Origin of the sequence: Leifsonia virtsii (assembly GCF_030433675.1) — a bacterium.
Classification (GTDB): domain Bacteria; phylum Actinomycetota; class Actinomycetes; order Actinomycetales; family Microbacteriaceae; genus Leifsonia; species Leifsonia virtsii.
Genome location: NZ_JAROCB010000003.1, coordinates 111,317 through 330,968, shown reverse-complemented (window position 1 = coordinate 330,968; position 219,652 = coordinate 111,317). Strand labels below are relative to the sequence as shown.

The window sequence follows — 219,652 nt, the reverse complement described above, 5'->3', positions numbered from 1 at the left end:
CTCGTGTACTGGATGCTGCGCGCCAGCTGCGCGACGACGGCGGCCACCATGAGCACGACGACAAGGGCCCGAACTACCGCGAAGGCGATCCGCATGACGCGATCGTAGCCATCTGCGGGGGCCAGGATGCGGCGAACGCGCAGGAATGCGACGACTAGACTGGACGCCGAATCCCGTATTTGAAAGAGGGCCTACGTGGCTACCGCCGTCCCCGCCCAGCGTCCGAGCCTCCACGCGCACAGCCGGTACTGGGTCGTCCCCGCCGTCCGCGCCGTGCTGGCGCTCGCCGCCGGCGCCGTCATCACCTTCACCCGGGACGCGCACACGCCCGCCTTCGGCCTGATCGTGTTCGGCGTCTTCGCGGTGCTCGACGGGCTCGTCACCGGGATCCTGAGCGGCATGCTGGCCGGACGCCGCATCACGCGCACGCTGTTCGCGGTGCAGGGCGGAATCGGCGTCCTCGCCGGCGTCCTCGCGCTCGCGCTCTCCGGCGCGGGCCTCGGCCTCTACCTCTACCTCGTCACGGTGTGGGCCGCTCTCACCGGCATGCTGGAGCTCTACAACGGCGTCCGGGAGCGCGGTCGGGATGCGGCGGCGCGCGACTGGCTGATCACCGGTGCCATCACCGCCGTGCTCGCCCTCGCCCTGCTCTTCTCCCCCGCCGACGCCGTCCTGGTGATCGGCCTCTTCGGCGCGTGGGCGGTCATCGTCGGCGTGTTCCAGGCGATCGGCGCGGCCACGCTGCGGAGCGCCGCGCGCGGGCATTCCGACGGCCCGCACGGAGCGGAGAGCGCATCGTGACCTCCCGCGACAGGAAAGACCCCCGAGTGACCCAGAACCTCCAGCCCAGCCGCCGCGACCGGTTCCTCCCCGTCGAGCTGCTCGCCATCTCCGGCGGTCTCGCGGTCTTCGTCGGGCTCATCGTGCTCGTCGCGACCCGCGAGTTCATCCTCGCCGCGGTCGGCCTCGGCGTCACGTTCATCGTCGCCGTGGTGCTGCTGGCCCTCTTCGCCCTGGCGTTCAAGCCGACCGAGGCCGAGGTGGAGGACATTCACGAGCAGGACGCTGAGGCGCGCGCCAAGGCGGCGCGGGAGCGCGCCGAAGGGGACGACCGGGCGCGCGGTCACTGAGCGGCCCGCCCTCCACGGCTCAGAGGTAGTCGACGAGCTCCGACGCCAGGCCGATGTAGCCGGCGGGCGTGAGCGCGAGCAGGCGGTTCTTCGCCGCCTGGCCGATCTCGAGGCCGTTGACGAACTCCGTCAGCGTCGCGTGGTCCACGCGCTTGCCGCGGGTCAGCTCCTTGAGCAGCGCGTAGGGGTCGGAGATGGTGGACCGGCCGGCGGTCACCTCTGCGCGGATCACCGTCTGGATCGCCTCCGCGAGCACCTCCCAGTTGGCGTCGAGGTCGTCGGCGAGCGCCTGCCGGTCGATGGCGATCTGTCCCAGACCGCGCTGGACGTTGTCCAGCGCCAGCAGCGAGTGCCCGAGGCCGACCCCGATGTTGCGCTGCGTGGTCGAGTCGGTCAGGTCGCGCTGCAGGCGGCTGGTGACGAGGGTGGCGGCGAGCGAGTCGAGCACGGCGCTCGACAGCTCGAGGTTGGCCTCCGCGTTCTCGAACCGGATCGGGTTCACCTTGTGCGGCATGGTCGACGAGCCGGTCGCCCCGGGCTCCGGGACCTGGCGGAAGTAGCCCAGGGAGATGTACGTCCAGATGTCGGTGCACAGGTTGTGCAGGATGCGGTTGGCGTGCGAGATGCGCGAGTACAGCTCGGCCTGCCAGTCGTGCGACTCGATCTGCGTGGTCAGCGGGTTCCAGTCGAGCCCGAGGCTCTCCACGAACTCCCGCGAGATCCGGGGCCAGTCGGCGTCGGGGTCGGCCACGAGGTGCGCCGCGAACGTTCCGGTCGCGCCGCTGAACTTGCCCAGGTGGACGCCGCCCTCGATCTGCTCGCGCACCCGCTCCAGGCGGTGCACGAACACGGCGAGCTCCTTGCCCATGGTGGTCGGCGTCGCCGGCTGCCCGTGCGTGCGGGCGAGCATCGCGTCGTCGCGGTACTGCTTCGCCTGAGCGCGCAGCTCGGCGATGACGGCGCGGAAGGCAGGCAGCCACGACTCGCGCACCGCGGCGCTGACGGTCAGCGCGTAGGAGAGGTTGTTGATGTCCTCACTCGTCGCCGCGAAGTGCGTCAACTCGGCGATGTGGTCGAGGCCGAGCGCGTGCAGCCGCTCGCGCACCAGATACTCGACAGCCTTCACGTCGTGCCTGGTGGTCGCCTCGAGCTCGGCGAGCCGGTCGATCTCCGGCTGGCCGAAGTCGTCGGCCAGCGCCCTGAGCGCCTGCTTCTGCTCGGCGGTCAGCGGCGACGAGCCGAACATCCTGTGCTCGGTCAGGTAGATCAGCCACTCGACCTCGACCTGCACGCGCGCACGGTTGAGACCCGCCTCGGAGAGATGGTCGCCGAGCCCGACGACGGCGGACCGGTAGCGGCCGTCGAGCGGGCTGAGCGGCTGGGGAGGCAGGGCGGTCATGGTGCTCCTCGCGGGATCAAGCGGCGGGTACCCCCCTATTCTCCCGCACCCGCGCGGTGGCCGCTGACGTCAGCCTCGGCGGGCGGGCCGGAAGATCAGCCCGAGCAGCCAGGCGATGATGCCGAGCACGAGCGCGCCGAGCACGCCCGCCCAGAACCCGTCGATGTGCAGCCCGAAGCCGATCGCGTCGCTGATCCACGACACGATGAACAGCAGGAAGGCGTTGACGAGCAGGGAGATGAGGCCGAGCGTCAGGATGTAGAGCGGGATCGCGACGATCCGGATGACGGTGCCGATGACGGCGTTGACCACGCCGAAGATCAGGGCGATGAGGAGGTACGTCAGCACTGTCGCGACGGTGCCGGACGCGTACGGGTGCACGGTCACGCCGCTGACGATCAGCGTCGTGAGCCAGAGGGCGAGGGCGTTGATGATCAGCCTGAGCAGGAATCGCATGGCCTCATCCTCCCAGGGCTGCGCGATCCGGACCAGGGGCGGCGTTATCCACAGGGTTGACGGAATTCCCCTGCCGGAATGCGGGCGCGGCTAAGTTGGGTCTGTGAGTTCCGAAGACACGCTCGGCGTCAAGCTGCGCCCCGAGATCGTCGCGGTCCCCGCCTACCGGCAGGGGCGCCCGGCGCCGGCGGACGGCTTCAAGCTGTCGAGCAACGAGAACCCCTATCCGCCCCTCCCCTCGGTGGTGGAGGCCGTGGCCGCGACCCTCGGCGACCTCAACCGCTACCCCAACGCGGGCGGCGCCGACCTGCGCGAGCGGCTGGCCGAGCGTCACGGCGTCACCGTCGGCGAGGTCCACCTCGGCAGCGGCTCCGTCGCGTTGCTCTCGCAGTTCATCTCCGCAGCGGCGGGGACGGGCGACGAGGTCGTGTACCCGTGGCGCTCCTTCGAGGCCTACCCCGGGCTGGTCACCGTCGCCGGTGCCACCAGCGTGCAGGTGCCCAACCGGGCCGACGGCGGCCACGACCTGGATGCGATGGCCGATGCCATCACCGAGCGCACGCGCGTCGTCGTGGTGTGCACACCGAACAACCCGACCGGCACGATCGTCACGGCGGCAGAGTTCGAGGCGTTCATGGCGCGGGTGCCGTCCGACCTGCTCGTGCTGCTCGACGAGGCCTACTACGAGTTCGTGACCGACGACGCCGCGGTCGACGGCATCCCGCTGCTCTCGCGCTACCCCAACCTGGTCGTACTCCGCACGTTCTCCAAGGCGTACGGCCTCGCGGCGCTCCGCATCGGCTATGCGGTCGGTCCGCATGCGGTGCTCGACGCGGCCCGCTCGGCCGCGGTCCCGCTCTCTGTCACCGATGCCGCGCGGGTCGCCGCGCTCGCCTCGATCGAGGCCGAGGAGGAGCTGATGGAGCGTGTCGCCCGCATCGCGATGGTGCGCGACCGGCTCCGGGATGCGCTGCTCGAGCAGGGCTGGGCGGTGCCCGAGGCGCAGGGCAACTTCGTCTGGCTGGCCACGGGCGAGCAGACGGCGGAGGCCAACGACGCGTTCTTCGACGCCGGGCTCACGGTGCGCGCGTTCCCGCCGGAGGGCATCCGGATCAGTGTGGGCGAGGAGGAATCTGTGGAGAAACTCCTGCAGGTCACGGGTGATCTTGTGCGGAACCTACCAAATGACCACCCGGGCAAGCGGTTAGGTTAGTACGGTGGTTGCGACGAACGATATCCCGCGCCCGGCGAACACGGTCCAGCTGCTGACGGCCGACGGCCGGTTCCAGCCGAGCGAGACCTCCGCCGAGTACCTCCCCTATCTGGAGAGGCTCGACGAGAACGACTACCGACGCTTCTACCGTGACATGGTGCGCGTGCGCGCCCTCGATCACGAGGCGGCCAACCTCCAGCGCCAGGGCCAGCTCGGCCTCTGGGTGCCGAGCGTCGGCCAGGAGGGCGCCCAGGTCGGATCCGCCCACGCCGCGAAGCCGCAGGACCACCTGTTCCCGTCGTACCGTGAGCACGTCGTCGGAATGGTGCGGGGCATCGACCCCATCGGCATCATCGGCCTGCTGCGCGGGACCACGCACGGCGGCTGGGATCCGACCGATCCCGCCGTCGGCAACTTCCACCTGTACACACTCGTCATCGGATCGCAGTCGCTGCACGCGACGGGCTACGCGCTGGGCATGAAGCTCGACGGCAAGGTGGGCACGGGCGACCCGACCGTCGACGAGGCGGCGATCGTCTACTTCGGCGACGGGGCGACGAGCCAGGGCGACGTGAACGAGGCGTACGTCTTCGCCGCGAGCTACCAGACCCCGCAGGTCTTCTTCCTGCAGAACAACCACTGGGCCATCTCCGTGCCGGTGTCGACGCAGTCGCGCACTCCTCTTTATCTGCGCTCGAGCGGTTTCGGCATCCCGGGCGTGCAGATCGACGGCAACGACGTCCTCGCCGCCTACGCGGTGACGGCGAAGCACCTCGACGACGCCCGCAGCGGCGAGGGCCCGAGCATGATCGAGGCCCTGACGTACAGGATGGGCGCCCACACCTCCAGCGACGACCCCAGCAAGTACCGTACCGACGAGGAGCTCGCCTACTGGGCCGACCGCGACCCGATCGTGCGCTTCCGCACCTTCCTGGAGCAGCAGGGCGTCGGCCAGGCGTTCTTCGACAGCGCAGACGAAGAGGCGGCCGACCTGGCCGCCGACATCCGACGCCGCACCCTCGAGCTGCCGCCACCGTCCGTCGCCTCGATGTTCGACCACGTCTACAGTGAGCCGCATCCCGTGACGGAGGAGCAGCGACGCTGGCTCGAGGGCTACGAGGCGTCGTTCGGAGGTGAAGCATGAGCGATGTGAGAAGCGAGGCCGAGTACGTGGAGGCCGAACTGGTCGACGGGCGTCCCGAGGAGGGCGACGCGGCCGCCGGCGATGCGTCGTTCGACAGCGCATCCCTCGACACCCAGGCGATCGACGTCGTCGAGATCATCGAGAGCGACCCCGAGTCGCGCGTGCTCGAGGAGCACGTCGCGGAGCAGGAGTGGACGCGCGAGTTCGTGATCGAGGACGAGACCGCTGAGCCCATCACGGCGAACGCCGACGACCAGGCCACGGCCGCGACCGCGCACCAGGACGCCCAGGCATCGGCCGAGGTCGGCGAGGCGGCGGCCGCGGCGGAGCACGTCGAGGTCTCCGACGCGCAGGGGCGGCAGGCGCCCGCCGCGCCGGAGCCGCGCATCCAGTCGCTGCCGATGGTCAAGGCGCTGAACGCCGGCCTCCGGCGCGCGCTCGCCGAGGACGACCGCGTGCTCATCATGGGTGAGGATGTCGGCCCGCTCGGTGGCGTCTTCCGTGTCACCGAGGGCCTGCAGAAGGAGTTCGGCCCGCAGCGTGTGCTCGACACCCCGCTGGCCGAGGCCGGCATCATCGGCTCGGCGATCGGCCTGGCCATGCGCGGGTACCGGCCGGTGGTCGAGATCCAGTTCAACGGCTTCGTCTTCCCGGGCTTCGACCAGATCACGACGCAGCTCGCCAAGATGACCAACCGGCACAGCGGCCGCGTGCGCTTCCCTGTCGTCATCCGCATCCCGCACGGCGGGCACATCGGCGCGGTCGAGCACCACCAGGAGGCGCCGGAGGCGTACTTCGCGCACACCGCCGGCCTCCGCGTGGTCGCGCCGTCGACGCCGCACGACGCCTATTGGATGATCCAGGAGGCCATCAAGTCCGATGACCCCGTCGTCTTCTTCGAGCCGATGAGCCGCTACTGGCCGAAGGGCGAGGTCGACTTGGTCGAGAACCCGACGCCGCTGCACGCGAGCCGGGTGGTCCGCACGGGCACCGACGCCACCGTCGTAGCGTGGGCCGGGATGGTCAGCGTCGCCCTCCGCGCCGCCGAGCTCGCGGCGGAGGAGGGGCGCAGCATCGAGGTCGTCGACCTCCGTTCGCTCTCCCCCGTCGACTACGGTCCCGTCGTCGCCTCTGTGCAGAAGACCGGCCGGCTGATCATCGCGCAGGAGGCACCCGGCAACGTGTCGGTCGGCTCCGAGATCGCCGCGACGGTCACCGAGAAGGCGTTCTACTCGCTGGAGGCTCCGGTGCTGCGCGTCGCCGGCTTCGACGTCCCGTTCCCGCCGGCGAAGCTGGAGGAGCTCTACCTCCCCGACGCCGACCGCATCCTCGAGGCCGTCGACCGGGCGCTGGCGTACTGACGTACCCACGCCCCGCCCTGCATTGACCCCGGCCCGCATTGACCCCGGCCCCCACTGACAGAGAGAAGTCGCAGATGAGCGAGTCCAAGTTCCTCCTGCCCGACGTGGGCGAGGGTCTGACCGAGGCCGAGATCGTCGCATGGAAGGTCGCCCCCGGCGAGCAGGTCGCCGTCAACCAGGTGATCGTCGAGATCGAGACCGCCAAGTCGCTGGTCGAGCTGCCGTCGCCTTTCGAGGGCACCGTCGGCGAGCTCCTCGTCTCCGAGGGTCAGACGGTCGAGGTCGGCACGCCGATCTTCACGGTGACCGCGGGCGGCGAGTCCCAGGCCGCGCCTGCCCCTGAGCCGGAGCCCGCCGAGCAGGTCGCCGCCGACGCCGCCGCGACCGTCTCGCACGAGGAGGAGCCGAAGGCGGGCGCCGTGCTGGTCGGATACGGCTCCGCCGGACACGGATCGAGCCGTCGGCGCCGCGTGACGCACCCCGGCACCGCCTCCATCCCGGTGTCCTTCTCCGGCAGCGTCGCGCAGACGTCCACCACCGCTCCGGCCGCCCCCGCGACCGCTCCGGCCGCCGCCCCTGCCGCAACGGCATCCTCCGCTCCCGCGGCGCCGACGTCCCGTCCCGCCGGCCCGGTGGTCGCCAAGCCGCCGATCCGCAAGCTGGCGAAGGACCTCGGCGTCGACATCACCACCGTGACCCCGACCGGCCCCATCGGCGACGTCACCCGTGACGACGTGCTGCGCGAGGCGACGCAGGTGACCGTCTTCCGCAACCTTCAGACCCCGGAGTGGCCGAACGACCGCGAGGACCGCATCCCGGTCAAGGGCGTGCGCAAGGCCATCGCGAGCGCGATGACCACCAGCGCGTTCAGCGCCCCCCACGTCAGCCTGTTCGTCGACGTGGATGCGACGCGCACCATGGAGTTCGTCAAGCGGCTCAAGAACTCGGCCGACTTCGCGGGCGTCAAGGTCTCGCCGCTGCTGATCATGGCGAAGGCGATCATCTGGGCCGTCCGCCGCAACCCCACCGTCAACTCGACGTGGACGGACGAGGAGATCATCGTCCACCACTTCGTGAACCTCGGTATCGCCGCGGCGACCCCGCGCGGGCTCATCGTGCCCAACGTCAAGGAGGCGCAGGCGATGACCCTGCTCGAGCTGGCGAAGGCTCTGGAGGAGCTGACCCTCACGGCCCGCGACGGCAAGACCCAGCCGGCCGCCATGAGCGGCGGCACCATCACGATCACCAACATCGGCGTCTTCGGTATGGACACGGGCACGCCCATCCTGAACCCCGGCGAGGTCGGCATCGTGGCGCTCGGCACGATCAAGCAGAAGCCGTGGGTGGTCGACGGCGAGGTGCGCCCGCGCTACGTCACGACCCTCGGTGCGTCGTTCGACCATCGGGTGGTGGACGGCGACGTCGCGTCGCGGTTCCTGGCGGATGTCGCGTCGATCATCGAGGAGCCTGCGCTGCTGCTCGATTGAATTTGACAATCATTTTCAATAAGACGTAGCCTGAGCCGGTGCCCGCGACCGCGGGCGCATCCCTTCGTGTCGTTCGCGACTTAGACAGGCTCACCCATGAAGACGCGCTCCCTCGTCTCCGTGCTGGCCATCGCCGCCGCCTCGGCTGTGGCGCTCGCCGGCTGCTCCTCCCCCTCCGCCGGATCCTCCGGGTCCGGCGACGGCACCGTCCGTGTCGTCGCAAGCACCAACGTGTACGGCGACATCGCCGAGAAGATCGGCGGCGACGCCGTCAGCGTCACCTCCCTCATGTCCGACCCGGCGCAGGACCCGCACTCGTTCGAGGCCAGCGCGCAGAACCAGCTGGCCGTGTCAAAGGCCCAGGTCGTCGTCGAGAACGGCGGCGGCTACGACGACTTCATGCAGACCCTGCTGAAGGGCGCCAAGAACAGCGACGCGACCGTGCTGAACGTCGTCGACCTGTCCGGTCTGAAGGCGACCGACGGGGAGCTCAACGAGCACGTCTGGTACGACTTCCCGACCGTCCAGAAGTTCGTCGACGCGCTCACCTCCGCGCTCGCGAAGGCCGAGCCTGCGCACAAGGCCGACTTCGAGAAGAACGCCGATGCGTTCGGAAAGCAGCTCGCCGGCCTCGAGGCCTCCGCGGCGAAGGTGAAGTCCGAGTACGCAGGCCAGGGCGTCGCGATCACCGAGCCCGTCCCGCTGTACCTGCTCGACTCGATGGGCCTCGTCAACAAGACGCCGGAGCGGTTCAGCGAGGCGATCGAGCAGGAGAACGACGTATCGCCGGTCGTGCTCAAGGAGACGCTCGCGATCTTCAGCGGGCACGAGGTGAAGCTGCTCGCCTACAACGAGCAGACCACCGGCGCCGAGACCGAGCGCGTGCTCTCGGCGGCGAAGCAGGCCGACATCCCCGTGGTCCCCGTCACAGAGACGCTCCCCGCCGGCAAGCACTACATCGACTGGATGCAGGGCAACATCGACGCGATCGGGAAGGCGTTGTCGAAGTGACCGAACCGCTCGAGCTCGTCACCCCGCCGGAGCGGCGCGAGGTCGTCCTCCGGCTCCGGGAGGCGTCCCTCGGCTTCGGCGACCGCACGCTGTGGAGCGGGCTCGACCTGGATGTGCACGCCGGCGAGTTCGTCGCCGTGCTCGGCCCGAACGGCTCCGGCAAGACCAGCCTGCTGCGCACGATCCTCGGCCAGCAGCGACTGGATGCGGGCGAGATCGCCTTCGAGGGCCACCCTGTGCGTCGGGGCGACCGGCGCATCGGTTACATCCCGCAGCAGAAGCTCATCCCGGCGGGCACCCCGATGCGCGCCCGCGACCTCGTCGCGCTCGGCGTCGACGGGCACCGCTGGGGGCTCCCGATCCCACGCCGCTCCGACCGGGCCCAGGTGGACCGGCTGATCGACGACGTGGGCGCCCGGCGCTACGCGAACACCCCGGTCGGCTCGCTGTCCGGTGGCGAGCAGCAGCGGTTGCGGGTGGCGCAGGCGCTGGCCGGTGACCCGGCCCTGCTGCTGTGCGACGAGCCGCTGCTGTCGCTCGACCTGCAGCACCAGCGCGGCGTCAGCGAACTGATCGACCGCCGTCGGCGCGAGCACGACAGCGCCGTGGTGTTCGTCACGCACGACGTGAACCCGGTGCTCGGGATGGTCGACCGAGTCCTCTACCTGGCCGGCGGCCGGTTCCGGGCGGGGACTCCGGACGAGGTGCTGCGCAGCGACGTCCTCACCGACCTGTACGGCACGCCCGTCGATGTGATCCGCAGCCGCGGCCGCATCGTGGTCGTCGGCATCCCGGACGCCGAGACCCACGACCACCACGAGCACACCCGCGAGGCGCACCCGGAGCCGGCGGCATGATGCACGCGGACCTCTGGCAGCAGCTGTTCGACTTCACCGACTACGGCGAGCTGCTCGCGCTGGTGAAGAACTCGATCTTCGCGGGAGCGGTGCTCGGCATCGTCGGCGGCCTCATCGGCGTGTTCGTGATGCAGCGCGACATGGCGTTCGCCGTGCACGGCATCAGCGAGCTGTCATTCGCCGGCGCTGCCATCGCCCTCCTGCTCGGGGTGAACGTCGTGGCCGGCTCGCTCGTCGGCTCGCTGATCGCCGCGGTGCTGATCGGCTTGCTCGGGGCCAAAGCCCGGGACAGGAACTCGATCATCGCGGTGCTGATGCCGTTCGGGCTGGGTCTCGGGATCCTGGCGCTGGCGCTCTATCCCGGCCGCAGCGCGAACAAGTTCGGCCTGCTGACCGGCCAGATCGTCTCGGTCGACGACCCGCAGCTCGGCTCGCTCCTCGTCATCGGCGCGATCGTGCTCGTCGCTCTGCTGCTGATGTGGCGTCCGCTGACCTTCGACAGCCTGGATGCCGACGTCGCCGCCTCGCGCGGCATCCCGACCCGGTTCGTCGCCCTCGCCTTCATGGTGCTGCTCGGCCTGGCGGTGGCGGTGTCGGTGCAGATCGTCGGCGCCCTGCTGGTGCTGTCCCTGCTGGTGACGCCGGCCGCGGCCGCGATGCGCATCTCCTCGTCGCCGCTGGGGGTGCCGCTCATCAGCGTCGGCTTCGCCCTGCTGTCGGTCGTCGGCGGCATCCTGCTCGCGCTCGGGAGCGCGCTGCCGATCAGCCCGTATGTGACCACGATCTCGTTCCTCATCTACGTGGTGTGCCGGATCGTCGGCGGGCGCCGCGCCAAGCGGCGTACCGCGTCCGCGTCTTCTCGGCCACTCGTGAGCCAGGCGGGCTAGCCTGGAACAGTGAAGCGGAACACCTGGCAGCGAGAGGCCGTCCGCGAGGCGTTGACCTCGACGGAGGGTTTCATCAGCGCGCAGGGACTCCACCTGAGCCTGCACGAGGCGGGCTCCCCCATCGGCCTCGCGACGGTCTATCGCGCCCTGGCCGATCTGGCCGCCGAGGGTGACGCCGACTCCCTGCAGTCGCCGGAGGGCGAGAGCCTGTACCGCGCTTGCACGACGGGACATCACCACCACCTGATCTGCCGCAACTGCGGGCTGACGGTCGAGATCGAGGCGGATGCGGTGGAGCAGTGGGCCCGGCAGGCGGCGGCAGCCCACGGTTTCACCCAGGCGCAGCACGTCGTCGACGTTTTCGGGCTCTGCGCCTCGTGCACGGCCAAGAGCGGCACGCAATAATACTTGTAATTGTTTGTCGGTAGAGTAGCCGAGTGCGCATAGGAGTCTATGTCGACGGGTTCAATCTCTACTACGGGGCCCGGAAACACTGTGGCAGAAGCACGCCGGGATGGCGCTGGCTCGATCTGCGGTCGCTGGTCGAGCCGCTCGCAGGATGGGGCGGCTCCCGAATCGATCGCGTGGTCTACTGCACCGCTCGTGTCGATGCGGCAGACAACCCGAGCGGACATGTCGATCAGGCTGCCTATCTGGACGCGCTTCTCGCACACGGTTCTGTCGATGTGATTGCAGAGGGTCGATACGTGTCGTGGGCGAAAGACGAGCCTCTTGTAAACGAGTCAAGCGGAGCTTTCCGCCCTACGGTCTATCGACACTCGGACGAGACCTGGGACGAAAGGCTGCCCTTGCGTCTCGCGCTCGGCAAGCGAGATGAGTCGAGTCGCGTCATGGCAACTGTGCAGAAGCGTGAGGAAAAAGGCTCGGATGTCAACGTCGCGTCGCACCTCTTGTTCGATGTCCTCACCGCGCGTGTCGACGCCGCGATCGTCGTGACCAACGACTCGGACTTGGAGCTACCGCTTCGTATGGCACGCCGCCGGGTTCCCGTCGGGACAGTCAACCCCTCGACGAACCCGACCGCTGGCGCGCTCAAGGGTCGAAGCGAAGACGGTGTAGGCGGGCACTGGTGGCGCCGGCTCACAGCCGCGGACTACACATCCAGTCAGCTGCCCGAACTTGTAGGTAAATTCCGACGACCCGTCGGGTGGTAAAGAAAAGACCCGCCCTCACGTGGAGGAGCGGGTTGGCACTAACGACTATATCGGACCACGATAACTACAGCAATGCGATCCGTCGTGTCCGCGGCAACACGATTAGCCGTATACGCCTCCATGCCGTAGCATGGTTGTTTGGCTGAGTGGGCTCCTCCCGCTCAGATCGTGTACGAAACACCCGAACACTAAATCCTCGGGGAAGTCGTGCGCCGACAAGTGACCTTGGGTGGTGCCGTCCGGCACCACGGTATTGGAGAAGAAAGCAATGGCAGCAGTGTGCCAGGTGACGGGAGCCACCCCAGGCTTCGGTCACAACATCTCGCACTCGCACCGACGCACCAAGCGCCGGTTCGACCCGAACATCCAGAAGAAGACGTACTACGTTCCGTCGCTTCGCCGTAACGTCACCCTGACCCTGAGCGCCAAGGGCATCAAGGTCATCGACGCCCGTGGCATCGAGGCAGTGGTCAAGGACCTCCTGGCCCGTGGGGAGAAGATCTAACAATGGCGAAGCAGCAGGACGTCCGTCCGATCATCAAGCTCCGTTCGACGGCAGGCACCGGTTACACCTACGTGACCAAGAAGAACCGCCGCAACGACCCCGACCGTCTCGTGCTCAAGAAGTACGACCCCATCGTGCGCAAGCACGTCGACTTCCGAGAGGAGCGCTAATCATGGCCAAGAAGTCCAAGATCGCCAAGAACGAGCAGCGCAAGGTCGTCGTGGCTCGCTACGCCGCCAAGCGCGCGGAGCTCAAGAAGGCCCTCGTCGACCCGAACGGCACCGACGAGTCCCGTGAGGCCGCCCGCGTCGGCCTGCAGAAGCTCCCCCGCGACGCTTCGCCGATCCGCGTGCGCAACCGCGACGCGGTCGACGGCCGCCCGCGCGGTAACCTCAGCAAGTTCGGCATCTCGCGTGTCCGCTTCCGCGACATGGCGCACCGAGGCGAGCTGCCCGGCATCACCAAGTCGAGCTGGTAAGCCAGCGCGACGACGCTTGAGAGGGCGTCCGGCTCCGGCCGGGCGCCCTTTTGCGATTCTCAGCGTCGGAAAAGGCGGGAAAAGGCCGGAAATCCGCGTGTTTCCGGGGGTTTCTGATACATTCAATGCGGTCGACCGACCAAACGTAATGGCCCAGCGTGGCCTCAACCGTTCCACAAGATAGCTGTAGAACCAGCACAAGGTCCGAGGAGGACACTCAATGGCTGACAACCTGAACAAGACCGAGCTCGTTGCCGCCGTCGCCGCGGCGTCGGGTCAGAGCCAGGCCACCGTCTCGAGCGTCGTCGACGCGTTCTTCGCCACGATCAGCGAGACCGTCGCCAAGGGCGGCAAGGTCACCATCCCGGGCTGGCTCGCCGCTGAGCGCAGCGAGACCGCTGCCCGCACCGGCCGCAACCCGCAGACCGGCGAGGAGATCTCGATCCCGGCCGGCCACCGCGTCAAGCTGACCGCGGGCTCGAAGCTCAAGGCTGCCGTCAAGTAACCTTTCCAGCTTGCCCGAGGGCGGTACCGCACAGCGGTGCCGCCCTCGTCGCGTTATCCACAGCTTCGGTTCTCCGGGCGGCCGCCCAGCGGCGGGGACGTAGGCTTGGACGGTGCCACGAATCCTCCGCGTGATCGGCCCCGCCACGCTGCTGCTCGCAGCCGCGGTGGCGATGATCGCCGCCCTCGCGTTCGGCGGCGGCGCAGCGGCGCCGCTGCTCGCCGACCCGGGCGCCCTGGTGCGCTGGGGCCTTCCGGCGGCGACCCTCGTGGTCAACCTCAGCCTCGCCGGTACGGTCGGCGCGCTCGTGCTCGCCTGCTTCGCCTTCAGCCCCGACCGCAGCGAGTACGGCACGGCGCTCGACTTCGCCGCCGGCAGCGCAGCGGTGATGACCGTCGCATCGGCGGCGACGGGGCTCTTCACCTTCGTCAGCGTCTCCAACGTCCCGTGGTCGTTCGACGCGACGTTCAGCAACGGCCTCAGCTCGTTCATCACGAGCGTGTCGCTCGGTCAGGCGTGGCTCGGCATCACGCTGATCGCCGCGGCCGTCACGGTGCTGTGCTTCGCGGTGCGCAACCAGACGGCGATCGTCTTCGTCACGCTGCTCGCCATGGCCACCGTCGTGCCGATGGCGCAGCAGGGACACAGCGCGGAGGCCGCAGGTCACGACGCGGCGGTCACCTCGTTCGGACTGCACGTGCTGTTCGCCGCGATCTGGCTCGGCGGACTCGTCACGCTGATCGTGGTCAAGCGCACGTTCGGCAAGGGACGGCTCGTCACCGTGCTCGAGCGCTACTCGACGGTGGCGCTGATCTGCTTCATCGTCGTGGCGGCCTCCGGGTACGTGAACGCCGAACTCCGGGTCGGCACGCTGCAGCAGCTGGCGACGCCGTACGGCATCCTGGTGCTGGTCAAGGTGGCCGTGCTGGTGGTGCTCGGGCTGTTCGGCCTCACCCAGCGGCGCTACCTCATCGCCCGGCTCAAGACCTCCGGCGAGCCGCGCAGCTTCTGGTGGCTGGTCGTGGCGGAGCTCGCCTTCATGGGCATCGCGTCCGGTGTGGCCTCCGCCCTGGCCCGTACCGTGACGCCCGTCGCTCAGACCCGCGCGGCCACGCCGACCCCCGCCGAGATCCTGACCGGCGAGAAGCTGCCGCCCGAGCTCACCTGGGGCCGGCTGTTCACCTCGTGGAACTTCGACCTGCTGTGGGTGCTGGGGTGCGCCTTCGCGCTCTTCTTCTACTTCGCCGGGGTGTGGCGCCTGCGCCGCCGCGGAGACAGCTGGCCGATCTACCGCACGGTGCTGTGGACGCTGGGCATCGTCCTGCTCTTCTACATCACCAACGGCGGGGTCAACGTCTACGAGAAGTACCTCTTCTCCGCTCACATGTCCGCGCACATGGTGCTCACCATGGCGGTACCGCTGCTGCTCGTCCCGGGCGCTCCCGTGACGCTCGCGGCGCGCGCGATCCGCAAACGGCGCGACGGCTCTCGCGGCGGCCGGGAGTGGATGCTGCTCGCCGTGCACTCCCGCTTCGCCGGCGTGATCTCGAACCCCATCGTCGCGGCCATCCTCTTCGCCGGGTCGCTGTGGGTCTTCTACTACACGCCGATCTTCCGCTGGGCGACGACAGACCACATCGGCCACGAGTGGATGGTGGTGCACTTCCTCATCACCGGGTACCTCTTCGTGCAGTCGCTGATCGGCATCGATCCGGTCAAGTACCGGCTCCCGTACCCGTTCCGGCTGCTCCTGCTGCTCCTGACAATGGCCTTCCACGCCTTCTTCGGCCTGTCGATCATGCAGATGCACGGCCTCATGCTCGCGGACTGGTTCGGCGCCATGGGTCGCACCTGGGGCGACAGTCCGCTGGTCGACCAGCAGGCCGCAGGCGGCATCGCGTGGAGCATCGGCGAGATCCCGACGGTCATCCTCGCGATCGTGGTCGCCATCCAGTGGAGCCGCAGCGACGAACGCGAGACGAAGCGGCGCGACAGAAACGCGGACCGCACCGGCGACGCGGAGCTCCAGGCGTACAACGAGCGGCTGGCCCGCATGGCGGAGCGCGACGGAGCGAGCCGCTAGGGGCGTTGAGCCGCTACGGTCCCTGAGCCGCTACGGCCCTTGGGCGACGACGATCGAGAGCGAGCCGTCCGCGCGGATCACGACGCTGCTCAGGCTCATCGAGAACGGCTCGTCCTCGCTGCGGGTGCTGACCGAGCCGTCGAAGAGCGACTGCACGGTCGCCGTGAGGTGCGCGACCCCGACGGTCCGCGAGGCCGTCCAGCCCGTGTCGCCGGCGGTCAGGTGCACGGCCGGGTAGGTCACCATCGACCACGTCGGGTCACCCTGCACCCGGTCGTCGATGACGGCCCCGAACGGGCAGCCGGCCGGCTGCAGCACCCGCTGCTTGGCGCACTCGTCGAGGAAGCCGTTCACCTCCTTCTGCACCGCCTTCGTGAAGGCGGCCGTCGGCTGGGCGTCCACGGTCGTCTCTGTGACCTCGCCCGGCGACGGCTCCGTGAGGACGTGGCGTGCGGTCACGTAGCGGGAGTCGTGCGCGAGGTCGAGCGGGGCGAGCGGGAGCACGAGGTAGTCGGCCGAGACGCTGAACGCTCCGGCCGGCTGGTCCGGCGACGCCGCGCGCGGGCTGACGGTGTGCGCGCCGACGGTGAAGTTCGTCGCGTGCGCCACGGTGATGCGGGAGACGCCGAGCGGGGTCGAAGCGAACGACCACAGCGGGAGCACCCCCAGCACGGAGCCAGTCTGCCGCACGTGCAGGGTCGCCGTCACCGGCGTGCCGTCGGCGGTCGCATGCACCACGACCGCGTGCACGCCGTCGCGGCCGGGCGTGTCGGAGACGACCGACACATCCTGGATCGTGGGCAGGAGGTCGGAGCGCAGCAGCTCGCGGGAGGCGCCCGTGGGCAGCTTGGCGGCGGCGAGGGCGGTCTTCGTCGGCGCGGCGCCGGGCATCGCCAGGGCGGAGGACACGTCGTGCGCGGCGACGGACCGGGCGAACGCCTCCACGAACCCGCTCGGGCTGTAGTACGCACGCTGGACGGCCGCGAAGGTGACGCCGAACGCGATCAGCAGCAGCAGGCCGAGGCCGGACCAGAGCAGCACGACGCGGCGGAGCGCGCGCGTGTCCCCCACAGCCATGAGGCAATCCTAGGTTGCTGTGGATGAGCGCAGGCCCCATGGCGGCGGGGGTTAGAGTAGTCCGGCAGGTCGGGTGAGTCGGAAGGGGCGGTCATGGGCCGGCTTTCGCTCTCGCCTGAGCAGCAGGCGGTGTTCGACCTCGTCGAGCACACGCGCGAGCACGTCTTCGTCACCGGGCGCGCGGGCACCGGCAAGTCGACGCTGCTCAACCACCTGTCCTGGAACACCGAGAAGTCCCTCGTCATCGCGGCTCCGACCGGCGTGGCTGCGCTGAACGTCGGCGGCCAGACCATCCACTCGCTGTTCCGGCTGCCGATCGGCGTCATCGCCGACCATGCCATCGATCAGAGCGCCGAGCTGCGCAAGCTGCTCAACAGCATCGACACGCTCGTGATCGACGAGGTGTCGATGGTCAACGCTGACCTGATGGACGCCATCGATCGCAGTCTGCGCCAGGCGAGGCAGCGGGCGGGCGAGCCGTTCGGCGGCGTGCAGGTCGTGCTGTTCGGCGACCCGTACCAACTGGCGCCGGTGCCGGGCGACAGCGAGGAGCGCGCCTACTTCGCCGACACCTACCGGTCGATGTGGTTCTTCGACGCGAAGGTCTGGCAGGAGGTCGACCTGCGCATCGTCGAGCTGCTCCAGGTGCACCGGCAGCACGAGTCCGACTTCCGCTTCATGCTCAACGCCGTCCGGCACGGCCAGGTGACGAAGGAAATCGCGGACCGCCTGAACGAGGTCGGCGCCCGCCCCGCCCCCGACGACGGCACGATCACGCTCGCCACGCGCAACGACACCGTGAACCGCATCAACGCCCAGGCGCTCGGCCGCCTCCCCGGGCGCGCCCTCACCGCGAAGGCGGAGGTGAGCGGAGACTTCGGCGGCCGTAACTACCCGGCGGACGAGTCGCTGGAGCTGAAGGTCGGCGCTCAGGTGATGTTCCTGCGCAACGACGTCGGCCAGGGCGACGGTCCGCGCTGGGTCAACGGCACCATCGGAACCGTGACGAAGATCGACTCCAACGTCTACGTGGACGTCGACGGCGAGGTGCACGAGGTGGAGCCGGCGATCTGGGAGAAGTTCCGCTACACCTGGTCGCCGGAGACCAAGAAGCTGACGAAGGACGTCGTGGCCGAGTTCACGCAGTTCCCGCTGCGCCTCGCCTGGGCGGTCACCATCCACAAGTCGCAGGGCAAGACCTACGACGCGGCCATCGTCGACCTGGGTTCGCGGGCGTTCACGTCGGGGCAGACGTATGTGGCGCTGAGCCGCATCACGACGCTCGAGGGGCTCTACCTGACGCGGCCGCTGCGGCCGAGCGACATCACGGTCGACCCCCACGTCGAGCGCTTCATGCGCGACGCCCGGCCGGTGACCATGCCGGTGGCGGGGGCGGCGGCGCGGTGAGCCGACGGTGAGAGCGGAACGGGAGAGGGGACGGACGTGGCGGTGACCTTCGTGCTGGACTTCAGCGACGGGCAGCGGATCGAGACGAGCGGCAACGGCGTCATCGGCCGCAGCCCGGGCGTGCACACGCCGGGCACGGAGATGGAGGACCCGGCGCACGTCGAGCTCGTCACCGTGCAGGACGACGCGAAGTCGGTGTCCCGGGCTCACCTGGCCTTCGGTCAGTACGACGGCGTCTTCTGGGTGATGGACCTCGGCTCGGCGAACGGCACGACGATCAGCTACCCGGGCGACGGCACCTTCGCCTGCGACCCGAACACCCGCCACGAGGTCGACCCCGGCTCGGTGGTGCGCTTCGGCAGCGTGTCGTTCGCGCTCACCCGGCGCTGAGTTGCACGTCGTGGTGGTTTCGCGCGCCGAATAGCCGCCACAAGGTACAACTCGCCACGGCTCAGTGGTGGTGGTGCACCGTCACGGCGGCGATTCCGGCGTCCGTGAGCCCGAGCGCCGGGATGGTGACGGCGCAGACCGCGCAGGCGCTGATGGCCAGGGAGAGGAAGAAGCGGAGTCCGCTCTGGTCGCGCACAGCGCGTCCTCGGCGGAGCACCACGGCGGCCGTGGCGGCGACTGCGACGTCCAGCAGCGAGGCGACGCCCATCGGCACGAGGGGAAGGGCGATCGCCGTGCCTCCCGACGCCGTCGCTCCGGCGACCGCGAGCGCGGCCCAGAGTCCGACGGGGAGAAGCGCGAGCGCCGGCACGGCGCGGAACACGAAGGGCTTGTCGCGGGCGAGCGTTCCCGCCGCCCAGCCGAGCTCGGCGAGCGACATCGTGAGGAACGCGGCGAGCAGCGCGGGGGGTGCGCTGGGGGCGAGGGCCGCATGCAGCAGCCCCGCCCCCAGCGCGGCCACGGCGAGGAACGCGCGGGCCGCCGGGCCCACCGCCACGGCCGTGTCGGCCGAGGCGGCGGGGGCGGCCCGCAGCGTTCCCGTCATCCTGCTCATGGGAGCCGTGGCCTGCTTAGCGGGCGGTCGCGGCCGTGGTGGCGCGCGTGCCGCGGTCGGCGCCGAGTCCCGTGCCCAGCAGGACGATGGCGCTCACCAGGTGCAGGAAGTGGTCGGGCGTGTTCAGCGCGAGGATGTTCGCGCCAGTGCCGACCAGGAAGAAGCCGACGATACCCAGCAGCAGGTAGACGGCGCCGACCGTGGTGTTGACTGCCTTGGCCGCGGCGACCCGGGTCAGACCGGCAATCAGCAGGGCGGCGCCGATCAGGAGGTGGGCGATGTTGTGCAGCGGGTTCACCTCGAAGATGCCGAGCAGCAGTCCGCCCTTGGTGGCGACGAAGCCGACACCGCCGGTGACGGCGAAGCCGAGGAGACCGACGAGCAGGTAGACCGCACCGAAGATGGTGGCCACCAGACGATTCGGTGAGTTGCGCATGACACGTTCCTTCCGTAGGGACGGCGCACGGATGCGCGCCTCACATTCCATTCGCAGCATCGACCGAATCGGATTGCGGACACAGCCCCTTGCGCCGGAGCCGGAATTCTGCCGCACGTATAATCGCTGGACACACAGGGCCGACCCCCGGGGGGATGTAACGATGCGACGTCAGAGCAAGTTCGGGCGGCTCGCGCTCGCCGCAGCCGCCGGGCTGGCGACGCTCGCGCTGGCCGGATGCACGGGCGCCGCGGGCAGCACCGACCTGCCGTCGCAGCAGCCGGGCGGTCTGGGGGCGGACGTCGAGAAGCGCATGACCGCCGCCGTCACCGACGCCATGACCCTGGCGGACGCCTCCGCCGGTGTGGCGGGCGTGTGGGCGCCCTGGGCGGGCAGCTGGACGACGGCCGTCGGGACGACGACCCGTGGCGGTTCGACGCCGGTGACCGAGGACATGACCTTCCGGATCGGCCAGAACACCACCCCGATGACGTGCACTGTCCTCCTCCGGCTGGTCGACGAGGGCCGGGTCGGACTCGACGACCCGCTCACCAAGTGGGTGCCCGGGCTCGTCGGGGTGGAGGGCGTCACCCTGCGGGAGCTGTGCCAGGACACCTCCGGCATCGCCGACTACACGGCGGCGCTGTCGGGCAAGTTCGTGATGAACCCGACCCGGCAGTGGCCTCCCCTGGAGCTGGCGAGCGACGGCATCGCGATGCAGCGCTACGGGAAGCCGGGCGAGAAGTACGGCCGCTCGGCCACGAACGCCGTGCTCGTCGGGATGGCGCTGCAGAACGCCACCGACCGAAGCTGGCCCGAGCTGTACAAGCAGTACGTCTTCGACGAGCTGGGGATGAAAGCGACGAGCCTGCCGGGCAGCTCGCAGTTCTCCGTGCCGGGGAAGCACCCGGCGGGTTACGCGGCCGGAGTCGACGGCGCCGGTGCGGTCGTCTGCGAGCCGATGAGGGACGTGAGCCGCCTCTCCCCGTCGCAGGGGTGGACCTCGGGCGGAGCCGTCTCGAACCTGGCCGACCTGAAGTCGTTCGGGCAGGCGCTCGCCGCGGGCAGCCTCCTGAGCGACAAGAGCGACAAGGCCCAGGTGGACGCGGTGGTCAACGGCCAGTCGTGGCAGCGCTACGGCCTCGGCGTGCAGCTCCTCGGTCCGCTGCGCGGGAGCAGCGGGGCCGTTCCCGGGTACCTGTCCGCGGTGTTCTCCGACCCGTCCTCGGGCCTGACCGTCGTGGTGGCGCTCAACAACTCCACCCCCGGTGCCGGGTTCGCTCAGGCGCTGGCTCAGCGCTTGGCGTCCATCGCCTCCAAGCTGCCCGCGAAGCAGAAGGGCGCGAAGGTGGTTCCCTCGCTGCCATGGTCGGAGCAGCAGACCGTGGACGCGATGACCAAGGCTGCGCCGTGCCCCGCTAAGAAGGCCGGCTGAGCGAAGGCCGGCTGAGCCGCCCTACGCGCCGGCGAGGGCGGCGAGCTCTGCCCGCACAGGGAACGCGTCGTCGTCGAGCACCAGCTGCAGGGCCGCGCCCGTCCCGCGGTTGACGATCACCGGCGCGAGCAGGTTGACCGTGCTGCCGGACTGGGAGGGCGTGACCACGACGAGCAGGAGGGCCTCTGAGGCCTCCTGGATGCCGAGCTCCGCCGCACGGTCGTCGGGCAGCTCCGGCGAGTAGCCGGGCAGGTGGCGCTCCGCGTCGATCGTGAACAGGCGGATCTCGGGACGCTCGGTCGAGGCGAGCGTGTAGAGCCCGTCCGCGCCGGCGACCGGCTCCAGCTCGAAGGCGTCGAGCGGCTCGAGGCCGGGCGGGGGTGCGAGGAAGCTGATCGCGGTCATCGGAGGAAGTCCATCAGGGTCGGCTGGAGCACGCGCGCGGTCACGGCGATGGCGGTCTGGTAGTTCACGTCCTGGGTCTTGAGGTCGAGGATCACCTTGCTCAGGTCGACGTCTTCCAGGGAGGAGCGCTGACCCTCCAGGGCGTTCGCGCCGACGGCGAGGGCGTCCTTCGCCTTGTCGATGCGGGTCTGGCGGCCGCCGATCTCCGCGTGCTCTCCCACGATGGCCTTCATCCTGTCGTCGATCTCCGCCAGCCGGGGCCGGACGTTCACGCCCGTGCGGAGGTCGTTCACGGTGTTGTCGATCAGCGAGAACACCGACGAAGCGCCCGTTCCGAAGACCGCGGCGCCGTCGGCATCCACCCGCACCGTGGTGTCGGGGCCGATCCTGCGCTCCACTGTACTTCCAGCCGCCCCGGTGAAGGAGTAGTCGGGCTGGAAGGCGACTCCTGCGTCCGAGTTGCCGGCGAAGACGGTCCGCCCGAGGTAGGTGGTGTTGGCGAGCGCGAGCAGGCTCTTCTTGATGCCGTCGAGCTCCGTCGCGATCGACTCCTTCGCCTCCGGCGACATCGCGCCGTCGTTCGCGCCCTGGACGGTCAGGTCACGGGCGCGACGCATGAGGGTCTCGACGGACGAGAGCGCGGAGTCGGCCGTGTTCAGCCAGGCATCGCCGTTGTCGACATTGCGCTGGTACTGCGCGGTCGCCGCCTGGTCGGAGCGCACGCCGAGCGCGCTGGCCGTGGCGGTGGGGTCGTCCGACGGCTTGTTGAGCAGGCGACGGCTGGTCGCCTGGTCGTACAGCGCCGCCTGGCGCTGGAGGCTCAACTGCAGGTTGCGCTGGGCGTTCGCGGTCTGGGTCGCGTTGGTCACTCGGCTGATCACGGTCATCTCCCGACGAGTCCGGTGTGGTTGATGAGCACGTCGAGGGCTTCGTCCACGGCGGTCATCACGCGCGCGGCTCCCTGGTAGGCATGCTGGAACGAGAGCATGTTCATGTTCTCCTCGTCGAGGTCGACGGATGCGCCGGACAACTGGGCGTTGGTCGCGGCACTGGTGGCGAGGTCGGCGAGATCGGACTGCTGCTTCTCGGTCTTGCTCGCGACGCCGACGCGCACGACGAAGGCCGACCACTGCTTGTCGACGGCGTTGGCCCCGGTGCCGAGCTGGCCGATCGCGTCGGCGATGCTGCCGTCGGAGCCTCCCGCACCGGGTGCTCCCGTGGCCACCTGAGAGACGCCGGTCGGTACGACGGAGAGTCCGAGGGCCGCGGGCTTGCTGGCGTCGATCGCAAAGAAGTCGAGCCCGGTCGCGCCGGTCGGCGTCACGCCGGTCTGGTGCACGGCGTTCACCCGCTGAGCGAGCGCGACGGCGAACGCGTTGTAGCTCGCGGCGGCCTCGGCGAGCACACCGCCCGTGCCGGAGGCGTCGGCGGGAGCAAGGGTCGAGACCGCGCCGGCGATCGAACCGCCCTCGAGCGCGATCGCCGCGCCCGGACGGTACGCCCACTCCAGCCGCGCCGGGTCGGCCCCGGCGTCCACCATGCGGGTCGCACCGGCGGCCTTGACCGCGTTGGCGGTCGTGCCGGCGACGAGCGCGTTACCGCCGACCAGAACGTCCACCGTGCCGTCCTCGTTGGGCCGCACCACTCCCCCGGCCAGCTTGGCGATGGACGTGGTGAGCAGGTCCCGGCGGTCCATCAGCTCGTTGGGCGACTGTCCCGACATGAGGGCCGAGCGGATGCGCCCGTTCAGGTCGGCGACCTCGGTCGCGGCCGTGTTGAGGTCGGCGACCATGCCGTCCATCGAGGTCCGCACCGCGCTCCACTGGTCGTCGACCGCGCGGTACCCGGTCTGCAGCTGCGTCACGAGGCTGCCCGCCTGGCCGAGCAGTACGCCGACCGGCGCCTGCTCCCCCGCCTGGTTGGCGACATCGCCCCAGGCGGACCAGAACTTCTGCAGCTGCGTCGACAGGCCGTTGGTGCCCGGCTCGTTCAGCGACGCCTCCAGGGTGGAGAGCGCGTCCGCCCGGGTGTTCGTGTACCCGGAGAGTGCCGTCGTGCTCCGGACCCTCGCGTCGATGGCCGCGTCGTCGAGGCGCTGGATGCCGTCGACGCTGACGCCCTGACCTGGGCGGACGCCGCCCGAGAACAGGCCGGCGGAGTTGAGGGCCGGGACGCCCGAGGTGCTGACCCGCTGGCGCGTGTAGCCCGGCGTGTTCGCGTTCACCAGGTTCTGCCCGACGACGTCGAGCCCCGCCTTGGCGGCGACGAGGCCGGAGTACGCGGTGTTCAGACCGCTGAAGGTGCTCATCCGGTCAGGCCTCCGTGTCGAAGAAGCGGGCCGTGTCGCCGGTGCTGCCCGCTCCCCCTGCGCCGTAGACGCCGGGGTCGTCGCCGGCCGCCGACATCGAGCTCAGCGTCTCCTGCGTCGAGCGGGCGGCCTCACGGAGCAGACGCTCGTTGGTGTCGCGCACCTCGGCGATCTGCGCGGTCAGCTCGGTCATGGCGGCCAGGTGCGAGCCGAAGATGTCGGACCAGATGCCGTCGGGCGCGGCGGTCGCGAGCTCCCGCAGGGTGGCGTCGGGACCGAGCCCCCACTCCTCGGCGACGGAGGAGACCTCGACGGTGCGGGCGAGACCCACGGCGCGCATCCGCTCGACTACCTGCTCGACCTCACGGGTGGCGTGGGAGATCCACCGCGACTTGCCGGCGATCAGGAGCAGCTGCTCCTCCTCGAGCTTGAACAGCAGGAGTTCCAGGAGCTCGCGCTCCTTCCACAGCTGCGCGGAGAGCTCGCTCGCGGCCATGTCGCTACCAACTTCCTCGTGAGTCGATGTGCGCACCTGGTCTCCTCGGGTCTGATGCCGGGATCCTGTGCCGGCGTACCAGACCATCGGCACGCTTTCGCCCGATGTTAGGCGCGGGTGCGCGTCCGCGGGAGCCACGACGTACCGCTTCTCGGCGGCATGCCAGTATTCCCCGTACTGGGGGTAGGGGCTGCCCCTTAATGGGGGCACCGGACGCGGGACCTGAGTGGATTCGCATTGTTACCGTGAACACGTAAGGCCCCTAGCACCGCGATCGGCACCCGAAGTAAGCCCGGTTGCGAACCGCACCGCCCGAGTACCAGCAATGACTCGCCCGATCGAGACATCGCCACGTATCCGTCCGATGAATGAGGGGTCGCCCAGCGTGAACCGCACAGAACGCAACGCGCTTGTCGTCGAGAACCTGCCGCTGGTCGGCTACCTGGTGTCCGACCTCTGCTCTCGTGCCACCCACCTGTCGCGCGACGACCTCGCCTCGGCCGGCGCCGTCGCGCTGGTGACCGCCGCTGACGCCTACGACCCGACCATCGGCGTGCCGTTCGGCGCCTACGCCCGCACCCGTATCGTCGGAGCGCTCGCCGACGAGCTCCGCGCATCCGACTGGGCCACCCGCTCCGCCCGCAAGCGCATCAAGGAGACGCTGGCGGTGCAGGAGAGCCTGACGGCGGCGCTTGGGCGCGGCCCGAGCGTCGACGAGATCGCCAACGCGCTCGGCGTCGACCGCGCGACGGCCGAGGCCGGCCTCGCCGACGCCTCCCGCACCGTGACCGCGCTCGACGAGACCGTCGAACCGCTCCTCGTCTCCGAGACGGTCGGCCCCGAGGACTCCCTCCTGGCGAACGAGCAGACCGCCTACGTCCGTGCGGCCGTCGCGGCACTCCCCGACCGGATGCGCTCCATCGTCGAGGCGATCTACTTCGACGACCGCACGGTCACCGAGATCGCGGAAGAGCTCGGGATCACGCACTCCGCCGTCTCGCAGCAGCGCTCGGAGGCGATCCGGCTCATGCGCGAGGGCATGGCCACGCACTACGCCGACGAGGGCGACCCGGTCGTGATCGAGGCGAAGACCTCGCAGGCCCGCCGGAGCGCCTACCTGGCGCGCCTCGCGCAGCACGCGGTCGCGGGCGTCTCGCTCCTCTCCCCCACCTCGCCCAGCTCAGCCCGGGCGTCCTGAACCTCGTCCCTAACGGGACGGGAACCCGAGCCGATAGAGGCTCATGCGGACCACGGAAGGGCCGCGGACCACCACCCAGTCATGGAGGAAACATCATGGGTATGCAGATCAACACCAACATCGCGGCGAACAACGCCTACCGCAACCTGAACAACACGCAGGGCGACCTCTCGAAGTCGCTCGAGAAGCTGTCCAGCGGCCTCCGCATCAACCGTGCGGCGGACGACGCGGCGGGTCTCGCCATCTCGGAGGGCCTGAAGTCGCAGGTCGGCGGTCTGACCGTCGCGGCCCGCAACGCCCAGGACGGCATCAGCGTCGTGCAGACCGCTGAAGGCTCGCTCACCGAGGTCCACTCCATCCTGCAGCGCATGCGCGACCTCGCGGTGCAGGGCGGCAACGACTCGAACAACGCGACCTCGCGCGCGGCGATCAAGACGGAGGCCGACGAGCTGGGCAAGGAGCTCAACCGCATCACCAACGGCACCAACTTCAACGGGATCGACCTGCTCAAGGGCGGCTCGCTGAACTTCCAGGTGGGCGCGGGCTCGACCGCCAACGACACCATCGCGGTCAACCTGGCCGACGTGGCGACCTCGGTCGGCACGCTGTCCGGCGCCGCCGGCGCCACCGGCTTCGACGTCACCAGCAACGCGACGGCGAACACGACGATCACCGCGATCGACACCGCGATCACCGCGATCTCGACCGCCCGCTCGGAGCTCGGCGCCTCGCAGAACCGCTTCGAGTCGGCCGTTCGCAGCCTCAACGTGTCGAAGGAGAACCTGTCGGCCGCGTCCAGCCGCATCACCGACACCGACATGGCGGAGGAGATGGTGAAGTACACCCGCTCCAACATCCTGTCGCAGGCCGGCACGGCGATGCTCGCTCAGGCGAACCAGTCCAACCAGGGCGTCCTGCAGCTGCTCCGCTGATCAGGCCCGGCGGCCGGGGCGTCGTTCTGACGCCCCGGCCGCCGAACCATCCGCACCACCGACGTAGGAGGGAGAGACCCGCATGGGCATGGCGGTCGACGGCCTCATCAGCGGCTTGAACACGACGCAGCTGATCAACAGCCTGATGCAGGCCGAAGCGATTCCGCAGACGCTGCTCAAGAACAAGCTCTCCGACTCCACGACCTACATCACGGCCATGCAGGCCCTGAACACCAAGGTCGCCGCGCTCGCGACCTCGGCCGGCGCGCTCGCAAAGCCGACGGGTGTCGACCTCCACACCGCCTCCACCACCTCCACCGCGGTCACGGCGACCGCCGGCACCGGAGCCGTGGACGGCACCATCGACTTCACCGTGGACCGGCTGGCCCAGTCCCAGGTCACGGTCACCGGCCCGCTCACCCAGTGGCCGGACCAGCCGCCGACGCTCACCTTCGTCGCGGCCGACGGCACCACCAAGCAGGTGACCGCGGCGAGCGGCTCGCTCGCCGATGTCGCCGCCGCCATCAATCAGGCCGGCGTCGGCGTCAGCGCAACCCGGGTGGCCGCGGGCCTCGACCCGTCGACCGGTCAGCCCCTGTACCGGTTGCAGCTGAGCTCCACGAAGACCGGCGCGGCGGGCGCGTTCACCGCGTACCGAGGGACTCCCGCGGACGTGGCCGCGGGCACCGCGACGAATCTGCTCTCCGATCCGGGCGCCGCGCAGGTGCGCGCCGCGCAGGACGCCCAGCTGACGCTGTGGGCCGGAAGCGGAGCCGCCCAGACGGTCACCAGCTCCACCAACACGTTCTCGGATGTGCTCCCCGGGGTCTCGGTCACGGTCACCGCCGCGTCGACCACCCCCGTCACGCTCACGGTCGCACGCGACGACAAGGGGCTCACGGCCGCGGCGAACTCGCTCGTCACCTCCGTCAACGACATCCTGTCGCTCATCTCCCAGAAGCAGGCGGTGAGCACCTCCACCGACTCGGCCGGGGGCACCGTCGTGACGGGCGGCCCGTTCACCGGCGACTCGACGACCCGTGACGTCAACCAGAAGCTGGTGGATGCGATCAGCGCTCCCGTCAACGGCGTCTCCCCCTCCACCTACGGCATCAGCATCCAGCGCGACGGCACGGTCACTTTCGACCAGAACGTCTTCGCCACCGCGATGGCCGCCGACCCGGACGCGGTGAAGGGCGCGCTCACCACGATCGCGCAGCGTGTCGCGGACGCCTCGACCGCCGCGAGCGACACCTACACCGGCTCGCTCTCGCTCCGCATCAAGGGCGAGCAGTCGACCGTGAAGGACCTCAACGACCAGATCACCGACTGGGACACGCGTCTCGCCGATCGTCGGTCCACGCTCGAGAAGACCTACGCGAACCTCGAAGTCCAGCTGCAGCAGCTGCAGTCCCAGTCGTCGTGGCTGAGCGGCCAGCTGTCGTCCCTCCCCACTGCGAGCGCCTCATGAACCCATTGACCTCCGCCGCCGCCAAGCTCTCCGCGTACAACCGCGACAGCGTCCTCTCGGCCAGCCCCGCGAGGCTGCTCACGATGCTGTACGACCGCCTGCTGCTCGACCTCACCCGGGGCGAGACCGCGCTGGAGGCCGAGCAGTGGCCGACCGCGTGGGAGAACCTGCGGCACGCCGATCAGATCGTCGCCGAGCTGGCCGGCAGCCTCCGGGTGGACCTGTGGGACGGCGCCGAGGGTCTTCTGCAGCTCTACGGTTACCTCGCCGACCTGATCGTTGGCGGGATGATCGAGCGCGACGTGACCAAGGTGCGCGAGGCGATCGCCCTCGCGGAACCCTTGCGCCAGACCTGGCACGAGGCGGCCGCCCTGTTGCCGTCCGCGACCGCCGCCACCGGGATCACGCGTGACCTCGGCGTCGCCTGAGCCTGCGACCGGCGGCCTCGCCGGCTGGTCGGAGGCGCTCGACCGGATGGAGCGCGAGCTGCACGGCGCGCTCGCCCAGGCCGACCCCGTCCCCTGGCGGCCACCCATCGGCCTCGGCCCCATCCCGGCCGAGCTGCAGGAGCGCGCGGCGCGTCTGATCGAGGCTCAGCTGCACACGATGCGCTACCTGGAGGACGTGCGGCAGACGACCGCGCGCCATCTCGCGGCCGTGCGGGCTGTACCCCGCTCGGAGGCCGGCCCGCATCCGGTGTACTTCGATCTGATCGGCTGACTCCCCCACACGTTGTCCACCTGTGGATAACTACGTGCAAAACGCGTGGACTACTGCCGCGATCGTGTGGAGGACACGCGCGGGATGTGTGGATTCTCAGATTCTCAGGATTGATAAAAGCCACTTGACCTGGCCTTTTACCTGCGCTCGACCGCAATCGAAGGTCTCTTCGAAAACACACGGGTGTAATTCACAACGGGGTACATACTGTGGATGACGGTGTGGGCAATCGCCCGGCGAACAACTGCTGAGCGGAGTGCCTAACGGCCGGGGGAGACCTGCCGATAGCTCAGATCGAGCACGGATCGCTCACCGATTTGGCCACGGATGGGCCGCCCCACGACCCTGGAGTGCAGCTGTGCTCGAATCCGTGACCAGCGCCGCCCTGGCGAGTGCCCTCGACGGCCTCGCAGCGCGGCAACGCGCCATCGCGAACAACATCGCCAACGTCAACACCCCCGGCTACACGGCCGAGCGGGTGTCCTTCGAGTCCGCGCTCGCAGCCTCCGTCGCCGAGCACGACGGACATGCGGCGGCGACGTCCCAGCGCTCGCTGGAGCCGACGCGCCTCGACGGCAACAACGTCAACCTCGACACCGAGACCCTCTCGAACGTGGACACCGTGCTGCGGTTCCAGTTCGCCTCCCAGGCGGCCGGCAACCAGTTCTCCGCCATCCGCGCCGCCCTGAAGACCGTCTGACGCCGGACAACGAGGAGCACTGCACATGACTTTCGACGCCATCGGGATCGCCGGCACGGGCCTCAACCTGCACCGGCACTGGCTCGACGCCATCTCCGACAACCTCGCCAACATCAACACCGCGAAGCCCACGAACGGCTCCGCCTTCCAGGCCCGGTACGTCGTGGCGCAGGAGGGCGAGGGCGTCTCCGGCGTGTACGTCGCCGGCGCCGCCTACGGAAGCGCCGAGGGCCGCATGGTCTACGAGCCGACCAACCCCGTCGCCGACGCCGACGGTTACGTCCGCTACCCGGACATCGACCTGTCCGAGCAGATGGGCTCGCTGATCATGGCCCAGCGCGGCTACCAGGCCAACGCGGCGGTGGTCGACCGCGCGAAGGAGACCTACCAGGCCGCGCTCCAGATCGGGAGGAACTGATGCCCATCCCCGCCATCGGCGCACTGTCCGGCATCGGCGCGAGCACCGGCGTCCAGCCGGCCTCGACGACGCAGCCCACCGGGGGAGCGGCCTTCGGGAACGCCCTCACCGGGGCGATCGACAACCTGCAGCAGCTGCAGGGCACGAGCGACAAGCTCGCCATCCAGGCCGTCACCGGCAACCTCGACGACATCCATGACGCCACCCTGGCCTCGACGCGCGCCCAGGTGACGCTCGAGCTCGTGGCGGGCGTGCGGAACAAGGCCGTCGACGCGTTCAACGAGATCATGCGGATGCAGGCCTGATGCCTCAGCAGGTGACCAGTTTCTTCCGGCGGCTCGGCGACACGATCCGCGGCTTCAGCGTGGCCCAGCGGGTCATCGCGATCATCGGCGTGGCCGTCGTCGCCCTCGGTGTGACCGGGATCGCCATGTGGGCGTCCCAGCCGTCGTACACCCCACTGTTCTCCGGCGTCGCCGCGTCGGACGCCTCCGCGATCGTCGACCAGCTGCGCACCGACGGGGTGCCGTACCAGCTGACCGACGGCGGTTCGACCATCCTCGTCCCGCAGGAGAAGGTCTACGACGAGCGGCTGAAGGCTGCGTCGGCGGGCCTGCCCGCGTCCACCACGGGCGGGTACTCGCTGCTCGACAAGATGGGGGTCACGTCGTCCGAGTTCCAGCAGAACGTCACCTACAAGCGTGCGATGGAGGGGGAGCTCGGCAACACCATCGCCGCGATGAAGGGCGTCAAGGCGGCCTCGGTGCGGCTCGCCATCCCGCAGGAGACGGTGTTCGCCTCCGAGAAGAAGGACCCGACCGCCTCGGTCTTCGTGGAGACCCAGAGCGGCGTGACCCTCACGGCCGACCAGGTGCAGGCCATCGTGCACCTCACCAGCGCCGCCGTCCCGGGCATGAAGCCGACCGACGTCGCCGTGGTTGACGCCGACGGCACCGTGCTCAGCACGGTCGGCGGCGGGGCGACCGGGGGAGCGGACAAGCAGGCGAGCGACTACGAGACGCGCGTGAAGTCGGCCGTGCAGCAGATGCTCGACAAGGTCGTCGGCCCCGGCAACGCGACCGTCGCCGTCGCGGCCGACGTCAGCACCGAGAGCGCGCAGCGCACCGAGGAGTCGTACACCGCGCCGACGGACGCGCCGTCGCTGAGCGAGACCACCCAGAAGGAGACCTACACGGGCTCCGGAGGCGGCGGCAACGCCGGCGTGCTCGGACCGGACAACATCGCCGTTCCGAACGGCACCAACGGCAACGGGACCTTCAACTCCGAGTCGAGCACGAAGGACAACGCGGTCGACAAGGTCACCGAGCAGCGCACCATCCCGGCCGGCGCCATCAACCGGCAGACCGTGTCGGTCGCGCTCAACTCCGACGCCGTGGGCGGTGTCAGCGCGAACGAGATCCGCAACCTGGTGAACGCGGCCGCCGGCATCGACGTCAAGCGAGGCGACTCGGTGAGCGTCGAGATGGTGCCGTTCAGCAAGGCGGGGGCGACCGAGGCCGCCAAGGCGCTGCAGGAGGCGAAGGACGCCGCAGCGCAGGACCAGCTCACCAGCATCATCCGCACCTCGCTCATCGCCGGGGCCATCGTCGCGGCAGCGATCATCGCGTTCGCCCTGTTCCGCCGCAGCCGGAAGCGGGCCGCCGAGCTCGCGGCGCTGGAGCAGGACACCGACTCCCTCGCGCTCGACGCAGGCGCGTTCCCGATCGCGCTGGAGCAGGCGGCGCCGACCGTCCCGATGCAGCTCGACCCCGTCCCGGAGATCACGGACCCGGCCGAGCTCGAGGCCGACCGCCGACGCGCCGAGATCGAGGCGCTTGCCGAGCGCGACCCGCAGCGCACGGCCGAGTTCCTGCGCAGCCTGATGGATGACAGGGCGGGCGTATGAACGCGGCACTGACCGGGGCGCAGAAGGTCGCCGTGGTGCTGATGAACATGGATCAGCAGCGCGCGGCCCAGGTGATGAAGCAGTTCTCCGACGAGGAGGCCGACGAGATCACCGCAGAGATCCTGCGGCTGCGCCGGGTGGACCCGGGGGTCGCGGAGAAGGCGCTGAACGAGTTCCACGAGCTCGCGACCCACGGAACAGTGACCACCCGCGGCGGCCGCGACATCGCGGTCGGGCTGCTGGAGGCCTCCTTCGGCGCGGAGCGCGCGACCGGCGTGCTCAACCGGGTCGCGTCGAACCTCGCGGGCAAGCAGTTCGAGTTCCTCGACGCGGTCGAGCCCGCCCAGGTGCAGATGCTGCTCGCGGGCGAGCTCCCGCAGACCAGCGCCCTCGTGCTGGCGCACCTGCGCGCCGACCACGCGTCGCGCGTGCTCGCGGGCCTCGACGACGGTGCGCGCACCGAGGTCGCGCACGCCATCGCCACCATGGGCTCTCCGAGCCCGGACGCGGTGCGGGTCGTCGCCGAGACGCTCAAGCAGCGCGCGAGCGCGGTCGTCTCGTCGCGGACAGCCTCCGACGCGGTCGGGGGAGTGCAGCCGCTCGTCGACATCATCAACCGCGCCGACGCCGCCACCGAGAAGGCCCTGCTGGAGGCGCTGGAGCAGCGCGACCCGCAGCTGGCCGAGGAGGTGCGCTCCCGGATGCTGACCTTCGACGACATCGTGCGCCTGGAGGCGCGGGACGTGCAGCAGGTGCTGCGCGGTCTCGACGCGGCCGTGCTCGCCGTCGCGATGAAGGGCGCCGCCGCTGCGGTGGTCGAGGTCATCACCTCCAACCTGTCGGAGCGCAACCGCGAGGTGCTGGAGGACGAGGTCCGCATCCTCGGCCCGGTGCGTCTCTCGCAGGTCGAGGACGCGCGCGCCGAGATCGTGCGCGCCATCCGCGACCTGGAGGCGAGCGGCGCGATCACCGTGCAGCGCAGCGACGAGGACGCGTATGTCGAGTGACGCCGTCGCCGGCTTCGAGCCCCTGACCGTCCCGGTGATCGCCGAGACGGAGCAGGAGCGCGCCGCGATGACGTCCGCCCGCTCCCGCGGCTACGCGGCCGGGTACGCCGAGGGCAGGCGCGCGGCTGCGGCCGAGCAGGCGCGCTGGCTCGCCGAGGCGGAGGACGCCAGGGCGGCGGAGAGCGCGGAGGCGGCGGATCGCGTCGCCGTGCTCGCCTCGGCGCTGCGGACCGCCGCAGTGGAACTGCGCGAGGCGACCGTCCCGGTGCTGGCCGAGGCGGAGGCGGCGCTGACCGCCGCCGCGTTCGAGCTCGCGACCGCCGTCGTCGGCATCGCGCTGGAGGACCGGCTCGCGGCCGCGCGGGCGGCCGTCGCGCGCGTGCAGGCCGCGGGTGCTCCCGGCGCGGTGCCGGTCGTCCGCCTGCACCCGGACGACGTCGCGGCGCTTCAGGCCGCAGCCTTCGGGGCCGACGGGATGCAGCTGGTCGCCGACCCGGCGCTCCACCGCGGCGACGCCGTCGGGGAGCTGCCGAACGGGTGGCTGGATGCGCGCATCCACTCGGCGCTGCAGCGCGCGAAGGAGGCGCTGTCGTGAGCGCCGTGCTGACCCGGTGGGGGACCGCCGTCGAGGCGGCAGGTGTCGAACGCGTCGGGCGCGTGACGGCCGTGCTCGGCCTGAGCGCGGAGCTCGAGGGCGTGCCTGCTGCCATCGGCGACGTCGTCGTGATCGGATCCGACCCGGGCGTGCACGCCGAGGTCGTGGCCACCACGGCCGACCGCGTGAGGGTCATGCCGTACGGCCCGCTGACCGGGGTCGCCGCGGGCGCTCCGGCGCGCGCAGTCAGCGCACCGCTGCTCGTCCCGACCGGTCGCGGGATGCTCGGCCGCGTCATCGACGCGCTCGGCCGGCCGGTCGACGGCCGCGGACCGATCGAGCCGGACGGCTTCGTGCCGCTCGGCAACCGTGCGCCGGACGCCATGCGCCGCGCGCGCATCCTGCAGCCCCTCGGGCTCGGCGTCCGGGTGCTCGACACCATGGTCACCACCGGTCGCGGCCAGCGGCTGGGCCTCTTCGCCGGCTCCGGCGTCGGCAAGTCGTCGCTGCTGTCGATGATCGCGCGGGGGACCGACGCGCAGGTGTCCGTGATCGCGCTGGTGGGGGAGCGCGGACGCGAGGTGCGCGAGTTCCTGGAGGACGACCTCGGCCCGGCGGGCCTGGCCCGCTCCGTCGTGGTGGTCGCGACGTCGGACGAGCCGGCCGTCATGCGCATGCGGGCCGCGTTCGCGGCGACGCGGATCGCCGAGGCGTTCCGCGACGAGGGCGCCGACGTGGTCCTGATGATGGACTCGCTCACCCGCGTCGCCATGGCGCAGCGCGAGATCGGCCTCTCGGCGGGCGAGCCCCCGGCGACGCGCGGCTACCCGCCGTCGACGTTCTCGCTCCTCGCCCAGCTGCTCGAACGCGCGGGCACCGGCGAGACCGGCTCGATCACCGGGCTGTACACGGTGCTCGTCGACGGCGACGACCACAACGAGCCGATCGCCGACGCCGCGCGCTCCATCCTCGACGGGCACGTGGTGCTCGACCGGCGGCTGGCCGTGGTCGGCCACTTCCCGTCCGTCGACGTGCTCGGCTCGGTGTCGCGGCTGGCGTCGCGGGTGGCCACGCCGCAGCAGCGCGCGGCCGCCGTGGCGCTGCGGAGCATCCTCGCCGCCAAGGTCGGCGCGCAGGACCTGCTCGACGTCGGCGCCTACAAACCAGGGACGAACCCGAAGGTGGACGCCGCGGTCGCCCACGCCGACGCGATCGACGCGTTCCTGCGGCAGGCGATCGACGAGCCGGCGCCGCCGGCCGAATCGTGGGCGCGGCTCGACGCGCTCAACGGGATGCTGGGAGGCGCGTGATGGCACGAGCATTCGCACTCGCCGGTCTGCTGCGGCTGCGGCAGATCGAGAAGGAGCACGCGGCGAGCGACCTGGCCGCCGCCAACGCGATGCGGCGCGACGCAAGCGAGCGGCAGGCGCGCGCCATCGCCGCCCTGCACGCGGTGCCTGTCGAGGCGACCGACGCGAGCACGCTGTTCGCGATGGCCGCCGCGCGCGCCTCCAGCCGCAGCATGCTCGCCGACCTGACCGCGCTCGCCGCGGAGGCGGAGGCGGAGGCCGAGGTCGCGCAGGAGGCGTTCACCGAGGCGAAGAAGCGCGCGGTGGGGCTGGAGAAGCTCGAGACGCGTCACCGCGAGCAGCTCGCCGCGGGCGACCTGAGCGCCGAGCAGGCGGCCATCGACGAGATCGCGACCGGCGCGTGGCAGCGCGCCAGGGAAGGGGGAGAGGCATGACCGTGACGGATGCGATCGGGCGCATCGCGCAGATCCAGGCGACGCTGGTGCAGCTCGACAGCGCCGGGAAGACGGCGGCGACCGGCTCGGCTTCGGGGACCTCGGCGTCCTCCGGGACGTCGGCGACGGACTTCGCCTCCGCCCTCTCCGGAGCGCTCGGCGCAACGCAGGGCACCTCGACCGGCTCGGTGACCGGCGCCGACGTGGTGGCGGACGCGAAGAAGTACCTCGGCGTCCCGTACGTCTTCGGCGGCACGAGCGCCTCCGGCCTGGACTGCTCCGGGCTCGTGCAGCGCGTGTTCAAGGACCTCGGGATCGACGTGCCGCGCCTGGTCTCCGGCCAGTCGACGGTCGGCACGGAGGTGCCGTCGCTCGCCCAGGCCCAGCCCGGCGACCTGATCGTCACCAACGGCGGCGAGCACATCGTGATCTACGCGGGCGACGGGAAGGTCATCCACGCTCCGAGCGAAGGACGCAACGTGAGCCTGGTGGACAACTGGATGAAGGACTCCGACATCGTGACCATCCGCCGGGTGGCGCCGCAGGCGGCGCCCGCGGCGAGCGGTGCCTCTGCACTCTCGGGCTCGACCGCGAAGGCGGACATGCTGCGTTCGCTGTTCGCGTCGATGACGAGCGGAGGCTCGCTGTGAGCCCGGCGACCGTGACCGCCGCGCCGCCTGCCGCGGCCGCGAGGCCTGCCGCGTCCGCCGCGGCGAAGGGGTCGGCTGACGCGTTCGACGGTTTCCTCAAGGGCGCGGTGGAGGCGTCCCCGCGTCCCGGCCGCGGCCACGCGACGCGCGGCACGGGTGACGACGTGAGCGGGGGAGAGGCGGCGAACACGGACGAGCCTGCGAAGGCCGCCGATGCCTCGACCGACGGCACGCACACCACTTCGCCGTTCGCTGCAGGCCAGCCGGACGCGGTCGCGGCGGCCCCTGCTCCCACTCCGACGGCGGTGCTCGTGACGGCCGTGGCTCCGGCAGCGCCGACCGTCTCCGTCGAGCCGTCGGCAAACGTTGCCGCTCCCGCTCCCGCGAACGCGACGCAGACCGTCACGCCGGCCGCGACGGTCGCGACCGCCGCTGTCGCCTCGTCGGTCGCGCCGGCCGTTCCGGGTGCTGCGCCGCGTCAGACTGCCGCGCCTGCGGCGACTGCGCCCTCCAAGCCTGCGCCTGCGCCGGTGGTGACGCCTGCGACCGCCTCTGCTGCTTCCGCTCAGCCGACCGCGACGCCCGCGACTTCCGCTCCGGCGGCGGAGATCGCCCCCTCGACCGCCACTGCCTCCGCGCCGACGGCGCCCACGACCATCGCCCCACAACCCGTTGTCGACCCAGCGCGCGCGGACAACCGTGTCTCGCCGCAGCCTCCCGCAGCCGCGCAGCCCGACGCCGCCGCCCTCACGGCCGCGGCCACCCCGGCTCCCGCGGCCGCGCCCCTCGCCGAGGCCGCAGCCGTCGCGAAGCCGAAGACCGCAACCGTCGAGCCGCCTACCGCTCCGCCGCCCGCCGCGCCCGCCCCTGCACCCGTCGCGGTCGACCGCACCGCCGCGGCCGCGCCTGCCGCGGCACCCGCCCCCGCGGCATCCACCCCGCAGCCGCTCGCCGGCCAGCTCGCGCGCCCCGTCTTCACCCTCGCCGCCGCGGGCGCGGGGGAGCACGTGATGACGGTGCACGTCCGGCCTGACAACCTCGGGCCCGTCACCGTGCGGGCGCACGTCGGCGGCGAGGGCGTCCGGGTGGAGCTGTTCGCACCGACCGACGTCGGGCGCGACGCCCTCCGCGCGATCCTGCCCGACCTGCGCCGCGACCTCACCGGCGCCGGGCTCACCGGGACGCTCGACCTGTCGTCCCAGAACCAGCCGGCGACCCAGCAGGACGGCAGGGGCGGAGCCAGGCAGGAGCCGGCGCCGCACCAGTCCGAGTCCCGACCGGCCGCCGCGCCCGCCGCATCCATCCGCTCCACCCCGTCCGCACCCGCAGACGGGTCATCGCACAGCATCGACCTGATCGTCTAGAAGGGAGCCACCGTGGCCGTCGACCCCGTCACCGGAGCAGACACCGCCTCCACGGGCGGCATCTACTCCACCCCGCCCACCCGCACGCCGAAGCAGTCGCTCGACAGCGAGGCGTTCATGCAGCTGCTGGTCACCCAGCTCCGCAACCAGGACCCGAGCTCGCCGATGGACACCAACCAGATGATCCAGCAGACCACGCAGCTGGCCATGATGGAGAAGCTCACCAACATGGACACCACCGCGCAGGAGGGCTTCGCCCTGCAGATGCGGCAGGCCGCCGCGACACTCATCGGTCACACCGTGAGCTACCTCGACAAGAACGGCGACACCCAGACCGGCGTCGCCTCCTCCGTCTCCTACGCGGGCGCCGTGCCCGTCGTCACCGTCGGCGACCAGAAGCTGGCCCTCGACTCCATCCTCGGCGTCGTCACCCCGGCCGCGCCGGCCGCCTGATCTCACCTCGAACGTTCCACGAAAGGATCCGCCATGCTCCGCTCGCTCTACTCCGGAATCTCCGGCCTCCGCTCGCACCAGACCATGCTGGATGTGACCGGCAACAACATCGCCAACGTCAACACCACGGGCTTCAAGTCGTCGGCGGTGCAGTTCCAGGACACGCTGTCCCAGCTCGTCCGCGGCGCCGGCGGCGCGCAGGCCGAGACCGGCGGCACAAACCCGGCCCAGATCGGCCTCGGCGTGCTCGTCGCGGGCATCTCGACGAACTTCACCCAGGGCGCGGCGCAGGCGACCGGCCGCTCCACCGACATGATGATCAACGGCGACGGCTTCTTCGTGATGAAGGTCGGTGGTGAGACCGTGTACTCGCGCGCCGGGTCTCTCGACCCCGATTCGCTCGGCCGCCTGGTCGGCCCGGGCGGCGCCATCCTCCAGGGCTGGAACGCGGTCAACGGCGTCATCCAGCAGGGCGGCGCCCTGAGCGACATCACCATCCCGCTCAAGGCCGTCACCCCGGCGGCCGCCACCACCGCCTCGAACGTGACGGGAAACCTGCCGTCCGACGCCGCAGGCGGAGACCAGCTGGTGCGCGACGTCACCGTCTACGACGCGAGCGGCACCGCCCGCAAGGTGACGCTCACGTTCACCAAGACGGGGACCGGCTGGGATGTCGCGGGTGCCGACAGCAACGGCGCCACGGGCGCGGGATCGCTCACCTTCACCAACGGCGTCCTGACCGCCGGCGGAAACCTGACGGTCGGCGGCGTCGCCATCGACCTCACCAAGGTGACCGGCTACTCGGGCATCACCTCGGTCGCCTTCAAGGACCAGAACGGGCGCGCCGCCGGCACCCTGGAGTCGTTCACCCTCGACAAGGACGGCACCATCACCGGCCTGTTCTCGAACGGTGACAAGCAGGCCGTGGGACGCATCGCGCTCGCCACCTTCGTCAACCCGGGCGGCCTGGAGAAGGCGGGCGGCTCGACCTACCGCGCGACCGTCAACTCCGGCACCGCCCAGCTCGGCGGCCCCGGCCAGGATGGCCTCGGCCAGCTCCAGGCCGGCTCGCTCGAGATGTCGAACGTCGACCTGTCGCAGGAGTTCACCAACCTGATCGTCGCCCAGCGCGGCTTCCAGGCGAACGCCCGCATCATCACCACGTCCGACGAGGTCCTCCAGGAGCTCACGAACCTGAAGCGCTGATCCGTCGTCGCCGAGTTGCGCGTTGTGGCGGCTATTCCGCCCGTTTCGCCACCACGACGTGCAACTCGAAGGCGATCCGTGCCAGCGCGAGCACGCTCGCGAGGCCGCCGGGGCTGCCCTGCCAGTTGCGTTCGACGGCCGCGTAGCCGGCGTGCCGGATGGCGAAGCGCAGGGCGATCGCGGCGATGATCGCGTCGTCCGCGTACCCGATGACCGGGATGAAGTCGGGGATGAGGTCGATCGGCAGCACCAGGTACACGAGCAGCGCCCCGAGCCACCAGCGCGTCGCCCGCGGTACGGCCGGGTCGGTGGCGAGGCGCTTGATGAGCCGGACGACATCGGGCGCCAGACGGAGGATCTCGCGCCAGTCGACGTTCCTGCCTGCGCGCCGCTGCTGCACCCAGAGCACCGCGATCAGCAGCGCCCAGAGGAGCACCAGCCCGCCCACGACACCGAGGACGACCTCGAGCCACGACGGCATGGACTCAGCCGGCGGTCGTCGGCGCGAGCTCCGCGAGCAGGGTGCGGACGCGGCGCTCGATCTCGTCGCGGATCGGCCGCACCTCCTCGATCGGGCGGCCTGCGGGGTCGGTGAGGTCCCAGTCCTCGTAGCGCTTGCCGGGGAAGATCGGGCAAGTGTCGCCGCAGCCCATGGTGATGACGACGTCGGAGTCCTTCACGGCTTCGGTGGTGAGCACCTTCGGAGTGTTGCCGGCGATGTCGATGCCGACCTCGGCCATGGCCTGCACGGCGACCGGGTTCAGGGAGTCCTTCGGCTCGGAGCCTGCGGAGAGCACCTCCACGCGGCCGCCCGAGAGCTCGCGGAGGAAGCCCGCGGCCATCTGCGAGCGGCCGGCGTTGTGCACGCAGACGAAGAGGACGGTCGGGGTGGTCATGTTCAGCTCCGTGTGGTCGATGGGTGGGCCGCCGCCCGGGCGGGACGGCGGCCCGGCTCTGTCAGCAGCAGTCGGGCGAGCACGAGCCGTCCGGCAGCACCTGGCAGTCGTCGCTGTCGCAGCATCCCATGATGATTCTCCCTTCTTCATCGACGTTTGTCGATGAACACACCATGAACGAATACATTGACGGTTGTCAATATATGCGGGAGGATTCGGGTATGGCGATGACCGAACTGCTCCCGCTGCGCGACCTGCAGGCCTGCTGCGCACCCATCACGCGCGAGGTCATCAGCGAGGAGAACGCCATCTCGGTCGCCCGGGCGATGAAGGCGCTCGCCGATCCGGCTCGTCTGCGACTCATCTCGATGGTCGCCGCCCACGAAGACGGCGAGGCCTGCGTGTGCGACCTCACCGAGCCGCTCGGCCTCTCGCAGCCGACGGTCTCGCACCACCTCAAGATCCTCGTCGACGCCGGCTTCCTCAGCCGAAGCAAGCGCGGCACCTGGGCGTACTACCGCATCGTTCCGGGGTCGCTGGATGCGGTCTCGTCGTTCCTGACGTCGGTCTGAGCCGCCTCAGCGCAGGCGCGCCGGCCGCACCTTCACGGGCGCGAGCCAGGCGGTCACGATGACCGCGGTGATGGAGCCCGCCGCCATGATCGCGGCGAGCACGACCACCTGGAACCGCCCGGCCTCGAGGGGTGACACCCCGCCGAAGATCGCGCCGACGAAGGCGCCGGGAAGCGTGACGAGCCCGGTCGTCTTGGTCTGGTCGACCGAGGGGATGAGCGCGGAGTAGACCGCGCCGCGCGCGAGCTCCAGGGTCGACTGGCGCGGGGTGGCGCCGAGGGCGAGCCAGCCCTCCACCTCGTCCCAGTGGTCGTCCGTCGCCTCGGTGAAGCGGCGGCCGGCGAGGGTGGCGATGCTCATCGAGTTGCCGATGACGATGCCGCCGATGGCGAGCGCGTAGCGCGCGTTGAACTCGATCGCCCCTGTGACGAAGACGACCCCGGCCGCCACCAGCACGCCGGTCGCCATGCCGGTGGCCATCATCACGGCGTGGTCGCGCGACCAGCCAACGCGGCGCGTCGCGGTCGCCGCCGCCACGGAGAACATGACCAGGAGCGCCAGCGCCACCCACAGCGGGTCGGTGATGACGCCGGCGAGCACGAGGCTGATGATGGCGAGCTGAGCCGCGCCCCGGAGGATCGCGAGCGCCGGAGCCCACCGGTGCGGGACCCTGTACGCGGTGAGCACGGCGACGGCGACCAGCGCGAGCACCGCGACGCCCAGCAGGGTCGGGGCGAGCTCCTGGACGATCGGCACGTCACGAGCCTAGGCCGTACCGAAAACGCGAACGAAAACGTTTGACACCGCAGCATCCCGGCCCAGCAAGATGGAGGACCCCCTCACCGTCGAGCCCCCTCACCGTCGAGCCCCCTCACCGTCGAGCACAGGAGACCCATGACCGAGTCCCGCATCGCCCTCGCCCGCTCCGCCCGCGTGGCGACCGTCGACCGCCGCCTCTTCGGCTCGTTCGTCGAGCACCTCGGACGCTGCGTCTACGACGGGATCTACGAGCCGGGGCACCCGACGGCGAACGAGGACGGCTTCCGGCTCGACGTGGTCGACCTGGTGCGCGAGCTCGGCACGACGACGGTCCGCTACCCGGGCGGCAACTTCGTCTCCGGGTTCCGCTGGGAGGACTCGGTCGGCCCGCGCGACCAGCGGCCGGTGCGCCGCGACCTCGCCTGGCACTCGCTGGAGTCGAACCAGGTCGGGCTCGACGAGTTCGCCCGCTGGCTGAAGCTGACCGGCTCGGAGCTGATGCTGGCCGTCAACCTGGGCACCCGCGGCATCCAGGAGGCCCTCGACCTGCTCGAGTACGCCAACCACCCCTCCGGCACCGCCCTCAGCGACCAGCGCATCGCCAACGGCACCCCGGAGCCGCACGACATCAGGATGTGGTGCCTCGGCAACGAGATGGACGGCCCCTGGCAGACCGGCTACATGACGGCGGACGACTACGGCAAGCTCGCGGCACGCACCGCTGCGGCGATGAAGACGGCCGACAAGGACCTCCAGCTCGTCGTGTGCGGCTCCTCCGGGTCCGGGATGCCGACTTTCGGCGAGTGGGAGCGCATCGTGCTCGAGCACTCCTACGAGCACGTCGACTACATCTCCGCCCACGCGTACTACCAGGAGCGCGGCGGCGACCTCGGCTCGTTCCTGGCGTCGTCGGTCGACATGCAGTACTTCATCGACACCGTCGTCTCCACGGCCGATCACGTGGGCAACCGGCTGAGGAGCAGGAAGCGCATCCAGGTCTCCTTCGACGAGTGGAACATCTGGTACCTCGACGAGCACAAGGAGTCGGGCGAGGTCGGCGACGAGTGGCGGTACGCGCCGCGCCTGCTGGAGGACGTCTACTCGGTCGCCGACGCGGTCGTGCTCGGCAACCTGCTCATCACGCTGCTGAAGAACCACGACCGCGTGACCAGCGCCTCCCTCGCGCAGCTGGTCAACGTGATCGCGCCGATCATGACCGAGCCCGGCGGCGACGCCTGGCGCCAGACCACGTTCTTCCCGTTCTCGGTGACCAGCCGGCTGGCGGCGGGGGAGGTGCTGCGGCCGACCATCGCGACCGGCACGTACGAGACGGCCGTCTACGGCGAGGCCGACCTGGTGGACGCGGTCGCCACCTTCGACGAGGCGACCGGCTCCGCCGCACTGTTCGTGGTGAACCGCAGCACGACCGAGACGCAGACGGTCCGGGTGGATGTGCGCGACCTGGGCGTCGACCGCGTCCGGGAGGCCGTATCCCTGTGGGACGACGACGTGTACGCGAAGAACACGCTGCACGACCAGACCCGCGTCGGCCTCCGCCCGACTCCCGAGGCCACCCTCGCCGACGGCGAGCTCACCCTGACCCTGCCGCCGGTCTCCTGGACGGCCGTCTCCCTCTCCTAGACCCGTCGAGTTGCACGTCGTGGCCGAAAAGCCAGGGGAATAGCCGCCACGACGTGCAACTCGGCGCTCAGCCGGCGGCCGCTGGGGCGGTCTCCGCGGGCGGCGGCGACTGCAGTGCCTGGGGGATCAGCTTGCGGATGTCGTCGGGCTGGGCGGAGAGCACCACCACGTCCACCCGCCGGTTCTGCGCCAGATCGGCGTCCGTCGTCCCGGTATGGCCGGCGACCGGCCGCGCCGAGCCGAAGCTGACGGCGGCGATGCGCTCCTGCGGGAAGCCGTTCGTCTCCACCAGGTGCCGCAGCACGCTGGTCGCGCGGCCCGCGGAGAGCTCCCAGTTGGTCGGGTAGGGCGCGCCAGGCTGCCGCAGGTCGGCGTGCCCCTCGACCGAGACGTTGTACGGCGCGGGCGCGAGCACCGGTCCGATGTCGTTCAGGACTCCGATCGCGCGGGCGCTCAGCTCGGCGCGGTTGGAGTCGAAGAAGGTGGAGTTGCCGACCAGCCCGATCGTGAGGCCGCGCTCGTCGATCTTCAGCTCCACCGAATCCTGCAGCCCGTCGCGGGTGAGGGCCGCCTGGATCTGGTCCTTCAGGTGCTGCAGGTTCTGCGCCTCCTGTTGGGCGAGGGAGAAGTCGGTCGCCTTGCCGGCCTCGTCCACGTGCTTCGGCGGCACGACGACCCCCGTCGCCGTGTCGATCTTCTGCGTCTTCACCTGACCGAACCCGGTCGCGAGCGAATCCTTCAGCTGCTCGAACTTCTTCGCGTCGACCGTCGACATGGCGAACAGCACGATGAACATGCACATGAGCACGGTGACCATGTCCATGTAGGAGGCCATCCAGCGCTCCTCGTTCTCGTGCTCCTCCGGCTCCTCGTGCCTCTTTCGTCGACGGACGGACATGTCAGGCGGCTTCCTCGACGGGATCCTTCGAGCCGCGCGCCGTCTTGGCGCTCTTCGCCGCGGGCTTGTCGGCCTCGCCGCCGGGCACCATGGCGCGCAGGCGCTCGCCGAGGAGGCGCGGCTGGCTCCCGGCCTGGACGGCGAGCACGCCCTCCATGAGCAGTGTCATCCGCTCCACGTCCAGCTCGGAGAGGCGGCGGAGGCGGGCGCCGAGCGGCAGCCACAGGAAGTTGGCCGACAGCAGACCCCAGAGCGTGGCGACGAAGGCGCTCGCGATCATCGGGCCCAGCTCGCCCGGCTCGGCCAGGTTCTCCAGCACGTGGGTGAGGGAGACGACGGTGCCGATGATGCCGATCGTGGGCGCGTAGCCGCCCATGGCGCTGAAGAACTTGGCGGCGACGCGGTCCTTCTTCGAGCGCGTGGCGATCTCGTCCTCCAGCAGCACGCGAAGCTCGTCGCCGTCCGTGCCGTCCGCGATGTTCTGCAGCGCGCGCTTCAGGAACGGGTCGTCGACGCCGTCGGCTTCCTGCTCCATGGCGAGCAGGCCGTTGGCGCGGGCCTTCTCGGCGAGGCCGACGACCTGGTCGATCACCTGCTGCGGCGGCTCCACCTTGCCCCGGAGCGCGCGGGGGAGCGCCTTCACCGCCACGAGGAAGTCCTTGATCGTGCCGCTGGCGATGCCGACGGCGATGGTGGCCCCGAAGACCAGCACCATGGGGGCGGGCAGCAGCAGGGCGCTCAGGTGGGCGCCCTCCATCGTCACCATCGCGACGACGGCGCCGAACGCGAGGACGATGCCGATGATCGTTGCCGGGTCCATTACTTCTTCCTTGCTCGCAGGGGGACGGCGCGGGCCTCGGGGTGAGCCTCCACCGCTTCGTCGTCTTCCAGCCCGGTCAGCGTCACGAGCCCCAGCTGCGGCGCGGGCACGGGGCGCGGGCCGGCGGCGGGGAGGTCGTGGGCGAGCGCGATCACACGCGCCCGGTACGCGGCGATCTTCTCGATCACTTCGCTCAGGGACTCGGTGACGATGAACTTCGCCCCGTCGACCATGACGAGAGTGGTGTCCGGACTGGCGTGGATGCGCTCGATGAGGTCGGGGTTGACCGCAAACTGGCTGTCGTTCAATCGGGTGACGACGATCATGGGCGCGAATCCTGGTCTCGGCTCCGGGTGAGCCGTCACGAGGGCACTATCGGCGCGCCGCGGTCGGTCGTTAGGGGGACCGGGCGCTTCGGAAGAGACGAGTTCGCGGGCGCCGCGGGATGGCTAACGGCTCTCGACGACCTGCCGATAGTGGCTCCCGTGACCATCCTGCAGGCCCCGTCGGGCGCCCCCGAGGCGCCGGTCTACGACTTCCGGCGGCCGACGACTCTCGCGCGCGAGCACTCGCGCGTGCTGGAGCTGGCGTTCGAGACGTTCGCCCGGCAGTGGGGCACCCAGCTCACGGCGAAGGTGCGGGTGCTCAGCCAGGTCGAGTGCGACTCCGTGCAGATGCAGACGTACGACGAGTACGCCGCGTCGCTGCCCGCGACGACCGCCATGGTGCTGTGCGAGCTGGGAGAGGTGACCCCGAAGGCCGTCATCCAGTTCCCGACCACCGCCGCCCTCTCCTGGGTGAACGCGATGCTCGGCGGCCAGGGGACGCCGGTGGATCACGAGCGCACGTTCACGCAGATCGAGCACGCCCTCGTCCGCCGGCTCATGGATGACGCGCTGGAGGACCTGCGCTACTCGCTCGGCTCCATCCTGCTCGCCCCGATCTCGGTGGACGCCATCCAGTACAACTCGCAGTTCGCGCAGGCCGCCGCGACCAACGAGCTGATGATCGTCGCCGGCTTCGAGCTGCGGGTCGGAGAGAACACCGCCCGCGCCACCCTCGCGCTGCCGGCCGTCGCCGTGCTGCCGCAGCTGGGCGAGACGAACCCGACCCACAGCACCGAGAACGCGCGCGAGCTGGTGGATGCCCAGCTCGCCCAGGTCCCGGTGGATGTCGCCCTGCGCCTGACGCCGGCGAACGTCCGCCCAAGCGTCGTGCTCGACCTGCGCGTCGGCGACCTGCTGCCGCTCCCGCACCCGCAACACCGACCCTTCGATCTCACCGTCGGCGGACAGACCGTCGCCTCGGCCGCCCTCGGCTCGAGCGGCTCCCGTCTCGCCTGCGTGATCGTCAAGACAGAGGACTGAACCGATGAGCATGACCAGCACCGCGAACGCCGCAGGCCTGTCGCTTGGCCAGGCGCAGGCCGCCGCAGAGGCGCTCGCCCGGGTGTTGCCGACCGGCACGCCGCTGACGCCGCTGCTCTCGCAGGGCTCCGAGGTCCGGGAGACGGGTCGCGCCGTGGTGGCGACCTTCGTCGGGTCCGTCGCGGCAGACCTCGCCGTCGTGCTCGTGGAGGCGCCGCAGCTGGTGGACGAGGGCGCCGACGGCTCCCCGGTCGTCGCGCTGGAGGACGTGCTGCAGCCCGCGCTGGAGGCAGCGAGCGACACGCTCGGAGCCGGGGTGCTCGACGACGCCCGCGCCGAGGACGCCGCCGAGCTGTTCTCCGACCCCGCCACCTCCGTCTTCGCCCTCTCAGGCCCGTCCGGCGTCGCCGGCTGGTTCGCGGTGCGCGGCCGCGCCTCCGTCGCCGAGCGGGCGGGCGCGAGCGGCCTGGGCGGCAAGCTCGGCCGGATCAGCAACGTGGAGATGGCGCTCACCGTCGAGATCGGCCGCACCCGCATGGCGGTCCGCGACGTGCTCGCGATGGAGCCGGGCGCGGTCATCGAGCTGGACCGCTCCGCCGGTTCGCCCGCCGACGTGCTGCTGAACGGCCGCCTCATCGCGCACGGCGAGATCGTCGTCATCGACCAGGACTACGCGGTGCGCATCACCAAGATCCTGGACACCGCGGAAGACCTGGACTGAGCCGGCTTCCGTAGGAGATCCGGCGGTCTGCGCTGCGAATCTCCGACGTCAGGCAGTCAGGCAGGAGATTCGACCGTTCGACTGCTCGCCTGGCCGCCTAGCGGCACTGCCCGGCGACGGCGATCTGCTGATCGGTCGGGCGTCCGTACGCCTCGATGCCAGAGCCCCCGGTGTCGAAACCCATCGCGATCGCCCAGGCCGTCGCCCACATCTCGTCGTCGTCGCGGAAGACGGGACCGTCGAACAGCGGCTTGCACTCCGGCCGCACCACCTGGGCATGGCCGACCTCGTGCGTGACGAGGGCCTTGGCATCCCGGTCGCCGTCCCTCCAGCCGTCCTGGATCGTGAAGTTGAGGTCGATCGTCGCCCAGCCGCCGTCCTCCTCGTGGTACTGGGTCGTGCCCGAGTACCAGCCGTCGCCGAGGCCGCTTACCTCCTTGTGCCACTCGAAGTCGAGCGTCACGCCGTGCGCGATCGAGCGGGCGTACTCCTCGATCTGGGCGCGGATGGGGTAGGCGGGGTCCTGCTTCGCCGCCTCGCCCGCGGCCTGCGCAGTGTCGACGCCGCCGATCGCGCTGACGATCTGCAGCAGCGCGGAGCCCCGGATGCCGGTGGCCGACCCATCCGCCTTGCCGCCGTCGATGGCGTGCCGCAGCACGATCTTGCTGGCGTATGTGGCCGACGTGTCGGCGGTCAGCACCTGCTCGCCGTGGGCGGCCAGCTCCGTGTAGACGGCGGCGACGCTGGTGCCGAAGGCGTGCTGGGCCTTCTGGAGCGCCTTGAGTTCTGCGGCCCGGGTTTTCCTCGTCTTCTCCTCGGAGCGGGTCAGCGCGGCCTTGTGCTGCACGTCGGCGAGCACGGTCCACGGCAGCAGGTCCGCGCTGCGGACCGGCACCTGCGGAGGGTCGAAGCTGACTTGTCTCAGGTGCTCGCTCTTCGCGGTCAGTTCGGCCTGCGCCTTGGTGAGCGCGGCCGCCGTGGCCTCGCCGAGGTAGCTCGGCCTGGCCTGGGCTGCGAAGCCCGCGATGGAGCTCAGCGATGCGTGCGCCTTGTCGAGCGCCATCCCGCGCTGGCCGGTGACGTCGTCGAGCGCCTTCGACTCCGCCTCGAGGTGCTGGTGGGCCTCCGCGGAGGCCTGCACCGCGAGGGCCTGCCAGCCGAGCCCGGCACCGATGCCCGCGGCGGTCGCCAGCAGCGCGAACGCGGTCGCCGAGACCCAGAGCGCGGCCCTCCGGGGCCTGCGAGCGGGCGCGGGCTCGGGCTCGGGCGCGGCCTCGGGCGCGTCGGTATCGGTGTCGGCTTCGGTCACTGCGGTCCCCCCGGTGATCGTGTTGCAGCGGATGCGGATGTCGGCGGCAAACCGAGCACCGATCATCTGTATAAGACGAGAAGACCCTCCGGCCGTGACGGCGCGCGGGCGCGGCGTTGGGTCAGCCGCGCGGGGTCCATCCGGACGGGAGCGGTCCCTCCAGTCCGCCGCGCTCCGCGTCCTCCGCCGCCGACCAGCCCTGGGCGGCCGCCTCCGCGTCGAAACCGCCGCGGGCGAACCGGAAGCCGACGTCCTCGTGCCGGGTCCGGGGCGGTCCGCCGCGGCGCACCGACGCGCGCACGCTCCAGGCGTCGTCGGCGAAGCCCCCTCCGCGGAACACCCGGTAGTCGTCGTAGCGGCCGGGGTCGAGCAGGTCCCAGCACCACTCCCAGACGTTGCCGAGCGTGTCGAAGAGCCCGTTGAGGTTGGGCAGCCGCAGGCCGACGTCCTGCGGCGCCCGGAGGCCGTCCGCGCTCGTCCACGCGACCTCGGGCAGCGGGCCGTAGTGCGGGCCGGTGGAGCCGGCGCGGCAGGCGTACTCCCACTCGGCCTCGGTGGGCAGGCGGTACCCGTCGGCGTCGACGTGCCAGGTGACGTCCTCGCCCTCGAACGTGTACGCGGGGTCCAGGCCCTCCCACTCCGACGCCGCGTTGCAGATGCGCACAGCGCGAAGCCAGCTGACGCCGGTGGCCGGGCGGCGTGGATGCGACGACGGCTCCCCGATCAGCTCGGCCACCTGCTCCTCGGTGACCGCGAAGACGCCCAGCTCGAACGGCTCCAGCTCCACCGTCCACCGCCGGTTCCGCCGCGCGTCGTGCAGCTGCACGCGCCCCGCTGCCACCCGCGTCATCTCAATCTCCACGCCCTCCACTCTCCCATCACTCTCCCATCAGTCGAGTTGCACGTCGTGGTCGCTATCGCGGCCGAATAGCGACCACGACGTGCAACTCGACGCCTAACGGGATGGACGCAGCGGCCGATAGGGAGGGACGTGGAGACCCTGTTCGTTGCGCTGCGAGTGCTCGTGGTGCTCGGGGTCATCGTGACGGTGCTGTGGCTGGTCCAGCGGCGCGTCACGAAGGGGCGCACCTCCAGCAGGGGGCGCCGCGGCAACGCGGTGACCGTCGTCGGGCGGCAGGGCGTCGGGCAGAAGGCCTCGGTCGTCGTCGTGGATGTGGACGGCAACCGCTTCGTGCTGGGTGTCACCGAACGCCAGGTCTCCGTGCTCCACACCTCCGAACGTCCGCAGGATGCGGACGTCACCCCGCTCGTCCGGGTGCCGGAGGCCCCGGCCGCCGAGGTCCGCACGGGCACCGACGACGCCCCGGTGGCGAGCTCCACCAGCACGACCAGCACCACCACCAGGCAGGATGCCGACTTCCTCACGGCGCAGGGACGCGCCTCGCTCTTCGACGAGGCACTCAAAGGCTCGATCCTGTCCCCGGCAACGTGGCGGCAGGCGAGTTCGGCGGTGCGGCCAAAGAAGTGACGGCGCCGGAAGTGACGGCGCTGGCCACGGCGTCGCGCGCCGGGCGGATGCCCCGTCTCGCGCTGGCCGGCCTGCTCGTCGCTCTCATCGCCGTCGCGATCGTGCTGCTGGGCGCGAACGCGGCCCACGCCGTCCCGACGCCGGTCCCCACCCCGACGGGCCCGACCGGCCCAGGAGCGGGCGGAGGCGGCATCACCGTCGACATCAACGGCCCGAACGGCACCCCCAGCGCCGCCATCCTGACGCTCGTCGGCATCACCGTGCTCTCGGTCGCCCCGGCGCTGCTGCTGATGATGTCGTCGTTCACCAAGATCTTCGTGGTGCTGGCGATCACCCGGAACGCGCTCGCGCTCCCGTCCATCCCGCCGAACCAGGTGCTGGCGGGTCTCGCGCTGTTCCTGAGCCTGTTCATCATGAGCCCGGTGCTCGTCGACATCAACAACACGGCCGTGCAGCCGTACCTCGCCGGCCACATCGACTTCACGGCGGCGGTGCATGCGGCCGAGGGACCGCTGCGCGGCTTCATGGCGGCGCACACCCGCGAGGAGGACATCGCGCTGATGACCCGCGCGGCCGGCCGCCCCAACCCGGACAGCATCAAGGCCGTGCCGATGCTGACGCTCATCCCGGCGTTCATGATCTCCGAGCTGCGCGCCGCGTTCATCATCGGCTTCGTCATCTTCGTGCCGTTCCTCGTCATCGACATGGTCGTCTCCGCCGCGCTGATGTCGATGGGCATGATGATGCTGCCGCCGGTGATGATCTCGCTGCCGTTCAAGATCCTCCTGTTCGTGCTGGTCGACGGCTGGGGGCTGATCATCACCAGCCTGATCACGAGCTACCGGGGTGGCGGATGAACCCGAATGCGGTGCTCGACATCGCCATGCAGGGGCTCATGGTCACGGCGAAGCTCGCCGCGCCGATCGTCGTCACGGCCCTCGTCGTCGGCTTCGCGATCTCGCTCGTGCAGTCGATCACTCAGATCCAGGAGGTCACCCTCTCGTTCGTGCCGAAGGCGGCGGCGGTCGCGGTGGCGCTCATCGTCTGCGGCCAGTGGATGATCTCCGAGCTGGTCACCTTCACCCACGTCCTCTTCGACAAGATCCCGCAGCTGCTGGGCGGCGGCTGATGAACATCCCCATCGACCTCGCCGCCATCGAGGCGATCGCGCTGGCGTCGCTCCGGATGGTGGCCTTCCTCGTCATCGCGCCCCCGTTCTCGTACAACGGCTTCCCCGCGCAGGTGAAGGGGATGCTGGCGATCGGCCTGGCGCTCGCGGTCGCGCCGCGCGTCGGCGCCGGCTACCACTCCGGCGACATCGGGGCGTTCCTGCTCGACATGGTGCGCGAGCTCGCCGTCGGCGCGACGCTCGGCTTCCTCGTCTTCCTGGTGTTCGCCGCGATCCAGTCCGCGGGCAGCCTGATCGACCTGTTCGGCGGCTTCCAGCTGGCGCAGGCGTTCGACCCGCAGTCGATGATCAACGGCGCCCAGTTCACACGGATGTTCCAGCTGACCGCCCTCGCGCTGCTGTTCGCATCCGGCGGCTACCAGCTCATCATCGGCGGCCTGGTGCGCACCTTCGACGCCATCCCGCTCGCCGCGGGACTCGACCTCGCCGACCCCGCCAAGCAGATGGTGAACGGCGTCACGCAGATGTTCCTGGCGGCGCTGCAGATCGCAGGGCCACTGATCGTGGTGCTCTTCCTCGCGGACGTGGGCCTCGGCCTCCTCACCCGCGTCGCGCCGGCCCTCAACGCGCTCTCGCTCGGGTTCCCGCTCAAGATCATGCTCACGGTCGTGCTCTCCGCGATCGTCTTCGTCGCCCTCCCCGGCGTCGTCTCCGGGCTCACCGACACCGCCGTCAAAACCATGCTGGGGGTGGGCCGATGAGCGATGCGCAGGAACGCACCGAGCAGGCGACCGAGAAGCGGATGAAGGAGGCCCGCTCCAAGGGCCGTCTCGCCAAGTCCACCGACCTCACCGCCTGGGTGGGCGTCGGAGCCGCCGCGGTGATGCTGCCGTTCACGCTGCAGACCGGCAGCAATGCGGCGGTCGGGCAGCTGTTCACCGTGCGCTCGGTGATCGAGAGTCCCGACCCCGCGAAGGCGCTCGCCGCGCTCGGCGACGGGCTCGGGAGCATCATGGCCACCATCGGACCGCTGCTCGGGGTGGGCGCGCTCGCCGTGGTGGGCGCGGCGGCGGTGCAGGGCGGCATCCACTTCAAGAAGCTCGAGGGCAAGTACGAGCAGTTCAACGTGGTGAAGGGCCTCGGCCGGGTGTTCGGGATGCGCGCGCTCTGGGAGGGCGCCAAGACCTTGCTGAAGTCGGCGGTCGTCGGCATCGGGCTGTTCCTGGTGGTGCAGGGCCTGATGCCGGTGCTGCTCACCTCGGGCTCGATGCCGCTCACCTCCCTGCTCTCCGCCGCGTCCGGCGGCACTGCGGGTCTCCTCCAGGCCGCCATCGGCGCGGGGCTCGTGCTCGCGGGCCTCGACGTGCTCGTCGTCATGCGGCGCAACCGCAAGCACACGCGCATGAGCAAGCAGGAGATCCGCGACGAGAACAAGAACAGCGAGGGCGACCCGCTGGTCCGCTCGCACCGCCGCTCGCGGCAGCTGGCGATGAGCCGCAATCGCATGATCGCCGCGATCGGCGGCGCGGACGTCGTGCTCGTCAACCCGACGCACATCGCGGTCGCCGTGAAGTACGAGCCGGGCAAGTCGGCCCCGCGGGTCGTCGCGAAGGGCGCAGGCGCGATCGCCCTGCGCATCCGCGAGAAGGCCGAGGCGGAGCGGGTGCCGATCGTCAAGGACATCCCGCTCGCCCGGGCGCTTCACGCCGGCTGCGAGATCGGCGAGGAGATCCCGGTCGAGCTCTACAACTCCGTCGCGCGCGTGCTCGCGTTCGTCATGTCCCTGAAGCAGCGCGGCTCCGCCGCGGGCTTCCACACCATGCGACCCCAGCTGCAGGGAGGGCTGTCATGAAGCCGAACAAGGGTCTCGCCGCCAAGGTGGCCGTGCCGATCGCCGTCGTCGGCATCATCATGCTGCTGGTGGTGCCGGTGCCGTCGTGGCTGCTCGACATGCTCATCATCGTCAACATCATGCTGGCGCTGGTCATCCTGCTCACCACGATGTTCGTCAAGAAGCCGCTCGACTTCTCGGTGTTCCCGTCGCTGCTGCTGGTGGCGACGCTGTTCCGGCTGGGGCTCAACGTGGCCTCCACCCGGCTGGTGCTGGGCGACGGGTTCGCCGGCCAGGTCATCCAGGCGTTCGGGCATGTCGCCGTGGGCGGGTCGATCATCATCGGCGCGGTGGTGTTCCTCATCCTGGTCGTCATCCAGTTCATCGTGGTCACCAAGGGCGCGGAGCGTGTCGCCGAGGTGGGCGCCCGCTTCACCCTCGACGCCATGCCGGGCAAGCAGATGGCGATCGACGCCGACCTCAACGCGGGCCTGATCACCGAGGAGCAGGCCCGCGCGCGGCGCGCGGAGGTGTCGGCCGAGGCCGACTTCTACGGCGCGATGGACGGCGCCTCGAAGTTCGTCAAGGGCGACGCGATCGCGGGCATCCTGATCATCGTCATCAATGTCGTCGGCGGCATCGCGATCGGCATGATCCAACGCGGCATGCAGCTGGGGGACGCGGTCAACTCCTACACGCTCCTCACCATCGGCGACGGATTGGTGTCGCAGATCCCGGCCCTGCTCATGGCGGTGTCGACCGGCATGATCGTGACACGGTCGAACGCCGAGTCGGAGATGGGGACGCAGGCCGGCAGCCAGCTGAGCCAGTCGCGCAACGCGCTGATGATCGCCGGATGCGCCGCGATCGTCATGGCGCTCATCCCCGGCATGCCGCCGATCCCGTTCGTGCTGGTCGGCGCGTTCCTCATCCTCGCCTCGCAGCGGATCAAGAACGCGCAGGCGGCGAAGAAGAAGGCGGAGGCCGCCCAGAACGCCGTCGCCGCGACGACGAAGCCGGAGACGACGGAGGACCTGATCGAGCAGATGCGGGTGCACGCGCTCGAGATCACGCTCGCGCCCGACCTGGTGGACATCGTGAGCGGCGCGTCGGATGACCTCCTCGCCCGCGTGCGGGCCCTCCGCCGCAAGATCGCGCTCGAACTCGGCGTCATCGTGCCGCCGGTGCGGACCCGGGACAGCGCGGAGCTGGCGCCCTCGACCTACGTCATCAAGATCGCGGGCGTGGAGGCGGGCCGCGGCCAGGCGCCGGCCGGCCGCGTGCTCGCGCTCGGCGACGCGCTCGACAACCTGCCGGGCACCCCGACGGTCGAGCCGGTGTTCGGGCTGCCGGCGAAGTGGATCCCGTCGGAGATGCGGCACAGTGCGGAGCTCGGCGGAGCGACGGTCATCGACCGGGTGTCCGTGCTGATCACGCACCTGTCGTCGATCATCACCTCGAACGCCGCCCGCCTGCTCACCCGCGAGGACGTGCGACTGCTGACCGAGGGCGTCAAGCAGGTGAACCCGCCCGCGGTGGAGGAGCTCATCCCGGCGCTGCTGTCGCTCGCGGAGGTGCAGCGCGTGCTCCAGGGGCTGCTGGCCGAGCAGGTGCCGATCAACGACCTGCCGCGGATCCTGGAGGCTCTCACTCTGCGCGCCAAGGTGTCGAACGACCCGGAGGGGCTGGTGGAGGCGGCGCGCGCCGCGCTCGGGCCCGCGGTCGTCGCGCCGCACATCGACGCCGGGACGCTGCGGGTCATCATGATCGACCCGGGGCTGGAGCAGTCGATGCTGGAGAGTCTGCGCCCGTCGGAGGCGGGCACCCAGATCGTGCTCGACCCGACGCGGCTGGAGGCCGTGCTCGCCTCGCTGCGCGACACGGCGTCCCGGCTCGACGACTCTGGCGTCTCGGCGGTGCTGGTGTGCGCGCCGGCGCTGCGCCCCGCGATCCGCCGGCTGGTGGCGGGCCAGATCGCGGGCCTCGCGGTGCTGTCGTACCAGGAGGTGACCGCGGTGCAGGCGGCGATCGAGACCGTGGGGGTGGTGCGCGGTGCGGAGTCGCTCGCGGCCTGAGTGGCTCGGCGGCGAGGAGGAGATCCTGCCGGCCGTCTCCACCTCGTCGCTGGCGTTCCAGGCGGTGCTCGACGACCTCATCCGCACCACCGACCTCCCCGCGCCATTCGCCCCAGCCGCCTCCGCCCCTCCCGCTCCGCCTCCCGCCGAAGCCATCACGCCATCGAACGGCACGTGGTGGTCGGAAAAGGCGGCGGATAGCGACCACGACGTGCAACTCGACCGGGCGGGGCCGCCGCCGGGACGGTTGCGCGGGCGAGGGGATCTGACGTTGGTGGTCGGGTTGGGCGGCGACGCGGAGGCGGCGGCCGCGGTGCTCGCGGCGTCGGCCGACGCCGGCGCCGAGGTGGTGCACGTCGCCGACCGGAGGGATGCCCTCGCGGCCCGGGCGGACGGCGTCCGCCGCGACCTCCCCCTGGTCGCCGCCTACGCCCTCGCCGGACCCGCCGCCGTGCCGTCCGTCGTCGCCGAGCTCGCGGGAATCGCCCCCGACCAGGTCTGGGTCGCGGTCGATGTGTCGCGCAGGCCCGAGGACACCGCGCAGTGGGTGCGGGCGGTTGATGCGGTGCTCGCCGTCGACGCCGTGGCTGCGACCGGCGCCGCCTTCACGTCGAGCCCCGACGACATCCACCTGCTCGGTCTCCCGGTGCTCTGGCTGGACGCGCCGCCCGGCGGATAGGCTGGGACGATGCTGGTACTGACGCGCAAGGCGGGGGAGCGGGTGCTCATCGGCGACGACATCGTCGTCACCATCCTCGATGCGCGGGGCGACGGCGTCCGCATCGGCATCGACGCGCCGCGCGGCATCCGCATCCAGCGCGACGAGGTCGTCAAGGCGGTCACGGAGGCCAACCAGGAGGCGACCCAGAGCGCCGCGGGCACCGACGACGCCGAGGCCCTCATCAAGAAGTCGCTCGGCCTCTGACCCCGGCGACGGCGGGTGAGGCCGCGCCGCGCGGTCCACGCGCCCCTCGCACCGTGAGGTACACGCCGAGGAACAGCTCCCAGACGACCTCCGGCAGCGTGAGCAGCGCCGACCACGGCGACACCTGGTCGTAGGCGCCGAGCAGCACCGCCACGCCGGAGAGCGAGACGAGCGGTCCCGCGACCATGCCGAGCACGGCCCAGCCGCGCGGCACCAGGCGGGCGCGGTAGAGCAGCACGCCGAGGATGAGCCCGTTGCCGAGCCCGACGACGAAGCCAGGGCCGAGCAGGAACGTCCAGCTGTGCAGCGCCACCAGCGCCTGCGAGATCACGACCGCCGCGGCCTCGCCGCCGGTCGCCGGGCCGTCCTGCCGCAGCGTCACCACGGTGAGCAGGCTCAGGATGCCGACGGCGATGAGCGTCGACTCCATCACCCGCGCGACGACGTAGGCGAGGGCGAGGGAGGGGCTGGTGCGGCGCAGCAGCGGGTAGAGCACGAGGGCCGTGCCCAGGTTGGCGACGATGAGCCCGATCTCCAGCAGCGCGCCCGCGAGCACCGGTGCCGTCTGTCCGGCGCCCCGCACGAAGTCCGGGTCGTTCAGCACAGGGCCGTAGAGCAGTGCGCCGGGGATGGACGTGGCGAAGGTGAGCAGGAACAGCACGCCGGCGAGCATCACGCGGCGGTGGTCGGGTGTCATGGGAGGTCCTCTCGACGCGAGGTGTACGGCGTACACCTTCTGCCGAACACATTAGGTGTACGCTGTACACCATGTCAAGAGACGATCCGCCGCGCCAGACGCTCCGCGTCGACCGGGTCGTCACGACGGCGCTCGACGTGGCCGACCGCGACGGCCTCGACGGGCTGAGCATGCGGGCGCTCGCGCAGACGCTCGGGGTCGTGCCGATGGCGCTCTACAAGCACGTGGCGAACAAGGACGAGCTGCTCGACGGGATGGTCGACCGCGTCTGGGCGGAGGTGCAGGCGCCCGACCCTGCCCTCGGCTGGCGGGAGGCGATGCGCCGCCGGTCCGTGTCGCTCCGCGACGCCCTCCGCCGCCACCGCTGGGCGGTCGGGCTGATGGAGTCCCGGATGCGGCCGGGACCCGCCAACCTCGCCCAGCACGACGCGATGATGGGCTGCCTCGGCCGCTCCGGCTTCTCGTTCCGCACGACCGTGCACGTCACCTCTGCGCTCGACGCCTACGTCTACGGCTTCGCGCTGCAGGAGAAGTCGCTGCCCTTCGGCACGCCGGAGGAGTCGGGGGAGGCCGCCGCGCAGAAGCTCGAGGCGACCCCGCCCGAGCTGGCCGCGATGTTCCCGCACCTGATCGAGGTCGTCTCCGAGCTGGCGAAGGCCGGGTACGACTACGACGAGGAGTTCCTCACCGGGCTCGACCTCATCCTGGACGGCGTCGAGCGACTGCGGCCGGAGTGGGCGTCCGCCGACCGGCCGGGGGAGTGACGTGTCCGCCGATCGGCGGACACGGGTGACATCCTGACGCCGGTGCCGCCGGATGCCCGCGATCGCGAGGCTTGAGGCATGAAGTCGTCCACCCTCGCCCTGACCGGGCTCATCTTCGCCGTCTCGATGACGACGATCGACCAGACGATCGTCGCGCTCTCCGCTCCGAGCATCCAGCAGAACCTCGGCCTCACGCACGACGGGATGCAGTGGGCGGTCAACGTCTACCTGCTCACCACCGCGGCGTTCTTCCTGCTCGGCGGCCGTGTCGCCGACGTCGTCGGCCACAAGCGCATGGCGCTGGTCGGCATCGCCGGCTTCGGCGTCACCTCGCTGCTGTGCGGCCTGGCTCCCACGGGCGACCTGGCCGAGCCGTGGCTCGTGACCGCCCGTGCGCTGCAGGGCGTGAGCGGAGCGATCATGTTCCCGGCCGCGATCGGCATCGTCGTCGAGGGCTTCGCCCGGGAGAGCCGCGGCCGTGCGATGGCGATCTTCTTCGCGATCACCGGCGCCATGACCGCCCTCGGCCCGATCGCCGGCGGCTACCTGACGGTGTGGACGTGGCGCGCGATCTTCTGGGTGAACGTGCCGATCGCGGTCGCCGCCTTCGTCATCGTCGCCATCGCCGCGCGCCCGTCGGTGCGTCGCAGGGAGCGGATCGACTGGCTCGGCGCCGTGATCGTGGCGGGCGGGATGGGCCTCGTCGTCTTCGGCCTGCAGCAGGCCAGCCCGTGGGGATGGGCGAACCCGGCCGTCATCGGCTCGCTCGTGCTCGGCGCCGCCCTGCTCGTGCTGTTCGTCGTGGTCCAGCGGCGCAGCGGTCATCCGCTCATCCGGATCGCGGCGTTCCGCGACCGCGGCTTCACGCTGTCGACCGTCGCGACGCTGTTCGCCTCCATCGCGTTCATCAGCACGTTCTTCTTCCTCAGCGTCTACGGCCAGGTCTCGCTCCAGCTGTCCGCCGCCGAGACCGGGCTGCTGTTCCTCAAGTTCTTCATCGGCTTCGTGATCGCCAGCCGGATCGGCTCCGTACGGTTCGACAAGCACGGCGCCCGCGGTGTGGTGCTCCTCGGCGGCATCGTCGGCGCGGTCGGCTTCGGCTGGCTGGCGACGACGGCGACCGACCTCTCCATCCACGCCGACGCCTTCTTCAACCCGCAGACCTGGCCGATCCTGGTCGCGGGCGCCGGCATCGGCCTCATGTTCAGCCCCGTCTCGACCGACGCGGTGAACCGCGCGATCGGCGCCAGCTACGGCGAGGTCAGCGCCATCACCCAGACGATGAAGAACTTCGGCGGCGCCCTCGGCCTCGCGGTCTTCACCACCGTGGTGACCTCGCGCCTGACCGACCTGCTCACGGCCTCGTTCGCGAAGTTCGGCGGAACCGCGGCGGACGCCCAGAGCGCCGTCGAGCGCATCAGCGGCGCCTCGGGCGACAGCGGCAGCGGGCTGTCCACCCTCCCGCAGGCGATCCAGGAGCAGATCATGCACGCCGTCCGCTCCGACTACGCCTCCGCCGTGCAGTGGGCGTTCTGGGGCATGGCCGCGGCCATGGCCGTCGTGGCCGTCGTCGGCCTGCTCTACCCGGCCGGCCGCACGTCCCTGCCGGAGGACGCCGCGCCCGCTTCGGAGCCGACCGCCGACACGGCTACAGTCTGATCGTGACAGAGCGCGTGGACGACCGCTGGTTCGGCGACTGGATCGGCTACTCCGCCGCCGCGACCTTCGCGTCGGTGGTGCTGATCCTCGCGAACCCGTTCACCGGGTACCCGAGGACCATCGCCTCGGCCCTGCTCGTCCTCGCGCTCTTCCCGCTCTACTGGTTCCTCGCCCGCCCCAGCCGCGCGGGCGTCCGCGGCAACAGCTGGCAGGCGTGGACCTACGTCGGACTCTCGACTGCGGTCTACTTCGTCGCCTACGGACTCAACAACTGGGCCAACATCGCCCTGTTCATCGTGTCGCCGCAGTTCTTCCTGGTGCTCTCCGCGGTGCCTGCGGCGATCGCGATCGTCGTGATCAACCTGGGCGGCGTCACGGTCCGCTGGCTGGTCGGCGACCTGGCGCCGGGGGATGTGGCGAGCACGCTCGGGCTGACGCTGCTGGTCATCGCGGTGTCGATCTACTTCAGCAACCGCATCACTGCGGTGACGAAGGAGAGCAGGGAGCGCGGCCTCCTGATCCAGCGACTCCGGGAGCAGCAGCGGGAGATCGCGGAGCTGTCGGAGCAGCAGGGCGCCGCGGCGGAGCGGGAGCGGATCGCGCGCGAGATGCACGACACGCTCGCGCAGGGCTTCACGAGCATCGTCACGCTCGGCCACGCGGTGCAGGGCGAGCTCGACTCCGACCCGGCGACCGCGAGGCGGCACGCGGAGCTGATCACCGAGACGGCGCAGGAGAACCTGCAGGAGTCGCGGCGGATCATCGCCGCGATGACGCCCGGTCGCCTGGCAGAGGCGACGCTCGGTCAGGCGCTCGGCCGGGTGGCGCGCCGGTTCGAGGAGGAGACAGGCGTGCCCGTCGCCTTCCGCATCGAAGGAGAGGTGCGGCAGGCGCCGCCCGCCGTCGAGGTGGTCGCGCTGCGAGTGCTGCAGGAGGCGCTCGCCAACGTGCGCAAGCACGCGGAGGCGAGCGAGGTGGACGCCGAGCTCGCGTACCGCGCCGACGCGGTGGCGCTCACCGTGCACGACGACGGCAGAGGGTTCGACCCGGCCGCCCCGCGCGACGGCTTCGGGCTCGACGGCATGCAGGCCAGGGTCCGCGAGGCGGGCGGGGAGTTCGAGCTGACCAGTGCGCCCGGCGACGGGACGCGGCTGCGCGTCGTGCTGCCCACGTCCACGCCTGAGGAGGCCGCGTCGTGATCCGGATCGTGCTCGCCGACGACCATCCCGTGGTGCGGGAGGGCATCCGCGGGATGCTGCAGGGCTACGACGACATCGAGGTGGTCGGCCAGGCCGGCAGCGGCCCGGAGGCCGTCGCGCTGGTGGCGGCGCTCGCCCCGGACCTCGTGCTGATGGATCTGCGGATGCCCGGAGGGGACGGCGTGGAGGCGACCCGCGCGATCGTCGCGGCGCATCCCTCGACCCGTGTCGTGGTGCTCACGACCTATGAGACCGACCAGGACATCCTGCGCGCCATCGAGGCGGGCGCGAGCGGCTACCTGCTGAAGGACATCGCGCCCGCGGAGCTCGCCCGCTCCGTGCGTGCGGCCGCCGCGGGGGAGACGGTGCTCGCCACCTCGGCGCAGACCGCCCTCCTCGGCCGGGTGCAGGGCAGGCAGGCCGCCCCCGCTCTGTCTGTGCAGGAGGTGAAGGTGCTGCGGCTCGCCGCCGACGGCCTCACCAACGCCTCGATCGGCGCGCAGCTGTTCATCGGCGAGGCGACGGTCAAGACCTACCTGAGCCGTGCGTACGAGAAGCTCGGCGTCTCCGACCGCACCTCCGCCGTGCGCCGCGCCCTGGAGCTCGGCCTGCTCGACTGACCTGTGCGGCAGAATGACCGCATGGCGCGGATCAGGACGGAGCGCGGGCTCGACCGGCTCGTGAACTTCTCGGACGCCACGGTCGCCATCGCGATCACCCTGCTCATCCTGCCCCTGGTGGATGCGGCTTCCCACATCGGGAGCAAGCCGTTCGGCGATTTCGTGGCCGACAACGTCTGGGAGATCGTCGCCTTCGTCGTGTCGTTCGTCGTGATCGCCCGCTTCTGGGTGGTGCACCACCAGATCTTCGAGAGCGTGCGCGACTACAACGGCGCGATCGTCTGGTTCAACTTCCTCTGGCTGCTCGCGATCGTGACCATCCCGTTCTCCGCGAACGTGCTCTCGGCCGGGGCCGGCCAGCGCCCGGACGTGTACGCGCTGTACATCGGCGACATGCTGGTGGCGACGATCGCGACGCGGCTGATGACCTCGGTGCTGCACAGGAACCCGGAGCTGATGACGGAGGAGTCCCGCGGCAGCATCGACGTGACGGCAGGCATCGCCGAGATGTCGATCATGGCGGTCGCGCTGGTGCTCGCCGTGCTCATCCCCGAGGTCAACCTGTTCTGGCTGTTCCTGCTGTTCCTCTCGGGGCCGCTGCACGGGCTTCTCCACAGGCTCGTGTACGGGCCTTCCCAGACGACGAGCTGAGGGCTAGCGTCGGGGCATGCGTGGGAAGACCTTCTTCGTCCTGATCGCGATCGCGGTCGCGTACATCCTCGGAGCCCGGGCGGGCCGTGAACGCTACGAGCAGCTCGTCGACACGGTCCAGTCGTTCTGGAACGCGCCCGACGTGAAGAAGGCGCGCAAGAAGGCGAAGGCCCAGGCCGCGAAGGCGCGCAAGCGCCTGTCCTGACGTGCCGCCTCTGACGCGGCCAGGCGCCGCGTCAGAGCTCAGCGCCGTCAGAGTTCAGGGTCAGGGCTCGTCGTAGTCGCCCTCGGTGTACTCGCCCTCCGGCGCCTCGACGGGCTCGGCGGCATCCGTGTAGGTGCCCTCGACGTCGGGCTCGGGGCCGGGGTTCTCCGCGGTCTCGGTGTACTGGCCGTGGACGGTGCGCTCGTGCGGCTCTTCGCCGTCGACCTCGGTGTAGCTGCCCTCGAGGTTCTCGCGTGCGTCGCCGGTCGGCTGCTCTGGGTTGCTCATACGCCAGACATTACGCCGAGCGCGCCCGGACGGCTATGGTCGGCCGGCACGTAGCCGCCCGCACGTAGCCGCCGGCAGTGCCTCCGGAGTAGTCTTCGCGCGTTTACGGACGATCGGCGGACCGATGAGCGACGAAGCGCAGGGCCACGACTGGCCACACCGCGTGCTCGAGCTGCGCATCCACGGCATCAAGAACACTCCGCCGACGGAGATTCTCGGCCGGGAGCAGTCCGAGCTGCGGCAGACGCAGGGGGACGAGAACGGCGGCTTCTGGTGGGCGCCCGGACAGGATCAGCCGGACCGGGATCCGGACGACGCGCCTGGCACGGTCGACCCGGCCGTCCCTCCGCAGGGGGTCCGCACCGAGGCGTACTCCTGGGGGCGGCTCGCCCGGTACGGCTCCGGCCCGCTGCTGTTCGTCGGCCAGCTCTTCGTCCAGCTCGCCTGGCTGCTGCTCGCGCCGTTCGGCCTCGCCAACACCGCCTACTGGACCAGGCGCATCCCGACCCAGCGGCCGGGCGGCGAGTGGGAGTCGGGGGTCGGTGGCGCGTCGCTGCGCATCTTCGCCCTGGGGCTGACGCTGCTCTACGTCTGCGCCCTCGGCTCGGTGAGTCTCGACCTGGGCGTGCAGTGCGCGAACGGCAGGGCATGCACCGCTCTGCCCGGCGCCTTCCACGACTTCTTCGCCGGCGCGCCGCTGTCGTGGCGCGGCCCGCAGCTGGCGCTGCTGTCGCTCGTGCCGATCGGTGGCGTGCTGCTGCTCTTCCTGGTGGCTCGCCGTGCCCGCACCCGGTACGAGGCCGCCATCTTCGACGCCGCCGACCGGATGGGCGGCCGCGGCGTGCAGCGCACCGGCCGTCTCCGCCCGCTCGCCTCGGAGGGGTTCTGGCGCACGGCACGGGTCGGCTCGCCGACGGAACGGCTGCACTTGGCTGCGACCTTCCTCCTGGTCGCCCTGCTGCTGGCCTGGGACCGCATCTTCGCCGGGACGGCGTCGTGCGTGAAACTGCAGACCTTCGTCTCGGGGGAGTGCCTGGGTGGCGCCGCCGCCTCCAGCGACGTGCTCGCCAAGGTCGGCGGCCTGGTGGCCGCCGCCGGTCTCGTGCTCACCATCGTCCTGGTGGGCGTGCTGGCCGAGACGGTGAGCGCGGGGGACGCCTCGGTCGACGAGTTCCTGCGCGACCGGCTGCGCACCAGGGGAACCGTGACGGCGTGGGTGCTGATCGCGGCGGTCGCCGTGTACCTCTTCGTCGGCGCGTCGCTGTGGTTCGGCGGCGACTACGCGGCCGAGTCCGGTACGTTCCTGGGGCTGGCGACCGCGCCGTCCATCCTGCTCGGGGTGCTGGTCGCGATCTGCGTCTCGGCGCTCGGCTGGCGCCGCGGCGTCCCGCACTGGCTGTCGATCACGCTGATGACCGTCGCCGGGCTGGCCTTCCTCGGCGGCGTCGCGCAGAACCCGCCGACGCAGGACGGCTCGCCCGGCCCGCTGCGCCTTCCGTTGTTCGCGGTCGCTGCAGTCTTCACCGCGGTGCAGCTGATCCTCGTCTGGTGGTGGCCGCGTTCTAGGGCAGGACGCCGTGCGGGGCCGCCGGAGCGGTTCCGCGCCGAGGGATGGGCCGGGATGGGCCCGGGCATCCTCATGCTGCTCTCGCTCGGCGCCGCCATGATCCTGTCGACGCTGCTGGTGCTCGGGGTGCAGGGCTGGCTGGTCAGCGGGTCGCCGCCGTGCGGCTGCGCGACCGGTCCGGCCGGGACACTCCGGCCGCCGATCGTCTACCACAACTTCGGCGACGTGCTCCCGTTCATCGCGCTCGCCCTGGCCATCGTCGGCATCGTCGTGGCGCTCGCCGTGCTGCGCTGGATGCCGCTCCTCACGACGCCGCGCACCCGCGGCGGCCGTCGTCCCCTCCTCGAGCAGGTCGACTCGTACAGCGACGGCAGGATCGCCGCGAGCACGACCGCCGACCGCCTCGCGCTGAAGATCCTGCGCGCCCGCCGGCTCGCGGCGCTCGTACACAGGGGGGAGCCCATCCTCGGCATCCTCGCCGGACTGCTCGCGGTCGGCTTCGTGGTGGCGCTCGCCGTCTCCTACTCGGTCGCCTTCCGCACGATCGATGGCCTGGTGGGCCCTGCGCTCACGGCGATCGCCGCCGCCATCCTGCTCGTCATCGTGGAGAACGCGCTCACCGCGAAGGAGCGCCCGATCAGCGTGCTGTGGGACCTGATGTGCTTCCTCCCGCGCGCGGGGCACCCGTTCGGCCCGCCCTGCTACGCCGAGCGGGTGGTGCCGGAGCTGCGCGACAGGGTCACCGACTGGCTCACCCACGACCTCCGGCCGCCCGACGGCCTCACCCTGGCGGAGCAGCTGGCCTGGCGCGACCGGCGCGAGGAGGAGGCGCTCGCCGAGGAGCGTCCGTTCAGCGTCGTGCTCTCTGCGCACAGCCTCGGCGCCGTGCTCGCCGTCTCAACGCTGTTCACCCTGCGACCGGACGACGCGGAGCGACTGCGCAACGTCGCCCTGCTGACCTACGGCTCGCAGCTTCGCGTGTACTTCGGCCGGTTCTTCCCCGAGCTGTTCGGCCCGGATGCGCTCGGGACGCTCGGCGCGCGCCGCCCGCTGCTCGCCAAGGCCGACCCGTGGTTCACCCAGGTGGAGCTGGATCAGGACGGCGACCCGGTCGTCGTGGACGCCTCCGGCGCCACCGATCCGTCGCTGGTCGACCTGCTCACCCAGCCCGACGGCTCCGTCGCCTGGATCAACCTGTGGCGGCGCACCGACTACCTCGGCTTCCCGGTGAACAGCTACCGCCTGGAGGACCAGCGACCCGACGACATCGACCGCGGGGCGGACGAGTTCGGGCCGCCGCGCTACCTGGTGAAGGTCGCGACGCATCCCGACTACCAATCGGCCCCGCAGTACCGGACCGCCCTGCTCGATCTGATCGCGCGCCTGGAGAAGCGCTGACCCTACCCCGCCTCCGCGAGCTGTCGACCCCCCTTGCGGGCGGACGGGGTTGGGCGTTTCGTGGCGCCTATGACCGATCAGCGCGACGAACAGGAGCCGATCACCGGCAACGACCCGACCAACGGGCTGGCCGGCGATCTCAGGGCGACGACGGCGGTGCCGTCGAGCCGGAGCGGCACGAGAGCGTCTTCCAGGAGGTGATCGCCGACCTCGCGGACGGCGACCGGCGCGACGACGACACCGACTCCACGACCCCGTACAGCGAAGAGGGCAAGCCGTAGGCGAGCCCGGAAGGAGCTGAACATGAGCGACACGAGCGGACTGCCGAACACCGACGCCAAGGGCGTGCCGGCGGAGGACCAGCCGGAGCGGTTCGAGGAGGGCCAGGGCGCAGACCCGGGCGCCTCGGACGACTCGGGCGAGCGCGACGCGCAGGCGGCGGAACCGGCCGAGACCGACGCCGGCCAGTCCGGTGACGTCTCCGCGCCGGGCGACACGGGCGTCGCACCGGAGGGCGCGGAGGACGTGACGACGGCGGACACCGAGCCCGCCCAGGCGCCTCCCGCCGACTTCGACCCGGCCGACGACCCGTCGAATCCCGACCTCGTCAGCGGGACCGACGCCAGCGAGCCGCCGGACTGATCCGGCCCCACCAGCCACCGGCACAGCCGGTGACGACCGGCCCCGCCCTCCTCATCCCAGGGCGGGGCCGGCCGCTGTCCGGCCGCCTACGTGAGCGATCGAACGTTCGAATCTCCTGCTGGGCTGCCTGGAGTCGGAGATTCGGAGCCGTGACGGCCGAATCTCCGACGGTAGCGGCGGCGTCAGCCGGCGGGGCGCCCGGCCAACCAGACCGCGCCCGCAGCCAGACCGGCCACGCAGAGAGCCGCTCCGACGCCGAGCACGGAGACGTCCCCCGCAGGCCGGGGCAGCAGCAGGCCGACGACGACCAGCAGCGCGCCGACGTTGAGCAGCACGGCGGCGAGCCAGCCCAGGGTCGTGCGCAGCGTCGCGTTCATCCGGGGTATCGTAGCCCGCCGAGCGCGGGGACTACTCCCCGTCGATCAACTGGAGCAGACGCTTGGTCTCCCGTGCGATGTCGTCGTGGTCGTTCTGCGCGGCCCGGCTCTCCAGCGAGATGACCGCGCAGCGGTGCACCTTCGTGAAGTCGCCGTAGGGGAAGCTGAACCGCCCCTTCGTCTCCTCGCTCTTCTCCGGGTCCTCGCCCAGGTGCCAGAGCGCGTAGTCGTCCCAGCCGTTCTTCTCGATGTACGCGTTCTCGTCGTCGGCGCTCGGCGCGTGCTCGCTCCAGTCGTCGCGCTCGTCACGCACCACCTTGCCCTGCTCGACCAGCCTGCGGGCGTGCTCCAGAGCCTTCTTGTTCAGGTGGACGCTCATGCCTCACCCTGATTGCCCGTCGCGGCGGTCTCGGCGTCGAGCGACTCGTTGATCAGGGAGGAGACCAGCGTCCGCCAGTCGGAACCCTCGTGCAGCGTCTCGGTGTACCCGGGCGGCACGGCACCGAACACCGGCTCGTGCTCCTCGCCCTCCGCCGAGACGCGGATCAGCGTCCCGAGCTCCGCGTGGGACTCATCGAGCACGACCCACACCCCGGGGGACTTCTTCTCCACGTGGAAGATGCGGTCGCGGTACGGATACCTCACGCTGGACATCTCGAGCTCGCTCGCCGACATGGCGACTCCTCTCCTCGGACTCGTCGGACACCATGGAACGCCGTGCCGAGGCGGTTGGCAAGAGGGCGGTGGCAGCTGCGCCGCCGCCGGGCCGCCAGTTCAGGCCGAGCGGCGGCCGCTGAGCACGCCGTCGATCCGCGCCAGCAGGTCGGCCGGGTCGTCGAAGACCGACACCGCGCCGGCCTCCAGCAGCTCCGACGGACCCACCCCGCCGGAGAGCACCCCGGCGGCCCGGACGTGCGCCCGGGCGGCGGCCATCATGTCCCACACCGAGTCGCCGATGAACAGCGCGTCCGACGGCTGCGCGCCCGCCCGCTCCAGTGCGACCTCGATGATGCCGGGTTCGGGCTTCGCCGTCGCCACGTCGTCAGCGTTGGTGGTGGCGTGGATGGAGTCGCCGGCATCCAGCACGTCCATCAGCAGTTTCAGCTCGTCCTCGGGAGCCGAGGTGGCGAGCACGACGCGGATCCCCCGCGACGACAGCTCCGCCAGCAGGTCGGCCGCGCGGTCGAACGCGCGCAGGCGGCCCGCCTGCTCGAGGTAGTACCGCGAGTGCAGGTCCTTCGCGCGCGAGGTCCACTCCTCGTCGCGGTCGCCCACCAGCGACTCCAGCAGCCGGGCCGAGTCCTGGCCGATCGAGCGGTGGATGCGCCACGAGTCCACCGGCGCCCCCAGCTCCGCGAAGGCGCGGCTCCAGGCGTCCACATGGAGGAAGTTGGAGTCGACGAGGGTCCCGTCGACGTCGAAGAGCACAGCGGAGATCGTCATGGCTCCACGACTACCACCCCTTGCGCCCACCCGGCATGGGGTGCACCGTTCCCGGCATGGCTGATCACTCGTACCCGGAACTCACCGAACCGCGCACCGCCATCGTCACCGGATCCGACTCCGGCATCGGCCGTGCCACCGCCGTCGCGCTCGCCGAGGCCGGCATGGACGTCGGCATCACCTGGCACTCCGACGAGGAGGGAGCGGAGGAGACCGCGCGTCTCGTGCGCGAGGCGGGCCGTCGCGCCGTCGTGGCGCAGCTCGACACCACCGACGCCCCCGCCTGCGGCGACGTCGTGGACCGCATGGCCGACGAGCTCGGCGGCTGCGATGTGTTCGTCAACAACGCCGGCCTGAACGGCGGCACCCCGTTCTTCGAGACGGACTGGGAGACCTGGCGGAAGACCGTCTGCGCCGACCTCGACGGTGCGTTCGTCTGCATCCAGCGCATGGCGCGGCGGATGGTGGATGCGGGACACGGCGGCCGCATCATCGGCGTCACCAGCGTGCACGAGCACCAGCCGCGGGTCGGATCGGCCGCCTACGACGCCGCGAAGCACGGGCTCGGCGGGCTGCTCAAGACGCTCGCGCTCGAGCTCGGCGAGTACGGCATCACGGCGAACGCGGTCGCGCCGGGCGAGATCTCCACCCCGATGAACGACGCCGAGGACGAGGACCCCCGCGAGGTGCACCGCCCCGGCGTGCCGCTGGGCCGCCCGGGCGACGCGCGCGAGATCGCGGCGGTCATCGCCTTCCTCGCGTCGCCAGCGGCGTCGTACGTCACCGGCGTCTCCTGGGCGGTCGACGGCGGGATGCTGCAGATGGGGCCGCAGGCGGGCTCGCACCTCACCTCCGACGACTGGCGGCGCCTCTAGCCGCCAGAACCGGCCGTCATTCTGCGCGCTGTCTTTCGGCGCGCCCTCCGGTCTGCTGTCATCGGTGAGCAGCATCCCCTGTCGCGAGCCCCCTATCGGGCCAGGGGATGCGGCCGGCGGGCCCGTACGGATCGGGCGCTGACGGACCCGCCGGTCACCCTCCTCCTCTCTCGGCACCGCTGTCTTTCGATCGGGGCGCGATCCCGCAAGACTCCCTCGTGAGTACGTGGTCGTCGTCGCGTAATCGACATCGCCCGGTCGCCGAGTCTCGGCTCGCCGGGTCTTGGAGGAGGCAGCGTGATGCGCCCTGCGACGACCCGTACCCGCCGCACCCGCCCCCGTACCCGCTGGGGCCGGGGGATCGGACTGGTGGCTGTGGCGGCCGTCGGCGCCCTCGTCGGCACCCTCATGCTGCCCGAGTACTACGCGTCCGCCGAGACCACCGCGATCTCGACCATCTACGAGACCGCCACGAACACGGCGAACAACTCGGTCGGCGCCTCCTCTGACGCGCCAGGCGGCCGCAAGACGGGCACGGCGAAGCCTGGCGACACGATCAAGTGGGTCGTCCCGTACGCCAACAACACCAGCGCCAACGCCTCGGTGAACCTGCAGGCCGACCTGCACATCGGCAGCCAGAGCGCGCCGGCGGGCACATACGTGCCCGGCTCGCTGCAGCTGCCGTCCAACCTGAACGCGCTCGGCACCCTCACGCCCCAGTACACCGCGCCGGGCGATCAGACGTGGACGTCGGGCACCCCGCCCGCGAACGCGACGGGCGTCGGTTACACGGGGACGCTCCTCCCCACCCGCACGCGGCAGCTCTCGCTGAACTTCCCCAGCCCGACCGGCACGACCCTCGCGACAGTCGGTGGTGACGGCTACAACGCCGTCACCCGCGGCAATCTGACCTACGCGGTGTTCCATCACAAGGCGGGGGACGTGGTCTACTGCGCCCTGCAGAACGGGGCCACCTGCCCGGGGTGGCCGACGAATCAGAATGCGCAGCGCTGGTCCACGGTCGTCGGGACTCCGATCGGGACGGGCGCCGCCATAGAATTGGGCACCGCTTGGCAGAACGGCACCTGGATCTCCGGGAACAAGCTCTTCTGGCTGATGGGGACGTGGGACAACTCGAGCACCGGCACTGCCTGCCTGGACCTCTCGACCACCACCCCGACGAGCTGCGGCTACACCGTGCTCACGACGAACCCGATCAACAACAGCCAGTGGGCGCACATCGGCGCGTCCGGCATCCCGGCGAGCAACGGCAACATCTACGCCGTCGCTTCGGGCGGCCGGGTAAACGGCACCGGCACCTATTCCTACGTGTGCATTTCGCCATCGACCGGCGCCTCGTGCGGCACGTTGCAGATCATGAGCGGCGTCACGTCGTCTCAGGCGCTTCAGGCGACCACCTTCGGCGACAGGGTGTTCGCGAGCGTGCAGCAGACGTCCACGTCGTCATGGCAAACGTACTGCTACGTCGCGGGCGGCCAGCTCTGCACCGGGAGCTGGCCGGTGACGAGCTCCACGTCGGCTGCGCTCGGCGGCAACGTGTACGCACCCATCCTGAGCACGACGGGGACCCTCACGGGCGTCTGCACGATTGCGAACGGCGCCGGGAGCTCGACCTCGTGCTGGAGCCTCTCCGGCGCTCCCGCACCGGCGAACCCGTACGCCGGCACCGGCGCCTTCTACAACGTCACCACCAACACTTCCGGCGACGTGTTCCGGAGTGGGACGAGGGTGTACGTGTCCACCGGGAACACCGTCATGTGCCGCGATTTCGCCCAGTGGAGCGGCACCGGCGCGGTTCCGGCCTGCGCCGGTTTCACGAACCCGACCAACAACAAGAACTACACCGTCCGCTCCGCGGCCTCGATCGCGCCCAACTGCCTGGTCGCTGACTCCGACTCGGGCCAGATCACCTTCTTCAACGCCATCACGGGCGGTGGATGCGTCGGCACCTCGGGCCCGAGCACGATGACGGTCACGCCGGCGTCGTCCTACTGCGGTTCAGGTGCCGCCGGATTCACGGGCTGGGGCACCCTGTCCCTGCCGGGACTCGTGGTCGGCACCTACTCGAACAGCTCGGTGACGTTGCGCGACCAGAACGACGCGATCATCGCCGGCTTCGACAACGTCACGCTCGCCGCCGGGGGCACTCTGTCGCTCGCCGGCATCCCCACGACGGTGACCTCCATCTCCGCGACGGTGACCGTGAACGGCGTCAACGATCCATCGGGCGTGACACCGGGCCAGATCTCCGTGTCGTGGAACGGCAGCCCGCCGGAGCTGTGCTTCGAGACCGTCGCGCCTCCCGTCTCGTGCGACGCGCCCGCGCCGACCCGGATCTGGTCATCCGCCTCGGCCGTCACCACGTCGGCGGGCGGCAGCGACGCTCCCTCCGGGAACAGTGCGGGCGGCGGCACGTCGGCGAACCAGGCCGACTTCCTGGTGTCGGCCGACCCCTCCCAGTGCTCCCTGGCCATCACCAAGACGCCGTCGGCCGCCTCCGCCAGACCCGGCGACACGGTGACGTACATGATCACCGTGAGGAACACGGGAACCCAGGCCTACGACAACGCCTCCTTCACCGACGACCTGAGCGACGTGCTCCAGGATGCGACCTTCAACGACGACCAGTCCGCCTCCACCGGGACGGTCTCCTACGCGTCGCCGAACCTCAGCTGGTCGGGACCGCTCGCGGCCGGCGCGGCAGCGACCATCACCTACTCGGCGAAGGTCAGGAATCCGGACCCGGGCGACCACCGCATGATCAACACGGTCGTCTCGCCGACCATCGGCAGCAACTGCGCGTCCGGGTCGTCGGACGCGGACTGCACCGCGAACGTCCCCGTCTCCGACCTGACCGTCACCAAGACCGCCGACTCCGCATCCGTGCAGTCCCCGGCGCGGGTCGGCGACGTCATCACGTACGACTTCACCGCGCACAACACCGGCCAGACCACCCTCGACGGCGTGACCATCGCCGACGCCCACCCGGGACTCGGCGCACTCGTGTACACCTGGCCGAGCCCCGCGAACGCGGGCAGGCTGCTCCCCGGCCAGACGGTGACCGCGACGGCGACGTACGCGCTGACCCAAGCCGACATCGATGCCGGCCTCGTCCAGAACACCGCGACCGCGACCGGCAACCCGCCGACCGGTCCGCCCGTCACGACCCCGCCCTCCGGGGTCCAGGTGCCGCTCGACCAGGGGCCGGAGCTGAGCCTCACGAAGAGTGCGAACAGCCTGGGCGTCGCCGATCCGGCCGCCGTGGGCAACACGATCGAGTACACGTTCGTCGCCACGAACACCGGCAAGGCGACACCGGAGTACGACTCACCGTCGACGAAGGCCGTCCACGCGGCCAGCTTCGAGTCGGGCGAGAGCCGGGTGCGGCTCGGCGCGCCGGGGAGCGGCCAGAAGCGGAGCTCGCCGCCGGAGCCGTCGTAGAGGGTCTCGCGGTAGCCCACCGGGTTCGTGCTGTTGAGGCTCATGCACGAGACGGCCTCGCGGGTGGCGTAGACGCGCTCGCACGAGAGTCCCGACAGCGTCCGCTTGCCCTTCGGCGAGGTCAGCGGCACCGAGGCGACCCGGCCGAAGCCGTCACCCTTCTCGGTGTTCCGGAACACGATGCGCTCCCCGGCCGGCAGCTTCCAGTCGACGGAGGCGGTCGCCGTCGGTGCGGGCGTCGCAGGGTCGCCCGCACCGACCGGCGCGGAGCACGCCGTCCCGGCGGCGAGGACGGCCCCCGCCATCCCCGCCAGCGCGAACATCCGTGCCGTCCGTCGTGCCCGTGTCGTGATCATCCCGCGTTCCCTCCGCTTCGTTCCGCATCCGGTCTCACTGTTGAAGACTCGAAAGGGCGCGGAGGATTACGGCGTCTGCCCGTTCTCTGGGCATACGGGCAGCTTTCCCACCCGCGAGAGCGACGTCAGTTGAAGATCGCCCACTCCGAGCGGTCGAGTCTGGCTCTGTTCCCCTTGATCACGAGATACCAGGAGCTCTCATCCCGATGGAGGTACTCGGCGAGGATGGTGGTGTACTTCCATTCACCCGCGACGAGCGACCAATGGATCAGCGAGATGAGCTGGCCCTGTCGCAGGTACGGGACCGCGACGAAATCATCTTGACGTGGGGGCTCCGGAAAGGTTCGGCGGGCCCCCGTCCGCTGCGTGCTCATGCTGCACTGTAACTCTGGCGCGGGCCCGCCGGATATACCCCATTTCTCACTCGGTGAGAGCGCTCACCAGCTCCCTCACAGAGCGGACCGGCGCGATGGTCCGGTTCTGCGCCGACTCGTACGCGGCCAGGATGATGCCGAGCACCTCGATGCCCTCCTTCTGGGTGTGCAGCGGCCGCGTGCCGTCCAGGATGCTGCGAGCGAAGTGGGCCACCTCCGCCGCGAACTCGTGCACCGGCTCCAGCTCGAACACGGTCGCCTGCTCCTCGCCGCGCACGTGCAGGCTGAGCGAGGTGCCGTCGCTGGTGAGGCTGCCGCCCTCGCCGACGACGGAGAACTTCTCGGTGCCGTCGGCCGGCTGGTAGGCCCAGCTGGTGACGAGGCTCCCGATCACGCCGTTGTCGAAGCGGACCAGCACCTGCGCCGAGTCCTCGCCCTCCATGAAGGTGAGGCGGTGGGTCGCCAGCATCGCGGTCACCTCGACCGGCGATCCCCCTGCCAGGTGCAGCAGCAGGTAGGTCGGGTGGTAACCGGTGTCGATCAGCTCGCCGCCGCCGCTGGTGGACGCGTGGGCCCGCCATCCCATGTTCGACGGGTCGAAGTCGTTGTAGAAGCTGTCGGTGGTGCGCACCTCGTAGACCTTGCCGAGGGCGCCGGTGTCGATGAGCTGCTTGGCTTTGGCGACGGCCGGGAGGAAGAGCTGGTTGTGCGCGCACATCAGCGTCACGCCCGCCTCGGCGACCGCGGCGTCCACCTCCGCCGCCTCCTCGGGGGTGAGGCAGAGGGGCTTCTCGCACAGGATGTGCTTGCCGGCGCGGGCGGCGGCGACGATCGCGTCCTTGTGCAGGTGGTGGGGCAGGCAGATGTCGACGGCGTCGATGTCGGCCTCGGCGAGCATGGTGCGGTAGTCGGCGTAGATCGCGGCGCCGGTGTCGCCGGCGCGGCGCTCTGCGGCCTCCTGGACCGGGTCGGCGACCGCGGCGAAGGTGACGGTCTCGGGATTGCGCAGGTAGCCGGCGACGTGCGCCCCGGCGATGCCGCCCGCGCCGATCAGTCCGATGCGGACGGTGCTGTTCGTGGACATGCTGAATTACTCCTTGTGTAGGAAAGTCGGGGGAAGATTCGTGCCGAATGTGCGCTTACGCGCGGCCATTCCGCACATTCGGCACGAATGCGGGCTCGAGCGGGACCGTGCGGCCGGTAGCGGCCGACTCGTTGGAGGCGACGACTATCCGGGTCAGCTCGACCGCGTGGCGCAGGTTGTCGTCGGCGATGGTGCCGTCGTGGATGTGCTGCACCCACTGCGCGAACGCGCCGGGCCGGCGCTCGGGCAGCGGCAGTTCCCGCCACTCCTCGCCGAACGCGCCGCCCTTGGCGAGCAGGCGCTCGCCGCCGAAGCCGAACATGAGGCTCGCCTCGGTGCCGCGCAGCTCCACGGTGAAGGCGCCGGGCGTGGTGACGACGCTCGCCTCGAACACGCCGAGCCGGCCGTCCGGGAACTCGGCCGTGACCACGGCGTTGTCCTCCACGGCACGGCCGGTGACGTGGCCGTAGCTCGCCTGGATGCTCAGCGGCTCGGCGCGGTGAAACAGCCGCGTGAGGTACGCCGGGTGGCAGCCCAGGTCGGTGAGCGCGCCGCCGATCGCCGCCTCGGGGTCGGCGAACTGCTCGGGCAGCCAACCCGCCACCCAGCCGTCGTGCGCGAGGCGGACACGAGAGTAGGTGAGCTCGCCGAGCGCGCCGTCGTCGAGGACGCGCTCGATCGCGACGGTGTAGTCGTCGTACAGCCGCGGGAGGGAGACGACGAGCGCGACGCCGGCCTCGCGGGCGAGGTCGACGAGCTCCTCCGCCTCCGCGACGGTCGGCGCGAGGACCTTCTCGGTGAAGACGTGCTTCCCGGCGGCGATCGCGCGGCCGATGACGTCGCGGTGCTGGTCCGTGGCGGTGGTGATGGTGACGGCGTCGAGGGAGGGACGGGCGAGCAGTTCGTCGAGGTCGGCGACGAACTCCACGCCGAATTCCTCGGCGGCCGCCCGGCCGCGCTGCTCGTCGTCGTCCCAGACGGCGACGAGTTGGGTGTCGGGGTGCCGCTGGGCGTCACGCGCGTAGTCGCCCGCGTGGACGTGCCAGAAGCCGATCGCTGCGACGGTGAGTGGGTGGGACATGCCTGTGAAGGCCTCCTTGCCTGGGTTACGTTGCGCGCGAACCATGGAAGCGTACCTTCTGCTCCCGAGCAGTCGTAACCCTTTGGCGGAAGATTTCTGGAATCGTTCCCATATTCGGCATGATCATCGGGTGAGCACATCGACGACGATCGTTCTGGACGGCGAGCAGTGGAGCATCCGGGAGGCCCTCGGGGACACCGCGGAGTGGTACCTGGGGGCGCCGCTGCCCGAGGCGGGCAACAACGTGGCTGAGGCCTCCGTCGCCATCGCCGCGGCTCCCGGCTGGCTGCCGGCGCGGGTCCCCGGGGCGGTGGTCGACGACCTGCACCGGGCGGGCGAGCTGCCGGATCCGCGCGTCGGCCGCAACAGCCGCGCCGCGGAGTGGGTGGCGGAGCGCTCCTGGGTGTACCGCCGCGCGGTCGACCTGGATGCGGCGGCCGCCGACGGCGTCGCGGTGCTGGAGTTCGACGGCATCGACCCGGCGGCGGACGTGTACTGGGACGGCGAGCTGCTCGGCTCCGTGCGCGGCCTCTACCACCGGCTCCGCCTGCCGCTGGACGCCTCCCGCCGCGGCGAGGGGCGGCACAAGCTGGCCCTGCGCGTGCACCCGGCGCCCGACTCGGAGCCGCAGGTGGGCCGCACGGAGCGGGTGCGCGTCCACACGCCCCGCCTCGGCTACGGCTGGGACTTCTCGCCGCGTCTCCGGCACCAGGGCGTCTGGAAGAGCGCCCGCCTACGCTTCGGCCGCGCCCTGCTCGGCGACGTCACGGTGCGAACCCGGCTCGGCGCCCCGCCCAGTGGCGACATGATGTCTCCCCTCGCGCCGAGCGGCGACAAGATGTCGCACCTCGAGGCGGGCGTCGGGGTCGTGGAGGTGGAGTGGGAGGCGCCGATGGACGGACGGGCGGCGGACGCCGGCCCGGACGCCGGGCCGGACGCCGGTCCGCTCAGGGTGACGGTGACGGTCTCCCGCGACGGACGCACGCTCGGCACTGCCGAGGTGGACGCGACCGTCGGGCGCGCGAGGGTCAACATCCCGGACCCCGCCCTCTGGTGGCCGAACACGTTCGGGGAGCAGCCGCTCCACACCGTGACGGTCGCGCTCGCCGACGACGCCGGCGAGGCCGACCGCACGGAGCGGCAGGTCGGCTTCCGCACGGCCCGGCTGGTGCCGAACGCAGGCGCGCCGGCAGATGCGCTGCCCTACACGGCGGTCGTGAACGGCGTGACGGTCCCGCTGCTCGGCTGGAACTGGACACCGGCGGACGCGATGTTCGGCTCCATCGACGAGGCCCGCGTCGAGCACCTGCTCGGGTTGGCAGCCGCCTCCGGCGCGCGGCTGGTGCGCGTCTGGGGCGGTGGCCTGATCGAGTCGGAGCACTTCTACGCCACCTGCGACCGGATCGGGCTGCTGGTGTGGCAGGAGTTCTCGCAGTCCAGCTCCGGGATGCAGAGCGCGCCGAGCGAGGACCCCGCGTTCGTCGAGCTCATGCGCGCCGAGGCGGAGGCGATCGTGCCGACCCGGGTGCACCATCCCTCGCTGCTCGTCTGGGGCGGCGGCAACGAGCTCGACCAGGGCGGGGTGCCGCTCTCCGACGACCGCTCTCCGGTGCTCGCCGCGCTCTCCGGCACGGTCGCGCGGCTCGACCCGGATCGCGCGTGGCTGCCGACCTCGCCGACCGGGCCGGAGTTCCACAACCGGCTCGACCGCATCAACGCGAACCCGGACGGCCAGCACGACGTGCACGGCCCGTGGGAGCACCAGGGTCTCGTCGGCCACTACACGCTGGCGAACGCGGGCACGAACCTCGCGCACACCGAGTTCGGGGTGGAGGGGATGACGAACCTGCGCTCGCTGGAGGCGCTCATCCCCGAGTCCGACCGCTGGCCCGCCGACCGCACGAACCCGGTCTACCGGCACCTGGGCGAGTGGTGGAACAACGCCGACCAGGTCGTCGAGCTGTTCGGCGGCCGCCCGGACACGCTGGAGACGCTCAACCGCGCCTCGCAGCTGCTGCAGGCGACGGGACTGCAGTACTCGGTCGAGGCGGACCGGCGGAGGTTCCCGCGCTGCAGCATGGTGCTGCCGTGGCAGCTGAACGAGAGCCATCCGAACGCGTGGTGCACGGCGGCGGTCGACTTCCGCGGCGACCCGAAGCCGGCGTACTTCGCCGTGACGCGGGCGTTCGAGCGGCGTCGGGCGACCCTTCGGGTGTCCCGCGCGGTGTGGGGCGGCGAGCGGATGGCGTCGGCCGAGGTGTGGCTGTGGGCGGAGGCGGTGGATGCGGTGGCCGCCGGCTCGACGGTCGCCGTGCGCGCGCTCGGGCTCGACGGTGCTGTCGTGGCGGAGACGGCGTTCACCGCCCCTGCGGTGGGGCACCCGGCAGCGGTCGGGACGCTGGAGGTGCCGGTCGCCGCGCTGCCGGAGGTGTTCCTGTGGGAGGCGGAGTGGCGCGACGCGGCAGGCGAGCTCGACCGGGAGCGGATGCTCGCGACGACGACGCACGACTTCGCCGCGTTGTTCGACGTGGCCGCCCCGCGGCTGGAGGCGTCGCGCGACGCGGACGGAGCCGTGCGGGTGCGGAACGCCGGGTCGTCGGCGGCGCTGACGGTGCGGCTGGTCGACCCGCGTCCGGCCGCAGGCGGAGCGCCCTCGGCGGTGGGCGGGGATCCGCGACCGCTGCTGCCGGGGGAGGAGCGCATCCTGGAATCCCGGTATGGTGCCGCAGTCCGGGTGGAGGCGTGGAATGCCGAGCCGATCGACCTGGACTGAGCCGATCCAGGCGGCACACCGGACATGTTCACGGGGTGTTCAGACGGGAGTGGTGTGATAGGGCCCGTGAAGACGCGAATCGCGGAGTACCCGCGGCCGGACCACTTCCTCCTGCACATCAGCGACACGCACCTGCTGGCGGGAGGTGAACGCCTCTACGGCACCGTCGACAGCGAGCAGCACCTGCGCGCCCTCCTCCAGGAGGTCGAGGCGTCGGGCGGACGGCCGGAGGCGATCGTGTTCACCGGCGACCTCGCCGATCGCGGGCAGCCGGACGCGTACGCGCGGCTGCGCTCGCTCGTGGAGCCGGCGGCGGAGCGGATGGGTGCGCGCATCATCTGGGTGATGGGCAACCACGACGACCGGGCGTCGTTCCGGCAGGGGCTGCGCGACGAGCTCGGGGACGCCTCGCCGATCGACGACGTGTACTGGATCGGCGGCCTGCGGGTGATCGTGCTCGACTCCACCGTGCCGGGCCACCACTACGGCGACGTGAGCGAGTCGCAACTGGACTGGCTGGCGGCCGAGCTGGCCAGCGCCGCGCCCGAGGGCACCATCCTGGCGATGCACCACCCGCCCGTGCCGAGCGTGCTCGACCTCGCGGTGTCGGTGGAGCTGCGCGACCAGTCGCAGCTGCGTGAGGTGCTCGAGGGGAGCGACGTGCGCAGCATCCTCGCCGGGCACCTGCACTACTCGTCGACGGCGACCTTCGCGGGCATCCCGGTGTCGGTGGCGTCGGCGAGCTGCTACACGCAGGACCTCAACGTGCCGGTGGGAGGGACGCGCGGCCGCGACGGTGCGCTCGCCTTCAACCTGGTGCACGTGTACCCGAACACGGTGCTGCACTCGGTCGTGCCGCTCGGCCACTACCCGACGCTCGACTACATCGATGCCGAGGAGTCGGCCCGCCGCCTGGCCGCCGACGGCATCCGCATCCCGCCGGCCGCTCGCCGCGAGCTGCCCACCGAGCCCGTCACCATCCTCGCCTGACCCTCAGCCCGCCGTCGAGTCCGCAAAGACTGCACGCGACACGCCGTGCGAGCGTGCAGTCTTTGCGGACTCGACGGTGGGGGGCGCGTTAGGAGGCGGGGCGCTCCCAGGGGGCGGGGAAGGGGAAGTAGCGCTCGAGGAAGTCGGTGACGATGCGGGTGCGTTCCGCCGGGTCGATCTCGGGCTTGGAGCCGTCGTTGAGGCAGAACATGTCCTGGTCGCGCTTCTTCAGCAGCCGCCGCATCATGTCGGGCGCCTGCCGCAGCGTCGTCTCGATGTAGAGCACCTTCGCCTGCGTCTGCGTGACCGCCCGCCCGGTCATCAGCGCGTAATAGTGGTACAGCGAGTTGGTGACCGAGATGTCGGTCGCCGAGCGGAACGGGCTGGACGCGGTGCGCCGGAAATCGTCGGCGAACTCCGCCTCCATCTCCCGCAGCACGCTGATCCGCAGCGGGGCCGCGCAGTGCTCCAGGTGGCGCGTGGTGACCGCGCCGAACCGCTCCCAGAGCAGCCGGCGGTTGACGCGGGCGGCGTTCTCGAAGCCGCTCCTGGCCGGGTCGGTCTCGCCGAGGCCGATGCGGGTGCCCGCCTCCACGAACTTGGTCACGCCGCCCGGCGAGAAGAACACGTCGGGGGAGAGCGGCCGGCCGATGAACATGTCGTCGTTCGAGTACAGGAAGTGCTCGGAGAGTCCCGGGATGTGGTGCAGCTGGCTCTCGACGGCGTGCGAGTTGTGCGTGGGCAGCGTCGACGGGTCGGAGAAGAAGTCCTCGCTGCGCATGATGTGGATGCGCGGGTGCTCGGGGTCCAGCCACGCCGGCACCGGGGAGTCGGTCGCGATGTAGATGTTGCGGATCCACGGCGCGAACATGTGGATGCTGCGCAGCGCGTACTTGAGCTCGTCGATCTGCCGGTACCTGGCCTCGTTGTCGTCGCCCTCGCCGACGACGTACGACGCCATCTGCGCGGCCCGCTGCCGCTGGTACTCGGCGCTGGAGCCGTCGACCCAGGAGAACACGATGTCGATGTCGAACCGGATGTCGCTGGAGAGCGGGTCGAACATGTGCTGCAGCGTGCGCCAGCGGCGACCGTACAGCTCCACCTCGGCCTCGACGGCCTCGCCGCGGGGCAGGCGGGGGCGCATCAGCGCGTTCTCGCGGGGCGCGGTGATCTCGTCGTCGCCGAACTTCCAGAACTCCAGCTGGAACGCGGTGTCGGCGCCGTAGCGCAGCCGGCCGATCGGTTCGAGGCGCGGGCGGTAGACGCGCAGGATGTCGGCCTTGCGGCGTGAGAGGCGGCCGTCGGCGATGAGCAGGTCGTCGCCGTGCGCATCCCGTTCGGGATCGATGCTGCGCGCATAGAAGGGCTCGTCGGCGAAGGCCTGCGCGAGGGCGGCGGCGACCTCCTTGCGCCTGCGGCGGTCGAGCGCGACGATCAGGCGGTTGTCGTCGTCGCGCACCAGAAGGTACTCGATGCCGGCCTCGTCGAGGGCGTCGCGGACCGCGAGGAGGTCTTCGATCATCGACTCGCGGGGCGTGAAGGGGCCCGAGACGAGCGTCCACAGCCCCTTGCGCTGAACGACGTCGTCGCGGGTGAGCCGGCGCACGCTCGTGCCTTGGTCGCTGGTGACGACGACGGGCTCGGGCTGGTCGGAGAGGGATGCGGGAGGAAGCTCTGCCATTACAGCTTCACTCTAGGCCGGTTCCCGGCGGAGGCCGACCGGTCGAGCTGCACCTTGTGGCGACTATCCCGGCGGAATAGCCGCCACGACGTGCAACTCGGCGGGGTCAGGACGGTTCGAGGAGGGTGCGGACGGTGGCGAGGAGGAGGGTGCGGGCTTCGGGGGTCACGAGCCAGGGGGCGAAGCCGTCGGCGGCGAGGAAGAAGGTGGCCCGGGCGGCGGGCGCGACGCTCCCGTCGGCGAGGGTGGCTCCCGCCGGGGTGACGCCGATGACGGCGCGGCCCGACTCCGGGTCGCGTGCGACGACGGCCGCGGCGTCGGGCGGGTCGCCGATCGTCAGCTTCGACCGGCCGCGGTAGACCACCACCTCGCCGTCGAGCCCGGCCGCCACGGGGTGGTCGGCGTCGGCGATGTGGATGCGGTCGAGCGAGAGCGGGACGGTGGACGCCGATGCCATCCCGAGCGGCACCAGGTGCCCCCAGGCCAGCAGCGGCACCGGGCGGCCGGCGGCGGATGCGGCGAGCTGCTCCGGCGCGGCGCGCGTGACGACGAGCAGGTCGGCCGCGGGGTCGTCGCCGAGGTGCGCGCGGAAGCCGGAGGCGCCGAGGAACTCGACCAGCTCGCGGTCGCCCGGCGCCGGGTTCTCGCCCGTGAGCACGGCGATGAGCGCGCCGTCGCCGCGGCCGCGCTGCGGGGCGACGCCGAGACGTTCGAGGGCCGCGTCGAGCAGCGACAGCACGGCGCCGCGGGCGACGTCCGCGTACTCGGCTTCGAGCGCGCGGCGCGCGGCGAGGAGCGTATCGACGTCGGGGACGGCCGGGCCGCCTGTGTCCGCGACGAGCACCCGGCAGGCGAGTACGCCGGCGGCGCCTGCGGCACGCGCGGCGGCGACCCACGGCGCGAGCTGGACCGCCAGGTCGGGGGCCGTGCCCGGTTCCGCGTGCGTGTCGGCGAGCCGCCCGAGCAGCGCCTCCGCCGCATCCCAGCGCTCGTGCGACACCAGCTCGTCGAGTCGTGGCCAGCGCGGCGCTCCGGGCGGCCACGCGCTGCACGCGTCCACGAGAGTGCGCAGCCCCTCGCCCGGTCCGGCGACCTCCGCATAGGCGCGCGAAGCCGCGGCCGCGGGCTCGTACGCCTCCGGGTCGGCGGCCCACTCGGCTACCGTGTGCAGCGCGAACCGCGAGGCCGCGGCCTCCACCATGGGGTTCGCGGCGATGCCGACGAGCCCCGGCGCCGTCGCGCGGCCGGTCAGCGGGCCGAGGAAGACGCGGGAGCGGTCGAAGTCGTTGACCGGGAAGTTGTCCCACAGCACAAGCTCGCGGCCGTAGCTCTCGACGGCCAGGCGGATCTGCTCCGCCGTGACCTCGCCGACCACGATGTCCGCCCCGGTCCAGAACAGCCGTGCGTCCGCCGGGAGCGCATCGGCGAGCCCGGTGCGATAGGGCGTCGCGGCGACACCGGCGTAGTCGGTCGGGCACAGCAGCACCGGCTCGTCGATGCCCGCGGGCCGGAGGAACCCGCGCTCGAACCGCGCGCCGGTCTCGCCGTGGGCGCGGCCGAGAGCCTCCGGCTCGTCCATCGGGACGTCGTCGAACAGCAGCGCGAACGAGTGGATGCCCGCCTCCAGCAGCTGACGGCACTTCGCGGCGAGCGTGCGGTGCTCCTCCGGGTCGTCGTAGCGCATCGACAGCCCGGGCGAGATCGCGTAGACGAACCGCACGCCGCGCTGCTCCGCTGCGGCGGCGAGAGACGCGAGCGACGCCAGCCGGTCGGCGGGATACGGCTCGCGCCACTCCTCGCGGTGCCAGGGGTCGTCCTTCGGCGCGTAGACGTAGTGGTCGAGCCCGAGTGCGCCTGCACGGTCGAACCAGGCCAGCCGGTCGGCGTGCGACCACGGCTCGCCGTAGAAGCCCTCGACCACGCCGCGCCAGGCCAGCGGCGACCGCGCGGTCATCGTCCGCCCCCGTGCCACGACGCCCACAGCTCGGCGTAGGCTCCGCCCGCCGCCACCAGCTCGTCGTGACTGCCGAGCTCCTCCACGTGCCCTTCGCGCACCACGGCGATGCGGTCGGCGTCGTGAGCGGTGTGCAGGCGGTGCGCGATCGCGACCACCGTCCGGCCCTCGAGGACGCGGTTCATCGCCCGCTCCAGGTCGCGCGCGGCCGTCGGGTCGAGCAGGGAGGTGGCCTCGTCCAGGATCAGCGTGTGCGGGTCGAGCAGCACCAGTCGGGCGAGTGCCAGCTGCTGGGCCTGCGCCGGGGTGAGCACGACGCCTCCCGAGCCGACGACCGTGTCGAGGCCGAGCGGCATGGCGGCGACCCAGCGCAGCGCATCCACCACCCGGAGGGCGCGCGCCAGCTCGTCGCGGCCCGCGCCGGGCTTGGCCAGCGACAGGTTCTCGGCGATGGTGCCGACGAAGACGTGGTGCTCCTGCGTGACGAGCGCGACGTGGCTGCGCAGTTCGTCGAGCGGCAGGTCGACCAGCCGCACGCCGCCGACGACGATGCGTCCGCCGCTCGGCTCGGTGATGCCGGCCATGAGCCGGCCGAGGGTCGACTTGCCGGAGCCGGACGGGCCCACGATCGCGAGCCGCTCGCCGACGGCGAGGTCGAGGGTCACCCCGTGCAGCACCTCCGTGCCCTCGCGGTACGAGAACCGCACGTCCTCGGCGACCACGTGCTCGTCGGCCGGCTGCTCGCCGGTCGGGTGACGGTCCTCCGGCACGTCGGCGACGCCGATGATGCGCGAGAGCGCCGTGGTGCCGACCTGGATCTCGTCCAGCCAGCTGATCAGCTCGTCCACCGGGGACACCAGCTGCATCGCGTAGAGGGCGACCGCCGTGACGGCGCCGATGGAGGCCGCGCCCGCGCCGACGAGGAACGCGCCCCATGCGATCACCACGATCACCGGGAGCAGGAACGCGATGTCGGTGCTGGGGAAGAACCACGACCGCAGCCACAGCGTGTACCACTCCGAGTCGCGGCGCTCCCGCAGGGCGGCGTCGATCTTCGCGCGCTGCGCCGGGGCCAGGCTGAGCGCCTCGATGGTGCGCACGCCGTCCACCGTCTCGCTGATGGTGCCGCCGAGCGTCGCGTACGAGGCCAGCTGGCGCTGGTATCCCGGGCCCGAGCGCTTGAGGTACCACCGGGCGGCGATCACCAGGATGGGCACCCCGGCGAACATCGCGACGGCGACCGCCGGGTTCACCAGGAACGCGGCGACCACGGTCAGCACGGCCGTGACGCCGGCGACCAGGATGCGCGGGACGCCGAACCGCACGGTCTGCGCGACCGACTGGATGTCGTTGGTGGTGCGCGCCAGCAGGTCGCCGGTCCCCGCCGCCTCCACCGTGGAGAGCGGGAGGCGCGCGACGGTCGCGAGGAACTCCTCGCGCAGCTGCGCGAAGACGCCCTCGCCGAGCACCATCGACTGCCGCTGGGCGAACCGGATGAGCACCGCCTGGCAGACGATGGCCCCGAGCAGGATGAGTGCGATGGCGTCGATGCCGCTCGCGACCAGCGTGCGGCCGGTGACGCCGTCGATGATGACGCCGATGAGCGCAGGCCCGGCGAGGCCGGCCACCGCCGCGAGGGTGTGCAGCACGAGCACGACGGAGAGCGCACCGCGGTGCTGGCGGATGAGCCGGACGCCGGTGGCCCGGACCGTCGCGGTGCTAGCGATCGGAAGCAGCATCGCCGCTCCCCTTCCTGTTCCGCTTCGACTTCTTCTTCTCGGTTCTGGTCTTCTCCGGCCGCTGCGCGGTCACCGGGTGCGTGGCCGTCCACAGGGCGTCGATGGAGCCGGTCCACGCCGCATCGAGGTCTTCGCCGTCGGCGGGCTCTGCGGCGCTGATGGTGCGCGACACGATCGCCCGGTAGAGGTCGCCGAGGTCGTCCTCCTGGCGCAGCAGGGACTGGTGGGTGCCTGTGCCGACGACGCGGCCCTTCCGCACCACGGCGACGGTGTCCATCCGGTCGAGCAGCAGCGGGCTGGCCGTGACGACGACGGTGGTGCGTCCGTCGCGCGCCTGGCGCAGCCGCTCGGCGATCTGCGACTCGGTGTGCGCGTCGACCGCGCTCGTCGGCTCGATCAGCACGAGCACCTCGGCGTCGGTGAGCAGCGCCCGGGCCAGGCTGAGCCGCTGCCGCTGGCCGCCGGAGAAGGTACGGCCGCGCTCGGCGACGCTCTCGTGCACGCCCTCGGGCAGCGCGTCGACCGTCTCGGTCGCGGCGGCGGTATCGAGGGCGGCGGACACGCGGCGGAGGCGGCCGGTGGAGGTGTCTGTGTATTCGTCGTCGCGGACCGGGAGCGTGTCGAGCCCGTCGAGCAGCCTCCCGCCGAAGAGGTGCGGGTTGGCGTCGTTGACGACGATCCGCTCGCGCACCTGTCGCACCGGCACGCGGGTGTGGTCCACTCCACCCCACAGCACGGGCGCCTCGCGGTGCACGGCGTCGTCGAACCGGCCGAGGCGGGTCGCGATCCCGGCGGCCTCGTCGGGGTCGGCGTCCACGATCGCGGTGAAGCGCCCGGGGTGGATGACGACGCCGGACGCGAGGTCCTCGATCGCCGACCCCCAGGCCGGCGCCTCCGCGACCTCCTCCGTGTCGCGTGCGGCGGGCTGGGTGCGCAGCACCGAGAGCACGCGGCGCGCGGAGACGACGCCCGCGGTGAACGTCTGTGCGGCCTCCACCGCCGTGCGCAGCGGCAGCACGAGGAAGGTCGCGTAACCGTAGAACGCGGTCAGCTGTCCCGGCGTGATGCTGCCGTCGATGGCGAGGTGCGCGCCGAACCAGACGATGAAGACGAGGAACGCGCCGGGCAGCAGCACCTGGAGCCCGTCGAGCCAGCTCTGCGTCTTCGCGACCCCGACGCCGGCCGCGCGGACGCGCTGCGACTGCCGGGCGTAGCGCTCTACGAACTCCTGCTCGCCGCCGATGCCGCGCAGCACCCGCAGCCCGACCACCGTGTCGGCGCCAAGGGTGGTCAGGCCGCCCGACTCCTCCCGCCAGACGGCCTGGCGGCTGCGCAGCGGGCGCAGCAGCAGCGCCAGCAGCGCCGCGACCGCCGGAACGCCGATCACGACCGCGAGCCCGAGCGGAAGGGAGGCGTTCAGCATGATGATCGACACGACGACGAACGCGACGACGCCGCCGCACAGCCGGGCGGAGACCTCGTACATCGCCCCGAGGCGCAGGGAGTCGGTGCTCACGGTCGCGACGATCTCGCCGGAAGAGGTGGTGGCGGTAATGGCCGGCCCGGTCTCGGCCGAGTGGTACCCGATCAGCCGCGCGACGCCGAGCGACGACCGCAGCCAGTTGGAGACGGCCATGCGGTGGCGCAGCATCCCCGTGACGGCCTGGACGACGGCGACCCCCAGCAGCGCGCCGCACCACACCCACAGCCGGGCCGAATCGCCGGACACCCCCTCGTCGACCGCCCGGCCGAGCAGGTAGGGCCAGACGGCCTGGCACAGCATCCAGATCACACCGAAGACGACGCCGCCGGTCAGCGTGGCGGGCTGCCGGGCGGCCTGCCAGAGCAGGAAGCGCGGGACGGAGGAGAGGTGCTTGCCGGACGGGCGGTCGCCGGGACCGGGGGTGGACGGACGGGCAGCGCGGACGCTGGACACGAGGTGCTCCTGGGGGGTCGAGCGATTCGAGAGGGGGAGGGTGGTGCTGCAGGGCGGGGGTTGTGCGCTCAGCGCCCCGGCGGTGTCAGCGCGGCGACGGCGGCCGCATCCAGGGCGGCCGCGGGCGCCTGCCGGAGCAGGAAGCTGAGCTGGGCCGCCGTCTCCAGCTCTTCGGCGAGGTCGATCGCGGCGTCCAGGGTGGCGGCGGCGACGACGGGCCCGTGATTCGCGAGCAGCAGCACCGGATGCCCTGGCGCCGCGGCCGCGACGCCGGCGGCGAGGTCCGCGCTGCCGGGCGCGGCGTAGGGGACGAGCGGGACGTCCCCGAGCCGCATCACCCGGTAGGGCGTGAGCGGCGGGAGCGGGGCGAAGCCGCGCTCGTCGGGCGGCAGGCACGCGAGCGCGGTGGCATACGGCGAGTGCAGGTGGACGACCGCGGTCGCCTCGGGATGCGCGGCGTACATCGCCGCGTGCAGCGGAAGCTCCTTGGTCGGTCGCGGCGCGCCCTCCTGGTCGGCCGGGGTGGCGGCCAGCTCGTGCTCGACCACGGAACGCAGCGAGGAACCGGTCGGCGTCGCGACGATGCGCGAGCCGACGCGGACGCTGACGTTGCCCGAGCTGCCGGGCGACAGGCCGGCGGCGGAGAGGTGGCGGCAGGCGCGCACGATCGCGGTCCGGGCCCCGGCCTCGCGCTCCTCGCTCACGGCGCCGCCTCCCAGGCATCGGTGAACAGCCCGGGGCCGCCGAAGTTGCCGGACTTCAGCAGCACGGCGACCGTGCGGCCCGCGCTGTCGGCGACGGCCCACGGCACGCCGGGCGCGGCCTGCGACCCGATGCGGAGGCGGTCGATGCCGAGCGTGGCCGTGACCGCGCCGGAGGTCTCGCCGCCCGCGACGAGGAGGTGGCTGACGCCGAGTTCGTGCACGGCGAAGGCGGCGAGGGTGGCGATCGCGTCCTCGAGCAGGGTGGCGGCGCGCTCGGCGCCGAGCGCGCGCTGGGCGGCCGCGACCTCCGGGGAGGCGTGGATCAGGACGGGCGCGAGCCGGTCGGCGCGCGCGGCCAGCGCATCCCGGACGCGGTCGAGGGCGGAGGGACCGGCGGCCAGCTCCAGCGGGTCGAGCACGAGGCGCTCGCCGGGGAAGGCGGCGATCTGCCCGCGCGTCGCAGCGGAGGCGCTCCCGGCGAGGATGACGCGCCCGGTCACCGGCACGGCCGGCAGCGTGGAGGCCGGCGTGCCTCCGGAGGGGCCCGCCGCGGCGCGTGCGAGCGCCGTCGCGACCCCCGCTCCGCCTCCGGCGACGACCGGTCGTTCCTCCGCCAGCGCAAGTACCGCGCGGGCGATGGCGACGAGGTCGGCCTCGGTGAGCGCATCCACCAGCGTGTGGCCGTCGCCGACGGCCGAGGCGATCGCGTCGGAACCGCGCTGCACCTCCTGCCACCGGACGAGGCCGACCGTCCGCCCGGTCTGCGGCCGCAGGAGCCGGACGAGGTCGGAGTCGCGCATGGGCGTGAGCGGATGGTCGCGCATGGGCGACTCCGCGAGCGGCACGCCGTCGACGAACAGGGTGCCCTGGTACTGCGTGCGGCCGGACCCCGGTGTTGCGGGCGTGCCGACGGTGACGGCCGTGCCGTCGGCAGCGGCAACGCCGGCCAGCGCATCCGCTACGGGTCCGATGTTGCCATGGGCCGTCGAGTCGAAGGTGGAGCAGTACTTCTGGTAGAGCTGCGTCGCGCCCGCCGCTCGCAGCAGGCGTGCCGCGTCCGTCGCCGCGGCCACCGCCTCCGCGACGGGCGCGGTGCGGATCTTGAGCGCGACGACCGCGCAGCCGGGGCCGTCGGCCGCGAAGGCGTCCGGCGCCTTGGACGACGTGCCGAGCAGCACGGTCGCAGGGAGTCCGGCCTCGACCACGCGGCCCGCGAGATCGCAGGCGCCCGTGACGTCGTCGGCGACGGCGCCGAGGCGCATCACGAGACGCCGACCCCCGTCTCGTCGCCGAGGGGGCCGGCCGCGGCGGGCGTGTGCTCGCCGGCCACGACCACCGTCGCACCGGCGTCGCGCAGGGCCTTCAGGTCGTCGGGGTCGGCCCCGGCGTCGGTGAGGATGATATCCACCAGGTCGAGGCCGCCCACGCGGATGGGGGCGCGCGAACCGAGCTTGGAGTGGTCCACCAGCAGCACGCGCAGGCGCGCGGTGCGCACCAGCTCCTGCTTGAGCTCGGCGTCGAGCGAGTTGGCGCACAGGATGCCCGTCGTGTCGACGGCGGTCGCGGAGAGCACCGCGACATCGACCGCGTACTCGGCGATCGTGCGGCGGGCGGCGGCGCCGGCGAAGCTGCGCGTCTCGCTCTGGTAGACGCCGCCGACGGCGACGAGCTCCACGTCGCCGCGCTCGATGGCGGACTGGATGACGGGGGCCGAGTGGCTGACGATCGTGGTGCCGGGCCGCAGCATCCCGGCCAGCGGAGCGACCGTCGTGCCGGCGTCGAGGGCGACCGTGGCCGCTCCGTCGAGCAGCTCGAGGCACGCCTCGGCGATGGTGCGCTTCTCGCCGCTGCCGGTGACCGCGCGCTCGTCGAAGGGGCGGCCGTGGCCGAGGTTCGGGAGGCTGGCGCCGCCGACGACGCGGCGGGCGAGGCCGTCGCCCTCCAGCTGTCGCAGGTCTCGGCGGATGGTCATCTCAGAGACGCCGAGCTCTTCCGCGACCCGCGAGGAGGACACGTAGCCTTCGGCGGAGAGCCGGCGGAGCAGCTCTTCGCGGCGGGCGGGGGCGTCGGTGTAGCGCACGCGTCCATCCAATCGGCTGCTCGCCACGCTTGTCAACAATCGGACAAATCTTGACTCGAATGTTCAGAAGTGAACAGAATGGGGGACGTGACCTCCGCTCCTCTCGCCGCCCTCGGCGTGGACGTCGGCACCACCAACACCAAGGTGGTCCTGGCCGTGTTCGGCGACCCCGTGCGCGAGGAGCGCACGCTGACCGTGCCGACCCCCGGCACCGGAGCGGGCCTGCAGGCCGTGGTCCTGACCGCGATCCGGGACGTCGTGCTCGACAGCCCGCACCCGGTCGCCGCGATCGGCGTCGCATCGATGGGCGAGACGGGATGCCTCACGGCGCCAGACGGCGAACCCCTCGGCGGCCTGCTGCGCTGGGCCGACGGCGACACCTCGACGGCGGAACGGCTGGCCGCCTCCGCGGGCGCGGACGCGCTCTACGCGGCGACAGGCGTCCCGGCCCCGGCGAAGTCGCCGCTCACGCACTGGCTGCGGCTGGCCGAGCAGGGGGATGCGCGGCTCGCCGACGCCCGCTGGCGCGGCGCGGACGCCCTGGTCGTCGCCGCGCTGACCGGTGAGGCCGTGACCGACCACACCCTGGCCGCCCGCACGATGGCGTACCGGCTGCCCGACGCCGGCGAACCGCTCGCCGAGTCGTTCGATGCCGACCTGCTCGCGCTCGCCGGCATCGCTCCGGACCGCTTCCCTCGCGTCGTTCGTCCGGGCGATGTCGCGGTGCGGCTCACGCCGCAGGCCGCGGCGGCGCTCGGGCTGCGCGCAGGCATCCCGGTCGTCGCGGCCGGTCACGACCACGCGGTCGGCGCCTGGGCCGCCGGAGTGCGCGAGCCGGGCGACGCCGCAGACTCGGTCGGCACGGCGGAGGCACTGCTGCGGGTCGCATCCCACGTGGACAGGGAGGCCGCCCGGCGTCAGGGCATGAGCCTCGCCCGCACGGTCGACGGCCGCCACGAGACCCTGCTGGCCGGCAACCCCACCGCGGGTGCGCTGGTCGAGTGGGCGTTCGCCGAGCTGCTGCCCGGCGCCGACCGGCACGACCTCTTGGAGCACGCCGCCGGGATGGCCGACGGCCCGGTGCACGCCTTCCTCCTCCCGTATCTGCGCGGCAGGCAGTCGCCGCAGCCCGACGCCGCGGCCTCGCCGCGCCTGGTGCGGCTGGCCGGCGGCGGCGACGCGAGCGTCTCCGACCCCGGTGCGACGCTCGTGGCCGTCCTCGCCGGCCTCGCCCTCCAGCTGGCCTGGATGGACGCCGCCCAGACCGGCCTCGCCGGCCCGCGCCGCGACGAGCTCGCCGTGCTCGGCGGCCCGGGCGCCGCCAACGACGGCTGGTGGCGGCTCAAGCAGCGCATCCTTCCCGGCACCCTCCGTCGGGTGGAGGCCGCTGAACCCGTCGCCACCGGCGCCGCCCTGCTCGCCGCGCACCGCGTCGCCGGCCTCACGACCTCGCTGCCCCTGCGCAGCGCCGACAGCGCCGCCTCCGCGGGCGATCCGGCCTTGCTGGACGCCTTCGTGGAAGCGGCGACGCTCCACGACAAGGAACCCGCATGACCGACACCGCCTCCCGTCCCGCGCTCGACCTCGATGCCATCGCGCGCCCCTCCGGCGCCCTCGCGATGGTGGCGATGGACCAGCGCGAGAGCCTCCGCCACATGTTCGACCTCGCAGGCGCGGGACGCCCCGGCGACGATGTGCTCATCCGCTTCAAGCTCGACGTCGCCGAGGCCTTGGGGCCGCTCGCGTCGGGCTTCCTGATCGACCGGCACTACGGCTTCGAGGCGGTGCGCGACGTGCTGCCCGCCGGCACCGGCCTGATCCTCGCCGCCGACGACCTCACCCAGGAGGACGGCGGACCGGTCGAGGAGACCGCGCTCGACGAGGTGGTGCTCACGCAGACCGACCTGGACGGCGTCGCCGCCCTCAAGCTGCTCGTCATCTGGCGCCGCGACGCGAAGCGCGAGCAGCGGGTGCGCCTGGTGGAGCGGTTCGTCGCCGAGTGCAGCGCCCGCGGCGTCCTCTCGGTGCTCGAGCCCGTCGTGCGGGCGACGCCGGAGGAGCTGGACGCGGGCACCTGGGAGCTCGACGAGGCGATCCGCGAGGCGGCGGCCGAGCTGTCGCCCTCCGGCCAGAGCCTCTACAAGGTGCAGGTGCCGATGTCGGGCACCGGCGACGCGGCGCAGCAGCGGGAGGCGAGCGAGCGGCTGAACGCCGCCATCACCGGCCCGTGGGTGGTGCTGTCGCAGGGCGTGGACCGTCCCGCGTTCCTGCCCGCGGTCGAGGCCGCCTGCCGCGCCGGCGCGAGCGGCTTCCTCGCCGGCCGAGCGCTGTGGAGCGACGTGGTCGGGCGCGATGACGTGCCGTCCGCGCTGCGCGAGCCGTCCGTCCCGCGGCTCGAGGCTCTGATCGAGGTCGTCGACCGCGAGGCCCGGCCGTGGCGGGAGGCGCGATGATCGCGGGTCTGCTGCACACCGTCCCGGCCCTCGCCGCGACCTTCGACGCGCTCGTCGCGGACGCCGTCCCCGGCGCCCAGCGCGAGCACATCGTCGACGCGTGGATGCTGGAGACCGCCATCGCCGAAGGCGTCACGCCCGCTGTGGAGGCCCGCGTGGCCTCCCACCTCCGCCACCTGCAGGAGGCCGGCGCCGACGCCGTCCTCGTCACCTGCTCCTCCATCGGCGAGGCCGCAGAGCGCGCTGCCGTCTCTCTGAGCATCCCCATCCTCCGCGTCGACGCCCCCATGGCCGCCCAAGCCATCGCCTCCCTCCCCACCGTCGCTTCCTCGATTAATCTGGCCGACACGCCGTCGGCGGGTGGATTAAGTGAGGAAGCGACGCTGGGGCGACGGGTCGTGGTGCTGGCGACCAACAGGGCGACGCTGGGGCCGACGACGCGGCTGATCGAGCGGGAGGCGGCGGCGCGCGGCGTCGACGCGAGCGTGACCGCGACGGTCGTCGAGGGAGCGGCCGCGGCGCGCGCCCGCGGCGACCAGGCGGGGCACGACCGGCTCATCGCCGACGCCGTCCGCGCTGCCGCGGCCGACGCGGGGGCCGGCGTGATCGTGCTCGCCCAGGCCTCGATGGCGGCCGCAGCGGAGTCGGCCGGCGTCGCCGTCCCCGTGCTCACCTCCCCGGCCGGCGGCGTCGCCAGCCTGGCGGAGACCCTGACCCCGTCGGACCCGGGGAAGCCGGACGCCAGCGCGAACCGGCCGGCCGCCCCCGGGTCCGGCGGAACCACCGACCCGCAGAACGGAGCATCGTCATGACCGGTGTCGACCTGCTCGCCTACGCCGACCGGCTCGGCGGCGACCTACCCCGCCTGCGCGAGGTGCTCGACGGGCCCCTGCGCGACTTCGCCGGCGTGCACATCCTGCCGTTCTTCGTGCCGTTCGACGGCGCCGACGCGGGCTTCGACCCCAGCGACCACGCCGCCGTCGACCCCCGGCTGGGCACCTGGGACGACGTCCGTGCGATCGCCGCGGAGCGCGAGGTGACCGCCGACCTCATCGTCAACCACGTCTCCAGCGAGTCCGCGGAGTTCGTGGACTGGCTGGCCCACGGCGAGCAGTCGCCGCACGACGGGATGTTCCTCACCTTCGACACCGTCTTCCCCGACGGCGCATCCGAGTCCGACATCACCGCGTTCTACCGCCCGCGTCCCGGCCTCTCGTTCACGGCGTACCGCATGGCCGACGGCCGACGACGCCTGGTGTGGACGACGTTCATGCCCAGCCAGGTCGACCTCGACGTGGCGAACGACCGCGCCCGCGCCTACCTGCGCCGCATCCTCGCGACCCTGCGGGCGGGCGGAGTCACCACGGTCCGCCTCGACGCGGTCGGCTACGCGGTGAAGACGCCCGGCACCGACAGCTTCATGACCCCGGAGACGCTCGACTTCGTGCGTGAGATCGTCGCGCTCGCCCGCGAAGAAGGCCTCCGCGTGCTCGTGGAGGTGCACGCCCACTACACGCAACAGCTCGCCATCGCGCCGCTCGTCGACTACGTCTACGACTTCGCCCTCGCGCCCCTCCTGCTGCACAGCCTCGGCACCGGGACCTCCGACCGCCTCGCCGAGTGGCTGCGCATCCGGCCGCAGAACGCCATCACGGTGCTCGACACGCACGACGGCATCGGCATCATCGACGCCGGCCCGTCGGGCGATCGCCCCGGGCTGATCGACCAGGACGAGATGGCCGCCATCTTCGCGCGCGCCGCCGAGGCCACGAACGGCCACTCGACGATCGCGTCCGTCATCCCGGCATGGATGAGCCTCCCGCACCAGATCAACGCCACCTTCTTCTCCGCCCTCGGCGCCGACGCGACGAGCTACCTGCTGGCCCGGGCGGTGCAGCTGTGGCTGCCGGGCCGCCCGCAGCTCTACTACGTCGGCCTGCTCGGCGGCCTCGACGACGTCGCGCTGTTCCAGCGCACCGGCCAGGGCCGCGACGTCAACCGGCACGTCTACACCCCGGATGAGCTGGACGCCGCGCTCGGCTCGGACGTGACCCGCGCCCAGCTGGCGCTCGTGCGGCTGCGCTCGATTCATCCCGCGTTCCGCGGCGAGTTCGGCTACGGTGTGGAATCGGACGGCTCGCTCCGCCTGCACTGGACGCTCGGCGATGAGCGCGCCGAGCTCACCGTGTCGTTCGGCCCCGCCCCCGCCTTCCGGCTGCACCTCACCGGCACAGGCGGCACCGTCTCCGCCGACGGCGTCGCCGCACTCGCCGCGCTCTGACGCTCCAGCCCCCACCCGCCCCTCCCGACCCCGGCCAGAGGACCATGCAGACCACCCAGGACATCACCGTCACCCGCAGCGCGACCGAGGTCGTGCTCGTCGCCCCCGCCTACACGCTCGGCGTCGCGCTCACCCGTCCGCGCGCCACCATCGCCGGCCCCGACGGCGAGCTGTGGAGCGACCTGTCGCTGCTGGCGAGCGTCGACCGGGTCGGGCTCCCCGACGAGAGCTGCGGCCCGACCGCGGTGACCGTCGAGGAGCAGGCCGACGGCAGCGTCCGGGTGACCGTGCTCAGCGATTCCAGCGCCTGGGCGACCAAGGCAGTCGTGCTGCACTGCACCCCGCGCGAGGTCCGCGCGCACGTCGAGGTGACGACCGAGGACGACGACGCCCGCATCGCCGACCTGACGATGTTCGGCGGGCAGGCGACGCTCCCGTCGGGCGCGGCGGGCACCTTCCGCTCCGGCATCCGGTTCCCGTCGGTGTTCGTGCCGACGCCGACCGAGCCCATCCAGGTCGTCCGGCTGTCGAACACGCAGGCGCAGCTCGGCGTGGTCGGCGACGCCGAGCCCGGCCGCCTGCACGGCATCTTCTCGCCGCCGCCGCTCGTCTTCGCGCTCGGCCGCCCCTCCATCGCCGCCGACGCCCCGCACGGCCCCACCGACATGCCGGTCGGCGACTGGCTCGGCGTCTCCGTGGTCGCCCCGGTCGCGCAGCTCGGCTTCACCACCTACCGCTACGACGCGCTCGACGGCGGCTTCCTGCTGCGGCTCGCCTACGAGGGCCACACCCGCGTGCGGGCCGGTGGATGGGTGTCCCCCGAGTTCGTGCTGCGCCCCGCGGGCGCGCCGCTCACCGCGATCCGCGACTACCGCGACGACCTGGCCGCGCGCGGCTGGGCGGCTCCCGCGCCCGAGCAGGCCGACTGGTGGCACGAGCCCATCTTCTGCGGCTGGGGCGCGCAGTGCGCGCTCGCGGTGCGGATGAGCCACGAGGGCGAGGAGCTCGCCACCGACAACGCGGACGGCTTCGTCCTCCCCGCCGGCGCCGCGTTCGCCCCCGACCTCGCCCGCCAGTACCTCTACGACCGCTGGCTGCGCCGGCTCGCCGAGCGCGACATCCACCCAGGCACCGTCGTCATCGACGACCGCTGGCAGGCCGACTACGGCACCAACACCGTCGACACCGAGAAGTGGCCCGACCTGCGCGGCTGGATCGACGAACGCCACGCCGAGGGCCAGCGCGTCCTGCTCTGGTTCAAGGCGTGGGATCCGACCGGGCTCCCGCCGGAACTGACCGTGCGCGACTCGGCCGGCCGGCCGGTGTCCGTCGACCCGTCCAACCCCGCGTACCTGGAGGCGCTCGCCGAGCAGGTGACCGGGATGGTGTCCCCCGACGGCCTCGACGCGGACGGCTTCAAGGTCGACTTCACGCAGCGCGCTCCGTCCGGGGTCGGACTCCGCACCCACGCCGACGACGTCTGGGGCATCAACGCGCTGCACGCGATCGTGCGCACCATTCACGACGCCGCGAAGGCCGCCAAGCCGGACGCGCTCGTGGTGACCCACACCGTCCACCCGTCGTTCTCGGACGTCACCGACATGGTGCGCCTCAACGACGTGCTGGAGGACTCCGTGCACGGCGAGCCGGTGCCGGTGGGCGACCAGCTGCGGTTCCGGCACGACATCGCGGCCGCGGCCCTCCCCGGTCACGCCATCGACACCGACCAGTGGCCGATGCCGAACCGGGAGGAGTGGCTCGCCTACGCGCGCATCCAGCCGCAGCTCGGCGTGCCGGCGCTCTACTATGTGGAGTCCATCGACAACAGCCGCGAGACGGTCACCGACGCCGACCTCGACGAGATCGCCGGGCTGTGGCACGACTACCGCGCGCTGCGGGCCGGCCGCGAACGCACCGAGAGGGAGCCGAGCGCCGTATGACAGCGTTCACCGAGGTCGCCCCGGGCGTGCACCGGTTCGCGGACACGTGCAACGTCTACGTCGTCATGCCCGGCCCGGGAGGAGTCCCTGAGGCGGGCGGCGCGATCGCGATCGACTTCGGCTCGGGGGACGTGCTCGACCACCTCGGCGAGCTCGGGCTGACCACCCTCGACGCGGTGCTGATGACGCACCACCACCGCGACCAGGGTCAGGGCCTTCCGCGGGCGGTCGCCGCCGGCATCCCGATCTTCGTGCCGCCGGTGGAGCAGGACCTGTTCGCCCGGGTCGACGAGATGTGGTCGGCGCGGGCGCTCTACAACGACTACAACCTGCGCCAGGACCGCTTCTCGCTGCTCGACCCGGTGCCGGTCGCCGGCACGGTTCCGGAGTACCGGACCGCGCGCTTCGGCGGCGTCGACGTTAAGACCGTGCCGACGCCCGGGCACACCATGGGATCGGTGACCTACCTGGTGGAGGCGGGGGACGCGCGGGTCGCCTTCACCGGCGACCTCATCTACGCTCCGGGCAAGGTCTGGTCGCTGGCGGCGACCCAGTGGTCGTACACCGAGAACGAAGGCCCGGCGATGACCGTGCTCTCCTGCCTGCTGCTGCAGGAGGAGGAGCCGACCGTCCTGCTGCCGTCGCACGGCGAGCCGATGCCCGACGCGGTGGACGCCCTGGAGCAGCTGGCGACCCGGATGAGCGGCTACGTCGACTCGCGCCGCACCCACCCCTGGGACCTGCGCGACTGGCTGGAGCGCCCCTTCGTCCGCCTGACCGACCACCTGCTGCTCAACCGCACCGCCAACTCCTGTGTGTACGTGCTGCTCAGCGACTCGGGCGCGGCCCTGTTCATCGACTACGGGTACGACATGTCCACGGGCTGGCCGGCGGGCACCGACCGCGCCGCGCGCCGCCCGTGGCTGGCGTCGCTTCCCGCCCTGAAACGCGACTTCGGCGTCACCTCGGTGGAGGTCGTGCTGGGCACGCACTACCACGACGACCACATCGCCGGCCTGAACCTGCTGCGCGACGTGGAGGGCACCGCGGTGTGGCTGCCCGAGAACGTCGCGCCGATCATGGCCGACCCGATGCGCACGGACCTGCCGTGCCAGTGGTTCGAGCCCATCCCCGCCGACCGCGTGCTCGGCCTCGGCGAGACGGTGCGCTGGCAGGAGTACGAGATCACGACGCACGAGCTGCCGGGGCACACGCTCTATGCCGCCGCGTTCGAGTTCGAGGTGGACGGCGTGCGCGTCCTCGCCACGGGCGACCAGCAGACCGCCGAGGGGCAGCTCGGCGTGCAGCGCGAGATCCTCAACTACCAGTACCGCAACCGGTTCCGTCGTGACGACTTCATCCAGAGCGCCGCGCTGTACCGGCGGGTGGCGCCGGGTCTGATGATCACCGGTCACTGGCAGGGCCGCGAAGTGGACGAGGACTACCTGCAGCTGCTCACCGAGCAGGGCGACGAGCTGGCCGCCATCCACGACGGACTGCTGCCGGACGACGGGATGCAGCCCCCGGCCGACGGCAACCTCGTGCTGGTGGAGCCGTTCTACCAGCGCGTGCCGGCCGGCGCCCCGCTGGAGTACGAGGTCGTCGTCGTGAACGCGTACGACGACGCGCGCGAGGTCGTGGCGTGGCTGGTCACGCCGGAGGGGTGGAGCGATCCGTCACCCGAGTCGGTCGTCGCCGGCGCGGGGGAGACCGTACGGCTGCGGTTCGCCGTGCGCGCGGGCGAGGCGCCGCGGAAGCGGCAGCGGCTCGCGGCCGACGTCACCGTCGGCGCGGTGCGGTACGGGCAGGCGGGGGACGCGGTGGCGGACGTCGTCACGGCCCTCGACACCGGGGGGACGCTCGGTTAGCCTTCGGGCGTGGACCGCATCCCGCTGCATCGCGAATGGCACGGCGACCCGGACTCCCCGCGCCCGCCGCTGCTGCTCATCCACGGCGGCGGCTCGACCATCCAGAGCAACTGGGGGCTGCTGCTGCCGCGCGTCGCGCCGACCCGGTCGGTGTTCGCGGTCGAGTTGCAGGGCCACGGGCGCACCACGGCGGGCGACCGCCCGGCGAGCTTCGAGGGGTCGGCGGACGACGTCGCCGCCGTCCTGGCCGAGCTGCGGCTCGGGCCGGTGGACGTGCTCGGCTTCAGCAACGGCGGACAGGTGGCGCTGCAGCTCGCGGCTCGGCATCCGTCGGCGGTGCGGAGGCTCATCGCCGCGTCGGCGCCCGTGCGCCGGTCGGGCATGGTCGACGGCTTCTGGGAGGGACTGGAGGCGGGGACGTTCGACGACCTGCCCGCACCGTACCGGGCCGCCGACCTCGCGGTCAGCCGCGACCCGGAGCACGCCAGGCGGATGTTCGAGCTCGACCGGGAGCTGATGCTCGGCTTCCAGGACTTCCCCGACGAGCTGCTGGCGTCCATCCACGCGCCGACCCTCGTCGTCGGAGCCGACCACGACGTGGTCCGCCCTGAGCACTTCGTGGAGCTGGCCGCGCTCCTCCCCGACGCCCGCCTCCTCATCGTCCCCGGCGTCCACGGCGACTACCTCGGCGAGCTCCTCGCCGCCGCCGGCGACCCGACCCTGCTCGCGCGCACCCTCCCGCACCTCCTCGCCTTCCTCGACGCCGCCTGACCCCCACCGTCGAGTCTGCGAAGACTGCACGCTCGCACGGCGTGTCGCGTGCAGTCTTCGTGTACTCGACGGTGGGGGGTCAGGCTGCGAGGAGGGCGTCGACCTGGGTGAGGGCCTGGATCATGCCCTCCTCCTGGCCCATGGCGAGGAGCTCGTCCATCTGGGCGGCACTGTCGAACTGGGAGAGGATGGTCATGCGGGTGCGGCCGTCGTGCTCCTCGAAGGTGGCCGTCATGCGTCCGGGCTCGCCGGGGGCCGGCGCGCCGCCCTCCTCGGCGAAGCCGTCATCGACCACGATGCGGTCGATCGGCTCGATCTCGACGAACCGCCACCAGCCCCAGGCTCTGCCGCCCTCGGGCAGGGTCATGTAGTAGGTCGCGCGTCCGCCCGGCTCGAACTCGAACACCTCGAACGTCGCCGGGTACCCGGGCGGGCCCCACCAGCGCTCGAGCTGCCGCGGGTCGGACCACAGCTGCCAGATCCGCTCGCGCGATGCGTCGTACTCGGTGACGATCGTGAGCGTCAGCGCGTCCGTGTCCTTGGTCGACTCGATGAAGGTCATCGGCCCGTCCTTTCGTCGGTGTCGTTCGTCTCTGCGGCGAGGATGCCGTCGATGGCGAGGTCGCGGTGCCGCCAGATCTCCTCGAAGCGGTCGAGCAGCTGCGCCGCCCGCCGGATCGTCTCGGGGTCGCCGCTGACCACGCGTTCACGCCCGCGGGCGGCCTTCCGCACGAGGCCGGCCCGCTCGAGCACGGCCACGTGCTTCTGCACGGCGGCGAAGCTCATCTCGTAACGCCGCGCGAGCTCGCTCACCGAGTGCTCGCCGCGCAGCGACCGCGCGACGATGTCGCGCCGCGTCGCATCCGCCAGCGCGTGGAAGATGCGATCCACCTCGGCATCCGAAAGCTTATCTACAACCATTTGGTTGTAGATTAGCGCGACCGTCGCGCCGACACAAGGCCGGGCTCCGCCGAGTGGTGACATGACGTCGCGATTCGAGCTCAGTGGTGACGGGATGTCACTGCTCGACACGTGGGGTGCGCCGCGCCCGGAGGGGGCGCCGTGTTGACCCGCCTGCCCCGCTCGCCCTAGTATCTGTGGGAACGATCCCACACGATCCCACACGATCCACCGGCGCAGGCGTGGTCGTGCACCCTCGGAAGGACATGATGGCAAACGGCCCCCGCGCCGTCCTCTCGCTCGACATCGGCGGCACCAAGCTCGCTGTCGGTGTGGTCACGGAGGATGGACGAACCCATGCACTCACCGTCGAACCCACGCGTCGTGAGGAGGGTCCGGGTGTAATCGTTCCCAGACTGTTCGACATGGGACACCGGGCGATCGCGGAGTCCGGACTGCACGTCGAGGCCGTCGGCATCTCCTGCGGCGGACCGCTCGACGCCAAGACCGGCGTGCTGACCGGCCCGCTGCACCTGCCGGGCTGGGTCGACCTGCCCATCGTGGAGCTGGCCGAGCGCGAGTTCGGCATCCCCGCCGTGCTCGAGAACGACGCCACTGCGGGCGCCCTCGGCGAGTTCCGCTACGGCGCCGCCCGCGACGCCGACACCATGGTCTACCTGACGATCTCCACCGGGATCGGCGGCGGCGCCGTCATCGGCGGGCGCCTGCACCGCGGCGCGGCCGGCAACGGCGGCGAGTTCGGCCACGTGATGGTCCGCACCGACGGCCGGCCCTGCCTCTGCGGGCGGCGCGGCTGCCTCGAGGGGTACGCATCCGGCACCTCGATCGCCCTGCGTGCCCGCGAGGCCGTCGCCGAGCGCGGGCAGGGCTCCGCGCTCGCCCAGCTGCCGGCCGTCCGGGCGGAGGACGTGGTCGCGGCCGCCTCGTCGGGCGACGCGCTCGCCACCGAGCTGTGGGAGGAGACGATCGACGTACTCTCCACCGCCCTGACCGACCTGGTCAACGTCTTCGAGCCCGACCTGGTCGTGCTCGGCGGCGGCGTCACCCGGTCCGGCGACGCGCTCGTCGTCCCGGTGCGGGAGCGCGTGGCCGCATCCGCAATGCCGCCGGCGGCGGCCGCATCCACCGTCGTGCTCGCCGAGCTCGGGGACGTCGTGTGCGTCGTCGGCGCCGGTGCGGTCGCCTTCGACCGTCTCGACCAGCTTGCGGGAGCCGGTGCCGGCACCCGCGCCGGAGCCCCGAAGGGAGACAACCGTGGCTGAGTGGATGCGCGAGCAGCTGCAGGCGCACATCGAGGTCGCCGAGCATGGCCGGACGCTGCTTCCGGCGCTGCGCGAGGTCGGGAGGGTGCTGTGCGACGCGTTCGAGCAGCGCGGCATCCTGTACACGTTCGGCAACGGGGGCAGCGCGGCCGACGCGCAGCACTTCACGGGCGAGATCATCGGGCACTACAAGCGCGACCGCAGGCCGCTCGGCGCGGTGACGCTGAGCACCGACCCGACCACGATGACCTGCATCGCCAACGACTACTCGTACGACGACGTGTTCTCGCGGCAGGTGCTCGGCCTCGCGCGTCCCGGCGATGTGGTCGCGGCCTTCACGACGAGCGGACGGAGTGCGAATATCGTCGAAGCGTTGGAAGCGGCGAAGTCGGCCGGTGCGACGACGGTGCTGTTCGGCGGGGGCGACGGCGGCCCGGCGAAGCAGTTCGCCGACTACGCGCTGCTGAGCCCGTCCACGACCACCCCGAGGATCCAGGAATTCCACACGTTCATGCTCCACGTGCTCTCCGAGATCGTGGACGCGTGGGCCGACGGCGACGAGGAGTGCGCACTGTGACCGACCGCGAGACCCAGCCGGCCGACGGCTCCGGACTTTCTCTCGTCGACACGCCGCGGACGGGTGGAGAAACTCCGGAGAAGACGGCGACGGACGCAGCGCAGCACGAGAGGGTGAGCGCCGCCGTCGATCCGACGGGGTCCGCGCCGGTCGCCAACGCGCCGGCCGGGACGCAGCCCCGCGACCTCCCGCCGGCGCCGCGCCCGACCGCGACACCCGACCGCACCCTCCACATGATCGGCAACGCCCACCTCGACCCGGTGTGGCTGTGGCCGTGGCAGGAGGGCTACCAGGAGGCGCGCGCGACCTTCTGGTCCGCCATCCACCGCATGGAGGAGTACCCCGACTTCGTCTTCACCTGCGACCAGATCGTGCTGCTCAGCTGGGTGGAGGAGTCCGACCCCGAGCTGTTCGAGCAGATCAAGCGCCGCGTGGCCGAGGGTCGCTGGGTGAACGTCGGCGGGTGGTGGGTCGAACCCGACAACAACATGCCGATGGGCGAGAGCTTCGTGCGCCAGGGCCTCTACGGCCAGCGCTACCTGGAGTCGCGGTTCGGCATCCCGTCGACCGTCGGCATGAACGTCGACCCGTTCGGCCACAATGCGATGCTGCCCCAGATCCTGCGCGGGCAGGGCATGGATTCGTACACGTTCCTGCGCCCGGGCCCGCACGAGTCCGACCTCGCGCCGAGCCTGTTCTGGTGGGAGGCCCCCGACGGCTCCCGCGTGCTGGCGTACCGCATCCCGTTCGAGTACTGCAGCCCGCCCGGCTCCGTCGACGGCCAGACGGAGAAGGCGCTCGCGTCGCTCGACCGCACGGTCGGCTTCGGCGAGAACGCCACGGCGATGGTGTTCTACGGCGTGGGCAACCACGGCGGCGGCCCGACGATCGCGAACATCGAGTCCATCCACCGCTACGACCGGATGGGCTCCTTCGGAAGGATGACGATGTCCTCACCGCGCACGTACTTCGACGAGGTGCTCGGCCGGGGCGAGGCGTTCCTCGACGCCCTGCCGGTGCGCCGCGACGACCTGCAGCACCACGCGCCGGGATGCTACTCCGCCCACTCCGGCATCAAGGCCTGGCAGCGCCGCGCCCAGTTCGCGGTGCTGAACGCCGAGCGCTGGGCGGCCGTCGTCGCCGCGTCGGACGGCGTCGAGTACCCGCGCGAGCAGCTGGAGACGGCGTGGAAGCAGGTGCTGTTCAACCAGTTCCACGACATCCTGCCCGGCTCGGCGATCGAGCCGTCGTACGACGACGCCCGCGACCAGCTCGGCGAGGCGGTGTCGATCTCGAAGCGCATCGTCACCCGGGCGCACAACATCATCGCCCGCCAGGTGCAGGTGGACCGCGAGGACGGCACGCAGCCCGTGCTCGTCTTCAACCCGCACCCCTGGCCGGTGTCGGTGGATGTGGACTTCCAGTACGGCGCCCAGCGCGGCGGCGTGCACGTGGTCGACGAGGCGGGCGAGCCGGTCGTGTTCCAGAACTCGCAGTCGACCGCGACCACCGACGACGTCTCGCGGGGCGCCGTGGTCTTCCGCGCCGACGTTCCCGCGCTCGGCTACCGCCTCTACCGGCTGCGGCCGGGCCCCGGCCCGGGGGTGGCCTCCGGTGCCCTCACCGTCACGCAGGACACGCTGGAGAACGAGCACGTCCGCATCCGCATCGACCAGGAGACCGGGTGGATCTCGTCGTACCTGGTCAAGGCGACCGGCGTGGATGTGATGGCCGGCGTCGACGGCACGCAGCACACCCAGATCAACGACGACCCGACCGACACCTGGGGCCACCGCGTCATCTCCTACGCCTGGCCGGGCGCGACGATGGAGCTGAAGCGCATCGTCGTCCGCGAGACCGGGCCGCTGCGCTCGCGGGTGCGCGTCGAGCGGGCGTGGGGCGCATCCACACTGGTGGAGGAGCTCATCCTCGACCACGACTCGGCCGTGCTGCGGGTGAACGTGACGCTCGACTGGCGCGAGCAGGCGCACCTGCTGAAGCTGCGCTTCCCGACCGTGCTGGAGGACCCGAAGGCGACCTACGAGATCCCGTTCGGGCACCTCGAGCGCCCGGTCGACGGCGCGGAGGAGCCGGCCCAGTCGTGGGTCGACCTCACCGGCACCGTCGACGGCGCCGCCGCCGGCCTCACCGTCATCACGACGAACAAGCACGCCTACGACGTGTCGCCCGGCTCGCAGGAGGGGGGTGACGGGCCGAGCATCGGCGTGACCGCGGTCCGCAGCCCCGTCTACTCGTGGCACGACCCGCGGCTGCTCGACCCGGAGGGCATCTACTCCTTCCAGGATCAGGGCGTGCAGCGGTTCAGCTACGAGCTGGTCCCGCACGCCGGCGACTGGCGCACGGCCGACCCCGTCCGCCGCGCGCTCGTGCTCGGCAACCCGGTGCGGGCGATGCAGGAGTCGTTCCACGACGGCGATCTCCCGCCCGTCCACTCGTTCGCGGGCGACGGCGGCGGGTCCGTCATGGTGACGGCGATGAAGGGGACCGAGGATGCGACGGACGCGCCGGGCGGCGCCGACGTCGTCGTGCGCGCGGTCGAGACGCGCGGAGAGGGCGGGCGCTCGCGCATCGAGCTCCCCCTGCTCGGCCGCACGATCGAGGAGGACTTCGGGCCGTCGCAGCTGCGCACCTTCGTGGTCCCCGCCGACCCGGCGGAGCCCGTGCGCGAGGTCGACCTGATCGAGCGCCCGCTGCCGTGAACGCGCGGCCCGAGCTGCGGGTGAGCGTCGTCGGCGCCGCGGCGGAGTCCGTCGAGGTGCGGGAGGAGTGGACCGACGCCGACCCGGGGTGGCGGCTCAGCATCCACGTCACCTGCACCGGTGACGCCCCGGTTCACGGCGCGGTCCTCGTGCAGGCGCCCGTCCGCGGAGCGGACGACCCGTGGTGGCTGATCCCGGGCGCTTTCTACGGCGAGAACCGGCCGGCCGAGAACACCCGGGCCTTCCCGCGGTTCGAGATCGGCGCGAACACCGCGCAGCAGCACCAGGCGCTGGTGAGCGACGCGTGGGAGTTCCGCGCCGACCGCGCCGCGACCCCCGCGGTGTTCGCGTGGGCCGGCCCCGGTCGCGGCGGCGTCGCGCTCGCCGCAGCCGAGAGCACCGCGCTCGGCCTCACCGGGCTGGGCCTCGCGCACGACGCCGAGTGGGGCGACGCGACGGTGAGCCTGCGCTTCCCGTACCGGGAGTACCCGGTCACGTACTACGGCGACGCCGAGACGCGCCAGGCCGACGTGGCGTCGTACCGGTTCGAGCCGGGGCGGACCGTCACGCTGAGCGTGCGCGTGTTCGCGCTGGAGGCCTCTCGCCACGCCTACGCCCCCGTCCTGCGCGCGCTGCACGCCGAGTCCGCGCCCGCCGCCCCGCTCGACCCGTGGGTCGACGTCGAGACCGCCGCCGACCTGACCGCCGACGGCCTCCTCACCTGGCACTACGACCGCGACCCCGGCGTGCTGCTGGAGACGGTCGGGTTCGACCGTGAGGTCAGCGGACGCGACGGCAAGCCGGTCGACCGGCAGGCGATGCACGTCGGCTGGGTCAGCGGCATCCCGTGGGCGTACGCGCTGCTCGCACACGGGCTGCGCACCTCCCGGCACGAGGAGGTGGATGCAGCGAGGCGCGTCATCGACTTCGTCACGGCATCCCTCTCGCCCTCCGGCACGTTCTGGGGCGTCTGGTACCGCGACAGCGGCTGGACGCAGAGCTGGACCGAGCTGAAGCGCGGCCTCCACTCGCGCACCCTGGCCGAGGCGACCCTGTTCCTGCTGCGGGCGCAGCGGCTCGCGCCGCACGAGCAGTGGGAGCGCGCCATCCGCTCCAACCTCGACGTCGTCGCGGGCCGGCAGCGCGCCGACGGCAACCTCGGGTCGGTGCACCACGCCGAGACGGGAGAAGTGCTGTCGTGGTCGGGCGCGTCCGGCCTGACCTGGATCGCTGCGCTCGTGGAGGCGGCCGACCGGGACGCGCGCTACCTCCCGGCCGCCCTCGCCGCCGGCCGGTACTACGAGCAGTTCGTCGACCGCGAGTTCATCCACGGCGCCCCCGAGGACGTCGACCTCGCGCCGACCTCCGAAGACGGCTACGCCGCCGTCATGGCGTACGTCGCGCTGCACCGCGCGACCGGCGACGCGCACTGGCTCGACGTGGCCCGCCGCGCCGCCGATTGGATGCTGACCTTCCGCTACAGCTACGACGTCGCCTTCCCCGAGCACACGCTGCTGGGGGCGTACGGGTTCCGGACGCGCGGAGCCGACAACGCGTCCCCGTCGAACCAGCACCTGCACGCCTACGGCCTCGTCTGCACGGCCGAGCTGCGCGAGCTGTCCGCCGCCCTCGGAGATCCGCACTACGCCCAGCTGGCCGACGAGACGCTCGCCTGCTTCCGCCAGTTCATCGCGCGCGAGGACGGCGACTTCAACGCCTACCGCGGCATGGTGAGCGAGCGGTACTACCAGACCGCGTGCTTCCAGCCGAAGGGGATGCTGCTCACCCTCTCGCACGCCTGGAGCGTCGGCGTGACGCTGCTCGCCTGCGAGCAGACGCTCGCGCCCTGACCCGAGTTGCACGTCGTGGTCGCTATTCGCGCCGAATAAGGACCAGAAGCTGCTGCTCGATCGGCTCTTCGGCGGCGAAGGGGCATCACCAACCGGCGGCTTGCTCGTCCCTATCTATGACGCCACTCTTGTGCGCGACGGGGAGGGGCGACGGTGGATGCAGTTGTCGTGGGGGCCGGGCCCAATGGCCTCGCCGCGGCCATCACGCTTGCGAGAAGCGGGCTGGAGGTCGCGGTCTACGACGCGGCTGACCGTCCTGGCGGTGCCGTGCGGAGCGTGCCAAGCCCCAGTGGCGCTCTGATCGATGTCGGCTCGAGCGTGTATCCGTTTCTTCCCACGTCCCGGTTCTTCCGCGAATGGCGTGCAGGAGAGAGGGTGGATCTGATCACCCCGGGGATCTCATACGCGCACCCACTCGACGGGGGCGATGCTGTCGTCGCATACCGCGATCTCGCCAGAACCGCGGAGGCGCTCGGGAGCGACGGGGCGCATTGGGCGCGTCGGTTCGGCGGTCTCGCCCGAGCCGCGGACGAGCTGGCCGATCTCGCGCTCATCCCGTTCGGCGGTTCTCTGCCGAGGCCTCCGTCAGTTGCACGCGCTGGCGTGGCGATCACCGGGGCCCTTCTCGATGCTCGCAGGAGCGCATCTCGCGGCAGCCGATCGGCGGCGTTGTTCGCCGGCGTCGCCGCGCACGGCGCGGCACCTCTCACCGGTCCCGCCGCAGCGAGCATCGGCACCACCTTGGCGGCGCTCGCCCACGCCGGAGGCTGGCCGTTGCCTCGGGGCGGCGCCCAGGCGCTGACCGACGCGATGGTAGCCGACCTCGAGGCGCACGGCGTCTCGTTCCATCTCGGGCACCGAGTCGGCTCTCGTGCCGAGCTGCGCGCCTCTCGGGTCCTCCTTCTGGATACCTCTCCCGGTGACGCGGCCCGCATCCTCGGCGTCGCACCCGACGCCACGAGGCGCATCCTGCACGCCCGTACCCCGGGGCCGGCGGTGTTCAAGATGGACTTCGTGCTGCGTTCGCCCGTGCCCTGGCTCCATGCAGACGTCCGCGATGCGCCGACCGTGCACGTCGGCGGGAGCGCCGCCGAGGTGCGGGCCGCAGAGGAGACGGTCGCTCGCGGTGGCGTACCCGACCGGCCATTCGTGATGGTCGTCCAGCCGACCGTCGTCGATCCCGAGCGAGCGCCTGGTCGGCACGTCGTCTGGGCGTACACCCGCCTGCCGCATGGCCTCCGAGACATCGACATGTCGCAGGCGATCATCCGACAGATCGAGCGCTTTGCTCCGGGATTCCGCGACACGATCTCCGAACTGCTCGTCACGACTCCCGATGACCTGCATGCGCAGAACCCCAACTTGGTCGGTGGCGACATTCTCGGCGGTAGTACCGCTCGACTGCGCTTCGTCCGCCGCCCCACATGGAGCGGCCGCCCCTGGCGGGTCGATTCGGACGGCGCCTACCTCTGTTCCAGCGCAGTGGCTCCCGGGCCTGGCGTCCACGGGATGGTGGGATACCTCGCGGCCGCGGATGCTTTGCAGAGCTTCTTCCGGCGAGGGGTTCCACCGCTCGCCCACTGACCATCCAATGCATACATAATCGCGCGTTTTTGCTCTTCCTCCAGCGCCTTCGTCCTTATACCTTGGACACATATTTCCAAGCTTTATGGGGGTGTTGATTGCGAGTCGACGTAGAACACTTTCGGATGTGCATCGGCGAGCGAACGATCATCGACGACCTGTCCTTCGTCGTGGAGGCAGGTGAGACGTTCGGGTTTCTGGGTAGCAACGGGTCCGGCAAGACGACCACTCTGCGGGCACTCCTCGGCATGTGCCGCGCGACCGGCGGCAGGCTCCTCATCGATGGAGAACCCTTCGAGCCGGGGAGCGGCGCGCCGGTGGGCTACCTGCCAGAAGAGCGCGGTCTCTACCGCAAGGATGCCGTGCTGGACATCATGATCTACTTCGCGCAGATCAAGGGCATCGGCCGTCGCCAGGCGCGCAGGTGGGCAGAGGAGTACCTCGATCGTGTGGGACTGGCAGACAAGGGCCGGCTGAAGCTGGAGAGGCTCTCCGGCGGCCAACAGCAGAAGATCCAGCTCGGAATAGCCATGCTCGGCGAGCCGCGGCTGCTGATCCTGGACGAACCCGCCAAAGGTCTCGACCCTCTGAACCGTCAGTTGCTGATGAACCTGGTGGCCGAACGGCAACAAGATGGGGCGACGGTGATTCTGGTCACCCACAACATGGACGAGGTGGAGCGGCTCTGCGACCGCGCTCTGCTCCTTCGCGACGGCCGTGCCGCCGCGTACGGACCCATTGCCGACATTCAGGATCAGTTCGGTGCGCGAACCTTGCTGGTTCGCGCACACGCGCCGATTCCGGAGTCCCCGCTGTACGCGATCGGGCAGTCAGTGGACGGCGAGCAGGTGATCCATCCCGCAGGCGCTGCTTCGGACGAAGAGATCCTCAAGCACCTTGTCACGGCGGACGTGCGGCCGACCGGGTTCCGCTCATGCCCGGTATCGATGGACGAGGTGTTCGTCCGCGTCTACGGGGAGAAGGTGCCAGCGTGAGGTCCTCACAGGTTGCAGTCGTCACCCGGTTCGAGCTCGCCCGTACTCTCCGTAAGCCGCAGTTCTGGATCGCCGCCCTCCTGCTGCCGGCGATCCTGTCAGCAGTTGTGCTCGTTGTCGCCTGGGCGGGCAACGCAAAGCCGGAAGCCAAGCCGATCACGTTCGAATACACCGACAAGTCGGGGCTGATCTCGGATGCCGTAGCTTCCGCGCTCGGCGGCTCGGCAGCTCGGCCTGGCGCCGGCGACCGAGCTAGGGCGGGTGAACTCACGGCCTACCTTCAGTTCCCCGCAGACCCCGTGCGAGAACCGGTCACGGTGATCGCGGCCGATCGCGGCCTGATCGCCAATGGCGACTATGCACACCTGGTCGACAGGCTCTTCTCCTTCAGCGTTGACGCCTCCCTCGAGTCGAAGGTGGTGGGGCTGGTCCGATCGAGCCCCCGAGTCGATGTCCGCACCTACACGGACGGAGAGCCGGCATCCGGACTCGACGGCATGATCCTGCCGGGCTTGCTCGCAATTCTCCTGGTTCTGGTGGTCGCTTTGCTGGGCAACCAGATGCTCAACTCGACCGTCGAGGAGAAGGAGAACCGCATCAGCGAGATGCTGCTGGTTTCGCTTCCAGCGCGGGCCCTGATCAACGGCAAGATCCTCGCGCTATCGCTTCTCGGACTCGTGCAGATCGGGATGCTGGCCATCGGCGTCGGCATCATCTATGCGACAACATCCTCTTGGGTGCGTCTGGAGGCGATCGGCATCACATCCATCAGCTTCGATCCGATCCGCATCGGTGTCGCCCTGCTTCTCTTCGCCGGCGGTGCGCTCATGATGACAGCCCTACTCGTGCTGGTGGGCACCATCATGCCGACCGCGAAGGATGCGGCGCCCTACTACACGGCAGTGGTGTTGTTCACGATTGTGCCCCTTTACCTCATCACCACCATCCTCGTCAGCCCCACGAGCACCGTCATCCAAGTGCTGACGTATTTCCCGTTGACCGCGCCAATGACAGCGCTGATCCTCAACGCCACCGGAGCGCTGCACCCTGTGGCGGGCGCCTCGATAGGCGTCGGTCTGCTCGCCATCGGAGCCCTCATCCTCAAGCTCGCAGTCCGCACCTTCCAACGGGGTCTGCTGCAGTACGACCGGCAGCTGGTTCTGAAAGACCTTCGATCCACCCGCGCGTAGCGCACAACGAAAGGAAGACGATGACCGACATCGCCGTCAGAATCAACACCCGCCACGGCTCGCCGATGGTCGGTGCGGGGCTTGAGGCCCAGTGCACCACGCCCGTCACCGCGACCCCCGCCGCCGTGACGGTTCTCGCCGTCGCCTACGGTGTAGGACTCCTCATCGGCTACGCAATCCGCTGATCCGCCACCCACTCGCAACGAAGCAGGAGAACTCATGAACATCGCCACCACCATCCAGCAGCGCGGCCGGCACATCGACGGCACAATGGCCTCCGCCCAGCTGCAGATCAACCGCGCCGTGCCGGTGACCGCCACCCCCGCCGTCGTCGGGCTCGGCGCTGCGGTGCTGGGCGTCTTCGGCATCGGCTTTGCCGTAGGGCAGGCGGCCGGGAGGTGACCCACGCCCGACTGAAGGGTGTCTTCGCGCCGATCGACATCGATCGCGAAGGCACCCTTCGCTCCATCGAAAGGCTCACCGCGGCAACGACAGCGGTCTCATCGGCGGAGTACCTTGCGCGCCCTCGCGAGTTCGGGCGCGGATCCCTCGGTGATTGGACCATCATCGGTCAGCGGTTCTCCCACCTGCCGAAGTGGCAGCAGCGGATCCTCGAGGCCGCCAGCCGGCCCGGGGTCTCGCGCGCCCTCCACGCCGGTCGGCTCCTGGCCGCGGCTGTCCTCCTGGCCCCCACGCCGTCCAAGCTCCGTGCCTTTGCCGACGGATACCTAGCCCTGTCAGCGGCCGCGCTCTACCCGCGATCAACCTACGGCAGCGACGGCTCGGACCAGGTGGGATTCCAGACGTCCTCCGCGACATTCGTCGCCCGTGTCATCCCAACTCAGCAGGTTCAGGACGGTGCGATCTGGTACGTCGCGTTGCAGTCCGCGCTCGCCTACGCGGTCTCCGGATGGGTGAAGGTCTTCGGCCGCTCCTGGCGGACGGGAACGGCCGTCCCCGGCGTGATGCGCACACACGCCTATGGAAACAAGCGACTGTGGGAGTTCTTCAAAGACAGGCCGAGGGTCGCCCTCATGAGCGCTCATGCAATGCTCGCCTTCGAGGGCCTATTCCCGCTGGTGTTCCTCGCTAAGGGTCGCCTGACCAAGCCCTTTCTCCTCGCGGCTGCCGGATTCCACACCGCCATCGCGGGCTCCATGGGACTTGGCCGGTTCCTCACCGCCTTCGGCTCGATGCTGCCCGCCATCGCCTATGCCACAAACGACAGACCGAAGTCCAAGCTTGTTCCCGCGATGGCCCTCACCACGATCGCGGCCGCACTCGTCGGCGGCGCCGCCGGCGGACTGATGCGCTCCTCTCGAGTTCGAAGGGGCCATCACGGCGACCACAGAATCACTTGCAGCAGCGGAAACAGCCTCCGTTACCAGCGGCGTCGATCATCCCGACGAGGCGCACCCGTTCTTGTCCTCGAGCACGGGATGGCGTCGACGCCAGAGCACTTCGCCTGGATCATCGAACACCTCCCCGCGGATACCGAGGTGATCACCTACTGGCGGGCGGGCTATGGCCCCTCCGAGAACATCAGCGGCGGCTACGGTATCGACGACAGCGGTGAAGATCTGGCAGATCTGGTGGAATCCCTCCCCGCCGACGTCGGCCCGATCTTCCTCGGCGGGCATTCTCTCGGCGGACTCGTCGCCCGGCACGCCGCCCAGGTAACCGACCGTCCCATTGCGGGCGTGATCTATCTCGATTCCTCTCACCCCGGACAGCTCAGCCTCTCTGACGGTCAGCGCAGGGGCGCCGACGGCCTCAGCACTGCGTTCACCGCCGTTCCCAGCAGCCTGCGGGTCGGATTGGGCTGGCTCCTCCCCCGGCCCGCATGGGTGCGATCCCTCCCTGAGCACGCCCAGGGCCGCGCCCTCGACCAGTATCGAGACTTCCGCCTTTGGCTTGCCGGATCTCGCGAATGGGCAACCGCACGAAGGAGATTCAGTCGGAAACGCGGCAGTGCTCTCGCAGCGATGACCGTGCCTGCGCTCGTGGTCACTGCCGAGCTCACTCTCCGTGGCGACCCCGCACAGGACCGACTCCACGCCGACCTTGCAGGCAGCCACCGTGATCAGGCCACCCGCGTCGTCATTCGCGGGGCGGACCATGACTCCATCCTGACCAGGCGCGAGCACGCCGAGGCCGCCAGCGAGGCGATCGTGACGTTCATGTCCGAGGCCGCCGCATGAAACGCCCCCCGCTGTCCGAACTCGTTGTCGCCGCCGCCGCAACAGCCATGCTCACCGCCACCTTCTTCTCCCAGCACCCCAACCGGCTCTTCGACCGCTTCCGCGCGCAAGACAAGATCGGGTTCTGGCTGCCGAACTGGCGCTTCTTCGCGCCTGAACCGGCCCAGAACGACTTCCACATCCTCCATCGGACCCTCAGCGTCGACGGCACCGAATCGGAGTGGAGGGAAACGCACCAGACCACTCAGCGCAAGCTCGCGCACTTCGTATGGTTTCCCAGCCGTCGCACGGACAAGGGCATCTTCGACACCACCGCAGACCTGATGGGGGCCATCCCCTTCGGCAGCGAGGCCGTTCTACGTTCGCCGGCATACCGCACCCTCGCCGCATTCGTCCTCAGACGCATCCGCGAAACCTCGCCCGCGCCTATAGCCGGATACCAGTTCATGCTCGCAAGCAGTACGGGCTACGACGGCGCAACCGAGCCCGAAGAAATCCTCATCTCCCCCTTCATCCCCCTGGAGCAGCAATGAATGCCACCGCCCCTGGCTATGTCGGCTACGGCCGGTCCTTCGCCCCGATCTATGACCAGATCTTTCCCCGCGAGACCATCACGGAGGCCGAGATCGCCTGGCTCATCCGCCAGATCCCGACCGGATCGAGCAGACTCCTGGAACTCGGAGTCGGCACCGGCCGCGTCGCGATCCCGCTCGCCCGAGCCCTCTTCGAAGGCGCCGAAGCAATCGGCTACCGCGGAATCGACATCAGCTCCGAGATGTTGGCTGCGCTGGCAGCCGCCGACGGCGAGAAAATCGTCGCAGCTGAGCTCGGCGACATCCTCACGCATGACTACGGCAACGGCCTGGACAGCATCCTCTGCGTTTGCGGGACCATCAGCATGCTCGCCGCGCCACAACAACAGGCCGAGATCTTCCGGAAGGCAGCCGCAGCGTTGAAGCCCGGCGGGACTCTTATCGTCGAGACTCACAACTCCGAGCTTGTCGCCTCTCTGCACCAGGACGGCACCGCGACTTACGCCATTCCATATCCGGGCGCCCGTCGCGCTCTGGTCACGTTCTCTGAACTGGCAGGAACCGCCTGGCATCTCGAGCATTGCTGGATCGATGGCAAAGACACCCGCTTCCTCAGTGAGGACAGCCGGGTCACTACGCTCGCGGAACTCGACCAGTATGCAGCCGACTGTCGCCTCACACTTCTTTCGCACACAGCAGGCCTGAACGGTGCACCGATCGAAGCAATCAGCGGAACCGTCACGGCGGTCTACCGCAAGGACGAAACCGCGGCGTGAGGTTGCATGCCGGCCGCACCCGACCCGGTGTCGACCACCGGCCCAGCTCGGACGCATCGGGTGCACCACAAGCCTCAACACGATGAGGAACCTAGAGAAACGAAGGAGCAAGATGACAATCGCCAACCACTTCAACACGTTGAGTGCGGCCGGGATCCGTGACGGAGAACTCACCATCAACAAGGCCGCGCCGGTCACGGCGACTCCCGCGCTGGTGGGCATCATCGCGGTGACGGTCGTCACGTCTGCGGTCGGCGGCGCCCTCGGTGCCGCGGCCGCCGGACGTTAGGCACGCCAGATATCTCCGGCCCGCAAGCACGGGAGCGCCTTCGTCCGCTGGGCGGAGGCGTTCCCGTCTAGCCAGACTGAGCGCGCTCCGTGCCAACGGGCTGTCGTGGACCGGTGAGTAAGGCACAGCCGCATTCACGTGGGTCGATCAGCTGCCGCACGGGGATCTCGAGCACGTTGGCAAGGCGAACCACGGTGCTCACGCGGGGAGACTGGTGGCCGCCTTCGATCCTCGCGACAGTGCCCGGACCCAGTCCCGCCCGCGCCGCCAAGTCCTCTTGAGAGAGCCTGCGGTCCATTCGAACTTGACGAAGTCTCTCGCCGAGACCAGCGGCCGCCTGTTCGTTCCCTTCGCGCAGCACTTCGCGCCGTGGGGTGGCCGCCGTCATCGTGACTTGCCGCGCCATCGAGCATCCCCTTCCCGTGGAAGCACGATCCCACATCCAGCATCCGCTCGCAGAAGGCCTCGGTGGGCGGGAGTTTCGTGGGTGGGCCGCCAGCGCCACAAACCCGGGCGCCCCGGATCGTCGCTCAGGGTGAGGATGGGCGCATCTGGACACCATGTGGTCATCGCGCGTGCTGGCGGCCGGCTCAGGGTCGGCGCGCGCGGGTGTACTCGGAGCCGGTCGGGGTGCGGGCGACAAGGCCGGCGTCCACGAGGTGGCGGCGGAGGGTGACCGGGTCGTCGGCGAACCGGGCGAGACGCTCGGTGAGGTCGCGCTCGCCGACCGTCTCGCCCGCCGTGAGCACCGCATCCGCGACGTGCGTGAGCAGGGCGGCCCGGTCGGCGGAGCCCGAGGGGAAGCGATCGATGCGCCCGTCCGGGCGCAGGAACCGGTCGACGCCGTGCGGCCGGGGGCGCGCCGCAGCCGACGCGGCGAGCAACCGGCGCAGGCGCGTGTCGTCCACCCGGTAGCCGCCCCCGTCGTCGCGGCCGGCCAGCCCCGCGGCCTCCAGCAGCGCGAAGGCGCGGCGCTCGCGTGCGTTCGCGGGCGGTCCGCTCTCACCGAGCACGAGACGCGCCCACGCGGCACGGGCATCCGCGTTCGCCAGCGCGGCGATCACCGGGCGCCAATCCGCATCGTGTTCCATGCGTCCACTCGCCCGATGCGCCCGGTCAGCCGTCTTTGCGCAGCTGCTGCAGCAGCTCGGGCGCACGGGCGTCGAGCAGGCGACCGCCGAGGCGCACGCCGACGACGAGCAGCACGATGCCGAGCACCACGCCCGCGGCCAGGCCCAGCCAGCCCCACACGGCCTCGCGGGTGACCAGGGACACCACGAGCAGCACGATCTCCGGCAGGCACAGCACGGCGATGACGCCCCAGGCGGCGAAGGTCGGCCCGATCAGGGAGATGTTCGCGCCCGGCCGCGAGCGGAACGGGTTGTCGCCGGGCTCCGGCACCGGGAACACGAAGCGCGCCGAGGTCACCGAGCACACGGCGGCGCCGCTGAGCAGCATCCCGAGCGCGAGCCCGAGGAGGCCGGGAGCGGGCAGCCAGTCGCCCTCGACCGCCGCGGCGCCGAGGGAGAGGATGGCCACCGCGGGTATGCCGAAGGTGAGCATCGCCGCCGCGCGCCCCCAGCGGTCGGCCCGACCAGGCACCGCCTTCGACACGTGCAGCGCGAACGCCGTGGAGTCGTACGAGACATCGGCGATCATCCCGATCCCCAGCGCGAACGCGACGACGGGGCCGGCGGCGAAAAGGTAGCCGTTCGAGTGGTTGATGCTCGAGTAGAACAGCATCACCGCGGGCAGCAGCGGGATGACGAGCAACTGACGCAGGTAGCGCGGGTCCCGGAACCAGTAGGTCAGGCAGCGCGCGGCGATCGCACCGGCCTGGGTGCCGGGCAGGATGCCGAACAGCCCCGACTTGCCCGGCGCGCGCACGCGCGCGGACGCCCGCGTCGGCGTCACGAGCGAGCGCTCGAGCCCCCAGCGCCACACGAACCACAGCACGACGAAGGTCGCAACCGCGATGAGCAGCCGCAGCAGCGCGCCGAGCGGATCGCCCGCGGCGACCGCTCCCGGCACGGCCCACACGGCGCCGAGCGGAGACCAGCCGAGACCCGCGGCGACCGAGGGCAGGGCGTCGGCCGACGAGCGCAGCCCGCTGGTGATGCCGATGATGATGGGGCCGGCCAGGATGAGGGGGATCAGCACGAGCAGACCGCTCGCCTCGCGGAACCGGCGCCCGGAGGCGAGCCCGCTCGCGATCGACGTGACGGCCCGCGATACCACGATGCACGTCGCCGCGCCGAGCACCCCGGTCAGCAGGGCGACCACCGCGACTCCCGGCGACCGCAGCCAGGGCAGGGCGGTTCCCAGTGAGGCGATGGTCGTCGCCGCGCCGGCGACGCCGACCGCGCCGCTCAGCAGCATCCCGATCATCAGCGGGCGCATCGCGATCGGGTAGACGGCCAGGTGGCCTGGGTCGAGCGTCTGCTCCACACCCGAGAGCAGCAGCGGGAGCACGGCCCAGCCGAGCACCGCGGCCGACCCGGCCAGCACCACGGCGGTCGTGGCCACCTCGGCGGGGGCGAACGACAGGCCGACGAGCGCGCCGAGCACCACGATGAGGCCCACCGCGCCGTACAGCGCGCCGATGATGACGGCGACCAGCTGACTGGTGCTTCGGCGGAACGAGTTACGGAGGACGAGCAGCCGCAGCCTTACGAGTGTCGCAACCACTCCGGCCCCTCCCCGACGCGGCGGCCGCCGACCAGCTCGACGAAGCGGTCCTCGAGCGTGGAGCCGGCACGCACGTCGTCGACCGACCCGGCCGCGACCACGCGTCCGGCGGTGATGACGGCGACGTGGTCGCACATCCGCTCCACCAGGTCCATCACGTGCGACGAGACGACGACCGTGCCGCCGCCGTCGACGTAGGTGCGCAGGATGTCGCGGATGTTCGCCGCCGAGACCGGGTCGACCGACTCGAACGGCTCGTCCAGCACCAGCACCCGGGGCGCGTGCACCATGGCGGCCGCGAGCGCGATCTTCTTCGTCATGCCGGCGGAGAAGTCGACGACGAGCGTGCCGCCGGCGGACTGCAGGTCGAGCAGCTGCAGCAGGTCGGCCGTGCGCTGCTGCGCGGTCGGCCGGTCCATCCCGCTCAGGAGCCCTGCGTACTCCACCAGCTGCTGCCCGGTGAGCCGGTCGAACAGGCGGACTCCGTCCGACAGCACGCCCACCATGGCCTTCGCGACCAGCGGCTGATGCCACATGTCGACGCCGTGGATGAGCACCTCGCCCGCATCGGGACGCAGCAGACCGGTGGCCATGCTCAGGGTCGTGGTCTTGCCCGCGCCGTTCGGGCCCACCAGCCCGTAGAAGCTGCCGGACGGGACGTCCAGATCGATCCCATCCACTGCGATCTTCTCGCCGAACCGCTTGTGCAGCCCGCGGATCCTGATCGCGAGGCCGTCGTCCTCCGCCACGCGCACCCCCTCACGTTGTCGTCTGTCCGGCCAGCCTACCCGTGCACCCCCACCGTCGAGTCCGCGAAGACTGCACGCGACACGCCGGGCGGGCGTGCAGTCTTCGCGGACTCGACGGTGGGTGGGTGGGGTGCGGCACGTCGTGCGCCCCTGGTCGCATCCGCCGTGCCGCATCCCGTGGGCGGGGGAGGGAACGCCCGCCGTGGGGTCATCCGGATCGGGGTCGCGATCGGATCGGCGGATGCCCCCTTTGTGAGGGGTCTCCCAGGTTGCGGGATGCGGTCAGCGCCCGAGCGGCCCCGCGTACGCCCGCGCCTGCAGCGGCAACGCCATCGCGGCACCGTATGCCGCGACCGCCTCGCGCAACCCCTCGGCAGCGGCCGGCCGGAAGCGGTAGTGCAGCGTCCCGGTGAACTCCTGCCGCGCCTGGAAGTTGGTGAAGTGCAGGTTGTTCATCACCCAGCTGTCGATGTGTCCGCCGACGGGTTCCAGCGTTCGCGACCACTCGCCGGTGCGGATGCCGCCGAGCTGCACGAGCGGCGCATCCACCGCGCCCCACAGCACAGCGCCTCCGTCTCCGCGGACGCCGACCGCGTGCTGGATCGAGTACCAGTCCTTCGACGTGTCCGGCAGCTGCTCCGTCTCCGGGGCGAACACGGCGCCGGCGGTCTCGACGAGGAACTCCGGCCGGCCGACCGCGAACGGGAAGGCGACGAAGACGCTCTCCGGCCCGAACCGCTCCGGCTTCGCGATGTGCACCGCCAGGTCGATGTCGTCCAGCTCGCGGAACAGCCTGAGCGTGTGGACGGCGGTGAGGCCGGGCAGCCCGCTGGTCCACCGGATGCGGGCGTAGTCGCGGGTCTCCACCACCTGTGGCTCGTCCGTCGAGGAGCCGTGCGAGCGGTCGAACGCCGGGCCGGGGAACGCCGGGTTGAAGTTCTTCGGGTTCTCGAACACGGGATGCGCGCGACCGGCATCCGAGACCGTCTCCACGACGACCGCGCCCAGGCCGTGCGGTGCACCCGCATCGACGAGCTCGCGGCCGTCGGTCAGGTCGACCAGCGACACCAGACCGCCGCGGGCGGGGTCGACGGTCGCGCGGTAGCGGCCCGCCTGCACGGTGGTCCCGGCCGTCGGCTCCGGCTCGGGCTCCGGGACGGGCAGCACGACCGCCGACTCCGGTGGAACGTCCGCCACGAGCGTCACGCGCCGCGTCCCGGCGACCTCCGCCTCGACCGCCTCGCGGCGCGGACGGTCGGTGAGGTTGGCCACCAGCACGCCCTCGACGGGCACGGGGTCGGCGCCGGACGCCGCCAGCCGGTACAGCGCCTCGACGTTCAGGTCGCGCGCCAGATCCCAGGCGCCGTAGGCGAACGCGGCCTTCGCGTTCCAGTGCGAGTGGCTGAAGTGCGAGTGCGGCTTCGAGTAGGTCTCCCACGAGCCCCAGGTGTGCTCTCCGAAGAGCAGCAGCTCCTCATCCACCCGGTCGAACGCGGCGGCGAGCTCGGCGTCGCCCCGGAGTCGCGCGGGGCCGCGGCGGTAGCCGAGCACGGTCGCGAGCGCGGGGTCGCCCTCGCCGCGCCCCGCCGCGATGCGCAGCGCCTCGCGAGCCGACCGGGCGAACCGGCGCGCCTCGCGGTAGACGGCCACCTCGCGCGCGGTGGAGCCGTGTCCGTGCGACCACCAGTCCGCCCACTCGCCGCGCAGCACCGGCAGGTCGGCCGGCGCCTGCGCGGCCAGCGCATCCATCGCCGTGTCGATCGTCGACGTCTCCATGGGCCGGTCGGGGTGGCGTTCGTTCCAGTGCCGGACGACGCGGGTGAACAGCGCGGTCGGCCAGCGGTTGTCGTTGCCCGCGTGCACGACCGCGGTGTCGAACGGGTAGTCGTCGCGCGCGTCCAGCCGTTCGACGAACGCGTGGATGCGCTCCTCCGCGAGCTCCACATCGGCGTCCACGATGCCCCACTCCTCGCCGAAGCCGTAGTGGGTCGACAGCAGGGTGAACACGCGCCGGCCCGAGGGCGCCTCCCACCAGAACACGCTCGGCTGCTCCAGCGGGGCGCGGCCGTGGTCGGGGTTGAGGGCCATGACCAGGCGGTCGATCCCGGCGTCGAGCATCGCGTCGGCGGCGCCCCAGGCGATGCCGTTGACGTCGCCGTGCTGCTCGGTGCGCACCGGGATGCCGGCCTCGCGGATGCGGCCCAGCGCGCGGTAGGCCGCCTCGAACTCGGGCAGGTCGGGCAGCTGCGTCATGTTGAGGTAGCCGCCGGTGACCGCGAGCGTGCCGTCGGCGACGAGGGCGCGCAGCGCATCCACGTCGCTCGGGGCCGCTGTGCGGAGGAAGTTCAGCACCGGCCGTGCGGCTTCGAAGGTCCAGCGGAAGCGGTCGGGCGCGGAGGGTGCGGCGGTGTCGGCGGCCGCCAGGCGGAGGACTTCGCGGACGATCTCCGCGTGCATCCCGTCGATGATGCGGGGGCTGTTGGTGTAGCCGACGTCGTGGTGGGTGTGTCCGAGCAGCAGGATCCGGCGGATGCGGGACATGGGGGCCTTCCTGGAGGCGGGTATGGCATCGTTGCCATAAAACCCTAGGGCTTGAGAAGCATCCGGTTCAAGCGTACAAAACGATCACGTAACGAAAACGGGTTCCTGATACCCGATCCCCTTGTGTTGAGCCTCACCGCTGCATTAGCGTGCGATGTGGGAAGGTTTCCACACTGCCGCCCCCCGAACCCCGGCAGCAGGGGATCCCGTACCTCTTCGCACGGGCGAGGACGCCCGCCGCGACACCACTGAAGGGAAATCAGATGAACAAGAGGCACACCGCCCTCGCCGCGCTGGCCATCACCGCGTCGGTGGCGCTCCTCGCCGGGTGCAGCTCCAGCGGCGGCAGCTCGTCCGGAGGGGACTTCTCGAAGGACGCGAAGGGCCAGCTCAACGCCTGGGGCTTCGACAACGCCGACGACGTCGGCACCTCCCGACTCGACTACGCCAAGAGCCAGCTGAAGAACGTCCAGATCAAGATCGACCAGACCCCGTTCGACGCGCAGAAGTTCACCACCCGCGTCGCCGGCGGCAACGTCCCCGACGTCGTGCAGATGGACCGCCAGTTCGTCGCGACCTACGCGGCGCAGGGACTCATCCAGCCGCTCGACCAGTGCTACTCGGTGAACAGCGTCGACCCGAAGAAGCAGTACTACGGCTCGGTCGTCGACGACATCACCTACAAGGGCAAGATCTACGCGGTGCCGCAGTTCTACCAGCCGCCGGCGATCATCACCAACGAGCGCGTGATGAAGGCGGCCGGGGTCACCGACGCCGACATCGACACCTCCAAGCCGGACACGCTCGTCGCGGCCGTCAAGAAGATGTACAAGGCCTCCGGCGGCAACCCGAGCGTGCTCGGCTTCGACCCCCAGGCCAGCGGCCAGGCCGGTCTGTGGCTGCTCGCCTACGGCGGCCAGATCATCGGCTCCGACGGCAAGCCCACGCTCGACGACTCCAAGAACGAGAAGGGCCTCGAGGTCCTGAAGCAGATCACCGACGCGCAGGGCGGCTACGCGAAGATGAAGAGCTTCACCGACTCGTTCGACATGTTCGGCGAGAACAACCAGTACGTGAAGGACCAGGTCGGCGCCGAGGTGAACGCCCAGTGGTACGTCAACGTGCTGACCCCGTTCGTCGACAAGGTGGAGATCGGCGCGGTGCCGTTCAAGGACAGCTCCGGCCAGCCGTTCACCGTCGCCTCCGGCACGTCGTTCGTCATCCCGGCCGGCGCCAAGAACAAGGACGCCGCGTGCGCCTGGGCGCTGAAGCTCACCAGCGAGCAGGCCTGGGAGGCCGCGGGCGCCGCCCGCGCCAAGACGCTGACCAAGACGCCCGGCGCGATCAACACCGGCCTCTTCACCGGCTCCCCTGAGGCGGACAAGACGCTGCGCGAGAAGTACGTGAAGCCGTCCGGCAACGAGGGCTTCGACAAGGCCATCTCGACGTACTACGACGTCGTCGGCAACGGCAAGTCGTTCGGTGCGTCGCCGGCCGGCCAGCAGATCCAGACGGAGCTGCAGAACGCCATCCAGTCGTACCTTCTCGGCAACAAGTCGGCCAGCGAGGCCCTGAAGGACGCGCAGGCCGCGGCCCTGAAGGCCTACCAACAGTCGACCAAGAGCAGCAAGTAACCCGCGCTCCAAAGGGGCGGCCTCCCACCGGAGGCCGCCCCTTTCGCGCGCCCGCGGCCCCGCCCCCCGCCGCCCCCGCCCGCCCCGCCCCGCCGAGTTGCACGTTCTGGTGGCTATTTCGGCCGGATAGCCGCCACAAGGTGCAACTCAGCGCCCGGATGGTGGGTCAAGGGCGGGGAGCGGACGGAGGGGCGGGGAGGTCGGAGACCTCGCGGGCGCCGCGCAGCGCGCGCCAGAGCACCGCGGGGGCCGCCAGCAGCAGTGCGCCGGCGGTGAGGAGCGTCCCGCGGGCGCCGATCGCGTCGCCGAGCACGCCGCCGACGATCGCGCCGAGCGGGAACAGCCCCATCACGACCACCTGCATGGTGGCGTTCACGCGGCCGAGGACGCGGTCCGGGCAGAGCTGCTGCCGCACGCTCACCTGCGTTATCGCGTACACGATCTGGCCGAACTCGCCCGCGGCGATCCCGGCGACGATCAGCAGCGTCCACCATCCCGGCTGGGCGAACGCCCCCAGCAGCGACAGCGGGGCCGTCACCGCGAGCGACAGCCACACGATCCGCGCCTCCCCGACCGCGCGGGACAGGCGGGTCGTGAATGCGGCGCCCACCATCACCGTCACGGAGCCCGCGGCGATCACCACGCCGATGAGGGCGGGTGAGAGGCCGAGAGTACGGGACAGGAACACCATGTTCACCGCCGACGCCATCGCGAACGAGAAGTTGCTCAGCGCGCTCGCCACCGCGGTCGCCCGCAGCACGCGCGACCGGAACACGACGCCGAGACCCTCGGCGACCTCCGCCCGCAGCCGCCGCCGCGCAGAGGGAGCCGCAGGCGAGTCCTCCCGCGCCCGGATGCCGAGCAGGCACAGAGCCGAGACCGCGAACGTCCCGGCCTGGATCAGCACCACCGCCGCCGCACCGATCAGGGACACCAGCACGCCGCCCAGCGCCGGGCCGGCCACCTGACCGGACGCCCGGACGAACTCGAGCGACGAGTTCCCCGCCAGCACCCGGTCGCGGCCGATCACGGCAGGTAGATAGCTGCGGTAGCCGACGTCGAAGAACACCCGCGCGACGCCGGCGAGCAGCGACACGACGAGCAGCTGCGCCATGGTCAGCATCCCGAACACCGCGGCGAGCGGGATGCTGAGCAGCAGCACCGCGCGCACCACGTCGCTGGCGACGAGCAGCGGCCGCCTCCGCACGCGGTCGACCCCGGCCCCGGCGGGCAGGCCGATCAGGGCGAACGCGAGAGTGGAGGCGGCACCCAGCAGCCCCACCTCGAACGCCGACGCGTGGAGGCTCACGACGGCGAGCAGGGGAAGTGCGACGCCGGAGACCTGCGCGCCCAGCTGGCTAGTGGTCTGCCCCACGAGGAGCAGGCGGAAATCGCGCGAGGCGAAGAGAGAAGGGGATGTCACGACGTGGTCTTTCGAGTCCGGAACAGGTGGTCCTCCCACCCGCCGGCTCGATGCGAAATCGTCGCTAGGGGGGTTAAACGCTACCGGCCGCGGCGGACGATGTCCACCGCGGCCGGCATCCGGTCCGGGGTCAGCCCTTTCGGCCCTGGGTCGCGACGCCCTCGATGAAGTACCGCTGGCCGAAGGCGAAGAGCAGCAGCATCGGCAGCGTCACGATCAGCGCGGCGACCATGACGTACTGGTAGTCGCCGTGTCCGCCGTTCGTCGGGCTGAACGTCGTCATCGCGTACGAGATGCCGAGCGGGACCGTGAAGCCCTCGACGCCTCCCGCGTTCAGGTAGATCAGCGCCGCCTGCAGGTTGTTCCAGCTGGCCTGGAACTCGAACAGGAAGATGATGATGAACGACGGGATGCTGAGCGGCATGGCGATCCGGGTGAACAGCTTCCAGTAGCTGGCGCCGTCGAGGCGGGCCGCCTCGAACAGCTCACGCGGGAGCCCCATGAAGAACTGCCGCTGCAGGAAGATGTAGAACGCCGACCCGAACAGGTTCATACCGAACAGAGGGAGCCACGTGCCGATCAGGCCGAGGTTCTTCCAGATCAGGTACTGCGGCACCATCGTGACCGCGCCGGGCAGCATCATCGTCGCCAGCACCAGGCCGAACAGCAGCGTGCGGCCGGGGAACTTGAAGTACGCGAACCCGAACGCGACGATCGAGCTCGAGATGGCGACCAGGCCCGCGGCGAGGATGGCGATGATGACGCTGTTGCCGATCCAGTTGAGCAGCGGGAGCTGGTTCCACACCTCGACGTAGTTCTGCGGGGTGAAGGTCTTCGGCCACAGGGAGTTGTCGAACACCTCCTGCCGCGGCTTCAGACTGGCCGCGAGCAGCCACGCGAACGGGTAGAGGAACAGCAGGCCGAACCCGATGGCGAGGATCCAGAGGACGATCTTGCCGATGACGGTCTTCGGCTTGTACCAGCGGCTGCCGGCGGGCTTGTCGCGGCGGGTGGTGGGCTTCCTGCCGCCGTCGGGGCCGGTGGCCTCCAGCTCGGAGGCGAGCGCGGCCGCGGCCGGCGCGGACTGGGTCGCGGACGACATCACTTGTCTCCTTCGTAGTAGACGAGGCGGTTGCTGACCTTCACCTGGATGAGCGTGATCAGCAGGATGATCACGAACAGCAGCCAGGCCATCGCGGCGGCGAAGCCGAAGTTGAACTGGCGGAACGCCTGCTGGAACAGGTACACGCCGTAGAACAGCGACGAGTCGGGGGAGGCGTTGGTCTGATCCCGCCAGAACAGCAGGTACGCCTGGTCGAAGACCTGCAGGGCGGCGATGGTCAGCACGACGACGTTGAAGAAGATCGCAGGCGAGATCATCGGGATGGTGATGGTGAAGAACTTGCGGATGGCGCCCGCGCCGTCCAGCGATGCCACCTCGTAGAGGTCGCGGGGGACGTTCTTGAGCGCGGCGAGGAAGATCACCATCGTGCCGCTGACGCCCCACAGGGTCATCAGGACGATGGACGGCTTCACCCAGTTGGGGTCGATCAGCCACTGCGGGCCCTCGATGCCGAAGATCGCGAGGAAGCGGTTGATGGCTCCGGTGTTGCCGTTCAGCAGCAGCAGGAAGATGGAGGCGGTCGCGACCGCCGGCGTCATCTTCGGCAGGTAGTAGATCGTCCGGAACGCTCCGGCCCCGCGGCCGACCCAGTTGAGCAGGAGGGCGAGGAGCAGCGCGAAGATGATCTCGAGCGGCACCGCCATCACGGCGTAGAAGAGGGTGTTGCCGAGCGAGAGGGCGACCTTCGGGTCGTTGAACAGCTCGGCGTAGTTGTCGAACCCGGCGGGGCTCGCGCTGTTCGTCGCAAGGTTGTAGTTGCTGAACGAGATGAACAGGCTGTACAGCATCGCGCCGAGCGTGAACACCAGGAAGCCGATGATCCACGGGCTGATGAAGAGGTAGCCCGCGATCGCCTCTCGCCGGTTGTACTTCGTGCCGCGCTTCTTCGCGGGCTTGCGGTCACCCGTTCGGGTTCTGCTGCGCGACGCGTCAGTGAGGACGGCCATCACCGGCCTCCTTCTGGAGCGTCATCGAGCTCGGTGATCCTCATCGCCACCCTTTCGATCCGTCCCCCGCCTTGGTCGGCGCGGTGTGGCATCGTTACCACATAGCAGCGACTATAGGTCCTCCCGAGTGCGCCATGCAACCGCGCCCAGGCCATTCCCGGGCGGGATGCCGGCGGGGCCCGGCGGAGAACCCGTCTGAAGCTATGGGGGCGGTGCCGACGGGGGAATTGCCTTGTGCCGCGCACGGTACACCCGTGCGCCCCCGCCGTCACCGGCACGCCGAGGGTCGGCCGCCGCGCGGACGCGGTCCGCTTCCGTCGGAGATTCGAGCGGTCGAGCGCCGAATCCCCGACCGGAGTCAGCCAGGCAGGAGATTCGAACGTTCGACCGCTCACCTGGCCGCCCCGCTCGCGAGACAGCGCCGCCGTCCGAGTTGCACCTCGTGGCGGCTATTTCGCCCGGATAGCCGCCACGACGTGCAACTCGGCGGCCAGGCGGGAGGGCAGCGGCCAGGCGGGAGGGCAGCGGCCAGGCGGGAGGGCGGCGGCCGGGCGGGAGGGCAGCGGCCAGGTGGCGGCGCGCACTAGGGTGGATTCGCCGGGCGTCCGGCGCTCCGGCGCCCGTGGGAAGGGTGCCATGATCGAGAACGAGGCGGACGGGGTTCCGCGGCGCGCGACGCTGAAGGATGTCGCACTCGCCGCGGGGGTGTCGCAGTCGACCACATCCCGTGCGCTGAGCGGCGAGGGGTATGTCGCCGCCGGGGTCCGCGAGCGGGTGCTCGCCGCCGCCGACTCGCTCGGGTACGTTCCGCACGCGATGGCGCGCAGCCTCCGCAAGCAGGACAGCCGCACCATCGGCGTGCTCGTCTCGGACCTGCGGAACGCCTTCTACGCCGACCTCGCCGCCGGCATCGCCGCCCGGGCCCGCCGCGAGGGCTACACGATGATGCTGGTCGACGACCAGGGGTCCACCGAGGCCGAGATGGATGCGGCCAAGGCGTTCGTCGCCACGCGCGTCGCCGGCGTGGTCGTCACGCCGCTGTCCGGCGACGTCACCGATTACCTGCTGCGCCAGCACATCCCCGTGATCGAGGCCGACCGGCAGTTCTCCGCGGGCAAGTGCGACGCGGTCATCATCGACAACGCGGGTGTAGCGCGCCGGATGACGGACCACCTCATCGACCTGGGCCACCGCCGCATCGCACTGTTCATCGACGAGACGACCTGGACCACCGGTGGCGAGCGCGCCGCCGGCTACCGCAGCTCGCTGGAGGATTCCGGCATCGCCGCGGACCCGTCCTTGGTCATCGCGGCCGGCTGGGACGCGGACGGCGCCCGGAAGTCGGCGATCGACATCCTGGCCCGCCGCGACCACCCGACGGCGATCTTCGCCGCGAACAACCTCCTCGCGGAGGGCGTCTGGCGGGCGACGAACGACCTGGGGCTGCGGATTCCCGAGGATGTCAGCGTCGTCTCGTTCGACGACTCCGAGTGGATGAGCATGGTCAGCCCCGGCATCACCGCCGTCGCGCAGGACGCCGTGTCGCTGGGCGAGACGGCACTCGACCGGCTGCTGCGGCGACTGAAGGACCCGGCCGCCGAGCCCGAGACGATCGTGCTGGAGGCGCAGGTGCTGCCCCGCGGGTCGACCGCGGCCCCGCGCGCGCTCTAGCCGCCGAGCGGACGGGCGGATCGCCGGCCGAGGGCCGACTATCGCCGGGGTGGAAACGATCCCATATTTGCGGCAGGATGACAGCGGCGAAAGGACCGACGCTGACCACCCCAACGCACGAATCCCCCGAGACCGGACTGGCGGTCGCGATCGACGGCGGCAACTCCAAGACCGAGGTCGTCGTCCTGGCCGAGGTGCCGGGAGGCGCGCTCGAAGAGCGGGGGCGCGCGATCGGGCCGGGCAGCGGAGCCGGACCGCAGGCCGTCGTCGCAGCTGTCAGCACGGTCCTCGCGGAGCAGAAGGTCGATCCCGCCCGGGTCGTCCGCGTGTCCGCCGCGATCGCAGGCCTCGACCTCCCCGGCGACGAGGTCGGCCACCGGGATGCGCTCGCCGGGCTCTTCCGGAACGCGCGCATCGACGTCGCGGGCGACGCGGTAGCCGTGCTGGACGCCGGGGCCGGCCTCGGCCACGCCCTCGCGATCGTCAGCGGCGCCGGTCTGAACGCGGTCGCCCGCGGCCCGAAGGGTCTCGCCACGGTCCCCGCGCTCGGCTGGGTGAGCGGCGACTGGGGAGGGGGCGACGAGCTCGGCCGGGAGGCCGTCCGCGCCGCTGCGCGCGCCGAGGACGGCCGCGGACCGGCGACGAGGCTGCTCGAGCTAGTGCTCGCCGCGACGAGCGCCTCCGACGCGGTCGACCTCGCCCGCCGCATCCGCGACGGCGTCGTCTCCCCGCGCCAGGTCGGCGCCCTCGCTACGGTCGTCGCCCGCGCGGCGGCCGACGGGGACGCCGTCGCCGCCGACCTCATCGCCCGCGCCGCGCGCGAGGCCGGGGGGATCGCTGGAGTCGTCGTGCGCGGGGCGTGGGGCGCAGCGGCGATCCCACCCGGCACCCCCGCCGTGCTCGCCGGCGGCATGTTCGCCGACGACCGCTTCCGCGCCATCGTCTCCGACGCCCTGCGCGCCGACGGTTTCGACCCGCGCCCGCTCGCCTTCCGGCCCGTCGACGGGCTGGTGCGCGCGCTGCGCGAGGAATCCGCTTCCTGATCCACCCGAGTACGAAAGGTCCTGCCATGAAGATCACCGTCATCGGCGCCGGCTCCACCTACACGCCCGAGCTCGTCTCCGGCCTGTGGAACGAGCGCGAACGCCTCACCGTCGACGAGCTGTGGCTGATGGACGTGGACGGCCCGCGCCTCGAGATCGTCGGCGGCATGGTGCGCAGGATGCTGGCCCGCCAGGGCGCCGAGGTCCCGGTCACCCTCACCACCGACCGCACGGCCGCGATCGAGGGGGCGGACGCCGTCCTCATCCAGTTGCGCGTCGGCGGCCAGCAGGCACGGCTGCAGGACGAGCTGTTCCCGCTCGCCTGCGGCTGCGTCGGCCAGGAGACGACGGGCGCGGGCGGTCTCGCCAAGGCGCTCCGCACCGTCCCCGTGGTGCTCGACATCGCCCGCGAGGCCCGGGAGCGCGCCAACCCGGGCGCGTGGATCGTCGACTTCACCAACCCGGTCGGCATCAACACGCGCGCGCTGCTCGACGACGGGCACAAGGCGATCGGCCTGTGCAACTTCGCGATCGGCGTCCAGCGCTGGATCGCCCGCGAGCGCGGGGTGGAGCCGCACCGCGTCGAGGTGGACCCGGTCGGGCTCAACCACCTCTCCTGGGTGCGCCACATCCGGGTCGACGGCGTGGATGTGCTGCCCGGGATGATCGAGGAGCGCGCCGACGACCTCGGCCGGCGCGGCGGCGTCCCGGCCGAGCTGATCCGCGACCTGGGCGTGCTGCCCTCCTATTACCTGAAGTACTACTACACGCATGACGCGACGGTGGCGGAGATGCGCGCCTCGACTCCGCGCGCGACCGTCGTCGCCGACGTGGAGCGCGAGCTGCTCGCCCTCTACGCCGACCCGTCCGTCGACACCAAGCCGCCGCAGCTGGAGGCGCGCGGCGGCGCGTTCTACAGCGAGGCGGCGACCGCGCTGCTGGCGTCGCTGGTGGCGGGCACCGGCGACAATCACGTCGTCAACGTGCGCAACCGCGGGCTGATCCAGGGCCTCGCCGACGACGACGTGGTGGAGACCCTGTGCCGAGTGGATGCCTCCGGCGCCACCCCGCTGCCGCAGGAACCCGTGGCACCCGAGCTGCTCGGCCTCATCCAGCACGTCAGCTCGTACGAGCGGCTGGCCGCCCGGGCCGCGGAGACCGGCGACCGGCGGCTGGTGCGGATGGCGTTGCTCGCCCATCCGCTGGTCGGCCAGTGGGATCGGGTGACCGCCCTGGAGGAGGGCCTGTTCGCGACCGGAGGCGACCTCCTTCCGCAGTTCGCCGCGTCGGCGGGCCGATGACGCGTTCGGCTGAGGTCGTCGTCTACGGCGCGACGTCCGCGGGCGTGGCGGCGGCCGTCGCGGCGGCGGAGGCGGGCGCCTCCACCCTGCTGGTGGAGCCGGGCAGGCACCTCGGCGGGATGACCTCGGGCGGGCTCGGCTACACCGACGTCGGCGACGTGCGGGCGCTGGGAGGTGCCGCTGCGCGCCTGCGGGCCGACATCGCCGAGCACTACGGGGTCGCGCCCGGGCGGTACGCGGGTCCCGAGCCGCACGTCGCCGAGGCGATCTTCCGCCGCTGGCTGGAACAGGCGGGCGTCGACGTGCTCTTCGACGCGCCGCTGCTCGGCGTCGAGACGGCCGAGGGACGCGACGGCCGCGAGCTGCGTGCCGCGACGGTCGGCGGGGGCGAGCGCATCGAGGGCGCCCTGTTCGTCGACGCCGGGTACGAGGGCGACCTGATGGCGGCGGCCGGGGTGCCGTACCGGGTGGGACGCGAGGACCGCTCGCAGCACGGCGAACGCTTCGCCGGCCGGCAGGAGCTGCTGCCCGGGATGCACGCCATGCCGCCGTGGGTCTCGCCGTTCGCCGGCGATCCGACCGGGCGCACGGAGGGTCCGGTCCTCGCCCAGCTGCACGACCGTCCGCTCGCCGCGCTCGGGGAGGGCGACGGCGGCGTGATGTCGTACGGGTACCGGGTGTGCCTGACGACGGCGGCGGACCGCATCCCGTTCGATCGGCCGGAGGACTACGACGAGGCCTACTGGGAGCTCGCCCGCCGGCTGTTCGCGCGCGACCGGCGCGAGGGGGTCGAACGGACCGCCGGGCGGATGCTCGGTCTCGAGCCGAACCTGCCGGGCGGGATGGCCGACGGCAACTCGCTCGGACCCGTCTCGCTCAGCGTGCTCGACGGCTCGGCGTGGGAGTATCCGGACGCCACGGCCGAGCGGCGGGAGCAGCTCCGGCGGCACTACCTCGCCCACACCCGCGGCTTTCTGTACTTCCTCTCGCACGACCCGGCCGTGCCGGCGTCGATCCGCCGCGAGCTCTCCCGGTGGGGTCTGCCGCGTGGCGAGTTCGCCGACACCGGGCACCTGCCGCACCAGCTGTACGTGCGGGAGGCGCGGCGGACGGTGGGCGAGCGCGTCCTGACCGAGCACGACCTGCTCGCCGGCGCCGTGCCCGCCGACACCGTCGCGCTCGGGTCGTACCACATCGACATCCGCGAGGTGCAGCGGGTCTGGCGCTGGGTGTACGAGCATCCGGAGCCCATCGGAACGGTGTTCACCGAGGGGTACCTCTCGGTCCCGGTGCCGATCTACGGCATCCCGTACGCCTCTCTGCTGCCGAAGCGTGCCGACGCCGCGAACCTGCTGGTGCCGGTGTGCCTGTCCGCCTCGGCTGTCGCGTTCGCGTCGGTGCGGATGGAGCCGCAGTACATGATGCTCGGGCAGGCGGCGGGGACGGCTGCGGCCATGGCGGTGTCGGCCGGAGCGGCGGCGCACGACGTGCCGATCGACCGCCTGAGGGAAGCGCTCCGTGCGACCGGACAGGTGCTGACGCCCGCATAACCACGGTCCGATACCGGTGTCAATCCCCCTGACACGAGAGGATTTCCGTGCCCCGATCCGGCACTATGAGGGAATGGGAAAACTCGTCTACGGGGCCGGCCAGGAGTACGACCTGGACGACCGCGTGCTCAGCCACGTCAAGCTGGCGATCGTCGCGAAGCTCCGGCGGCACGAGAGTTTCCTGCTGAACTGGGATGTGCCGGTGGAGCAGGGCTCCGGCCGGGTGTCGCTCTGGATCAGCCGCGAGGTCCCACTGTCGTTCCAGTTCAGCGGGAGCCGCCCGCCCGCCATCAACCCGCAGTGGCTCGAGGCGCTGATGCACACCTCGCAGCGCACCGGCGGCATGGTGATCATGCAGGAGGACGAGGTCGCCCGGCATCTGCCCTGACGGGCGGACCGCGGTGTTCGTCCGCACCTCTGAGGCGGCTCGTCAAGCCCCTCCTTTCGGGGAGAAGCGGCTCTAGCTTTGCCTGTATGGGCGAGATGACAGCGACGGCGGTCCTGATGATGCTGCCGCGGCGCGCACGGACGCCCGTCGCCGTGCTGATCGACGGGCCGGTTCCGTCGTCGCTGCGACTCGACGTGTTCGGCGGCCGTGAGCTCTTCGTGCGGATGCGGCGCGGCCCCGGTGCGCACGGCGTCGCCGAACCGTACCGCGAGCAACCGCGCGACGACTTCCCCGTGGAGTCCGATCCGGCCGTGGTGGTGGACCCCGGACGCTTCGAGCAGGCGCGGTTCGCCTGCTCGGCCTCGGTGTTCGGCGCGACCGACGTCGTCGTCTTCGTGCCGCTCGACGCGGACGGCGCGCCGCCCTCCCGCGTGCGGGTGCCGATCCCCTCTCTCGACCGGCCGTCGTGGCACGAGTTCGAGCTCGTCTCGCGCACCCGTATGGAGTGCCGATATCGCGTCGCGGACAAGAGCGACGCCGTTCCGACCGGAGGTTCCCGTGCTCTATCAGCTCTTTGAGGTCGAGCGGCTGCTCGACGACGGAGCGGGGCTGTACGTCCGCTTCTCGGCCGGCTACGCCGCCGACGTGGAGGCCGGCTCGGTCGACGCCGAGAGCGGGCTGCCGCTGCCGGGGCTGGCAGCGCATCCGCTCGATCCCGAGCCGTGGTGGACGCTGCCTCGCGGCGAGTGGATCGCCCGCCAGCTGACGCGCCTCCCGGCGCCGCGGCACGCGCCGGTGGACGGCGCACGACAGGAGCGGTTCGCGTGGCTCCTGCGCGGCAGACGGGCCGGAACGGGGCCGGAGGGCGAGGCCCTGGTCGCCGATGTGGAGGTGGTCGGCCGGCTCGCCGAGTGCCTGATCGAACAGGCGGACCAGGTCTGGGGTGCGCGTTTCGACGCGGTGCTCGGCCGACGGGAGGCGGAGCAGGTCGCGGTGGCGCATGCCTGAGCGGGTCGACATGGAGGGTGCCGGCTCCGTCGTCCGGGTGGACGCGGCGGCCGTGCTGCAGCTCATCTCCGACGGTCCCTCCGGCGGGACCGCCATCGTGCTCCGGCGGCCGGAGGCGCCGCCGTTCGTCGTGATGGGCGACGACTCCGCCGAGGGCTTCTCGCGGCTGCGTCGCGGCGCGATCGCCTACGGAGTGCCGGAGCTGTACCAGGCGCTGCCGCGCGACATGATCCGGGAGGGCCATATCCTGCACGTCCGCGAGGACCACGCGCCCGCCCGTGTGGACAAGGGCGGTTCGGTGTTCGGCCCGATGCCGGAGAAGCTGTGGGTGCCGCTGAACGACGACGGGCGTCCGTTCGAGCGGATGCGCATCCCGATCCCGTCACTCGAACGCCCGGCGTTCGTCGAGTTCGTGCTCGGGGGCGACGGCGACCTGCTCGACTACCGGCTGGACGGCGAGGCCAGGATGGGCGACGGCTACATCTGCCCCTACTGCGGCAAGCTGTGCCCGCAGAAGGAGCCGCACACCGCCGCGCACGGGGTCGCAGGCCACACCCACGCCGGGGTCGCCGCCGGACAGGACCAGGAGCCGCCGCCGCTGACCGGCCCGTTGGAGCTCGGCCACCCGGGCTCCGGATCGCAGCTGTGAGCCGCGCCCTGCGGCTGCTGGTGTGGCAGGTCCACGGCGGCTGGATGGACGCGTTCGTCCGCGGGCGGCACACCTACCTGCTGCCCGTCGATGCGAACGGCGACGGCGGCGTCGGCGCGCGCGACTGGCCCGCGAACGTGGTCGACGTGCCGGAGGCGCGACTCGCGGAGACGCCGTTCGACGCGGTCGTGCTGCAGCGGCTGGAGGAGTTCGACCTGGTCGAGCGGCTCACCGGCCGACGCCCGGGCGTGGACGTGCCGGTCGTGTTCGTCGAGCACAACACTCCGCAGGAGGGCGTGCCGCAGTCGCGTCACCCGCTCGCGGACCGGTCCGACGTGCTGATCGCGCACGTCACGCACTTCAACGCGCTGTTCTGGGACACCGGCTCGACGCGCACGCGCGTGATCGAGCACGGCGTGATGGACTACGGCAACCGCTTCACGGGCGAGCTTCCGCGGGCGGCCGCGGTCATCAACGAGCCGGTCCGTCGCTGGCGGGTGACGGGGTCGGACCTGCTCGGCGGGTTCGCCGCGGTGGCCCCGGTCGACGTGTTCGGGATGCAGGCGGACGGTCTCGCCCAGGCCCTCGGGGTCGGGCCGGACCGTGTCGTCGCCGCGGGCGACCTGGAGGCGCCGCGGCTGTTCTCGGAGGTCGGCAGGCGCCGCGTGTACGTGCACCCGAACCGCTGGACGTCTCTCGGGCTGTCGCTGCTGGAGTCGATGACGGCGGGCATCCCGGTGGTGGCGCTGGACACGACGGACGCGCGGCGGGCCGTGGTGCCGGGCGTCGGCGCGATCTCGACGGACCTCGTCGAGCTGCACGACGCCGTGCGCGCCTTCGTGGACGACCCGTCCCGCGGCGCGGAGGCGGGCGCCCGCGGGCGCGAGTGGGCGCTGGAGCGCTTCGGTCTCGCGCGGTTCCACTCCGACTGGGACGACCTCCTCGCCCACTGGGTCGCCTGACCGGCGGGCCGCGGTCAGTCGCGGGCGTCGCGGAGGGCGCGCTCGGCCTCGCGGACGGCGCGCTGCGCGTCGGTGAGCCGCGTCCGCAGCGAGCGCTCCGCGGCGCGGGCCTCGGTGAGGTCGTCCACCACGCGCTGGAGCTTCCGCTGCAGCCGGTCGCGCTCGGCCTCGAGGTCGCCGCGGCGGTCGACGGTGTCGTCCAGCTCGTCCTCGGTCGCCTCGGCGTCGGCCTTCGCGCGCTCCACGTCCTTCTCGGCCGCCCGGATGCGCCGCTGCCGTTCCCGGCGCTCGCCCGGCGTCTCGGCAGGCTCTGCCGGTTCTTCCGCCTCGGTCGCCTCCGCCGGCTCGGCCGCCGCCGCCTTCCTCCGTCGCGGGTTCGGCGCGGGGAAGTCTTCCACCTCCACCGGCAGCGCCACCGCGTCCGACACGTCCACCTGCTCCAGGCCTGTGGCCTCGAGGGCGCGCACCAGCATCCCGCTGCGCACTGCAGCTGCGGCGGCCGGGTCGATCACCGCGGCCTGCAGCGTCTCCTCGACCTCGCGCTGCACGGCCGGGCTGAGGTCGAGTCCGTCGGTCGCGCGCTGCAGCAGCCGCTGCCGCTCCTGGGTGAGCGCGCGGATCTCGGCGCGGTCCCGGGAGGCGAAGGCGTCGCGCATCCGGGAGCCGATGTCGAGCACGTCGCCGACCAGATCGGGATGCTCGCGCACCAGCGCATTGATCGCCGCCGCCGAGGCGGAAGGCTTGCGGAGCGTCTTGATCTGCTTCGCGGTCGGCTTGTCGGCCTCGGCCGCGGCCGCGTTGCGCTTCGCGATGAAGTCGGCGGGCGCCGCGGCGTACAGCTCGCCTGCGACGTCCCGAAGGTCCATGCGGCGAGTGTACGCGCGGCGCGGCGTCCGCTCAGTGGTTGCGGAGCTCCTTCACGAGCTCGCCCTTGTTCTTCTTGGAGTAGCCGCTGAGGCCCAGCTCCTTGGCGCGCTTCTTGAGCTCCGGCACGGTCCAGTCCTCGTACGAACCGGAGTCGCCGCCCTTGCGGCCCACGGGCGAGCGCCCGCGGGCCGCGGCGGCGTTGGAGATGCGAGCCGCCTTCTGCTTCGAGTCACCCTCGTCGCGCAGCTTCTCGTAGAGCTCCCGGTCTTTCAGCTGGGGCTGCTTGCCTGGCATGTCCGCTCCTTCCGTTGCTGGCAGGAACGGTACGCCCGGTGCGTGCCGATGTCAGGCGGGTGTCAGGCCCGCGGCGCCTTCGATGCGCGGACCGCGGCGAAGTACTCGCTGGACGGGCGCAGCCAGATCAGCACCAGCGCCACGACGGTCGCGGCGAACTGAAGGAAGCCGACGCCGTAGCCGGCGAGGACGTTCAGCAGCGACAGGGCCGTGAGCACGGTCAGGACGATGCGGGCCCAGTTGGCGCCGCGGCGCATGAAGTACGCGAACAGCACGAACACCACGGCCCAGAAGATCAGCGTGACGATCGCCCAGATGGTCGCGGCGGTGATGATCCCGTCGACCAGCGCCTGCGCGTTCTGCCCATTGGCGTTCGGCGAGTTGCGGATCTGCTCGAGGGCGGCGTCGCGCGTCCCCCCGATGGTGGCGATCGTGATGATGCCGCTCACGACGCTCAGCACCGCGCCGACCACGTACAGCCAGAACGCGATGTTCACCGTGCGGGGCGGCTCGCCGACGGTCACCGGGGCCGTGGGGGCGCCGCTGCCGGCGGGCGGGTAGGTGGGCGGCGGAGGGGCGGTCGGGAGGCCCTGGTCGGCGGCCGGTGCGGCCGGCGCCGGCGCGGCCGGGGAGGCCGGCTCGGGTGCGGGCGGCGGGGTCGTCGGCTCGCCTGCCCCCGTGGGTCCGGCGGGGCGCGGCGTGCTCTCGTCGTCTGGAGTCGTCATGCGGCGACCCTACTCCCGCTGGGAAGTTCCTGACTAGGGTGCAGAACTCTCGGGAGCCGGTGCGAGCGGCTGCGTGGCCGGTCCCTCCAGCACCGAGCCGTCGGGGGCGAAGCGGGAGCCGTGCAGCGGGCAGTCCCACGACAGCTCCGCGTCGTTCCAGCGGACGACGCCGCCCAGGTGGCTGCAGACCGCGGTCAGCGCGCAGGTCACCCCGTCGACCGTCGAGACGCCGACGGGCGTCCTGCCGCGGCGTCCCACCGTCCCCGTCCCCTCCGGGACGGGCTCGTCGCCGAGCTCCTTCGCGGTCTGCGCCGATGCCCACTCGCTGATCGCCGCTTTGCCGACGCCGGCGTTCATGGCGACCCCGGAGGCGATGTCGACCGGACGCGTCACGCGGTGGTGCAGCACGCGCGCCCACTCCAGAGTCTCGCCGGTGAGGTCGGCGGTCAGGCTGAGGGCGGACGCGATCGCGTTGGTCATGCCCCACTTGTCGTAGCCGGTGGCCAGGTAGACGCGGCCGCGACCTCGGGGCAGCCAGCCGACGAACGGCACGCGGTTCGCCGAGCGGTAGTCCTGCGCCGCCCACCAGTGCGTGCGCTCCGCCCCGGGGAACATCCGCTCCGCCCACTCCGTCAGGTCCGCGAGCTGCTCCGCGGCGGAGTCCGCGCGCCCGACCGGGTGCCCGTTGCCGCCGACCAGCAGCAGCTCACCGCCGTCGGCTGCCGTCGCGGTGCGCAGCGACCGCGTGGGCGAGTCGGCCGACAGGTGCATCCCGCGTGGGATGCCGCCGGGCACGCGGAACGCCGTCACGTACGATCTCGTGGGCTCCACCTTCGCGAAGTAGAGGCCGCGGTCCAGGATGGGCGTCCCGGTCGCGAGGACGACCTGGTCGGCGCGCGAGGTGCCGGAGGTGCTGGTGACGATCGCCGGCTTCGACGCCGACACGTCGGTCACCCGCTCGCCTTCCACGATCCGGCCGCCGAGCCGGCGGAGCTCCGCAGCCAGGGCGGCGAGCACCCGCAGCGGATGCACCTGCGCCTGCCCCGCCAGCGTGAGCGCGCCCTCCACCTCGAACGGGAGCTCGGCGGTCCGCTCCTGGGCGACGTCGAGGCCGGCCACGCGGGCGGCGGCGACCTCCGCATCCAGCTTGTCGAGGCCGTCGAGGGTGGTGGCATAGGTGACGGCGTCGCGCACGTCGAACGGCACGCGCTGCTCTTCCAGGAAATCGAGCAGCCAGCCCTGGCCCGCGGTGTTGCCGTCGACGTAGGCGCAGAGCACGGAGTCGGAGGCGTGCCGCCGGATGGACGAGAGTGTCGTGCCCTGCAGCAGGCTCACCTTGCCGGTCGTGTTGCCCGTGGTGACGGCGCCGACGGTCCGCGCCTCCAGTACGAGGACGCGCATCCCGGAGCGCGCGAGCATGAGCGCGGTGGCGAGCCCGGTCAGGCCGGCGCCGACCACGATCGTGTCGTACTGCCCGTCCCACTCGAAGCTGTCGGTGGCGATGGGTGGGGAGGTCTCGAGCCAGAGGGACGTCGTCGGCATGGCAAGAGCATCCTCCCGCCGGGCCACCGTGGGAAGCGGTTGACTTCGGGCCGATTCAGGCGGCTTCAGGCCAGCGAGTCGAAATCGAACCAGAACGCGTCGTCGTCGTCCTCGCCGCTCGCCGCTCCGGAGGAGACCGGATCCCGCGGGATCGTCGCGGTCTCGATGCGGACCTTGGTCTGACTGGTCACGAAGATCTCACTCGGCGGCCTGCTGGACTGCGAGATGTTGACGAAGTCTCCGTCGCTCCGGCTGGCCTCCACCACGGCGGCCTTGAGCTCCTCGACGGGGGCGCGGTCGACGAAGGTGAATCTCAGGTCGTCGATATAGACGTGAAACACCTGCATTACCTCTCCCCGGTCGTCGCTTTCTTGGCTGATAGTAGGCGGACTGAGAGGTTGTTCCAGCCCGACCGCACATCCGGCCGGATTTCAGAGCAGGTCTATGTCGACGTCCGCGATGTCCTCCGTGCCGTTCTCCACGTACGTCGCGCGCTGCGGTGCGAGCGCCGCGATGCGCTGCTCGAACTCGGCCACGAAAGGCTCGTCGCGAAGCTCCTGGCCGTCGAACGGCTCGTCCTCGGCCAGCATCTGACTCGCCGGTCCGAGGAGGAGGAGGACCTCGCCCGCCGCGCCGCCTTCGGTCACAGCGGGGGCACGCACCTCGGCGGCGGAGTTGTTGTGCGCGAGTGCGGCCCCGAAGCGCACGAGGACATCGGCGATGTCGTCTCCTGTCAGCAGGGAGCCGCTCGCGTAGTGGATGCGCTTCATGCACCCACCCATACATCACCTGGGCGTCTCGTCAAGGAGGGCGGCCGATCCCTTGCAGATCATGCGGGGCGCGCGTTCACTTGCGCAGCATGACCGATGACACCCGCCCCCTGTCCGCTCTCGCCCTCGTCTGCACGCTGAAGCCGTCGCCCGGCGAGTCCAGCAGCCAGCTGCTCGCCCGCCAGGTGCTCGACGAGCTCGCCACCCACGACGTCACCGGGACCGCGGTGCGGCTGGCCGACTACGACATCAAGCCCGGCGTCGAGCTCGACGAGGGCGACGGCGACCAGTGGCCGCACATCCGGGAGCAGATCGTGGCCTCCGACATCCTGCTGATCGTCACGCCGACGTGGATGGGGCACCTCTCCTCCATCGCGCAGCGCGCGCTCGAGCGCCTCGACGCCGAGCTGTCCGAGACGGACGACGCGGGCCGGCCGGTCGTCGAGGGCAAGGTCGGGATCGTCGGGGTGGTCGGCAACGAGGACGGCGCGCACGCGATCATCGCCGATCTGTTCCAGGGCCTCAACGACGTCGGGTTCACCATCCCGTCGCAGGGCGCGACGTACTGGAACGGCGAGGCGATGGGGTCCGTCGACTACAAGGACCTGGACGAGACGCCCGAGGCGACCGCGAGCACGACCGCCGTCGTCGCGAAGAACGCCGCCCACCTCGCCCGGCTGCTCCGCGAGCGCCCGTACTGAGCCTCCGGCCGCCCGCGGCTAGCATGGCCGGGTGCCGACACCCGAGCCCGAGATCGTCGCGCGCCTGCGCGCGGCGGGATGCGTCTTCGCCGAGGACGAGGCGCGGCTGCTGACCGAGGCGGCGGCCTCGCCGGAGGAGCTGGAGGCGCTGGTCGCCCGCCGCGTCGCGGGGGAGCCGCTGGAGCCGCTGCTCGGCTGGGCGGAGTTCTGCGGGAAGCGCATCCACGTCGATCCCGGCGTCTTCGTTCCGCGCCGCCGCACTGAGCTGCTGGCCCTGCGTGCTGCGGCGCTCGCCGCGGACGCCGTGGTGCGCACGGGCGGCGCCACCGTGCTGGACCTGTGCTGCGGCGCGGGTGCCATCGGCGCGGTCGTCGCCGCGCGCGTTCCCGAGGCCGAGGTGTTCGCGGCGGACATCGAGCCGGCTTCCGTGCGCTGCGCCCGCCGCAACCTCGATCCCGCGCACGTCTTCGAGGGCGACCTCTTCCAGGCGCTGCCCGCGACGCTCCGCGGCACGGTGGATGTGCTCGCCGTGAACGCGCCGTACGTCCCGACCGAGGCGATCGCCCTCATGCCGCCGGAGGCCCGCGACCACGAGCCGGCGGTGGCGCTCGACGGGGGCGACGATGGTCTCGACGTGCACCGCCGGATCGCCGCGGAGGCCGCGGACTGGCTCTCCCCGGGCGGCGCGCTCCTCATCGAGTCGAGCGCCGAGCAGGCCCCCGCGTCCGCCGCGCTCTTCGCCGCCGCCGGCCTCACCGCGCGCGTCCACTCGACCCCCTCCCGCGCCTCCACCCTCGTGCTGGCCCGCCTCCCGCACTGACCCCCGCCGTCGAGTCCGCGAATACTGCACGGCCCCACGGCCTGTCGCGTGCAGTATTCGCGGACTCGACGGCGGGCGGAGGGAGGGCTACGGTGCGGGGTGTGAGTGGGATCGAGGTTGCACGCTCGCGGGTGATGGCGCTCGACCGGGTTCGGCAGTCGCTGGTCATCGCCGGGAGCGTCGTCGCGCTGATCGGCGCCGTCGTCGGCTCCGGGTTCGCGGGCGGAACGCCCATCCCGAAGGTCGCGGGCGGAGCTCTGAGCGCGGACGCGACTCTGCTCGCGCCGGCCGGACCGGCCTTCGCGATCTGGTCGGTCATCTACGCCGGCCTCGTCGCCTACGCGATCTGGCAGGCACTGCCGTCGCAGGCCGCGCGGGAGCGGCAGCGTCGCGCGGGCTTCTGGGTGCTGGCCTCGCTGCTCCTGAACGCCGCGTGGATCCTCTCCGTGCAGGCCGGAGCGCTCACGCTGTCGGTGGTCGCCATCGTCGCGCTCCTCGCCGTGCTGATCGTCGCCTTCGTCGTGCTCCGCCGGCATCCTGGAGACTCGACCGCGGATGCCGTGCTGTTCGACGGCGTCGTCGGGCTGTACCTGGGCTGGGTGATGATCGCCACGGTCGCGAACATCACCTCCTGGCTGATGACGCTCGGCTTCGCCGGCTTCGGCCTCAGCCCGCACGCGTGGGCGATCGCCCTGCTCGGCGTCTTCACCGTGATCGGCTGCGCGCTCGCGGTCTGGGACCGAGGCCGCTTCGCCCCCGCGGTCGCCTCCGCGTGGGGCCTGGCGTGGATCGGCGTCTCCCGGCTGACCGGCTCGCTGACCTCGGCGCCGGTGGCGGTCAGCGCGTTCGCCGCGGCGGCGCTCATCCTGCTGGTCGCGCTGGCCGTGCGGGTCTCGCGGCCCGGCCCCGGGCGACGCCGCTAGCGGGAGGCGTCGAGCGACCGCAGGTACTCCGCGTTGCCGCGGATCGCTGCCTGGTAGCGCTGCAGGTCGGGCGTCCGGATGCCGTCGACGGCGACCTCCATCAGCTCCGCCACCGCCGCGTCGCTGCGGCCGGCGGCGTGCAGCGACAGCGCGTGCCAGACGCGCACGGACTCGGACTCCGGGAACTGCTCCAGCGCCCGGTCGAGAGCGGCCAGCGACTCGTCGAAGCGTCCGAGGTTGCGCAGCGTGCTGCCGTACTGCAGTAGGCAGCGGCGCAGCGTGTCGCCGCTGAGCCCCGCGTCGAGGGCCCGCTCGTAGAACCCGGCGGCCGTCTCCTCCTCGCCCGCCGTGTCGTACGCTCCGCCGACCTCGTAGAGCACGTGCGGGTCGTCGGCGTGCTCGGCGAGCACGTCGCGGAGCGCGTCGATCGTCGGCTGCATGTGATCGCGGTCCCGCGCCTCGAAGAGCTCGCGCAGGCGCTCCAGCAGGGCCGGGTCGGTGGTGTTCGGCATCCGATCACCCTAATGCGGCCGATGCTCCGACCTTGCCGACCGCCCCTGTCGCGGGCCGCGCGTCGCGCGTACGGTGCACGCCATGAAGATCATCATCTTTGCCGCAGGAGTCGCCGTCGGTTTCGTCATCGGTTCGCGCGCGGGGCGTGGCGCGTACGAGGACCTGCGCACCAAGTGGCGCGGGTTCGCGGACTCCGACACCGTGCAGCACGTGAAGGGCGACGTGAAGGACTTCGCCGGCCGCGCCGCGTCGGATGTCGGCGACAAGGTCAGCGAGACCGTCAGCAAGGTGACCGAGAAGGCGTCCGCCAAGATCGACGAGGTCACCGGCAAGGGGAACGGCTCCGGCTCGTCCGCTCCGTCGGGCTCCTGAGTCAGGCGCCCTCGGGCGGCTGGGCCAGGAGGTCCACCCGCTCGCCGAGGTACGCGCCGAACTCGCGCGCCGCGTCGTCGCCCGCCGCCGCGCTCCAGCGCACGAGCGCGCGCCCGTCGCGCACGAACAGCGGGCCAGCCGACGAGCGCAGCGTCTCGGCCTCCAGCCCGATCGGCGGTGCGGCGAAGTTCACGGTCTCGCCGTCGCGGAAGCCGCCGCGCTGGGCCGCGGCCCGCAGCGCCCGCCTCTCCTCCACCGACCGCGCCAACCCCTGAGGGCGTCCGGGAGGCGTCGCCCGCACCAGCGAGCCGGTCGCCCGTAGCACGCCGTCCTGGTCCAGCAGGAAGACGCCGAGCCGCCAGACGCTGCCGGTCCTCCGCAGGACGGGCTCCCTGCGGATGAGCAGAACCCGACGGGCCGGGACCAGCTCGGCCAGGGCCTCCTGCCGTGCTCCCGCGGCGGCCAGCGCGTCGACCGCGTCCCTCACGACGGCGTGGATGTGCGCGATCGCGTCCTCGTCCGTCCCGCCCTCCACGGGACGAGCCTACGAGGCGGTGCGGATGGAGAACGAGTTGTCGTCGGTCACCAGCAGCAGCTCGACGCCGTGCTCGTGGCGGAGCACGACCAGGGCGGACGCGTCCGTCGAGGCCACGCGCTCCACCTGGTTGAGGAAGATGCGGGCCATCTCGTCGGTCACACGGAAGTCGCGTCCGAGCGCGTGCACGATGTACCCCGACACGATCGGCGGCCGCCCGCGGAGTCCCGTCTCGCGCGCGAAGTCCTCGACTGGGGTACGGAAATCGGGCGTCATGGTCATCGCGGGGCTCCTTCTGTAGCCTCACGAACGGTAGTCGCGGAAATCCGCGCCGCCAGGGGGTTGACGAGGGGTTAGATGGAACACATGAAGACCTTCACCTTCCCTCGCACCGACATCGAGGCGTCGAACATCGTCCTCGGTCTCATGCGCATCTCCGACCTCGACGACGAGGAGATCCGTACCCTGGTCCGCACCGCCCGCGACTTCGGGATCACCATGTTCGACCACGCCGACATCTACGGCACCGAGCGTCACGGCTGTGAGCGCCGCTTCGGCGACGCCGGCGCCGTGCCCGCGTCCGAGCGCGACCAGGTCGTCATCCAGTCGAAGGTGGGCATCCGCGACGGCTACTTCGACTTCTCGCGCGAGCACATCCTGCGCACGGTCGACGAGTCCCTGGAGGCGCTCAAGACGGACTACCTCGACATCCTGCTGCTGCACCGCCCGGACACCCTGGTGGAGCCGGACGAGGTCGCCCTCGCCTTCGACGAGCTGCAGAGCGCGGGCAAGGTGCGCGCCTTCGGCGTCTCCAACCAGACGCCCGGTCAGATCGAGCTGCTGCAGCGCTCGCTGTCGCAGCCGCTCGTCGCCAACCAGGTGCAGCTGAGCATCACGCACGCGCCGGTCATCGCCCAGGGCGTCGCCGCCAACATGGCGGGCCTCGACCAGTCGATCGACCGCGACAACGGCATCCTTGACTACGCGCGCCTGCACGACATCGTGCTGCAGGCCTGGTCGCCCTTCCAGAAGGGCTTCTTCGACGGCGTCTTCCTGGGCGACCGTGAGAACTTCGCGGAGCTGAACGACGCGATCGACGAGCTGGCCGAGAAGTACGGCGTCACCCCGACCGCCATCGCCGTCGCGTGGATCACCCGCCACCCGGCCGGGATGCAGGTCGTGCTCGGCACGACGAACGCCCAGCGGGTGCGCGACTCGGCGGCAGGCTCGGACATCCCGCTGACCCGTCAGGAGTGGTACCGCCTGTTCACCACGGCGGGCCACACGCTGCCGTAAAGCCCGTGGGGGCGCGCGGATTCAGCCGGCGTTCTGCTGGAGCCGGCCGATCTCGGCCCGAGCGGCCTGGACCAGCTCCTCGTCGGTGTGCGCGTGCCCCCACAAGCCCCAGCCGCCCGGCGCGGCCTCCGTCAGCAGCACCCACGTGCGGTCGACGAGCGACGCATCCCCCGCGGCCTCGGCGACCAGCGCGGTGAGCCGCTCGACGACGACGAGCTGCTTCTCCCGGTCGAGCGCTCCGGCGTTCGTCAGCACCTGAACGCGGACGTGGTCGCCACTCCCGTCGACGTCCGACAGGTGGGCCGCGGGCAGCTCGTGCACGAACGCCGCCGTGTTCGACCGGAACATCGGGATGTCGGGCACGCCTTCCACGTCCTTCACCGTCGCGGCCGCGGCGGCGGCGAGGGCGTGCGGGTCGGCGAAGGTGCCGGCGGGCGCGTAGATGTCGATCATGGGCATGGTGTTCTCCGATCGGGATGCGGACTGACGACATCTCGACCCTGGCAGCCGCGGTCATTATGATCAACGTCATAATCGACGGAGGGCGGGCGCGATGGACGACACCAGGGACCGCATGCTGGACGGCGCCATCCGCCTCCTCGCCAGCAAGGGGGTGAACGGCGCATCGCTCGGCAAGATGCTCGCCGAGACCGGGGCGCCGCGCGGCTCCATCTACCACCACTTCCCCGGCGGCCGCGGGCAGTTGTTCAGCGAGGCGCTCGTCCGCACGACCGCGGCGCACGACCGCTGGGTGGCCGAACGCGCCGGCGACACCGCGGTCGGCGTCACGGAGGCCTTCCTCGCCTTCTGGCGCGCGGTCCTGACCGGCTCAGCCTTCGAATCCGGCTGCCCGGTCCTCGCCGTCGCGGTCTCCGCGCCGGACGGCGCCCTGTTCGACAAGGCGGCGGAGGTGTTCGACTCCTCCATGGCGAACCTCACCCGGCTGCTCGCCGCCGCGGGCGTGCCAGAGCCGGAGGCGGGCGACTTCGCCACGGTGCTCGTCGCCTCCGCCGAGGGCGCGGTCGTGCTTGCCCGCCTGCAGCGGAGCACCCGCCCGCTCGACCTGGTGGGCGAGTCGCTGCTGGCGCGCGCCCGCGAGCTCGACGGAACGGGCACGCCGTAGAGCGAACACCGGCGCGGCGGGCGACTGGAGGCGGGGGACCGACTGGGTTACGGTCGGAGGCGTGGACGACGAACGGATGTCGCTGCCGCGCCGAGCGGCGATGCGGCTCTGGCTCCTCCACGTCGCGACCGTCCGCTCCCGTCTGGTGCGGCCGCTCGACGGACGCCAGGCGTTCGTCGCCGGGCGCAGGCCGCTCCGGGTGCTGCTGGTCGGTTCCGGTCCCGCCATGGGCTGGGGCGTCGGCAGCTACGACCTCGCCCTCCCCGGGGCGATGGCACGGGCGCTCGCCGCGTCGACCGGCCGCGGGGCCGTGGTGGACGTCGTGCCGCACCACTCGGCCGGCGTGCGACGGCTGCGTCGCATGGTGCGCAGCGCGGAGCCGGGGCGCTACGACGCGGTCGTCCTCAGCGGAGCCGTCGCGGACGCCGTGCGCATGGTTGAGCCGAAGGCGTGGCGGGCTCGATTGCAGACGTTGCTCGCCGACACGGTCGCGGCGAGCGCCGGAACCGTGGTCTGGCTGGGCGCGCAGCCCATCCGCTCCATCCCGTCCTTCGACTCGCGGCCCGGGCAGGTCGCCCAGGATCACGCCGAACTGCTCAACCGGATCGCACACGAGGTGTGCGGCGAGGCGGGGGCGGTCTTCGTCCCGCTGTCCGGACCTCCGCCCGGCGCAGGCGGACGCCACCGCACGCCGAGCGACTACCTGCACTGGGCTCGGGAGATCGTGGATGCGCTCATCCCAGCCCTGCACGAACGGGATGTTCCGAGCGCCGCCGCCGCGAGCGAGGGGTCCGATCGCGCGCAGGCGATCGCCCGCCTCAAGCTGGGCAGCCGCGGCGGCGACGCGCGCCTCGACGGCATCGTCGGCACGGCCAAGCGCACCCTCGGCACCGAGATCGCGATGTTCACGGTGCTCGACGACGTGAAGGAGTGGCCGTTCGCCTCGGCCGGCGCGGTGCTGGACGAGATCCCGATCGAGCAGTCGGCGTGCATCCACACCATCCAGACACCCGACGGGATGGTGGTGCCGAACGCCGTCGAGGACCCGCGCTTCTCCGGGAGCGCGCTCGTGGCCGGACCGGCCGGACTCCGCTACTACGCCGGCTACCCGGTGGAGGCTCCGGACGGCACCCGGATCGGCGCCATCTGCGTCTTCGGCCGCACGCCGCGCGAGCGCGCCGACGGCGAGGCCGACCTGGACGTGCTGCGCGAGCTCGCCCTGCTCGCCCAGCGCGAGCTGTGGCGATTCGAGCCCGTCGCCGAGGGCTGAGCGGAGAGCGCTCCGGTCAGCGCTCCAGCGCGGTGAGCAGTCGGCCGAGCGAGCCGCCGAGGCCCCAGCGCTCCGACAGGGCGTCGAGCGCCTCGCGCCGTTCCGCGGTCGTCAGGGGCAGGGTCGCGTCCACCTCCGGCAGCGGGAGGTCGCGGACGACCTCGACGACGCGCGGCGCGACCGCGAGGTAGTCGGCGGCAGCGGCGAACCGGGCACGCGCGGCCGGCTTCATGCCGCTCCCGGAATCCTCCGCGGCGGCGACGATGCCGGCGAGGTCGCCGTACTCGGCCAGGAGCGCCGCAGCCGTCTTCTCGCCTATGCCAGCCACGCCGGGGAGCCCGTCCGAGGTGTCGCCGCGCATCGCCGCGAAGTCGGCGTACTGGTCGGCGCGGACGCCGTACTTGCGCTCCAGCGACTCGCTCGTCACCACCTCGAGATTGCTCATGCCGCGAGCGGTATACACGATGCGCACGTCGCGCTCGTCGTCGGCGAGCTGGAACAGATCGCGGTCGCCCGTCACGACATCGACCGCGCGCGGTGTCACCGTCGCGAGGGTGCCGATGACGTCGTCCGCCTCATGGTGCGCGGCGCCGACGATGGCGATCCCGACCGCGTCGAGCACCTCCCGGATGATCGGCACCTGGGCGACCAGCGCCTCCGGGGTCTCCTCCACGTCCACGCCGCCCGGCACGAGCGTCGCCACCCGGTGGGCCTTGTAGCTCGGGATGAGCTCCACCCGCCAGGCCGGGCGCCAGTCGTCGTCCCAGCAGGCCACGAGCCGCTCGGGCCGGTAGTCGGTGACCAGCTTGGCGATGATGTCGAGGAACCCGCGGACCGCATTCACCGGCGTCCCGTCCGGGGCCTTCACCGTGTCGGGCACGCCGTAGAACGCGCGGAAGTAGAGGGAGGCGCTGTCGAGCAGCATCGTTCGGCCGGTCACGCACCCGATCCTGCCACTTCACGGGGGAGGCCGGAATGCTTCCTGCCGGGACCGCCGGGCGCTAGGGTCTGCTGCATGGCAGGAACCGTCGTCGTCGAACGCACCGCCCGCATCCGGGCCACCCCGGAGCAGCTGGTGCCGCTCATCTCGCGCCTGCCCGAGTGGGCGCAGTGGTCGCCGTGGGAGGACCTCGACCCCGACCTGACGCGCGAGTACAGCGGCGAGCCGGGCGCGGTCGGCTCGGCCTACACCTGGTCGGGCAACCGCAAGGCCGGAGCCGGCTCCATGCGGATCACCGCGGTCGACCCCGACGGCGTCGGCATCCACCTCGACTTCACCCGGCCGTTCCGCTCGTCGAACGAGTTGCGCTTCGTGCTCGAGCCGGAGGGCGAGTCCACCCGGGTCACCTGGCGCATGGAGACGCCGCAGAAGCTGTACACGCGGTTCGTCAACCTGGACAAGCTGATCGGCGGCGACTTCGAGAAGGGCCTCCGCAAGCTGACCCAGGTCGTCGAGGCGCCGTGAGCGCTAGCGTGGACGAGTGACAGCAGCCCCCATCGTCGTCTCCGCCGTCGCGGTGGTGCGCGACCGCACGGTGCTCATGGTCACCGCGCGCGACCGCGACGTCTACTACATGCCGGGCGGCAAAGTGGATGCGGGCGAGACCGCCGCGCAGGCGGCCGCTCGTGAGGCGTTCGAGGAGGTCTCGCTGCAGCTCGACCCGGACGACCTGGAGGAGCTCTTCGAGGTGCAAACCCAGGCGCACGGCGAGCCGGAGGGGCGTCAGGTGCACATGCGGGTGTTCCGGGCGTGGACCGGCGACGACCCCGTGCCGTCCGCGGAGGTCGGCGCCGTGCACTGGACGACGAGCGCCGACGCGGACCGCTGCCCGCCCGCCGGCACGGAGGTGCTCCGCCGGCTGGTCGACCTCGGCCTGATCGACTGACCCGGCCGCCGGGTGCCCGTCGCCGGGTGCGCGCCTCCCGCATGAGGGCTGGCGCGCGTGGCCCGGCGGGACCAGGGTGGTGTCATGGCGCACACCCATGAGTTCCGCTTCTCCGGCAACGACGACTTCGATTTCGAGATCCGAACGACGATCGGTCAGTCGTTCAGCGGCGCCGCCGACATCGGCGAGGTGCTCGCCGCCGTCCAGGGCGTCGACGACAAGGACTACGACGGCTGGTTCCGCGCGTGGCTGGGTCTCGGCGACCGCATCGCGGCGCAGGCGGACGCCTCGGCTGAGGCCGGGCGCACCGTGAGCGCGGCGAGCGCGTACCTGCGCGCAGCCTCCTACTACGCGACCGCGGTGAACGCCGTCGCCTCGCTGGAGAGCGAGGACGAGCTGCTACCGACCTTCCGCAAGCACCGGGCGGCATGGGACGCCTGGGTCGATGCGGTCGACCTCGACATCGCCAGGGTCGCCATCCCCTACCAGGACACCACGTTGCCGGGTTACCTGTTCCGTGCGCCTGGCGCGCGGGCAGAGACCGCGTCCCGCCCGCTGCTCGTCGTCGTCAACGGCAGCGACGGCGCGCTCACCAGTCTGTGGTCGTCCGCCGTCTCCGGCGCCCTCCGCCGCGGCTACGACGCCCTCGTCTTCGACGGGCCCGGCCAGCAGTCGATGCTGTTCGAGCGCGGTGTGCCCTTCCGGCCCGACTGGGAGGCCGTGCTCACACCCGTGCTCGACTTCGCGCTCGCGCAGACCGGGGTGGACGCCGACCGCGTCGCGCTCTACGGCATCAGCCAGGCGGGCTACTGGGTGCCGCGGGCACTGGCCTTCGAGCACCGCTTCGCCGCCGCGGTCGCCGACCCGGGCGTCGTCGACGTCTCCACCTCCTGGACGGACCACCTGCCCGGCAACCTGCGGAAGCTGCTCGACGAGGGCGAGGACGCGAAGTTCGACCGCGACATGGAGCTCGGCATGAAGTTCTCGCACGAGCTCGCGAACACCTGGCGGTTCCGGGCGAGGCCGTACGGCACGACCGGCTACGCGGAGACCCTCCGGGCCGTGCTGCAGTACTCGGTCGAGCAGGTGGCCGGGCGCATAACGACTCCGCTGCTCATCACCGACCCGGAGCACGAGCAGTTCTGGCCGGGCCAGTCGGAGCGGCTCGCCGCGCTCACGCCGTCCGTCTCCACGCTGGTCCGCTTCTCGGAGGCCGAGGGCGCCGACTTCCACGTCCAGCCGCTCGCGCGGGCGCTGACCGAGCAGCGGATGTTCGACTGGCTGGACGAGCGCCTCGGCCGCTGACCCGCGGTTGCCGATGTCGGTGGGCTGCTGTTGGATGCTGCCATGCGGATCAGGCGCGAGATGGTCGTCTTCGACACCGCCGACATCGAGGGCGAGGCCGCGTTCTGGGCCGCCATCATGGGCGGCGAGGTGCACGGTGACGAGGAGGGCTGGCGCAGCGTCCACGTCGACGGGGAGCCGCGGCTCGGGTTCCAGCTCGACCCCGGGCACGAGCCGCCTCGCTGGCCGGACGGTCCGCGGCAGCAGGCGCACCTCGACCTGTACGTCGACGACATCCGCGGAGCGCACGAGGAGGCCCTCGCTGCCGGCGCCCTGCTGCTGCGCGCCGCCGACGACCTCGACGCCTCCGACGGGTTCCAGGTCTACGCCGACCCGTCCGGCCATCCGTTCTGTCTCTGCTGGGAGTCCGCATGACTGATACGACCACTCTCGCCGTCACCGGGGTCACCGGTGCCGTCGGCCGGCTGACGGCCGACCTGCTCGCCGACGCCGGCGTCCCCTTCGGGATGCTGGCGCGGTCGCCGGAGCGCGCCCCGCGCTACCCCGGCACCTCCCTCGCGGCGGCCACGTACAGTGACCGGGAGGCGGTGCTGGCGGCGCTCGACGGCGTCCAGACCCTGTTCATGGTGTCCGCCGCGGAGAACGCCGAGCGGCTGGGAGAGCACCTCGCGTTCGTCGACGCGGCGGCCGACGCGGGCGTACAGCACATCGTCTACACGTCGTTCTTCGGGGCGGCGCCGGACGCGACCTTCACGCTGGCGCGCGACCACTTCGCGACCGAGCAGCGCATCCTGGCCTCCGGGATGCGGCACACCTTCCTGCGCGACAACCTCTACCTCGACTTCGCGCAGTACCTGGTGGGCGACGACGGCGTCATCCGCGGCCCGGCCGGCAGCGGACGCGCAGCGATGGTCGCCCGGGCGGACGTCGCGCGCGTGGCGGCGGCCGTGCTGCAGCATCCCGGGCAGCACGTCGATGTGACCTACGACCTCACCGGTCCGGAGGAGCTCACCCTGGCCGAGGTCGCGGAGAAGCTCTCGCGCCACACCGGCCGGCCGGTCTCCTTCCACGACGAGACGATTCCGGAGGCCTACGCCTCCCGGGCCAAGTGGCACGCGCCCGACTGGCAGAACGACGCCTGGGTCTCGACCTACACCGCGATCGCCGCGGGCGAGCTCGCCGGCGTGACGGACGACGTGGAGCGGGTCACCGGCCGCCGGCCGCTCTCGCTCGACGAGCTCCTCCGCGACGAGCTCCGCTGACGCGCCGGTCGGAGATTCGGCCGTTCGAGCTCCGAATCTCCGACGGAAGGCGGCCCAGCAGGAGATTCGGCCGTTCGATCGCTCACGACGGCTGGAGCCGACTGCGCGCTGAGGGGCGGCCCGCACGGCGGACCGCCCCTCGCGTCGGTTCGTCAGCCGGTCAGGGCTGCGCGTCCCAGCCGCCGCGCGGCGGCGCCGGCCAGTGCGGGCGGGTCGGGACGATCGACGTCACCGCGCCGCTCGCCGGGTCGAGCAGCACCTGGCGCTGCTGCGGGTGCCACCAGTCGAACAGGCCGCCGAGCGAGCCGGAGCGCGTGTCGAACGAGGCGTCGCCGATCCGGCCGGTGCGCCAGTTGCCCTCGATGAAGCGGAGGATGCTGGCCTGGTCGGTCGGGGTGTGGTCCACGCGGTTCTGCGCGGCCCACGGCGAGACCACGAGCAGCGGGAGGCGCTGACTCGGGCCGCAGCGGTCGGCGTACCCGCCGGCCGCGTGCTTCACGCTGGTGCACACGGTGGAGTCGACGGCCGTGTCGTTCGAGCCGTTGGTGACCTTCGGCGCGACGTGGTCGTACCAGCCGTCCGAGTCGTCGTAGGCCACGACGACCGCGGTGCTCGACCAGCTGTCCGACTTCTGGATGGCGTTGATCTCGTTGACGACGAACTTCTGCTCGTCGATCGGGTCGGAGTAGCCGGCGTGGCCGTCCTGCGCCTCCGGGGCCTTCAGGAACGACACCGCGGGGAGCTCGTTCCCCTTCAGCGCGGCGTCGAAGGAGGTCAGGTCGTACTGGTGGTTGGCCTGGTCCGTGTGCCCGATCGCCTTCACCGAGGTCGGCGGCAGGTGGTGCGGGTTCGAGGTCGACTTGTAGTACTGGAACGGCGAGTGGTGCGGCGAGTAGTCCTTCGGCGTCGCGCCCGCGATGTTGGCGGTGGTGGCGTCGCACTTCGCGTACGAGCCGGCCTGGCCGTTCCACGCGGTGGTCGGCGTGAAGCCGCCCTGGAACCAGCCCCAGGTGACGTCGCGGGCGTTGAGCAGGTCGCCGACGTTGCGGCCCGACATCCCGACCACGGGCGAGGAGGCCGTGTGGTCGTTGTCGGAGCAGTCGTCGTAGGCCGGGTCGGGGTCGCCGATCACCGTGCCGACGCCCTTCGCGTCCGCCGACTGGACGGCCGTGGAGGTCGTCAGCACCGCTCCCGTCTTCGGGTCGTACGCGGTGCCGCCGTGCGTCTGCCCGGAGATGAGGTTGAGGGCGCCCGGCGTCGACGGGCCGAACGTGGTGTCCCAGCTGTTGTCGCTCATGGCGTAGTTCTGGGCGTAGTTCCACAGGCCGGTGACGGTGTTGCCGTCGTAGTAGTCCATGACGAGGCCCGGGGCCGCGTAGGCGCCGGTGCAGGTGTCGCTCTCGGTCTTCTGGACGAAGAGGTCCATCTTGCCGCCGTCGGCCGCGGCCTGCTCGGCGGCGTAGCCGTGGTTCTGGTCGCACGTCACGGCCTGCGCGGGCGTGAGCCGCTTCGGCGCGTACAGGTTGGGGTTCTTGGTGAGGGTGCCGGAGGTGGTCAGCGTGTCGGCCTTCGGCGTGCCCTTGGCGGCGGTGAACGGGGTGCCGTCGGTGTTCGCCGCGTTCGGGTAGGTGCCGAAGTAGTGGTCGAACGAGACGTTCTCGCCGAAGATGACGACGAGGTGCTTGATCGGGGTGGCGGTCTGGTCGGAGTGGTCGGCGTGCGAGCCGCCGGCGTTTGCCGACGCGGGCGCGCCGGCGAGGATCCCGGCGCCGGCGAGGGCGGCCGCGCCGGCGAGCGCGACCCCCGCGAGGGCGATCGGGGAGCGGCGCAGACGGGAGGGTCTGAACACGATTCCTTCTTCCTTTTCATCGAGCCCGGCACGGTCATGACGGGCGGCCTCGGGCCGGTCAGGCGAGCATCGTGCGCCCGAGCCAGTCGGAGGAGTCGCGAGCCCCGGGGAGCGCGAAGTAGTAGCCGCCGCCGAACGGCTGGATGTAGTCGGTCAGGGGTTCGCCGGCCAGTCGCTTCTGCACGGTGGCGAATTGGCGGTCGAGATCCTGGTTGAAGGCGACGAACACCAGGCCCATGTCGAGGTTGCCGTTCGCGTCGAGGCCGCCGTCGTAGTTGTAGCCCCGGCGCAGCATCCGCTGGTCGTCGGTGTCGCGGGTGCGGGGGTTCGCGAGCCGCATGTGCGCGTCCAGCTGGATCACGTCGCCGGTCGGGTCGTTCTCGTAGTGCGGGTCGTCGTGCTCGGCGGAGGCGGTGAGCGGTGCGCCGGTGTCGCGGCGGCGGCCGATCATGCTCTCCTGCTCGTGCAGGTTCACCCGGTCCCAGAACTCGACCAGCATCCGGATGACGCGCACGACGTGGTAGCTGCCGCCGGTCACCCAGTCCGGCTCCTGTCCGCCGCCCTTCGCCCACACCAGGCGCGACATGAGGGAGGCGTCGGCGGTGTCGGGGTTGCCCGTGCCGTCCTTGAACCCCATCAGGTTGCGCGGGGTGCCGCTCGGCCGCGGCGGAGAGACGAAGCCGTCCTGCCGCCAGCGCACCTGCATCGCGCCGCGGGTCGCCCGGGCGATCTCGCGCACGGCGTGGGTGACCGTGTCGCGGTGGGCCGCGCACACCTGCAGCAGCAGGTCGCCGTCGCAGACCTCCCGGCGGAGGGAGTCGTCGGGGAACTCGTCCATCGTGCGCAGCCGCGCGGGCTTCCGCTGCGCGAGGCCGAACCGGTCGTCGAAGAGGGAGGCGCCGACCGAGAGGGTCACGGTGAGGTCGTCCGGGACGACGTCGGGTCCGAGCACGCCCGAGTCGCGCGGGGGCGCGGAGAGACCAGGGTCGGGCGGGGTGCCGCCCGTGGTGAGGAAGCGGGCGCGCTCGGTCACCGTCTTCAGAAGGTCGGCGAGCTCGGCACGGGATGCGGCGGTCACGTCGAGCGCGAGGAAGGACGCCGCGGGCTGCTGAGGCGTGAGGATGCCCTGCTGGTGCGCGCCGTGGAAGGGCGGCGCGGCGGACGCCGGCACGGCGGCGGCGGAGCGGCCGGTGGTGGCGGACGCGGCGACGCCCGCGAGCCCGGCGGTCGCCGCGGTCGCGGCTGATGCTGACAGGAACCCACGGCGGTCGATGGTGGTCATGGCTCCCTCCTCGGGTCGCAGATCGCGGCGACCGGCGCCAGCAGCTCGACCGCACGGTCCAGCGCCGCGTCGATCCGCTCCCGGGTGGGACGGGCCACGGCGTCGAGCGGAGTCCAGGTGCCGTCCGCGCCGCGCTGCGCCTCCACGGCCCGGTGCGCGTCGGCGAGCGCCTGCTGCGTCTCGGCCAGCCGGTCGTAGCGCGAGGCCAGGATGTCGTGGAGCGGCGCGAGGGCGGCCTCCGCGCCGCTCAGCTCCGCATCCACCGTGGCGAGAGACGTGTGCGACCCGGCGTCGTCGGCCCCGGTGAGGGTGCGCTGGATGGCGTCCTCCACGATCTCGTGCGCGCGCAGGGCGACCTCTCCGGGGTCGAGCTGTGCCTCGGCGAACTGCGTCTGAAGCCGGTCGACGAGCGCGACGAGTGACTGCGCGGAGGCGGCGACGGCGCTCGCCGGCGCTCCCTGCCAGAGCTGAGCCTCCACCAGGTGGAAGCCGGTCGGGTCGCCGTGCGGCAGGCCGTCGAGCTGCTCGCCGACCTCGCCGAAGGCGTCGTAGGCTCCGCCCAGCGTCTGGTACGTGGAGTGGGCGGTCAGCCAGTCGCGTCTCGCGGCCGGTAAGTCGCCCTCCTCTGCATCGGCCGCGACGGCCGCGGCCTGGGCGCGCAGCACCGGGATGCGGGAGCCGACCCAGTCGCTGTAGACCTTCGTCACCGGTATCAGGTCGTTGCGTGTGACCGGCACGATGCCCGGAGTCAGCGGCGATCCGGGCGGGGCTGTCCCGACCGTCACTGTCGGGCCGCGCACCGGGTCCATGTCGGCCGGCAGGCACACCACGCGGTAGCGTCCCGCCGCCAGGGCGACGCGGACGGTGGCGTGGGCGCCGGCGCCGAGGTTCTCGAGGTCGAGGTAGACGCGCTTGCTGTCGACCTCCTGCAGGTAGACCTCGATGCCCGCGACCGTCGTGTTCGTGACGGTCAGCGTCTGCTCGCCGCCCGGGACCTTCGCAGCGTGGCCGTCGCCGCCCCACCCGCGGCCGCAGTCGTCCATCCCGGCGCTCACCTCGAAGGCGGTCGGGGCCGCCGCGCCGGTCGCCGCCGGCCGCAGCGCGATCGCGAGCACTGTCGCGACCACGACGAGTGCGCCGACCACCGCGAGGATCGCGGTCAGCCGGGCGCGAGCAGACATCGGCGGAAGGCCTCCAGGGGGATGGGGGTGGTCCGGTCGTCCCGGCGTCAGCGATCCTAAGAGCGCCCGGACCGGCAGGATCCGGCCTTCACGCGGAGTTCATCGGACCGTCACCCTCCTGCCCCCGTGCGGGGGACACGCCCCTGGCAACCCGTTCGTGCCGCGAACAGGCCGATCGCGACTCCCAGCAAGAAGGGCGCATGATGTTCAGAACCATTGGGGGAAGGTGCGCATGCGCGAGGCGAGCTGTCCGCAGTGCCGCGGTGCGGCGCGTCTGGTCAGCAACCCCTATTACGGCGCCGGGCTCGCGGTGCACCGCGACCTGCTCGTCTGCCAGGAGTGCGGCTACTCCGGCTTCGCCGAGAACGACAGGGAGCCGGCGGAGGAGGGCGCCGCGGCCGTGCACGAGAGCGTGCTGCAGCGGGTGCTCCGGGCCCTGCGCGGAGGCGGGCTCTAGCGTTCGTGCGTCACATCAGCGCTCGAACGTTCGTATCTCCGTCTGGGCTGCCTGACGTCGGAGATTCGAACGAACCGAGGCCGAATCTCCGACCCGCCCCCGGCTAGCGGATGCGCACCCGGCCCTGCTGCCACATCCGGGCGGCGGTGACGCGCGGGTTCGCCTGCTCGTCGGCGTCCACGCCGAGGGCGGTGTACAGGCGCGCGAGCATCGTCTCGACCGCGCGCACGCTCGTGCCGCGCTCGGCCGCGATCCGTCGGGTGGAGGCGCCGGAGGCGACCAGCCGCAGCACCTCGGCCTGCGCCCGCGTGACCGTGCGGATGTCGCCCTCCGGTTCGTCGGTGTGGTGCTCGCCGCCGACGATGGCCGCGTCGACGGCCGCGACCAGCACGTCCACGTCCTTCACCTGCGACTTCACCAGGTAGACGACGTTGGGCGGGAGGGCGTCGTCGCCGACCGCGAGCTCCGGCGAGAGGTGCGAGGTGAGCACCACCAGCCCGACCCAGGGCAGCTCCCGGTGGACGCGCCACAGCAGCTCGGCGCCCGAGCCGCCGCCGCCGAAGTCCAGATCAGTGACGACCGCGTTCGGCTCGACCTCGGCGATCGTGTCCCAGGCGTCCTCGGCGCTCGTCGCCTGCGCGGCCTCGATGCCGGTGGAGCGCAAGGCGGAGGCCACCATGGACGCGGTGAAGACGTCGTCGTCGGCGACCACGGCGCGAAGGGTCCGCGTGCGCGCGGAAGTGTCGGTCATCGTGCTCCTGCCCTAGTCATGACGCGATCGCAGGGGCGTCGCGGGCTCCGGTCGGGGAGCCGCTCTCCTCCAGTATCTGTGGCCGCCTCCCGCCGGACCGGCCGCGACGGCAGGGAGCGCGTTCGCTGCGCGAACATCCCAGGACGGTCCGCTCTGACCATGCCGCACAGTGTAGGCCCGAAACTGCGCCTACAATCCCCCTCATGCCCCAGCCGATCCGCCCTCCAGCGCGCCGATGACGACGCCGTCCGAGGCGCTGCGCCTGAACGGGCTCGACGCGCTGTTCCACGGCCACCCCGACGGTGTGTGCGTCGTCGACCTCTCCGGCCGGTTCGTCGAATCCAACCGGGCGATGCTCGCGCTCATCGGCTACACGCCCGAGCAGCTGGCCGGGATGCCGTTCAGCCGGCTACTGCATCCCGACTCGGTCGACTACACGATGGCGCAGTTCCGCGAGGCTCTCGCCGGACGGAACCGCCGCTACGTGACCAGGATCGTCACGCCGGAGGGTCTCATCCGGCTGCTCGATGTGACGATCATCCCGATCCGCGGCGAGGACGGCGAGGTCGCGGCGGTGCTCGCCATCGCCCGTGACATCGGGGACGTCGAGCGTGCGGCGACGGCGGCGGCGGGCAACGAGGCGCTGGTGCGGATGGCCGCCAGAATGGCGGGCTTCGCGGGCTGGTCCGTCGACATCCCGAACGGCCGGATCGAGTGGAGCGAGGACCTGTACCGCCTGCTCGGCATGGAGCCCGGCCGCGTGCCCACCGATGCCGAGTCGCTCGCACTCTTCGAGCCCGAGGACAGGAAGGCGGTGCGGGAGGCGTTCCAGCGCAGCGTGCTCGACGGCGTCCCCCTCGACGTCCGGGCGACGATGGTGGACGCGGCGGGGCGCCGCGTCCACGCGCACCTCGTCGGCGAGACCGAGCGCGACGACAACGGCGACGTCGTGCGCCTGCACGGCGCCTTCCACGACGTCACCGCGCTGGTGCGGCACCGCGAGGAGCAGCGCGCGATGGCGCGCCTGCTGCGCAGCTCGCTCGACCAGGTGCACGACGCGATCGGCTTCGTCGACCGCGGCTGGCGGTTCACGTTCGCGAACTCCTGGGCGATCCGGCTGGCCGGACTCGACGAGTCGAGGCTGCGCGAGAAGACGATCTGGGAGCACTTCCCCACCGCCCTGGGCAGCCCGTTCGAGCGGCTGTACCGGGACGCGATGGATCGCGGCCTCAACGGAAGCGCCCGCGCCTTCTCGCCCGAGTGGGGCCGCTGGTTCGAGGTCGACGTGCACCCGACGGAGGAGGGCATCGCGATCATGGTGCGCGACGTGACGGAGGACCAGGAGGCGCGCACCAAGCTCGACCAGTACACGCGCCGGGTGGAGGCGCAGGCGGCCCTGCTGGACGCGGCGCGGGACGCCATCCTGGTGCGCGACCTGGACGGCACCATCCGCTACTGGAACCGTGGCGCCGAGGCCACCTACGGGATCCCGGCCGCCGAGGCCCTCGGCCGGTCGGTGCGCGAGCTGCTGTACGACGAGCCGGAGCTGTTCGACCGCGCGATGGAAGCCCTGCTGCGCGACGGGTTCTGGGTCGGCGAGCTGCGCCAGCGGCGGGCCGACGGCTCCGTCCTGATCGCGGACTGCCGCTGGCAGCTGACCCGGGGCGAGGACGGCCAGGTGAGCGTCTTCGCCGTCAACTCCGACATCACGGAGCACCGCAGGCAGGAGGAGCAGCGCATCCGGGCGCAGCGGATGGAGGGCCTCGGCACGCTGGCGGGTGGCATCGCGCACGACCTCAACAACGTGCTCACGCCCATCCTGATGGCCGTTCAGCACCTGCGCGACGACGAGCCGGACCCGCGCAGGCGGGCGACGCTCGACGCCGTCGATTCGGCGGCGGAGCGCGGAGCGGGCATGATCCGCCAGGTGCTGTCGTTCGCACGCGGCGCGGAGGTGCAGCACTCCGCCGTCGACCTGGCCGGCCTGCTGCGCGAGGTCGGCCGGTTCTGCGGAGAGACGCTCCCGCGGTCGATCGAGCTGGTGGTGGACGCCCCGGCCTGCCTCCCCGCGGTGTCGGGCGACGAGACGGAGCTGTTCCAGGTGCTGGTGAACCTGGCGACGAACGCGCGCGACGCGATGCCGGACGGCGGGACGCTGGCGATCGCGGCGGCGGCAGGTGACGGTACCGTGCGGGTCGAGGTGCGCGACACCGGGGCCGGGATGGACGCTGCGACCGCGGGGCGCATCCTGGAGCCGTTCTTCACCACCAAGGAGAGCGGGACCGGTCTCGGGCTGGCGACGTCCGCCGCGATAGTGAAGGCGCACGGCGGCGAGCTGCGCGTCGATACCGCGCCCGGAGGCGGCACAGCCGTCTCGTTCGCGCTGCCGGCGATCGAGGACGTCGCGCCGCCTCCCGCCGCGCCAGCCCCGGGGCCGACGACGGGACCGGCCGGGATCGTGCCGCGGCCCGGCGGCGGGCGGCGTGTGCTCGTGGTGGACGACGAGCCCGCGATCGGCGAGCTGGTGCGGCAGACGCTGGATCGCAGCGGCTTCGTCACCGAGGTCGCCCATGGCCGCGACGCGCTCGAGCTGATCGAGGGCGGCCGCCGGTTCGACGCCGTGCTCACCGATGTGATGATGCCGGGGGTCTCGGGCGACGCGATCGCCCGCCTCCTCGCCGCGGAGCATCCGGAGACCGCGGTCGTGCTGATGAGCGGGATGCTGCCCGGCCCGGGCACGCGCGAGGCGGTCGAACGCGACGGTGCCCGTTTCCTCGCGAAGCCGTTCACCCCGGCGGCCCTGCTGGCGACGCTGGAGGCCGCGTTCGCCGGCCTCGGGGCGGACGGCCCGGCCGCCGCGGCGGACGCGGGAGCGGACCCGGATGCGGTGCTCGAAGAACTCGTCGCGCCCGCTCTGCGCGAGGCGGCCGCAGCGCTGGCGGCGCACGCTCCGACGCCGGAGGAGGGCGAGCGCCTCGCCGCGCTGCTCTCGACCGCGGCGGAACGCGCGCAGCGGGCGCTGGGCGATCGCGCGGCCGACCCGCGCATCCACCGGATCGTCGGCGCCGCGGCCTCCGGGGCGATGGCCCTGACACTCGGCGGGGGGACGGTGTCGCCCGCCGACATCGTGCAGCGGCTGGAGGAGGGCCTCGGGATCATGGCGGCGGGGTCCAGGCCACCCGAAGACCAGGACCCCGCCGACGAGGTGCCGCGCTGACGCTGCCGTGGACCGGGGGGACGGGGCGGCGTCTGAGGCGCGACCGTCCGATCATGCAAGGATCGACCGTGCGACGGCAATGGGCCACGGCCGCCCGTGTGCGTTTCCCGAACAAATTGGGTCATGACGAGAGCGCTCTCTTATGACAGGCTTCGGACATGAAGGAATCTCACAGTGCCGAACTGACGGAGCCGGCATCCGTACATGGACCGGGCCGTGCCCCGGCTGGGATGCCCCTCACGATCCGTCTCGGGGAGCGCGAATACGCCGCCCTGGTACGCATCGCCCGCGCGCGGGAGACCACCGCCGCCGCACTGATCGAGCAGCTGGTGCTGCACGCGCTCGCCAAGACGGACGTTCCGCCGCCGGCGGACTCGCACCCCGCGCGCCGGCACACGACCTACGAGGAGGCGACTGCGGGTTTCCGCCGTGACGCCGCCGTGCGGACGGCCCCCGACATGTAGCGCCGATCGTTGCGCGCTCGCCAGTGTCACCTTTCTCACAGCGGGCGTACAGTCCACGGCGTGATCCACCGAAGACTCGCCGCCGCTGCGGTGGGTGCACTCCTCGTCGGCGTGCTGGCGGGATGCTCCGCCGACGACTCGGCCAGGAGTGCGCTCTCGCAGTCTGCGGGCACGGCGGCCTCCTCCGCCCGTGCCGCAGGCCTGGTGCTCGGCCTCAACGAGGTCGGCCAGGTGCTGCCGACCGTCATGGACACCGGCCTCACCGACGCGGCCGACCGCCTGGCGACCGAGGCGAAATCGGTCGCGACGATGACGGCGATCGGAGGCATCGGCGCGAGCCGCGACCGCATCCTCGCCGGCATCCGGTCCGCCCAGGATCAGGTCGCGTCCGCCCAGCGTGCGTCCGCCGCAGGACACGACTCCGGCAACGCGCTCGACCGGGAGCGCCGTGCGCTCGACCGCCTGGCCCAGCAGCTGGACGCCGCGTCCAAGCGTCTGGAGCGCGGATGAAGGGCCTGTTCGCGGTCGCGCTCGGCGTGCTCACCGCCATCGGCGGCTTCGTCGATATCGGAGACCTCGTCACCAGCAGCGTGGTGGGGTCGCGGTTCGGGCTGACCCTTGCCTGGGTCGTCGTGGTTGGGACGATCGGCATCTGCCTCTTCGCCCAGATGTCCGGCCGGGTGGCGGCGGTGAGCGGCAGGGCCACGTTCGAGATCATCCGGGAGCGGCTCGGCGCGAGGCTGGCGGTCGCCAACCTGTCGGCGTCCTTCCTGATCAACCTGCTGACCCTCACCGCGGAGATCGGCGGCATCGCGCTGGCGATGCAGCTCGCCTCCAGCATCGAGCCGGCGCTCTGGTTCCCGGTCGCCGCGTTCGCCGTCTGGATCGTCGTCTGGCGGGTGAAGTTCTCGATCATGGAGAACGTCACAGGGCTGCTCGGGCTCGCCCTCGTCGTCTTCGCTGTGGCGATCTTCTTCCTGCACCCGGACTGGTCGGCGCTCGGCTCGCAGCTGTTGCAGCAGCCCTCGCCGCACACCGACGAGACCCCCGCGAGCTACTGGTACTACGCCGTCGCCCTGTTCGGCGCCGCGATGACCCCGTACGAGGTGTTCTTCTTCTCGTCTGGCGCCATCGAGGAGAAGTGGAAGGCGAAGGATCTCGCGCAGTCGCGCGTCAACGTCCTGGTGGGCTTCCCGCTCGGTGCCGTGCTGTCGCTCTCGATCGCCGCGTGCGCCGCCATCGTGCTGCTGCCGAAGGGCATCGCGGTGACCTCGCTGTTCGAGACCGCACTGCCGATCGCGCAGGCGTTCGGCAAGATCGGGCTGATCGTCGCGATCCTGGGCTTCGTCGCCGCCACCTTCGGCGCCTCGCTGGAGGTGACCCTCTCGAGCGGTTACACCCTCGCGCAGTTCTTCGGCTGGCCGTGGGGCAAGTTCCGGCGCCCGGCGAGCGCATCCCGTTTCCACGCTGCGATGATCCTGTCGCTCGTCGTGGGGCTCGGCATCCTGCTCACCGGGGTCGACCCCGTGCAGGTGACGGAGATCTCGGTCGTCTTCTCGGCCATCGCGCTGCCGCTGACCTATCTGCCCATCCTGATCATCGCGAACGACCCGAAGTACATGGGCGACCGCGTCAACGGCAGGGTGACGAACGCCGTCGGGCTGCTGTTCCTCGCCATCATCCTGGTGGCCTCGATCGCCGCCATCCCTCTGATGATCGTGACGGGAGCCGGAGCATGAGCGACCACACGAACCTTCCGATGCCTCCTGCCGTCGCGGGGCGCATCATGGACGCGGGACTGGAGCTGCTCGACCGGCAGATCCTCGACCCGGGGGGCGTGCCCGTCACGACGGTCGACGACCTCGAGCTGACCACGCCCGACGACCTCGCGCACCTCGACCCGGAGAAGCCGCCGGTGGTGCAGGCGCTGCTGACCGGTCCCATCCTGATGACCAGGATCTTCGGCGGCCGCCTGCCGGACTCGCGCTTCGTGCGCATCCCGTGGAAGGTCGTCGCCGACGTCGAGACGGTGGTGAAGGTCGGCGTCGCGGCGGACTCGCTCGACGCCAGCTGGACGGAGCGGTGGGTGCGCGACCACGTGATCGCGCGCATCCCGGGAGGTCGCCATGATCCTGAGTGACCTGCTCGGCAGCCCGGTGCTCACGGCCGACGGCGAGCGCCTCGGCGTCGTCGTCGACGCGCGCCTGGCGCTGGACGGCCCGCCTGACGGGATGCTGTCCGCCGCGCGCCTGTACGGCCTCGTGGTCAGCCCGCACTCGCACAGCTCCTTCGCCGGCTACGAGCGGACGGACGTGGATGCGCCCGCGCTGATCGCGCGCTTCCTGCGCTGGCGGGCGCGCGGCTCCGTGCTCGTGCTGTGGGCCGACCTCGCCTCGTTCACCGGGGACGTCGTGCGGCTGAGGCCCGGCGCCACGCTCTACTCCCCGCGGCTGCAGGAAGCGCAGGGATGACCGGCGGATGTCAAGGGGTCACGCGGTGCTCACCGCGCGGGTTGCGTGAGATGAGGGACAACCTCACCACCGCTCGAAGGGAGCAACCATGACCACAGCAGACCCGTCCGACCGCCGCTTCGCCGACCGGGACGACCGCCGCTACGCGGGCACGGCCGTCCAGAAGGCGGCGCTGGTCTTCGGAATCGTGTTCCTCGTCGTCGGCCTCGCCGGCTTCATCCCGGGCATCACGTCGAACTACGACCAGCTCTCGTTCGCCGGCCACGGTTCGGGGGCGCTGCTGCTCGGCCTCTTCCAGGTGTCCGTGCTGCATAACCTCGTGCACCTGCTGTACGGCGTCGCCGGCCTCGCCTTCGCCAGGTCGCGCATCGGCTCGCGCAACTACCTGGTCATCGGCGGGATCGTCTACGCCGTCATCTGGCTCTACGGCCTGTTCTTCGCGGGGGACCACCCGGCCAACTTCGTGCCGCTGAACAACGCCGACAACTGGCTGCACCTGATCCTCGCGGTCGCCATGATCGCGCTCGGCGTCTTCCTCAGCCCGCGCGGAGCGGGGGTCGACCGCCCGGCCGCTCGCGCCTGAGGACTGAGGGATGGGGGTCGATGCCGAGTACGTCCTGCCGCTGCGCTGGGCGGACGACTCCGGGCTGGACGAGCTCGTCGCCTACCTCACCGGCCTGCGCGAGCTGGTCGACGTGACGGTGGTCGACGGCTCCGGCCCGGAGCGGTTCGCGGCGCACGCGCGCGCGTTCCCGGCCGGAGTCCGGCACCTGCCGGTCGAGCCGTGGCCGGGACGCAACGGGAAGGTGGCCGGCGTCATGACCGGGCTGCGCACGGCCCGGCACGACCGGGTCGTTCTGGCCGACGACGACGTGCGCTACGACGAGGGCGCGCTGCGGGCGGTCGTCGGGATGCTCGACGCGGCCGACCTCGTGCGCCCGCAGAACGTGTTCGTCCCGGCGCCGTGGCATGCCCGCTGGGATACCGGGCGCAGCCTCCTGAACCGCGCGCTCGGGCACGACTACCCGGGGACCTTGGCCGTGCGGCGCCGCGTCGTGATCGCCGCGGGCGGCTACGACGGCGACGTGCTGTTCGAGAACCTGGAGCTGATCCGCACGGTGCAGGCGGCGGGCGGCCGGGTGGTCGCGGCGGACCGCATCGGCGTCGCCCGGCGGCCGCCCGCAGTGAGGCACTTCCTGCGGCAGCGCGTCCGGCAGGCGTACGACGACCTCGCGCAGCCCGCACGGCTGGTGGCGGAGCTCGCCGTGCTGCCGCTCGCCCTCGTCTGGCTGCGGCACCCGGCGCGGCTGCTGCTCGCGGCGGTGGGGGTCGTGGCGCTCGCCGAGGTGGGCCGCAGGCGTGCGGGAGGCCGGCGGCTGTTCCCTGCCACCGCCGCGCTGTGGGCTCCGCTCTGGCTCGCGGAGCGCGCGGTGTGCGTGTGGCTCGCGCTCGGAGCGCTGGCGCGAGGCGGTGTCCGCTACTCCGACGGCCGCCTCCGGCGCGCCGCCACCCCGCTCCGGACCCTGCGCCGCCGCCTCGCGCGCTGACGATTCGTGCCGAATGAGCGCCATTCGTCGCGAATTGCGGCGATTCGGCACGAATCGTTGCGGCTGGCAACCACTTGACCGCCGAGCGCGCTGCCGGTTCTGTCGGGGTATGACACCACGCATCACCCCGCGGGGGCCGGTGAGCGAGGCGCTCCTGGACGCGCTGCAGACCGACCCCGCCATCCCGTCGGACGACGTCGTCCGTTTCACCGACCGCACGGCCGAGGCTCTCGCCGCCGGCCCCGACCTCCTCGCCGACGAGGACCTGCAGCTGACCCTGTTCGTGCTGTACGGACTCCACTACGGCGACACCGTCGAGGCCGACGACGAGTGGGAGTGGCATCCAGAGCTCCTGCGCGCCCGCCGGTCCATCGAGCGCGAGTACGAGTGTCAGCTCCGCGAACGCGTGCCCGTCGGCGAGCTCCCCGAGCCGAACGCGGACGCGGTGGCCGCGCACCTGTTCGAGCTCACCGCCGAGGACGCCGGCCCCAGCCTCTCTCGCTTCCTCGCCAAGAAGGCGACGGAGGAGCAGGCGGTCGAGTTCGTCATCCACCGCTCCATCTACACGCGCAAGGAGGCGGACCCGCACTCCTGGGCCATCCCGCGGCTCACCGGCCGGGCGAAGGCCGCGCTGGTCGAGGTGCAGGCCGACGAGTACGGCGGCGGCAGGCCCGAGCGCATCCACGCCGAGATCTTCGGGCGGACCATGCGCAACCTCGGGCTCGACGACTCCTACGGCGCCTACATCGACAACGTCCCGGCCAGCACCCTGGCGTCGTTCACGATGATGTCGATGTTCGGCCTCAACCGCAGCCTGCGCGGTGCGATCACCGGGCACCTGGCGGCCTTCGAGATGACCTCGTCCATCCCGAACCGGTTCTACGGCAACGGCTTCCGAAGGCTCGGGCACGACGACTCGGTCACGTGGTACTACGACGAGCACGTGGAGGCGGATGCCGTCCACGAGCAGATCGCCGGCCGCGACCTCGCCGGCGGGCTCGCGGAGCAGCATCCCGAACTCTTGCCCGACATCGTGTTCGGCGCGGCCGCCTGCCTGTACGTCGACGGGCTGGCCGGGCAGCGCATGCTGGAGGCGTTCGAGGCGGGCCGCAGCTCGCTGCGCGAGCCGGTGGCGGTGGCGGCATGAGCGGGCACGAGGAGGAGCCGGTCATCGTCGCCTGCCCCGACGGCCCTCTGCTGGTCCGCGGTCACATCGACCTGACCACGCCCGACGGGACCCCGATCGAGCAGCACCGCCGCACGGTCGCGCTGTGCCGCTGCGGGGTCTCGACCATCAAGCCGTTCTGCGACGGCAGCCACAAGGCCGTGCACTTCCGCACCGACAGCTGACCGGAGTCCACCACCGAAGAAAGGAGGGAGCCGGTATGTCCGACCCCCAGAACACCGAGAACGACCGCCATGATGAGAACACGGAGGCGGAGCAGCAGATCGTCGACAAGCCGTCGCAGGCAGAGGGCGACGAGGGCGACAGCGACGCCGGCTGAGGAGACCGAATGACGACGGAGAGCATCACCGACCTCGGCGAGCGCATCGCCGACCTCGCGTCTTCCGCCGGCATGACCGTCGCCGTGGCGGAGTCGCTCACCAGCGGCGCCATCGCCTCGGCCCTCGGCGCGTCCCCGCAGGCGGGCGACTGGTTCGCCGGCGGGGTCGTCGCCTACTCCGAGCACGTCAAGTTCGACGTGCTCGGGGTCACGCCCGGCCCGGTCATCACGGCGCGGTGCGCCGAGCAGATGGCGGCGGGCGTCGGGAGGCTGCTCAGCGCGGACGTGGTCGCCTCGGTGACCGGCGCCGGCGGCCCGGGCGAGCAGGAGGGCAAGCCCGCGGGCACCGTCTTCCTCGCGCACGGCAGGCCTGGCGCGCTGACCGTGGACGAGCTCCACCTCGACGGCGATCCGGAGGAGGTCGTGCACGCAACGGTGGATGCCGCGCTCGCCGCCCTCGCCCGCGACCTGGAGGAGGCGAAGCGGTGACGGAGGGGGTCGACGCGGCCCCGGGCGACGGCCGCAACGAGACGGCGGAGCAGCGGGCCGACCGCAACTGGAATGAGCTGCTCCAGGAGTTCCGCGTCTTCCAGACCGGCACGCAGATCCTCGCGGCGTTCCTGCTGACGCTTCCGTTCCAGCAGCGCTTCACGCAGTTGCCGCCCTTCGACGTCGGCGTCTACCTCGTGCTGGTCTTTCTCGCCGTCGTGATCACGCTGCTGGCGCTCGCGCCGGTCAGCCTCCACCGGCTCCTGTTCCGGCAGCGGGCGAAGGCCGAGCTCGTGGGCCTCGGGAGCAAGCTCCTCATCGTCTGCCTGGCGGCCGCCTCCCTGCTGTTCACCGGGATCGTGCTGTTCATCGTCGACTTCCTGCTCGCACCGCCGGCCGGGATGATCGCCGCCGGCTGCGTCTTCCTGCTGCTGCTGGTGATCTGGGCGGTGCTGCCGCTGGCGGTGCGGGAGCGGGCGCGGCGGCGGCACGCCCGCCGATAGGCCAGGGTCGCGGGTTCGGCCGAGTTCCGACCGAACCCGCGACGAAGCGGGCCCCGCGGCTACGGCGTCGGCATGCCTCCGGTGACGGCCAGCGTCTCGCCGAGCACGTAGCTCGACTCCGGCGACGCCAGGAAGACGTATGCCGGGGCGAGTTCGGCCGGCTGGCCGGGGCGTCCGAGCGGGGTCTGCTGCCCGAACTCGGAGATCGCCTCCGGCGGCTGGCCCTTGCTCACCTGCAGCGGCGTCCAGATCGGCCCGGGCGCGACCGCATTCACGCGGATGCCCTTCGGCGCGAGCTGCTGGGCGAGCGCCTTCGTGAAGGCGTTGATGGCCGCCTTCGTCGTGGCGTACTCCACCAGGGTCTCGCTCGGCTGGTACGCCTGGATCGAGGTCGTGTTGATGATCGCCGCACCCGCCGGGAGGTGCGGGAGCGCCGCACGGGTCAGCCAGAACATCCCGTAGATGTTCGTCTTCATTGTGTGGTCGAACTGCTCGTCGGGGATGTCGGTGAGGCTCTCGGTCGCGATCTGCTTCCCGGCGTTGTTCACCAGGATGTCGATGCCGCCTAGTTCGTCGAGCGCCCGCTTCACGACCTCGTCGCTGAACGCGCGCTCCTTGAGGTCGCCGGGGATGGTGACGGCGGTGCGTCCGGCGTCGCGGATCAGCCCGGCGATGCGCTGGGCGTCCTCCTCCTCTTCCGGCAGGTAGACGATGGCGACGTCGGCGCCCTCGCGGGCGAAGGCGATGGCGGTCGCCCCGCCGATCCCGGAGTCGCCGCCGGTGACGACGGCCTTCCGGCCGGTCAGGCGGCCGGAGCCGACGTAGCTGTCCTCGCCGAGGTCGGCACGCGGCTGCAGGTCGCTCTCGAGGCCGGGCTCCGGCACCTGCGTCTCGTCGGGCGAGATGACCGGGTACCGCTCTACAGGGTTGTCGAAGGTGTACTGGTTCTCTGGCATACCCGCCACGCAACCACTCCGCGCGCGCCCGTCCAGGGGGCTGCATCCCCTCCCGTCCCGGTGTAGCGGCCATCCTGCTGCCTCGAGTTGCACGTCGTGGCGGCTATTCGACCCGTTTACCCGCCACGACGTGCAACTCGGCGGGGAGAGACCCGGGAGACGCCGGGAAGGGACGGGGGATGTTGCGGAAGGGGCGGCGCTGTGCCAGCATTGAGACGAATTGATACCGGTACCAAAACGGATCGGTGGAGGGAGACACATGCTGGGCTTCAACGAAGAGGAATTCCTGGAGCAGGTGCGCAGCACCGTCGCGCTGCGGTCGCAGATCGAGGAGCTGGCCGAGCGCGTCAGCGCCGGGCGCTGGAAGAACATCTACTTCATCGGCGCGGGCGGTACCTACGCCGCGGCGCTGCCGTACGAGCGCTTCTTCCAGACGCGCTCCGCCTTCCCGGTGCGCGCCGTCATCGGCAAGGAGTTCATCCTCGCGCCAGACCCCCAGTTCGGCCCCGACTCGGTGGCGATCTTCGCCTCCGTCTCCGGCACCACCGAGGACATCCTCGACTGCGTCGAGTTCGCCCGCGAGAAGGGCGCCCTCACGGTCGGCTTCACCGGTCAGGCCGACAGCCCGATCGCCACCGCCGTCGACGAGGTGCTGCTCTCCGCCCCCAAGGCGTGGCCGTTCGACGTGCAGTTCCTCACCTTCGGCGCCAAGCTGCTGTCGCTGCGCGGCGAGTTCGACGGCTACGAGCGCCTGGTCAAGGACCTCGAGGCCATCCCGGATGCGCTGATCGCCGTCACGAAGCAGGCCGACCCGATCGGCCGCGCGTTCGCCGAGAAGCACGCGGACACCGACTACCACTTCCTGACCGGATCCGGCCAGCTGTGGGGCTTCACCTACCTGTACTCGATGTGCATCCTCGAGGAGATGCAGTGGCTCACGACCACGCGCGTCCACGCTGCCGAGTTCTTCCACGGCTCGCTCGAGCTCATCGAGAAGGACACCAGCATCCTGGTGTTCGCCGGCGAGGACGAGACGCGTCCGCTCACCGACCGCGTCATCGCGTTCGCCAAGGAGTACAGCGACGACGTCACCGTCATCGACACCAAGGACTACGAGCTGCCCGGTGTGAGCGACGAGTTCCGCGGCCTCCTGGCGCCGATCGTGGCGGACGCGGTCGTCGACCGCTTCAGCAAGCACCTCGCCCAGGTGCGCGACCACTCCCTCGACCTGCGCCGGTACTACCGCGTCGTGGCGTACTGAGGCGCCGATGAGCACGGTGCGCGTCCTCGGTCTCGGGGACAACATCGTCGACCGGTTCGTCGACCGCGGCGTCGAGTATCCGGGAGGGAACGCCGTGAACGTCGCGGTGTTCGCCCGGCAGCTCGGCGCCGAGGCGGCCTACCTGGGGGTCTTCGGCGACGATGAGCAGGGGCGCTTCGTGCGGCAGGCCATCGAGGACTGCGGGGTCGACACCTCGCGGTCCTCGGTGCGCCCCGGGCCCAACGGCGTCACCGAGATCGAGACGGTCGACGGGGAGCGGCGCTTCCTCGGCTGGAACCAGGGCGGCGTGACGATCAGCGATCCGGTGCGGATCGGCGAGGACGACAAGCGCTACATCGCCGGCTTCTCGCTGGTGCACTCCAGCGCGTACTCCGGCGTCATCCCGGAGCTGCCGAAGCTGGCGGAGACGCGGACGCTGCGGTCGTACGACTTCTCGTCCGAGCCCGAGTTCCGCACGCCCGAGTACCTGGACGCCGTCGGCCCGTGGGTCGACCTCGCCCTCGTCTCGCTCGGGTCGATGTCGCGCACGGACACCTGGGCCGAACTGCGCAGGATCGCGTCGCACGGGCCGTCGCTCGTGCTGGGGACCCAGGGGGATGACGGCGCGGTCCTGTTCGATGGCGACGCGTTCTACTACTCCGACGCGGCGCCGGTGCCTGGTCCACTGGTCGACACGATGGGCTGCGGCGACGCCTACGTGAGCGCGTTCGTGGTTGAATTGCTGCGGTCCGGCTGGCGCAGGAATGCGCGGCCCGGCGGCGCGGCGCTGCACCGGTCGATGCGCCGGGCGGCGCAGTTCGCCGCGCGGCAGTGCACGGTCGAGGGCGCGTTCGGTCACGGGCGCGTCGTCGACGAGGCCGCGCGGGTGCCCTCGCTCCCGCCGGTCGCGGCGGGCGAAGCGGGCTAGGGCGGCGGCCGCCCCGGACCAGGAAGGGGTGGCGATGTCCACGGAGCGGGACCACCGCACTCCCTCGCCGACGATCTCCGAGGTGGCCGCGGCCGCCGGCGTCGGACGCGCCACCGTCGCCCGCACCCTCGGCGGCTACGGCTCGGTGAGCCCGAAGACGCGGGACCGCATCCTGGCCGTCGCCAAGGAGCTCGGCTACCGGCCGAACACGATCGCGCGCAGCATGACGACGGGGGAGACCAGGACGCTCGGCGTCGTGCTCGCCGACGTCGGCAACCCGTTCTTCGCCGGGGTGCTCCGCGGCATCAGCGACGCGGCGCGCAAGGCCGACTACGACGTCCTCGTGCTGAGCACGGATGAGGACCTGCAGCTGGAGGCCGCGGCCATTGAGGTCCTCGTCGACAAGCAGGTCGACGGGATCGCGCTCGCGCCGGCCGCCGGGCGCAGCGCGCAGCTCCCGCACCTCGACATCGTGCACAAGCGCGAGATCCCGCTCGTCCTCCTCGACCGCCTGGTGGACACGGTGGATGCGGACGCCGTCGTCATCAACAACCGCGAGGCCTCCCGCCAGGCAGTCACGTCGCTGATCGAGCAGGGGCACCGGAGGATCGCGTTCGTGTGGGGTCCGGTCACGACCGAGCCGGCGGCGGACGCGGACGACCTGCGCCGCATCATCGACCACGCCCTGTGGTCCGACGGCGAGCGCCTGCTCGGGTACCTGGATGCGCTCGAGCTCGCCGGCATCCCGTTCGACACCTCGCTCGTGACCCACGTGCTGAAGAACGAGCCGCAGGCGACGAGGGCGGTGCTCGGGATGCTGTCGCTCTCCGACCCGCCGACCGCGATCTTCGCGACCGAGACGGATGCGCTCACCGGCTCGCTGCGCGCCCTGCGGCAGCGCGGGCTGCGCTGCCCGGAGGACGTGTCCCTCATCGGGTTCGACGACAGCTCCTGGGCGAGCGTGATGACGCCGCCGATGTCGGTGGTGGCGCAGCCCATGCACCAGCTCGGCGAGCTGACCGCGGAGTGCCTGCTCGCCCGGGTCGCCGGCAGCGACGCCCCCGTCGCCACCCACGTTCTGGAGGCCGACTTCGTCGAGCGCGCCTCCGTCGCCCCGCCGCCCACGCGCGCCTGACCCGCGCGACTCCCGCGCTCGTGACGACCGCCCGCGATTCGTGACGACCGCCCGCGATTCGTGACGACCGGCCGCGATTCGTGACGAACGCGCGCGATTCGTCACAAATCGACGACCGGCCCCGATTCGTCACGAATGGCCGCGATTCCTCACGAACGGTCGCGATTCGTGACGAGCGGACGCGATTCGTCACGAACGGACGACCGGCCCGGGGGAGGGGCTGTCGTGCTTTTGGTTGGGCACAGTTGATACCGGTATCAATTTCCCGTATAGTCATCGCAATCGGTCGCGCGACGCGACCGTGAGGCGATCCAAGGACGGGTCAGCGGACACCCCGACCGCACGACCCGCATGACGGGAGATGAGCGTGAAGAAGACCAGAACCATCACGGTGGCGGCGGCGGGCGTCCTGGCGCTCGCGCTCAGCGCGTGCTCGGGAGGCGGCACCGGCGCCGCCGACATCTCGGCGAAGCCGGACTACTCCGGCAGCATCAGCATCCTCACCGCCGCAGCGGGCGACCCGCTCGGCTCGTACTTCGAGAACCTGGTGAAGGACTACAAGAAGCTCCACCCGGACGTGAAGATCACCCTCGCGCAGGAGACCGACGACAACGCGATCAAGGACAAGGAGAAGGTCCTGATCGGTTCGCAGTCGCTGCCCGACATCTACTTCAGCTACGCGGGCAACTGGGGCGAGAACTTCGCCGCGAACGGGCTGGCCGTCGACCTCAGCTCCGTCATCGCACCGGGCACCGCGTGGGGCGACACCTTCGGCGAGGGATCGCTGAACGCCTTCAAGTACGACGGCAAGTACTACGGGATCCCGCAGTACGTCGACGGCAAGTTCATGGGTTACAACAAGAAGGTCTTCACGGACCTCGGCCTCGACATCCCGAAGTCGTTCGACGAGCTCATCTCCGACTGCTCGACCATCAAGGCCGCAGGCTACGTCCCCATCGCCTTCGGCAACAAGGACGGCTGGCCCGGCCTGCACTACCTCGGCCAGCTCTTCGCCTACGACGTGCCGCAGAAGGTCCGGGATGCCGACCTGCTGCCGAAGACCGCGAAGTACACCGACCAGGGGTACCTGGAGGGCATGAAGCAGTTCCAGCAGCTCGTCACCGAGTGCACCGGCGACGGCGGCAACTCGAACGGAGTCACGTACACCACCGCCCAGCAGCAGCAGGCTGCGGGCAAGGCGGCCATGTACTACCAGGAGCTCATCGAGTTCGACTCGGTCAACACCAAGGACAGCCAGCTCGCCAAGGACGGCTTCGGCATCTTCCCGCTGCCCGCCCCGGCGGACGCGAAGGGCGACCCGACCGCGCTCGAGGCCGCGCCCGAGGGCTACATGATCAACAAGAAGAGCAAGAACGCCGCGCTCGCCCTCGACTTCATGAAGTTCGTGATGAACGAGAAGAACGCGACGACCCTCTCCTCGCCGCCCTACGGCCAGCCGAGCGCCGTGAAGGATGTGGTCACCGACCAGATCGCCACGCCCGCCGTCGCCGAGGGCACCAAGCTCGTGAACGACGCGAAGTCCACCGTGGTCTGGCTGGACATGGCGAACGTGCCGTCCGTCGGCGACGCGTGGGTCTCGGTCTCCGAGGGCCTGGTCTCCGGCAGCCTCACCCCCGAGGCCGCCCTGAAGGCCGTGCGACAGGCGTCCGAGAAGGCGAAATGACGACCACCCAGGCGCCCCAGGCCCCCGTGGGGCCGCGCCCCGTCCCCGTCTCGGGGCCGGGTCGCGGCCGCACGGCCCCGGCGCCCGGCGCGGGCTCCCGGAGGACAGGCCGGGGACCGGCCGGGTGGCGCGGGCTGGTCTGGCTCATCCCGGCGCTGGCCGTGCTGGCCGTGTTCGTCTACTGGCCGCTGCTGCAGAACATCGTCTTCAGCTTCCTGAAGTGGAACATCTACAGCGGCGAGCAGACCTTCGTCGGCGTGGACAACTACGCCGACCTCGCGCAGGACCCGGTGTTCTGGCGGGCGCTGGGCAACAACGCCTGGTACGCGGTGCTGTCGATCGTCTTCCAGGTGTTCGGCGCGCTCGTGCTGGCGGCGATCGTGGAGAGCGTGCGCAGCGACCGCTGGCGCAAAGCGTTCCGGGCGATCTACTTCATCCCGTCGGCGATCTCGCTGACCGTCGCCGGCCTCCTGTTCTACTTCATCTACCAGCCGCAGACCGGCCTGTTGAACGTCTTCCTCGACAACCTCGGCCTCGGCCAGTTCTCGCAGGCGTGGCTCGGCCACGAGGGCACCGCCATCTTCGCCATCATCGCGATGAGCCAGTGGCAGGGGTTCGGCTACAGCGTCCTGCTGTTCTCCGTGGCGCTGCAGCGCATCCCGCAGGAGCTGTACGAGGCGGCCAACCTCGACGGCGTCGGCCCGGTGCGCCGGTTCTTCCAGGTGTCGCTCCCGCTGGTGCGCGAGATGACCGGGCTGATGATGATCGTCACGATCTCCGGCGCGTTCCAGGTGTTCAACGAGGTCATGGTGATGACCAGCGGCGGCCCGAACAACTCCAGCCAGGTGCTCGGCACGTGGCTCTACCACGCCGGATTCGTCACCAACGACTTCGGCTCGGCCGCCGCGATCGGCGTCGCCATCTTCGTCGTCACGCTGCTGCTGGCCGCAGCCCAGCTGGCCTACTCGCGCAAGAGGAGAGTGGAATGGTAGCCCTCGCCCGTCTCGGCCGCGGCGTCCGCGTCGCCCTGGTGTGGGCGCTGCTCGTCGCCCTGGCCGTCGTTGTCCTGTACCCGCTGCTGTGGATGGTGACCAACGCCCTGAAGACGAACGCCGAGCTGTTCGGCAACCCCTTCGCCCTCCCGGCGCAGTGGCTCTGGCAGAACTTCGCCAAGGCCTGGACGCAGGGCGTCGGCGACTTCGTCTTCACGAGCGTCTCGCTGACCGTGCTCGCGACGCTCATCACCGAGCTCATCAGCGCGTGGGCGGCCTACGGGCTGACGCGGGTGAGCATCCCGCTGAACCGCACCTTCACCGTGATCGTGCTCGCCGGGCTGATGCTGGCGCCGACCGTCGCGCTGATCCCGTTGGTGAAGCTGTTCCAGGCGTGGGGGCTCTACGACACATTCTTCGGGCTGCTGATCCTGTACACGGCGTTCCGCATCCCGTTCACCGTGTTCCTCATGCGCGCATACATGCTCGACCTGCCGCGGGAGGTGGATGAGGCCGCCTCCATCGACGGCGCGTCCCGCGCGGCCACGTTCTGGCGCATCATCCTGCCGATGAGCATGCCGATCGTCGCGACGACGATCGTGCTCAACGTGCTGCAGAACTGGAACGAGTACCTGTTCGCGATGATCTTCACCAGCGGGACCGGCGTCGAGACACTGCCGGTCGGGCTCGCCGACATGATGTCGAAGAACGGGACGCAGTACCCGGTGGTGTTCGCCGGCATGGTGATGGCCGCCCTCCCGATGGTGATCCTGTTCTTCGTCTGCCAGCGCTACTTCGTGCGCGGGCTCGCCGGCGGCGTGGGCAAGTAGCGGGGTGCGGGCGTACCTGGAGCTCGTCCGCGTCCCCGGGGTCCTGCGGGTCACCGTCTCGCAGCTGGTGGCGCGCTTCCCGCTCGGGATGCTGTCGCTCGCCGTGCTGCTGCACGTGCGGCAGGCGACCGGGTCGTATGCGCTCGCCGGTCTCGTGGTGGCGTGCGTGAGCGTCGGCGAGGCGGTCGCGATGCCGCTGGTGAGCCGGTCGGTGGGGGTGCTCGGCATCCGCCCGCCGGTGCTGGCCGCGGCGGCGCTGAATGCGGCCGGGATGCTGCTGCTCGCCTTCGGGCCGCCGCATCCCGTGCTCCTGGTACTGCTCGGGGCGATGATCGGGGCGTCGGTCCCTCCGCTCATGCCCGTGGTTCGCGCACTCTATCCACGGCTCGTGCCGCGGCGGGCGGTGCCCGCGCTGTTCGCGCTGGACACGTCGGCGCAGGAGCTGATCTGGATCACGGGGCCGGTCGCCGCCACGCTGCTGAGCGGCGCGGTGTCGACGCGCGCGCCGCTGATGCTCGCGGCCGCGGTGACGCTCGGCGGCACCCTGTGGTTCCTGCTGACGCCGCACATCGCCGGGGTGCGGTTGCCGCGCAACGAGTCGCGGCCCGGGACGGTGCTCCTCGCGCGGGCCGTGCGGCTGGCGGCGGCCGCGAGCTTCGCCCTGATCGCGTCGTTCGGTGCGCTCGAGCTGGCGCTGATCGCGCGCTTCGACGGCGACAGCGTGCTGGCCGGCGTCGCGATCGCCGTGTCGAGCCTCGGCTCCCTGATCGGCGGCGTCGCGTTCGGGCATCGCCGGATCGGGCCGCGCGGGCTCGCCGCGATCCTCGGCGGCGTGGCGCTGGCGACGGCGGCCGCGGGCGTCGTGCCGGGCATCCCGTTGCTCTACGTCGTGCTCTTCCTGTCGGGGCTCGGCTTCGCCCCGTCGCTCGCCGCTCTGTACGGGATGGTGTCGGAAGCCCTGCCCGAGTCGGCGACGCCGGAGGCGTTCGGGTGGCTCAACACCGCCGGTCTGATCGGCGCGGCGACCGGCACGGCGGTGGCCGGCCTGCTGGGCGACGCGGCCGGCCCGGCCGGCCCGTTCGTCGCGGCCGCGGCCGCCTCCGTCCTCGCCGCGCTCCTCCCGCTCGCCCCCGGGCTGCGCCCGCGCCCCGCCCCCTGACCGGCAACGCCACCCCTCGCGCTACCTGGATGACGCAACACGCCGTGGCCGCGTCAGCGCCCGCGGCGTGTTGTGTCAACCAGTCGGGATCCGGTGGCGACTGAGGGCAGGAGACTGGTGCCAATTCACCGCTTGGAGCCGGGAGCTGTCAACCGCTGGGGTGGAGGGAAACGGTGGGTACCTCTGGGAGGCATCAACCAGAGAGGGGACACCATGTTCTTCCACCGTCAGGAGATGCAGCACACCGCGAAGCCCGACAAGCCCGACGCCGTGTACGCGCGAAAGCTCCAGGAGGTGCTCGGCGGCCAGTACGGCGAGATCACCGTCGCGATGCAGTACGGCTTCCAGGCCTGGAACGTGCACATCCCGGGCAAGTACCGGGACCTGCTGTTCGGGATCGGCGCCGAGGAGTTCGGCCACGTCGAGATGCTGGCGGTGATGATCGCCCAGCTGCTGGAGAAGTCGCCGCTCGGGATCGCCGAGGACGCCGTGCAGGACGACCCGGTCGTCGCGGCGGTCGTCGGCGGGACGGACGTGCAGCACGCGATCGTCGCTGGCGCCGGTGTGCGTCCGGTCGACTCCAACGGGAACCCCTGGCAGGGCAGCTACATCACCTCCAGCGGCAACCTGCTGGCGGACTTCACCGCGAACGCCAACGCGGAGATGCAGGGCCGCCTGCAGGTCGCCCGGCTGTTCCATATGACCGACGACGCGGGAGTGCGCGACCTGCTGTCGTTCCTGCTCGCACGCGACACGATGCACCAGAACCAGTGGATCGCCGCTGCGGCCGAGCTGCGCGAGGAGGGCGCGGAGGACCTCCCGGTGCCGAGCAACTTCCCGCTCTCGCACGAGGACCGCGACGTCGCCTACCAGTACATCAACTTCTCGGACGGCCCCGCCGCCGCCGAGGGACGCTGGGCGAGCGGGCCGACCCCCGACGGCAAGGGCGAGTTCACCTACCTGGACGGCCCGCAGGCGACGGTGCCCATGCCGCCGCCGACGCATCCCGACGCCCGGTTCTACGGCACCACCGAGCTGCCCAACACCGTCGAGAAGGTCGCGGGAGCGGTGCAGGACAAGCTGCACAAGGAGTAGCGACGCACGGCGCGCCGCCGGAGCGCTACGCCTCGGCGCGGCCTCCGGCGGGCGTCTCGGTCCGCCGGCGCGCGATCGCCCAGCGCACGGCCGTGACAGCGGCGGCCACGAGCAGTGCGAGGACGGTCGGCGCGGCGCCGGGGACGAGTGCCCGCGGGAAGATCTGGACGGCGGCACCCGCCATCTCCCTGAGGTCGCCGTCGAGTACCCGCATGCCGAGCGCGTACGCGGAGGCCGTCAGCACAGCAGGCGTGACGAACATCGTCAGTAGACCGACCGCCCAGACGCCGAGTCGCCGCAACGGCACGACGCCGCACCAGCCCAGGGCGGCGCCCACGATCAATGAGGGCAGCCAGCGGTACAGTTCGCCGACGAGGAGCGGCGGCCCGGTCGGGCCGCTGACGAAGACGACGAGCACCAGCAGCCACGACGCGAACGGGACAGCGGCGAGGGCCAGGCCGAGCGCCGCCGGCGCGACCGAGCGACGCGAGATCAGCCAGAAGAGCGCCTGCGCCAGAGCGAGCGACACAATGGTGCCGCCGAGCATCCCCGCGAAGTACAGCCAGGCCCGTGCGTCGGCTCCGGGTGCCGCGAGGCCCAGTCCCTCGGCCACGACCGCGAAGGCCTGGACCGTCGCGATCGCCTGCACGGCCAGGATGCCCACCGCAGTCGCCCAGTCCGTCGTCGGGAACCGGCGCCGGAGCAGCCTTGCCACGAACCCGGCGAGGACGCCGCCGATGAGCAGCATCACCAGGATGCGGGTCGAGTAGTACTGGCTGATCGGCAGCAGGGCGACCGGCATGGCGTCGGGAAGGACGTCGCGCCGCCAGAGGTTCTGCAGCGGCAGCCGGGCGCCCGTCACCAGCCAGGGCGCGAGCCCGAGCAGCGCGGAGGCGGCGCCGAGTGCCAGCCCTCCCCCGATCGTCGCGGCGCCCCTGACGTAGGGCGGCGCGGGCGGTTCCGTCGTCGCGTCGGTGCGTTCGTCCACAGTTCCCCCTCTGTGTTTCCCGGTCGACTCTATCGTCCGCGCGCACGGGGTCGGCTCCGAGACGGGGTGGTGGTCACTCCTCGTGCGGCAGGGCCCGGGCCACCCGCAACGTCTCGAGGCTCGGGTCCGCCGCATCGGGGATGACCATCCCGGCCGCGAGGCCCGTGCGCAGGTAGTCGACGATCGCCTGGTCGATCTTCGCGCCGGGCAGCAGCGCGGGGATCCCGGGAGGATACGGTGTGACCTGCTCGGCGGCGACCCGGCCGGCCGCCTGCTCCGCCGGGACGGTCTCCACCGGGCCGAAGAAGGCGTCCCGCGGCAGGGCGGCCATCACCGGCTCCAGATCCTTCGCGGTCGGGAGGGCGACCGCCGGCGGCTCCGGCATCCCCTTCGCGGCGTCGGGCAGCTGCTCCAGCGCCGCGAGCAATCGGCCGGCGGTCTCGTCGTCGTCGGCGATCGACATCGTCGCCTCGACGCGGCGGTGGTCGTTGATGCCGACGTCGATGCGGTGCTCCGCGCGCAGCCAGTCGGCGACCTGGTAGCCGGAGACGCCGAGCTCCTTCACGTCGATCAGCACGTGCATCGGGTCGTAGTCGTGCGACGCCTCCTCCGACAGCAGTTCGTCGTGCAGCACGTGGAGGCCCGGGATGCGCTCGATGGCCTGCCGCGTCCGCGCGGTGAGCGCGAGGGCGTCGCCGATCAGCTGCGTCCCGTGCTGCACCATCTGCCGGCGCCAGCCGTCGATGGCCGCATACAGCAGCACGTTGGAGCTGGTGGTCGCGAGGACGTCGGCGCACTGCGAGAGCCGGATCGGGTCCACGAGCGACCCCTGGAGGTGGTAGACCGACCCCTGCTCGAACCCGATGCCCATCTTGTGGACGCTGACCACGCAGATGTCGGCGCCCGCATCCATCGCCCAGGTCGGCAGGTCGTCGTGGAACGGGAGGTGCGCGCCCCAGGCCTCGTCGACGATGACCGGCTTGCCGTGTGCGTGGCAGACCTCGACGATGGCCTGCAGGTCGCCGCAGGTGCCGTAGGGCGTCGGGCTGGTGACGATGGCCGCGGAGGCGTCGGGGTGGCGCTGCCACATCCGCTCGTACTCCTCGGGGCCCGGCGGGTGCGCGATGTGCTGGTCCTCGTCGTAGCGCGGTGAGGCCCACCGCGGCTGCAGGCCGGAGAGGACGAGGCCGGCGACGGTGGACTTGTGCGCGTCCCGTCCGATGATGAGCTCGCCCTCGCCGCGGGTGACGGCGAGGATGGCGGCCTTCACCGAGAGCGAGCTGCCGCAGGTGGAGAAGAAGGCCCGGTCGGCGCCGACGGCGTCGGCCATGAGCTCCTCCGCGGTGGACAGGTAGCCGTTGGACGACTTCCGATCGTCGAGGCCGGCGGTGGCGAGCACGTCCTCCCGGAGCGCGCCGCCCAGCACCGCCGCGACGCGGTCGTCGACGCCGCGTCCGCGGCCCTGCCGGTGCGATGGCGGCGTGAAGCCGAGGCGGTCGAGGCGGTGGTAGTCGGCCAGCGCGTCCAGCACGGGCGCTTGCGTGTGATCCATGCTCCACGCGGTACACCGTTCCGAGCGGAGAGGGCAGGGCCGGTCAGCGTAGGAGCGCCGATTCGGGGGTCTCGCCGTACGCGTCGCGATAGCGGCGGGAGAACCGGTCGACGTCGGCGAACCCCCAGCGCGCCGCCAGCTCCACCAGGTCGGTGGCGGGGCCGGAGGCGGCGATCTCGTCGTGGGCCGCCGACAGCCGCACCCGTTGCAGGTAGCCGCGGGCGCTGGTGGACGCGTGGGTGCGGAAGGCCGCCTCCAGTTGCGCCATCGTGGCGCCGGCCGCTTCCGCGACGTCGAGCACCGTGATCGGGAGCGAGGCGTGGTCCTCGATGAACCGGGCGCCGCGCCGGAACCGCCACAGCTGCCCGGCAGGCGTGACGTCCTTCTCCCGCGGGTCGGAGCTCAGCGGGAAGCACTTCAGGGCCGCGAGGGCCAGAGTGTGGAACAGGCTGGCCCGCACGAGCGGGTGGCGGAAGGTGCCCGCATCCATGTATTCGGCCGCGACCGTCGCCGCGGTCAGCATGTAGTCGGAGTGCAGCGGGCCGAGCGTGCCCGGCGCGTCGAAGACGACCTCCAGGTGCTCGTCGCCGAACGTCGTGCGCGCGACGTCGCGCAGCGTCGCGGGGGAGAGGTAGATGTTGACGATGTCGGCGTTCACCGCCTGGCACATGAAGTCGTGGCCCGGCCGGATCAGGAACGGCGACCGCGTCGCATCCGCCCGGTCTCCGTCGATCTCCCAGCGGTAGGAGCCGCCGGTCACGTTGACGATGCAGAGGTCCTCGAACTCGCCCGAGGTCTCCCACTCGCCGCCGATCGCGTAGCGGGCGACCGAGAACGACGGGTCGACGATCTGGTCGACGTCGAACGAGAATCCCGCGTCGGGTTCTGACGCGAACGCGAACCGGCCTCCGGACGCGGCGAGGAGCGCGTCCGCCTCGGCCGGGTCGGAGGTCGAACTCCGCAGCCGGGTCAGCTCGGACATGCGACAGACGGTACGCCCGTCCGCGCGGGAGCGGGAGGGCTGCTCACTCGGTGCGGCCGAGCACCCCCACGGGGATGCCGAACGAGAGCGCGATGCAGACGATCCCGCCGAAGAAGACCACGCCCTCCCAGGAGGGGAGGGTCGGCGCCAGCCCAAAGAGGAACAGCCCGAGCAGGAACAGGATGAAGCATCCGATGAATGCGAGAACGTCGCCCATGGTCAGCCCTTCTTCCGCGACGCGGCGGTCTCCCGCCGGTTGGCCTTCTTGATCTCGTCGACCAGCTCGTCCTTCGTCATCCTGGTGCGGCCGGAGATGTCGAGCCGCTTGGCGATGTCGAGCAGGTGCGCCTTGGAGGCGTTGGCGTCGACGCCCTCCTCGGTGGGGGCGTTCGTGTCGCGGCCGCCCTCCGCCTTGCGGTCGGAGGGCCCGTTCTCGGCCTTGCGCTCCCAGTGGTCGCCGACCTTCTCGTATTCGTGCTTGAGCGCGGCGAACGCCGTGCGGTGCGCGCGCTCGCCCTCTCCGTACTCCTTCACTGCGGAGTCGTGCGCCTTCGACCACAGGGCCTGGGCGTGCTTCTCCGAGCGCTCGAGGGTGGAGGGCAGCTCCTCGGATGCTGGCATGATCCTGTCGTACTCCTTCCGCGTCGGGCGGGGCTAGTGGCCCCGCTGCTTCCCCCCCCCCACAGCTACCCCGGTCGCCGGGGGTTTCAAGCGGTTGCGGGTACCGTGGAGGGGTGACCGACCGCCGCCGCGATCCTGCCCACCCGCCGCGGGCGGTCGTCACGGTGGACACTGGCTCCGACCCCGCTCCCGACCGCCCGACCTTCGTTCTCGTGCACGGGATCGGCGTCAGCTCGCGGTACTTCGAGCGGCTCGTCCCCGCGCTCGCCGAGGAGGGGCGGGTGCTCGCGGTCGACCTGCCCGGGTTCGGGCGCGCGAAGCCCGAACGGCCGCCGCATCCGCTCGGCATCGCCGACTTCGCGGCCTCGGTCGCGGTCGTGCTCGACCGGCTCGGAATCGCGGACGCCGTCATCGTCGGGCACTCGATGGGCACCCAGGTCGCCGTCTCGCTGGCGGGCAGCCGTCCGGACCTGGTCCGGGCGGTCGCCCTGCTCGGGCCGGTGATGGCGCCGGAGGACCGCAATCCGCTGCGGGCGGGCACCCTGCTCGGGCTCGACATCTTCCGCGAGGACGCCCGCGGCAACCGCATCGTGATCGGCGACTACCTGCACTGCGGCATCGCCTGGTACCTGGCTACGCTTCCGGCCATGCTGGAGTACCGCATCGAGGAGGAGGTGGAGCGGATCGACGTGCCCGTCATCGTGCTTCGCGGCGGCCGCGACCCGATCGCCCGCGACGATTGGGTCGCCCGGCTTGCGGAGCGCACCGGCGGGGCCGCGACGCGCATCCCCGGCGTCGCCCACCTCGTCATGCACGGCGCGCCGTGGCGCACCGCCGCGCTCATCGCCGACACCGCACGCGTGCGGCCATGAGGCGCACGCTGCTCCGCCGCGCCGGCGTCGTCCTGCTCGACTACCTGTACGCCGGCCGCCACCAGCTCCGGGCCGCGTTCGACCGGAGCACGCCGGACGCCCTCGTCGCCGGCGAGGGCACCCGCGCTCCGGTCGTCCTGTTGCCCGGCATCTTCGAGACCTGGCGGTTCCTGCGTCCGCTCGCCGAGCACATCCACGCCGCCGGTCACCCGGTGCACGTCGTCACCGCGCTGGAGGACAACCGCATGTCCGTCGCGCAGGCCGCCGACCTCGTCCGCGCCCACCTGGAGGAGCACGACCTCACCGACGTCGTCGTCGTAGCCCACAGCAAGGGCGGCCTGGTGGCCAAGTACCTGATGGGGATGCCGGAGACCGGCCCCCGCATCCGCGGCGCCGTCACCGTCGCCACGCCGTACGCGGGGTCCGCCCTCGCCGCACTCATCCCGGTCCCCAGCATGCGCGCCCTCCTCCCGAGCTCGCCCGGCATCCTGCGACTCGCCGTCAACCGCGCCGTCAACGCGCGGATCGTCTCCGTCTGGGGCTGGTTCGACCCGCACGTGCCCGGCGGCAGCCGCCTCGACGGCGCGCGGAACATCGAATTGGACGTCGGCGGCCACTTCCGCATCCTGGCCCGCCCCGAGCTCCTGGCGATCGTGGACGAAGTGCTCGCCCCCGCCGACTGACTCCGGGCGAGAAGACCCCTGTCGCGCACCGGGCCCGCGGCGCTAGCCTTCCCCCGAGGACCAGGGGGAGGCATCCATGCAGCAGCAGCATCGCCGCACCGTCCGCGCGGCCGCCGCGCTCGCCGTCGTCCTGCTGCTCGCGGGGTGCGCGGGCACCCCGAGCGGCGCGAAGGTCGTCGGGATGTGGGGCTCGACCGCGTCCGGCCAGCCGAACCTGAACATCGAGAACGACGGGACGTTCTCCGGCAGTGACGGCTGCAACCGCCTGAGCGGACAGGGCCAGATCGACGGGAACGAGATCACCTTCGGGTCCATCGCCTCCACGATGATGGCGTGCGAGGGTGTCGACGAGTGGCTCGGCAAAGCAGCGACCGGCAACGTCTCGGGCGACACCATGACCGTGCTCGACGAGAGCGGCAAGACCATCGGCACGCTCCCGCGCTCCGGTTCCTGACACCGTGTGCGGTCGCCTGGCCCGCTGCGCACCGTCCGCCGCCAGGAAGTGTCTAGCCACGCCGGGGACCATCGGCCTACCGTGAGCCTGCCCCGGCCCGCCAGGGATGGCCCGCCGTCGGCCGAGAAGCGAACATCCACTGCGCGAGCACGCTCGCGCCGTACGAGGAGCGAACCGTATGACCATTGCAGAGGAGCGCGCGGCGGCCGCCGCCCACGGCCCGACCACCGCCTACACCGGCATCAACGACCGGACCCAGCTCAACCCGATCTTCGCCCGCCCGGGGGAGAGCACCGACCTGCCGGTGGACCGCATCCCCGACAACGAGTCGCTGCCCGAGACCGCGTACCAGATCGTGCACGACGAGTCGATGCTCGACGGCAACGCGCGCCTGAACCTGGCCACCTTCGTCGGCACCTGGATGGACGACCACGCCGCCCGCCTCTACGCCGAGTCGGCCGACAAGAACATGATCGACAAGGACGAGTACCCGCAGACCGCCGCGATCGAGACGCGCTGCTGGAAGATCGTGGCCGGTCTGTGGAACGCGCCCGACCCGGAGAAGGCCATCGGCACCTCGACCGTCGGGTCGTCGGAGGCGTGCATGCTCGGCGGCCTCGCCCTCAAGCGCCGCTGGCAGCTGGCCAGGAAGGCGGAGGGCAAGCCGACCGACAAGCCGAACCTCGTGCTCTCCAGCGCCGTGCAGGTGTGCTGGGAGAAGTTCTGCAACTACTGGGACGTGGAGCCGCGCTACGTGCCGATCACCGACGAGCACAAGGTGCTCGACGGCCATGAGCTGGAGAAGTACGTCGACGAGAACACGATCGGGGTGGTCGCCATCATGGGCGTCACCTACACCGGGATGTACGAGCCGGTCGCCGAGATCTCGAAGGCGCTCGACCGCATCCAGGAGCAGACCGGACTCGACGTCAAGATCCACGTCGACGGCGCCTCGGGCGGCATGATCGCACCCTTCCTGCAGCCCGACCTGGAGTGGGACTTCCGTGTACCGCGCGTCGTCTCGATCAGCACCTCCGCCCACAAGTACGGCCTGGTCTACCCGGGCCTCGGCTGGGTGGTCTGGCGCACCGCCGGCGACCTGCCGGCCGACCTCGTGTTCGACGTCACCTACCTCGGCGGCCACATGCCGACCTTCGCCCTCAACTTCTCGCGGCCGGGCGCCCAGGTGCTGCTGCAGTACTACTTGTTCCTGCGGCTCGGCTTCGACGGCTACTACCGGGTGCAGAAGGCCTCGCAGGACGTGGCCCTCTACCTCTCGGGCGAGATCGCCAAGATGCCGGCGTTCGAGCTGTGGAACGACGGCTCCGACATCCCGGTTTTCGCGTGGCAGCTGAAGAAGGGCCACACCGACAAGTGGAACCTGTACCACCTGTCGGAGCGGCTGCGCCTGAAGGGGTGGCTCATCCCGGCCTACCCCATGCCGGACGACCTCACCGACCTCACCGTGCAGCGCATCGTCGTGCGCAACGGACTCAGCCACAACCTGGCCGAGTCGCTCGTCGTCGACATCCAGGAGGCCGTCGAGTATCTCGACGCCCTCGAGAGCCCGATGCCGACCGAGGGTCAGGTGCACTCGTTCACCCACTGACCCGCCCAACACCCTGAGAGCGCCCGCTCACCGAGTACTACCGACCGAGTACCCAGCGGAGGACACCATGACCGCAACACGTGAGCCCGGCAAGACCGCGGCCCAGCACACCAGAGCCGACGGAACGCCGGCCCCGTCTCCCGACCACGTCAAGCCGCACCCGTTCGCCTCGGTGCCGCACAGGCCCGCCATCGGCGCGCCGGGGACGACCGCGACCAAGTTCATGTCGCTCACCCAGCTGGCCATGCTGACGGTGGTGGCCGTGGCGTCCCTCCGCAGCCTCCCGGCCATGGCCGGCTACGGGCTCGGGTCGATCACGCTGTTCATCATCCCGGCGATCTTCTTCCTGATCCCGGTGGCGCTGGTCGCCGCCGAGCTCGCGACCGGGTGGAAGGGAGGCGTGTTCACCTGGGTCAGGATGGCGTTCGGCGAGCGCTGGGGGTTCCAGGCGATCTGGCTGCAGTGGGTGCAGAACGTGGTCTGGTATCCGACGCAGATCGCGTTCATCGCCGCGTCGCTGGCGTTCGTTTTCCTCGACCCGAACCTGGCGAACTCCGGCTTCTACACCGCGATCGTGATCCTGGTCATCTACTGGTTCTCGACGTTCATCACGCTGCGCGGCGGCAACCTGTTCGCCAAGGTGGGGTCGTGGTCGGGGCTCGCCGGCACGATCTTCCCGGGAGTGCTGCTGATCCTGTTCGGGGCCATCTGGCTGGGGACAGGGCATACCAGCGAGACGCCGCTGACGGCGTCGGCGATCATCCCGCCGTTCACCGGGATCGCGTCGATCGTGCTCATCGTGTCGAACGTGCTCGCCTACGCGGGCATGGAGGTGAACGCGGTCCACGCGAACGACCTGAAGAACCCCGGGAAGGGCTATCCGAAGACGGTGCTCATCTCGTCGATCCTCATCCTCGGCATCTTCATCTTCCCGACCATCGCCATCGCGGTGGCGGTGCCGTCGTCGGAGCTCGGCCTGACCACCGGCATCAACCTGGCGTTCAAGACGTTCTTCGACGCCTGGGGGATGGACTGGGCGACCCCGGTGATCTCGCTGCTGATCGCGCTCGGCGCCTTCGCCTCCGTCGTGACCTGGATCGCGGGGCCGTCCCGGGGTCTGCTCGCGGCGGCGCGCTCCGGCTACCTGCCGGCGTTCCTGCAGCGCAGGAACAAGGCGGGCGTGCAGGTCGGCATCCTGAGCGTGCAGGGCATCGTGGTGACGCTGCTCGCGTCGCTGTTCATCTTCGTGCCCAACATCAACACGGCGTTCATCCTGCTGGTCGATATGGCCGCGGCGCTGTACCTGATCATGTACATGATGATGTTCGCGGCGGCGATCCGCCTGCGCCGTACGCACCCGCAAGTGAAGCGCACCTACCGCACGCCGGCGATGGGCCTGATCGCGACGATCGGCTTCCTGGCGTGCCTCGCGGCCTTCCTGCTCGGCTTCGTGCCGCCGGCGGGCTTCGCGCAGGGGGCTCCGGGGTGGGCGTACCCGGCTCTGGTGGGGGTGGTCGTGATCCTGCTGGGCGTCCCGCCGCTCATCTTCTACGCGGCGAGACGCCCGGGCTGGGATCAGCGGACGCCTGAGGAGAAGGCGACCTTCGACGACGTCCTCGTGAACCCCCCGGCGAAGCCCGGACCCTGAGGGTCAGGCGGCGGCGCGGGCGAAGTAGTGGCCGGCGGCGAGGTCCTCCAGGAGGGTGGGGCCGGTCGGCCGCCAGTCGAAGCGCTCCTGGGTGAGGGTGCTGGAGGCGGGGATGTCGAGCGAGAAGAAGCGGCCGATCCAGCCGAAGTGCGCCTCGACGTCCTCCGATGCGATGGAGGCGGCGGGCACGCCCGCGCCCCGGCCGATCGCCTCAGCGATGTCGCGGGCCGCGACGCCCTCCTCGCCGACGGCGTGGACGATGTTCGCGACGCCCGGGTTCTCGAGGGCCTTCGCCACCAGGCGCCCGGCGTCGGAGCGATGGACGGCCGCCCATCGGTTGGCGCCGTCGCCCACGTATCCGGCGACGCCGGTGCGCCGTGCCGTCTCGGCCAGCACGGCCGTGAAGCCGTGGTCGCCGTCGCCGTGCACGGTCGGCGCGAACCGCAGCGCGACCGGCTGGATGCCGCGCTCGGCGAATCCGAGTGCGAGCGCCTCTGCACCGCCGCGGGGAGCGTCGGGGCCGGTGAAGGGCGAGGCGTCCTCCTCCGTCGCCGGTCGGCCCGGCGCGACCATCGCGATGCCGGAGGCGAACAGCAGCGGCTTGCCCGTGCCGGCGAGGGCGTCGCCGAAGGTCTCCATGACGGCACGCTCGGTGCGCCCGGAGGCGGCGTAGTCGCTGAAGTCGTGCTTGAAGCCGAGGTGGATGACCGCGTCCGCCGCCTCCGCGGCGGTCCGCAGCGTGCCGAGGTCGTCGAGGCTGCCGGCGATGGGGGCGACACCTGCGGCGCGCAGGCGCGCGGCGGAGTCCTCCGAGCGGGCGATGCCGCTCACCTCGTGCCCGGCGGCGAGCAGTTCGGGCACGACGGCTGAGCCGATCCATCCCGAAGCCCCAGTCATGAAGACGCGCATGGCGTTCTCCTCTCAATGATGTTGATGTCAGAGACTGTCGTCAGACTAGCACTCATGTCAGACTCTGTCATCACTATGATCGTCATATGGGACGTTGGGAGCCGGACGCGCGCGGGCGCATGGCGCAGGCGGCGCTCGAGCTCTACCTCGACCCCGGCTACGAGCAGACGACCGTCGCCGACATCGCCGAGCGTGCAGGGGTGACCGAGCGCACGTTCTTCCGCCACTTCGCCGACAAGCGCGAGGTGCTCTTCTCCGGCTCCGAGCAGTTCCAGCGGGTCGTGCTTGCCGCGATCGAGGCCGCCCCGGAGGGTGCCCCGCCGCTCGACGCGGTCGCAGCGGGTATGGATGCGGCGGCCGCAGCGCTGCAGAGCCAGCCCGACCCGACCTTCCCGCGCCGGCGCGCGGCCGTGATCGCGGCGAACCCCAGCCTGCAGGAGCGTGAGCTGCTCAAGATGGCCACCCTGGCCACGGCCTCCGCACGGGCGCTGGTCGCCCGGGGTGCGGAGCCCGGCGAGGCGGCGGTCGCCGCGGAGGCCGCGGGCGCCGCCTTCCGGCTGGCCTTCGAGCGCTGGACCACCTCCGACGAGCCGCTGGACCTGCGCGCCCTCGTCGCCGACGGGGTCGCCCGCTTCCGTGCCCTCGCCTGAGGCGTCGTACACATCTGGGACGTTCGTCCCAGTGTGCCCATAACTGGGGCACAGCCGACTGTATGCAAAGGCATCGATCAGCCGCTAGAAAGGACAGAACGGCCGTTTCACCTGCCCGATACAGGTGAGCCGCTTTCCGAGAGCGACAGGCCGTTACCACCCGAATTGTGCCCTTGGGGGACACGTGCTTACCCGACGCCTGTTGGCGCGCGCCCGAACGCGCCTCGCTGCCCGAAAGTCCACCACTCTCCGCGCCTCTGCGGCCGTCGCCACCGGCGTCGTGCTCGCGCTGGTCGGCTCCCTCGCCATCGGCGTGCCGGCCGCCAGCGCGGACGATCTCGGCTCCGGTGTGCTCAACCTGTCGAAGACGGCCGACGTCAGCGACATCGCGCCGGGCCAGCAGTTCCTCTACACGATCAACTACGGGTGCTCGTCCACCACGACCGGGTGTGTGAACGCCACCATCACCGACCCGGTCCCCGCGCCGCTCGTCGTCGTGGGCCAGCCCAACGTCGTCGGCGCGGGCAGCGTCACCGCGACGGTGACGGGCAACACGGTGAAGGTCGCCTTCCAGGACTCGGTCCCCAACACCACGCCGGCGAGCACGGGCCTCGCCGCGGGCACGACCGGAAGCGTCCAGGTGCAGGTGAAGCTGCCGGACACCGTGGCGAAGTCCTTCGACGGCCAGACGCTGACCAACACGGCGACCGGCACCCTGCACGACGACGTGTACCCGACGGCCATGGCCGAGGACACCACCAGTGCGTCCGTCACGCTGGCCAACGGCAACCTGCAGGTGACCACCGCCAAGACGTTCACTCCGACGAGCACCCTGCAGGCGGCGCCGAAGGACCCGATCCAGGTCGCGCTGCAGGCCCGCTCGGCAGGCACCCTCGCCCCGAAGGTGCTGGTCATCGAGGACTCGGCCACCACCTTCTGGAACGCGTTCACGCTGAAGTCGTTCACCCAGCCGACGCCGCCGACGGGCGCAGACCGCGTCCAGGTCGACGCGCGCACCGGCCTCGGCGCCCAGGCGGTGTGGACGACGGGCACGCCGACGACGATGACCGCGGCCGCCCTGCCTGCCGGGATCGCGGCGGCCGACGTCACCGGTCTGCGGTTCACCTTCACCAAGGCCGACGGCACCGCGTTCGCCGCCAGCGGCAGCGGCAACAACGTCACGCTCAACGTGTCGCTGCGGTCGACCCTGCGCGACGGCTCCGGCCCGGTGACCTCGACCGTCGTCGCCTCGCCGATGCCGGGGGAGACGGCGGCAGGCACGATCACGGACGCCGTGACCGCCGATGCGTCCTACAACACCGTCAAGGCGACCCAGGCCCGGGCCACCGCCGCCTTCACCGTCCTGCCGGGAACGGCGACGCTGGCGGTCGAGAAGACCAGCCCGGGTCAGGCCGCGTCCGGTCGTGAAGTGAACTGGACGCTCCGGTTCAAGAACACCGGCACGGGCATCCTGCCGAACCCGGTGGTCACCGACACCCTCACGGCGAACGGCTCGCTGCTGTTCGTGCCCACCAACGTGCCCTCCTACAGCACGTCGACCGGCGGGACACTGCCCATCGACCCTGCGGCGGTGACCCGCAGCTTCGACGCGGCCTCCGGCACGATCCGCTTCACCTGGCCGGCCGGCTCCGCGCTCGCGCCGGGCGAGACCTACAGCATCACCCTGGCGCTGCAGATCAAGCCGGGGCTCGCGCCTTCCACCACGGCGGTCAACACGTTCGGCGTGAAGACCGACCGCACCCTCGACTCCGGAGGCTGCACCGCGCTGAACCCGGGCAACGGCCGCGCCGTCTCCCTGACGGCCGGCGTCTGCTCCACCAGCAACGTGGTGACCACCCTCTCGCAGGGCTCGTTCACGGCCTCCAAGGGCGTGCGCTCCGACACCGGCGAGGCGCAGAACGTCGCCAACGCCTCGGTTCCCTGCACCGCGGACGCCGACGGCTACTACCGCTACCCGTGCGCGGCCGTCAGCGGCATCGGCCACACCGACTCCTGGAAGCTCGAGATGGTCAACGGCGGCAACGTCGCCGCGACGGCACTCACGGCCGTCGACGTCTTCCCGCGCAACGGCGACGTCGGCGTGGTCGACCCCTCCTCCCGCGGGTCGGTGTACGCGCCGCGGTTCAACGGCGACATCGCCTATCTCCCGTCGGCCGAGGTCTCGGGATCGGCGCTCGCCTGGTTCGTCACGACGTCCGCGACGCCGTGCGTGAAGGAGATCACCCCTGGCGGCACCTGCCCCGCCGGCTCGTGGAGCCCGTCGTCGGCGGTCGGATCGACCATCGCGGCGGCCGACGTGACCGCGGTGAAGCTGGTCTTCGACTTCAGCAAGGCCCCGGGCGGCGTCCTCCCGGCGGGCGCCTCGGTGAAGGTCACCTACAGCACCACCAACGTCCCGACCACCGCGGCGGGCGACGGCCGGGCTCCGGTCAGCGCGCCCGTCACCGGCGTGCGCGCCTGGAACTCGTTCGGCTTCTACCCGACCTACGCGTCCGGGTCGCAGCCGGCGGGTCCGCAGGAGCCGATCAAGGCCGGAGTCATCCTCACCGGCGGTCCGCTGCAGATCACCAAGACCGTCACCGGTCCTGCGCAGCAGTACGCGCCGACGAGCTTCGTCGCGGACGTCTCGTGCACCATCGACGGCGTCGCCGTCGACCTCGGCGCGCAGAAGTCCGTGACCCTGTCGGCCGCGGGCGGCTACACCGCGCGGATCGACGGCATCCCGACGGGCGCGGTCTGCGAGACGACCGAGCACGGCCCCACGGGCTCGTACGGCGAGTCGTCGCGGACGGTCACGCCGTCGTCGGTCACCATCGCCGCCGGCGACCCGGCGCAGCCGGTCCCGTCGGCGCAGCAGGTGTCGATCGTCAACGACTACGAGGTGACCTCCCTGACCGTCACCAAGCACGTCGACACCGCGGCGACGACCGGCGCGTTCGGTCCGTTCGGGTTCACGGTCGTCTGCGAGTCGTCCCTCGGCCAGGCCGTTCCGCTCGCGGCGGGCGACAGCGCGTTCACGCTGGCCGACGGTGCGAGCCGCACGATCACGGGCCTGCCGATCGGCGCAGCGTGCACCGTCACCGAGACCGACTCCGACGGCGCGGCCGCGGCTCCCAACCACGTCGGCATCGCCGTCGACGGGGCCGCGGAGGTCACCGGCCCTCAGGCCGTCGTCCGGCTCGCGGGCGATGATACGGCCGTCGTCACGAACCACTACGCCGCGGGCACGCTGGCGGTCACCAAGACCGTAGACGGCGACGCCGCGGGCGACTACGGCGACGGGCCCTTCACCCTCCACGTGCAGTGCGTCTACACCGGCTCGCAGACCCTGTTCGACGGTGACCTGAGCATCGTGGGCGGCCAGACCGTCACCGTGCCGGGGGTCTTCCCGGCGGGCACGGAGTGCTCCGTCGCCGAGACGGGGAACGGCGGGGCCACCGGCACCACCGTCGACACCCCGACCGTGCTCATCCCTGGCAACGCCGACGGCACCGTGGCGGCAGTGACCGTGGATGTGACCAACACGTTCTCGTCCGGCTCCGTCACCATCTCCAAGGTGCGCACCGGTGCGGGTGCCGCGCGCTACGGCGACGGCCCGTTCACCGCCCAGCTCGTCTGCACCTGGCAGAAGGACGGCCAGACGCTCACGATCCCGCTGCCGGACGGCGGGGCGGTCGTGCTCGACGCGGCGAACGGCTACCAGGCGACCGTGACCGGCCTGATCCAGGGCGCGCACTGCGACGTCACGGAGACGGCGACCGGCGGGGCGACGTCCGTCGCCATCGCGCCGGCCGGGGGCGTCACCGTCCCCTCCGGAACACCGGCCGCGGTGACCATCACCAACACCTTCGACACCGGCTCGGTGACGATCGACAAGAAGAGGGTCGGCCCCGGCGTGGCCCTCTTCGGCGACGGCCCGTTCACCGTGCAGCTCACCTGCACCGCGCTGATCGACGGCGCCGTCACCCCGATCGACCTGGGCGCGGACGCCACTCAGACCCTGTCGAAGGCCGACGGCTACACGGCGACGGTCGATGGCATCCTGGCCGGGGCGTCCTGCGCCGTCGAGGAGACGGACGCGGGCCTCGCCACCTCGACGACGCTCAGCCCCGCCGACGGAACCGTGACGGTCCCCGCCGGCTCGGCGGCGACCGTGACCGTGACGAACACGTTCCTGATCGGCCACCTGAGCATCGCGAAGCAGGCGGACCGCTCCACCGCGAGCGTGGGCGACACGATCGTCTACACCATCCGCGTCACCAACGACGGGGCGATCGACGCCACGGACGTGAAGGTCAGCGACCTGCTGCCGGACGGCCTGCAGGTGCTCGGCGCCACCCCGTCGGCGACCACCGGCTCGGACGGCCTGCACTGGACGCTCCCGTCGCTCGCGGCCGGCGCGACCGCCACGATGGTCGTGACCACCAAGCTGGTAAGCCCGGTCGACACGGTCAACCGGGCGACGGTGGAGACGCCGACCGGCCCGTGGACGCCGTCCACCGGCACCGGCGGCTGCGGCGACACGTCGACCGCCTGCGCGACCGTGCTCGATCCGCCCCGCACTGGGCTGGCCTCGACCGGGTCCGACGTGCTCGGGGCCGCCCTGTGGGCGGCGCTGGCCGCACTCGGTGGGGTGATCCTCCTCTCCGCGGGCGTCCTGCGGCGGCGCACCCGCCGAGGCTGAGCCGACCGGGCGGCGCGCGGGCTTGTCCCGCGCCCGCCCGGTGGGATGATGTGCCGAAGAACAGGCGCCGCCCGGCGTCTCGAGCGAGGGGATCGCACATGGCAGCAGAGACCTGGGTCGATCGTCCGGACGCCCCGCCGCATCCCCATCACCATCACGGCTGGTGGTGGAAGACGCTGCTCACCGGGCTCGCCCTGTGGATCCTGACCATCGTCGTCACCGCCGTCACCCGCAACACGAACCTCATCCCGACGCTGATCCTGCTCGGGAGCTTCCTCGTGCCGTTCTGCGTCGTCCTGTTCGCGATCGAGCGGGTGACCGGCAGTATCAGCTCGCTGCAGCTGGTGCTCGCGTTCTTCGTCGGCGGCATCTTCGGCGTGCTCGGCGCCTCCCTGCTCGAGGTCAACCTGCACCAGAGCTACTGGCTCTACCTGCTCGTCGGCCTCATCGAGGAGCTGGTGAAGGGCGTCCTGCTGATCATCATCGGCTGGCGCGTCGTGCCGAAGACCGCGACCCAGGGCGCCCTGCTCGGGGCGACCGTCGGCGCCGGCTTCGCGGCGTTCGAGTCGGCGGGCTACGCGTTCAACGCCGCCATCACCACCCAGGGGATCGACCTCGTGTCGCTGCTCCAGACCGAGGTGCTGCGCGCGATCCTCGCGCCGGTCGGGCACGTGCTCTGGACGGCCGTGCTCGGCGCCGTGCTGTTCGGCGCGGCCCGCGGGCGCGACCGGTTCCGGTTCTCGTTCTGGATCGTGCTCACCTACGCCGGCGTCGCGGTGCTGCACGCGCTGTGGGACTCGGCGACCGACGTCGCCGCGGTGCTCGCGCTCATCGCCAACGGCCGTGCGGTGGCGGAGCTGACCTCGTTCGGCGGACTCTCCGCCCAGACCGCGTCCGCCGTCACCGCGCTCGCCGGCATCCTGTACATCGTGGTGCTGATCGTGGTCGCGGCGGCCGGCATCCTCACGCTGTGGCTGATACTGCGGCACTACCGCCGGGCCGAGCGGGGCAGGGCGGCAGCGCAGCCGATCGTCTAGGCGACGGGTGCGGTCGCCGGCGCGCCGGCCCGCCGTCTCCGCTCGACCGCGCGGTCGGCGTCCTCCGTGGCGAGGTCCGCGTTCAGCTGCGCTCCGGCCAGCGCGCCGGCCGCCGCCGCGGCTCCCACCTGCGCGGTGGCGTTCGACGCGTTGCCGGCCACCCACACCCCGGGCACCTCGGTGCGGCCGAAGGCGTCCGCGCGGATGGTCATGCCCATCCCGCCCGGCAGCTCCTCCAGCGGCAGCGACAGGGAGGCGAGCCCGACGACGCGGGCCTCCAACCGCGTCGCGACGGCGAGGACCTCGCGCGGGACGATCCGGCCGTCCTCCAGCCGCACGCCGGCGAGGCGGTCGTCCGCCGACTCGACGCCTGTCACGCGGTCTGCGACCACCGGCACGTCGAGGGCGGCCAGCCGCTCACGCGACTCGGCGCCGAGGGCGTGGCCGTTCTCGAAATAGACCACGTCGTCGGACAGCTGGCGGAACAGCAGCGCCTGGTGCATCGAGGTCTCGCCGATCGCGAGGATGCCGATCGCGCGATCCCGCACCTCCCACCCGTGGCAGTAGGGGCAGTGCACGACGTCGTGGCCCCAGTGCTGGGCGAGGCCCGGGACGTCGGGCAGCACGTCCACCACGCCGGTCGCGACCAGCAGGCGGCGGGCGCGCAGCGTCCGGCCGTCGGCCAGCGCGACGGCGAAGCCGTCCGGCTCGCGCACGGCGTCGGCGACCTCGGCGTTCAGGATGCGGCCGCCGTACCGGTGCACCTCCTCACGGCCGGCGCGCAGCAGCTCGGCGGGCGGCGTACCGTCGCGGGCCAGGAGTCCGTGCACGGCCTCCGCGGGCGCGTTGCGCGGCTCACCCGCATCGACCACCACGACCGTGCGCCTCGATCGGGCCAGCATCAGCGCGCCGTTCAGGCCGGCCGCGCCTCCGCCGATCACGAGGGCGTCCAGGGTCTCGTCGTTCCGTTCGTCCGTCATACCGGCAGTGTCGCCTCGCTGTAGAGCGGGCAGCAAGCCGGTTTGCCGAAGTGGCAAACTGTCGGCATGGACACCGACGACGCGATCGGTGCGGCCGGCATCCGCCTGCGGGCGCTGCGCCGCGACCGGGGCATGACCCTGGCCCAGGTCGAGGAGGCCACCGGCATCTCCACCAGCACGCTCAGCCGGCTGGAGTCCGGCGGCCGGCGCGCCACCCTCGAACTGCTGCTCCCGCTCGCGCGCGTCTACGGCACCACGCTCGACGAGCTGGTCCGGGCGCCCGGCGTGCCCGACCCGCGGGTGCGCTCCCGACCCATCCGCCGCGATGGGATGACGATGCTGCCTCTCACCCGGCACGCCTCCGGGCTGCAGGCCTACAAGATGGTGCTGCCGCCGGGCCGGCGGACCGTGCCGCAGCCGCGCACGCATGAGGGATACGAGTGGCTGTACGTACTCAGCGGCCGGCTCCGGCTGGTCCTCGGTGACACCGAGACGGTGCTGGAGCCGGGCGAGGCTGCCGAGTTCGACACCCGGATGCCGCACTGGTTCGGCACGCAGGACGGCGGACCGGTCGAGCTGCTCTCGCTGTTCGGCGCGCAGGGCGAGCGGGCGCACGTGCGGGCGAGCACGGTGCGGCGGGGCTGACCGCCGCCCGGCGCTCACTCCTCGGCGCTCATTCCTCCGTGAGCGCCTCCTGGGCCTCCTTCGGCAGCTTCCGCACCTTGGTGCGCCGCTTGCGCCGGTCCGGGATCATCGAGCGCATCTCCTCCAGGCGGCCGAAGCAGAGCAGGCGGTCGCCCGGCTCCAGTACGACGCCGCTGCGCGGGTTCGGGATGACGGACGTGCCGCGGTGCAGGGTCAGCGCCGTGATGTCCCGCTCCCACAGGCCGGAGTCGCGCAGGGTCTTGCCGACGATGTCGGCGTTGGTGTGCACCAGCAGCTCCGCGACGCCGTAGCCGGTGGAGACGCTCAGCCGCTGGCGCACATCGATCTCGGGGAAGGCCACCTGGTTGTCGATGAAGTCGACGATCGCGCCCGCCACATCCAGCCCGGTCGCCCGCTCGATGCCCTCGAGGCCCGGCGAGGAGTTCACCTCCATCACGAGCGGGCCGTCCTTGCCCTCCAGCATGTCGACGCCGGCGACGCGCAGGCCCATGATCTGGGCCGAGCGGACCGCGGCCTCCTCGAACTCGGGCGACAGCGCCACCTTCTCCACCGTGCCGCCGCGGTGCACGTTCGAGCGGAACTCGTCGCCGCTGGCCACGCGCCGCATCGCCGCCACGACGCGGTCGCCGACGACGAGGGCGCGGATGTCGCGGCCGCGGCTCTCCGAGATGAAGCTTTGGATGAGGACGTTCTGCTTCGTCGAGTGCAGCGTCTCGATGATCGACTCGGCGATCTTCGCCTCCGGTGCCAGGATGACGCCGATGCCCTGCGTGCCCTCCAGCAGCTTGATGACGACCGGGGCCCCGCCGACCCGCTCGATGGCCATCCGCACGTCGGCGCGGCTGTTCACGAACGCCGTGCGCGGCATCCCGATGCCGTGCCGGGAGAGGATCTGCGTCGCCCGCAGCTTGTCGCGCGAGTTCGTGATGCCGTTCGCGGTGTTCGGCGTGTACACGTCCATCTGCTCGAACTGCCGCACGACGGCGGTGCCGTAGTACGTGATCGAGTTGCCGATGCGCGGCAGGATGGCGTCGTAGTCCGAGAGCAGCCGCCCCCGGTACTGCAGGTCCGGCTCGTCGCCGGAGAGGTCGATCGCGAACCGCAGCGTGTTCAGCACCTTCACCGTGTGGCCGCGCTGCTCCGCGGCGGAGCGCAGCCGCTGCGTCGAGTACGCGTGCGGGGCGCGCGAGAGGATGGCGAGTTTCACGGGGGTGCTCCTGCGAAGATGGGGGAATGGCCGACACCCATCTAAACACCGACACGGTCGGCTGGCGCGAGTGGGTGAGCCTTCCGGGGCTCGGCGTGCCGTGGATCAAGGTGAAGGTCGACACCGGGGCCCGCAGTTCGTCGCTCCACGCCTTCGACATCGAGGAGCTCCCCGGCGACCGAGTACGGTTCCGGGTGCAGCCGTGGCAGGACTCCGACCGGGACGCGGTGACGGCCGAGTGCGCGGTGCACGACCGCCGCGTGGTGCGCAGCTCGTCCGGTCACACGGAGGAGCGCATCGTCGTGCTGCTCGACCTCGTCATCCACGGCCGCACGGTGAGCGCCGAGACGACGCTGACCAACCGCGACCAGATGGGCTTCCGGATGCTGGTCGGGCGCGAGGCCCTCCGCCAGGGCTTCGTGGTCGACCCGGCGCGCTCTTTCCTCGGCGGCCGGGCGCCGCGCGATGTCCGCCGCCGCAACCGCGGCCGCGACGACGCCTGACCACTCGGGGTCGGCAGCGACTCGTCACGAATCGCGCCGGTTCGTCACGAAACGTCAGGGCGAGGAGGCTAGTTGAGCGACCGATAGACCTCGCGACGATGGCGCGCCTGGAGCACGAGGATGAGCAGTCGATCGTCGTGGATGTCGTAGAGGACCCGGTAGTCGCCGGTCCGGACACGCCAGGTGCCTGCGGCGTCGACGAGCTTCTTCGCGGCGGGTGGCCGCGGTGTCTCGGCAAGCAGCTCGATCACGGCCTGGATGCGGCGCCGCGCCTGCGGGTCGAGCTTCCGGAGATCACGCGCGGCGGCTGGGGCGAGCTCGATCCGGTAGGTCACGCGAGCCCGAGTTCGGCCTTGACCTCATCCCAGGGGACGGGCAGGGCGCCGGTCTCGGCCATCTCGCGGCGGGCCGCCTCCGCGGCCTCCGCGTCATCGAGGTCCTCAAGCCGTTCGAGCAGTCGGTCGAAGTCGTCCGCGTCGACCAGCACGGCGACCCTGCGCCCGCGCCGGGTGAGGGAGACGGCCTCATGCTGGAAGTGCGCGCGGTCGACGAGTGCGCCGAGCTGCTGCTTGGCCTCCGAGACCGAAAGGACGTCCGTCATGAACCAATAGTACCAAAAGGTCCATTCGGACGAATCGGGCTGCGCAACAGCAGCTACTCGCCGAGGCCGAGCTCGCGCCGCCAGTGCGCCAGGAACTCGGCGCCCGCGTCGTCGTGGATGGCGTCGCCGATCGTGATGACCTGGTAGGGCCGCTCGAGCACGCCGTCGGAGGGGCGGACGTCCACGTGCGCCACCTCGTACCCGGCGTCGTGCACGTAGTCCGCCATCTTGTAGTCGCTGCGGGAGTCGCCGATCGAGCGCCAGCGCCGGGGCAGCGGGCCGCGGGCGGCGAAGTAGTCGAAGGCGCGCTGCGCCCCGCGGTCCTTGTCGAGGAGCACCGACTCGATGTCGGTGGAGATGATGGTCGGGTCGATCCGGTACGGTACCTCCCCCGACGCGTCGGGCGAAACGCGGGAGGCGTAGCGGAGGCCGACGCCGAGGCCCGTGAGCGCCTCGAACGCCGCATCCTGGAAGCGTGACTGCGCCTCGGCGTAGGTCGCCGCGTCCACGTCGGTGCGCTGCTCGACCGAGATCATCGCGCGCTTCGTCTCGTCGAAGAACATCGTGTCGGCGAAGCGGTCGCGCACGAGCGAGCGCACCGCATCCACCGCCTCCGGCGTGAACGCGACGGTCTCGTTGACCGTGACCTCGCCCATCCCATCGCCGGTGATCGGGGCCCACGCGCCGCCCTTCTCGAACACGCCGAACATCCGCGCACCGCGCTGCTCCAGCGCCTCGCCCAGGCCGGCGTCGCAGAGCGGGGTGACCACCTGGTGGCGGATGAAGTCGCCGGAACGGCCCGTGATGAACGCGATCGGGACGCCCGCCGCCGCCATCGCGACCAGGTCGGTGACGATGCTGCGGATGGCGATGGTACGGGTCACCGGACTCGCGATGGGTCCGTCGACGTCGAAGAGCAGGCCGAGATTGTGCACAGTCCATTCTCTCGCTGCGAGAATGGTCGCATGTCGCAGCCCGCCCCCGCAGCCTCCCCGCTGTGGCATCCGGAGGCGCCGAGCACCGTCGTGCACGGCGACAACCTCGAGGTGCTCGCCGGGCTGCCGGACGCGTCCTTCCGGCTGATCTACCTCGACCCGCCGTTCAACACGGGCCGTCCCCAGGCCCGTCAGACCCTCACCTCGGTGCGCTCCGAGGGCGGCGCGGGGAGCGTGATCGGGTTCAAGGGCCGCAGCTACGAGCGGATCAAGGGCGACCTGCTGCAGTACGACGACCGGTTCGAGGACTACTGGGGCTTCCTGGAGCCCCGGCTGATCGAGGCGTGGCGGGTGCTCGCCGACGACGGGACGCTGTACCTCCACCTCGACTACCGCGAGTCCCACTACGCGAAGGTGCTGCTGGATGCGCTGTTCGGGCGCGAGTCGTTCCTCAACGAGATCATCTGGGCGTACGACTACGGCGCGAAGCCGAAGAACCGGTGGCCGGCCAAGCACGACACGATTTTGGTCTACGTGAAGGACCCGTCGGCCTACCACTTCGACTCGGCGGCGGTCGAGCGCGAGCCGTACATGGCGCCGGGGCTGGTGACGCCGGAGAAGGCCCAGCTCGGCAAGCTCCCGACCGACGTCTGGTGGCACACCATCGTGTCGCCCACGGGCCGCGAGAAGACCGGCTACCCGACCCAGAAGCCGGAGGGCGTGCTGCGCCGCATCGTGCAGGCGTCGAGCGCAGAGGGCGACTGGGTGCTCGACTTCTTCGCCGGCAGCGGCACGACGGGAGCGGTCGCGGGCGCGCTCGGCCGGCGCTTCCTGCTGGTCGACAGCAACCCGACGGCCATCGCGGTCATGCGCGAACGACTCGCCTCGGCGGACCCGGCCGTCCGCTTCGTCGGCTGACCGCTCGTCGGCTCACGGCTCCCGGGCTCAGGCGGGATGCTCCACGTGCGCCTTGAGCGCGCGCATCGTCCGCCTGCTCTCGGCCGCCGCCATCCGCACGAGCGCGGGCTGCATCGCCCGGAACACGCCGTGCGTGGTCAGCTCGCCGACGCGCACGACCCGCGTGTGCCCGTCCCTCTCTTCGAGGTCGTACCGGATGCACGCGTCGACGCTGCCGGACGGCTTCGCCTGGTGGAAGCGCAGAGAGCGGTCCGGGTCCTCCCCGGTCAGCGTGCCGCGCATCCTGCCGACCGTCGTCGAGTCGACGTAGGCGCCGGACCCGTCCCCGGCGCGGGTGCCGCGGTACACGACCGAGCGGTGCAGCCAGCCGGGGTAGCCGTCGAGTGTCCGCAAGGCGACGTACACCTCGTGCGCGGGAGAGGCGATGTCGATGGTGTTCGTGATGGTTCTCATGCTGCAGGAGTAGTCGCCTGCGCGCCGATCGGCGAGGGGAGTTCCACCTCTGTTCGGCGTTCATCCGGAATTCTCGAAGCGGTGTGTGGAAGGGTTGAGAGCACTATGCGATCGAGCGTCCGTGCCCTGCCCTTCCTCTGGGGCGCGCTGGTGTCGGCGGCCCTGTTCGTCGCCGTCTACCTGGTGTTCGTGCGCAGCTACATCGGCCAGGTGATCGACGAGCGCGCCTTCGCCGGCGCCGACGCCTGGAAGGGCGACCTGATCGAGTTCGCGCACGGCTTCCTCGATGCGCTGCCGGTCGCCTCCGTCGTGATCGGGGCGGTGATCGCGCTCGTCATCGTGCTCGTGCGCCGCAACTGGCTCGTCTTCGCCGTCGCGGTCGGCGCCGCGGTCGGGGCGAACGTGAGCACGCAGGTGCTGAAGTACACGGTCCTCTCCCGCCCGGAGAAGGGGGTGGATGTCGGTCTCGCCAACTCGCTCCCCTCCGGTCACACCGCGGTGGCGGCGTCGGCTGCGCTGGTGGTGTTCCTCCTCGCGGCCCCGCGCTTTCGGCCGCTCGCCGCCGTGGTCGGCTCGCTGTTCGCGATCGCGGCGGGCGCATCCACCCTGGTGGAGCAGTGGCACCGGCCGAGCGACGTCGTCGCAGGGATGCTGGTGGTCGCGTTCTGGGGCTGCCTCGCCGGAATCGTGCTCGCCTGGCTGCGGCTGCCCGGCGCCGAACCGCCGGTGCGCAGCAAGCTGTGGCCGCTGGTCTGGGTCGGCGGCGTGTGCGCGGCAGGGTCCGTCGTGGCGCTGTTGATCACGTACTTCTCGGCGCAGTCGGGCACGGAGCACCTCTTCGTCGCCTACGCGGGCGGCGTCGCCGCGATCGTCGCCACCGGTTTCGTCATCGCCGCCCTCGGCAACCGCCTCTACCGCCGCCTCGCCTGACCGGGGCCCCGGCTACACCGGCAGGCTCACGCCCGCGAGGGTCTCGACCTGAGACCAGACACGCGACACCGTCTCCGGGTCGGGTGCCGCGGTTCGTGCCGGCGTGGGGATACGCACCGGCACGCCGCGCATGCCTTCCCGAGGGCCGAGGTAGCTCCCGCTGCGGATCTCCGGATCGGTCAGTGCGCGGACGCCCGGCCAGGCCGCGGCGTCCTTGCCCTGCGCCCACGGCGTGTAGGGGTTGCGCTGGTACGGCGTCGTGTCGTCGCGGATGCCCGGTCGGCGGGGGGGTCCGGGCATCCACGCCGACGCCCGGGTGCGTCACGATCGACGCCACCGGCAGGCCGGCGGTGCGCAGCCGGCGATCCAGCTCGAAGGCGATCACCTCGGTGACGGCCTTCGCCTTCGCGTAGGCGACGACGCCGAGCCGCGGCACGCGCGTGGCGTCGTCGAAGCCGGGGCGGAACCGTGCGACGAACCCGGTGGAGGCGTGCACGATGCGGCTCTCGCCCCCGTGTTCGACGGCGGTGGCCGTGAGCGCGGGCAGGATGCCGGCGAGCAGCCGGAAATGCCCGACGACGTGGGTGCCGAGAAGCAGCGGCAGGCCGTCCGGGGTCCGGTCGCGGGCGTTCATCGACATGGCGCCTCCGTTGAGGAACACCCCGTCGAGTCGCGGGAGGGCCGCGAGCTCCGCCGCCGCGTCGTCCACTGCCGTGAGGGAGCCGAGCTCCAGGACGACGGTCCGCACGTGCGCGTCCGGGGTGCGCGAGAGGATCGCCTCGCGCGCGGCCGTCAGCCGGGCGGCCGAGCGGGAGGCCAGTACGACGTCCGCGCCGGCCGCCGCCAGCTGCTCGGCGGCGAAGTAGCCGATCCCGCCCGTCGCGCCCGTCACGACGATCGTGCGTCCGTCTTGGCGCGGGGGGTTCGCGGGGTCCCAGTCCTGGTCGGCCGCCGTCAGTGTGCTGGAAGTTCTGGTCATCGGTCTCTCGTCTCTAATTGGATAGGTCATCCGGTAACCCTCACCATACCGGATGAACTATCCACTTCGGCTATGATGGTCGCCATGACACCGCTGCGCTCCGACGCCGTCCGCAGCCGCGAACGCATCCTCGCCGCGGCCGCCAAGCGGGAGCGCACGACACTGCGGCTCAACGACGTAGCCCGCGACGCGGGGGTCGGCGTCGGCACCGTCTACCGGCACTTCCCGACCGTCGACGCCCTCGTCGAGGAGCTCACGGCCGGTACTGTCGATCGGGCGCTCGCCGCGGCACGCGGCGCCCTGGCCCTCGACGACGCCAGGGTGGCGTTCGACGGCTTCCTGAAGACCATGCTCGACCTGCTGCTCTCCGACGAAGGCCTGCAGCAGGTGCTCCTCGCGGCGGACGAGTCCTCTCCCGAGGTCCACGCGGCAAAGCTCGAGCTGACGCGAGCCGCCGGCACCCTCCTGGAGCGCGCGCAGCGAGCAGGGGCCGTCCGGCCGGGCCTCACGCTCCAGCAGCTCATGCACCTGGTCTGCGGGTTCGAGCGCACTGTCCGCCTCGGCCCCCCGGAGGACCGGGCGACCATCACCGCCGTGCTGAGGGCGGGTCTGCGACCGGATTGAGAGGTCGGTGCTGTCGACAGCGAGCAGCTCAGCGGTCGAAGAACTCCAGCAGAGCCCCGGCGAGGGCGGCGGGAGCCTCCTCGGCCACGTGGTGTCCGGAGTCGATGGCGTGGCCCTCCACGTCGCAGGCCCAGTCGCGCCAGATGACGAGCGGGTCGCCGAAGAGCTGCTCCAGGTCGTCGCGCTGCGACCACAGCACGAGCAGAGGGACGGCGAGCCGGCGCGCGGCGGCGCGGTCCGCCTCCTCGTCAGCTCTGTCGACCGTCAGCCCGGCGCGGTAGTCCTCGAGCATCGCGCGCACGACCTCCGGGCTGTGGATCGCCTCTCGGCGCTCGGCGAAGTTCTCGGCGCCCATAGCCTCCGGGTCGCCGCCGTACCAGGCGTCCGGGTCGGCGCCGATCACCCGCTCCGGTGTGTCCGGCTGGGCGAAGAAGAACCAGTGGTACCACTCGGTGGCGAACTCCGGCGTGATCCGGTCTAGGTGCTCAACGATCGGGATGCAGTCGAGCAGCGCGACCCGGCGCACGGCCTCGGGATGGTCCATCGCGAGCCGGAAGGCGACGTAGCTGCCGCGGTCGTGCCCGACGAGCTCGAACCGGTCGTGCCCGAGCCGGCGCATCAGGGCGAGGACGTCGCCGGCCATCGCGCGCTTCGACGCCTGGGCGTGGTCCGGCCGGGGCGCGGGCGCCGTCGACCGGCCGTACCCGCGCAGGTCGGGCACCACGACCGTCCGACCCCGCTCGGCGAGCAGCGGCGCGACCCGGTGCCAGGTGGCACCGGTGCGCGGGTGCCCGTGCAGCAGCACGACGGGCGGTCCCTCTCCGCCGTGACGGACGTGGAGGCGCGCCTCGCCGACGTCGACGTCGTCGACGGCGAATCCTTCGAACACGGGCGTCCGGTCCGGCGGATCAGGCCTTGGCGCGCAGGTTCTCCGCGATCTTCGCGAGCGAACCGTCGAGCGCCTGCTGCATCCCGTCGAACTCGTGCGTCGTGTGGATGCTGAGCTCGACCCCGTCGTCCGTGAGCCGCAGGGAGCCGTGGTAGTCGTGCGGCCCCGGCGCCGACCAGCGCACCTCGCGGGCGGCGCGGTCGACATCGAACGCCGCCTCCGAGGTGACGGTCTCGTCCTTGCCGTCCTGGTCGGCGTCGACGTGGGCGGTCGTCTCCACCTTGCCGTCGGGCAGCTCGTGGGCTTCCGTCATGCGCGGGAAGTAAGCGGGCAGGTTCTCCGGGTCGGAGATGTAGTCGAAGTACTCGTCGGCGTCGCCCTCGAGGGGCCGGGTCGCGGTGTAGGTGGGCATGCCGCGACGGTACGCCGTCGCGGCGGCGGCGCAAGCGGCCCGCTCAGAGCCAGGCCCGCACCGGTGATGGCAGCCGGCGGAGCCGTGGGCTGACCCGCTCGCCCAGCGCCGTCACCGAGAAGGCCCGCGCCTGGGCCGGCCACGCGATCACGACCACGCTCAGGGCTGCCATCAGCGGGTACTCCCAGGTCAGCTGGTCGGAGGACCAGTACAGCAGCAGCGTCAGCAGCGACATGAGGGCCGCGGGACGCGTGAGCACCCCGAGGATCAAGGCGATGCCGAGCCCGGTCTCGAGCAGGGGGATGCCGACGCCGAAGAGTCCGGGCGCCTGCGCGAGGGTGGCGTGCGCGAAGACGTCGAAGTACTCGGGGACCCGGGTGTTGTTCTCCCCGGCCTTCGCGACGATCAGGATGTCGTCGGCGCCGAATCCGGCGTGGAACTTGAACAGCCCCTCCGGGATGAGCCAGAGCAGCCCGAGGGCGACCCTCGCCGCGCCGACCAGGGCGGGCGCGACGAGGGATCCGACGGTGGTGCGCACGATCAGGCCAGGGCGGCGGCGCCGAAGACGGCCTTCGCCTTGTCGCAGTGGATGACGACGTCCGTGTACGACGACGTGTCGATCCCCTTCAGGTCGAAGGTCTGCGACGCCTTGTCGTACGACACCGCGGAGATCTGCTTTCCGGCGGTGACCGCGGCCTCGTCGGTCCCGTTGGTCAGGTAGACGTGCAGGTCAGGGCCCTCGTCGGAGGAGAAGCCGGCGAGGGTGAGGGTGTCGCCGGCGATCGTGGCGGTGCCCGCCACCGTCATCTTGTTGAGGCCGGAGAAGGTGCCGGTGCGGTCGTCCGAGGCGGCGGTGGTCGAGTTCGACGAGGAGGACGAGGACGAGGACGACGGATTAGCCGTGTCGGCGCCGGCGCCCGCGGAGCAGGCGGTCAGTCCGGCGGTGAGGGCGACTGCGGTCGCGGCGAGGAGGAGGGTCTTGCGCATCGGTTCTGCCTTCTGTTTCAGTTCGCCGGGCGGCTGCCTCGGCGAGATCGAAGGTAACGACGCGACCTGTCACAGGTATCGAGCATTTCAGCTCTGTAAGGATTGGCCTCTGACGTGCACGACGGAGGGAGGCTCGGGTCATGGTCACCGCATCCCGCCCCCGCGTGCTGGTCGTCGAGGACGACCGGACTGTGCTCACGGTCGTCGGCGACTACCTGCGCCAGGCGGGGTACCGCGTCGCCGGGCACACCGACGGCGGCAGCGCGCTCGCCGCGCTACGGGAGCGCATCCCGGACGTCCTGATCCTCGACAGGATGCTGCCCGTGCTCAGCGGCGACGAGCTCTGCCGTGAGGCCAGGGCGATGGCGCAGCACCTGCCCATCCTGATGCTCACGGCCCTCGACCGCGTCGACGACCGGATCGAGGGGCTGGAGCACGGTGCGGACGACTACCTCACGAAGCCCTTCGCCCTGCGCGAGCTCGTGCTGCGGGTCGACGCCATGGTCCGGCGGGCGTCCGCGGCGCCGGCTGCCGCGTTCGGGGTCGGGCCGTTCGGCGTCGACCCGGTGCGCAGGCGCGTCTCGGTGGATGGGCGGGAGGTGCCGCTGACCGCACGGGAGTACGAGCTCCTGGTGTACCTGCTGCAGAACCCGGGACGGACGGTGACGCGCGACGAGATCATGCGCGAGGTGCTGGGCTGGAGCCACGGCGACCCGTCGACGGTGACGGTCCACATCCGGCGGCTGCGCGAGAAGATCGAGCCGGAGCCGCACGATCCCCGCCACCTGCTGACGGTGTGGGGCGAGGGCTACCGCTTCACCGCAAAGGGGGTGCGCCGATGACCGCGGGCGACCTGTGGTTCATCGTGGCCACGACGTTCGTCTGCACCGCTGTCGTGTTCCTGGCGGCCGCGGTGCTGGCGAACCGCGTGCGGCGCGCCTCCCTCGGCTGGCGTTTCGCGGTGGTCCTCGGCGCGGCGATCGTCTCGATCGCGTGCTCGACGGTCGCGGTGTCGGCCGGGATGTACTTCTCGGCGCACGACCTCGACGTGCTGTTCTGGATCGTGTCCGTCTCCGCGGTGTTCAGCGTCGGCGGCGCCTGGCTCGTCACCCGCGGCGTTCGCCGGTCGATCGCTGCCCTCACCGACTCCGCCCGGCGGATCGCCGAGGGCGAGGTCGTTGCGGCGCGATCGGGGGAGGCGAAGGAGCTGGCCGTCATGTCGGCGCAACTGGCCGACACCTCCGAGCGACTCGCCGCCGCGCGGGCGGAGCTGGAGCGGCTCGACGCCGCGCGCAGCACCTTCTTCTCGTGGATCTCTCACGACCTCCGCACGCCCCTCACCGGCGTGCGGGCGCTCGCCGAGGCGCTCGAGGATGGGATGGTGGACGAGCCGCGCGAGTACGCGTCCCGCATCCGGCAGCAGGTGGACACGATGTCGCGGTTGGTGGACGACCTGTTCGAGCTCTCCCGCCTGCAGAGCGGGACGCTCCGCCCGCGGCTGGAGCGGGTGGACCTGCTCGACGTGGTCTCGGACGCGGTCGCCGACGTCCGGCCGCTGGCGGAGGAGCGGGAGGTGTCGATCGCGCACGGCGACGTCGGGCCGCGGACCGTGCTGGCCGATCCCTACCTGCTCGGGCGGGTGCTGGTGAACCTGCTGGCGAACGCGGTCCGTCACGCGCCGCCCGGCAGCGCCGTCGTCGTCTCGGCCGAACGGACCTCGTCGACGACCGTGATCCACGTGACCGACGAGGGTCGCGGCGTCGCGCCGGCCGACCTCGGCCGCATGTTCGAGGTGGGCTGGCTCGCCGACCCGGCGCGCACCCCCGATCGCGGCCCCGGCGCCTCCGGCGCGGGCCTCGGCCTCGCCATCGTCCGCGCCGTCGTCACCGCCCACCGCGGCTCCGTGCGCGCCGCCCACGTCCCCCAGGGCTTCCGCCTCACCGTCGAGCTCCCCTGATCCCCCCACCCCAAGCCATCAGCTCCTGAGTTCTTCGCGTGACACGCCGAGCGGAGGGCGAAGAACTCAGGAGCTGATGGCTTGGGAGCGGGGTCAGGTGCTTTGGCGGATGACGAGTTCGGTGGGGAGGAGCGTGACGCGGTCGACGGGGTCGCCGGCGAGGCGCCGGACCAGGACGCGGGCCATCGTCTCGCCGAGGCCGATCGACGGCTGGTGCACCGTGGTGAGCGGCGGCGTCGACATCAGGCCGAAGCTGTCGTCGTCGTAGCCGACCACGGCCACATCGCCCGGGATGCTCAGCCCGGCCTCGTGGATCGCCGAGTACGCCCCCGCCGCCATCTGGTCGTTCGCGGCGAAGAGCCCGTCGATCGGGCGGCCCGCGGCGAGCAGGCCGCGCATCGCCTCCAGGCCCGACGCGGGCGAGAAGTCGCCGTACGCGACCTGCGACGTGTCGAGCCCGGCCGCGTCCATCGCCTGCTTCCAGCCCGTGAAGCGGTCGAGGCCGGCGGGCATGTCCTGCGGGCCGGTGATCAGTGCGATGCTCCGCCGGCCGCGCTGGATGAGGTGCTCGGTGGCGACGCGGGCTCCGGCCACGTTGTCCACGTCCACGTAGTAGGAGGCGTGCTGGCTCTCGCTGACGGGCCGGCCGCCGAAGACGAGCGGCAGCGAGGTGCCGAGCTGCGCGTACGAGTGGTCGCCGGAGTGGTGCGAGACGACCAGCGCGCCGTCCACATTGCCGCCCATCAGGTACCGGCGGGTCTTGTCGGGGTTGGTCTCCGACGAGATCACCATGTTGAGCGTGTACTCGGTGTCGGCGAGGCTCAGCGCGACGCCCTGCACGATGGAGGCGAAGAACGGGTCGGCGAAGACCTTCGCCGTCGACTCGGGCACCACCAGGGCGATCACCTGCGTGCGCCGCGACGCCAGCGAGCGCGCCGCACGGTTCGGCACGTAGTTGAGGTCGGCGATCGCGCGCTCCACCGCGGCGACCACCTCGGGGGTGACCTTGGGCGAGCCGTTCACCACGCGGGAGACCGTCGCGCGTGAGACGCCGGCGCGCGCGGCGACAGCCTCCAGTGTGGGCACCACTCGGCCCGCCACCTGTTCCGTCGTCATGGGGTCTCCTCGTCGTCCGCGTCCATGCTAGACGCGGGAGGCGCTCGCCTCGCCCACCGCCTCCCCGGCCCGTGCTTCGGCGATGACCCGGGCGAAGGCGCGGCCCGAGTCCTTGACGGTGCGCAGCTGCGTCTCGTAGTCGACCCGGACGATGCCGAACCGCTTCGCGTAGCCCCACGCCCACTCGAAGTTGTCGAGCAGCGACCAGACGAAGTACCCGCGCACGTCGGCGCCCTCGTCGATCGCGCGGCCGACGGCGTCGATGTGCGCGAGGATGTACGCCTCCCGGTCGAGGTCGTGCACCGCGCCGTCCTCGGCGACCGCGTCGTCGTAGGAGGCGCCGTTCTCGGTGATGTACAGCGGCGGGAGGGCGGGGTACTCGCGCGTCAGCCGCAACAGCAGGGCGCGCAGCCCGTCCGGGTTGACCTCCCAGCCCATGGCGGTGGTGGGCAGGTGCCGCGACGGGAAGGTCACGTACTCGCTGCCGACGAACGGCGACGACGTGGGTCGCGGCGTCGGCGTGACGGCCGCGGGCTCGTCGGCCCCGAGCGGATGCCCGCTGACGTTGTCGTCGTGGTAGTGGTTCACGCCGAGGAAATCGAGCGGCTGCGCGATCGTCGCCAGGTCGCCGTCGTGCACGAGCTCCTCGAACCGGTGCTCGCGCACGTCCTCCAGCACGTCGGCCGGGTAGGCGCCGAGCAGCAGCGGCTCGAGGTACATGCGATTCCACAGCCCGTCGATGCGGCGCGCGGCCTCCCGGTCGACGGGGTCGGCCGGGTCGTTCGGCACGGCGGTGGTCAGGTTGAGCGTGATGCCCAGCCGCAGCGACTCCGCCCGGCCGGCGGCGGTCGCCATCGTGCGCAGTTCGGCGGCGGCCAGCCCGTGCGCCAGGTGCTGGTGGTGCAGAGCCGCGAGCGCCGCCCGCGGCTCCTGCCGTCCGGGGGCATGCTCGCCGCCGGCGTAGCCGATGAGCGACGAGCACAGCGGCTCGTTGAACGTCGTCCAGTGGTCCACCCGGTCGCCGAGGGCGTCGTAGACGGCGACCGCGTAGTCGCGGAAGCGGTACGCGGTGTCCCGGTTCGCCCATCCGCCCTTCTCCTCGAGCGCCTGCGGCAGGTCCCAGTGGTACAGGGTCAGCCAGGGCAGGATGCCCGCGCCGAGCAGCTCGTCGACCAGCCGGTCGTAGAAGGCCAGGCCCGCGCGGTTCACCGTGCGGTCGCCCGGCTTCACCCGGGCCCACGAGGTCGAGAAGCGGTACGACTGCAGGCCGAGCGACGCCATCAGCGCGACGTCCTCCGGCATCCGGTGGTAGTGGTCGACCGCCACCTCGGGGGTGTCCCCTCCGGCGATCGCGCCGGGGACCCGCGCGAACGCGTCCCAGATCGAGTCCTCCTTGCCGTCCTCGTGGGCGGCGCCCTCGATCTGCGCGGCGGCGGTGGCCGACCCCCAGAGGAAGCCGGCGGGCCAGGTGCGGTTCATTCTCAGCCTTTCACCGCGCCGGCCATGATGCCGGAGACCAGCTGCCGGCCGGCGAGCACGAAGAGGATCAACAGGGGGATGGTGGCGAGCACGGCGCCCGCGAGCACGATCGAGTAGTCGACGTACTTCGCCGACTGCAGCTGGCTCAGCGCCACCTGCAGCGTCGGGTTCTGCGGCGCCACGAGCAGCGGCCAGAGGTAGTCCGTCCACGCGGTCATGAAGGTGAAGAGGCCCAGGATCGCCATGGCCGGCCGCGCGGCCGGGACACCGACGTGCCAGAACGTGCGGATCATGTTGGCGCCGTCCACGCGGGCCGCCTCGATCAGCTCCTCCGGGATGACGTCGACGAGGTACTGGCGCATGAAGAACACGCCGAACGCCGTGACGAGGGTCGGCACGATGACCGCTCCGAGCGTCCCGGTCCAGCCGAACTGCTTCATCACCATGAACAGCGGGATGATGCCGAGCTGCGTCGGGACGGCGAGGGTCGCCACCACGAAGACCATCAGGCCCTCGCGGCCGCGGAAGCGCAGCTTCGCGAACGCGTAGCCCGCCAGCGTCGAGAACGCGACGACCGAGACGGTGATGACCGACGCGACGATGATCGAGTTGCCGAGCGCCAGCCAGAACGGGACGGTGTCGAGCACCTGGCCGACGTTCGTCCAGAACTGCCCGCCCGGCAGCAGCGGCGGCCAGGTGGAGGTGAGCACGGTGCTGTTCGAGGAGCCGGCGACGAACGACCACCACAGCGGGTAGGCGCCGCCGATGAACAGGGCGAGCAGGATCCCGTAGGTGAGGAAGCCGGGGCGACGGTCGATGCCGAGCGCCTTCCGCTTCGGCGCACGCGTGGTGCGCTCGGTGCGAGCGGGTCGGGTGGTGGTGGCGGTCATACGTTCTTCTCCTCGCTCGCGGCGGCCAGGATGCGCGACGCCTGCAGGCGTTTCGCGGTTCTCCTTCGATGCAGGCGGGTCTCGGTGGAGGCGATGCGGCGCGAGATCAGGAAGTTGAGCACGCCGAACACCACGATCAGCAGGAACAGCAGCCACGCGATGGCGGCGGCCTTGCCGAAGTTCTGCCGGTTGAAGGCCATGTCCCACAGGTAGAGCACGGTCGTCTGGTACTGCCGCTGCGGACCGCCGGGCACGGCGCTCGACGGGTTGAACAGCTTCGGCTCCGTGAAGATCTGGAGGCCGCCGATGGTCGCCGTGATGATGACGAAGATCATGGTCGGCCGGATGCTCGGCAAGGTGATCGAGAAGAAGCGGCGGAACGACCCGGCCCCGTCGAGGGCGGCCGACTCGTGGATGTCGCGCGGCACCGCCTGCATGGCGGCCAGCAGGATGAGCGCGTTGTACCCGGTCCAGCGCCAGTTGACCATGGACGCGATGGCGACGTGCGACGGGAACGTCTGGGTCTTCCACATCACGGGGTCGAGGCCGATGGCCTGCAGGATGTTGTTGATCAGCCCGTACTTCTCGTCGAACGCACTCGAGAAGATCAGCGTGACGGCGACCGGGGTGACGACGTAGGGGAGCAGCACGCTCATCCGCCAGAAGGTCTTGGCCCGGATGTTCTGGTCGAGGATGGCCGCGATGAAGACGGCGGCGATCAGCTGCGGGATGGCGGAGAGCAGGAAGATGCTGATCGTGTTGAACAGCGAGTTCCAGAAGAACGGGTCGCTCAGTTCCGCCGCGTAGTTCTTGAAGCCGACCCACTCACCTGGACCGGTGAGCAGGTTCCAGTTGTTCAGCGAGACGACGAACGTATAGATGAGCGGGAACAGGCCGACGAGCCCGAACAGGATGAAGAAGGGCGCGACGTAGAAGTACGGCGACGCCTTCACGTCGAAGCGGCTGAGCCGCTGCTTGAAGCTGAGGTCGCCGCGGCCGGAGCGCCCGCGCGACGTGGCGGACGCGGCGGGTGCGGCGTCGCGGGTGGCGGTGGTGGTCATTGCGGATCTCCCGTGATTCGGGCCCCCGCCGCGCGCGGAGCGCAGCGGGGGCCCGGGTGTTCGGTTCGGGTTACTTGTTGACCACGAGCTGGTCGAGCAGCTTCATGGCGTTGTCCCACGCCTGGTCGCCGTTCGCCTTCTTGGAGTCGAGCTCCTGGACGGACGGGCCGAAGACCTGCGACTGGATGACCGAGTCGTCCGGTCCCTTGTACTGGGCGACGACGCCCTTCGCGCGCTCCCCGAGGATCTGGCCGATGGGCGCGTTGTTGAAGAACTTCGTCAGGTCGCTCTCACCGGTCACGCCGGGGTCGGTCTGCGCCTCGGTGACGGACGGGAAGGTGCCGGCCGCCTGGAAGGTCTGGACCTGCGACTTCGCGGTGGTCAGCCACGCGGCGAGGGCCGCGGCCTCCTTCGGGTGCTTCGACTGCTTCGGCACCGTCAAGAACGATCCGCCCCAGTTGGCCGCGCCGCCCGGGAACACGTTGGCGAAGTCCCAGCCGGTCGCCGCGTTTCCGCCGCCCGCCTCGACCTGGCCCTTGACGACACCGAGCATCCAGCCCGGGCAGACGAACGTGGCGAACGAGCCGTCGGTGAACGCCTTGCCCTTGCCCCAGTCCCACTGGGTCTGGTTGGAGGAGAGGCCCGCCGCAGCGCCTGCGGCCAGCTTCGACCACAGCGCCTTGAGGTCGCTGTTGTCCTTGATGTTGAGCTTGCCGTCCTTGGTGTAGTAGCCCTCCGGCTGCTGGTTCACCATGGCGTTCCAGATGAAGCCGGACTGGTCGTACCAGGCCTTGCCGGTGGCGGCGTGGTACTGCTCGCCGACCTTGAAGAAGTCGTCCCAGGTGGCCTTGTCGCCGCCGAACAGCTTCGCGACCGAGTCGCGGTCGCTCGGGAGGCCCGCCGCGGCGAACAGCTTGCCGTTGTAGCAGAGGCCCTCCGGGCCGATGTCGGTGCCGTAGCCGATGATGCGGCCGTTCTTGTCGGTGGCCTGCTTCAGCTTCCAGTCGACCCAGCGGCTCTTGATGTCGTTCGCGCCGTAGTCCTTGAGGTCGTTGAACTGGTCGGAGACCTGCATGACCTTGGAGAGCCAGCCCTCTTCGACGGCCTGGACGTCCGGGAGGCCGCTGCCGGCCGCCTGCTTGGTCTGCCAGTCGGTGAGCGCGTTGTCACCGGTGTCGATGTTGGTGGCCTTGATCTTGATGTTCGGGTGCTCCTTCTCGTACTGCGAGTAGAGCTTGTCGAAGCCCATCGTGCCGAACGTGGTGACGGTCAGCGTGATCGGGTCCGAGCTGGAACCGCTGCCGCCGCTCGATGAGCAGCCTGCTGCGATCAGGGCGAAGGATGCTGCGCCGGCGACGGCCGCAGCGATCCTCGTGCGTCGTGAGAGTTTCACGGGTTCACTCCTTTGTGCGTGGGTCTGTGCGCCTGGTGCGCGCTGAGAGCGCTCTCATGCGATGTGCGTGAGAGCGCTCTCACGCGTTGCAGGAGAATCTAGAACGCCGCCGCGGCTCGTGTCAAGTCCATTCGTGGTCGCGCTCTCATCCGCGCCGTTCCGGTGTTTTGTCCGAAGCGCGTGCGCCCGTAGACTCCGTCGGGCGCGACACGCCGTCACGCCGGGGGATGACGGCGTGTCGCGTCCCCTTCGCCTGGACGCGGAACGGCCGCCACCTCCGGTGAGGTGACGGCCGTTCTCTCGGTGAGGTGGGTCAGTCGGTCGCCGGCCGCGGGTGCTGGGCCCGCGTGGAGGCGGTGTCGACACCCGGCTCGACGAGCGCGCCGAACTCGTTCGCCGCGCGGGTCGCCAGGATGCCCGTGTCGTACTCCTCGTCGTCGTCCTCCGAAACCGACGCGTACGCGCCGACCGGCTCGCGCTCGGCGTCCTTGGCCGCTTCGGCCGCGGCCGCGTCGTCCGCCGCCTCCTGCAGCGCCGACTTGGCGCGCAGCGGCGGGGTCCGGAAGAACAGCGACAGGACGAACGCGATCAGGACCACGATCATCGCGACCCAGTAGACCTGCACGGCCGACGCGTTGAACGCCACCAGGAACGGCTTCGACAGCCGCGGGTCGGCGCCGTTCAGGAACGACGTGTCGTTGGTCGCCGAGCTGTCGCTGGAGGCCGTCTGCTTCTTCAGCGTGTCCTGGATCTTCGGAACGATCGAGTCGACGAACTGCGACCGGGCAGCCGCGTCGGAGAAGTCGAGCGTGACGGTGCCGTCGGCCGCGACCGTGGCGTACGGCGCCTTCTGCTCGATCGCGGCGCCCGCCTTCTGCGTGGCCGTCGCGACGGCCTGCGCCTCGGCGGCGGCCTGCGCCTGCGGCGGGATCGCGCCGGAGGCGACGCCCTGGGCGACCGCGGCCTTGGCTGCATCCTGCGCCTTCGTCACACCCGCTTGCAGACCGGCCTGGGTGGCCTTCGTCGTCTCGTCGACGATCTTGGTGTAGCTCTGCTCCATGATCTGCTTATTCTCCGGAGCGCTCGCGACCGACGGGGTGAAGGCCGCGTCCAGGGCCGCCGTCAGCGTCGGGGTGTCCGTCAGCGAGCTCTTGATGTTCGTCGGGAACACCGTGAAGAGCAGCGACAGCAGCACGGCCGTGCCCAGCGTTCCACCGATCTGGCGGAAGAACGTGGACGCACTGGTCGCCACGCCCATGTCGCGCAGGCCCACCGAGTTCTGGCTGGCGATCGTCAGCGTCTGCATGAGCTGGCCGAGGCCGAGACCGATGAGCAGCATCGCGCCCGCGATGAACCAGTACGAGTCGCCGTACTTCAGGAACGTCAGGTAGTAGAACCCGCCGGCGAGCATCGCGGTGCCGATGATCGGGAACTGCCGGTAGCGGCCGGTACGCGCGATGATCTGGCCCGAGACGATGGAGGACACCATCAGGCCGAGGATCATCGGCAGCAGCTGGAGGCCGGAGACGGTCGGCGAGGACCCGAGCACGATCTGCAGGTAGAGCGGGAGGGTCAGCATGGCGCCGAACATCCCGAAGCCGACCAGCACGCCGATGACGGTGGCCATCGAGAAGGTGCTGGAGCGGAACAGCTTGATCGGGATGAGCGCGTCGTCCTTCATCGCGATCTCGATGATGATGAACGCGACGATGCCGATGCCGCCGATCACGTAGCAGGCGATCGCCGCCGGGCTGTCCCAGCCCCAGTCGCGACCCTGCTCGGCCACCAGGAGCAGCGGGACGAGCGCGACGATGACGCCCGCGGCGCCCCACCAGTCGATGCGGGCGGATCCGCGTGACCGCTTCGGCAGGTGCAGGAAGCGGAGCACCATCGCGAGGGCGATGATGCCGATCGGGACGTTGATCAGGAACACCCAGCGCCAGCCGGCGATCCACAGGATCTGGTCGGCGCCGGCGAACAGGCCGCCGACCAGCGGGCCGATCAGGCTGGAGATGCCGAAGACGGCGAGGAAGTAGCCCTGGTACTTGGCGCGCTCGCGCGGGGCGAGCATGTCGCCCATGATCGCCAGCGGCATCGACATCAGACCGCCGGCACCCAGGCCCTGGATGGCGCGGAACGCCGCCAGCTCGAGCATCGAGGTCGAGAAGGAGGCGAGGATCGAGCCGACGATGAAGATGACGATCGCGATGATGAACAGCGGACGCCGGCCGAAGATGTCGGAGAGCTTGCCGTAGATCGGGGTCGAGATCGTCGACAGGATCAGGTAGCCGGTGGTGACCCAGGCCTGCTGGCTGAGGCCGTGCAGGTCGTCGCCGATGGTGCGGATGGCCGTTCCGACCACGGTCTGGTCGAGGGCGGAGAGGAACATGCCGGCCATGAGGCCGAAGATCACGAAGAGGATCTCGCGATGCGACATGATCGGTTTGGGAGCGGCGGTCGCCGCGCTGGTCTGACTGGACATCTGTCTCCGGGTCGAGAGTCGGGTGAAGGGACGCCCGGCACGCGGAGCGTCACACCGGTGTGGGGCAAAGAATTTTGCGGAGAGTGCAAAGTTACACCCACTGCCTGCAGGCTCACAACGCGCGCGACCACGGGAAGGCTCCGGCGTTCGCCAGGGGCGAACACCCCGCGCGGTCCGCGGCCCACTGCCTGTCGATGGGGTGCAAAACGAACGAGACTGGCCCCCATCCAGGTCACGCATAAGTTGTGAGCGTACGGTGGAAACATCCCCGACCGACCGCCTCCGAATCCGCTCCGAAGGTTGTATGAGTTCTCTCAGCCCCTCACGTCGCACGCGCCGCACCCTGGCGCTCACCGCCGTCGCGGCCACCGCCGCCCTCGCCTTCACGGCCTGCGCGGGCGAGCCGTCGCCCGTCACCAAGGCCGTCGCCCAGGCGGCGGCGCCCTCGCCGACCGCGACCTCGTCGGTCGTCTCGTCGATCCAGCCCGCGGCAGGGAGCGTCTCCGGCGGCACCGTCACCCTGACCGGCACCAACCTCGGCAAGGTCGGCGCCGTCCAGATCGGCGGCCAGCCCGCCACCGTCACCCAGGCCTCCAACGACAAGGTCGTCGTCAGCGTGCCCGCGGCCGCCAACTTCCAGGCCGGGAGCGTTCCCGTCACGGTGACGGACAAGAGCGGCAAGCCGGTGACCACCGCGGGCTCGACCACGTACGACTACCAGGTGCAGACGCCGGTCGACAAGCAGCTCGCCTACGCGCTGACCTACTGGAAGAACTACAACACGGCCCAGTACGGCGACCTCAACCCCGTCGGCGGCGACTGCGCCAACTTCGTCAGCCAGACGCTGATCGCCCGCGGCTGGCAGATGAACGCCGACTGGTACAACCACGACGCGGCGGAGGACTGGAGCCCGGCGTGGGGCTACGTCCCGTCGATGGACCAGTACTTCCGCGAGAACGCGGCGAGCCTCGGCCTCACCGAGTACTCCTTCGACCAGCGCGACAAGATCAAGGTCGGCGACATCGTGATGTTCGACTGGAACAACAACGACTCGCTCGACCACGTCCAGATCGTGTCCGCGGTGCAGAACGTGAACGGGCAGATCAAGATCAAGATGGTCGGACACAACGAGGACAGCGACTACCGCGACCTCGACGAGGCCATCACCGTCGACCACCCGGGCGCGACCGGCCACTTCTGGAGCCTGTCGAAGTAACTTCGGTTATGCTCATGCCGTGAGTCCGGGGGGCGCCCGCACACGGCGGGTTCTGTCGACGCGCGCTGCCCTGACGGCGGCCGCGCTGGTCGCGGTGTTCGCGCTGTCCGCGTGCGCGACCGGGGCCGTGAGTGCAGGCCCGACGAGCCACAGGAGCACCCCGCACCGCATGACGCCGACTCCCCGCCCTCCGCGGCCGACGCCGTCCACCGTCCCGACCCCGTCGGTGCTCGGCTTCGACAAGACAGCGCAGTCGATCGACGACCCGGCCAGCCCGTGGGTCGTGGTCAACAAGAGCCGCGGACTGAACCCGCTCGACTACGTGCCGGCCGACCTCACCTACCCCGACGTCCCGAACCTGAACGACCAGCCGATGCGGCAGGCGACGGCGGCCGCGGTCGTCGACATGTTCCACGCGGGCAAGGCGGAGGCCGGGCTCGACTTCTCCGTGCAGAGCGCCTATCGCTCGTACGAGTCGCAGACGCGCGTCTACGACGACGATGTCGCGCACAACGGCCAGGCCTACGCCGACACGGACACCGCCCGGCCCGGACACAGCGAGCACCAGACCGGGTACGCGGTCGACATCAGCGCCGTCCCGGCGAACTGCTCGCTGGCCGCGTGCTTCGCCGACACCGCCCAGGGCCGGTGGCTCGCCGCGAACGCCTGGCGCTTCGGGTTCCTGCTGCGCTATCCGGCCGACAAGGTGCCCGTGACCGGCTTCGCGTTCGAGCCGTGGCACTTCCGCTTCGTCGGCGTGCCGCTCGCGACCGAGCTGCACCGGGCGGGCGTGACGACACTCGAGGAGTTCTTCGGCTGCCCGGGCGGAACCGAATACCACTAGCCACTGGACTCGGGTAGACCCGTCAGTACAGTGGGGACCATGGTCGTGGAAGCGGACACGGTTCAGCAGGCGGAGGCCGCGCGGCAGCGCGCCCTGAGCGGTCTGGGGGTTCTCGATTCGGGGCCGGAGGCCCGCTTCGACCGCATCACGCGCCTCGCTCAGCAGCTGTTCGGGGTGCCGATGGTGAGCATCACGCTCCTCGACAGGGACCGGCAGTGGCGCAAGTCGCACATCGGCCTGACCTCCGAGGCTCCCCGGGAGAAAGCGTTCTGCGACGTCACCGTCAGACAGGACGCCGCCCTCATCGTCGATGACGCGTCGGTCGACGACCGGTTCGCCGACAACCCGTTCGTCGTCGGCGACCCGCATCTCCGGTTCTACGCGGGTGAGCCGTTGCACGCTCCCGGGGGCGAGGCGGTGGGCACCCTGTGCGTGCTCGACACGGTCCCGCACACGCTGACCCTTCAGCAGGAGCGCGTCCTCCGCGATCTGGCGAGCTGGGTGGAGGACGAGCTGAACCGCGACGACGAGCTCGACCGCGCGGCGATCGCCCAGAAGGGCCTTCTGCCCCGGCGGAAGCCGCGAGCGCCCGGCTTCGACGTCGCCGCCGGCTGCGACCCCTCCCGGGGCGTCTCCGGGGACTTCTACGACTGGTACGACGTCGGCGACGACTTCTGCGTGACGATGGGCGATGTCATGGGCAAGGGGATGGCCGCGGCGATCGTCGGCGCCTCGGTGCGTACCGCCCTCCGCAGCGCCATGGACTTCGCCGACCTCTCGGACTCCGTCGAGGCGGCCTCCCGGCTGGTGGAGGAGGATCTCGACCAGCTCGCGACGTTCGTCACCCTGTTCCATGCTCGCGTGCACCGCGATGGCGAGATCGAGTACGTTGACGCCGGGCACGGCCTCGCCATGGTCGTCCGCGCGCACGGCGGCCTCGACCGGCTCCCCAGCGCCGCCCTGCCGCTGGGCCTCCCGACCCCGGAGCCGCGGACCCCGGACACGGTCCGGCTCGGCCCTGGCGACTCCCTCGTCTGCATCAGCGACGGCATCCTGGACGCGATCGGCGGGGACCGCGCCTTCCCGGTCGTCGAGGCGATCGTTCGGGGCAATGCGACGCCGGGGGGCGCCGTCTCCCGCATCCTCAGCGTCGCCCGCGCAGGCGTGCCGATCGACGACTCGACCGCCGTCGTCGTGCGCAGGAGTGACCGATGAGCCGGGTCCTGCTCCGGGTCGTCTGCCTCCTCGCGGTCCTCGCGGGTGTCGACTACGTCGTCTGGCGGTGGCTCGATTCCGTGAACTGGTCCGCGTGGTGGATCGCCGTCCCGCTCGTCGTCGCCGAGACCTACAGCGTGATCGACACCTTCTTCTTCGCCCTCACCATGTGGCGGGTCAAGGTCAGGAGCGGCCCGGAGGCGCCGCCGGAGGGCACCGCCGACGTCTTCATCACCACGTACGACGAACCCGTCGACCTCGTGATGACCACCGCCCGGGCCGCGAAGGCGATCCGGTATCCGCACAGCACCTGGGTGCTGGACGACGGCGACCGGCCGGAGATGCGCGCGGCCGCCGCGCGCGAAGGCCTGGGCTACGTCACCCGCACGGAGGACTGGGTCGACAAGCCGCGGCACGCAAAGGCGGGCAACCTCAACAACGCGCTCTTCCTCACCGAGGGAGAGTTCCTGCTGATCCTGGACGCCGACCAGATCCCCGACCCGCTCATCCTCGACCGGACCCTCGGCTACTTCGCCGATCCGGGGGTCGCGCTCGTTCAGACCCCGCAGTTCTTCTCCAACGTGGACGAAGCCGACCCGCTCGGGAACCAGGCGCCCCTGTTCTACGGCCCGATCCAGCAGGGTCGGATACGTGCGAGACGTCGAACGGACCGTGCGGCTCTCACTGCGCGCCTCCGAGCGGATGCTCGCCAGAGCGCAGCGGGCCGCGAGGGCAGACGCCGCCACGCCCGGGGTGATCGGGCAGGTGAGGGCCAGGGTCGAGGAGGCGTCCGCCCGGCTCCGGGCCGGCGAGAGCGTCGGGGAGGTGACCTACCGCTTGCAGCGGGAGGTCGACGAGCTCTCCCGAAGCGCCGTTCGCGGCGACATCGCGGCCATGGAAGAGGACCTGCGGGCCATCGCCGCCCTTCCGGTGGAAGCGGACTCCGAACTGGGGGCCTTCGTCGTGGACGAGGTCGCCCTGGAACGGCTGGCCGAGCGCGACCTCTCGCCGCTCGCGGCCATCGAGTCCGTGCAGCGGATCGCCGACACCCTCGCCGTCGACCGGCCCGGTCAGGCGCAGCCCGTCATGCCGATGGCCACCATCTCGGTGACCGAGGACATGGCGACGGCGATGCAGCTCCACGCCGGTGGCTGGCGCAGCGTCTACCATCACGAGCTGCTCGCGACCGGCCTCGCGCCGGAAGACCTGGGGACGATGCTCGGGCAGCGGCTGCGCTGGGCGCAGGGCACGCTCCAGGTGATGCTGAAGGACAATCCGCTGCTCAAGCGCGGTCTCTCCGGCGGCCAGCGGTTGATGTACTTCGCGACGATGTGGAGCTACCTCTCCGGCTTCGCCTCGGTCGTGTACCTCGCGGCGCCGGTGATCTACCTGCTGACCGGCGTGATGCCCGTGACGGCGTGGAGCGTGGACTTCTTCGCCCGCTTCATCCCCTACTTCGTGCTGAGCCAGCTGATGTTCCTCGTCGCCGCCCGCGGGCTTCGGACCTGGCGCGGGCAGCAGTACTCGCTCGCCCTCTTCCCGCTGTGGATTCGGGCGTGCTGGACCGCGGCGGCGAATGTCTGGTTCAAGCGACCGCTCGGCTTCGTGGTGACGCCGAAGGAGCGCGAGGGCCGGGCCCCGATCCCGTGGCGGCAGATCTGGCCGCAGTTGACCGCCATGGTCGTCCTCGTCGTCGCGGCGATCGTCGGTGTCCTGCGTGTCGTCGCCGGAACGGCGGACGGCGTCGGCACCCTGGTGAACACCGTCTGGGTGATCTACGACCTGGTCGTGCTCAGCATCATCCCGCGCGCGGCGCTGTACCGCGGACCGGTTGCCCACGCGGCCAGGAAGGACACCCCGTTCCGATGAACATCGACACCAGCATCCGGCCCGACGGCGTCGCCGTCCTGGCGGCCGAGGGCCGCATCAACCTCGTGACCGCGACGGCCGTGCGCCGCGAGGTCCAACGCGTCGTGGACGAGGGGCACACCAGGCTCGCGCTGGACCTCAGCCGGGTCGAGTTCATCGACTCGTCGGGCCTCGGCGCCCTCGTCAGCGGCCTCAAGACCGCACGCACCGCCGGCGGCGACCTGCGGCTGGTGGCGGCGTCCGAGCAGGTCGCCGGCGTGCTGCGGCTCACCAACCTGGACCGCATCCTCCGCGTGTACCCCGGCCCCGACGACGCCTACCGTGACTGACGGGTTCCGCGCGGAGTTCCTCGCGCCGGCCGACGCGGAGGCGATCGATCGCGTCCACCTGCTCTTCGAGGAGCTGGCGGTGCGGCGTCCCGACCTGGCGGAGGACAGGCGCAGTGCGTTCGAGCTGGCGGTCGTCGAGGTGGTCACCAACGTGATCCAGCACGGTTCCGAGGGAACGCGTGCGCGTGTGCAGCTGGAACTCGGCCACACCGACGACGGGCTCCGCGCCGAGGTGACCGATGACGCGGCGCCGGCCGACGTGGACGTGTCGGGCGCGACGATGCCGGATCCCGACGACTTCGGCGAGTCGGGCAGAGGGCTCGCGCTCATCGGGCTGCTCGTGGATGAGTTCGTGCACGAGCCGCTGCCCCACGGCAACCGGTGGACGCTGGTCTCCCGGGCCGCATCGAGCCGCTGACTCAGCCGCCGAGCGCGTCGCCGACGATCTTCTTGGCCTCCTCCTGCACCTCGCGCAGGTTCTCCTCGCCCTCGAACGACTCTGCGTAGATCTTGTAGACGTTCTCGGTGCCGGAGGGGCGGGCTGCGAACCAGGCCTTCTCGGTCTGCACCTTCACGCCGCCCAGCGGGGCGTCGTTGCCCGGCGCCCGGCTCAGCTTCGCGGTGATCGGCTCGCCGGCCAGTTCCGTGGCGGTGATCGCGTCGCCGTCGAGCTTCGACAGCGCGGCCTTCTGCTCGGGCGTCGCCGGCGCGTCCACCCGCTGGTACACGGGGTCGCCGAAGCGCTCGGTGAGCTCGCGGTACAGCTCCGACGGCGACTTGCCGGTGACGGCCCGGATCTCGCTGGCCAGCAGGGCGAGCAGGATGCCGTCCTTGTCGGTCGTCCACGCCGTCCCGTCGAAGCGCAGGAACGACGCGCCGGCGCTCTCCTCGCCGCCGAACCCGACCGTCCCGTCGATGAGGCCCGGCACGAACCACTTGAAGCCGACCGGGACCTCCCACAGCCGTCGGCCGAGCGACTCCGCGACGCGGTCGATGATCGACGACGACACCAGGGTCTTGCCGACCGCGGCGTCCTTCCGCCACTCGGTGCGCGTGCGGAACAGGTAGTCGATCGCGACGGCCAGGTAGTGGTTGGGGTTCATCAGCCCGCCGTCGGGGGTGACGATGCCGTGCCGGTCGGAGTCCGCGTCGTTGCCGGTGAGGATGTCGAAGTCGGCGCGGCGGGCGACCACCGACGCCATCGCCGAGGGGCTGGACGGGTCCATCCGGATCTTGCCGTCCCAGTCGAGCGTCATGAAGCTCCAGGCCGGGTCGACCTCCGGGTTCACGACCGTGAGGTCGAGGTCGTAGCGCTCCGCGATGGCCTGCCAGTAGTGGACGCTGGCGCCACCCAGCGGGTCGGCGCCGATCTTGATCCCGCTGTCCTTGATCGCCTTCACGTCGATGATGTTCTCGAGGTCGTCGACGTAGTGCCCGCGGAAGTCGTGGGTCTCGACGCCGGAGGGCTCCGCCATCCGCACGTCCTTCATGCCGTTCGCGATGATCTCGTTGGCGCGCTTGGCGATCCAGCTGGTGGCGTCCGTGTCGGCCGGGCCACCGTGCGGCGGGTTGTACTTGAAGCCGCCGTCGCGCGGCGGGTTGTGGCTCGGGGTGACGACGATGCCGTCCGCCTGGTCGTCATGGCCCTGGCGGTTGTACCGGATGATCGCGTGGGAGACCGCGGGCGTGGGCACCCAGTCGTCGAACTCGTCGACGAGCACCCGCACCTCGTTGCCGACGAGCACCGCGAGCGCGGTGGTGGTGGCGAACTCGCTCAGCAGGTGCGTGTCGGCGCCGATGAACAGCGGCCCGGTGATGCCCTGGCTGTTGCGGTACTCGACGATCGCCTGGGTGGTCGCGGCGATGTGGTCCTCGTTGAAGGCCGTGTCGAGCGACGACCCGCGATGGCCGGAGGTGCCGAACACCACGCGCTGCTCCGGGATGCTGACATCCGGCTTCAGCTCGTAGTACGCGCGCCGTAGGGCGTCGACGTCGATCAGGTCGGAAGGCTGGGCAGGGGTTCCGGCTCGTTCGTCCATGTTCCTACTCTTCCACGGCAGGCCGGTCGCCGGGAGATGCAGGCGACTGCGCCCTCCTGGAACGTCTGCAGGTGCGCGAGCGGCCGCAGACGTGACGCAGGGCCGCAGTCGCGCGCGGAAGGGGTGGGAGGCGGCTCGCTAAGCTGAGCGGCATGTCCTCCGACCCCGCCGGCGCGCCCGCCGAGCTGCCCGCCTCCCTCGACGACGTGTACAGCTTCCTCGGACCGTCCGGCACGTTCACGGAGGCGGCGCTCAAGCAGGTGCCCGAGGCGCGCGGCAAGCAGTGGCGGGCCGTCAACAACCTCGGCGAGGCGCTCGCCGACGTGGTGGAGGGGCGCAGTGTCGCCGCCATGATCGCCATCGAGAACTCCATCGAGGGCGGGGTCTCGGTCGCCCAGGACGCGCTCGCGACCATCCCGGGCCTCCGCATCATCGGCGAGTACCTCGTGCCGGTGAACTTCGTCCTC

Annotated in this window: 230 protein-coding genes and 1 pseudogene (2 of these 231 cut by a window edge); 147 read left to right on the top strand and 84 right to left on the bottom strand. The window is 71.4% G+C overall.

From position 1 onward, the window contains the following. Positions 1-95, bottom strand: partial view of a Pr6Pr family membrane protein gene (locus P5G59_RS12505; RefSeq protein WP_301219324.1) — the 5' portion only. The gene continues 613 nt to the left of window position 1, outside the view; 95 of the gene's 708 nt are visible here — the first part of the coding sequence; the start codon lies at positions 93-95; its stop codon lies off the left edge, out of view. 100 nt (positions 96-195) lie between these two features. On the opposite strand from P5G59_RS12505, the gene P5G59_RS12500 reads away from it, so the two are divergent. After that, positions 196-801 carry an HdeD family acid-resistance protein gene (locus P5G59_RS12500; protein ID WP_301219323.1) on the top strand — a complete coding sequence of 202 codons (606 nt, stop codon included), beginning with the start codon at positions 196-198 and terminating at the stop codon, positions 799-801. Between the two features lie 26 nt (positions 802-827). Beyond that, a complete protein-coding gene (locus tag P5G59_RS12495; protein WP_301219322.1) occupies positions 828-1,130 on the top strand; it encodes a hypothetical protein in 303 nt (100 codons plus the stop codon). 19 nt (positions 1,131-1,149) lie between these two features. On the opposite strand, the gene purB is transcribed toward P5G59_RS12495, so the two are convergent. Together purB and P5G59_RS12485 are read right to left on the bottom strand one after the other, a co-directional pair. After that, on the bottom strand, positions 1,150-2,529 hold the full coding sequence (gene purB / locus P5G59_RS12490; protein ID WP_301219321.1) for an adenylosuccinate lyase: 1,380 nt from the start codon (positions 2,527-2,529) through the stop codon (positions 1,150-1,152). Between the two features lie 69 nt (positions 2,530-2,598). Further along, the gene (locus tag P5G59_RS12485; protein WP_301219320.1) at positions 2,599-2,985 is read right to left on the bottom strand and encodes a phage holin family protein; all 387 of its coding nucleotides are present in this window, start codon (positions 2,983-2,985) and stop codon (positions 2,599-2,601) included. Positions 2,986-3,088: 103 nt separating this feature from the next. Here P5G59_RS12485 and P5G59_RS12480 point away from each other — a divergent pair, with 103 nt between their 5' ends. From P5G59_RS12480 to P5G59_RS12415, 14 genes are all read left to right on the top strand, one after another. After that, complete coding sequence (locus tag P5G59_RS12480; protein ID WP_301219319.1) at positions 3,089-4,198, top strand: pyridoxal phosphate-dependent aminotransferase; 1,110 nt, start codon at positions 3,089-3,091, stop codon at positions 4,196-4,198. A gap of 4 nt (positions 4,199-4,202) precedes the next feature. Then, positions 4,203-5,342, top strand: coding sequence for a pyruvate dehydrogenase (acetyl-transferring) E1 component subunit alpha (gene pdhA / locus P5G59_RS12475; protein WP_301219318.1), 1,140 nt, complete (start codon positions 4,203-4,205; stop codon positions 5,340-5,342). Between the two features lie 401 nt (positions 5,343-5,743). Further along, on the top strand, positions 5,744-6,703 hold the full coding sequence (locus P5G59_RS12470; protein ID WP_301219619.1) for an alpha-ketoacid dehydrogenase subunit beta: 960 nt from the start codon (positions 5,744-5,746) through the stop codon (positions 6,701-6,703). A gap of 74 nt (positions 6,704-6,777) precedes the next feature. Further along, the gene (locus P5G59_RS12465) at positions 6,778-8,190 is read left to right on the top strand and encodes a dihydrolipoamide acetyltransferase family protein (RefSeq protein ID WP_301219317.1); all 1,413 of its coding nucleotides are present in this window, start codon (positions 6,778-6,780) and stop codon (positions 8,188-8,190) included. 96 nt (positions 8,191-8,286) lie between these two features. Further along, positions 8,287-9,201 carry a metal ABC transporter solute-binding protein, Zn/Mn family gene (locus P5G59_RS12460; protein WP_301219316.1) on the top strand — a complete coding sequence of 305 codons (915 nt, stop codon included), beginning with the start codon at positions 8,287-8,289 and terminating at the stop codon, positions 9,199-9,201. Continuing rightward, positions 9,198-10,058 (top strand): metal ABC transporter ATP-binding protein, encoded by an 861-nt coding sequence (locus P5G59_RS12455; RefSeq protein ID WP_301219315.1) that lies wholly within the window; start codon positions 9,198-9,200, stop codon positions 10,056-10,058. The genes P5G59_RS12460 and P5G59_RS12455 overlap by 4 nt, the downstream gene beginning before the upstream one ends. After that, entirely contained in the window at positions 10,055-10,945 is an 891-nt protein-coding gene (locus P5G59_RS12450; protein ID WP_301219314.1) for a metal ABC transporter permease, read from the top strand. Before P5G59_RS12455 ends, P5G59_RS12450 begins: the two co-directional genes overlap by 4 nt. A 9-nt stretch (positions 10,946-10,954) precedes the next feature. Beyond that, on the top strand, positions 10,955-11,350 hold the full coding sequence (locus tag P5G59_RS12445) for a Fur family transcriptional regulator (RefSeq protein ID WP_175337112.1): 396 nt from the start codon (positions 10,955-10,957) through the stop codon (positions 11,348-11,350). 32 nt (positions 11,351-11,382) lie between these two features. Continuing rightward, the gene (locus tag P5G59_RS12440; protein WP_301219313.1) at positions 11,383-12,120 is read left to right on the top strand and encodes an NYN domain-containing protein; all 738 of its coding nucleotides are present in this window, start codon (positions 11,383-11,385) and stop codon (positions 12,118-12,120) included. A 268-nt stretch (positions 12,121-12,388) separates the two neighbouring features. After that, positions 12,389-12,625: a 50S ribosomal protein L28 gene (gene rpmB / locus P5G59_RS12435; protein ID WP_115695840.1), complete on the top strand. Its 237-nt coding sequence runs from the start codon at positions 12,389-12,391 to the stop codon at positions 12,623-12,625. Between the two features lie 2 nt (positions 12,626-12,627). Continuing rightward, complete coding sequence (gene rpmG, locus P5G59_RS12430; RefSeq protein ID WP_175337110.1) at positions 12,628-12,795, top strand: 50S ribosomal protein L33; 168 nt, start codon at positions 12,628-12,630, stop codon at positions 12,793-12,795. 2 nt (positions 12,796-12,797) lie between these two features. Continuing rightward, positions 12,798-13,103: a 30S ribosomal protein S14 gene (gene rpsN, locus P5G59_RS12425; protein WP_064110429.1), complete on the top strand. Its 306-nt coding sequence runs from the start codon at positions 12,798-12,800 to the stop codon at positions 13,101-13,103. Positions 13,104-13,323: 220 nt separating this feature from the next. Beyond that, entirely contained in the window at positions 13,324-13,608 is a 285-nt protein-coding gene (locus tag P5G59_RS12420; RefSeq protein WP_115695842.1) for an HU family DNA-binding protein, read from the top strand. 172 nt (positions 13,609-13,780) lie between these two features. Beyond that, on the top strand, positions 13,781-15,691 hold the full coding sequence (locus P5G59_RS12415) for a bifunctional copper resistance protein CopD/cytochrome c oxidase assembly protein (protein ID WP_301219618.1): 1,911 nt from the start codon (positions 13,781-13,783) through the stop codon (positions 15,689-15,691). A gap of 30 nt (positions 15,692-15,721) precedes the next feature. Here the strand turns inward: P5G59_RS12415 and P5G59_RS12410 are convergent, their stop codons facing one another. Beyond that, positions 15,722-16,768 (bottom strand): hypothetical protein, encoded by a 1,047-nt coding sequence (locus P5G59_RS12410; RefSeq protein ID WP_301219312.1) that lies wholly within the window; start codon positions 16,766-16,768, stop codon positions 15,722-15,724. Positions 16,769-16,861: 93 nt separating this feature from the next. Between P5G59_RS12410 and P5G59_RS12405 the strand changes: the two genes are divergently transcribed. Next, a complete protein-coding gene (locus P5G59_RS12405; RefSeq protein WP_301219311.1) occupies positions 16,862-18,175 on the top strand; it encodes an ATP-dependent DNA helicase in 1,314 nt (437 codons plus the stop codon). A gap of 36 nt (positions 18,176-18,211) precedes the next feature. Then, positions 18,212-18,565 carry an FHA domain-containing protein gene (locus P5G59_RS12400; protein ID WP_301219310.1) on the top strand — a complete coding sequence of 118 codons (354 nt, stop codon included), beginning with the start codon at positions 18,212-18,214 and terminating at the stop codon, positions 18,563-18,565. Between the two features lie 61 nt (positions 18,566-18,626). Here the strand turns inward: P5G59_RS12400 and P5G59_RS12395 are convergent, their stop codons facing one another. Both P5G59_RS12395 and P5G59_RS12390 read right to left on the bottom strand, forming a co-directional pair. Further along, positions 18,627-19,178, bottom strand: coding sequence for a hypothetical protein (locus tag P5G59_RS12395; RefSeq protein ID WP_301219309.1), 552 nt, complete (start codon positions 19,176-19,178; stop codon positions 18,627-18,629). Positions 19,179-19,194: 16 nt separating this feature from the next. Then, positions 19,195-19,614, bottom strand: coding sequence for a DUF4383 domain-containing protein (locus P5G59_RS12390; RefSeq protein WP_301219308.1), 420 nt, complete (start codon positions 19,612-19,614; stop codon positions 19,195-19,197). Positions 19,615-19,777: 163 nt separating this feature from the next. On the opposite strand from P5G59_RS12390, the gene P5G59_RS12385 reads away from it, so the two are divergent. Beyond that, positions 19,778-21,049: a serine hydrolase domain-containing protein gene (locus P5G59_RS12385; RefSeq protein WP_301219306.1), complete on the top strand. Its 1,272-nt coding sequence runs from the start codon at positions 19,778-19,780 to the stop codon at positions 21,047-21,049. 21 nt (positions 21,050-21,070) lie between these two features. On the opposite strand, the gene P5G59_RS12380 is transcribed toward P5G59_RS12385, so the two are convergent. From P5G59_RS12380 to flgN, 4 genes are read right to left on the bottom strand one after another with little or no spacing between them, the layout of a single operon-like run. Then, positions 21,071-21,454 (bottom strand): flagellar assembly protein FliW, encoded by a 384-nt coding sequence (locus tag P5G59_RS12380; protein ID WP_301219304.1) that lies wholly within the window; start codon positions 21,452-21,454, stop codon positions 21,071-21,073. Further along, the gene (flgL, locus tag P5G59_RS12375; RefSeq protein WP_363324685.1) at positions 21,451-22,341 is read right to left on the bottom strand and encodes a flagellar hook-associated protein FlgL; all 891 of its coding nucleotides are present in this window, start codon (positions 22,339-22,341) and stop codon (positions 21,451-21,453) included. Before flgL ends, P5G59_RS12380 begins: the two co-directional genes overlap by 4 nt. Then, complete coding sequence (gene flgK / locus P5G59_RS12370) at positions 22,338-23,762, bottom strand: flagellar hook-associated protein FlgK (RefSeq protein ID WP_301219302.1); 1,425 nt, start codon at positions 23,760-23,762, stop codon at positions 22,338-22,340. The genes flgL and flgK overlap by 4 nt, the downstream gene beginning before the upstream one ends. A 4-nt stretch (positions 23,763-23,766) precedes the next feature. Continuing rightward, positions 23,767-24,258, bottom strand: a complete 492-nt coding sequence (gene flgN, locus P5G59_RS12365; protein WP_301219300.1) for a flagellar export chaperone FlgN — start codon at positions 24,256-24,258, stop codon at positions 23,767-23,769. A gap of 385 nt (positions 24,259-24,643) precedes the next feature. Here flgN and P5G59_RS12360 point away from each other — a divergent pair, with 385 nt between their 5' ends. From P5G59_RS12360 to P5G59_RS12280, 17 genes are all read left to right on the top strand, one after another. Beyond that, positions 24,644-25,456 (top strand): sigma-70 family RNA polymerase sigma factor, encoded by an 813-nt coding sequence (locus P5G59_RS12360; protein WP_301219298.1) that lies wholly within the window; start codon positions 24,644-24,646, stop codon positions 25,454-25,456. A 95-nt stretch (positions 25,457-25,551) separates the two neighbouring features. Then, positions 25,552-26,388, top strand: coding sequence for a flagellin N-terminal helical domain-containing protein (locus P5G59_RS12355; protein ID WP_301219296.1), 837 nt, complete (start codon positions 25,552-25,554; stop codon positions 26,386-26,388). A gap of 82 nt (positions 26,389-26,470) precedes the next feature. Continuing rightward, a complete protein-coding gene (gene fliD / locus P5G59_RS12350) occupies positions 26,471-27,859 on the top strand; it encodes a flagellar filament capping protein FliD (protein ID WP_301219295.1) in 1,389 nt (462 codons plus the stop codon). Continuing rightward, positions 27,856-28,287 (top strand): flagellar export chaperone FliS, encoded by a 432-nt coding sequence (locus tag P5G59_RS12345; RefSeq protein ID WP_301219293.1) that lies wholly within the window; start codon positions 27,856-27,858, stop codon positions 28,285-28,287. Before fliD ends, P5G59_RS12345 begins: the two co-directional genes overlap by 4 nt. Beyond that, positions 28,268-28,579 (top strand): hypothetical protein, encoded by a 312-nt coding sequence (locus tag P5G59_RS12340; protein ID WP_301219291.1) that lies wholly within the window; start codon positions 28,268-28,270, stop codon positions 28,577-28,579. The genes P5G59_RS12345 and P5G59_RS12340 overlap by 20 nt, the downstream gene beginning before the upstream one ends. 358 nt (positions 28,580-28,937) lie before the next feature. After that, a complete protein-coding gene (gene flgB, locus P5G59_RS12335) occupies positions 28,938-29,279 on the top strand; it encodes a flagellar basal body rod protein FlgB (RefSeq protein WP_301219289.1) in 342 nt (113 codons plus the stop codon). Between the two features lie 25 nt (positions 29,280-29,304). Further along, positions 29,305-29,697: a flagellar basal body rod protein FlgC gene (locus P5G59_RS12330; protein WP_301219287.1), complete on the top strand. Its 393-nt coding sequence runs from the start codon at positions 29,305-29,307 to the stop codon at positions 29,695-29,697. After that, positions 29,697-30,002: a flagellar hook-basal body complex protein FliE gene (gene fliE, locus P5G59_RS12325; RefSeq protein ID WP_175337093.1), complete on the top strand. Its 306-nt coding sequence runs from the start codon at positions 29,697-29,699 to the stop codon at positions 30,000-30,002. The genes P5G59_RS12330 and fliE overlap by 1 nt, the downstream gene beginning before the upstream one ends. Continuing rightward, positions 30,002-31,603: a flagellar basal-body MS-ring/collar protein FliF gene (gene fliF, locus P5G59_RS12320; protein ID WP_301219285.1), complete on the top strand. Its 1,602-nt coding sequence runs from the start codon at positions 30,002-30,004 to the stop codon at positions 31,601-31,603. Before fliE ends, fliF begins: the two co-directional genes overlap by 1 nt. Continuing rightward, positions 31,600-32,610 (top strand): flagellar motor switch protein FliG, encoded by a 1,011-nt coding sequence (gene fliG, locus P5G59_RS12315; protein ID WP_301219283.1) that lies wholly within the window; start codon positions 31,600-31,602, stop codon positions 32,608-32,610. Before fliF ends, fliG begins: the two co-directional genes overlap by 4 nt. Further along, the gene (locus tag P5G59_RS12310) at positions 32,600-33,205 is read left to right on the top strand and encodes a FliH/SctL family protein (protein WP_301219282.1); all 606 of its coding nucleotides are present in this window, start codon (positions 32,600-32,602) and stop codon (positions 33,203-33,205) included. Before fliG ends, P5G59_RS12310 begins: the two co-directional genes overlap by 11 nt. Beyond that, complete coding sequence (locus P5G59_RS12305; protein WP_301219281.1) at positions 33,202-34,515, top strand: FliI/YscN family ATPase; 1,314 nt, start codon at positions 33,202-33,204, stop codon at positions 34,513-34,515. The genes P5G59_RS12310 and P5G59_RS12305 overlap by 4 nt, the downstream gene beginning before the upstream one ends. Further along, positions 34,515-34,949, top strand: a complete 435-nt coding sequence (locus P5G59_RS12300) for a hypothetical protein (RefSeq protein ID WP_301219279.1) — start codon at positions 34,515-34,517, stop codon at positions 34,947-34,949. Before P5G59_RS12305 ends, P5G59_RS12300 begins: the two co-directional genes overlap by 1 nt. Further along, positions 34,946-35,599 carry a C40 family peptidase gene (locus tag P5G59_RS12295; RefSeq protein ID WP_301219278.1) on the top strand — a complete coding sequence of 218 codons (654 nt, stop codon included), beginning with the start codon at positions 34,946-34,948 and terminating at the stop codon, positions 35,597-35,599. The genes P5G59_RS12300 and P5G59_RS12295 overlap by 4 nt, the downstream gene beginning before the upstream one ends. Next, the gene (locus P5G59_RS12290; protein ID WP_301219277.1) at positions 35,596-36,963 is read left to right on the top strand and encodes a flagellar hook-length control protein FliK; all 1,368 of its coding nucleotides are present in this window, start codon (positions 35,596-35,598) and stop codon (positions 36,961-36,963) included. Before P5G59_RS12295 ends, P5G59_RS12290 begins: the two co-directional genes overlap by 4 nt. Positions 36,964-36,975: 12 nt before the next feature. Then, entirely contained in the window at positions 36,976-37,416 is a 441-nt protein-coding gene (locus P5G59_RS12285) for a flagellar hook assembly protein FlgD (RefSeq protein WP_301219276.1), read from the top strand. Positions 37,417-37,449: 33 nt separating this feature from the next. Then, positions 37,450-38,622 carry a flagellar hook protein FlgE gene (locus tag P5G59_RS12280; protein ID WP_301219275.1) on the top strand — a complete coding sequence of 391 codons (1,173 nt, stop codon included), beginning with the start codon at positions 37,450-37,452 and terminating at the stop codon, positions 38,620-38,622. Positions 38,623-38,653: 31 nt separating this feature from the next. On the opposite strand, the gene P5G59_RS12275 is transcribed toward P5G59_RS12280, so the two are convergent. Continuing rightward, on the bottom strand, positions 38,654-39,103 hold the full coding sequence (locus tag P5G59_RS12275; protein ID WP_301219274.1) for a YkvA family protein: 450 nt from the start codon (positions 39,101-39,103) through the stop codon (positions 38,654-38,656). 4 nt (positions 39,104-39,107) lie between these two features. Then, positions 39,108-39,518, bottom strand: coding sequence for an arsenate reductase ArsC (locus P5G59_RS12270; RefSeq protein WP_301219272.1), 411 nt, complete (start codon positions 39,516-39,518; stop codon positions 39,108-39,110). 221 nt (positions 39,519-39,739) lie between these two features. On the opposite strand from P5G59_RS12270, the gene P5G59_RS12265 reads away from it, so the two are divergent. Continuing rightward, entirely contained in the window at positions 39,740-40,090 is a 351-nt protein-coding gene (locus tag P5G59_RS12265) for an ArsR/SmtB family transcription factor (protein ID WP_301219271.1), read from the top strand. 6 nt (positions 40,091-40,096) lie between these two features. Here the strand turns inward: P5G59_RS12265 and P5G59_RS12260 are convergent, their stop codons facing one another. Further along, on the bottom strand, positions 40,097-40,846 hold the full coding sequence (locus P5G59_RS12260) for an ABC transporter permease (protein ID WP_301219270.1): 750 nt from the start codon (positions 40,844-40,846) through the stop codon (positions 40,097-40,099). A 138-nt stretch (positions 40,847-40,984) separates the two neighbouring features. Here P5G59_RS12260 and arfA point away from each other — a divergent pair, with 138 nt between their 5' ends. Next, positions 40,985-42,490, top strand: coding sequence for an arabinosylfuranosidase ArfA (arfA, locus tag P5G59_RS12255; RefSeq protein WP_301219269.1), 1,506 nt, complete (start codon positions 40,985-40,987; stop codon positions 42,488-42,490). A 67-nt stretch (positions 42,491-42,557) separates the two neighbouring features. Here the strand turns inward: arfA and P5G59_RS12250 are convergent, their stop codons facing one another. Genes P5G59_RS12250 through P5G59_RS12240 form a run of 3 tightly spaced genes read right to left on the bottom strand, consistent with a single transcriptional unit; the run spans position 42,558 to position 44,534 of the window. Then, positions 42,558-43,388 (bottom strand): OmpA/MotB family protein, encoded by an 831-nt coding sequence (locus P5G59_RS12250; protein WP_301219268.1) that lies wholly within the window; start codon positions 43,386-43,388, stop codon positions 42,558-42,560. A gap of 1 nt (position 43,389) precedes the next feature. After that, entirely contained in the window at positions 43,390-44,208 is an 819-nt protein-coding gene (locus P5G59_RS12245; protein ID WP_301219267.1) for a motility protein A, read from the bottom strand. Next, the gene (locus P5G59_RS12240; RefSeq protein WP_301219266.1) at positions 44,208-44,534 is read right to left on the bottom strand and encodes a flagellar FlbD family protein; all 327 of its coding nucleotides are present in this window, start codon (positions 44,532-44,534) and stop codon (positions 44,208-44,210) included. The genes P5G59_RS12245 and P5G59_RS12240 overlap by 1 nt, the downstream gene beginning before the upstream one ends. A 159-nt stretch (positions 44,535-44,693) precedes the next feature. Here P5G59_RS12240 and P5G59_RS12235 point away from each other — a divergent pair, with 159 nt between their 5' ends. Beyond that, positions 44,694-45,575, top strand: a complete 882-nt coding sequence (locus tag P5G59_RS12235) for a flagellar motor switch protein FliM (protein WP_301219265.1) — start codon at positions 44,694-44,696, stop codon at positions 45,573-45,575. Between the two features lie 10 nt (positions 45,576-45,585). Beyond that, positions 45,586-46,296, top strand: coding sequence for a flagellar motor switch protein FliN (gene fliN, locus P5G59_RS12230; RefSeq protein WP_435871266.1), 711 nt, complete (start codon positions 45,586-45,588; stop codon positions 46,294-46,296). A gap of 97 nt (positions 46,297-46,393) precedes the next feature. Here fliN and P5G59_RS12225 read toward each other — a convergent pair whose 3' ends face one another. Then, entirely contained in the window at positions 46,394-47,605 is a 1,212-nt protein-coding gene (locus tag P5G59_RS12225; protein ID WP_301219263.1) for a hypothetical protein, read from the bottom strand. A 121-nt stretch (positions 47,606-47,726) separates the two neighbouring features. Further along, positions 47,727-48,455 (bottom strand): formylglycine-generating enzyme family protein, encoded by a 729-nt coding sequence (locus P5G59_RS12220; protein ID WP_301219262.1) that lies wholly within the window; start codon positions 48,453-48,455, stop codon positions 47,727-47,729. A 141-nt stretch (positions 48,456-48,596) separates the two neighbouring features. Between P5G59_RS12220 and fliO the strand changes: the two genes are divergently transcribed. From fliO to csrA, 8 genes are read left to right on the top strand one after another with little or no spacing between them, the layout of a single operon-like run. Further along, on the top strand, positions 48,597-49,094 hold the full coding sequence (fliO, locus tag P5G59_RS12215) for a flagellar biosynthetic protein FliO (RefSeq protein ID WP_301219261.1): 498 nt from the start codon (positions 48,597-48,599) through the stop codon (positions 49,092-49,094). A gap of 47 nt (positions 49,095-49,141) precedes the next feature. Continuing rightward, positions 49,142-49,951 (top strand): flagellar type III secretion system pore protein FliP, encoded by an 810-nt coding sequence (gene fliP / locus P5G59_RS12210; RefSeq protein ID WP_301219616.1) that lies wholly within the window; start codon positions 49,142-49,144, stop codon positions 49,949-49,951. Continuing rightward, positions 49,948-50,223, top strand: a complete 276-nt coding sequence (fliQ, locus tag P5G59_RS12205; protein WP_175337057.1) for a flagellar biosynthesis protein FliQ — start codon at positions 49,948-49,950, stop codon at positions 50,221-50,223. The genes fliP and fliQ overlap by 4 nt, the downstream gene beginning before the upstream one ends. Continuing rightward, positions 50,223-50,984 carry a flagellar biosynthetic protein FliR gene (locus tag P5G59_RS12200; RefSeq protein WP_301219260.1) on the top strand — a complete coding sequence of 254 codons (762 nt, stop codon included), beginning with the start codon at positions 50,223-50,225 and terminating at the stop codon, positions 50,982-50,984. The genes fliQ and P5G59_RS12200 overlap by 1 nt, the downstream gene beginning before the upstream one ends. Continuing rightward, positions 50,981-52,075, top strand: coding sequence for an EscU/YscU/HrcU family type III secretion system export apparatus switch protein (locus tag P5G59_RS12195; protein WP_301219259.1), 1,095 nt, complete (start codon positions 50,981-50,983; stop codon positions 52,073-52,075). Before P5G59_RS12200 ends, P5G59_RS12195 begins: the two co-directional genes overlap by 4 nt. Beyond that, positions 52,072-54,129 carry a flagellar biosynthesis protein FlhA gene (locus P5G59_RS12190; RefSeq protein ID WP_301219257.1) on the top strand — a complete coding sequence of 686 codons (2,058 nt, stop codon included), beginning with the start codon at positions 52,072-52,074 and terminating at the stop codon, positions 54,127-54,129. Before P5G59_RS12195 ends, P5G59_RS12190 begins: the two co-directional genes overlap by 4 nt. Next, positions 54,107-54,808 (top strand): hypothetical protein, encoded by a 702-nt coding sequence (locus tag P5G59_RS12185; protein WP_301219256.1) that lies wholly within the window; start codon positions 54,107-54,109, stop codon positions 54,806-54,808. Before P5G59_RS12190 ends, P5G59_RS12185 begins: the two co-directional genes overlap by 23 nt. A 9-nt stretch (positions 54,809-54,817) precedes the next feature. Next, positions 54,818-55,054: a carbon storage regulator CsrA gene (gene csrA / locus P5G59_RS12180; RefSeq protein ID WP_175337052.1), complete on the top strand. Its 237-nt coding sequence runs from the start codon at positions 54,818-54,820 to the stop codon at positions 55,052-55,054. On the opposite strand, the gene P5G59_RS12175 is transcribed toward csrA, so the two are convergent. Then, complete coding sequence (locus tag P5G59_RS12175; RefSeq protein WP_301219255.1) at positions 55,032-55,751, bottom strand: DUF4386 domain-containing protein; 720 nt, start codon at positions 55,749-55,751, stop codon at positions 55,032-55,034. The genes csrA and P5G59_RS12175 overlap by 23 nt on opposite strands. A gap of 71 nt (positions 55,752-55,822) precedes the next feature. Between P5G59_RS12175 and P5G59_RS12170 the strand changes: the two genes are divergently transcribed. From P5G59_RS12170 to P5G59_RS12145, 6 genes are all read left to right on the top strand, one after another. Beyond that, entirely contained in the window at positions 55,823-56,515 is a 693-nt protein-coding gene (locus tag P5G59_RS12170) for a TetR/AcrR family transcriptional regulator (RefSeq protein WP_301219254.1), read from the top strand. A gap of 78 nt (positions 56,516-56,593) precedes the next feature. Then, positions 56,594-58,174: an MFS transporter gene (locus P5G59_RS12165; RefSeq protein WP_301219253.1), complete on the top strand. Its 1,581-nt coding sequence runs from the start codon at positions 56,594-56,596 to the stop codon at positions 58,172-58,174. A gap of 2 nt (positions 58,175-58,176) precedes the next feature. Next, positions 58,177-59,373 carry a sensor histidine kinase gene (locus tag P5G59_RS12160; RefSeq protein ID WP_301219252.1) on the top strand — a complete coding sequence of 399 codons (1,197 nt, stop codon included), beginning with the start codon at positions 58,177-58,179 and terminating at the stop codon, positions 59,371-59,373. Further along, the gene (locus P5G59_RS12155) at positions 59,370-59,993 is read left to right on the top strand and encodes a response regulator transcription factor (RefSeq protein ID WP_301219251.1); all 624 of its coding nucleotides are present in this window, start codon (positions 59,370-59,372) and stop codon (positions 59,991-59,993) included. Before P5G59_RS12160 ends, P5G59_RS12155 begins: the two co-directional genes overlap by 4 nt. A gap of 21 nt (positions 59,994-60,014) precedes the next feature. Next, the gene (locus P5G59_RS12150; protein ID WP_301219250.1) at positions 60,015-60,644 is read left to right on the top strand and encodes a TMEM175 family protein; all 630 of its coding nucleotides are present in this window, start codon (positions 60,015-60,017) and stop codon (positions 60,642-60,644) included. A 16-nt stretch (positions 60,645-60,660) separates the two neighbouring features. Further along, positions 60,661-60,849, top strand: coding sequence for a hypothetical protein (locus P5G59_RS12145; RefSeq protein WP_301219249.1), 189 nt, complete (start codon positions 60,661-60,663; stop codon positions 60,847-60,849). Positions 60,850-60,909: 60 nt separating this feature from the next. On the opposite strand, the gene P5G59_RS12140 is transcribed toward P5G59_RS12145, so the two are convergent. After that, a complete protein-coding gene (locus tag P5G59_RS12140) occupies positions 60,910-61,137 on the bottom strand; it encodes a hypothetical protein (RefSeq protein ID WP_301219248.1) in 228 nt (75 codons plus the stop codon). A 124-nt stretch (positions 61,138-61,261) separates the two neighbouring features. On the opposite strand from P5G59_RS12140, the gene P5G59_RS12135 reads away from it, so the two are divergent. The 3 genes from P5G59_RS12135 (at position 61,262) to P5G59_RS12125 (ending at position 64,744) form a co-directional block, all read left to right on the top strand. After that, the gene (locus tag P5G59_RS12135; protein ID WP_301219247.1) at positions 61,262-64,102 is read left to right on the top strand and encodes a hypothetical protein; all 2,841 of its coding nucleotides are present in this window, start codon (positions 61,262-61,264) and stop codon (positions 64,100-64,102) included. A gap of 69 nt (positions 64,103-64,171) precedes the next feature. Then, positions 64,172-64,303, top strand: a complete 132-nt coding sequence (locus tag P5G59_RS12130) for a hypothetical protein (RefSeq protein ID WP_301219245.1) — start codon at positions 64,172-64,174, stop codon at positions 64,301-64,303. A gap of 102 nt (positions 64,304-64,405) precedes the next feature. Next, the gene (locus tag P5G59_RS12125) at positions 64,406-64,744 is read left to right on the top strand and encodes a hypothetical protein (RefSeq protein WP_301219243.1); all 339 of its coding nucleotides are present in this window, start codon (positions 64,406-64,408) and stop codon (positions 64,742-64,744) included. A 182-nt stretch (positions 64,745-64,926) separates the two neighbouring features. On the opposite strand, the gene P5G59_RS12120 is transcribed toward P5G59_RS12125, so the two are convergent. The 4 genes from P5G59_RS12120 to P5G59_RS12105 form a co-directional block, all read right to left on the bottom strand. Further along, positions 64,927-65,121 carry a hypothetical protein gene (locus P5G59_RS12120; protein WP_301219241.1) on the bottom strand — a complete coding sequence of 65 codons (195 nt, stop codon included), beginning with the start codon at positions 65,119-65,121 and terminating at the stop codon, positions 64,927-64,929. A gap of 31 nt (positions 65,122-65,152) precedes the next feature. Beyond that, a complete protein-coding gene (locus P5G59_RS12115) occupies positions 65,153-65,500 on the bottom strand; it encodes a hypothetical protein (protein WP_301219239.1) in 348 nt (115 codons plus the stop codon). Further along, entirely contained in the window at positions 65,497-65,796 is a 300-nt protein-coding gene (locus tag P5G59_RS12110; RefSeq protein WP_301219237.1) for a hypothetical protein, read from the bottom strand. The genes P5G59_RS12115 and P5G59_RS12110 overlap by 4 nt, the downstream gene beginning before the upstream one ends. Positions 65,797-65,895: 99 nt before the next feature. Continuing rightward, positions 65,896-66,564 carry an HAD family hydrolase gene (locus P5G59_RS12105; protein ID WP_301219235.1) on the bottom strand — a complete coding sequence of 223 codons (669 nt, stop codon included), beginning with the start codon at positions 66,562-66,564 and terminating at the stop codon, positions 65,896-65,898. 56 nt (positions 66,565-66,620) lie between these two features. Between P5G59_RS12105 and P5G59_RS12100 the strand changes: the two genes are divergently transcribed. The 3 genes from P5G59_RS12100 to P5G59_RS12090 all read left to right on the top strand — a co-directional run bounded on the left by P5G59_RS12100 (position 66,621) and on the right by P5G59_RS12090 (position 71,390). Continuing rightward, positions 66,621-67,439, top strand: coding sequence for an SDR family oxidoreductase (locus P5G59_RS12100; protein WP_301219233.1), 819 nt, complete (start codon positions 66,621-66,623; stop codon positions 67,437-67,439). A 369-nt stretch (positions 67,440-67,808) separates the two neighbouring features. After that, the gene (locus tag P5G59_RS12095) at positions 67,809-70,901 is read left to right on the top strand and encodes a DUF7507 domain-containing protein (RefSeq protein WP_301219231.1); all 3,093 of its coding nucleotides are present in this window, start codon (positions 67,809-67,811) and stop codon (positions 70,899-70,901) included. 105 nt (positions 70,902-71,006) lie between these two features. After that, a complete protein-coding gene (locus P5G59_RS12090; RefSeq protein ID WP_301219229.1) occupies positions 71,007-71,390 on the top strand; it encodes a hypothetical protein in 384 nt (127 codons plus the stop codon). Here P5G59_RS12090 and P5G59_RS12085 read toward each other — a convergent pair. From P5G59_RS12085 to P5G59_RS12075, 3 genes are read right to left on the bottom strand one after another with little or no spacing between them, the layout of a single operon-like run. Next, complete coding sequence (locus P5G59_RS12085; RefSeq protein WP_301219227.1) at positions 71,383-71,631, bottom strand: hypothetical protein; 249 nt, start codon at positions 71,629-71,631, stop codon at positions 71,383-71,385. The genes P5G59_RS12090 and P5G59_RS12085 overlap by 8 nt on opposite strands. A 46-nt stretch (positions 71,632-71,677) precedes the next feature. Then, positions 71,678-72,715, bottom strand: coding sequence for a Gfo/Idh/MocA family protein (locus P5G59_RS12080; RefSeq protein ID WP_301219225.1), 1,038 nt, complete (start codon positions 72,713-72,715; stop codon positions 71,678-71,680). Between the two features lie 55 nt (positions 72,716-72,770). Then, the gene (locus P5G59_RS12075) at positions 72,771-73,796 is read right to left on the bottom strand and encodes a Gfo/Idh/MocA family protein (RefSeq protein WP_301219223.1); all 1,026 of its coding nucleotides are present in this window, start codon (positions 73,794-73,796) and stop codon (positions 72,771-72,773) included. 130 nt (positions 73,797-73,926) lie between these two features. Between P5G59_RS12075 and P5G59_RS12070 the strand changes: the two genes are divergently transcribed. Both P5G59_RS12070 and P5G59_RS12065 read left to right on the top strand, forming a co-directional pair. Next, positions 73,927-76,569, top strand: coding sequence for a glycosyl hydrolase 2 galactose-binding domain-containing protein (locus tag P5G59_RS12070; RefSeq protein ID WP_301219221.1), 2,643 nt, complete (start codon positions 73,927-73,929; stop codon positions 76,567-76,569). Positions 76,570-76,635: 66 nt separating this feature from the next. After that, the gene (locus tag P5G59_RS12065) at positions 76,636-77,559 is read left to right on the top strand and encodes a phosphodiesterase (RefSeq protein WP_301219219.1); all 924 of its coding nucleotides are present in this window, start codon (positions 76,636-76,638) and stop codon (positions 77,557-77,559) included. 88 nt (positions 77,560-77,647) lie between these two features. Here the strand turns inward: P5G59_RS12065 and P5G59_RS12060 are convergent, their stop codons facing one another. The 7 genes from P5G59_RS12060 to P5G59_RS12030 form a co-directional block, all read right to left on the bottom strand. Then, positions 77,648-79,240, bottom strand: a complete 1,593-nt coding sequence (locus P5G59_RS12060; protein ID WP_301219217.1) for a stealth family protein — start codon at positions 79,238-79,240, stop codon at positions 77,648-77,650. A gap of 106 nt (positions 79,241-79,346) precedes the next feature. Beyond that, a complete protein-coding gene (locus P5G59_RS12055) occupies positions 79,347-81,194 on the bottom strand; it encodes a beta-N-acetylglucosaminidase domain-containing protein (RefSeq protein ID WP_301219215.1) in 1,848 nt (615 codons plus the stop codon). Then, positions 81,191-82,933: an ABC transporter ATP-binding protein gene (locus P5G59_RS12050; protein ID WP_301219213.1), complete on the bottom strand. Its 1,743-nt coding sequence runs from the start codon at positions 82,931-82,933 to the stop codon at positions 81,191-81,193. Before P5G59_RS12050 ends, P5G59_RS12055 begins: the two co-directional genes overlap by 4 nt. Further along, positions 82,914-84,869 (bottom strand): ABC transporter ATP-binding protein, encoded by a 1,956-nt coding sequence (locus P5G59_RS12045; RefSeq protein ID WP_301219211.1) that lies wholly within the window; start codon positions 84,867-84,869, stop codon positions 82,914-82,916. The genes P5G59_RS12050 and P5G59_RS12045 overlap by 20 nt, the downstream gene beginning before the upstream one ends. Before the next feature lie 68 nt (positions 84,870-84,937). Then, positions 84,938-85,573, bottom strand: coding sequence for a class II aldolase/adducin family protein (locus tag P5G59_RS12040; protein ID WP_301219209.1), 636 nt, complete (start codon positions 85,571-85,573; stop codon positions 84,938-84,940). Further along, positions 85,570-86,835, bottom strand: a complete 1,266-nt coding sequence (otnK, locus tag P5G59_RS12035) for a 3-oxo-tetronate kinase (protein WP_301219207.1) — start codon at positions 86,833-86,835, stop codon at positions 85,570-85,572. Before otnK ends, P5G59_RS12040 begins: the two co-directional genes overlap by 4 nt. Next, entirely contained in the window at positions 86,835-87,653 is an 819-nt protein-coding gene (locus P5G59_RS12030; protein WP_301219205.1) for a DeoR/GlpR family DNA-binding transcription regulator, read from the bottom strand. The genes otnK and P5G59_RS12030 overlap by 1 nt, the downstream gene beginning before the upstream one ends. Positions 87,654-87,731: 78 nt before the next feature. Between P5G59_RS12030 and P5G59_RS12025 the strand changes: the two genes are divergently transcribed. From P5G59_RS12025 to P5G59_RS11995, 7 genes are read left to right on the top strand one after another with little or no spacing between them, the layout of a single operon-like run. Beyond that, complete coding sequence (locus tag P5G59_RS12025) at positions 87,732-89,207, top strand: FGGY-family carbohydrate kinase (RefSeq protein ID WP_301219203.1); 1,476 nt, start codon at positions 87,732-87,734, stop codon at positions 89,205-89,207. Continuing rightward, positions 89,204-90,106: a hypothetical protein gene (locus P5G59_RS12020; protein WP_301219201.1), complete on the top strand. Its 903-nt coding sequence runs from the start codon at positions 89,204-89,206 to the stop codon at positions 90,104-90,106. The genes P5G59_RS12025 and P5G59_RS12020 overlap by 4 nt, the downstream gene beginning before the upstream one ends. Continuing rightward, positions 90,103-90,918, top strand: a complete 816-nt coding sequence (locus P5G59_RS12015; RefSeq protein WP_301219199.1) for a hypothetical protein — start codon at positions 90,103-90,105, stop codon at positions 90,916-90,918. Before P5G59_RS12020 ends, P5G59_RS12015 begins: the two co-directional genes overlap by 4 nt. Continuing rightward, a complete protein-coding gene (gene gtfA / locus P5G59_RS12010; protein WP_301219197.1) occupies positions 90,915-92,387 on the top strand; it encodes a sucrose phosphorylase in 1,473 nt (490 codons plus the stop codon). The genes P5G59_RS12015 and gtfA overlap by 4 nt, the downstream gene beginning before the upstream one ends. A 44-nt stretch (positions 92,388-92,431) precedes the next feature. Then, the gene (locus P5G59_RS12005) at positions 92,432-94,327 is read left to right on the top strand and encodes an alpha-amylase family protein (RefSeq protein ID WP_301219195.1); all 1,896 of its coding nucleotides are present in this window, start codon (positions 92,432-92,434) and stop codon (positions 94,325-94,327) included. Then, positions 94,324-96,195: an MBL fold metallo-hydrolase gene (locus tag P5G59_RS12000; protein WP_301219193.1), complete on the top strand. Its 1,872-nt coding sequence runs from the start codon at positions 94,324-94,326 to the stop codon at positions 96,193-96,195. Before P5G59_RS12005 ends, P5G59_RS12000 begins: the two co-directional genes overlap by 4 nt. Before the next feature lie 9 nt (positions 96,196-96,204). Continuing rightward, positions 96,205-96,966, top strand: coding sequence for an alpha/beta fold hydrolase (locus P5G59_RS11995; RefSeq protein ID WP_301219191.1), 762 nt, complete (start codon positions 96,205-96,207; stop codon positions 96,964-96,966). Between the two features lie 79 nt (positions 96,967-97,045). On the opposite strand, the gene P5G59_RS11990 is transcribed toward P5G59_RS11995, so the two are convergent. Further along, entirely contained in the window at positions 97,046-97,528 is a 483-nt protein-coding gene (locus P5G59_RS11990) for an SRPBCC family protein (protein ID WP_301219189.1), read from the bottom strand. After that, positions 97,525-97,887, bottom strand: a complete 363-nt coding sequence (locus P5G59_RS11985; protein WP_301219187.1) for an ArsR/SmtB family transcription factor — start codon at positions 97,885-97,887, stop codon at positions 97,525-97,527. Before P5G59_RS11985 ends, P5G59_RS11990 begins: the two co-directional genes overlap by 4 nt. Positions 97,888-98,132: 245 nt before the next feature. On the opposite strand from P5G59_RS11985, the gene P5G59_RS11980 reads away from it, so the two are divergent. The 13 genes from P5G59_RS11980 (at position 98,133) to P5G59_RS11920 (ending at position 111,864) form a co-directional block, all read left to right on the top strand. After that, positions 98,133-99,149 carry an ROK family protein gene (locus tag P5G59_RS11980; protein WP_301219185.1) on the top strand — a complete coding sequence of 339 codons (1,017 nt, stop codon included), beginning with the start codon at positions 98,133-98,135 and terminating at the stop codon, positions 99,147-99,149. Further along, on the top strand, positions 99,142-99,726 hold the full coding sequence (locus P5G59_RS11975; protein WP_301219183.1) for a D-sedoheptulose-7-phosphate isomerase: 585 nt from the start codon (positions 99,142-99,144) through the stop codon (positions 99,724-99,726). Before P5G59_RS11980 ends, P5G59_RS11975 begins: the two co-directional genes overlap by 8 nt. After that, complete coding sequence (locus tag P5G59_RS11970) at positions 99,723-102,446, top strand: alpha-mannosidase (RefSeq protein WP_301219181.1); 2,724 nt, start codon at positions 99,723-99,725, stop codon at positions 102,444-102,446. Before P5G59_RS11975 ends, P5G59_RS11970 begins: the two co-directional genes overlap by 4 nt. Continuing rightward, positions 102,443-104,296: a YyaL domain-containing protein gene (locus P5G59_RS11965; protein WP_301219179.1), complete on the top strand. Its 1,854-nt coding sequence runs from the start codon at positions 102,443-102,445 to the stop codon at positions 104,294-104,296. Before P5G59_RS11970 ends, P5G59_RS11965 begins: the two co-directional genes overlap by 4 nt. 153 nt (positions 104,297-104,449) lie before the next feature. Then, positions 104,450-105,880, top strand: a complete 1,431-nt coding sequence (locus P5G59_RS11960) for a phytoene desaturase family protein (protein ID WP_363324684.1) — start codon at positions 104,450-104,452, stop codon at positions 105,878-105,880. A gap of 125 nt (positions 105,881-106,005) precedes the next feature. Beyond that, a complete protein-coding gene (locus tag P5G59_RS11955) occupies positions 106,006-106,875 on the top strand; it encodes an ABC transporter ATP-binding protein (RefSeq protein WP_301219176.1) in 870 nt (289 codons plus the stop codon). Continuing rightward, the gene (locus P5G59_RS11950; RefSeq protein WP_301219174.1) at positions 106,872-108,065 is read left to right on the top strand and encodes an ABC transporter permease; all 1,194 of its coding nucleotides are present in this window, start codon (positions 106,872-106,874) and stop codon (positions 108,063-108,065) included. The genes P5G59_RS11955 and P5G59_RS11950 overlap by 4 nt, the downstream gene beginning before the upstream one ends. A gap of 20 nt (positions 108,066-108,085) precedes the next feature. Further along, the gene (locus tag P5G59_RS11945; RefSeq protein ID WP_301219172.1) at positions 108,086-108,250 is read left to right on the top strand and encodes a hypothetical protein; all 165 of its coding nucleotides are present in this window, start codon (positions 108,086-108,088) and stop codon (positions 108,248-108,250) included. A gap of 34 nt (positions 108,251-108,284) precedes the next feature. Next, on the top strand, positions 108,285-108,467 hold the full coding sequence (locus tag P5G59_RS11940; RefSeq protein ID WP_301219170.1) for a hypothetical protein: 183 nt from the start codon (positions 108,285-108,287) through the stop codon (positions 108,465-108,467). Beyond that, positions 108,464-110,266 (top strand): alpha/beta fold hydrolase, encoded by a 1,803-nt coding sequence (locus tag P5G59_RS11935; RefSeq protein WP_301219168.1) that lies wholly within the window; start codon positions 108,464-108,466, stop codon positions 110,264-110,266. The genes P5G59_RS11940 and P5G59_RS11935 overlap by 4 nt, the downstream gene beginning before the upstream one ends. Next, a complete protein-coding gene (locus tag P5G59_RS11930) occupies positions 110,263-110,799 on the top strand; it encodes a hypothetical protein (RefSeq protein WP_301219166.1) in 537 nt (178 codons plus the stop codon). Before P5G59_RS11935 ends, P5G59_RS11930 begins: the two co-directional genes overlap by 4 nt. Beyond that, on the top strand, positions 110,796-111,575 hold the full coding sequence (locus tag P5G59_RS11925) for a class I SAM-dependent methyltransferase (RefSeq protein WP_301219164.1): 780 nt from the start codon (positions 110,796-110,798) through the stop codon (positions 111,573-111,575). The genes P5G59_RS11930 and P5G59_RS11925 overlap by 4 nt, the downstream gene beginning before the upstream one ends. 112 nt (positions 111,576-111,687) lie before the next feature. Then, positions 111,688-111,864 (top strand): hypothetical protein, encoded by a 177-nt coding sequence (locus P5G59_RS11920; protein WP_301219162.1) that lies wholly within the window; start codon positions 111,688-111,690, stop codon positions 111,862-111,864. A 67-nt stretch (positions 111,865-111,931) separates the two neighbouring features. Here the strand turns inward: P5G59_RS11920 and P5G59_RS20780 are convergent, their stop codons facing one another. The 5 genes from P5G59_RS20780 to P5G59_RS11900 all read right to left on the bottom strand — a co-directional run bounded on the left by P5G59_RS20780 (position 111,932) and on the right by P5G59_RS11900 (position 117,842). Beyond that, positions 111,932-112,252 carry a helix-turn-helix domain-containing protein gene (locus P5G59_RS20780; protein ID WP_363324688.1) on the bottom strand — a complete coding sequence of 107 codons (321 nt, stop codon included), beginning with the start codon at positions 112,250-112,252 and terminating at the stop codon, positions 111,932-111,934. 202 nt (positions 112,253-112,454) lie between these two features. After that, positions 112,455-112,955, bottom strand: coding sequence for a DUF2087 domain-containing protein (locus P5G59_RS11915; RefSeq protein WP_301219160.1), 501 nt, complete (start codon positions 112,953-112,955; stop codon positions 112,455-112,457). Positions 112,956-112,980: 25 nt separating this feature from the next. Beyond that, a complete protein-coding gene (locus P5G59_RS11910; RefSeq protein ID WP_301219159.1) occupies positions 112,981-114,552 on the bottom strand; it encodes a transporter in 1,572 nt (523 codons plus the stop codon). Continuing rightward, the gene (locus P5G59_RS11905; RefSeq protein WP_301219158.1) at positions 114,534-115,307 is read right to left on the bottom strand and encodes an ABC transporter ATP-binding protein; all 774 of its coding nucleotides are present in this window, start codon (positions 115,305-115,307) and stop codon (positions 114,534-114,536) included. The genes P5G59_RS11910 and P5G59_RS11905 overlap by 19 nt, the downstream gene beginning before the upstream one ends. A 276-nt stretch (positions 115,308-115,583) precedes the next feature. Then, positions 115,584-117,842 carry a glycoside hydrolase family 38 N-terminal domain-containing protein gene (locus P5G59_RS11900; RefSeq protein ID WP_301219157.1) on the bottom strand — a complete coding sequence of 753 codons (2,259 nt, stop codon included), beginning with the start codon at positions 117,840-117,842 and terminating at the stop codon, positions 115,584-115,586. Between the two features lie 263 nt (positions 117,843-118,105). Here P5G59_RS11900 and P5G59_RS11895 point away from each other — a divergent pair, with 263 nt between their 5' ends. Beyond that, on the top strand, positions 118,106-119,476 hold the full coding sequence (locus tag P5G59_RS11895) for an extracellular solute-binding protein (RefSeq protein WP_301219155.1): 1,371 nt from the start codon (positions 118,106-118,108) through the stop codon (positions 119,474-119,476). Between the two features lie 166 nt (positions 119,477-119,642). Here P5G59_RS11895 and P5G59_RS11890 read toward each other — a convergent pair whose 3' ends face one another. The 3 genes from P5G59_RS11890 to P5G59_RS11880 form a co-directional block, all read right to left on the bottom strand. After that, on the bottom strand, positions 119,643-120,899 hold the full coding sequence (locus tag P5G59_RS11890) for an MFS transporter (RefSeq protein WP_301219153.1): 1,257 nt from the start codon (positions 120,897-120,899) through the stop codon (positions 119,643-119,645). A gap of 130 nt (positions 120,900-121,029) precedes the next feature. Then, positions 121,030-122,001, bottom strand: coding sequence for a carbohydrate ABC transporter permease (locus tag P5G59_RS11885; protein WP_301219151.1), 972 nt, complete (start codon positions 121,999-122,001; stop codon positions 121,030-121,032). Then, a complete protein-coding gene (locus tag P5G59_RS11880; RefSeq protein WP_301219149.1) occupies positions 122,001-122,969 on the bottom strand; it encodes a carbohydrate ABC transporter permease in 969 nt (322 codons plus the stop codon). Before P5G59_RS11880 ends, P5G59_RS11885 begins: the two co-directional genes overlap by 1 nt. 636 nt (positions 122,970-123,605) lie before the next feature. Between P5G59_RS11880 and P5G59_RS11875 the strand changes: the two genes are divergently transcribed. From P5G59_RS11875 to P5G59_RS11835, 9 genes are all read left to right on the top strand, one after another. After that, positions 123,606-124,640 (top strand): LacI family DNA-binding transcriptional regulator, encoded by a 1,035-nt coding sequence (locus P5G59_RS11875; protein WP_301219147.1) that lies wholly within the window; start codon positions 123,606-123,608, stop codon positions 124,638-124,640. A 77-nt stretch (positions 124,641-124,717) separates the two neighbouring features. Further along, on the top strand, positions 124,718-125,683 hold the full coding sequence (locus tag P5G59_RS11870; protein WP_301219145.1) for a BadF/BadG/BcrA/BcrD ATPase family protein: 966 nt from the start codon (positions 124,718-124,720) through the stop codon (positions 125,681-125,683). A gap of 26 nt (positions 125,684-125,709) precedes the next feature. Then, complete coding sequence (locus P5G59_RS11865; protein WP_301219143.1) at positions 125,710-126,984, top strand: 6-phospho-beta-glucosidase; 1,275 nt, start codon at positions 125,710-125,712, stop codon at positions 126,982-126,984. Beyond that, complete coding sequence (locus P5G59_RS11860; RefSeq protein WP_301219141.1) at positions 126,981-128,534, top strand: FAD-dependent oxidoreductase; 1,554 nt, start codon at positions 126,981-126,983, stop codon at positions 128,532-128,534. Before P5G59_RS11865 ends, P5G59_RS11860 begins: the two co-directional genes overlap by 4 nt. A 73-nt stretch (positions 128,535-128,607) precedes the next feature. Continuing rightward, the gene (locus P5G59_RS11855) at positions 128,608-128,922 is read left to right on the top strand and encodes a DUF7882 family protein (RefSeq protein WP_175338597.1); all 315 of its coding nucleotides are present in this window, start codon (positions 128,608-128,610) and stop codon (positions 128,920-128,922) included. Positions 128,923-129,008: 86 nt separating this feature from the next. Next, complete coding sequence (locus P5G59_RS11850) at positions 129,009-129,500, top strand: hypothetical protein (RefSeq protein ID WP_301219138.1); 492 nt, start codon at positions 129,009-129,011, stop codon at positions 129,498-129,500. Beyond that, positions 129,481-129,930, top strand: coding sequence for a DUF6098 family protein (locus tag P5G59_RS11845; RefSeq protein ID WP_301219137.1), 450 nt, complete (start codon positions 129,481-129,483; stop codon positions 129,928-129,930). The genes P5G59_RS11850 and P5G59_RS11845 overlap by 20 nt, the downstream gene beginning before the upstream one ends. Next, positions 129,923-130,579: a hypothetical protein gene (locus P5G59_RS11840; protein ID WP_301219135.1), complete on the top strand. Its 657-nt coding sequence runs from the start codon at positions 129,923-129,925 to the stop codon at positions 130,577-130,579. The genes P5G59_RS11845 and P5G59_RS11840 overlap by 8 nt, the downstream gene beginning before the upstream one ends. After that, on the top strand, positions 130,576-131,541 hold the full coding sequence (locus P5G59_RS11835; RefSeq protein WP_301219133.1) for a glycosyltransferase: 966 nt from the start codon (positions 130,576-130,578) through the stop codon (positions 131,539-131,541). The genes P5G59_RS11840 and P5G59_RS11835 overlap by 4 nt, the downstream gene beginning before the upstream one ends. 14 nt (positions 131,542-131,555) lie before the next feature. Here the strand turns inward: P5G59_RS11835 and P5G59_RS11830 are convergent, their stop codons facing one another. The 6 genes from P5G59_RS11830 to P5G59_RS11805 all read right to left on the bottom strand — a co-directional run bounded on the left by P5G59_RS11830 (position 131,556) and on the right by P5G59_RS11805 (position 135,739). Beyond that, entirely contained in the window at positions 131,556-132,407 is an 852-nt protein-coding gene (locus tag P5G59_RS11830) for a hypothetical protein (protein ID WP_301219131.1), read from the bottom strand. Between the two features lie 31 nt (positions 132,408-132,438). After that, positions 132,439-132,702, bottom strand: coding sequence for a DUF7218 family protein (locus P5G59_RS11825; protein ID WP_301219129.1), 264 nt, complete (start codon positions 132,700-132,702; stop codon positions 132,439-132,441). A gap of 62 nt (positions 132,703-132,764) precedes the next feature. Continuing rightward, on the bottom strand, positions 132,765-133,427 hold the full coding sequence (locus P5G59_RS11820; RefSeq protein ID WP_301219127.1) for a hypothetical protein: 663 nt from the start codon (positions 133,425-133,427) through the stop codon (positions 132,765-132,767). A 33-nt stretch (positions 133,428-133,460) separates the two neighbouring features. Next, positions 133,461-134,969 carry an FAD-dependent oxidoreductase gene (locus tag P5G59_RS11815; RefSeq protein ID WP_301219125.1) on the bottom strand — a complete coding sequence of 503 codons (1,509 nt, stop codon included), beginning with the start codon at positions 134,967-134,969 and terminating at the stop codon, positions 133,461-133,463. 65 nt (positions 134,970-135,034) lie between these two features. Next, positions 135,035-135,316: a hypothetical protein gene (locus P5G59_RS11810; RefSeq protein WP_301219123.1), complete on the bottom strand. Its 282-nt coding sequence runs from the start codon at positions 135,314-135,316 to the stop codon at positions 135,035-135,037. An 84-nt stretch (positions 135,317-135,400) separates the two neighbouring features. Then, positions 135,401-135,739, bottom strand: coding sequence for a hypothetical protein (locus P5G59_RS11805; protein WP_301219121.1), 339 nt, complete (start codon positions 135,737-135,739; stop codon positions 135,401-135,403). 89 nt (positions 135,740-135,828) lie between these two features. On the opposite strand from P5G59_RS11805, the gene P5G59_RS11800 reads away from it, so the two are divergent. The 3 genes from P5G59_RS11800 (at position 135,829) to P5G59_RS11790 (ending at position 138,183) form a co-directional block, all read left to right on the top strand. Further along, positions 135,829-136,440 carry a flavodoxin family protein gene (locus tag P5G59_RS11800; RefSeq protein ID WP_301219119.1) on the top strand — a complete coding sequence of 204 codons (612 nt, stop codon included), beginning with the start codon at positions 135,829-135,831 and terminating at the stop codon, positions 136,438-136,440. Between the two features lie 31 nt (positions 136,441-136,471). Further along, the gene (locus P5G59_RS11795) at positions 136,472-137,260 is read left to right on the top strand and encodes a putative protein N(5)-glutamine methyltransferase (protein ID WP_301219117.1); all 789 of its coding nucleotides are present in this window, start codon (positions 136,472-136,474) and stop codon (positions 137,258-137,260) included. Between the two features lie 134 nt (positions 137,261-137,394). Continuing rightward, positions 137,395-138,183 (top strand): TspO/MBR family protein, encoded by a 789-nt coding sequence (locus P5G59_RS11790; protein ID WP_301219614.1) that lies wholly within the window; start codon positions 137,395-137,397, stop codon positions 138,181-138,183. On the opposite strand, the gene P5G59_RS11785 is transcribed toward P5G59_RS11790, so the two are convergent. Then, entirely contained in the window at positions 138,180-138,695 is a 516-nt protein-coding gene (locus P5G59_RS11785; protein ID WP_301219115.1) for a tetratricopeptide repeat protein, read from the bottom strand. The two genes, P5G59_RS11790 and P5G59_RS11785, sit on opposite strands and share 4 nt — an antisense overlap. An 82-nt stretch (positions 138,696-138,777) precedes the next feature. Between P5G59_RS11785 and P5G59_RS11780 the strand changes: the two genes are divergently transcribed. After that, positions 138,778-139,068 carry a hypothetical protein gene (locus P5G59_RS11780; protein ID WP_301219113.1) on the top strand — a complete coding sequence of 97 codons (291 nt, stop codon included), beginning with the start codon at positions 138,778-138,780 and terminating at the stop codon, positions 139,066-139,068. Position 139,069: 1 nt separating this feature from the next. Here the strand turns inward: P5G59_RS11780 and P5G59_RS11775 are convergent, their stop codons facing one another. Both P5G59_RS11775 and P5G59_RS11770 read right to left on the bottom strand, forming a co-directional pair. Next, positions 139,070-139,603 carry a hypothetical protein gene (locus P5G59_RS11775; RefSeq protein ID WP_301219111.1) on the bottom strand — a complete coding sequence of 178 codons (534 nt, stop codon included), beginning with the start codon at positions 139,601-139,603 and terminating at the stop codon, positions 139,070-139,072. A gap of 9 nt (positions 139,604-139,612) precedes the next feature. Then, positions 139,613-139,885 carry a TetR family transcriptional regulator gene (locus P5G59_RS11770; RefSeq protein WP_301219109.1) on the bottom strand — a complete coding sequence of 91 codons (273 nt, stop codon included), beginning with the start codon at positions 139,883-139,885 and terminating at the stop codon, positions 139,613-139,615. Positions 139,886-139,969: 84 nt separating this feature from the next. Here P5G59_RS11770 and P5G59_RS11765 point away from each other — a divergent pair, with 84 nt between their 5' ends. Further along, positions 139,970-140,899 carry an aldo/keto reductase gene (locus tag P5G59_RS11765; RefSeq protein WP_301219107.1) on the top strand — a complete coding sequence of 310 codons (930 nt, stop codon included), beginning with the start codon at positions 139,970-139,972 and terminating at the stop codon, positions 140,897-140,899. A 21-nt stretch (positions 140,900-140,920) separates the two neighbouring features. On the opposite strand, the gene P5G59_RS11760 is transcribed toward P5G59_RS11765, so the two are convergent. Then, positions 140,921-141,358 carry a tautomerase family protein gene (locus P5G59_RS11760; RefSeq protein WP_301219105.1) on the bottom strand — a complete coding sequence of 146 codons (438 nt, stop codon included), beginning with the start codon at positions 141,356-141,358 and terminating at the stop codon, positions 140,921-140,923. Positions 141,359-141,452: 94 nt separating this feature from the next. On the opposite strand from P5G59_RS11760, the gene P5G59_RS11755 reads away from it, so the two are divergent. Beyond that, positions 141,453-142,022: a TetR/AcrR family transcriptional regulator gene (locus P5G59_RS11755; RefSeq protein WP_301219103.1), complete on the top strand. Its 570-nt coding sequence runs from the start codon at positions 141,453-141,455 to the stop codon at positions 142,020-142,022. Between the two features lie 61 nt (positions 142,023-142,083). Beyond that, positions 142,084-143,292: a GDSL-type esterase/lipase family protein gene (locus P5G59_RS11750; protein ID WP_301219101.1), complete on the top strand. Its 1,209-nt coding sequence runs from the start codon at positions 142,084-142,086 to the stop codon at positions 143,290-143,292. 16 nt (positions 143,293-143,308) lie between these two features. Here P5G59_RS11750 and P5G59_RS11745 read toward each other — a convergent pair whose 3' ends face one another. Next, complete coding sequence (locus P5G59_RS11745) at positions 143,309-144,217, bottom strand: 5'-3' exonuclease (protein ID WP_301219613.1); 909 nt, start codon at positions 144,215-144,217, stop codon at positions 143,309-143,311. A gap of 90 nt (positions 144,218-144,307) precedes the next feature. Between P5G59_RS11745 and P5G59_RS11740 the strand changes: the two genes are divergently transcribed. The 5 genes from P5G59_RS11740 to P5G59_RS11720 all read left to right on the top strand — a co-directional run bounded on the left by P5G59_RS11740 (position 144,308) and on the right by P5G59_RS11720 (position 147,745). After that, the gene (locus P5G59_RS11740) at positions 144,308-144,757 is read left to right on the top strand and encodes an SRPBCC family protein (RefSeq protein WP_301219099.1); all 450 of its coding nucleotides are present in this window, start codon (positions 144,308-144,310) and stop codon (positions 144,755-144,757) included. A 16-nt stretch (positions 144,758-144,773) separates the two neighbouring features. Continuing rightward, the gene (locus P5G59_RS11735; RefSeq protein WP_301219097.1) at positions 144,774-145,178 is read left to right on the top strand and encodes an NUDIX hydrolase; all 405 of its coding nucleotides are present in this window, start codon (positions 144,774-144,776) and stop codon (positions 145,176-145,178) included. Positions 145,179-145,262: 84 nt separating this feature from the next. Continuing rightward, positions 145,263-146,483, top strand: a complete 1,221-nt coding sequence (locus P5G59_RS11730) for an alpha/beta hydrolase family protein (RefSeq protein ID WP_301219095.1) — start codon at positions 145,263-145,265, stop codon at positions 146,481-146,483. A 42-nt stretch (positions 146,484-146,525) separates the two neighbouring features. After that, the gene (locus P5G59_RS11725; protein ID WP_301219093.1) at positions 146,526-146,897 is read left to right on the top strand and encodes a VOC family protein; all 372 of its coding nucleotides are present in this window, start codon (positions 146,526-146,528) and stop codon (positions 146,895-146,897) included. Further along, a complete protein-coding gene (locus P5G59_RS11720; protein ID WP_301219091.1) occupies positions 146,894-147,745 on the top strand; it encodes an SDR family oxidoreductase in 852 nt (283 codons plus the stop codon). The genes P5G59_RS11725 and P5G59_RS11720 overlap by 4 nt, the downstream gene beginning before the upstream one ends. 160 nt (positions 147,746-147,905) lie before the next feature. Here P5G59_RS11720 and P5G59_RS11715 read toward each other — a convergent pair whose 3' ends face one another. Genes P5G59_RS11715 through P5G59_RS11705 form a run of 3 tightly spaced genes read right to left on the bottom strand, consistent with a single transcriptional unit; the run spans position 147,906 to position 152,057 of the window. Then, on the bottom strand, positions 147,906-149,594 hold the full coding sequence (locus P5G59_RS11715) for a phospholipase C (RefSeq protein WP_301219089.1): 1,689 nt from the start codon (positions 149,592-149,594) through the stop codon (positions 147,906-147,908). 58 nt (positions 149,595-149,652) lie between these two features. After that, positions 149,653-150,876 carry an iron uptake transporter deferrochelatase/peroxidase subunit gene (gene efeB, locus P5G59_RS11710; protein ID WP_301219087.1) on the bottom strand — a complete coding sequence of 408 codons (1,224 nt, stop codon included), beginning with the start codon at positions 150,874-150,876 and terminating at the stop codon, positions 149,653-149,655. Beyond that, on the bottom strand, positions 150,873-152,057 hold the full coding sequence (locus tag P5G59_RS11705; RefSeq protein WP_301219085.1) for an EfeM/EfeO family lipoprotein: 1,185 nt from the start codon (positions 152,055-152,057) through the stop codon (positions 150,873-150,875). Before P5G59_RS11705 ends, efeB begins: the two co-directional genes overlap by 4 nt. Before the next feature lie 232 nt (positions 152,058-152,289). On the opposite strand from P5G59_RS11705, the gene P5G59_RS11700 reads away from it, so the two are divergent. Continuing rightward, positions 152,290-152,514, top strand: a complete 225-nt coding sequence (locus P5G59_RS11700) for a hypothetical protein (protein ID WP_301219083.1) — start codon at positions 152,290-152,292, stop codon at positions 152,512-152,514. Between the two features lie 103 nt (positions 152,515-152,617). Here the strand turns inward: P5G59_RS11700 and P5G59_RS11695 are convergent, their stop codons facing one another. Further along, positions 152,618-153,265, bottom strand: coding sequence for a response regulator (locus tag P5G59_RS11695; protein ID WP_301219081.1), 648 nt, complete (start codon positions 153,263-153,265; stop codon positions 152,618-152,620). A gap of 235 nt (positions 153,266-153,500) precedes the next feature. On the opposite strand from P5G59_RS11695, the gene P5G59_RS11690 reads away from it, so the two are divergent. The 12 genes from P5G59_RS11690 (at position 153,501) to P5G59_RS11635 (ending at position 163,461) form a co-directional block, all read left to right on the top strand. Next, positions 153,501-156,482, top strand: a complete 2,982-nt coding sequence (locus P5G59_RS11690) for a hybrid sensor histidine kinase/response regulator (RefSeq protein WP_301219079.1) — start codon at positions 153,501-153,503, stop codon at positions 156,480-156,482. Between the two features lie 230 nt (positions 156,483-156,712). Next, entirely contained in the window at positions 156,713-156,946 is a 234-nt protein-coding gene (locus P5G59_RS11685) for a hypothetical protein (RefSeq protein WP_301219077.1), read from the top strand. 60 nt (positions 156,947-157,006) lie between these two features. After that, the gene (locus P5G59_RS11680) at positions 157,007-157,456 is read left to right on the top strand and encodes a hypothetical protein (protein ID WP_301219075.1); all 450 of its coding nucleotides are present in this window, start codon (positions 157,007-157,009) and stop codon (positions 157,454-157,456) included. Then, entirely contained in the window at positions 157,453-158,685 is a 1,233-nt protein-coding gene (locus tag P5G59_RS11675) for an NRAMP family divalent metal transporter (protein WP_301219073.1), read from the top strand. Before P5G59_RS11680 ends, P5G59_RS11675 begins: the two co-directional genes overlap by 4 nt. Further along, entirely contained in the window at positions 158,682-159,086 is a 405-nt protein-coding gene (locus tag P5G59_RS11670; protein ID WP_301219071.1) for a hypothetical protein, read from the top strand. Before P5G59_RS11675 ends, P5G59_RS11670 begins: the two co-directional genes overlap by 4 nt. Beyond that, on the top strand, positions 159,073-159,417 hold the full coding sequence (locus P5G59_RS11665; protein ID WP_301219069.1) for a PRC-barrel domain-containing protein: 345 nt from the start codon (positions 159,073-159,075) through the stop codon (positions 159,415-159,417). The genes P5G59_RS11670 and P5G59_RS11665 overlap by 14 nt, the downstream gene beginning before the upstream one ends. Positions 159,418-159,505: 88 nt before the next feature. Then, a complete protein-coding gene (locus P5G59_RS11660) occupies positions 159,506-160,000 on the top strand; it encodes a DUF4383 domain-containing protein (RefSeq protein ID WP_301219067.1) in 495 nt (164 codons plus the stop codon). A gap of 10 nt (positions 160,001-160,010) precedes the next feature. Next, positions 160,011-160,964, top strand: coding sequence for a glycosyltransferase family 2 protein (locus tag P5G59_RS11655; protein WP_301219065.1), 954 nt, complete (start codon positions 160,011-160,013; stop codon positions 160,962-160,964). 109 nt (positions 160,965-161,073) lie between these two features. Further along, positions 161,074-162,111, top strand: a complete 1,038-nt coding sequence (locus P5G59_RS11650) for an iron-containing redox enzyme family protein (RefSeq protein ID WP_435871256.1) — start codon at positions 161,074-161,076, stop codon at positions 162,109-162,111. Further along, positions 162,108-162,314, top strand: a complete 207-nt coding sequence (locus tag P5G59_RS11645; RefSeq protein ID WP_301219063.1) for a CDGSH iron-sulfur domain-containing protein — start codon at positions 162,108-162,110, stop codon at positions 162,312-162,314. The genes P5G59_RS11650 and P5G59_RS11645 overlap by 4 nt, the downstream gene beginning before the upstream one ends. 164 nt (positions 162,315-162,478) lie before the next feature. Beyond that, positions 162,479-162,958 carry a CinA family protein gene (locus tag P5G59_RS11640; protein ID WP_301219061.1) on the top strand — a complete coding sequence of 160 codons (480 nt, stop codon included), beginning with the start codon at positions 162,479-162,481 and terminating at the stop codon, positions 162,956-162,958. Beyond that, complete coding sequence (locus P5G59_RS11635; protein ID WP_301219059.1) at positions 162,955-163,461, top strand: DUF6328 family protein; 507 nt, start codon at positions 162,955-162,957, stop codon at positions 163,459-163,461. Before P5G59_RS11640 ends, P5G59_RS11635 begins: the two co-directional genes overlap by 4 nt. A gap of 59 nt (positions 163,462-163,520) precedes the next feature. Here the strand turns inward: P5G59_RS11635 and P5G59_RS11630 are convergent, their stop codons facing one another. Continuing rightward, positions 163,521-164,417: an SDR family oxidoreductase gene (locus tag P5G59_RS11630; protein WP_301219057.1), complete on the bottom strand. Its 897-nt coding sequence runs from the start codon at positions 164,415-164,417 to the stop codon at positions 163,521-163,523. 259 nt (positions 164,418-164,676) lie between these two features. Here P5G59_RS11630 and P5G59_RS11625 point away from each other — a divergent pair, with 259 nt between their 5' ends. The 8 genes from P5G59_RS11625 (at position 164,677) to P5G59_RS11590 (ending at position 173,501) form a co-directional block, all read left to right on the top strand. Further along, on the top strand, positions 164,677-165,678 hold the full coding sequence (locus P5G59_RS11625; RefSeq protein WP_301219055.1) for an SIS domain-containing protein: 1,002 nt from the start codon (positions 164,677-164,679) through the stop codon (positions 165,676-165,678). Between the two features lie 7 nt (positions 165,679-165,685). Further along, positions 165,686-166,606, top strand: a complete 921-nt coding sequence (locus P5G59_RS11620; RefSeq protein ID WP_301219053.1) for a PfkB family carbohydrate kinase — start codon at positions 165,686-165,688, stop codon at positions 166,604-166,606. Positions 166,607-166,640: 34 nt separating this feature from the next. After that, positions 166,641-167,741 carry a LacI family DNA-binding transcriptional regulator gene (locus P5G59_RS11615; protein ID WP_301219052.1) on the top strand — a complete coding sequence of 367 codons (1,101 nt, stop codon included), beginning with the start codon at positions 166,641-166,643 and terminating at the stop codon, positions 167,739-167,741. 361 nt (positions 167,742-168,102) lie between these two features. After that, positions 168,103-169,425 (top strand): ABC transporter substrate-binding protein, encoded by a 1,323-nt coding sequence (locus tag P5G59_RS11610; protein ID WP_301219051.1) that lies wholly within the window; start codon positions 168,103-168,105, stop codon positions 169,423-169,425. Beyond that, positions 169,422-170,417 (top strand): carbohydrate ABC transporter permease, encoded by a 996-nt coding sequence (locus P5G59_RS11605; protein WP_301219049.1) that lies wholly within the window; start codon positions 169,422-169,424, stop codon positions 170,415-170,417. Before P5G59_RS11610 ends, P5G59_RS11605 begins: the two co-directional genes overlap by 4 nt. After that, a complete protein-coding gene (locus P5G59_RS11600) occupies positions 170,411-171,247 on the top strand; it encodes a carbohydrate ABC transporter permease (protein ID WP_301219047.1) in 837 nt (278 codons plus the stop codon). The genes P5G59_RS11605 and P5G59_RS11600 overlap by 7 nt, the downstream gene beginning before the upstream one ends. Positions 171,248-171,251: 4 nt before the next feature. Beyond that, a complete protein-coding gene (locus P5G59_RS11595; protein WP_301219045.1) occupies positions 171,252-172,406 on the top strand; it encodes an MFS transporter in 1,155 nt (384 codons plus the stop codon). Positions 172,407-172,619: 213 nt separating this feature from the next. Next, positions 172,620-173,501 carry a manganese catalase gene (locus P5G59_RS11590; protein WP_301219044.1) on the top strand — a complete coding sequence of 294 codons (882 nt, stop codon included), beginning with the start codon at positions 172,620-172,622 and terminating at the stop codon, positions 173,499-173,501. 25 nt (positions 173,502-173,526) lie between these two features. On the opposite strand, the gene P5G59_RS11585 is transcribed toward P5G59_RS11590, so the two are convergent. From P5G59_RS11585 to P5G59_RS11565, 5 genes are all read right to left on the bottom strand, one after another. Then, entirely contained in the window at positions 173,527-174,489 is a 963-nt protein-coding gene (locus P5G59_RS11585; protein ID WP_301219042.1) for a hypothetical protein, read from the bottom strand. A 73-nt stretch (positions 174,490-174,562) separates the two neighbouring features. After that, positions 174,563-176,041 (bottom strand): aminotransferase class I/II-fold pyridoxal phosphate-dependent enzyme, encoded by a 1,479-nt coding sequence (locus P5G59_RS11580; protein ID WP_301219040.1) that lies wholly within the window; start codon positions 176,039-176,041, stop codon positions 174,563-174,565. 43 nt (positions 176,042-176,084) lie between these two features. Next, on the bottom strand, positions 176,085-177,023 hold the full coding sequence (locus P5G59_RS11575; RefSeq protein WP_301219038.1) for a helix-turn-helix transcriptional regulator: 939 nt from the start codon (positions 177,021-177,023) through the stop codon (positions 176,085-176,087). Between the two features lie 43 nt (positions 177,024-177,066). Beyond that, positions 177,067-177,240, bottom strand: coding sequence for a hypothetical protein (locus tag P5G59_RS11570; RefSeq protein ID WP_301219036.1), 174 nt, complete (start codon positions 177,238-177,240; stop codon positions 177,067-177,069). Between the two features lie 2 nt (positions 177,241-177,242). After that, entirely contained in the window at positions 177,243-177,644 is a 402-nt protein-coding gene (locus P5G59_RS11565) for a ChaB family protein (RefSeq protein ID WP_301219034.1), read from the bottom strand. A 113-nt stretch (positions 177,645-177,757) separates the two neighbouring features. Here P5G59_RS11565 and P5G59_RS11560 point away from each other — a divergent pair, with 113 nt between their 5' ends. The 5 genes from P5G59_RS11560 (at position 177,758) to gadC (ending at position 182,910) form a co-directional block, all read left to right on the top strand. Beyond that, positions 177,758-178,516 carry an alpha/beta fold hydrolase gene (locus P5G59_RS11560; RefSeq protein WP_301219032.1) on the top strand — a complete coding sequence of 253 codons (759 nt, stop codon included), beginning with the start codon at positions 177,758-177,760 and terminating at the stop codon, positions 178,514-178,516. Continuing rightward, positions 178,513-179,199, top strand: a complete 687-nt coding sequence (locus P5G59_RS11555) for an esterase/lipase family protein (RefSeq protein ID WP_301219030.1) — start codon at positions 178,513-178,515, stop codon at positions 179,197-179,199. Before P5G59_RS11560 ends, P5G59_RS11555 begins: the two co-directional genes overlap by 4 nt. A gap of 76 nt (positions 179,200-179,275) precedes the next feature. After that, entirely contained in the window at positions 179,276-179,653 is a 378-nt protein-coding gene (locus tag P5G59_RS11550; protein WP_301219028.1) for an META domain-containing protein, read from the top strand. Between the two features lie 178 nt (positions 179,654-179,831). Further along, the gene (gad, locus tag P5G59_RS11545) at positions 179,832-181,262 is read left to right on the top strand and encodes a glutamate decarboxylase (protein WP_301219026.1); all 1,431 of its coding nucleotides are present in this window, start codon (positions 179,832-179,834) and stop codon (positions 181,260-181,262) included. Positions 181,263-181,329: 67 nt separating this feature from the next. Continuing rightward, positions 181,330-182,910: a glutamate/gamma-aminobutyrate antiporter GadC gene (gadC, locus tag P5G59_RS11540; protein WP_301219024.1), complete on the top strand. Its 1,581-nt coding sequence runs from the start codon at positions 181,330-181,332 to the stop codon at positions 182,908-182,910. Between the two features lie 3 nt (positions 182,911-182,913). Here gadC and P5G59_RS11535 read toward each other — a convergent pair whose 3' ends face one another. Further along, the gene (locus P5G59_RS11535) at positions 182,914-183,819 is read right to left on the bottom strand and encodes an SDR family oxidoreductase (protein WP_301219022.1); all 906 of its coding nucleotides are present in this window, start codon (positions 183,817-183,819) and stop codon (positions 182,914-182,916) included. Between the two features lie 86 nt (positions 183,820-183,905). On the opposite strand from P5G59_RS11535, the gene P5G59_RS11530 reads away from it, so the two are divergent. The 3 genes from P5G59_RS11530 to P5G59_RS11520 all read left to right on the top strand — a co-directional run bounded on the left by P5G59_RS11530 (position 183,906) and on the right by P5G59_RS11520 (position 190,211). Beyond that, positions 183,906-184,469, top strand: coding sequence for a TetR/AcrR family transcriptional regulator (locus P5G59_RS11530; protein ID WP_301219020.1), 564 nt, complete (start codon positions 183,906-183,908; stop codon positions 184,467-184,469). Positions 184,470-184,671: 202 nt separating this feature from the next. After that, positions 184,672-189,174, top strand: coding sequence for a DUF5979 domain-containing protein (locus P5G59_RS11525; protein ID WP_301219018.1), 4,503 nt, complete (start codon positions 184,672-184,674; stop codon positions 189,172-189,174). Positions 189,175-189,272: 98 nt separating this feature from the next. Next, complete coding sequence (locus tag P5G59_RS11520; protein WP_301219017.1) at positions 189,273-190,211, top strand: PrsW family intramembrane metalloprotease; 939 nt, start codon at positions 189,273-189,275, stop codon at positions 190,209-190,211. On the opposite strand, the gene P5G59_RS11515 is transcribed toward P5G59_RS11520, so the two are convergent. Next, on the bottom strand, positions 190,208-191,191 hold the full coding sequence (locus tag P5G59_RS11515; protein WP_301219015.1) for an NAD(P)/FAD-dependent oxidoreductase: 984 nt from the start codon (positions 191,189-191,191) through the stop codon (positions 190,208-190,210). The genes P5G59_RS11520 and P5G59_RS11515 overlap by 4 nt on opposite strands. A 66-nt stretch (positions 191,192-191,257) precedes the next feature. Here P5G59_RS11515 and P5G59_RS11510 point away from each other — a divergent pair, with 66 nt between their 5' ends. Beyond that, positions 191,258-191,836 carry a helix-turn-helix domain-containing protein gene (locus P5G59_RS11510; protein WP_301219013.1) on the top strand — a complete coding sequence of 193 codons (579 nt, stop codon included), beginning with the start codon at positions 191,258-191,260 and terminating at the stop codon, positions 191,834-191,836. Between the two features lie 28 nt (positions 191,837-191,864). Here the strand turns inward: P5G59_RS11510 and rimK are convergent, their stop codons facing one another. Continuing rightward, the gene (gene rimK, locus P5G59_RS11505; protein ID WP_301219011.1) at positions 191,865-193,064 is read right to left on the bottom strand and encodes a 30S ribosomal protein S6--L-glutamate ligase; all 1,200 of its coding nucleotides are present in this window, start codon (positions 193,062-193,064) and stop codon (positions 191,865-191,867) included. A 26-nt stretch (positions 193,065-193,090) separates the two neighbouring features. Between rimK and P5G59_RS11500 the strand changes: the two genes are divergently transcribed. Then, on the top strand, positions 193,091-193,567 hold the full coding sequence (locus P5G59_RS11500; protein WP_301219009.1) for an ATP-dependent zinc protease family protein: 477 nt from the start codon (positions 193,091-193,093) through the stop codon (positions 193,565-193,567). 68 nt (positions 193,568-193,635) lie between these two features. Here P5G59_RS11500 and P5G59_RS11495 read toward each other — a convergent pair whose 3' ends face one another. The 3 genes from P5G59_RS11495 to P5G59_RS11485 are packed head-to-tail and all read right to left on the bottom strand — an operon-like array spanning position 193,636 to position 195,103. Next, entirely contained in the window at positions 193,636-193,902 is a 267-nt protein-coding gene (locus P5G59_RS11495) for a type II toxin-antitoxin system RelE family toxin (RefSeq protein ID WP_301219007.1), read from the bottom strand. Further along, positions 193,899-194,168 (bottom strand): type II toxin-antitoxin system Phd/YefM family antitoxin, encoded by a 270-nt coding sequence (locus P5G59_RS11490; RefSeq protein WP_301219005.1) that lies wholly within the window; start codon positions 194,166-194,168, stop codon positions 193,899-193,901. The genes P5G59_RS11495 and P5G59_RS11490 overlap by 4 nt, the downstream gene beginning before the upstream one ends. A 53-nt stretch (positions 194,169-194,221) precedes the next feature. Continuing rightward, on the bottom strand, positions 194,222-195,103 hold the full coding sequence (locus P5G59_RS11485) for a hypothetical protein (RefSeq protein ID WP_301219003.1): 882 nt from the start codon (positions 195,101-195,103) through the stop codon (positions 194,222-194,224). 30 nt (positions 195,104-195,133) lie between these two features. Here P5G59_RS11485 and P5G59_RS11480 point away from each other — a divergent pair, with 30 nt between their 5' ends. Continuing rightward, positions 195,134-196,021, top strand: a complete 888-nt coding sequence (locus P5G59_RS11480; RefSeq protein WP_301219001.1) for a DNA-methyltransferase — start codon at positions 195,134-195,136, stop codon at positions 196,019-196,021. A gap of 27 nt (positions 196,022-196,048) precedes the next feature. On the opposite strand, the gene P5G59_RS11475 is transcribed toward P5G59_RS11480, so the two are convergent. Further along, on the bottom strand, positions 196,049-196,474 hold the full coding sequence (locus P5G59_RS11475; protein WP_301218999.1) for an SRPBCC family protein: 426 nt from the start codon (positions 196,472-196,474) through the stop codon (positions 196,049-196,051). Between the two features lie 105 nt (positions 196,475-196,579). Here P5G59_RS11475 and P5G59_RS11470 point away from each other — a divergent pair, with 105 nt between their 5' ends. Next, positions 196,580-197,404, top strand: a complete 825-nt coding sequence (locus P5G59_RS11470; RefSeq protein WP_301218997.1) for a phosphatase PAP2 family protein — start codon at positions 196,580-196,582, stop codon at positions 197,402-197,404. On the opposite strand, the gene P5G59_RS11465 is transcribed toward P5G59_RS11470, so the two are convergent. Further along, positions 197,361-198,383, bottom strand: coding sequence for an SDR family NAD(P)-dependent oxidoreductase (locus tag P5G59_RS11465; RefSeq protein ID WP_301218995.1), 1,023 nt, complete (start codon positions 198,381-198,383; stop codon positions 197,361-197,363). The genes P5G59_RS11470 and P5G59_RS11465 overlap by 44 nt on opposite strands. A gap of 84 nt (positions 198,384-198,467) precedes the next feature. Between P5G59_RS11465 and P5G59_RS11460 the strand changes: the two genes are divergently transcribed. After that, positions 198,468-199,007, top strand: coding sequence for a TetR/AcrR family transcriptional regulator (locus P5G59_RS11460; RefSeq protein WP_301218993.1), 540 nt, complete (start codon positions 198,468-198,470; stop codon positions 199,005-199,007). A gap of 28 nt (positions 199,008-199,035) precedes the next feature. On the opposite strand, the gene P5G59_RS11455 is transcribed toward P5G59_RS11460, so the two are convergent. From P5G59_RS11455 to P5G59_RS11440, 4 genes are read right to left on the bottom strand one after another with little or no spacing between them, the layout of a single operon-like run. Beyond that, positions 199,036-199,896: an alpha/beta hydrolase gene (locus tag P5G59_RS11455; RefSeq protein ID WP_301218991.1), complete on the bottom strand. Its 861-nt coding sequence runs from the start codon at positions 199,894-199,896 to the stop codon at positions 199,036-199,038. A 19-nt stretch (positions 199,897-199,915) separates the two neighbouring features. Beyond that, positions 199,916-200,308 carry an SRPBCC family protein gene (locus P5G59_RS11450; RefSeq protein ID WP_301218989.1) on the bottom strand — a complete coding sequence of 131 codons (393 nt, stop codon included), beginning with the start codon at positions 200,306-200,308 and terminating at the stop codon, positions 199,916-199,918. 43 nt (positions 200,309-200,351) lie between these two features. Beyond that, the gene (locus P5G59_RS11445) at positions 200,352-200,846 is read right to left on the bottom strand and encodes a DoxX family membrane protein (RefSeq protein ID WP_301218987.1); all 495 of its coding nucleotides are present in this window, start codon (positions 200,844-200,846) and stop codon (positions 200,352-200,354) included. Between the two features lie 2 nt (positions 200,847-200,848). Next, entirely contained in the window at positions 200,849-201,295 is a 447-nt protein-coding gene (locus P5G59_RS11440; RefSeq protein ID WP_301218985.1) for a DM13 domain-containing protein, read from the bottom strand. Between the two features lie 140 nt (positions 201,296-201,435). On the opposite strand from P5G59_RS11440, the gene P5G59_RS11435 reads away from it, so the two are divergent. Continuing rightward, positions 201,436-202,137 (top strand): response regulator transcription factor, encoded by a 702-nt coding sequence (locus tag P5G59_RS11435; protein ID WP_301218983.1) that lies wholly within the window; start codon positions 201,436-201,438, stop codon positions 202,135-202,137. Then, on the top strand, positions 202,134-203,252 hold the full coding sequence (locus P5G59_RS11430; RefSeq protein WP_301218981.1) for a sensor histidine kinase: 1,119 nt from the start codon (positions 202,134-202,136) through the stop codon (positions 203,250-203,252). The genes P5G59_RS11435 and P5G59_RS11430 overlap by 4 nt, the downstream gene beginning before the upstream one ends. A gap of 93 nt (positions 203,253-203,345) precedes the next feature. On the opposite strand, the gene P5G59_RS11425 is transcribed toward P5G59_RS11430, so the two are convergent. The 6 genes from P5G59_RS11425 to P5G59_RS11400 all read right to left on the bottom strand — a co-directional run bounded on the left by P5G59_RS11425 (position 203,346) and on the right by P5G59_RS11400 (position 211,673). Beyond that, the gene (locus P5G59_RS11425; RefSeq protein ID WP_301218979.1) at positions 203,346-204,368 is read right to left on the bottom strand and encodes a LacI family DNA-binding transcriptional regulator; all 1,023 of its coding nucleotides are present in this window, start codon (positions 204,366-204,368) and stop codon (positions 203,346-203,348) included. Positions 204,369-204,395: 27 nt separating this feature from the next. Next, a complete protein-coding gene (locus P5G59_RS11420; RefSeq protein ID WP_301218976.1) occupies positions 204,396-205,847 on the bottom strand; it encodes a GH1 family beta-glucosidase in 1,452 nt (483 codons plus the stop codon). Positions 205,848-205,849: 2 nt separating this feature from the next. After that, a complete protein-coding gene (locus P5G59_RS11415; RefSeq protein WP_301218974.1) occupies positions 205,850-206,737 on the bottom strand; it encodes a carbohydrate ABC transporter permease in 888 nt (295 codons plus the stop codon). Next, complete coding sequence (locus P5G59_RS11410; RefSeq protein WP_301218972.1) at positions 206,734-207,798, bottom strand: carbohydrate ABC transporter permease; 1,065 nt, start codon at positions 207,796-207,798, stop codon at positions 206,734-206,736. The genes P5G59_RS11415 and P5G59_RS11410 overlap by 4 nt, the downstream gene beginning before the upstream one ends. A gap of 70 nt (positions 207,799-207,868) precedes the next feature. Then, positions 207,869-209,191 carry an ABC transporter substrate-binding protein gene (locus P5G59_RS11405; RefSeq protein ID WP_301218970.1) on the bottom strand — a complete coding sequence of 441 codons (1,323 nt, stop codon included), beginning with the start codon at positions 209,189-209,191 and terminating at the stop codon, positions 207,869-207,871. Positions 209,192-209,504: 313 nt separating this feature from the next. Then, complete coding sequence (locus tag P5G59_RS11400; RefSeq protein WP_301218968.1) at positions 209,505-211,673, bottom strand: MDR family MFS transporter; 2,169 nt, start codon at positions 211,671-211,673, stop codon at positions 209,505-209,507. A 304-nt stretch (positions 211,674-211,977) separates the two neighbouring features. Between P5G59_RS11400 and P5G59_RS11395 the strand changes: the two genes are divergently transcribed. From P5G59_RS11395 to P5G59_RS11370, 6 genes and pseudogenes are all read left to right on the top strand, one after another. After that, entirely contained in the window at positions 211,978-212,889 is a 912-nt protein-coding gene (locus tag P5G59_RS11395) for a DUF1287 domain-containing protein (protein WP_301218966.1), read from the top strand. 19 nt (positions 212,890-212,908) lie between these two features. Beyond that, positions 212,909-213,733 carry a M15 family metallopeptidase gene (locus P5G59_RS11390; RefSeq protein ID WP_301218964.1) on the top strand — a complete coding sequence of 275 codons (825 nt, stop codon included), beginning with the start codon at positions 212,909-212,911 and terminating at the stop codon, positions 213,731-213,733. A 39-nt stretch (positions 213,734-213,772) separates the two neighbouring features. After that, positions 213,773-214,948, top strand: a complete 1,176-nt coding sequence (locus P5G59_RS11385) for a PP2C family protein-serine/threonine phosphatase (protein ID WP_301218962.1) — start codon at positions 213,773-213,775, stop codon at positions 214,946-214,948. Beyond that, positions 214,945-216,817: pseudogene (locus P5G59_RS11380) on the top strand (glycosyltransferase family 2 protein). Before P5G59_RS11385 ends, P5G59_RS11380 begins: the two are co-directional and overlap by 4 nt. Further along, positions 216,814-217,146 (top strand): STAS domain-containing protein, encoded by a 333-nt coding sequence (locus P5G59_RS11375; RefSeq protein ID WP_301218960.1) that lies wholly within the window; start codon positions 216,814-216,816, stop codon positions 217,144-217,146. Before P5G59_RS11380 ends, P5G59_RS11375 begins: the two are co-directional and overlap by 4 nt. After that, positions 217,139-217,564, top strand: a complete 426-nt coding sequence (locus P5G59_RS11370) for an ATP-binding protein (RefSeq protein WP_301218958.1) — start codon at positions 217,139-217,141, stop codon at positions 217,562-217,564. Before P5G59_RS11375 ends, P5G59_RS11370 begins: the two co-directional genes overlap by 8 nt. A gap of 1 nt (position 217,565) precedes the next feature. Here the strand turns inward: P5G59_RS11370 and pgm are convergent, their stop codons facing one another. Next, positions 217,566-219,185: a phosphoglucomutase (alpha-D-glucose-1,6-bisphosphate-dependent) gene (pgm, locus tag P5G59_RS11365; protein ID WP_301218956.1), complete on the bottom strand. Its 1,620-nt coding sequence runs from the start codon at positions 219,183-219,185 to the stop codon at positions 217,566-217,568. A gap of 152 nt (positions 219,186-219,337) precedes the next feature. Here pgm and pheA point away from each other — a divergent pair, with 152 nt between their 5' ends. Next, positions 219,338-219,652: the start of a prephenate dehydratase gene (gene pheA, locus P5G59_RS11360; RefSeq protein ID WP_301218954.1), read on the top strand. It continues 663 nt past the right edge of the window; 315 of the gene's 978 nt are visible here — the first part of the coding sequence; the start codon lies at positions 219,338-219,340; its stop codon lies beyond the right edge, outside the window.

What these genes read in the sequence shown, in the direction of transcription:
- P5G59_RS12410 (WP_301219312.1), bottom strand. Translation starts at nt 16,768, where the DNA reads ATGGCTGTGGGGGACACGCGCGCGCTCCGCCGCGTCGTGCTGCTCTGG.
- P5G59_RS11535 (WP_301219022.1), bottom strand. Translation starts at nt 183,819, where the DNA reads ATGCGCGTCTTCATGACTGGGGCTTCGGGATGGATCGGCTCAGCCGTC.
- P5G59_RS11805 (WP_301219121.1), bottom strand. Translation starts at nt 135,739, where the DNA reads ATGAAGCGCATCCACTACGCGAGCGGCTCCCTGCTGACAGGAGACGAC.
- P5G59_RS11815 (WP_301219125.1), bottom strand. Translation starts at nt 134,969, where the DNA reads ATGCCGACGACGTCCCTCTGGCTCGAGACCTCCCCACCCATCGCCACC.
- P5G59_RS11425 (WP_301218979.1), bottom strand. Translation starts at nt 204,368, where the DNA reads ATGACGACGGAACAGGTGGCGGGCCGAGTGGTGCCCACACTGGAGGCT.
- flgK (WP_301219302.1), bottom strand. Translation starts at nt 23,762, where the DNA reads ATGAGCACCTTCAGCGGTCTGAACACCGCGTACTCCGGCCTCGTCGCC.
- P5G59_RS12130 (WP_301219245.1), top strand. Translation starts at nt 64,172, where the DNA reads ATGACCGATCAGCGCGACGAACAGGAGCCGATCACCGGCAACGACCCG.
- csrA (WP_175337052.1), top strand. Translation starts at nt 54,818, where the DNA reads ATGCTGGTACTGACGCGCAAGGCGGGGGAGCGGGTGCTCATCGGCGAC.
- P5G59_RS11575 (WP_301219038.1), bottom strand. Translation starts at nt 177,023, where the DNA reads ATGTCCGAGCTGACCCGGCTGCGGAGTTCGACCTCCGACCCGGCCGAG.
- P5G59_RS12175 (WP_301219255.1), bottom strand. Translation starts at nt 55,751, where the DNA reads ATGACACCCGACCACCGCCGCGTGATGCTCGCCGGCGTGCTGTTCCTG.
- P5G59_RS11415 (WP_301218974.1), bottom strand. Translation starts at nt 206,737, where the DNA reads ATGACCGCCACCACCACCCGACCCGCTCGCACCGAGCGCACCACGCGT.
- P5G59_RS11925 (WP_301219164.1), top strand. Translation starts at nt 110,796, where the DNA reads ATGAATGCCACCGCCCCTGGCTATGTCGGCTACGGCCGGTCCTTCGCC.
- P5G59_RS11730 (WP_301219095.1), top strand. Translation starts at nt 145,263, where the DNA reads ATGGCGCACACCCATGAGTTCCGCTTCTCCGGCAACGACGACTTCGAT.
- P5G59_RS12110 (WP_301219237.1), bottom strand. Translation starts at nt 65,796, where the DNA reads ATGTCGGCGAGCGAGCTCGAGATGTCCAGCGTGAGGTATCCGTACCGC.
- P5G59_RS11600 (WP_301219047.1), top strand. Translation starts at nt 170,411, where the DNA reads ATGGTAGCCCTCGCCCGTCTCGGCCGCGGCGTCCGCGTCGCCCTGGTG.
- P5G59_RS12055 (WP_301219215.1), bottom strand. Translation starts at nt 81,194, where the DNA reads ATGACCGCGCGGTCGCCGCTGGCCTGGCGCGGCGTGGTCGAGGGCTTC.
- P5G59_RS12050 (WP_301219213.1), bottom strand. Translation starts at nt 82,933, where the DNA reads ATGCTGCTTCCGATCGCTAGCACCGCGACGGTCCGGGCCACCGGCGTC.
- P5G59_RS11420 (WP_301218976.1), bottom strand. Translation starts at nt 205,847, where the DNA reads ATGAACCGCACCTGGCCCGCCGGCTTCCTCTGGGGGTCGGCCACCGCC.
- P5G59_RS11860 (WP_301219141.1), top strand. Translation starts at nt 126,981, where the DNA reads ATGACGCGTTCGGCTGAGGTCGTCGTCTACGGCGCGACGTCCGCGGGC.
- rpmB (WP_115695840.1), top strand. Translation starts at nt 12,389, where the DNA reads ATGGCAGCAGTGTGCCAGGTGACGGGAGCCACCCCAGGCTTCGGTCAC.
- P5G59_RS11855 (WP_175338597.1), top strand. Translation starts at nt 128,608, where the DNA reads ATGGGAAAACTCGTCTACGGGGCCGGCCAGGAGTACGACCTGGACGAC.
- P5G59_RS11875 (WP_301219147.1), top strand. Translation starts at nt 123,606, where the DNA reads ATGATCGAGAACGAGGCGGACGGGGTTCCGCGGCGCGCGACGCTGAAG.
- P5G59_RS12240 (WP_301219266.1), bottom strand. Translation starts at nt 44,534, where the DNA reads ATGATCGTCGTCACCCGATTGAACGACAGCCAGTTTGCGGTCAACCCC.
- P5G59_RS11865 (WP_301219143.1), top strand. Translation starts at nt 125,710, where the DNA reads ATGAAGATCACCGTCATCGGCGCCGGCTCCACCTACACGCCCGAGCTC.
- P5G59_RS12405 (WP_301219311.1), top strand. Translation starts at nt 16,862, where the DNA reads ATGGGCCGGCTTTCGCTCTCGCCTGAGCAGCAGGCGGTGTTCGACCTC.
- P5G59_RS12220 (WP_301219262.1), bottom strand. Translation starts at nt 48,455, where the DNA reads ATGACGCGGGTGGCAGCGGGGCGCGTGCAGCTGCACGACGCGCGGCGG.
- P5G59_RS11895 (WP_301219155.1), top strand. Translation starts at nt 118,106, where the DNA reads ATGAACAAGAGGCACACCGCCCTCGCCGCGCTGGCCATCACCGCGTCG.
- P5G59_RS12015 (WP_301219199.1), top strand. Translation starts at nt 90,103, where the DNA reads ATGATCGCGGGTCTGCTGCACACCGTCCCGGCCCTCGCCGCGACCTTC.
- P5G59_RS11615 (WP_301219052.1), top strand. Translation starts at nt 166,641, where the DNA reads ATGTCCACGGAGCGGGACCACCGCACTCCCTCGCCGACGATCTCCGAG.
- P5G59_RS20780 (WP_363324688.1), bottom strand. Translation starts at nt 112,252, where the DNA reads ATGACGGCGGCCACCCCACGGCGCGAAGTGCTGCGCGAAGGGAACGAA.
- P5G59_RS12085 (WP_301219227.1), bottom strand. Translation starts at nt 71,631, where the DNA reads ATGAGCACGCAGCGGACGGGGGCCCGCCGAACCTTTCCGGAGCCCCCA.
- P5G59_RS12390 (WP_301219308.1), bottom strand. Translation starts at nt 19,614, where the DNA reads ATGCGCAACTCACCGAATCGTCTGGTGGCCACCATCTTCGGTGCGGTC.
- P5G59_RS11820 (WP_301219127.1), bottom strand. Translation starts at nt 133,427, where the DNA reads ATGACGACTCCAGACGACGAGAGCACGCCGCGCCCCGCCGGACCCACG.
- P5G59_RS11900 (WP_301219157.1), bottom strand. Translation starts at nt 117,842, where the DNA reads ATGTCCCGCATCCGCCGGATCCTGCTGCTCGGACACACCCACCACGAC.
- P5G59_RS11990 (WP_301219189.1), bottom strand. Translation starts at nt 97,528, where the DNA reads ATGACCTTCATCGAGTCGACCAAGGACACGGACGCGCTGACGCTCACG.
- P5G59_RS11850 (WP_301219138.1), top strand. Translation starts at nt 129,009, where the DNA reads ATGGGCGAGATGACAGCGACGGCGGTCCTGATGATGCTGCCGCGGCGC.
- P5G59_RS11490 (WP_301219005.1), bottom strand. Translation starts at nt 194,168, where the DNA reads ATGACGGACGTCCTTTCGGTCTCGGAGGCCAAGCAGCAGCTCGGCGCA.
- P5G59_RS12275 (WP_301219274.1), bottom strand. Translation starts at nt 39,103, where the DNA reads ATGCCGTCGTGGCTCGAGGTCGTCCTCGGTGTCGTGGGCGGGCTGGTG.
- P5G59_RS12470 (WP_301219619.1), top strand. Translation starts at nt 5,744, where the DNA reads ATGGTCAAGGCGCTGAACGCCGGCCTCCGGCGCGCGCTCGCCGAGGAC.
- P5G59_RS12245 (WP_301219267.1), bottom strand. Translation starts at nt 44,208, where the DNA reads ATGGACCCGGCAACGATCATCGGCATCGTCCTCGCGTTCGGCGCCGTC.
- P5G59_RS12190 (WP_301219257.1), top strand. Translation starts at nt 52,072, where the DNA reads ATGAAGCCGAACAAGGGTCTCGCCGCCAAGGTGGCCGTGCCGATCGCC.
- P5G59_RS12195 (WP_301219259.1), top strand. Translation starts at nt 50,981, where the DNA reads ATGAGCGATGCGCAGGAACGCACCGAGCAGGCGACCGAGAAGCGGATG.
- P5G59_RS12385 (WP_301219306.1), top strand. Translation starts at nt 19,778, where the DNA reads ATGCGACGTCAGAGCAAGTTCGGGCGGCTCGCGCTCGCCGCAGCCGCC.
- P5G59_RS11830 (WP_301219131.1), bottom strand. Translation starts at nt 132,407, where the DNA reads ATGGACCTTCGGGACGTCGCAGGCGAGCTGTACGCCGCGGCGCCCGCC.
- efeB (WP_301219087.1), bottom strand. Translation starts at nt 150,876, where the DNA reads ATGACCACCATCGACCGCCGTGGGTTCCTGTCAGCATCAGCCGCGACC.
- P5G59_RS11920 (WP_301219162.1), top strand. Translation starts at nt 111,688, where the DNA reads ATGACAATCGCCAACCACTTCAACACGTTGAGTGCGGCCGGGATCCGT.
- fliD (WP_301219295.1), top strand. Translation starts at nt 26,471, where the DNA reads ATGGGCATGGCGGTCGACGGCCTCATCAGCGGCTTGAACACGACGCAG.
- P5G59_RS12005 (WP_301219195.1), top strand. Translation starts at nt 92,432, where the DNA reads ATGCAGACCACCCAGGACATCACCGTCACCCGCAGCGCGACCGAGGTC.
- P5G59_RS11590 (WP_301219044.1), top strand. Translation starts at nt 172,620, where the DNA reads ATGTTCTTCCACCGTCAGGAGATGCAGCACACCGCGAAGCCCGACAAG.
- fliE (WP_175337093.1), top strand. Translation starts at nt 29,697, where the DNA reads ATGCCCATCCCCGCCATCGGCGCACTGTCCGGCATCGGCGCGAGCACC.
- P5G59_RS11610 (WP_301219051.1), top strand. Translation starts at nt 168,103, where the DNA reads ATGAGCGTGAAGAAGACCAGAACCATCACGGTGGCGGCGGCGGGCGTC.
- P5G59_RS12265 (WP_301219271.1), top strand. Translation starts at nt 39,740, where the DNA reads ATGGCGATGACCGAACTGCTCCCGCTGCGCGACCTGCAGGCCTGCTGC.
- gadC (WP_301219024.1), top strand. Translation starts at nt 181,330, where the DNA reads ATGACCGCAACACGTGAGCCCGGCAAGACCGCGGCCCAGCACACCAGA.
- P5G59_RS12295 (WP_301219278.1), top strand. Translation starts at nt 34,946, where the DNA reads ATGACCGTGACGGATGCGATCGGGCGCATCGCGCAGATCCAGGCGACG.
- P5G59_RS12450 (WP_301219314.1), top strand. Translation starts at nt 10,055, where the DNA reads ATGATGCACGCGGACCTCTGGCAGCAGCTGTTCGACTTCACCGACTAC.
- gtfA (WP_301219197.1), top strand. Translation starts at nt 90,915, where the DNA reads ATGACCGGTGTCGACCTGCTCGCCTACGCCGACCGGCTCGGCGGCGAC.
- P5G59_RS11740 (WP_301219099.1), top strand. Translation starts at nt 144,308, where the DNA reads ATGGCAGGAACCGTCGTCGTCGAACGCACCGCCCGCATCCGGGCCACC.
- P5G59_RS12120 (WP_301219241.1), bottom strand. Translation starts at nt 65,121, where the DNA reads ATGAACGCGACGCTGCGCACGACCCTGGGCTGGCTCGCCGCCGTGCTG.
- P5G59_RS12345 (WP_301219293.1), top strand. Translation starts at nt 27,856, where the DNA reads ATGAACCCATTGACCTCCGCCGCCGCCAAGCTCTCCGCGTACAACCGC.
- P5G59_RS11655 (WP_301219065.1), top strand. Translation starts at nt 160,011, where the DNA reads ATGGGGGTCGATGCCGAGTACGTCCTGCCGCTGCGCTGGGCGGACGAC.
- P5G59_RS11440 (WP_301218985.1), bottom strand. Translation starts at nt 201,295, where the DNA reads ATGCGCAAGACCCTCCTCCTCGCCGCGACCGCAGTCGCCCTCACCGCC.
- P5G59_RS12105 (WP_301219235.1), bottom strand. Translation starts at nt 66,564, where the DNA reads ATGACGATCTCCGCTGTGCTCTTCGACGTCGACGGGACCCTCGTCGAC.
- P5G59_RS11385 (WP_301218962.1), top strand. Translation starts at nt 213,773, where the DNA reads ATGGTCGTGGAAGCGGACACGGTTCAGCAGGCGGAGGCCGCGCGGCAG.
- P5G59_RS11780 (WP_301219113.1), top strand. Translation starts at nt 138,778, where the DNA reads ATGAAGATCATCATCTTTGCCGCAGGAGTCGCCGTCGGTTTCGTCATC.
- P5G59_RS11625 (WP_301219055.1), top strand. Translation starts at nt 164,677, where the DNA reads ATGCTGGGCTTCAACGAAGAGGAATTCCTGGAGCAGGTGCGCAGCACC.
- pgm (WP_301218956.1), bottom strand. Translation starts at nt 219,185, where the DNA reads ATGGACGAACGAGCCGGAACCCCTGCCCAGCCTTCCGACCTGATCGAC.
- rpmG (WP_175337110.1), top strand. Translation starts at nt 12,628, where the DNA reads ATGGCGAAGCAGCAGGACGTCCGTCCGATCATCAAGCTCCGTTCGACG.
- P5G59_RS11510 (WP_301219013.1), top strand. Translation starts at nt 191,258, where the DNA reads ATGGACACCGACGACGCGATCGGTGCGGCCGGCATCCGCCTGCGGGCG.
- P5G59_RS11690 (WP_301219079.1), top strand. Translation starts at nt 153,501, where the DNA reads ATGACGACGCCGTCCGAGGCGCTGCGCCTGAACGGGCTCGACGCGCTG.
- flgL (WP_363324685.1), bottom strand. Translation starts at nt 22,341, where the DNA reads ATGACCGTGATCAGCCGAGTGACCAACGCGACCCAGACCGCGAACGCC.
- rpsN (WP_064110429.1), top strand. Translation starts at nt 12,798, where the DNA reads ATGGCCAAGAAGTCCAAGATCGCCAAGAACGAGCAGCGCAAGGTCGTC.
- P5G59_RS11985 (WP_301219187.1), bottom strand. Translation starts at nt 97,887, where the DNA reads ATGGTTGTAGATAAGCTTTCGGATGCCGAGGTGGATCGCATCTTCCAC.
- P5G59_RS12020 (WP_301219201.1), top strand. Translation starts at nt 89,204, where the DNA reads ATGACCGACACCGCCTCCCGTCCCGCGCTCGACCTCGATGCCATCGCG.
- P5G59_RS11810 (WP_301219123.1), bottom strand. Translation starts at nt 135,316, where the DNA reads ATGCAGGTGTTTCACGTCTATATCGACGACCTGAGATTCACCTTCGTC.
- P5G59_RS11880 (WP_301219149.1), bottom strand. Translation starts at nt 122,969, where the DNA reads ATGGCCGTCCTCACTGACGCGTCGCGCAGCAGAACCCGAACGGGTGAC.
- P5G59_RS11770 (WP_301219109.1), bottom strand. Translation starts at nt 139,885, where the DNA reads ATGACCATGACGCCCGATTTCCGTACCCCAGTCGAGGACTTCGCGCGC.
- gad (WP_301219026.1), top strand. Translation starts at nt 179,832, where the DNA reads ATGACCATTGCAGAGGAGCGCGCGGCGGCCGCCGCCCACGGCCCGACC.
- P5G59_RS12075 (WP_301219223.1), bottom strand. Translation starts at nt 73,796, where the DNA reads ATGTCCCACCCACTCACCGTCGCAGCGATCGGCTTCTGGCACGTCCAC.
- P5G59_RS11785 (WP_301219115.1), bottom strand. Translation starts at nt 138,695, where the DNA reads ATGCCGAACACCACCGACCCGGCCCTGCTGGAGCGCCTGCGCGAGCTC.
- P5G59_RS11450 (WP_301218989.1), bottom strand. Translation starts at nt 200,308, where the DNA reads ATGCCCACCTACACCGCGACCCGGCCCCTCGAGGGCGACGCCGACGAG.
- purB (WP_301219321.1), bottom strand. Translation starts at nt 2,529, where the DNA reads ATGACCGCCCTGCCTCCCCAGCCGCTCAGCCCGCTCGACGGCCGCTAC.
- P5G59_RS11700 (WP_301219083.1), top strand. Translation starts at nt 152,290, where the DNA reads ATGCGCGAGGCGAGCTGTCCGCAGTGCCGCGGTGCGGCGCGTCTGGTC.
- P5G59_RS12415 (WP_301219618.1), top strand. Translation starts at nt 13,781, where the DNA reads ATGATCGCCGCCCTCGCGTTCGGCGGCGGCGCAGCGGCGCCGCTGCTC.
- fliN (WP_435871266.1), top strand. Translation starts at nt 45,586, where the DNA reads ATGACCAGCACCGCGAACGCCGCAGGCCTGTCGCTTGGCCAGGCGCAG.
- P5G59_RS11840 (WP_301219135.1), top strand. Translation starts at nt 129,923, where the DNA reads ATGCCTGAGCGGGTCGACATGGAGGGTGCCGGCTCCGTCGTCCGGGTG.
- P5G59_RS11395 (WP_301218966.1), top strand. Translation starts at nt 211,978, where the DNA reads ATGAGTTCTCTCAGCCCCTCACGTCGCACGCGCCGCACCCTGGCGCTC.
- P5G59_RS11475 (WP_301218999.1), bottom strand. Translation starts at nt 196,474, where the DNA reads ATGAGAACCATCACGAACACCATCGACATCGCCTCTCCCGCGCACGAG.
- P5G59_RS11465 (WP_301218995.1), bottom strand. Translation starts at nt 198,383, where the DNA reads ATGACCAGAACTTCCAGCACACTGACGGCGGCCGACCAGGACTGGGAC.
- P5G59_RS12395 (WP_301219309.1), bottom strand. Translation starts at nt 19,178, where the DNA reads ATGAGCAGGATGACGGGAACGCTGCGGGCCGCCCCCGCCGCCTCGGCC.
- P5G59_RS11755 (WP_301219103.1), top strand. Translation starts at nt 141,453, where the DNA reads ATGGACGACACCAGGGACCGCATGCTGGACGGCGCCATCCGCCTCCTC.
- P5G59_RS11980 (WP_301219185.1), top strand. Translation starts at nt 98,133, where the DNA reads ATGATGGCAAACGGCCCCCGCGCCGTCCTCTCGCTCGACATCGGCGGC.
- P5G59_RS12200 (WP_301219260.1), top strand. Translation starts at nt 50,223, where the DNA reads ATGAACATCCCCATCGACCTCGCCGCCATCGAGGCGATCGCGCTGGCG.
- P5G59_RS11885 (WP_301219151.1), bottom strand. Translation starts at nt 122,001, where the DNA reads ATGTCGTCCGCGACCCAGTCCGCGCCGGCCGCGGCCGCGCTCGCCTCC.
- fliP (WP_301219616.1), top strand. Translation starts at nt 49,142, where the DNA reads ATGCCCCGTCTCGCGCTGGCCGGCCTGCTCGTCGCTCTCATCGCCGTC.
- P5G59_RS11665 (WP_301219069.1), top strand. Translation starts at nt 159,073, where the DNA reads ATGATCCTGAGTGACCTGCTCGGCAGCCCGGTGCTCACGGCCGACGGC.
- P5G59_RS12485 (WP_301219320.1), bottom strand. Translation starts at nt 2,985, where the DNA reads ATGCGATTCCTGCTCAGGCTGATCATCAACGCCCTCGCCCTCTGGCTC.
- P5G59_RS11480 (WP_301219001.1), top strand. Translation starts at nt 195,134, where the DNA reads ATGTCGCAGCCCGCCCCCGCAGCCTCCCCGCTGTGGCATCCGGAGGCG.
- P5G59_RS11555 (WP_301219030.1), top strand. Translation starts at nt 178,513, where the DNA reads ATGAGGCGCACGCTGCTCCGCCGCGCCGGCGTCGTCCTGCTCGACTAC.
- P5G59_RS12135 (WP_301219247.1), top strand. Translation starts at nt 61,262, where the DNA reads ATGAGCGACGAAGCGCAGGGCCACGACTGGCCACACCGCGTGCTCGAG.
- P5G59_RS11760 (WP_301219105.1), bottom strand. Translation starts at nt 141,358, where the DNA reads ATGCCCATGATCGACATCTACGCGCCCGCCGGCACCTTCGCCGACCCG.
- P5G59_RS12310 (WP_301219282.1), top strand. Translation starts at nt 32,600, where the DNA reads ATGTCGAGTGACGCCGTCGCCGGCTTCGAGCCCCTGACCGTCCCGGTG.
- fliG (WP_301219283.1), top strand. Translation starts at nt 31,600, where the DNA reads ATGAACGCGGCACTGACCGGGGCGCAGAAGGTCGCCGTGGTGCTGATG.
- P5G59_RS11515 (WP_301219015.1), bottom strand. Translation starts at nt 191,191, where the DNA reads ATGACGGACGAACGGAACGACGAGACCCTGGACGCCCTCGTGATCGGC.
- P5G59_RS11645 (WP_301219063.1), top strand. Translation starts at nt 162,108, where the DNA reads ATGAGCGGGCACGAGGAGGAGCCGGTCATCGTCGCCTGCCCCGACGGC.
- P5G59_RS11500 (WP_301219009.1), top strand. Translation starts at nt 193,091, where the DNA reads ATGGCCGACACCCATCTAAACACCGACACGGTCGGCTGGCGCGAGTGG.
- P5G59_RS12250 (WP_301219268.1), bottom strand. Translation starts at nt 43,388, where the DNA reads ATGTCCGTCCGTCGACGAAAGAGGCACGAGGAGCCGGAGGAGCACGAG.
- P5G59_RS11695 (WP_301219081.1), bottom strand. Translation starts at nt 153,265, where the DNA reads ATGACCGACACTTCCGCGCGCACGCGGACCCTTCGCGCCGTGGTCGCC.
- P5G59_RS12270 (WP_301219272.1), bottom strand. Translation starts at nt 39,518, where the DNA reads ATGACCACCCCGACCGTCCTCTTCGTCTGCGTGCACAACGCCGGCCGC.
- P5G59_RS12125 (WP_301219243.1), top strand. Translation starts at nt 64,406, where the DNA reads ATGAGCGACACGAGCGGACTGCCGAACACCGACGCCAAGGGCGTGCCG.
- P5G59_RS12145 (WP_301219249.1), top strand. Translation starts at nt 60,661, where the DNA reads ATGCGTGGGAAGACCTTCTTCGTCCTGATCGCGATCGCGGTCGCGTAC.
- P5G59_RS11725 (WP_301219093.1), top strand. Translation starts at nt 146,526, where the DNA reads ATGCGGATCAGGCGCGAGATGGTCGTCTTCGACACCGCCGACATCGAG.
- P5G59_RS11565 (WP_301219034.1), bottom strand. Translation starts at nt 177,644, where the DNA reads ATGCCAGCATCCGAGGAGCTGCCCTCCACCCTCGAGCGCTCGGAGAAG.
- P5G59_RS11400 (WP_301218968.1), bottom strand. Translation starts at nt 211,673, where the DNA reads ATGTCCAGTCAGACCAGCGCGGCGACCGCCGCTCCCAAACCGATCATG.
- P5G59_RS12330 (WP_301219287.1), top strand. Translation starts at nt 29,305, where the DNA reads ATGACTTTCGACGCCATCGGGATCGCCGGCACGGGCCTCAACCTGCAC.
- fliF (WP_301219285.1), top strand. Translation starts at nt 30,002, where the DNA reads ATGCCTCAGCAGGTGACCAGTTTCTTCCGGCGGCTCGGCGACACGATC.
- arfA (WP_301219269.1), top strand. Translation starts at nt 40,985, where the DNA reads ATGACCGAGTCCCGCATCGCCCTCGCCCGCTCCGCCCGCGTGGCGACC.
- P5G59_RS11915 (WP_301219160.1), bottom strand. Translation starts at nt 112,955, where the DNA reads ATGGAACACGATGCGGATTGGCGCCCGGTGATCGCCGCGCTGGCGAAC.
- P5G59_RS11375 (WP_301218960.1), top strand. Translation starts at nt 216,814, where the DNA reads ATGAACATCGACACCAGCATCCGGCCCGACGGCGTCGCCGTCCTGGCG.
- P5G59_RS12280 (WP_301219275.1), top strand. Translation starts at nt 37,450, where the DNA reads ATGCTCCGCTCGCTCTACTCCGGAATCTCCGGCCTCCGCTCGCACCAG.
- P5G59_RS11675 (WP_301219073.1), top strand. Translation starts at nt 157,453, where the DNA reads ATGAAGGGCCTGTTCGCGGTCGCGCTCGGCGTGCTCACCGCCATCGGC.
- fliQ (WP_175337057.1), top strand. Translation starts at nt 49,948, where the DNA reads ATGAACCCGAATGCGGTGCTCGACATCGCCATGCAGGGGCTCATGGTC.
- P5G59_RS11580 (WP_301219040.1), bottom strand. Translation starts at nt 176,041, where the DNA reads ATGGATCACACGCAAGCGCCCGTGCTGGACGCGCTGGCCGACTACCAC.
- P5G59_RS11720 (WP_301219091.1), top strand. Translation starts at nt 146,894, where the DNA reads ATGACTGATACGACCACTCTCGCCGTCACCGGGGTCACCGGTGCCGTC.
- flgN (WP_301219300.1), bottom strand. Translation starts at nt 24,258, where the DNA reads ATGGCCGCGAGCGAGCTCTCCGCGCAGCTGTGGAAGGAGCGCGAGCTC.
- P5G59_RS12460 (WP_301219316.1), top strand. Translation starts at nt 8,287, where the DNA reads ATGAAGACGCGCTCCCTCGTCTCCGTGCTGGCCATCGCCGCCGCCTCG.
- P5G59_RS11705 (WP_301219085.1), bottom strand. Translation starts at nt 152,057, where the DNA reads ATGTCTGCTCGCGCCCGGCTGACCGCGATCCTCGCGGTGGTCGGCGCA.
- P5G59_RS11650 (WP_435871256.1), top strand. Translation starts at nt 161,074, where the DNA reads ATGACACCACGCATCACCCCGCGGGGGCCGGTGAGCGAGGCGCTCCTG.
- P5G59_RS11685 (WP_301219077.1), top strand. Translation starts at nt 156,713, where the DNA reads ATGCCCCTCACGATCCGTCTCGGGGAGCGCGAATACGCCGCCCTGGTA.
- P5G59_RS11630 (WP_301219057.1), bottom strand. Translation starts at nt 164,417, where the DNA reads ATGCCAGAGAACCAGTACACCTTCGACAACCCTGTAGAGCGGTACCCG.
- P5G59_RS11520 (WP_301219017.1), top strand. Translation starts at nt 189,273, where the DNA reads ATGGCAGCAGAGACCTGGGTCGATCGTCCGGACGCCCCGCCGCATCCC.
- P5G59_RS12140 (WP_301219248.1), bottom strand. Translation starts at nt 61,137, where the DNA reads ATGAGCAACCCAGAGCAGCCGACCGGCGACGCACGCGAGAACCTCGAG.
- P5G59_RS11660 (WP_301219067.1), top strand. Translation starts at nt 159,506, where the DNA reads ATGACCACAGCAGACCCGTCCGACCGCCGCTTCGCCGACCGGGACGAC.
- P5G59_RS12115 (WP_301219239.1), bottom strand. Translation starts at nt 65,500, where the DNA reads ATGAGCGTCCACCTGAACAAGAAGGCTCTGGAGCACGCCCGCAGGCTG.
- P5G59_RS12165 (WP_301219253.1), top strand. Translation starts at nt 56,594, where the DNA reads ATGAAGTCGTCCACCCTCGCCCTGACCGGGCTCATCTTCGCCGTCTCG.
- P5G59_RS12170 (WP_301219254.1), top strand. Translation starts at nt 55,823, where the DNA reads ATGTCAAGAGACGATCCGCCGCGCCAGACGCTCCGCGTCGACCGGGTC.
- otnK (WP_301219207.1), bottom strand. Translation starts at nt 86,835, where the DNA reads ATGCGCCTCGGCGCCGTCGCCGACGACGTCACGGGCGCCTGCGATCTC.
- P5G59_RS11945 (WP_301219172.1), top strand. Translation starts at nt 108,086, where the DNA reads ATGACCGACATCGCCGTCAGAATCAACACCCGCCACGGCTCGCCGATG.
- P5G59_RS11670 (WP_301219071.1), top strand. Translation starts at nt 158,682, where the DNA reads ATGAGCGACCACACGAACCTTCCGATGCCTCCTGCCGTCGCGGGGCGC.
- P5G59_RS11410 (WP_301218972.1), bottom strand. Translation starts at nt 207,798, where the DNA reads ATGACCACCACCGCCACCCGCGACGCCGCACCCGCCGCGTCCGCCACG.
- P5G59_RS11870 (WP_301219145.1), top strand. Translation starts at nt 124,718, where the DNA reads ATGACAGCGGCGAAAGGACCGACGCTGACCACCCCAACGCACGAATCC.
- P5G59_RS11930 (WP_301219166.1), top strand. Translation starts at nt 110,263, where the DNA reads ATGAAACGCCCCCCGCTGTCCGAACTCGTTGTCGCCGCCGCCGCAACA.
- P5G59_RS11470 (WP_301218997.1), top strand. Translation starts at nt 196,580, where the DNA reads ATGCGATCGAGCGTCCGTGCCCTGCCCTTCCTCTGGGGCGCGCTGGTG.
- P5G59_RS12150 (WP_301219250.1), top strand. Translation starts at nt 60,015, where the DNA reads ATGGCGCGGATCAGGACGGAGCGCGGGCTCGACCGGCTCGTGAACTTC.
- P5G59_RS11605 (WP_301219049.1), top strand. Translation starts at nt 169,422, where the DNA reads ATGACGACCACCCAGGCGCCCCAGGCCCCCGTGGGGCCGCGCCCCGTC.
- P5G59_RS11745 (WP_301219613.1), bottom strand. Translation starts at nt 144,217, where the DNA reads ATGCTGCTCGACAGCGCCTCCCTCTACTTCCGCGCGTTCTACGGCGTG.
- P5G59_RS12000 (WP_301219193.1), top strand. Translation starts at nt 94,324, where the DNA reads ATGACAGCGTTCACCGAGGTCGCCCCGGGCGTGCACCGGTTCGCGGAC.
- P5G59_RS12380 (WP_301219304.1), bottom strand. Translation starts at nt 21,454, where the DNA reads ATGACCGCGATCAGCTTCCTCGCACCCCCGCCCGGCCTCGAGCCGCTC.
- P5G59_RS12080 (WP_301219225.1), bottom strand. Translation starts at nt 72,715, where the DNA reads ATGTCCACGAACAGCACCGTCCGCATCGGACTGATCGGCGCGGGCGGC.
- P5G59_RS12060 (WP_301219217.1), bottom strand. Translation starts at nt 79,240, where the DNA reads ATGGCAGAGCTTCCTCCCGCATCCCTCTCCGACCAGCCCGAGCCCGTC.
- P5G59_RS11550 (WP_301219028.1), top strand. Translation starts at nt 179,276, where the DNA reads ATGCAGCAGCAGCATCGCCGCACCGTCCGCGCGGCCGCCGCGCTCGCC.
- P5G59_RS11940 (WP_301219170.1), top strand. Translation starts at nt 108,285, where the DNA reads ATGAACATCGCCACCACCATCCAGCAGCGCGGCCGGCACATCGACGGC.
- P5G59_RS12420 (WP_115695842.1), top strand. Translation starts at nt 13,324, where the DNA reads ATGGCTGACAACCTGAACAAGACCGAGCTCGTTGCCGCCGTCGCCGCG.
- P5G59_RS11955 (WP_301219176.1), top strand. Translation starts at nt 106,006, where the DNA reads ATGTGCATCGGCGAGCGAACGATCATCGACGACCTGTCCTTCGTCGTG.
- P5G59_RS12300 (WP_301219279.1), top strand. Translation starts at nt 34,515, where the DNA reads ATGGCACGAGCATTCGCACTCGCCGGTCTGCTGCGGCTGCGGCAGATC.
- P5G59_RS12025 (WP_301219203.1), top strand. Translation starts at nt 87,732, where the DNA reads ATGGGGGACGTGACCTCCGCTCCTCTCGCCGCCCTCGGCGTGGACGTC.
- P5G59_RS11460 (WP_301218993.1), top strand. Translation starts at nt 198,468, where the DNA reads ATGACACCGCTGCGCTCCGACGCCGTCCGCAGCCGCGAACGCATCCTC.
- P5G59_RS11640 (WP_301219061.1), top strand. Translation starts at nt 162,479, where the DNA reads ATGACGACGGAGAGCATCACCGACCTCGGCGAGCGCATCGCCGACCTC.
- P5G59_RS11435 (WP_301218983.1), top strand. Translation starts at nt 201,436, where the DNA reads ATGGTCACCGCATCCCGCCCCCGCGTGCTGGTCGTCGAGGACGACCGG.
- P5G59_RS12465 (WP_301219317.1), top strand. Translation starts at nt 6,778, where the DNA reads ATGAGCGAGTCCAAGTTCCTCCTGCCCGACGTGGGCGAGGGTCTGACC.
- P5G59_RS11570 (WP_301219036.1), bottom strand. Translation starts at nt 177,240, where the DNA reads ATGGGCGACGTTCTCGCATTCATCGGATGCTTCATCCTGTTCCTGCTC.
- P5G59_RS11530 (WP_301219020.1), top strand. Translation starts at nt 183,906, where the DNA reads ATGGGACGTTGGGAGCCGGACGCGCGCGGGCGCATGGCGCAGGCGGCG.
- P5G59_RS11620 (WP_301219053.1), top strand. Translation starts at nt 165,686, where the DNA reads ATGAGCACGGTGCGCGTCCTCGGTCTCGGGGACAACATCGTCGACCGG.
- P5G59_RS12355 (WP_301219296.1), top strand. Translation starts at nt 25,552, where the DNA reads ATGGGTATGCAGATCAACACCAACATCGCGGCGAACAACGCCTACCGC.
- P5G59_RS11800 (WP_301219119.1), top strand. Translation starts at nt 135,829, where the DNA reads ATGACCGATGACACCCGCCCCCTGTCCGCTCTCGCCCTCGTCTGCACG.
- P5G59_RS12100 (WP_301219233.1), top strand. Translation starts at nt 66,621, where the DNA reads ATGGCTGATCACTCGTACCCGGAACTCACCGAACCGCGCACCGCCATC.
- P5G59_RS11765 (WP_301219107.1), top strand. Translation starts at nt 139,970, where the DNA reads ATGAAGACCTTCACCTTCCCTCGCACCGACATCGAGGCGTCGAACATC.
- P5G59_RS11825 (WP_301219129.1), bottom strand. Translation starts at nt 132,702, where the DNA reads ATGCCAGGCAAGCAGCCCCAGCTGAAAGACCGGGAGCTCTACGAGAAG.
- P5G59_RS11790 (WP_301219614.1), top strand. Translation starts at nt 137,395, where the DNA reads ATGGCGCTCGACCGGGTTCGGCAGTCGCTGGTCATCGCCGGGAGCGTC.
- P5G59_RS11430 (WP_301218981.1), top strand. Translation starts at nt 202,134, where the DNA reads ATGACCGCGGGCGACCTGTGGTTCATCGTGGCCACGACGTTCGTCTGC.